This is a genomic window from Agromyces cerinus subsp. cerinus (genome assembly GCF_900142065.1).
In the GTDB taxonomy this organism is placed as follows: Bacteria; Actinomycetota; Actinomycetes; order Actinomycetales; family Microbacteriaceae; genus Agromyces; species Agromyces cerinus.
Window position 1 is genome coordinate 226223 of sequence record NZ_FSRJ01000003.1, and the last position, 227372, is coordinate 453594.

Genomic DNA, 227372 nt, shown 5'->3' on the forward strand with positions numbered 1-227372 from the left:
TTGCGTGCGGCCTTCGACTCGGTTTCCGCTTCGGCCATGATCCGCTTCGTCTCGTCGAGGTCGCCGAGCATGGGGCGGATCCAGAAGGAGTTCGGATTCGAGTCCACGAGCACCAGGCGCACGAGCAGGGTGAGCGGAATCGCGAGGATCGCGCCGATCGGGCCGATGACGACGGCCCAGAAGAGCACCGAGAAGAAGGTGATCGTCTGGCTGAGCGCCACGGCATTGCCGACGACCCGCGGCTGGATGACCGACTGGATCACGGCGTTGACGAGCCCGTAGACGACGATCACGGCGATGACCATCGGCCATCCGCCGACGAGGGCCGCGAAGACGATCGGCGGGATGATCGCGATGAAGTAGCCGATGTTGGGGATGAAGCTGCAGAGGAACGCCAGCAGACCCCAGATGAATGCGCCCGGCACCCCGATGATCGTGAGCGCGACCCAGTTCACGAGGCCCTGGGCCACGCCGAGCACCGTCGTCACGATCATGTAGCGGCGCACGTTGTGCGCGTAGTTCACGAGCGAGACCACGACGAGCGGGCGGTGCGGCTTCAGCTGGCGGAGGAGGGTCGGCAGGTAGCCGGCGTCCATGGCCATGAGCAGCAGCATCGTGAAGAGCACGACGAGGGTCGTGGTCCATCCGGCGAGGCCGCCGACGACGCCGCCGACGAAGCCGATCACGGTGCCCGGGTCGAAGTCGGCGAACAGGGAGGACACCTCGTCGGCGCCGATGCCGATCGAGACCAGCCACTGCGCGACACCGGCGCCCCAGGCCTTGATCTCGTCGGCGTACTCCGTCAGCAGGGTCGCGAACTGGCCGAACGCGACCAGCACGGCGTAGCCGAAGGTGACGAGCAGCAGCACGACGGCCGTGATGACCGACCCCGTGGCGATGCCGCGGGGCACGCCGCGCTCCTCGAGCCACATGCGCAGCGGGTGCGCGCAGATCGTCAGTACGAGTGCGAAGAAGACCGGGGCGAGGATGCCCGCGATGGCGGCGAGACCGAATGCCGCGATGGCCGCGCCGCCGAGCCCCATCAGGATGAAGGCGTTGCGGTGCTCACCGCCCGGCGCCTCGAGCTGCACGGCCTCGTGAGCGCCGGTCGTCGACTGGGATCGCTTCCTGTTCCACCACATGGGGACTCCGCTCAGCGAGCAGCACGCTCGCGCCTGTGCTCACGATAGCGAGCGGCGCACGCCGGGCAGCGGAGCCTCTCGGAATGCCGTGCGGGTCGGCGCGAAGTCGTCGGCGCGTCGGCGCGTCGTCGTCAGGGCGTCGTCAGGGCGTCGTCGTCGCGCGGCGGCCGAAGGTGAGGGACGGGCTGGCAGGGTCCGAGAGCGTGAGGAGCACCCGCCCGACCTGTTCGGGCTCCTCAATCGCGTCTTCGAGACGTCGGAGTTCGGCCGCGACATCCGCTTCGCTCCGGTCGCCGGCGAGGTCGACCGCGGCGATCACGAAGACGGTGTCCGGCCCCGTGTACTCGATGTGCAGGAAGGTGACCCGATCGACCTCGGGCCGCTCGAGGAGCTCGCCGAGCACGACGTCGCGCGACTCCTCGTCGATCGCCTCGCCGAGGAGGAACGCGCGGTTCCGGCCGATGAGCACGACCGCGACGACGCCGAGCAGCACGCCGACGAGGATCGAGCCGAGCGCGTCGTAGACGGGGGAGCCCGTGACCTGGTGCAGCAGCACGCCGAGGAACGCGAGCACGAGGCCGATGAGCGCCGCGGCGTCCTCGGCGAACACCGCCCGCAGCGTCGGGTTCGAACTCTTCGCGACGTGCTCGATCGTGTGCAGTCGCTGCGACCTGGCCGCAGCTCGCGCCTGCCGGTACGCCCGAGCGAACGAGACGGCCTCGAGCACGAACGAGACCGCGAGCACGACGTAGGCGACGCCGAAGTCACTCGCCGGTTCGGGGTCGATGAGCTCGCTGATGCCGTGCTGGATCGAGACGACGGAGCCCGCTGTGAAGAGTCCGAAGGCCGCGAACATCGACCAGATGTAGGCGTCCTTGCCGAAGCCGAGCGGATGCCGCGCATCGGCGGGCTTCCGCGAGCGGCGCTCGGCGATGACGAGCAGGATCTCGTTCCCGGTGTCGGCCCACGAGTGCGCCGCCTCGGCGACCATCGAGGCCGAGCCGGTGATCGCCGCGGCCGCCGACTTCGCGATCGCGATGAGCGCGTTCGCGACGAGGGCGATGATCACCGTGAGGAGGCTCTCGCCCGCCGTGCCACGGTCCTCGCGGTCGTCGGTGTCGTTCTCGGTCACGTCGCCCCCCTCGTCGAGTCTGGCATCCGGGACGGCCCGGTGCGACAGTTGAGACATGGGCGAGGCCGCCGAGCAGCTCGACACCGACGTGCTCGTCGTCGGGGCGGGTCCGAGCGGGCTCATGGCCGCGGTGTGCCTCGCGAAGCTGGGGGTCGACGCGGTGATCGTCGACGGCAAGCAGGGGCCGACACGCGAGTCGCGCGCCCTCGCCGTGCAGGCGCGCTCGATGGAGCTCTACGACCAGCTCGGCCTCGTCGACCGGGTGCTCGCCGAGCGCTCGTCGGCGACGACCGTCGTGCCCGGCGCGGGCCGGGGCAGCCGCCCGTTCGGGCGCATCCGGTTGCGGGCGCTCGGCACCGGCGTCACGCCCTATCCCGAGATCACGGTGTTCGAGCAGAGCCGCAACGAACGACTGCTCGTCGATGCGCTCGGTGAGCTCGGACGCGAGGTGCGGTGGGGGCATCGGCTCGAACGACTCGAGATCGCGCCGAGCGGTGGGGGCGGCGCCCGGGCAGCCGCGGCATCCGTCACCGCGACGCTGGCCGGTCCCGAAGGTCCGGTGGCCGTGCGCGCCCGCTACTGCATCGGCGCCGACGGCGCGCACTCGCTCGTGCGGGAGACGCTCGGCGTGCCCTTCGAGGGCGTCACCAACGAGCACACCTTCTACGTCGCGGATGCCTCGGGTGTCACGGGGCTCGTCGGCGACGCGATCAACGTGCGCGTGACGGCCGAGCACTTCCTGCTCGCCTTCCCGATGGGACCGGGGCGGGCGCGCCTGCTCGGGGTCGTGCGCGACCGCGACCGCGACGAGCACGGCGAGCTGCCCGAGGCGCTCGTGCGCGGCATGCTCGACCGGGAGTTCGGCGTGCGGTACGCGGCATCCGCCTGGTTCACGACGTACCGGCTGCACCATCGCCTCGCCGCGCGTTTCCGCGACGGTCCGTGCTTCCTCGTCGGGGACGCCGCCCACATCCACTCGCCGGTCGGCGCGCAGGGCATGAACACCGGGCTGCAGGAGGCGCACGACCTGGCCTGCGCGCTCGCCGACGTCGTGGTCGGCGGCATGCCCGATGCCCGGCTCGACCGCTACGAGGCGGAGCGAAGGCCGGTCGGGAAGGTGCTCGTCGCGACGACGGATCGCGCCTTCGCCGCCGTGACCTCCGACTCGACGACGGCGCGCTTCCTGCGCGGCCGAGTCGTGCCGCTCATCGGGCCGATCGTCGTTCGCCTGGCGCCCCTGCTCTTCGGCGGCCGGCGGGTGTTCGGCTACCTCTCGCAGACCCGCATCCGATATCCGGTGCCGGATGCCGCGGGCACTCGCCGCGACGGGGCGGTCGGCGTCCGGCTGCGCTGGACGGGCGAGAACTTCGACGTCCTCCGCTCGATGCGGTGGCAGGTGCACGGGTACGGCGTACCCGAGCGGGCCGTGCGGCGGATCGCCGCCGAACTCGGGGTCGAGGCCCACGTCTTCGCCCGCGACCGGGGACGGCCGCGACGTGCCCGGCTGCGGGCCGACCGGGTCTATCTCGTGCGTCGCGACGGCTTCGTGGTCGCCGAGGTGCTCGCCCCCGGCACGGGCCCCGACCTCGATGCCGCGCGGGCCCGCCTCGCCGGATTCTGAGGCGCGCTCATCGACGCGTATCGTCGTATGGTGACCGACCAGACGACCCCCGCGCCGGCGACCACCCCGGCGCCCACGGACGGCGCGGCGAACCGTCGGAGCCTCGCCGGAGCCGCGGTGCAGCTCGGCACCGAGGTCTCCATCAACTTCGGCTCCTCGCTCGCGGGCCTCGTGATCCCGGTCGTCGGCTCGTTCGTCGTGGTCGCGGTGCGCCAGCTCGTGATGGTCGTCGCCGTGCTCCCGTTCTACCGGCCGAAGCGAGCCGAGCTGACGTGGCGCCGGCTCTGGCCGGCGGTCGCCCTCGGCGTCGTGCTCGCCATCATGAACGTGACGTTCTACGAGTCGGTGCACCTGCTCGGCCTCGGCGTCGCCGCCACGATCGAGTTCCTCGGACCGCTCGCCATCGCGCTCGCGAGCTCGCGACGCGTGCTCGACGTGATCTGCGCGCTCGCCGCGGGCGCCGGCGTCGTGCTGCTGATCGGCCCGGGGGCATCGGATGCCGAGGGTATCGACCCGTGGGGTGTGGCGTTCGCCCTCACCGCGGCGGCGGCCTGGGCCGGGTACATCCTGCTCACCCGCCGGGTCGCCGTGGGGCTGCCCGGCCTCGAGGGGCTCACCGTCGCGAGCATCGTCAGCCTCGCGCTGCTGGTGCCGTTCGCGGTGGCGACCTTCGACCCCGCGGTCATCGACTGGGCGGTCGTGGGCCTGCTGCTCGGCGTCGGCGTGCTGTCGTCGGCGCTGCCGTACAGCCTCGACACCTGGATCCTGCGGCGCATCTCGCCGCGCATCTACGCGATCGTCACGAGTTTCGGACCCGTGATCGCCGCGGTGTTCGGCTGGCTCGTGCTCTCGGAGACCTTCTCGCCCACCGAGGCGATCGCGATCCTCATCGTCTGCGGCGCAGCGGGCACGGCCCTCGCCACCCAGCGTTCGCGCCCCAAGTCGCAGCTCGAGCAGACCGCGGAGGGCATGGCCTGACGCGCATGGCCCGAGGTGCGGCGACCGGCGGCATCGTTGCCGGGCCGGGGCCGCGACCGTATCGTTGACGCGAGAGCGTGCTGCACGTCGACGAGGTCGGGAGGAACCGTGGCCACCATCGCGTGGATCGGTCTGGGACACATGGGCGGACCGATGGCGGGCAACCTCGTCGCCGCCGGACACATCGTGCGGGGCGTCGATCCCGTGCCCGCGGCGCGCACCGCGGCCGCCGAGCGCGGCGTGCGCGTCGTCGCCACCGTCGAGGAGGCGGCACGGGATGCCGACGCCGTGTTCACCTCGCTGCCGCGCAGCGAGCACGTGCGCGAGGTCTACGGCGGCGAAGACGGGGTCTGGGCTGCCGCCCCCGCTTCGGCGCTGCTGCTCGACACCTCGACCGTCGACGTCGCGACGTCGAGGTTCTGCCACGAGACATCCGTCGAACGGGGGTTCCGCTTCGTCGACTCGCCCGTCTCCGGCGGCATCGCGGGAGCCGAGGCGGCGACCCTCACCTTCATGCTGGGCGGTGACCCGGTGGATGTCGCCGAGGCGACGCACCTCGTCGGGCCGCTCGCCGCGCACGTCTTCGACCTCGGCGGCCCCACGATGGGCATCGCCGCGAAGCTCGCGAACAACCTCATGCTCTTCGTCTCGCTGCTCGGCGTCGCCGAGGGGTCGCAGCTCGCCGCCGAGCTCGGGCTCGACCCGGCGAAGTTCTTCGAAGTGGCATCCGTCTCGTCGGGGGAGTCGTGGCCGCTCCGCACCTGGTACCCCGCTCCGGGCGTCGTGCCGACGAGCCCTGCCAACCGCGGGTTCGACGCCACCTTCTCGGCGGTGCTCGCCCAGAAGGACCTCTCGTTCGCACTCGACGCGGGCGATGCCGCCGGGCTGCCGATGCCGGCGTCGCGCATCGCCCTCGAGCAGTTCGAGCGGCTGATCGACGAGGGCTTCGGCGGAAAAGACGCGAGCCTCATCGTGAAGTACGCCTCGGCCGACGGGAGCGTCGCCGGGTTCGACCCCGAGGCGTGAGTCTCGCCCCGAGGCCTGAGGGGCTCGGCCGTGCTGGAGCGGCGGGTCAGCCCTGCTGCACGGCCGCGATGACCTCGGTGAGGCGGTCGCGGAGTCGCCCGAGCTCATCGAGGCTCATGCCGAGACGGTCGACGACCTGCGGCGGAATGGCGAGCGCCTGTTCGCGGAGGGCCCGCCCGGCAGGCGTGAGCGCCACGTCGAGCGCGCGCTCGTCGCGGGTGCTGCGCTCGCGCGTGAGGTAGCCCTGCGCTTCGAGGCGCTTGAGCAGCGGTGACAGGGTCGCCGGCTCGAGCTGCAGCGCCTCGCCGAGGTCGCGCACCGTTCGCGGGCTCCGCTGCCAGAGCGCGAGCATCACGAGGTACTGCGGGTGCGTGAGGCCGAGCGGCTCGAGGATCGGGCGGTAGACGCCGATCACGCCGCGTGCGGCGACGGCGAGGGCGAAGCAGACCTGGTTCTCGAGGGCGAGCAGGTCGTCGGCGTCGATGCGAGCGGGCGCGGATGTCGCGGCATCCGTCTCATCGGCGGTGTCGGGGAGTGCGCTGCTGGCGTTCATGGGCTTCCAGTATGACGTGGCGACGAATCATTAGTACACTAATGATTGTGACACGAAGAAAGCGGGACACGTCAACCGGAGCCCAGCGCGGCTACGCCGGCTTCATCGACCGGCTGAACGCGAAGCTGCTGCCCTACATCGGGCCGCCTCCGCTCGGTCCCTACGACGAGGAGCCGGCGCCGGCCGCACCCCCGGTGTGCCCGCTCTGCGGCGCCGCGATGTCGAGCCACACGATCGACCGCTCGTTCGAGCGCACGCAGCTGCACTGCCCCTGACGCCTGCCCCACATCGCCTGGCCACGCCGCCACCTCGCCACGCCGCTGGTCGCTGCAACGCAGAGTTCACCACCTCACCCAAGGCCGAGCGGACGCAAGTTGTCGGAATGGCCCCCTGCATTCCGACAAGACGGGTCGTCTCGGCGAGCCGGAGCGGGAGCGTGCGTGGGAGGCGAGCAGGGGAGCAAGCGCGTGGGCGAGCCCGTAGCCAGCGTGTCGGCGCCGCCCGCTACAGTGACCACGTGAGCGACTACGAAGTGCTGGAGATGGGCGGCCTCGACGAGTGGCGGGAGCACTTCGGCGGCTTCCGCCCCGAGAGTTCCCGCGACGGCAGACGGGTCGTCGACCACGACCTCGCGATGCAGTACATCGGCATGACGGCGAACGCGCTCGAGCCGGGTGAAGAGGCCGGGTACTGGCACACCCACTCCCGGGTCGAGGAGCTCTACGTGTTCCTCGGCGGTCGCGGCCAGATGGGCCTCGACGACGAGGTCGTCGACGTCGGTGCCGGCAGCGTCGTGCGCGTGGGGCAGGGCGTCTGGCGCACGTGGCGCTGCGCTCCCGACGGAGCAGAGCAGCTGCGCTGGCTGTGCATCCGGGCCGGCGGCTCCGAGCTGCCGCACCTGCCCGACGACGGGCAGCGCGACAACGACCGCCCGTCGCCCTGGTAGCCGGGGGCAGCAGGATCGAAGCGGAGGGCGACATGTCGATCGCCGAGGTGCGGGAGGCCTACACCGGGCGTGCCGAGGAGTACATCTCGCTGCTCGGCTCGGTCGCCGACACGCACGAACTCGACCGCGACCTCATCTCCCGATGGGCCGAGCAACTCGACGGGCCCGTGCTCGACGCCGGCTGCGGGCCGGGTCACTGGACCGACCACCTCCGGCGCCTCGGTCGCGACGTCGAGGGCGTCGATCTCGTTCCCGCCTTCGTCGCTCGGGCGCGCGAGCGATTCCCCGAGGTGCCGTTCCGGGTGGCCACGTTCGACGATCTCGGCGTCGCCGATGCCGCGCTCGGCGGAATCCTCGCGTGGTACTCGCTGATCCACCTCGAGCCCGAGCGGGTACCGTCGGCCCTCAGCGAGTTCGCACGGTGCATCCGCCCCGGGGGCAGCCTGCTGCTCGGCTTCTTCGACGGAGCGAGCATCGAGCCGTTCCCGCACAAGGTCGTGACCGCCTACTTCTGGCCGCCGTCCGCGATGACGGAGCGGCTCGAGGCCGCGGGGTTCGCGGTGGAAGCGGTGCACACCCGCTCCGAGGAGGGCACTCGGCCCCACGCCGCGATCGTGGCGCGACGCATCGATGCCGGGGCATCGGCCCGCTAGCTCTGCGCCGCCAGCCGCCGGCTCACCCACCGGTCGTACTGCGCCCACGGGTCGGTGACCCCGAGTCGCAGCTCGGCGATGTGCGCGAGCAACTCGTCGTGCACGTCGAACCACTCGGTGCCGGGGGAGCGGTGCGCCGCGAACTGCGCGTGGCGGCGCTGCTCGACGGTGCGGTCGCCGAGCTCGAAGGCGAGCACCTCGTCGTGCGGCAGGCTCGCGAACCGCACGCGCGGATTGCCCGAGGTGCCGATCTTGATCTGGTCGCGATAGCCGAGGTAGTAGACGACGTCGACCCTGGGGTCGGCCACTGCGCCGTCGGGCACGTCGCCGACCCGCCACTCGCAGATCGCGCAGATGCGGCCCGAGGGGTAGGCGACCCCGACCCTGGAGCCGCAGACGAGACAGGGCCCGGGCAGCAGATCGGTCACCCCGACCTCGCCGGCCACCCAGTCGTGGGCCTCGAGCAGGTGCCCGGTGCAGAGGTCGAGGGGCGCACCCGCCTCGACCGGCGCCGAGCACGGGCCAGCGTCGAGGCGGATGCTGCACGCGCGCCCCGGGGCATCCGCTCGGTTCATGTCGGCAAGGCTAATCGCGACCACCGACGCGTCATGCAGCACGCCTGCGCCGCGCATCCGCTCGGTCCATGGTCGAGGACTCAGCGCGGCCGCCGACGCGACTGCAGCACGCCTGCGCCGCGCATCCGCTCGGTCCATGGTCGAAGACTCAGCGCGACCACCGACGCGTCAGGGGGCCGCGATAGGCTCGTTTTCCGACCGCCGAACGGCGGGCGGACACCGTGTTCGGAGGTCGATCGGCATGCCCTTGTGGCGCAAGCGGGAGCGACGGCGGTTCAGGCCGTTCGACCGCACCGCGCTGCCCGAGGCCCCGGTGCCCACCTTCGACGAGATGCTCGCGGAAGGCGTGCTCGTCGCCGAGTCGGCCGGTCGCATGGCGCTGAAGAACCGCATGATCGTCGAGGCGCTGCGCGGCGAGGAGCCCTTCGCGCCCGAGCGTGCGGCCGCGGCCGCGCGCGAGGTGCTCTACGAGCTCGTGCAGGAGGCCGACGAGGTCGCCGAGATCACCGGAGAGGCGCGCTCCGCCGCCGCGAAGCGCGAGGGCCGTTCATCGCACGAGCACGACTATCGTCGAGCGGATGCCGCGAACCTCCGCCGGCGCGAGCAGGTCTACGCGGCCGTGGCGAAAGAGCTGTGGGAGCGCCGCAACGATCCTGAGTACCTCAGGGCATTCGCGGAGCGGGCGCGTGAAGAGGCCTGGGACGAGGTCTCGGGTGCGATCGAGACGCGACTCGACCGGGAGTGGGGCGAGTGGCCCGAGATCGAGGTCGACGAGGCCTACGAGGCCGAGCGCGATGATCGCATCCACGACCTGCTGGCCGACCTCGATCGCGGCGTCACCGCCGCCGAAGCAGAGCGGGCCAGACGCGCCGCGGCGAACGACCCGTTCCGCGGGTACGTGGGCTGAACCTCGTCCGGCCGACCGTTCAGCAGGGGTTCACGGAGCGCGCCGACGGTCGTCCGCGGCCCGCGATAGCGTGGGAGAGGTGAGCCGTGCCGACCGTATCGACCGAGTCGAGGCGTCGCCCGTGCCTGCCGGCCGACTGGGCCTGCGCCTCGCTGCGCTGTCGATCGGGCAGGTGGTCAGCTGGGGCATCCTCTACTACGCGATGATCGTCGCGGCGCCCGAGGTGGCGCGCGAGACGGGCTGGTCGCTCGTCGCGATCACCGCCGCGTTCTCGGCCGGCCTCGTGGTGTCGGCGTTCGCCGGAGTGCTCGTCGGGCGGCTGCTCGACGAGCGCGGACCGCGCACCGTCATGAGCCTCGGATCACTGGTCGGTGCCGCCGGGCTCGTGGGCGTCGCATCCGCGCCCGACCTCGTGCTCTTCGCCGCGGCATGGATCGTGTGCGGCGTCGCGCAATCGGCCGTGCTCTACCAGGCGGCCTTCACCGTGATCACTCGCCGCTACGGTGAACGACGCCAGCTGCCGATGACGATCCTGACGCTGGCGGGCGGGCTCGCCTCGACGATCTTCGCTCCGATCGTCGCCGCCCTGCTCTCGGTGCTCGACTGGCGGGCGACCTTCCTCCTGCTCGCCGCGGTGCTCGCCGTCGTCACGGTGCCGCTGCACCTGCTGTCGCTCGAGCGTCGATGGCCGCACCGGCATGCGGCGCACGAGGAGGCCGTGCACACGGTCTCCTCGGTACTGCGCACGCGTCGCTTCTGGATGCTCGAGATCACGATGATCGCCGTCAGCGTGGCGCTGATGAGCACGACGCTCGCCGCGGTGCCGCTCTATATGGAGAAGGGCCTGACCTTCGAGTTCGCGGCGCTCGCGCTCGGCCTGGTCGGTGCGGGCCAGGTGATCGGCCGGCTGCTGTTCCTCGTGCTGCCGCGCGGCGCACGGCCGTGGGTGCCCGTCGCAGTCGTCTGCGCGCTCACCGCGATCTCGCTCACCGCGCTCGCGCTCGTGCCCGGCCCGGTCTGGCTGCTCATCGCGATCGGCGTCGTCGCCGGCGCCGTGCGCGGTGCGTACACGCTCGTGCAGGCGTCGGCGGTCGCCGATCGATGGGGCACGCGCAACTACGGCGCCATCAACGGCGCCTTCGCCGCGCCGATCACGATCGCGATGGCCCTCTCGCCGGCGATCGGAGCGGCCGTGGCCACGGGCGTCGGCTCGTACGCCGCGATGACGGCCGTCATGGCGGGGCTCGCGTTCGTCGCGATGTTCACGGCCCGCGCGACGTAGACCGGGCCGTCCGTTCCGGCTCGGGCTAGGCGCCCGTCGCCACCGGCGCGATCTCGGCGATGAGCGCCTCGACGCGCGAGCGGATGTCGTCGCGCACGCGGCGCACCGTCTCGAGATCTTTGCCGGCGGGATCTTCGAGCTCCCAGTCCTCGTACCGCTTGCCGGGGAAGATCGGGCAGGCGTCGCCGCAGCCCATGGTGATCACGACGTCGGACTCGCGCACGGCATCGACCGTGAGCACCTTCGGCGCATTGCCGGCGATGTCGATGCCCGCTTCGGCCATTGCCGCGACGGCGACCGGGTTGATCTCGTCCTTCGGCTCGGATCCGGCCGACAGCACCTCGACGCGGTCGCCCGCAAGCGCGCGCAGATAGCCGGCGGCCATCTGGGAGCGGCCGGCGTTGTGCACGCAGACGAACAGGACGGTGGGGGTGTCGGTCACGGGTTCTCGCTCTCGATGGTCGGCAGCAGCATAGACGGGTCAGGTGACGTCGAGGTGAACGGGCGGTTCAACCGCAGCATCCGCCCGCGTCCGGCGTCGCAGAGCCATTCGTCGAGACGGCGCCGCCGGTCGAGCACACGCCCGTCGCCGGCAGCACGAGTTCGACGTTGCGGGCGGCCGCGGCGTCACCGGCGAGCCACGCGGACACCGAGCGGACCTGCTCGTACCCGGTCGCGAGCAGGAAGGTCGGCGCGCGTCCGTAGCTCTTCATGCCCACGATGAAGAAGTCGCGTTCGGGCTGGGTGAGCTCGGCGAAGCCGTGCGGCTCCACCGTGCCGCACGAGTGCACGTTCGGGTCGATGAGCGGCGCGAGCCGGCGGGGCGCCTCGACGATGTCGTCGAGCTCGAGGCGGATCTCGCGGAGCATCTCGAGGTTCGGACGGAACCCGGTGGCGTTCACGATGCGGTCGGCCGAGATCGTCTCGAGCCCGTCGCCGCGGCGGCCGGTGATGCGGGCGACGGATGCCTCGTCGACCACGTCTCGTGCGAGCCGCACGATCTCGAACCGATCGACGAGCTCGATGCGGCCGGCATCGACGAGTGCGTCGACGCGGGCCCCGATCGATGCCCGCGCTGCGAGCTCGTCATCGGGCGAGGTCGAGACCCGTGCGGCCGTGGCGTTGCGGATGACCCAGGTGATGCGCGTGGCGGGCTCCTGCTCGGCGAGCGTCGCGAGCTTCAGCAGGGTGTTGGCCGCGGAGTGCCCGGCGCCGACGACGACGGTGTGCAGGCCCGCGAAAGCGGCGCGTTCGCGGCCGAGCACGTCGGGCAGCGCGTGGCTCACCAGGTCGGCCACGTCGGGCAGGCCGAGCGGGTCGAGCCCCGAGGAGCCGAGGCTGTTGGGGGTGAGGTAGGTGCCCGAGGCGTCGATCACCGCACGGGCGGTGAGCTCTTCGACGCGGTCGGCGCTGCGCACACGCAGCAGGAACGGCGTCTGCGCCCGACCGGTGGTGCGGGTGCGGTCCATGCCCTCGCGGGTGATGTCGGTGACGTCGACGCCGAGACGGGTGCGGTCGGCGATCGCCGGGAGTGCGGCCAACGGGGCGAGGAACCTCTCGACGAGCTCGGTTCCCGTCGGCAGGGAATCGGCGGGCTGCGGGCTCCAGCCCGTCGCGGAGAGCAGGCGCGCGGCCGCGGGGTCGACGAGGTGCTTCCAAGGGGAGAACAGTCGGGTGTGCCCCCATTGCATGACGCTCGCACCGATGCGGTCGCCGGCTTCGAGCAGCACGAAGTCGATGCCGCGCTCGGTCAGGTTCGCCGCGGCGGCGAGGCCGATGGGGCCGGCGCCGACGATGGCGACGGGCAGGCCCTGCAGTCGCGAGGGGGCGGTGGTGCTCGGAGCGGTGAGGTCGATGAGGGTCATCCGTGTCTCTCATTCATTGAAGGCTGTCGATATGGCGATTCTGGCGACTATATCGACAGTTGTCAATATATGGGTAGAGTGGTGATCGTGACCATCATCGAGCTGCCCCTCGTCTCGCGCGACGCCGCCGAGGCCGCCGCCGGGGTCGCGCCCGCCGCATGCTGCGGTCCGCTCACCCGCGAGACCATCACCGCATCCGATGCCGAGGTCTTCGCGCGCACGCTCAAGGCCATCGCCGACCCCGTGCGGCTGCGACTCGTCTCGATCGTCGCGGCATCCGAAGGGCAGGAGGCGTGCGTGTGCGACCTCACCGAGCCCGTCGGCCTCAGCCAGCCGACCGTGTCGCATCACCTCAAGATCCTCACCGAGGCCGGCATCCTCTCGCGCTCGAAGCGGGGAACGTGGGCGTACTACCGCCTGGTGCCGGGCGCGCTCGAGGCGATCGCGGCACCGCTCGTCAGTGTCTGATCGACCCGTCGAGGCGACCTGTCACGTGCTGTTGTAAGTATGTCCGAACTTAGTTACCCTTGACCGCGGAGACGCACTGCAGCGTCCCAACGGTTGAGAGGACTCTCGGTGATCCGAACTGCGAACGCGCCGGTCAGTTATGGCGTCTTCGAACTTTCCCGCCCCGATGTCGTGCCGCTGCCCGATGGCGAGCAGCTGGCGACGTGGGTGGCCGAGGCAGGGTACGAGGGCATCGATCTCGGCCCGGTCGGCCTGTTCGGTGATCGGCTGGAGCTGCCCCGGCTCCTCGAACGTCACGGTCTCGCGCTCGCCGGCGGCTGGGTCGACCTGCCCTTCGCCGGCACCGACGAGGAATTCGAGCACGCGTTCGCCGCGCTCGCTCCGACGCTCGAGCTGTTCGCGGCGGCCGCCGCCGTCGCCCCCGATCGTGCGCCCAAGCCGACGCTCGCCGACTCGGGCTCGCCCGAGCGCAAGGCGCGTCCCGGCGGCGCCCCCGAGCTCGAGCTCGACGACGCACGTTGGGCGGTCTTCGCCGCGCGCGTGCAGCGTGCCGCCGACCTCACGCGCGCGGCGGGTCTCGAGCCGACCTTCCACCATCACGCGAGCACCTACATCGAGACGCCGCGCGAGATCGATCGATTCCTCGCCGACACCGACGTCGACCTGACGTTCGACACCGGGCACCTGCTCGTGGGCGGCGGCGACCCGGTCACCGACTTCCCGCGCTGGGCCGAGCGCATCAACCACGTGCACCTGAAGGACGCCGACCGCTCGGTGCTCGCCGCGGCGGCCGGCTCGGCCGACCCGATGCGCGACATCTGGGAGCGGCGCGTGTTCGTCGCGCTCGGCGAGGGCGACCTCGAGGTCGACCGCATCGTCGACACGATCGTCGACTCAAGCTACGACGGCTGGATCGTCGTCGAGCAGGACGTCATCCTGCAGGACGCCGACGACGTCGCCCGCGCGCGCGCCGATCAAGTCGCGAACCGCGAGCGCCTGCGGCGGTGGTTCGCATGACCGGGTTCGACGAGCAGCCCGTCCCTGCCGGCGATGCCGCGCCGCGCGGCGAACGCGTGCGCATCGCCGTGATCGGCCTCGGCGCGATCAGCCAGAGCGTGCACCTGCCGCTCATCCGGCGCAACGCCGATCTCATCGAACTCGTCGCCGTCGTCGACCTCTCCGACGCTCGCGCACGCGAGATCGCCGAGGCATCCGGCGCCGGAGTCGCAGCCTTCGCCTCGATCGAGTCGCTCATCGATGCCGTCGCAGCCGGCGCCATCCGCGTCGACGGCGCCATCCTCGCGACCTCGGGCTCGCACGCGGCGGATGTCGCGCGACTCGTCGCCGCCGGAATCCGCGTGCTCGCCGAGAAGCCGCTCGCGTTCTCGCTCGCCGAGGCCGAGGCGCTCCGCGAGGTCGCAGGCGACCGCGGCATCGACCTGGCCGAGTGGGTTCGGGTCGGCTACATGAAGGAGCACGACCCGGCATCCGCGGCGGCGAAGGCCCTGCTCGCCGAGGTCGAGATCCGGGCGGTGACCGTCGAGGTGCTGCACCCGGCCGACGGCGCGCAGCTCGCCTTCGCGAACCTCGCGGCTCCGCCGTCCGACGTGCCCGCCGAGACGCTCGCCGCACTCATCGCCGCGACCGACGCGACGGTCGCCACGGCCATCGGCGACGCCGCTGACCCGCTTCCGAAGCTCTACACGAACGTCGTGCTCGGCTCGATCGTGCACGACATCGGGCTCCTGCGGCACCTCGTCGGCGGCATCGGCACGGTCGACCGCGCCCGCCACACGGGCCCGGCCTTCCCCGGATCGCTCAGCCTCGGCGGCACCCTCGCCGAGCGCACCGACGTGCCGTGGTCGATCGACTGGCACTTCATCCCGCGCTACCCCGAGTACCGCGAGACCGTCACCTTCCACCACGAGGCGGGCACGATCGCCCTCACCTTCGCGGTGCCCTACGTGCTGAACGTCCCCACCGTGCTCACCGTCGTCGAGAACGCCGAACCCCTCGGGTCGCGGCGTTCCGAGACGCGATGGATGCAGGAGGAGGCGTTCGAGCATGAGCTCCGGTCGTTCGCGGCACTCGCCGCGGGGCATCCGGAGCCCGGCCCATCCGTCGCGGAGGGGGTCGCCGACATCATCGTCGGCCAGCGGATGCTCCGCACCCTCGCCGACTCGATCGGCGCACCGCTCGGCGAGGCGTCGGAGGCGGGCGCCGCCGGCGAGCGGCGGGCCTGAGCACCACGCAACACGAGCACCACCAGCACCACCAGCACCACCCTGCCGACGAGAGGCTCGGCGGGCGAATCCATGAGAGAGGTCGAAGATGATCAATCACAGCAAGCGCAGGGTTCTGGCGGCATTCGCCGTCGCGACCGCGGGCGCCCTCGTCTTCGCCGGTTGCTCCGGCGAAGCACCCGAGGCGTCGGAGGACGGACCGGTGACCCTCACGATCACGGCGAACGCCATCACCGGCGGCAAGAACGCCGCTGAGGCCGACTGGATCGCGGACTGGGTCGTCCCCGAGTTCGAAGCCGCCATGAAGAAGGACGGCAAGGACGTCACCGTCGAGTTCGAGCCGCAGGGCGTCGACGACGAGAACTACAAGACCAAGATCGCCCTCGACCTGCAGTCGGGCGAGGGCGCCGACATCATCGGCATGGACGGCATCTGGGTCGGCGAGTTCGCCGAGGCCGGCTACATCAAGCCGCTCGCCGAGGTCGGCGGCGACTCCGTCGACGCATGGGAGGGCTGGGAGCAGATCCCCGAGGCCGTGCAGCAGGCGCTCTCGTTCGACGACGAGCGCTACGGCGTGCCGCAGGGCGCCGACGGCCGCGTGCTCTACTACAACAAGGACCTCTTCGAGCAGGCCGGCCTTCCGGCCGACTGGCAGCCCGAGAGCTGGGACGACGTGCTCGACGCGGCACGCGACCTCAAGAAGATCGACGGCGTCACGCCGATCCAGCTCAACGCGGGCACCGCGATGGGCGAGGCGACGACGATGCAGGGCCTGCTGCCGCTGCTCGTCGGCACGGGCGAGCAGGTCTACGAAGACGGCAAGTGGGTCGGCGACACCGACGGCCTGAACGACGTGCTCGACCTCTACAAGACGATCTACGTCGACGAGGGCCTCGGTGACGCCGTGCTCCAGCAGGAGGCGGCCGGCCGCGACACCTCGTTCCAGATGTTCGCCGCGAACCAGATCGGCATCCTCCTCGAGGGCGACTACTTCTGGCGCAGCGTCATCAACCCCGAAGAGGGCGTCGGCACCGCGCCGATGGCGAACCGCGACGACGTCGTCGGCTACACCAAGATCCCCGCGATGAAGTCGGGCTCCGGCATCGACGACCAGGACTTCGTGTCGATGTCGGGTGGCACCGGCCGCGTGCTGAACCCGAACAGCGAGCACCCCGAGCTCGCATGGGAGCTGCTCGCGTTCATGAACTCGGCCGATGCCTACGAGGCCCGCAACGCCGGCACCCTCGCCATCACGCCGCGCACCGACGTGAACGACGAGATGCTCGCCGACGACCCGATGCTCACCTACGTGAGCGAAGAGGTACTGCCGATCACGGCGTACCGCCCGCCGCTCGCCGCCTACCCGCAGATCTCGACCGCGCTGCAGCAGGCGACCCTCGACGTGGTCTCGGGCACGAGCGTGGCCGATGCCGCGAGCACGTACGCCGACGCGGCGAAGGACATCGTCGGAGACGACGCGGTCTCGGGTGGCTAGGCGATGACCACCAGCACCACGACGCCGGCGGGGAGCGCGATCGCTCCCCGCCGGCGGCGGGCCGACGACGTCGCCGGCCTCGGAACCGTGCGGGCGGGCATCTTCGTCGCGCCCGCCCTGATCCTCATCGGCATCTTCCTGCTGTTCCCCGCCGTCTGGACGATCTGGCTCGGCATGACCGACTACCGGCTCACCGGACTGCAGGCCGCGTCGCCGGAATTCGTCGGCCTCGACAACTACGTCGAGGCGCTGACCGACCCGTCGTTCTGGAACTCCCTCTGGCTGACGCTCATCTTCGTGCTCTTCTCGGGCATCATCGGCCAGACGCTCATCGGCTTCGGGCTCGCCTGGTCGGTGCGCAACATCGACGGCTGGACCAAGGGGCTCATCGAGGGACTCGTGCTGGCCGCCTGGGTGATCCCGGCATCCGTCGCCTCGTTCCTCTGGCTCGTCCTGCTCGACCGGCGGTCGGGCACGATCAACGGTCTCCTCGGCACCGAAGGCACCGCCTGGCTGATCGACCACCCGATGCAGTCGATCATCATCTTCAACATCTGGGTCGGCACGGCCTTCTCGATGCAGCTCTTCTCCTCGGCGCTCAATGCCGTGCCGCCGTCGCAGATCGAGAGCGCCAAGATGGTCGGCGCCACCGGGTGGCAGCAGCTCCGCGACGTGATCGTGCCGAACATCAAGGGGCACATCCTCACGAACACGCTGCTCATCACGCTGTGGACGTTCAACACCTTCACGCCGTACCTCGTGACGGCGGGCGGGCCGAACGGCAAGACCGAGATCCTCTCGGTGTACATCTACGAGACGGCGATCCCCGGCGGCCAGCTCGGCCTCGGCGCCGCGATCTCGCTCATCATGCTGCTCATCAACCTCGTCATCGCGCTCGCCTACGTGCGCGTGTCGAAGGGAAGGAAGAAGCGATGACCGCCACCCCCGTCCGGAAGGTCGCCGCGAACACGACCGTTCGGCACTTCCTCGCCCGCGTCGCCTTCGCGCTCATCATGACGATCGTCGGCCTGCTCTTCGCGCTGCCGTTGGTCTGGCTCGTGCTCGCGCCGTTCGACGCGACGCCGTCGCTGTCGCTGTCATGGCCCGACTGGACGCTCGACAACTTCGCCCGCCTCGCCGAGAACCCGTACGCGCTGCGCTCGATCGGCAACTCGCTGCTGCTCGGAGTCGGCACGATGGTGATCGTCGTCGTGCTCGGCGCGCTCGCCGCCTACGCGATGAGCCGCATCCGGATCCCGGGGCGCGACGGCATCCTGTACGCGCTGCTGCTGCTCTCCTCGATCGTGACGGGCACGGCGGCGATGGTGCCGACGTTCCAGATCATCACGCAGCTCGGACTCATCAACTCCTACGTCGGCGTGCTCCTCGTGCTCGCGGGCGGCATCCTGCCGACCGTGATCTTCATCCTGAAGGACTTCATGGACTCGATCCCGAAGTCGTACGAGGAATCGGCGAGGCTCTACGGCGCCGGCCCGTTCCGGATCCTCCGCGACGTGGTCGCGCCGATCGCGCGGCCCGGCCTCGCCTTCATCTCGATCTGGACGATCGTGCAGGTCTGGGGCAACTTCCTCGTGCCCTTCATCCTGCTGCGCAGCCCCGACATGCAGCCCGCGGCGGTGCTCATGTACACCTTCTACACCGAGAGCGGGCAGGCCGACCTCCGGCTCATCTCGACCTTCGCGCTGCTGTTCTCGGCGCCCGTGCTCATCATCTATTTCGTCGTCAACCGTCGCTACGGTTTCCGCTTCCATGGAGGTATCAAGTCCTGATGGCCGGCATCAACGCCACTCAACTCGTCAAGGAGTACCCCGGAGGCGTCCGCGGCGTCGACGAGGTCGACGTGCAGATCCACGACGGCGAGTTCTTCGCCCTGCTCGGCCCCTCGGGCTGCGGCAAGACCACCCTGCTCCGTTCCATCGCGGGCCTCGAGGCGATCACCGCCGGTTCGCTCGTCATCGGCGACCGCGACGTCACGAACGCCGAGCCCGGGGCGCGCGGGGTCGCGATGGTCTTCCAGGACTACGCGCTCTTCCCGCACATGGACGTGGGCGACAACATCGCCTACCCGCTGCGCATCAAACACGTGGGGCGCGACGAGCGCCGGGCCACGGCCGAGAAGGTTGCCGACGGCCTGTCGCTGCAGGGCCTCATCGAGCGCCGTCCGGGCCAGCTCTCGGGCGGGCAGCAGCAGCGCGTCGCGCTCGCCCGCGCGGTTGCGACCCGCCCCGACGTGCTGCTACTCGACGAGCCGCTGTCGAACCTCGACGCGAGGCTCCGCCTCGAGGCGCGCACCTTCCTCAAGGAGCTGCAGCGCGACCTCGGCGTCACGACGGTGTTCGTCACGCACGACCAGGCCGAGGCGCTCGCGCTCGCCGACCGCATCGCGGTCATGAAGGCGGGAAAGCTCCAGCAGATCGGCACGCCCCGCGAGGTGTTCCAGCGGCCGAACAACACCTTCGTCGCCGGCTTCATCGGGTCGAACCCGATGAACCTCGTCGAGACGACGGTCACGGGCGGCGGCATCTCGATCGGCGAGACGTCGGTGCCGGTGCCGGCGGGCACCGAGGGGCTCGTGCGCGACGGTCAGACGGTGATTTGGGGCATCCGCCCCGAGTACCTGCGCTGGGTCTCGAGCGAGGAGCCCGGGGCGATCCCGGCGGAGGTGAGCGTCGTCGAGAACCTCGGCGCGAGCGTGCTCATCGCCGTGAACGCGAGCGGGCACAAGTTCCAGGTCGTCGTGCCCGAGGACCACGAGCCGGCTCCCGGCGATCGCGGCTGGCTCGTGCCGCAGGCCGCGAAGACCCTGCTCTTCGACGCCGAGTCGACGCAGCGCATCGGGTGACGCGATGACGACGACGCGCCGCATCATCCCCATCACCGTCGACACGCAGAACGAGCACCGTTTCCTCGACGTGCCGTTCGACGTGCCGCCCGGCACCGATTCGCTCGAGGTCGTGATCCGCTACGACGGTTCGAACGCCGGCATCGACCTCGGCTGCGAGGGGGCGGGCGGATGGCGCGGCTGGTCGGGCGGCGCCCGCACCGAGTTCCTCATCCACCCGGCCGACGCGACGCCCGGCTACCTGCCGGGTGCGCCAGAGGCGGGGGAGTGGAACGTCGTGCTCGGCCTGCACCGCGTTCCGTCCGAGGGGGTGGAGGTCGAGGTCGAGATCACCATCCCGGCATCGCGCGCGGTGCCGCCGGTTCCGGACGCCGCTCCCGTCACGCGCGCCGTGCGCGGCAGCGACCGCGGTCTTCCGGCCGAGCCGGGCCTCACCTGGTTCGCCGGCGACTTCCACGGCCACACGATCCACTCCGACGGGCGCCTGCCGATCGGCGGCCTCGCCGCACTGGGCGTGGCGAGCGGCCTCGACTTCATGGCGGTCACCGACCACAACACGGTGAGCCACCACGCGCACCTGCCCGCCGAGGGTGCGAAGCACGGCATCACCCTCCTGCCCGGCCAGGAGGTGACGACCCACCGCGGTCACGCGAACGCGTTCGGCGACATCGGCTGGATCGACTTCCGGGAGCCTGCGCAGCGATGGGTCGACGAGGTCGACCGGCGCGGCGGCATCCTGAGCATCAACCATCCGATCTCGGGCGACTGCTCGTGGCTGCACCGACTCGAGCGGCGGCCCGCCGCCGTCGAGCTCTGGCATTCGACCTGGTACCTCGAGCTCATCTCGACCGCGCCCTTCGCGTGGTTCCGCACCTGGCCCGAGGGGGCGACGCTGCTCGGCGGCAGCGACACGCACATGCTCGAAGAACCGCAGCGCCCGGGCACGCCGACCACCTGGGTCGCGGCGACGGATGCCTCGGCCGAGGCGATCCTCGAGGGCGTCCGCGCCGGCCGCACGGCGATCACCGGCAGCGGCGTCTTCGACGGCACGGTGCTCATGCCCGAGCTCATGCGGGCCCCGGCGCTCGTGCGGCTCGGCGACGAGGTCGTCGCGGTCGACGCCGAGGGGCTCGTGCTCGTCGACGGCTTCGGGCGGCGTCGCTCGGTGCGCTCGGCGCGCGAGGCGTTCGCGGCCGACCCCGCCGACGGGCCCTTCCACCTGGTGCTCGCCGACCGCCGCATCATGGCGCTCTGCGCCTAGCGGGCACGGGCCCGCACGACCCGCCACCACACGACGAACCATCGCGCCACCGCGCCACCGCGCCCCCGAACACCGCTTGGAGTGACCATGGATGCCCCCGACGAACTCGTGATCGTGCCGCACACGCACTGGGATCGCGAGTGGTACGAGCCGCACGACGTGTTCCGGCTGCGCCTCGTGCACATGATCGACCGGCTGCTCGGCACGCTCGAGCAGAACCCCGGCTACCGCTTCACCCTCGATGGCCAGGCCGCGGCGATCGACGACTACCTCGAGATGCGCCCCGAGCAGCGCGAACGGGTGGTGGCGGCGATCGGGCGCGGGCAGCTCGCGATCGGGCCGTTCCTCATCCTGCTCGACGAGTTCCTCTGCGACGGTGAGACGATCGTGCGCAACCTCGAGCTCGGCCTCCGGTCGAGCCGGCGGCTCGGCCCCGAGATGCGGGTCGGCTACCTCCCCGACATGTTCGGCCACGCCGCGCAGATGCCGCAGCTGCTGCGCGGGTTCGGCCTCCGCGACGCCGCGCTGTGGCGCGGCGTTCCCGCGCGGATCGATCGCCACGCCTTCGCATGGACCGCGCCCGACGGTTCGACGGTGCGCACCGAGTATCTGCTCGACGGCTACGGCAACGCCCTCGACCTCTTCGCCCTCCCCGGCCAGCTGGGTGCCCTGGTCGACGAGTACGCGCGTTCGGTCGCGAGCTGGTACGGATCCGACCCGATCCTCGGCATGCTCGGCACCGACCACAGCGCACCGCCCGCCGACCTCATGCCGCTCGTCGCGGCGGGGAACGCCTCGGGCGGCGCCGTCGGGCTGGCCGTCGACACCATCGAGGGCTACGTGCGAACGGTCGCGCCCGAGTGGGCGGCGGGCGACGACGGCGCGCTCGCGGACCTGCCGGTGGTGGCCGGCGAACTCCGTGCGCACACCCGCGGCAACCTCCTGCCGGGCGTCTTCTCGATCCGCACCAACCTCAAGCAGGCGATGGCCGACGCCGAGCGGCGGCTCTCCACGGCCGAGCGGCTCGACGCCGCGTTCGGGGCCGACGACCACCGGGCGTTCTTCGACACCGCCTGGTACCGGCTCGTCGAGAGCACCGCGCACGACTCGGTCACCGGCTGCGGGGTCGACGCGACGGCCGTCGAGGTCGAGGGGCGTCTGGCGACGGCGGGCCATGTCGCGCGCGGCGTGATCCTGCGCACGATGGAGCGGCTCGCGGCATCCGTCGCCCCAGACCGTCACGTCGTCGCGAACCCGACGGGCTTCGCTCGGCGGGCGCACGTCGAGATCCGCCTGCACGACCCCGAGCGGCTCGAGCTCGGCGACGGCGTGCAGTTGCTCGACGCCCTGCCCGAGGTGCTCGGCGACGAGCAGCTCGCCACGGCCGAGTTGCCGAAGCTGCTGAACCGCATCCACGGGCGCGAACTGTTCGGCCAGCTCATCAACGCGTGGCGCTTCAGCGACGACGGGCTGCGGTTCGAGGTCGCCGAGGCGCCGGTCGGCGACTTCGACCTGGCCGCGTTCACCGAGGAGCTCGAGCAGCGCATCGCCTCGGATGCCTCGGGCGAGCGTCTCTGGCGTGTGGAGATCATCGCCGACCCGCGTCGCACGGCGGTCGTCGGCATCGACGTCGGCGGCATCGGCGTCGCGAGCCTCGACCCCGCGACGGCACGGGCGACGGATGACCCGGTGGCGGTGTCGGCCCGCTCGCTCTCGAACCGCGGGCTGACCGCGATGATCGACGAGCGCGGCGCGGTGCGCATCGAGGCCGCCGACGGCACCGTGCTCACCGACGTGCTGCGACTCGTCGACGAGGGCGACCGGGGCGACTCGTACAACTACGGGCCGGTCGACCCGGCGTCGGCGGTGACCGACCCGACGTCGGTCGAGGTGACCGTGCTCGAGTCGGGCCCGATCCGCGGCCGCATCCTCGTGCGGCGCCGCTACGCCGTGCCGGCCGCCCTCGACCCGGTCGATCGCGACCGGCGCGCAGCGGCATCCGTCGACCTGATCGTCGACACCGTGCTGGAGCTCCGCGAGGGCGAACCGATGCTGCGGGTGCGGATGGACTTCGTGAACCCGGCCGCCGACCACCGGTTGCGGGTGCTCGTGCCCACTGGCGTCGCCGAACTGCCGGGCTCCTCGGCAGCAGGGCAGTACGCCGTCACCGAGCGGGGCCGTATCGGCGAGGGAGGCCCGGTCGGCGAGTTCCCGCTGCCCACCTACCCGGTCGCGCGGTTCGTGCACGCCGGGCGCGCGAGCCTCATCGTCACGAAGCACTCCGAGTACGAGATCGTCGACGACGGGCGGTCGGGCGTCGACGCGATCGCGCTCACGCTCGTGCGCGCCGTCGGCATGATGAGCGTCAACGTGCACCCGCTGCGCGACGAGCCGGCCGGCGCCGAGTTCGCCGTACCCGGCGCCCAGTACCTCGGCACCCCGGTCGCGACCGAGTTCGCGATCCTGCCGTCGGCGTCCGGATGGGCCGAGTCGGGCGCCGCGCGCTGGGCGGAACTCGAGCGGGTCGAGCCCGAGGTGGCCCGCGGCACGCGCGGCGGCCCGACCGTCGTCGGCGGCGTCGCAGGCGCGGGCGGGGCGGCCGAGGCATCCGAGCTGCCCACGGCGCCGGTCGTCGAGGTCGCGGGCGATGTCGTGCTCGAGTCGCTGCGCACGACGACGGATGCCGCCGGCAGCCCGGTGGTCGAAGCCCGGTTCGTGAACTACCGGGCCGAGGCGCAGGTGCTCGCCGCCGCGGCATCCGGCCTCTGGGATCGCACCGACCTGGCCGGCGAGGTCGTCGAGCGCGACGTCGATCTCGCCACGATCGTCATCGGAGCGAGCCGCATCGAGACCTTCCGGCAGCGCGTCGCCGACACGCCCCCCGATCGCGGGTGACGCCGAGGGCCGTTCGACCCTCTACTGTCAGAACAACCGGACAACTGGAGATTCCATGGCGCAGTCGGAGCATCGCCTCCCCGTCGAGCTGTTCCTCGACCTCGATCGATCGGGCCCCGTGCCCCTGTACTACCAGATCGCGAGTCGACTCGAGCAGGCGATCCTCGACCAGACGCTGCCCGCCGGCGCGCGGCTCGAGAACGAGGTCGCGCTCGCGGCACGGCTCGGGCTTTCGCGCCCCACGATCCGCCGCGCCATCCAGGACCTCGTCGACAAGGGACTGCTCGTGCGACGCCGCGGCATCGGCACGCAGGTCGTGCACGGCAAGGTGACGCGCAACGTCGAACTCACGAGCCTCTACGAAGACCTCGAGCGCTCGGGCCAGAAGCCCGAGACGCGCGTGCTCTCGGTCGAGGTCGTGCCCGCCGACGAAGCGGCGGTCGAGGCGCTCGGGGTCGACCCCGGCAGCCCGGTGCTGCACGTGCAGCGGCTGCGCAGCGCCGACGGCGTGCCGCTCGCGATCCTCGACAACGTGCTGCCCGAGCAGTTCACCGATCTCGACCGCGAAGCACTCGAGAAGCACGGGCTCTACCAACTGCTCCGGGCGCGGGGTGTGACCATGCGGGTCGCGAAGCAGCGCATCGGGGCGCGGGCGGCATCCGCACGCGAGGCCGAACTGCTCGACCTGTCGCGGGGCGCCCCGGTGCTCACGATGGCGCGCACCGCGTTCGACAACTCGGGTGTCGCGGTCGAGTTCGGGCAGCACTGCTACCGGCCCGACCGCTACTCGTTCGAGGTCACGCTCGTCGATCGCTGAGCGCCGAGCGCGCCGCGCTCGCTCCTCGACCTGTGGCGGCGGAGGCGCGGCGCCTGCGCGCTCAGCCGAGCAGCGGTCGCTGGGCCTGCCGGGCCTCCTCGTACTCCGCACGCGCCTGCTGCACGCTCGGCGTCGTGGAGGTCTCGGCCACCGGCACGTCCCACCAGCCGCCGCCGTCGGGGCCGGCCAGCAGCGGGTCGCTCTCGACGTGGATGAGCGTCGAGGTCGGCGACGCCTTCGCGGTCGCCATGGCATGGCCGAGGTCGGCGACGGCATCGGGCCCGGGGGCGATCTCGATCACGTCGAGCCCGTAGCTGCGCGCGTTGGCGGCGAGGTCGATGGGCAACGGCTCGGTGCCCTGGAAGTTGCGGCTCGCCGGGTCGTACCGGCGGTACCTCGTGCCGAAGCGCTGGCTGCCGACCGACTCCGAGAGGTTGCCGATCGAGGCGTAGCCCTGGTTCTGCACAAGCACGACGATGAGCTTGTGACCCTCGGCGACCGCGGTCACGAGCTCGGTGTGCAGCATCAGGTAGGAGCCGTCGCCGACCATGACGATGACGTCCCGGTCGGGTGCGGCACGGCGCACGCCGAGACCGCCCGCGATCTCGTAGCCCATGCACGAGAACGCGTACTCGACGTGGTAGCCGAGCGCATCGCGCACCCGCCAGAGCCGGTGCAGATCGCCCGGCAGCGACCCTGCCGCCTGCACGACCACGTCGCGGGGCTCGCTCGCCGCCTGCACGGCGCCGATGATCTCGGCCTGCGCGGGCCGGTCGCGACCCGAGGGCACGAACGACGCGTCGACGACGGCGTTCCACGAGCGCTGCTCCGCGGCGACGAGCTCCGACATCGCCGCGGGCACCCGGTAGCCCTCGAGCTCGACCTCGAGCGCCTCCAGCGCGGTGCGCGCGTCGGCGATCACGGGCAGCTGCGTGCCGTGCTTGTACGCGTCGAAGGGCGCGACGTTGATGTTCACGAACGCGACATCCGGGTGCTGGAAGGCGCTGCGGCTCGCCGTCGTGAAGTCGCTGTACCGGGTGCCGATGCCGATGACGACATCGGCCTCCGCGGCGAACCGGTTCGCCGCGGTCGTGCCCGTGGCGCCCACGCCGCCGAGCGAGGCCGGGTGGTCCCAGGCGATGGCGCCGCCGCCGGCCTGAGTGGTGCCCACGGGGATGCCGGTTGCCTCGACGAGTCGGCGCAGCACCTCCTCGGCACCCGAGTAGATCACCCCGCCGCCCGCGACGATGATGGGCGAGCGCGCGCCGCGGATGGCGGCGACCGCACGGGCGAGCGGGCCGGGCTCGGGAAGCGGGCGCCGCACGTGCCACTCCCGGTCGGCGAGGAAGGCGAGCGGCACGTCGAGCGCCTCGGCCTGCACGTCTTCGGGCAGGGCGATCGTGACGGCGCCGGTCTCCGCGGGGTCGGTCAGCACGCGCATGGCGCCGAGCGCGATCGAGAAGAGCTGCTCGGGCCGCTCGACGCGGTCGAAGAAGCGCGACAGCGGTCGGAACGCGTCGGTGACCTGCAGGCTCGGATCGTGCGGCAGCTCGAGCTGTTGCAGCACGGGGTCGGCGACCCGCGTCGCGAAGGTGTCGCTCGGCAGCAGCAGGGCGGGCAGTCGGTTGCTGGTCGCGAGTGCGGCACCCGTCAGCATGTTCGCCGCGCCGGGGCCGACCGACGCGGTGCTCGCGAAGGTCGCGCGACGGCGGCGCATGCGGGCGAAGCCCACCGACTGGTGCACCATCGCCTGCTCGTTGCGCGCCTGGTAGTACGGCATGAGGTCGGGGTCGGCGGCATTGGACTCCATGAGGGCCTGCCCGAGGCCGGCGACATTGCCGTGGCCGAAGATGCCGAACATGCCGGGGATCGTGCGCTCGCGGACCTCGCCGTCGACGGTCCACTGATGGGCGAGGAACTCGACGAGCGCCTGTCCGACGGTCATGCGTCTCGTCATCGGGGTGTTCTGGCTCACGGACGAGCTCCCTTCGTGGTGCGGATGTAGGGCAGGCGGTCGTCGGCCGGCTCGTGCTGCCACGACTCGCGCACCCACTCGTGCGCCGGCTCGTCGGTGATGCGCCAGACCCGGTCGCCGGGCCCCGCCATGACGTTGAGGTAGTAGAGGTCGTGGCTCGGCGGTGCGACGGCCGGGCCGTGGAACCCGCCGGGCACGAGGGCGACGTCGCCGCTGCGCACCCGCTCGTCGAGCTCGATCTCGGTCGCCTCGGAGGACGCGGCGCTGAAGAGCGCGTACGGGTCGGCCCCGGCGCCGGCGGCGTCGGGCGCACCGGGTGCCGGCGCGAGCTCGAAGTAGTAGATCTCCTCGAGCTGCGACTCGCGGCCGGGCAGCTCCTCATCGTGCTTGTGCGGCGGGTAGCTCGACCAGTTGCCCGCCGGGGTGATGACCTCGCACACGATGAGCCGCTCGGCGTCGAGCACGGCGGGGGTGCCGAGGTCGTGCACCTGCCGGCTCGCGCGACCCCGGCCGCGGAGCTCGACGGGCACCTCGTCGCGGCCAATGCGTCGAAGCGGATGCCGCGTGGTCGCCGGAGCCTCGGCCACCGCGACCCGCCCGGTGCCGGTGAGCGTCGCGCTGGCGCCCGCGGGCAGGTAGAGGCAGTCGGTCGGGCCGTCGAACACCGAGGCGCGGCCCTCGAGCTCGATCTCGTGCGAGGTGCCGTCTTCGGTGATCGCGTGCACGAGACACCCGCCCTCGAGGGGCACGACGAGTCGCTCGACCTCGCCCACCGCGAGCCCGAGCCCCGTGCCGTCGACCGCGTCGAGCGCCGCGACCCGGAGCCCGGTGTGCTGCCATCCGTCGAGGGATGCGTCGACCACGACGTCCCAGCCGCCCCGGGCGAGGCTCTCCCTGGGGTGGAACCAGTCCTCGTGGCTGGTCGCCGTCGTCCGCTCCGTCACGGATGCTCCTTCGGTCTCGTCGGTCAGCCGGCGTGCACGAGCGCCGCTGCGGTGTCGACGGCACGTGCAACGTCGCCGTCGGGAGGATAGACGAGCGTGCGCCCGACCACGAGCCCGCGCACGCCGGGCAGGGCGAGTGCCCGCTGCCAGCTGGCGTAGGTCGCCTCGGGATCGCTGCCACGCTCGCCGCCGAGGAGGAGGGTCGGCAGGGTCGTCGCCGCCATCACCCGCTCCATGTCGTCGACGACGGGGAGCTTCAGCCACGTGTAGGCCGAGCTCGTGCCGAGCCCCGACGCGATGGCGACGGAGGTGATCACGGCATCGGCGGTGAGGTCGTTGACGACGCCGGCAGGGCCTTGCGTGCTCATGAACGGCTCGAGCATGATCGGCACGCCGGCCGCTGCGGCCGCGGTGACGGCTGCGGCGCAGGCTTCGATCGTCGCGATCGAGCCCGCGTCCTGCAGGTTGATGCGCAGCAGGGCCTTGGCGAAGTCGAGTCGGTCGCGCACGATGCCGTCGATGTCGTAGCCGGTGAACCGGTCGTCCATCTCGAAGCTCGAGCCGCGCAGCCCCCCGCGGTTCATCGAGCCGACGACGACCTTGCCGTCGAGGGCGCCGAGCAGGGCGAGGTCGTCGATGATGTCGGGGGTCGCGAGCACGCCGTCGACACCCGGTCGACTGAGGGCGAGCGCGAGGCGGTCGAGCAGCTCGTACCGATCGGCCATCGCCATCGGTTCGTCGCCAACGCCCAGTGCGCCACGGGCCGGGTGGTCGGCGGCGACGATGAAGAGCCGGCCGTTGTCGCCGAGCACGGGGCGGCGCGTTCGGGCAGCGTGCAGCTCGGCGATGGCCGTCGGGTCGACGGCACGTCGGTCGCGAAGCCGGGCGAACCGCTCGTCGTCGAGGAAACGCCGAGAAGACTCAGGAAGCATCGGCGTCTCCTTCGACCTGCGCCCGGCGAGCGTCGGAGGGGCCGGTGGCGCCAGGGGTGCCGACGGTCGCGGCTTCGAGCCCGTGCGGGTCGATCCCGTCGAACTCGCCGAGTCCGCGCTCCCGGGCCAGTTGCGCGACCTCGGCGCTCCTCGGCATCGCGGTGGAGCACTCCCTGCGGGTCGCCACGATCGCGCCCGCGATGTTCGCGAAGGTGATGATGCGTTCGAGCGGCCAGCCCGAGAGGAGGCCGTGGCAGAACGCACCGCCGAACCCGTCGCCCGCGCCGAGGCCGTTGACGACCTGCACGGGCAGGGCGGGAAGCTCGACGGTCTCGTCGCGGGTCTTCGCGAGCACGCCGAGCGGGCCGCGCTTGACGACGGCGAGCTCGATCCCGCGGTCGAGCAGTGCGTCGGCGGCACGGTACGGATCGCGTTCGCCGACGGCGACCTCGCACTCCTCGAGGTTGCCGATGGCGACGGTGACCGAGTCGAGCGCGGCGGAGACCTCGCGTCGCGCCTCGTCGACGGAGCGCCAGAACATGGGCCGGTAGTCGAGGTCGAGGATGGTGCCGGGCCGTCGGCCTCGGGCGGCCCACGCGGCATGGTGCGCGCCGCGGCTCGGCTCTTCGCTCAGGCCGGTGACGGTCGACCAGTAGATCGCGGCGGAGCGGATGTCGTCGAACGGCAGGCTCTCGGCCGTGATCTCGAGGTCGGGTGCCTTCGGCTTGCGGTAGAAGGTGAGCGGGAAGTCGTCGGGCGGGAATATCTCGCAGAAGGTGATGGGGGTCAGCAGCTCGGGCTCGGCGCCCACGAATCGCGGATCGACCCCGAAGCCGGCGAGCTCGCGCCGGATGTACCGGCCGAAGGCGTCGTCGCCCGTGCGGGTGATGATCGCGCTGCTGCGGCCGTGGCGCGCCGCGGCGATCGCCACGTTGGTCGCGCTGCCGCCCACGGACTTGGTGAAGGTGTCGACGTCTTCGAGATGCACGCCGTCACGCGTCGGATAGAGGTCGATGCCGACGCGCCCGATGGTGATGACGTCGAAGGTCGATGCTGTCGTGATGGTCATACTGCGTCGTACAACTTTCTGCCGGTGCCGCGGACGGTTGTCCACAGTCTACACAGAATGTCCTGACAAAGTATGGCCAGTTTCAGCAGGCGAGCGGATGCCGCGTGGCGTGCGCCCGCGGCATCCGCTCGCCGGTGCTCAGCTCGTCGGCGCGATGTTGTGGTTGCGACGGAACACGTTGCCCGGGTCGACCTGCGCCTTGATGCGGCGCAGGCGCTCGAGCGTCGCGGGCGGGTACATCGCCGCCGTGACCCCGTCGCCGTACTCGGCCGAGAAGTTGCCGTAGACCCCGCTCGTGAAGGCGAGGGCCGCGTCGCTGCCGGCCTCGACCGCCGTGATCAGCTCGGGTGGGGCGTCGGCCGCCACCACGGCGTTGACGATCAGCAGCGCCTCGGCGTCACGGAAGGCGATCGCCGTGGCGTCGGGTGCGACGCGCGAGAACGCGCCTCCGAGGGCGCGGAGCAGCACCATCGTCGGAACCTCGCGGTCGTAGGCGGCGGCGACGGCATCGAGCGCCGCATCGGAGAGCTCGGGCACGAAGCCGTTGCCCCCGACGAACCGGAACGGAGGTCGCCCGGGAGGGGCGTCCTCGAGCAGTTCGCCGTAGGTGCTCGGCCCGATCTTCGCCTCGGTGACCGACGGCAGCTCGAGCAGCGGTGCGAGCAGCTCGCGGAGCCGCGCCTCACTGCCCTGCAGCGCTGCTCCGAGCTGCGGGCCGCCCGGCATCTCGGGCCCGAAGGGGGGCACGAGCATGAGGGACGAGTTCAGCTCGTCGGGGCTGGCGCGCATCACGTCGCGCCACGCGCGCAGCAGGGCGGGCACGTCGGATCGGTCGAAGCCCACGTGCGCGGCGACGAGGCCGTCGGCCGGCACCGCCTGGAAGACGAAGCGGGTGACCACGCCGAAGTTGCCGCCGCCGCCCCGCAGCGCCCAGAAGAACTCGGGGTGCGACGTCTCGTTCACGGTCAGCACCTCGCCCGCCGCCGTGACGAGTTCGACCTCGCGCAATGCGTCGATGGCGAGCCCCTGCATACGCACGAGCCAGCCGATGCCGCCGCCGAGGGCGAGGCCGCCCACGCCGACGTCGCGGGTGTCGCCCGAGCTGATGCCCAGGCCGTGCGGGGCCAGGGCCGCCGCGACGTCGCCCCAGCGGGCGCCGCCGCCGACGCTGACGCGGGCGGCGGCGTCGACCTCGATCGCGGTGAACTCGGCGAGGTCGACGACGAGTCCGCCGTCGACGGGGAGGAGGCCGTGCCCGCCGCTTCGCACGGCGATGGGCAGGCCTGCCGCCGCGGCGAGGCCGACTGCGGCCGCGACCTCTTCGGCGGTGTGCGGTCGCACGACCGCTTCGGGTTCGCCGACGCCGGCGAAGACGGTGCGGCCCGAGTCGTATTCGGATGCGCCGGGACCATGCGCCCGGCCTGGGATTCGCTCACTCAGTTCGGAGAGAAGAGACATTTCGTCAGTTTGCCAGCGACCCGCGACATCCGGAACGGTGCTCGCTCTGCGCTGAATCGGTGCGTTCGCATGCACCGATGCGGGTGTCGGCGGAGCGGCGTACGGTGGCGCGCATGACGTTCAACGACGGCCTCGTCACGGCCAACCTCTCGATCTCGCTCGACGGCTACGTCGCCGGGCCGAACCAGACGCTCGCCGATCCGCTCGGCGCCGGTGGCGAAGACCTGCACCGTTGGATGTTCGAGCAGCCCGACGAGAACGCCGCGATCGTCGAGCAGATCCTCGCGCCGCGCGCCTACATCATGGGCCGCAACATGTTCGGGCCGATCCGCGGCGAGTGGACCGACGACGAATGGAAGGGCTGGTGGGGCGAGAACCCGCCGTACCACGGCCCGGTCTACGTGCTCACGCATCACCCGCACGACCCGATCCCGATGGAGGGCGGCACCACCTTCCACTTCGTCACGACGGGCATCGACGACGCGCTCGCCCAGGCGCGGGCGGCGGTCGGCGACGACGCGCGCATCTCGATCGCGGGCGGCGCGAGCACCGTGCGGCAGTACCTCGCCGCGGGGCTCATCGACCGCATCATCGTCACGATCTCGCCGATGATGCTCGGCGGAGGTGAGCGGCTCTTCGAGGGCTTCGACGACCCCGGCCTCACGCCGGTCGAGGTGCTGCATACTCCGCTCGCGACGCACATCACCTACGAGCGGCGGCGCTGACGAAGCGGCGGCGCTGACGGCCGGGTGGGCGGATGCCGCGGCATCCGCCCACCCGCCGGTCACTCGCCGCTCGGGTGCGCCCCTGCCGCGTCGACGACCCAGGCGTAGGCGAAGGCGCGCTCGCGCCAGGCGGCGTACCGACCCGAGACGCCGCCGTGCCCGGCCGCCATCTCGATCTTCAGCAGCGGCTCGGCGCCGACGTCGCGGAGCTTCGCGACCCACTTCGCCGGCTCGACGTAGAGCACGCGGGTGTCGTTCAGCGAGGTCACCGCGAGGATCGGCGGGTAGTGGTTGACGTGCACGTTCTCGATGGGGGAGTACGACTTCATGTACGAGTAGACCTCGTCGTCGTCGAGCGGGTTGCCCCACTCGTCCCACTCGATGACCGTGAGCGGCAGCGACGGGTCGAGGATCGAGGTCAGCGGGTCGACGAACGGCACCTCGGCGAGGAAGCCGGAGAAGTACTTCGGCGCGAGGTTCGCGACGGCGCCGATGAGCAGGCCGCCGGCACTGCCGCCCTGGGCGACGAGCCGGTCGGGGGCCGTGATGTCCTCATCGATGAGATGCCGGGCGACGGCGGCGAAGTCGGTGAAGGTGTTGCGCTTCTCGAGCTTCTTGCCGTGCTCGTACCAGAGCCGACCCATCTCGCCGCCGCCGCGCACGTGGGCCACGGCGAAGATCATGCCGCGGTCGAGCAGTGACAGGCGGGGGATGCCGAAGCCCGGGTCGATCGAGTGCTCGTACGAGCCGTAGCCGTAGAGCAGGGTCGGTGCGGGCGTGCCGAGGTCGATGAGGTCGTGCCGGTACACGAGGGACACCGGGATGCGCGTGCCGTCGTCGGCCGTCGCCCATTCGCGGCGCTGGGAGTAGCGGGTCGCGTCGTAGTCGCCGAGCACGGCCTGCCGCTTGCGGAGTCGCCGCTCGCCGGTCGCGACGACGACGTCGTAGACGGTGGAGGGGGTGACGAAGCTCGTGTACCCGATGCGCAGCGTCGGCTGCGCCCAGTCGGGGTTGCCCGAGAGGCCCACCGAGAACAGCGCCTCGTCGAACGCGAGCTCGTGCAGGGTGTCGTCGGGCGTGGCGCCGGCGGGGAGGCCGGCGGGCGGCACCTTCGCGACCGCGACGCGCGGCAGCCCCTCGCGGCGGTACTCGACGGCGACGAAGTCGCGGAACGCGTCGACGCCCTCGAGGCGCACGGCCGGGTCGTGCGGCAGCAGCACGCGCCGGTCGCCCTGCGGGTCGGATGCCGCGACGCTCACGAGCTCGAAGTTCACGGCGTCGTCGTTGTGCACGAGGAGCAGGCGGTCCTTGCCGCCGGCGATGACGTGCTCGACGTCGTACTCCACCCCGTCCTTCCGGGGCCAGACGACCGAGAACTCGCCCGTCGGCTCTGCGGCGTCGAGCAGCCACGTCTCGCTCGTGACGTTGGAGCCCGCCTCGATCACGAGGAACCTGCGGCTGCGGGTCACGCCGACGCCGAGCCAGAACCGCTCGTCGGGCTCGGTGAACACCGAGACGTCGTCGGATGCCGCGGTGCCGATCTCGTGCCGCCAGATGGTGTCGGGCCGCCACGACTCGTCGACCGTCGCGTAGAACACGTACCGCCCGCTCGGGTCGAAGGTCGCGCCGCTCGAGGTGCCCTCGATGACGTCGGAGTACTCGCGTCCCGAGCCGTCGAGCGAACGAAGCCGGATCGTGTACCGCTCGTCGCCCTCGAGGTCGATCGCGTAGAGGAGCGTCGCGCCGTCGGCGGTGACGTCGAAGCTTCCGAGCGAGTAGAAGTCGTGGCCCTGAGCCTCGACGTTGTCGTCGAGCAGCACCTGCTCACCGGGCAGGGGGGAGCCGGAGTCATCCGTCACCGGGGGTTCCCAGTCGTCGGGGCCGGCGGCGGGCACCCGGCAGTGGATGCCGTACTCGCGGCCCTCGACCGTGCGGGTGTAGTACCACCAGTCGCCCTCGCGGGTGGGCACGCTGAGGTCGGTCTCCTTGGTGCGGGTCGTGATCTCCTCGAAGATCTGCTCCTGCAGGATCGCGAGGTGCTCGGTCTTCGCCTTCGTGTAGGCGTTCTCCTCGTGCAGGTGCGCGAGCACCTCGGGATCGTCCTTGTCGCGCAGCCACTCGTAGTCGTCGACCACGACGTCGCCGTGGTGCACGCGTTCGATGGGTCGCTTGTCGGTCTTCGGCGGAGTCAGCACGCTCCCACGCTACGCCTCCACGCCCGGCCGGTGTCGACCGGCCCCGAAAACCGTGTTCAGCGTGGGAATCGGGCGCCTCGTCCAGGGTTCGCGGTATCGAAGTACTTAGGTTAGCCTTAGCTCAACCCACTCCGTACGACCCGGGAGACGCGCGTGCTCGCCAACTACCTGATCGGCCTTCGCGAGGGCCTCGAGGCAGGGCTCATCGTCGGCATCCTCATCGCCTACCTCGGCAAGATCGGCCGCCGCGACCTCTTCGGCCGTCTCTGGTTCGGCATCGGCATCGCGGTCGCCGTCTCGCTCGGTGTCGGCGCCCTGCTCACCTGGGGTCCGTACGCGATGACCTTCCAGGCGCAGGAGGTGCTCGGCGGCGTGCTCTCCCTCGTCGCGGTCGCCATGGTCACCTGGATGATCTTCTGGATGGGCACGCACGGGCGCACGCTCTCGGCGGAGCTGCGCGGCCAGATGGATGCCGCGATCGACCACTCATGGATCGCGATCGTGGTGCTCGGCGCCCTCTCGGTCGGCCGCGAGGGCATCGAGACGGCCCTCTTCGTGTGGGCGAGCGTCTCGGGCGGCAGCGACCCCGTGCTCGGCACCTTCGGCGCGGTGCTCGGCATCGTCACCGCGATCGTCATCTCGTGGGGCATCTCGCGCGGCCTCGTGCGCATCAACCTCTCGAAGTTCTTCACGTGGACGGGGCTCTTCCTCATCCTCGTCGCCGCCGGCGTGCTCTCGTACGGCATCGGCGACCTGCAGGAGGCGGGCGTCATCCCCGGCCAGGGCCAGCCCGCCTACAGCCTCACGGCGATCATCCCGCCGGGCGGCTGGTTCAGCGCCCTGCTCAGCGGCATCTTCAACTTCACGCCCGAGCCGACCTGGGCCCAGGTCATCGGCTGGGTCGTCTACGTCGCCGTCACGATGTCGCTCTACCTCGGCATGCTGCATCGGCGCAGCCGGCCGACGCCCGTCACGGCCGCCGCCCCGACCGCATCGGCCCCGACGCCCGCCGCGGCGAGTTGAACCCGACCACCCTCACGTCTCACTCCACCCCGACTCCAGGAGCATCCATGACCCGACGCGCCCTCGCGGCATCCGCTGCCGTGACCGCACTCGCGCTCGCCCTCACCGGCTGCGTCGCGAAATCCGACCTCGCCTCGGCGATCGCCGTCGACATCACCGATGACGGATGCGCCGTGGCCACCGCCGCCGCGCCCGCCGGCGCCGTGACGTTCACGCTCGCCAACGCCGGGTCCGACGTGAACGAGTTCGAGATCCTCGCCGACGACCAGCTGCGCATCGTGGGCGAGAAGGAGAACGTCACTCCGGGTCAGACGGTCGACTTCACCGCGCAGCTGGAACCGGGCACCTACTACACGGCGTGCAAGTTCCAGCAGGTCGGCGCTCCGGTCGGGCTCGCCGAGTTCACCGTCACCGGCGAGGCCTCCGCCGTCTCGGCCGACGACCAGGCGCTCTCCGACCAGGCCGTCACCGAGTACCTCGCCTACGTCCGCTCGCAGTCGGCCGAGCTGCTGCCGATCGTCGAGACGTTCGCCGCGGCCTACGCCGCCGGCGATGACGAGACCGCCCGCTCGCTCTTCGCCGCGACCCGCGTGCCCTACGAGCGCATCGAGCCCACGGCCGAGGCGTTCGGCGACCTCGACCCGAAGATCGACTTCCGCGAGGTCGACGCCGTCGCCGACGGCCTCGAGTGGACCGGCTTCCACCGCATCGAGAAGGACCTCTGGCCGCCGGCCGCCGGCGACCTCAACTCCGACGGGCAGGACGCCCTGAAGGACTGGGCGCCGTCGACGCCCGACGAGCGCCAGGCGTACGCCGACGGCCTCGTCGCGGATGTCACCGAGCTCCACGAGCTCGTGACCGCGACGGACTTCACGGTCTCGCTGGCCGACATCTCCAACGGTGCGATCGCCCTGCTCGACGAGGTCGCGGCGGGCAAGATCACCGGTGAGGAGGACTGGTGGTCGGGCACCGACCTCTCCGACTTCGCCGCCAACGTGCAGGGCGCCGGCGTCGCCTTCGGTGCGGTGCGGGCGCTCGCCGAGTCGAAGGGCGACGAGGGCACGGCCCTCGCGACCGAGATCGACGAGCAGTTCAGCTCCCTCGAAGCGGCGCTCGCCGAGTACGGCTCCCTCGAGTCGGGCTTCGTCGACTACGCGACGCTGACCGACGCCGACAAGAAGACGCTCAGCGACGAGGTCAACGCGCTCGCCGAGCCGCTCTCGCAGCTGACCGCCACGGTGCTCGGGGTCTGATGAGCGACTCACGTTCCTCGGCCGGTGACGCGCACAGCACGTCGCCGGCCGAGGCGCACCCCGGCACCGCGCCCGAGGCCGGCGCCGACTCGGCATCCGGGGTCAGCCGGCGCCAGCTGTTCGGCTTCCTCGGTGCGGGCGCGGCCGGCGCCGTGGTCGGCGCTGCGGCAGGGGCCGGCGTCGCGGTCGCAGCGACGAGCGGCGGGGCGGGAGCCGCGAGCCCCGCGGCATCCGTCTACCCGTTCTTCGGGGCGCACCAGGCCGGCATCGTCACCCCCGCGCAGGACCGACTGCACTTCGCCGCCTTCGACGTCGACGACACCCTCGACCGCGACGGGCTGATGGCACTGCTCACGGAGTGGACGGATGCCGCGGCTCGCCTGAGCCAGGGCCTCGAGGTCGCCGAAGGAGGGGCCGTCGGCGGCTCCGACTACGCGCCACCGGTCGACACCGGCGAGGCGCTCGGCCTGCCCGCGAGCGGCCTCACGATCACCTTCGGGTTCGGCCCGGGCCTCTTCGCCGATGCCTCGGGGGCCGACCGCTTCGGCCTCGCCGCCCGGCGCCCGGCGATGCTCGAACCGCTGCCGCGATTCCAGGGCGACGCGCTCGTGCCCGAGATCTCGGGCGGCGACCTCTGCATCCAGGCCTGCGCCGACGACCCGCAGGTCGCGGTGCACGCGATCCGCAACCTGAGCCGCATCGCCTTCGGGCGGGCGAGCCTGCGCTGGTCGCAGCTCGGCTTCGGCCGCACCTCGTCGACCTCGACGACGCAGGCGACCCCGCGCAACCTCTTCGGATTCAAGGACGGCACCGCGAACGTCAAGGCCGAGGAGACGGCGACCGTCGACGACCAGATCTGGGTGCACGCCTCCGACGAGCCGGCCTGGCTCGCGGGCGGCTCGTACCTCGTCGCCCGGCGCATCCGCATGATCATCGAGAACTGGGACCGCGTGCAGCTCGGCGAGCAGGAGATGCTCGTCGGGCGATCCAAGGGCGAGGGCGCCCCGCTCTCGGGCGGCACCGAGTTCACCGAGCCCGACTTCGAGAAGACCGGCGCGACCGATGCACCGCTCATCGACACGAACGCGCATGTGCGGCTCGCGCACCCGACGACGAACGGCGGGGCTCGTATGCTCCGCCGGGGATACAACTTCGTCGACGGCAACGACTCGCTCGGCCGGCTCGATGCAGGGCTCTTCTTCCTGTCGTTCCAGCGTTCGCCGCAGCAGTTCATCGACGTGCAGACGAGCCTCGCCCGCGACGGGTTGAACGAGTACCTGAAGCACGTCGGGTCGGCGATCTTCGCCGTGCCGGGCGGGGTCGCCGAGGGGGAGTTCGTGGGGCAGGCGCTCTTCGCCTGACGCGTCGCGTCGGATGCGTCGGCATCCGGGCGGCCTCAGTCGCCGACCTTCACGAGCCAGCGCCCGCCGCCCTGGTCGATGAGCACCCCGCTGACCCGGAGGCCGTCGTCGCGCTCGGCCGTGAAGGCGATCGGCGGCAGGCCGCCCCCCGTCACGCTCATCCCGGCCTCGAACGTGGGCGAGACGTAACCGAGCTCCTCGAGCGCCTGCTCGCGGGCCTGCGTGTCCCAGATGCCCGAGAGCACCCAGGCCATGGCGCCGGCGGTGAGCGCCGAGACGAGGAAGATCACGAACCCGAGCTCGCGCAGCGGCTTCGAGCGGCGCCGGGTGCCGATGATCGAGAGGACGACGCCCGCGAGGAGGGCGACGACCGGGATCGCGACCGGCCAGGGGTTCCACGGGGCGATCGTGATGATGACGTCGGCGACCTCGGCGGTCACCGTCATCCGGTCTTCGTCCAGTCGAGGTTGACGACGTCGCCGATGTAGACGTTCTCGCCGTAGTCGTGCACCTGCGGGTTCATGCGCAGCAGTTGCTGCTGTGGCAGGTCGAAGCGCTGCGCGATGTCGAAGAAGCTGTCGCCCGAGACGACGACGTAGCTGATCGGCATGCCCGCGCCGTCGAGCGTCGGGGTGCCGTTGGCGCCGTCGCGCACGCCGAGGTCGACCGCCGGGCCGGGTTCGTAGACGGGTGCCGGCGCGTTCGGCACCGGTTCGGGAGCGGGCGCCGGGGCGGGTTCGACGGGCGCCGCGGTCGGCGTCGGCGTCGGCGTCGGGGTGGGGGTGGGCGTCGCCGTGACGGTCGCGACGATCGTGACCGGAGGAGGAGCCGGGGCGGCGACGCATCCGCTCAGCAGCAGTGCGCCCGACATCGCGACCATGCTCACGGCGACTGGCACCGCACCTCTGCCGACTGCTCGACGCACCGGGCCTCCAACCGTAGGGTGGCGTGCCACCCTCGGCGCGCCGGTCGGTTCACCCTATCTGCTGGGGGAGGGCTCGCGACAGTGAGCCGAAGGTCGTATTCGCGCAGGGATTCCGGCCCGGTTCACGCCGTCGGTCCGGGCGGGTGGAGCGAGGAGGACCGGCGACCGGCGAGGTCGTCGAGGATGGCGGTGCGGATGCGGGCCAGCCCCTCGACGAGCCGGGTGTCGCTCGGCGCCGCGTAGCCGAAGACGATGCCGGGGGGCTCGTCGCCGGGCACCGCCGAATAGTCCGAGAGCGGCGCGACGGCCACGCCCTCGCTCGCGAGCCGGGTCACGAGGGCAGCGGATGCCGCGGCATCCGGCAGCTCGACCACCGCGTGCAGCCCGCCCGCGAGCCCGGAGAGGGGCGCACCCGGCAGGCCGTCGAGCGCGGCGAGCACGAGCTCGCGCCGATGGGCGTACTCGCGCCGCGAGACCGCGATGTGCCGGCGCACGGCGCCGCTCGCGAGCAGCTCGGCGATCGCGTGCTGCGCGACGCCGGGCACCGGGCAGGCCTCGTCGTCGCGGGCCCCGGCGATCGCTTCGCGGAGCGCGTGGTTCGTCGGCGGCAGCACGAGGTAGCCGAGCCGGATCCACGGCGTCAGCACCTTCGAGAAGCTGCCGACGAGCACGACCCGGCCGCTGTCGTCGAGGGAGGCGAGCGCCGGCAGCGGAGGTCCGAGGTGGCGGAACTCGCTGTCGTAGTCGTCCTCGATCACGAGGCCGCCCGTCTCCCTCGCCCAGGCGATGAGCTCGAGGCGCGTCGAGACTGGCAGCCGGCCCCCGAGCGGGTACTGGTGGCTCGGGGTGACCAGGACGGCGTCGGGCGGGCCGGGCAGTCGGCGCAAGGCGGCGACGTCGAAGCCGTCGCGGTCGACGGCGACGGGCGCAGTTCGCGCGCCCCGCCGCGCGAACAGGCGCCGTGCCGACGGGTAGCCGGGATGCTCGATCGCGATCACGGGCGCCCGCCCGGCGAGGTGGGCCGCGACGGATGCCACGAGCCCGAGCGCCTCGCTCGTGCCCGCGGTGACGACGATGTCGTCGGGCGAGCAGGCGAGTCCGCGCGCATGCCGGAGGTGGTCGGCGATCTCGGCGCGCAGCCGTGGCACGCCGAAGAGCGGCGGGGGATCGGGCGAGACGTCGAGCGCGGCGGCGTGCCGCCAGGCCGCCCGCCAGGCGCGGGTGTCGATGCGGGAGGTCGAGGGCCGGCCGGGCAGCAGGTTGATGCGCGGCTCCTCGTGCGCTGCGGTCGTGGGAGCTGCCGGTGCCGGTGTCGTGGCCGCCGGTGCGGATGCCGCGGCATCCGTCGTCCGATCGGGGCGCGGCTGGATCTCGGCGACGCGCGTCGCCGCCCCCTGCCTGGTCTCGAGGTAGCCCTCGCCCACGAGCTGGTCGTAGGCCGAGACGACGGCGCTCCGCGAGACGCCGAGTGCGCTCGCGAGGGCGCGGGTCGACGGTACGGGGTCGCCGGGGCGGAGGTCGCCGGTCAGCACGCCCTGCCGCAGCGCGGCAACGAGCTGGGCGCCGATGGGCGTGCCGGAGGTGCGGTCGAGGTCGATGATCGGTCCGTCCACGGGGCTCCTCACTGGACTGGTCGGATTTGCGAGAACTGGACTGCGAGTGCGACCAGTGTACGGCGGAGACTCGTGCTGTGACCACGATCGACCACGCATCCCCAGCACCCGCGCCCCGACGCATCCGCCGCATGTCGGAGCGCCAGACGACCGACCGCGCCGCGCTCTTCGAGCTCCTCGACACCGAACTCGTCGGCCATCTGGCCGTCGCCGCCGACGGCGTGCCCGTCGTCGTGCCGATGGGTTACGCCCGCGACGGCGAGTACCTGCTCGTGCACGGCTCGACCGGCGGTGGGTTCGCGTTGCGCGCGGCATCCGAAGGACGGACCGTGGCCTTCGCCGTGACCGCGCTCGACGGGCTCGTGTTCGCCCGCTCGCTCTTCGACAGCTCGATGAACTACCGCAGCGCCGTCGTCTACGGCGTGCTCGAGCCCGTCGAGGGCGATGCGGCGGATGCTGCGCTGCTCGCGCTCTCCGAGCGGCTCATGCCCGGCCGCTCCGCCGAGGTGCGCGCCATGACCCGCAAGGAGATCGCCGCCACCCGGGTGCTCCGGCTCCGGCTCGACGACGTCGTCATGAAGACGAGGGCCGCCGGCGCGTCGGAGGCGGCCGACGACGGCGAGGACCACTCGGTCTGGGCGGGCGTCGTGCCGCTCGCCCGCGCGTGGGGCGCGCCCGAGCCCTCGGTGCTGACCCCGGCAGGTACCCCGACACCGGAGTCGGTGGTCGCCCTGACGACGACGGCCGCACACCACGGCAGGCTTCACTGAGGTTTCGTCAGATTCTTGAGATGTGCAGGAGGGAGGTGCGCCATGTTCTCGATACTGTTCCTCGCCGTGCTCGCGATGGTCGCCGTCGTGGCGATCTCCGCTGCATTCGTGCAGTTCGGTCGCGACGGCTACCGCCGCACGCCGACGATCCTCGGCTGAGCGCCGCGCTCGACTGAGCGGCCTCCTCAGGCGGATCTGAGGTGCCGACGCACGAATATAGGGCGATCGCCCGATGAGCCCCAGGCGCCTCAGAGCGCACGCTGGAGGCATCCGGTCGAACGATCGGAACGACCCAGGAGGGGATCATGCAGTTCTCTGCGGATTTCATGGCACTGCACGCGCACCAGACCGACGTGCACCGCGCCGAGCGTGAGCTCGGCATGCAGCGGGCGGTCGACGAGGCGGGTTCCGGCGACGCGGGGGCGTCGCCGGAACCGGCTCGACGCCGCGGTCACCTGCACCGCGCACCGCGCCTCGCCCTGCGGTGATCGCGACGGCCATCGCGCAGGCGACGGCATCGACGGACGTGCCGGCGACCGCTTCGGAGATTCCGCCGAGCGCGATCACGGATGCCTCGGCGGCTGCCGCTGTCGGAGGGACGTGGCACGATGAGATCGTGACCACGTCAGCGGCGGCCATGGTCGGCCGTGACGCCGACCTCGCGAGGCTCAACGAGCGCCTCGACGAGGTGCGCGCCGGCGCGCCCTTCACGGTCGTCATCGGCGGCGAGGCGGGCATCGGCAAGACCCGGCTGGTGCGTGAGTTCGAGCGCGGGCTGCCGTCAGACGTGCGACTCCTCGCCGGGCAGTGCGTCGACCTCGGCAGCGTCGCGGCACCGTACGCGCCCGTGAAGGCGGCGCTGCGCACTCTCGTGGCCGACCTCGGTCCCGAACGGGTGCTCGAGGCGGCCGGCCCCGGTCGGCCCGCGCTCGCGGCGCTGCTGCCCGAGCTCGCGGCATCCGACCCCGAGGCCGCTGCGGTCGCAGCTCCGGCCGGCGTCGGCGCGGCGACCGGCCAGCTGCACGAGGGCATCGCGGTGCTGCTCGAGACGGTCTCGCGCGAGCGACCGGTGGTGCTCCTCATCGAAGACCTGCACTGGGTCGACACGGCGACGCTCGCGCTGCTGCGGTTCCTCATGCGCGCGCTCGGCTCGAGTCGGGTGCTCACGGTGCTGACCTATCGCAGCGAAGACGTCACGAGGGGGCATCCGCTGCGCGCCTTCCTCTCCGAAGCGGAACGCGATCGCTGGGTCGAGCGACGCGACCTCTCACGGCTCTCCCGCGCGCAGGTGCGCAAGCTCACGAAGTCGCTCGTCGGCGAGCCGCCCACCGACTCGGTCATCGACACCGTCTTCCGGCGCAGCGACGGCGTGCCGTTCTTCGTCGAAGAACTCGTCGGCCTCGACGGCTGCCGAGACGAGGGCGAGTTGCCCGACACGCTGCGCGAGCTGCTGCTCGCGCGATACGAGCGGCTCAGCGATCCGGCGCAGGCGCTGCTGCGAGTCATCAGCGCGGGCGGCGTGCGCATCTCGCACGCCCTGCTCGAGACGGTCTTCGACGGCACGGCCGACGATCTCGACCTCGCCGCCCGCGAGAGCGTGCTCGCCGGCGTGCTCACGATCGACGGCGACGACTACGCGTTCCGGCACGCCCTCGTGCGCGAGGCGATCCTCGCCGACCTGCTGCCCGGCGAGCGGGCGAGATTCCACTCGCGCTACGCCGAGGCCTACGAGACGGCGGCGGCCGCCGGCACCCGGCGCCTCGCGGCCGAGATCTCGTTCCACTGGCTCGGCGCGCACGATGCCGCGCGTGCCTTCCCGGCGACGATCCATGCGATGCGCGAGGCACGTGCCGCCGCTGCCTACAGCACCGCCGCGCAGCTCGGCGAACGGGCGATCGGCCTGTGGGACGTGGTGCCCGAGCCCGAGCAGGCGTCGGGCATGACGAAGCTCGAGCTCATGGGGCGCACCGCATCGCACCTCCGCAATGCGGGCGAGGGTGAGCGGAGCCTCGCACTCGTGAAGGCCGCACTCGCCGAGTGCCCGCGCGACGAGCCGCAGTACCCCCGATTCCTGCGCGACAAGGCCATGGACCTCGCCAGCGTGGGGCGGCCAGGGTCGATCCCGGTGCTCGAAGAGGCGCTCGAAGTGCTCGGCGAGCGTCCGAGCGAACTCCGTATGACGGTGCTCATCGTGCTCGCCGGTCGGTTCATGATCGAAGGGCGTCTCGACGAGGCCGTCGACACCGCCGAGCGCGCGCTCGAGGTCGCGCTCGAGGTCGAATCGCCGCGCTATGCGTCGCTCGCCGCCAACGTCGCCGCCGTCAGCCGGGCGAGCCGCGGCGAGGTCGAGGCGGGGTTCGCCGGCCTCGAGCGCGCGAAGGAGCTCTCGCACGGCGACGGCGCGGCGATGCTGCGCTACTGGGTGAACGCCTCCGACCTGCACTTCCTCGTCGGCAACTACGCCGAGGCGGTGCGCCTCGCCGAAGAGGGGCTCGAGCAGGCGCGGGCGCAGGGCGTCGAGCGCAGCTCCGGCCTGATCCTGGCCTCGAACGCCGTCGACCCGCTCTTCGCACTCGGCGAATGGGATCGCGCGGCAGCGCTGATCGAACGCGCGCTCGCCCTCGACCCGCCCGGGCCGTTCGGGGTGTACCTGCAGCGGGCGCGCATCTGGTCGATCCTCTGGCTCGGCGAGCCGGTGCGGGCCGCCGAGCAGTTGCGCAGGGTCCGCCCGACGATGACCGAGATCATGGAGGTCGAGGAGCAGACCCGGCTCAGCGTCAGCCGCGTCGCCGCCGAGGTCGCGCTCGCCGCCGGCGACATCGCCGGCGCCTGGCGCGACGCCAAGCGGGTGCTCGATGAGCCCGAGGCGCCGCTGCCCGGCTACGGCCTTCCACTCGTCTGGGTCGCGGCTCGCGTCGTCGGTGCCGCCCGAGCGGGTGCCGCCGAGCGGGCGGGCGGCATCCCCGATGTCCTCGCCGCCGAGATCGGTGCGGCCGAACCGGCGCTCCGCCAGGTGCTCGCCGGCATGCGCAGCTGGCCCACGCAGTCGATCTGGGCAGCGTTCTTCGAGGCCGAACTCGCCGAGGCGCCCGACGGTTCGCCCGGATCCGACGCCGAGGCATGGCGGGCCGCTGCGCAGGCCGCGGCCGCGCCCACGGCACCCGGCTACCTCGCGCCCTACGCCCTCACCCGCCAGGGCGAGGCCGAACTCGCGGCGGGCGACCGTGCTGCCGCGAAGGTCACCCTGCAGAGCGCCTTCGACCTCGCCCTCAGCGGCGGGGTCGGCGCGGTGCGCGATCGCGTCGAGCAGGTCGCCGCGGCCGCAGGGCTCTCGCTCGACGGCGGCATGGGCTCGGGTCGGGCCAAGGCCGGGGCGGGTGCCGGGCCGGGCATCGCGGGCACGGTGGCACCCGACGACGACGTCATCGCCGAGCTCACCGCCCGCGAGCGTCAGGTGCTCGAACTCATCGCCGAGGGGCTCAGCAACCGCCAGATCGGCGAGCGGCTCTTCATCAGCGGCAAGACCGCGAGCGTGCATGTGTCGGCGATCCTCCGCAAGCTCGGGGCGTCGACCCGCACCGAGGCGGCGTACCGCGCCGGCGTGCTCCACTGACGCGTCGTCGTCGTCGCTGCGGCCGACCCGACGGGCCGCTCCGTGTCAGCGCGCCGGCTGGAAGCTCCGCGCCACGTCGATGAGGATGCGCGTGCCGAACCCGGTCGCGCCCTTCGAACGCCACGAGTCGTCGGCATCCGACTGCATGGTGCCCGCGATGTCGAGGTGCGCCCACGGCGTCGTGCCCACGAAGTGGTCGAGGAAGAGCGCCGCCGTCGTCGCCCCGGCGAAGGTGCCGCCGAGGTTCGAGAGGTCCGCGACATCCGAATCGAGCTGCTTGCGGTACCGGCGTTCGAGCGGCATCCGCCAGACCTGCTCGTCGGTCGAAGCCGAGGCGCGCTCGACCGAGGCCAGCGTCGACTCGTCGTTGCCGAAGAGCGCGGCGGTCGAGGTGCCGAGCGCCATGAGGGCGGCGCCCGTGAGCGTGGCGATGTCGATGATCGTGTCGACGCCCTCCTCGTTCGCGAGGGCGATGGCGTCCATCATCACGAGCCGGCCCTCGGCGTCGGTGTTCTTCACCTCGACGGTCGTGCCGTTCCGGGCGGTGAGCACGTCGCCGAGCTGGTATGCCGAGCCCGACGGCATGTTGTCGGTGCACATGAGCCAGCCGGTCACGGTCGCGGTGGCCCGCAGCGCCCGCAGCGCGGTGAAGGCGCCGAGCACGGATGCCGCGCCGCCCATGTCCATCTTCATGAGCAGGTGCATCGGGTCGGAGGGCTTCAGGCTGATGCCGCCCGAGTCGTACATGATGCCCTTGCCGACGAGCCCGAGATGCCCCGTCGAGGTGCCGGCGGGCGTGTAGCGCAGCTTCACCATGCGTGGTTCCTCGGTCGAGCCGCGGTTGACGCCGAGGAGGCCCCCGCAGCCGAGCTCGATGAGCTGCTGCTTGTCGAACACCTCGACCTCGAATCCGAAGCGTGCGCCGAGCGACACGGCGACGTCGGCCAGGTCGGTGGCGGTGAGGTGGCCGGGGGGAGTGTTGGCGAGGTCGCGCGCCACGTTCGCCGCGCGCGCGGTGACGATTCCGACGGCGACGCCGGCGGCCAGCTCGACGGCGCCGGTCGTCGCCGGAAGCACGTCGCCGATCCGCAGCGCGAGCCGCTCGAGCGCTGCCCCCGGCGGCGTCGTCGAGCGCCCCGTGTAGCGGTAGCGGCCGAGGGCGGCGCCCTCGGCGATCGCCTGGCCGGCCGCGGCTCGCTCGAGCGTGCCGAGTGCGGGGATCTCGAATCCGATGCGCGAGAACTTGGCGGCAGCGCGAACGAGGGTCGCCGTCGCGTCGCGCAGCCCGTTGATCGTGAGTTCGGCCGCCGGCCCGCCGCCGACGAGCACGACCGGCTCGGCGCCGGGAACGTACAGCGTCTGCCCGACCTTCGCCTCGAAGCCGGCGCGCTCCCGGGCGGCCTGGTCGAGTCCGGCGATCGACTCGGCTTCGGGCACCGGGGTGGTGACGAGCACGCCCGTCACCTCGACGTCGGTCAGTGCCTCGTCGAGCACGACGGCGGGGGAGTGGGCGAGCGACGACACCGCGTCGAAGTCGCCGGGGATGAGCTTGTTCGCGCTGCGGGTCATGCCAGCGCCTCCTTCTGGTCGAGGTCGTCGAGGCTGAGTCCATCGAGGTCGTTGACGTCGTCGAGGTCGACGGGGTCGATCGGGTCGTCGTCGTCGGGTTCGAGCTTCTCGGGCAGTTCGTCGCGGCGGCGCCCGGGCATGCGGGTCGCCGGCACGATCGCGAGGAGCGAGAGCGCCGCGAGGCCGAGCAGCGACACCTTGAGCGCCTGCAGGCGGGCTTCGGCGTTGACCGCGATGGCGGCGTCGAGCTGCGGACCGGTCGCCCGGGACTCGAGCGCGGCCGCGAGCTGCTCGTTCGTGAGGAAGTCGGCCTCGTTGATGTTCACCTGCGCGATGAGCTCGTCGGAGATCTCGGGGTGCTCCTGCGCGCCGCTCAGCAGCAGCGTCGAGAGCATGCCCACGGCGAACGCCGTGGCGACCGCGATGCCGACGCTGCCCGAGAGGTTGTGCACGAGCCCGCGCCAGGCGCCGACGTCGCCGGCGAGCTGCTTCGGGGCGGAGGAGAGCAGGGTGTTGAAGACGAGGGCGACGATCGCGCCCTGGCCGAGGCCGAGCAGGATGAGTCCGGCGACGACGAAGCCCTGGCTCCACTCGCCGCGCACGGTGAAGGCGAGGAGCGTGAGAGCCGACGCCACCACGACGAAACCGGCGCTCGCGATCGCCTTCGGCGTGAACCGGCCGTAGAGGGAGGCGACGAACGTCGAGGCGAGGAAGATCGAGAGCGTGTAGGGGATGATCGAGAACGAGGTCTCGATGCTCGACCGGCCCTGCACGACCTGGATGTAGAGCGGGATCAGGAAGTTCGCCGCCGTGCCGACGAAGAGCATGATCGCCATACACGCCGTGATCGCCCGCTCGGAGCCGGTCGCGAGCACGCGCAGGTCGAAGATCCGCGGCTTGCCCTCGCGGCCGCGGCGCCGCAGCCACGAGAAGAACACCTGGCCGACGACGAGGCCGGCGATCACGAGCAGCGGCGCGGGCGAGATGCCGAGGACGTCGAAGGGAGCCTGGCTCGTCGCGAGCCAGACTCCCCAGGTGGAGAGCCCCGAGAAGCCGAAGCTCAGGAGGATGACGGCGACGGCCGCGAGGATCGCACCGGTCCAGTCGATCGAGAGGCCGGGTTGCGCCGGCACCCGCTTGAGCCCGAAGCTCAGCACGAGGTTGACGACGGCGAGGCCGACCATGAGCACGAACGACCAGCGCCAGCCGATCGTGTTCGCGAACCAGCCGGCGAGGAGGAGCGCCAGCACGCCTGCTGCGGGGATCGCCGCGGCGAGGAGGCCGATCGCCCTGCCCTGCTGCGGGCCGTGGTAGTTCGTGGCGATGAAGACGGTGAGCGCCGGGGCGATGAGGGCGATGACCGCACCCGACGAGGCCTGCGCGATGAAGAGCATCGCCGGCGAGACGCTGAGGGCGACGCAGAGCATGGCCACGCCGTGGATCGCGACGGCGATCTGGAAGACGCCGCGGCTGCCGAACCGCGAGCCGACCTTCGCCCCGAGCAGGATGAACGCCGCCATCGCGAAGGTGCCGGCCGTGATCGCCGTGCCGACCGAGCTCGCCGGGGTGTCGAGGTCGGTCGTGATGCCGGCCATCGAGACCGTCAGCGCGTTCACGGCGAACGAGGCCTGGATCTGCGTCATCACCACGACGATGAGCGCGAGCCACGAGGTCTTCGCGATCGGAGCGGCAACGGAAGCTTCGGCCTGCATGCTCATGAACGTCCCCTCGAGGTCCAGTTGCTCCTGCTGCTCACCGTAGCGCCACCGGGGCCGTCGGCGATACGGCGCGGGCGTTGAGCCTCGCGGGCGGCCGAGACTACAGTGAGCGACATGACAGCCGGGGGGTGGGTGCGGGTCGTCGGCGCGATCGGCGCGCTCGCCGTCGCCGGCTGGTTCGGGGTCGTATGCCTCGGGTTCGCGCCGCCCGCGGCCTGGGCGACCGCGCCGGTCGAGGAGCCGCTGCCGACGGATCAGCCCCTCGAATCGACGCCTCCCGCCACCGAGCCAGAGCCCGACCCGGAGCCCACTCCGACCACCGAGCCGGAGCCGACCGAGGAGCCGGTCCCGACCACGCCGCCCCCCACCACCGAGGCGCCAGCGACCGAGGCGCCGCCGACGCCGACCGAGACGCCGTCGCAGGCGCCCGTGCTCGAACCCGTCCCGCCGTCGGTGCTCGACGACGACGCCGTGTCGCCGTGGTCGTGGATCATCGCCTCGCTCGTGCTGCTCGCGAGCGCCGCCGTGCTCTTCGCGATCCGCAGGCCGGGGGCGGCCGAGCAGGAGTCGGAGACCGGCCCCGTCGCCACGGGGGTGCTCACGCCGGGCGGGCCCGCGCCGGGCACCACCCCGCCGCCCGCGGTCACCCTCGCCGCGATGGAATCGGTGGGCGAGGCGATGATCGACGCCGGGTACTCCGTGACGACCGTGCACACCGCCCTGCTCGACATCGCCACGGTGAACGCCGCCCCGGCGACCGAGATCATCGTCTTCCCGACCGCGCTGATCGTGTCGTCCCGCGGCGTCGGCGAACTCAGCACCGGTGCCGTCGCGAGCGGCAACAGCAAGCTCACGCTCGCGCAGATCGACGAGCTGAACCGCACGGTCGAGGGCGCCCGCACCGGTGCCATCGACCCGGCGACGACGCGGCGCCGCATCCGGAAGCTCCGCGGGCAGCCGCTGCCGTACTCGCCGGTGCAGCGGGTGGTGGCGTACGCCCTGCTGTCGGCAGGGCTCTCGGTGCTGCTGGGGGCTTCGTGGGCGGGGGCCGGGGTCGCCGCCGTGCTCGGCGTGTTCGCGGGCGCCGCACAGCTCATCTCCGCCCGGGCTCCGCGCGACTACCAGGCGCTCGTGACGGTGGCGATCGCGTTCGTCGTCTCGATCGCCGTGTTCCTGCTCATCAGGTTCGGGCTCGACCCCGGCGTGCTGCCGGCCCTCATCGCACCGCTCGTCACGCTGCTGCCGGGCTCGCTCCTCACGACCGGCGTCATCGAGCTCGCGACGGGCCAGATGATGTCGGGCGGCGGCCGCCTCGCCGCGGGCACCATGCAGCTCGTGCTGCTCGCGGTGGGCATCGTCGGGGCGGCCGCGCTCGTGGGGGTGCCGCGCATCGACTTCACGACGGCGTCCCAGCCGATCGGTCCGATCGCGCCCTGGATCGCCGTCGCGGTGTTCGGCGTCGGCATCGTCGTCTACAACTGCGGTCGCCGCGACTCGATCGTCTGGATCCTGCTGGTGCTCTACTCGGCCTACGGCGCGCAGGTCATCGGCGACGTCTTCCTCGGCGGCGTGCTGTCGGCCTTCGTCGGGGCGCTCGTGATGACGCCGGTCGCCGTGCTCGTGGCACGGCAGCGCACGGGCCCACCCGCCGTCGTGAGCTTCCTGCCCGCGTTCTGGCTGCTCGTGCCCGGGGCGATCGGGCTCGTCGGCGTCGCTACCATCCTCGGCGGCGACCAGGCCGGTGCGGACACCCTCGTGACGACGGCATCGACCATGGTCGCGATCGCCCTCGGCATCCTCGCCGGGTCGGCCATCACGAGCCGGTTGCGGTCGTCGCGCGGACCCCTCCTGTAGCGGATGCCCCGCGGCTAGTCTGTGCCCATGGACCCCGTCGCGACCACGCTCGTCATCCTGGCGCTCGCGATCATCGCGTTCATGTCGAACCGCGTGCCGCTCGGCATCGTCGCGATCGGCGTCTCGGTGGCCCTCTGGCTCACCGGCATCCTCGATCTCGGACAGGCGCTCGCCGGATTCGGCGACCCCACGGTGATCTTCATCGCCGCCCTCTTCGTCGTGAGCGAATCGCTCGACTCGACGGGGGTCACGGCGTGGGCGGGGCAGCAGGTCATCGGCCGGGCGGGCACGAAGCGCGGGCCGCTGCTGCTCGTCGTGTGCCTGTTGGTGGCCGGCGTCACCGCGCTCATCAGCGTGAACGGGGCGGTGGCGGCGCTCATCCCGGTGGTCGTCGTCGTCGCGACCCGCGCCGGCATCGCGCCCTCGCAGATGCTCATGCCGCTCGCATTCTCGGCGCACGCCGGGTCCTTGCTCGCCCTCACGGGCACGCCCGTGAACATCATCGTCAGCGAGGCGGCGGCCGACGCCGGCGCGCGCCCGTTCGGCTTCTTCGAGTTCGGACTCGTCGGGGTGCCGCTCGTGGTCGGCACGCTGCTGATCATCTCGCTCCTCGGGCGTCGCCTGCTCCCCGAGCGGGCCGCGACGAGCCTGCCGCAGGACGTCAGCGCGCACGCCCGCACGCTGCGCGAGCAGTACCACCTGCCCGAGGGCACCGAACTCATCGGCGTGCGCGAAGGGGCGACCGAGGTCGTCGTGGCACCGCGCTCCTCGCTCATCGGGCTGCACCTCTTCCCGGGCATGTGCACGCCGAGCGGTGATCTCGTCGTGCTCGCCGTGCAGCGGGGCGGTGAAGACCTCGTCGGCACCGACGCGCTGCTGCAGGCCGGGGACACGCTGCTCGTCACCGGCCCGTGGGGCGAGCTCGAGCGCAACACCGCCGGCCCCGACGTGCTCGTCGTCGACGACCCGGCGACGATGCGCCGCTCGGTGCCGCTCGGCGCCGGCGCGAAGCGCGCGATCGTGATCCTCGCGGCGATGGTGGTGCTGCTCGCCACGGGCCTCGTGCCTCCGGCGATCGCGGGGCTCGCCGCGGCATCCGCTCTCGTGCTGACCAGGGTCGTGAGCCCGACGCAGGCCTATCGCAGCATCTCGTGGACGACGGTCGTGCTCGTCGCCGGCATGATCCCGCTGTCGACGGCGTTCATCTCGACGGGCACGGCCGACCTCATCGCCGGCGGCCTGCTCGGTCTCGTGGGCGATGCCTCGCCGCACCTCGCGCTGTTCGCGATCTGCGCGCTGACGATGGTGCTCGGCCAGCTCATCTCGAACACGGCGACGGTGCTCATCGTGGCGCCTGTCGCGGTCGTCGTCGCCGCCGACCTCGGGGTCTCGGTGCTGCCGTTCATGATGGCGCTCACGGTCGCGGGGGCGGCGTCGTTCCTGACGCCCGTCGCGACGCCGGCGAACACCATGGTGCTCGAGCCCGGCGGCTACCGCTTCGGCGACTACTGGCGGCTCGGGCTGCCGCTGCTCCTGCTGTTCCTCGTCGTCGCGGTGTTCTTCGTGCCGTTCGTCTGGCCGTTCTGAGTGCATGATGGAGCCCATGCCGGTTCAGTTCGTCATCCGCCCCGCGGTCATCGCCGATGCCCCGGGCATCACTCGCGTTCACTGGGACAGCCACCAGTCGACGTACGTCGAGCCGGGTCGGGTGCCGCGCGACAAGGTCGAGGGGTGGACGTACGCCGATCGCATCAGGGCCTGGACGACGAACCTCGCGATCGCGAACGATGTCTACCCGGCGCCAGAGGGGTTCCATCGCATGGAGATCCAGGTGGCGGTCGTGGGCGGCGAGCACGACGGCGAGCACGGCGGCGAGATCGTCGGCTGGGCGAACACCAGCACCGGCCGCGATGCCGACCGGCCCCGCGAGCTCGAGCTCGAGGGACTCTACGTGCTCGACGAGTTCCACGGCCGGGGTGTCGGGCAGGCGCTGCTCGACGCGGCGATCGGCGATCGGCCGGCCTACCTGTGGGCGCTCGCCGACAACCCGAGGGCGCACGCGTTCTACCGACGGAACGGGTTCGAGCCCGACGGCACCTCGAAGGTCGACGACTTCTGGCAGGTGCTCGAGGTGCGGCTCGTGCGCTGAGCCGCCCTGCCGGCCGTCAGCTCCCGCCCGCGGACGGGCGGGTTGGAACCCGCAGCAGCGCGCCTTCGTGGCGCACGGTCGCGGCGGCGATCGCCATCGCCGACTCGAGCGCGGCGGCCCAGTCGCTCGCGTCGCTCGGCAGCCCGTGCACCGCGAGGTGGTGCACGACCGCCGAGAGCGTGGCATCCCCGGCGCCCATCGTGTCGACGACCGCTCCCGGCAGTTCGACGATGCCGGCGTGCACCGCCGCATCGTCGGCATGGAGGGCGGCGCCCTCGCGTCCTGCGGTCGCCAGCACGGCCGGGGTGCGCGGCGACGCGGCATCCGTCGCGGCCCCGCCCGTCGCAGGCGTGCGCAGCCGCTCGACGAACGCCGGAAGCGGAGCACCGAGCAGCAGCTCCGCGTCCTCGTCGCCGACCTTCACGAGCATCGCGTCGCGTGCGGCGACGGTGAAGTTCTCGAGGAACGCCTCGCGATCGTGCAGCATGCCCGCGCGCGGGTTGCCGTCGATCACGAGCCGTTCGCCCGGGCGGGCGATCGCGTCGCGCAGCTCGGCGACCTGCTCGGCGTCGTCGAACGGGAAGCAGCTGACGACGACGAGGTCGGCCTCGTCGATCGCGGCACGGGTCGCCTCGTCGAAGCGGATGCTGCGCCGCTGCGCGGCCTCGTTGAACTCGTAGCGCGGCTCGCCGTCGGTGCGGTCCGAGACGGCCCTCGAGGTGCCGAGTGCCGACGGGCTCTCGACGAGGCGCACGCCGTAGTCGCGCAGGTACGAGCGGATGCGGGTGGCGGGCTCGTCGTCGCCGAGCATCGCGACGAGCGTCACGTCCTCGCCGAGGAGGGCGAGTCCGACCGCGACGTTGAGGGCGGCCCCGCCGACGAACTCGCGGGCGCCGCGCTGGTCGCGCAGCTCGTCGATGAGCGCGTCGCCGATGACGGTGATGCGCGCGCTGGGATCCACGTCGTGCCGTGACATCGCTCAGCCCTCCGTTCGTGGCGTGATTTCGCCCGATCCGCGCACGATGAGCCGCGTCGGTACGATCGAGCGTGCCGCGGGGGCGGTGTCCCCGTCGAGACGGGCGAAGATCCGTTCGGCGGCCGTGCGGCCGATCTGCTGGGGGTTCTGCGCCACGACCGTGACGCCGGGATCGAGCAGGTCGCCGAGCGGCACATCGTCGAAGCCGACGAGGGCCGTGTCGTGCTGCCGGCCGAGTTCGCGCAGTGCACGGATGACTCCGATGGTCACGAGGTTCTGACTGGAGAAGATCGCGGTCGGCGGACTCGGCGCGTCGAAGAGTGCGAGGGTCGCGGCCTGCGACGTCGCCTCGTCGTGGAGGCCTTCGACGACATGCTGGTCACGAGTGGAAACACCCGCCCTGCCGAGTTCGTCGAGGTAGCCGCGATGCCGCTCGCGAGCGGTCTGGATGCCGTGGCGATCGCCGAGGTAGGCGATGCGGCGATGCCCGTGCTCGAGCAGGTGACGGGTTGCGAGGGCGGCCCCGTCGGCATTGTCGCTGACCACGGCATCCGAGGTGATGCCGGCCGGTTCGCGGTCGACGAAGACGACCGGGGTGCCGCGACGCAGCTCGGGAGCGAGATACGCCTGGCTCTCGGTGATGGTGGTGAGGATCAGGCCGTCGACACGGCGGCGGAGGAAGGCCGAGACCGCCTCCTGCTCGCGCGCCGGGTCGTCGTCGAGGCTCGAGGCGAACACCGAGACGCCTCGGGCGAGAGCCGCGTCCTCCACGGCGCGATGCACGGCGCCCGAGAACGGGTTGTCGACGCTGCCGACGAGCAGGCCGAGCGTTCGCGTGCGGCCATCGGCTCTGCGCAGGTTTCCGGCGTGCAGGTCGGGTTGGTAGTCGAGGGTGCGTGCCGCGGCCTCGACCTTGGCGATCGTCGCCGCCGACACGTTGGGTTCGCCGTTGATGACGCGCGAGACCGTCTTCACGCCGACGCCGGCCAAGGCGGCGACATGCCGCATCGTCGGCCGGGAACGCGCGCTCTCCGGCGCCGGACTCGTGTTTGACAACGGTGTCACGTTTCGCTCCCAAGTATGCAAGTTGGACTTGACTATACATCGGCTGGTGGGCTAGACCTATCGATGACATCGTTGTCAAGGCGACAACGGGCCTTCCAACACCAGAGGAGATTCATCGATGAATCACACAGCACCGGGTGCGCTCCGCCGCCGTCTCATCGCCGCAGGATCGCTGACCGCTGCCGCGGCGCTCGCCCTGACCGGCTGTGCTGCGGGCGCCGATGCCGGCGACAGCGGTGACGCTGACGCGATCGGCGTCTCGCTCATCGTCAAGACCACGACCAACCCGTTCTTCGTCGCCATGCAGGACGGCGCGGAGGCCGCCGCCGACGAACTCGGCGTCGAGCTCACGCTCGCCGCAGGCAAGGAGGACGGCGACGAGGACACCCAGATCCAGGCCATCGAGAACGCCATCTCCAAGGGCGATGCCGGCATCCTGATCACCCCGAACGGGCCGGGCGTCGAAGACGCCCTCGTGAAGGCCCGCGACGCCGGCCTCTTCGTGATCGCGCTCGACACTCCGCCCGCCGACCCCGACGCCGTCGACATCACCTTCGCGACCGACAACTTCGCGGCCGGCCAGGAGATCGGCGAGTGGACCGCGGCCAAGCTCGCAGGGGAGACGGCGACCATCGCGCTCATCGACCTCTTCGACGACAAGATCGTCTCGGTCGACGTCGACCGCGACCAGGGCTTCCTCGACGGCATGGGCATCGACACCGCCGACGCAGCGGTGAACGGCGACGAGGCGAAGAGCGGCACCTACAGCGGTGGCGACTACGAGATCGTCGGCAATGAGGCATCCGGCGGCGCCGAAGACGGCGGCCGCACCGCCGCCGAGACCCTGCTCTCGAAGAACCCCGACATCAATGTCGTCTACACGATCAACGAACCGGCCGCCTACGGCGCCTACGAGGCGTTCAAGGCAGCGGGCAAGGACGACGTGATCGTCGTCTCCGTCGACGGCGGTTGCGCCGGCGTCGAGCAGGTCGGCGAGGGCGTCATCGGTGCGACCAGCCAGCAGTACCCGGTCAAGATGGCCGAGCTCGGCGTGCAGGCGATCTTCGACCTCGTGAAGACCGGCAAGGCACCCGAGACGACGGAAGGGCTCGACTTCTTCGACACCGGCGTCGCGCTCGTCACCGACGACCCCCAGGACGGCGTCGAGTCCATCGACACCGCACAGGGCGGCGAGATCTGCTGGGGCTGACCCCGGCACCGCAACGTGAGCGGTGCCAGTCGGTGACGGATGCCGCGGAGCGGCGCCCGCATGATCACGACGCAGCCCCGCGGCATCCGGTCCCTCCCGGCCTGCACCGCCCACCCACTGAACAACGGAGGTTCAACGTGACCCAGCAGACCCTCGAGCCGCCGACCTCGGCGCTCGACCTGGCCGAGGAATTCCTCGACCGCACGACGCCCCTCAGCCGCGTCCGCAACACACTGCACCGCTACCCGGCCGTCAGCCCGGCGATCGTGCTCGTGCTCGCCGTCATCGTCTTCGGCCTGCTCAACGACCGATTCCTGAACCCGGCGAACCTCTCGCTCATCACGCAGCAGGTCGCCGTGGTCGGAACACTCGCCGTCGCCCAGACCCTCATCATCCTCACCGCGGGCATCGACCTCTCGGTCGGCGCGGTCATGGTGCTGAGCTCGATGGTGATGGCGCAGACGAGCGTGCAACTCGGCATCCCCGGGGTGCTCGCCCTCCTCCTGGGCCTCATCGTCGGACTCGCGGCCGGCGCGTTCAACGGATTCCTCGTCACGCGCCTGAAGCTGCCCCCGTTCATCGTGACCCTCGGCACGCTCAGCATCTTCGTCGCGCTCACCCTGCTGTACTCGGGCGGGGCCACCATCCGCGGCGCGGAGATGCCCGAACTGCTCACCTCGATGGGCGCCACCTTCAACATCGGCGGCGTGAACTTCACGGTCGGCGTGCTGACGATGCTCCTGCTCTACGTGGTGGTCGCCCTGATCCTCGCGAAGACGGCCTGGGGCCGCCACGTCTACGCGGTCGGCGACGACCCCGAGGCCGCGCGCCTCGCCGGCATCAGCGTCAACCGGGTGCTGATGAGCGTCTACCTCGCGGCGGGCGCGATCCTCGCGCTCGGCGCCTGGATCCAGATCGGTCGCACGAACGCAGCGTCGCCGAACGCGGGCGCAGAACTCAACCTCGACTCGATCACCGCCGTCGTCATCGGCGGCACGAGCCTCTTCGGCGGTCGCGGAACCGTGTGGGGCACCCTCCTCGGCGCGCTCATCGTCGGCGTGTTCCGCAACGGCCTGTCACTCGCCGGGCTCGACGTGCTCTGGCAGACCTTCGCCGTCGGCGTGCTCATCATCGTCGCCGTCTCGGTCGACCAGTGGATTCGAAAGGTACGCAAATGACCACCGCAACGGATGCCGCGGGCCAGGCGCCCGCCGCCGGCCCCGCAGAGACCCGCACTCCGATCCTGCGCGCACGCCGACTCGTCAAGACGTTCGGCCGGGTCGTCGGCCTCGACGGGGTGAGCCTCGAGCTGTACCCCGGCGAGGTGCTCGCGATCATCGGCGACAACGGCGCCGGCAAGTCGACGCTCATCAAGTGCCTCACGGGCGCCGAGATCCCCGACGAGGGCGAGATCTTCCTCGACGAGAAGCCGGTGCACTTCAAGCGGCCGCAGGACGCCCGGGCCGCGGGCATCGAGACGGTCTACCAGAATCTCGCCGTCTCGCCGGCGCTCGACGTGGCCGCGAACCTGTTCCTCGGGCGCGAGGAGCGCAAGCACGGCATCCTCGGCTCGGTGTTCCGCGTCGTCGACCAGAAGGGCATGCGCGAGAAGGCGCGCAACGAGTTGAAGGCGCTCGGCATCTCGACCCTGCAAGACGTCACGGTGCCGGTCGAGAACCTCTCGGGCGGGCAACGCCAGGCGGTCGCGGTGGCTCGAGCCGCCGCGTTCGGATCGAAGGTGGTCGTGCTCGACGAGCCGACCGCAGCACTCGGCGTGCGGGAGTCGAACCAGGTGCTCGAGCTCATCAGGAACCTGCGAGACCGCGGGATTCCGGTCATCCTCATCTCGCACAACATGCCGCACGTGTTCGACGTGGCCGACCGCATCCACATCCAGCGACTCGGCAAGCGTGCGGCCACGATCACGCCCGAGTCGCACACGATGACCGACGCGGTGGCGATCATGACCGGTGCAGCACGCGAATGACGGTGACGAATGGTTCGGCTCGGCACGGTGCAGCGTTCAACTCGGCCCTCGCTCCGCTCATCGAGGAGCCGTCATCGGTCCTGACCTTCCTCAGGCCGCTCGCCTGATCACGCTGCCCAGTCGAGCGCGGGAGGTACGGAAGGGGCGGCGCAACCCGGGAGAATGGTCGAAGCGCCGAATCCCGCGCCCGCACCACACAGGAGCACCATGAAACCCGGACCGAGGCGCAGCGTCAGCCAGGTCGACATCGTCGATGCGGCGTTCGAGATCCTCGAGCAGAAGGGCTTCGCCGCCGTCTCCGTGCGCGGCGTCGCCGCGGCGCTCGGCCTCACGCCCACGGCGATCTACACCTACTTCCCCTCGAAGAACGCCCTGCTGCGCGCGATGGTCGAGGAGCTGCTGTCGAGTCTCGACCTCGCCGCGGCCGCCGACACCGGCTCCGCCTGGCGCGAGCGCGTGCACGCGCTCGCCGCGGCCCTGCGCGCGCGCATCGCCGAGCACACGGGCGCCATGGTGCTCGTCACGAGCGGCCCCCTCGACGGCCGGCACGCACTGGGACTCAACGAGACCCTCATCGCCGGCTTCATGGCCGAGGGGATGTCGCAGGACGACGCCGCCCGTGCCGCCTACGCCGTGCGGGCCCACGTGCTCGGGGTCGCCGCCCTCGACGCCGCCGAGCGGGTCGACGACGCCGAGACCTCCGCCGACACGTCGACCGCCGGCGCATTGTGGTCGGATGCCGCGAGCCACCCGCTCACCGAGGCGACCGAGCACCTCGTGTCGGGCGACGCGGAGCCCTCGGCCTTCGTGTGGGGACTCGACCGCCTGCTCGACGGCATCCTCGCGGGCACCGCGGCCGGGACGGCCGAAGGACGCGCCGCCACCGCTTGAGGCCCGGCGGCGCACAGCGCGCCGCACCCGCCACGGCATCCCGTCGCGCCAGACTGGCACGGTGCTGCACCTGAGGATGATCGTCCCGCCGTCGCTCCGCGCAGATGTCGATGGAGTGCTGCGCGCCGCCGACTCGCCCGTCTCGAACCTCATCGCGCTGCCCGGTGCCGGCATCGACCCCGCAGGCGATGTGCTCCTCTGCGATGTCGATCGCGACGCCGCGAGTGCGCTGCTCGCCCAGCTGCGCGACGTCGGCCTCGACCAGCAGGGCTCGATCGCGATCGAGTCGGTCGACCTCGAACTCGGTCGCAAGCGCCGCCGCAGCGCCGCGGCGGTCTTCGGCAACGACGACGACGCGGTCGTGTGGGAGGAGGTCGAGGCGCGCACCGACGACGAGGTGCGACTGTCGGCGACGTTCCTCGTGTTCATGACCGTCGCGACGCTCATCGCCGCGGTGGGCGTCGTGACCGACCAGCCGATCCTCATCGTGGGCGCGATGGTGGTCGGGCCGGACTTCGGGCCGCTCGCCGCGATCGCGGTCGGCATCGTGCGGCGTCGCCCGCGCGTGGTCCTGCGATCGGGGGCGACGCTGCTGATCGGCTACACCGGCGCCATCGTCGTGACGATCGGGTTCGCGCTCCTGCAGCAGGCGATCGGCGTGTTCCCGCCGAATCCGCTCTCGGCGAGCCATCCGCTCACCGAGTTCATCTGGGAGCCCGGCCCGCTCAGCTACATCGTCGGCTTCCTCGCGGGCATCGCCGGGGTGCTCTCGCTGACGTCGGCGAAGTCCGGTGCGCTCATCGGCGTGCTCATCTCGGTCACGACGATCCCCGCTGCGGGCGCGATCGCGGTCGGCATCGCCGCGGGCGAGTGGGGGCCGGCCGGCAGCGCCGCGGTGCAGCTCATCGTGAACCTCGTCGCCATCGTCACAGGCGGCGTGCTCACGCTCTCGGTGCAGCTGATGGTGCAGCGCCGGGCGTATCGGCGGCGGCAGGAGCGGCTGCTCACCTCGCGAGGCTGAACCCGGCGCGCCGAGCGGATGCCGCTACCAGCGGTTCTTCACGAACTCCGCCCAGCCCGTCAGGGCCTCGACGGGCACTGCGGTGCCCGAGTCATCCGTCACCGTGCCGCGATAGGTGCCGAAGCACTGGTGCGTCTCGGTGTGGATGACCCCGAGCGCGGTCTTCGCATACCGGTCGTGGAACGGCGTGAAGGTGAGCTCGACGCGGTCGCCGGTGATCGTCCACGGTCGCAGCCAGTCGCTCGGGTCGAAGCGCCAGTCGAGCTCGGCGCCGAGCTTGTGCAGTCGCCCGTCGACCGAGAGCGCGTTCTCGGTCGAGCCGGTGCCATCGGTCCAGAGGCCGCCGAGCTGCAGGCCAAGGCGTCGCCCGTGCTCGATGCCGGAGGCGGCGCCCCAGTGCCAGCGCATCGAGTACGGCCAACGGCCGCGACCGTGGTCGAGCACCGCCCAGCTCTCACCGGCGGGCAGCTCGTGCGTCACCCCGTCGATCGTGACCGTGCCGCGGGCGGGGCGCGCGACATCCTTCACCGTGTACTGGAACCTCGTGTCGCTCCACGGCACGACGACACCGAGCGCCTCGTGACCGGCGGGTCGTTCGGCGACGATGTCGATCGCGACGCGCTTCGTCGTCGCGACGATGCGCGTGCCGGCGGTGTCGTCGGTGATCGTCGTCTCGATGCCGGGCACCCGTGCGGTCGCCGCGGGTGCCCCGGCGCCGACGCCGAGCGATCCGGGCAGGTCGACACCGCGTGAGAGCGGCGTGATCGCGCTCGCGTCGATGTCGGTCGAGGCCGCCCGATCGAACACCCACACCTGGTTCAGCGTCGCGTAGTCGAGCATCGCGACCGTCACGGCGACGATGTGGTCGGGCGTCGTGATGCCCCAGTACTCCCAGCGCTTGTTGCGGCCGGTGCCGGTGCCTCCGGGACGGATGCCCGAGGTGTCGTGCAGCGGATGCCGCGTCCACCCCACGGCCGCCCGGTTCAGCCTGCCGTTCGGCAGGGTGAGCGAGACGGGTTCGCTGATCTCGCGCTCGTGCGTGAGCCTCGTTGCGGCGTCGTCCACGGCACCTCCTCGTGCGTCGAGCGCCAGTGTACGGGTGCGCGGGCGGCGTCGAAGCGCGGTTTGACGCACGCCTCGGTGTCGGCTACGGTCGTGACCAATAGGGTAAGAATGGAGACCTCCTGTTGGAGGTTTTCGTCTGCCCTTTTTTGGTTGGTGCACGTCTCTGACAGGGTTTCCCGACAGAGAGGTCGGACACCGTGCCACAACATCTTCTGCGAGGCGTCAGCGACGTCGTCTCGTTCATCGACTCGCGCTCGCGCATCGGAGGCCGCGCCGGCCTGATCTGGTGGCTCGCGCTCAGCGGACTGTTCCTCGACGCGTTCTCGAACTCGGCGCTCTCCGCCGGTCTCGGGCCGATGACGCGGGACATGGAACTCAGTGCCACGCAGGTCGCGATCCTCACCTCGATGGCGTCGTGGGTCGCGATCGCCTTCAACCCGATCGGCGGATGGCTCGCCGACAAGTGGGGCCGCATTCCTCCGCTCCTCATCGCCAAGGTGCTCGCGCTCGCCGGCGCCATGCTCGCCGCGTTCGCCCCGAGCTTCGAGATGGTGCTCGCCGGCCGCTTCTTCGTCGGCGCCGCCTACGGCATCGACTTCGCGATCGCGATGGCGCTGCTCGCGGAGTTCACCCCTGCCCGCTTCAAGGCCCGCCTGAACACCTGGCAGGGCATCTGGTACGTCGCCGTCTGCTCGAACCTCGTGCTCGCGATCATGTTCTACAACATGAACGTCGGCGACTCGATCTGGCGCTACTCGGTCGGCACCGCCGGCCTCGTGGCGCTCGTGCTCTTCGTGCTGCAGGCGGTCTTCATGGTCGAGAGCCCCACCTGGCTCGCCCGCAAGGAGAAGCTCACCCGCGCCGCCGCCTCGATGACGAAGATCTACGGCGCCACGTTCACCGCAGCGCCGGTCGAGGACCGGATCCCCGTCACGAACCAGGCGACGAAGGGCTTCGCGAACGTCGCCCTGATCTTCCGCGGCATCTACCTGCCGCGAACGGTGCTCGCCGCGACGGTGCAGATGGCCCAGTCGATCCAGTACTTCGCGGTCGGCTGGTACCTGCCGATCATCAGCATCGCGCTGTTCGGCGAGGACTTCGTGGTCGCGACGCTCGGCGCGCTCGTGTTCAACGTGTTCGGCATCGTCGGCGGGTTCATGTCGCCCGTCATCGGCAAGCGCTTCGGCCTGCGCCGGGCCTCGGCGATCGGGTTCGCCGCGGTGTTCGCGATGCTCGTGGTGCTCGGCTTCTTCTACGAGTCGATGCCGCTCTGGCTCGCCTTCGTGGTGCCGTCGCTGTTCATCCTGTTCCACTCGGGCGGCCCGGGCGCCAACGGCAAGAGCCTCTCGACGCTGTCGTTCCGCAGCGAACTCCGTGCGGGTGCGAACGGCATCATCGGCGCCATCGGCAGCGCGGGCGCAGCGCTCGGACTGCTCGTCTTCCCGCTCCTCAAGGAGGGCATCGGCCTCGGCCCGACGTTCCTCATCCTCTCGATCGTGCCGCTCGTCGCGTTCATCATCTGCTCGATCATCAAGTGGGACCCGACGCGCACCGCCATCAGCCCCGACGAGGAGCTGAACGCGCCGCAGTTCAAGAGCGATGCCGCGGCGCAGGCAGCTGCCGCCGAGGCATCCGTCCTGGCCGCCAAGTAACGGGGCGGAATCCGACATGACGACTCCCGCGATCCTGGCGATCGATGAAGGAACGACGGGCACGCGTGCGGCGTGGGTCACGGCCGACGGCGTCGTGCGCGCGCTCGAATACCGCCCGCTCCGTGTCAGCACTCCTGTCGCGGGCGTGGTCGAACAGGATGCGAACGCGATCCTCGACAAGACCATCGACGCCTGCCGCGCGGTCATCGCCCGTGCGGCAGGCGACGGGGTCGCCCTCGTCGGCCTCGCCATCGCCACCCAGCGCGCGACGACCGTGCTGTGGGACACGTCGACCGGTCGAGCCCTCGTGCCCGCCATGGTCTGGCAGGACAGCCGGTACGCCGACGAGCTCGCGGCCCTCGGCCCCGAGTGGAACGAACGGCTGATCCGCTCCGTCGGTCGCCCCACGGGGGTGCGCTCGCCCTACCTCTGGGCGGCGCACCACCTGCGGGAGACCCCGGAGGTCGCCGCGGCGCACCGGGCGGGTCGTCTCGGCTTCGGCACGATCGAGACGTGGCTCCTCTGGAGCCTCTCCCGCGACCGCACCTACGCCGCGACCTCCACGAACGCGACCTCGGCGGGCGCCTACGTGCTCGCCCGCCACGAATACGAGCGGGAATGGATCGACGCGCTCGGGTTCCCGAGCGACCTCCTGCCCGAACTGCGGCAGGATGCCGACGACTTCGGCGTAACGGATGCCTCGGTGCTCGGCATCGAGGTGCCGATCCTCGCGGCGGCCGGCGACCAGCACGCCGGCACCGTCGGTCTCGGCTGCCTCAGGAAGGGGCAGGCGATGTGCGTGCACGGCACGGGCAGCTTCGTCGACCTCGTCATCGGCGAAGCGGCACCGGCGAACCCGGGCCTCTACGACGGGGCGCTCACCCTCACGGCGTGGCGGCGGCACGGGGCATCCGTCTTCGCCATCGAGACGTTCACGGCGACGACCGGCTCGGCCCTCGACTGGGTGTGCGACACCCTCGGCTGGTTCGAGTCGTCGAAGCGCATCAGCGAGCTCGCGGCCACGGTGCCGTCATCGAAGGGCGTGATGTTCGTGCCCGCGCTCACCGGCCTGCGGATGCCCGTCATGGAACCTCGGGCGAAGGCATCGCTCACGGGATTCTCGATGTCGACGACGCTGCCCGAGATCGCGTACGCCGTGCTCGAGGGCATCGCGCACTCGGTCGCCTCGAGCGCCGAGGCCGACGAGCAGGTCGCCGGCACGGCGATCACCGAGATCGTCGTCGGCGGCGGGATGTCGGCGAGCGATCCGCTCATCCAGATGCAGGCCGACCTCGTCGGCGTGCCGATGCGGCGCCTGCCCGCCTCGGAGGGCGCGAGCCTGCGCGGGGCGGCGTTCCTCGCCGGCGCCGACGGGCTGCTCTGGAACTCGCTCGAGGAGGCCGCCGCGTCGATGGGCGACGGCGACGTCTTCGAGCCGGTGATCAGCGACGACGAGCGCGCCGAGCGCCGAGCGGCGTGGAACGAACGCATCGACAACGAACTCCGGCTCACCACGAGCCGTGCAACACGGAAGTAGAGAGAACCACACGATGGTAGGACTGCCAGCCCGCAAGACCGACACCGCGCGCGAGCGCATGACCCGGGTGGAACCCCTGCAGCTCGGCCGAGCCGAGCAGGTGGCCGCCGTCGAGGGCGGTCGCTTCGACATGATCATCGTCGGCGGCGGCGTGACCGGGGCGTATGCCGCGATGGACGCCGCACTTCGCGGGTACCGCGTGGCGCTGCTCGAGAAGGACGACTTCGCGTCGGGCACCTCGTCGAAGTCGTCGAAGATGATCCACGGCGGGCTGCGGTACATCGAGCAGGGCAACCTGTCGCTCGTACGCCACTCGCTGCTCGAACGGCAGCGGCTGCGGAAGAACGCCAGGCACCTCGTGCAGCGGCTGCCGTTCCTCTTCCCGGTGCTCTCGCACGACGGCGTCTTCGACCGTCGCCTCGCCGCGGGCTTCGAGAGCCTGCTCTGGACCTACGACCTGGCCGGCGGCTGGCGCGAGGGCGTGCTGCACCAGAAGCTCTCGAAGAACGAGGTGCTCGCCCACTGCTCGACGTTCAAGGCCGAGAACCTCGACGGCGGCTTCATGTACTACGACGCCCGCGCCGACGACGCGCGCCTCACCCTCACCCTCGCCCGCACCGCGGCCCACCACGGCGCCGTGATCCTGAACGGTGCGAAGGTGACGGAGGTCACTCGCAGCCGGGGCAAGGTCAGCGGCATCGTCGCCGAGGTCGACGGGCGCGAGATCGCCGCGCTGGCCCGCGTCGTCGTGATCGCGACGGGTGCGTGGCTCCGCGACTGGAACGGCGCGGGCGCCGATGCGGATGCCCCGAACATCCGCCCCGCGAAGGGCGTGCACATCGCCGTTCCGTGGACCAAGATCCGCAACGACTGCACGGTCACGATCCCGATCCCCGGGCGCAACCGCCGCGCGACGATCACGCGCTGGGGCGACACCGCCTACCTCGGCACGACCGACGAGGACTACACGGGCGACCTCGACGACGTGAACTGCACGCGCGAGGAGATGGACTTCCTCATCTCGGGGGCGCGCACCGCGCTGAACACCGACCTCGAGGCCTCCGACGTCGTCGGCAGCATCGGCGGCTGCCGCCCGCTCGTGGCGCCGCCCGGCGGCAAGACCATCGACGTCAAGCGCAAGCACGAGATCCGCACCGACCGCGACGGCCTCGTCACGGTCGTCGGCGGCAAGCTCACGACCTCGCGCCACATGGCGCAGCAGACGATCGACGCCGCGCAGCAGGTGCTCGGCGAACGGCGTCGCTGCGTCACGAAGGACGCCTACCTGCTCGGGGCGGCCGGGTACGACCCGGAGGCCGTCACCGCATCCGGCGGGCTGGCCGCCCACCTCGGAGAGCGCTACGGCAACGAGGCGCCGTTCATCACCGACATCCTCGGCAACGACCCGTCGCTCGCCAGGCCCATCGTCGAGGGGCTGCCCTACCTCGAGGCCGAGGTCGTCTACTCGGCCCGCCACGAGATGGCCCGCAGCGTCGACGACGTGCTGAGCCGCCGCACCCGCGCGCGCCTCATGGCCCGCGACGCCTCCGCCGCCGCCGCGCCGCGCGTGGGGCAGTTGCTGCAGGCCGAGCTCGGCCTCAGCGACGCCGCGGTCACCGCTCAGGTGACCGCCTACCAGACCGCCACGGCGCACGAACGCGCCATCCTGATGGGAGAGTCCGAATGATCAGCAAGGAAGCCGTCAAGCGCGGTTACAACCGCGGCAACTACGTGGTGGGTGCGCCCACCCAGCCGCACTACGCCGCGAGCATCGAGACGATCGGTTCGGAGGCGTACTTCCAGGCGGACGTCGTCGTCGTTCCAGAGGCCGTCGTCGCCGAGCTCGAAGCGGCCGCCGACCAGGTCGTCACCGACGCGGCATCCGTCGTCGAGGGCACCCGCGACTGGTGGGCCGGAACGATGATCGGTGAGACCGCCGGCACGCCGGCGACGCCGGACGCGGTCATCGTCAAGGTCTCGACGACCGAGCAGGTGCAGGCCGTCATGCGCATCGCCGACGCCAACGACCTGCCCGTGACCGTCTCGGCCGGCCGCAGCAACGTGACGGGTGCCGCGCTGCCCGTGCGCGGCGGCATCGTGCTCGACGTGTGCGAGCTCAACCGCTTCGTGAGCTTCGACGAGGAGAGCCAGATCGTCGAGGTCGAAGCCGGCATGTTCGGCGACGTCTTCGAGGAGCTCATCCAGTCGGAGTACGGCATGACGATGGGTCACTGGCCCTCGTCGTACGGCATCTCGACGGTCGGCGGCTGGGTCGCCTGCCGCGGCGCAGGTCAGCTGTCGACGCGCTACGGCAAGATCGAGGACATGGTCTACGGCATGGATGTCGTGCTGGCCGACGGTTCGCTCATCACCGTGGGCGAGAGCGCCCGCGCCGCCGTCGGACCCGACCTGCTGCAGCTCGTCATCGGCTCGGAGGGCACCCTCGGCGTCATCACGACGATCCGGTTCAAGCTGCACCGCCTGCCGGCGTACGGCCGTGCGATCGCCTACGGCTTCCCGACCTTCGCCGCCGGTCTCGAGGCATGCCGCCAGATCATGCAGCAGGGCGCGAACCCCGCTGCGCTCCGCCTCTACGACAACCTCGAGAGCGGCGTGCAGTTCGACCTGCCCGAGCAGAACGTGCTGCTCGTCGCCGACGAGGGCACGCAGGAGCTCGTCGATGCCGGCCTCGCGATCAGCGAGCGCATCTGCGCCGAGACTGGCGTGAAGCTCGACGACGAGGCGATCTTCGAGCGCTGGCTCGATACCCGCTACCTCACGGGCAAGAGTGCGGAGGGCTTCACGCGCAGCCCCGGCTTCGTCGCCGACACGCTCGAGATGATCGGCCGCTGGCGCGACCTGCCCGCGATCTACGACGAGGTCGTGGCGGCGATCAACGCGGTGCCGGGCACGCTCGCCGGCTCCGCCCACCAGTCGCACGCCTACGTCGACGGCGCCTGCCTCTACTTCTCGCTTCGCGGCGATGTCGAGGTCGACCGGCGCGCCGAGTGGTACCGGGCGGCATGGGATGCCGCGAACGCCGTCATCCTGAAGCACGACGCGACCCTCAGCCACCACCACGGCGTGGGCCTGCTGCGCGCGCCGTACATGGCGGAGTCGCTCGGTGCGGGCTTCGAGGTGCTGCGCGCCGTGAAGGCGGCCCTCGACCCGAAGAACCGGCTGAACCCCGGTAAACTGGGGCTCGACGCCTGATGCTGCCGTGAACGAGTCCGCAGATGAAGGCAGGAATGCGGTGAACGTGCTGGAGTTCCCCCGATCGCTCGAGGAGCGGCTCCACCGCAACCCGGTCGTGGCATCGCTCTACGGCACCGACTCGGTCGAGGCGTTCCTCGCCGGGCCGTGCCAGGTCGCGATCGCCGCGAACGTGGCACTCCCCGACCTCGAGGGCCTCGTCTCGACGCTCTCATCTGCGGGCAAGTTCGTCTTCGTCAACATCGACAACAGCGACGGCCTCGCCCAGGACCGCGGCGGTGTCGAGTACCTCCGCAAGATCGGCACGCCGGGGCTGATCACCACCCGCACGATGCTCATCCAGAAGGCCAACCAGCTCGGCATGGTGACCATGCAGAAGGTCTTCATCACCGACCGGTCCACGCTGCCGCGCAGCACCAACGCGGTGCGGCAGAACCGGCCGCACCTGGTGCAGCTCATGCCATGGCCCGTCATCCCGTACATCTCGCAGCAGGATCTCGCCGAGCTCACGCCGTATGTCGCGGCCGGTTTCGTGCAGAGCCGCGACGACGTGATCGCCGCCCTCAAGGGCGGGGCCAAGGCCGTCTCGACGAGCGACGTCGAGCTCTGGTCGATCACCCGACGCTGAGCGGATGCCCCTGGCCGGTCTCCGGTCGGGGGCCCTGCTGCTCCCATCCGACAGGAGACCCACGTGTCCGCACCCAGATTCCAGGTCATCGCCCGCTACTTCCCGCTTCCCGGCGAGACCGAGACCGTGCTCGAGCTGCTCGGCGAGCTCGCCGAGGCGAGTCGCACCGAGCCGGCGAACCACGCCTACGACTTCTACCGAGGGGTCGCGAATCCCGACGAGATCGTCATCCTCGAGCGCTACGACGATGAGGCGGGCTTCGCCGCCCATCGGGAGTCCGAGCACTTCCAGCGCATCGGCGTCGGTCGCATCATTCCGTTGCTCGCCGACCGGGTGATCGAGCGCTACGTCGAGGTGACGGATGCGTAGCGCCGTCCTCCGCGAGCAGGGCGCTGCGCGCCCCTACGCCGAGAGCCGCCCGCTCGCGATCGAGGCCCTCGAGATCGCCGCGCCGCGTCCGGGTGAGGTGGGTGTGCGAATCGAGCGCGCGAGCCTCTGCCACTCCGACCTGTCGGTCGTGAACGGATCCCGGCCCCGCCCGCTGCCGATGGCGCTCGGCCACGAGGCGGCGGGCATCGTCGAGGCGGTCGGCGACGGGGTCGACGGCATCGCGGTCGGCGATCACGTCGTGCTCGTCTTCGTGCCGAGCTGCGGCGACTGCCGGGAGTGCCGAGCCGGCCGGCCGGCGCTGTGCTCGCGCGCCGCGGAGGTGAACGGTTCGGGTGAGCTGCTGCACGGGGCATCCGTGCTCACCGACGCGGTCGGCGGCCGGGTGAACCATCACCTCGGGGTCTCGGCCTTCGCCGAGTACGCCGTCGTCGCCGCGGAGTCGCTCGTCGTCATCGACCGCGACGTGCCGTTCGACATCGCCGCGATGTTCGGCTGCGCCGCACTCACCGGCATGGGCGCGGTGTTCAACACCGCCGAGGTGGTGCCCGGTCAGTCGGTGATCGTCTTCGGTCTCGGCGCGGTGGGTCTCGCGGCGGTCATGGCGGCGGCCCAGATCGACGACGTCGTCGTCATCGCCGTCGACCCCAACACCGACAAGCACGAGCTCGCGCTGCGGGCGGGCGCGAACGCGGTGGCCACTCCGGACGCCACCGCCGACCTCGTCGCCGAGCTCACCGGCGGCGTCGGGGTCGACATCGCGATCGAGGCCGTCGGCAGTGCACGGGTCATGGGCGCGTGCCTCGAGCTGCTCGCTCGGGGCGGAGCGCTCGTCTCGGTCGGACTGCCGCACCCCGAGCAGGAGCTCACGGTGCCCGCGCTGCAGTTCGCGGGTTCGGGCAAGCGCCTGCTGGGCTCGTACATGGGCGACGCGATCCCCGCGCGGGACATCGCACGCTACATCGCGCTCTGGCGTGCCGGGCGACTGCCGATGGAACTGCTGCACACCGACACCGTGCCGCTCGCGGAGATCAACGAGAGCCTCGACGCGCTCGTCGAGGGCCGGGTCATCCGCCGGCTCTTCGTGCCGAACGCGGCCTGACATGCGACGAGGCGCCGGCCCCCGAAGGGAGCCGACGCCTCGTCGTCGTGCGGTGTCGCTGGATCAGCCCGCGGTGGGCGGGGTGATCGTGATGAGCGCGGACTGGTTGCCCTTGAACGCCTTCTTCACGTCGATCACGGTGCCGTAGCCGACGCCGTCGTCACCGGGGTTGCCGGTGCCGAAGACGCCGCCGAGCGGGCTGGCCGCGCCGTACAGGTCGGTCAGCGGGTTGCCGTCGAAGTCGACGATCCGCGTGCTGTACGGGGCGTTTCCGAGCGACGGGACGACTGCCGAACCGTCGCGGAAGCGGCGGGCCAGTCGACCGTCGGGCAGCACCTCGAGACCCGAGGTCCAGCCGAGGTCGTCGGTGAAGGTGCTCACCGGCGCGCGCGACGGGATGTCGGTGCAGTACTCCGTCGTCAGCTCCGCACCCGGGATGCACTCCGTGAAGGCGTGCGTCGGGGTGAGGCCGAAGGCGACGTCGGACGACTGCGCACGGGACGGCAGGTTGTGCTGCAGCGTGCCGTCGGCCGCCGCGGCGTCACCGGTGCGACGCAGCGGGTCGAAGTGGCTGTCGACGAGCAGCAGCCCGCCCTTCGCCCCGTAGCTCGGCAGTGCCGTCTCGTTCGTGCGCACGTGGTTGGTGTTGCCGTAGGTCGTGTCGCGGTACCAGACCAACGCTCCGGGAGCGTTGTACGCGATCTTCTCGACCTTCCACGCACCGGCGCTGTACACCGAGTTGTAGCCGTACTTCAGGCCCTCGTCGAACCCGTCGAAGTTGCGCCACTCCACCATGTAGTACTGCGCCTTGCTCGACGTGCCGGTGTCGATACGCCAGCCGGGGCCGGTCGTGTCTGCGAAGGTCGTGACCTCGGCCGTCCAGCCGTTGTCGCCGCTCTCGACGTCGTCGGCCCAGACCTCGGTGGCTCCGCTCGTGACGGCGAAGTCGTCGGCGAACCATCCGCGCTCCTGGAACGCGGCATCCGTGGCGAGGCGCAGGCGCACCCCGACCGAGGTGCCGGCGTAGGCCGAGAGGTCGACGTACTGGCGAGCCCAGCCGTCGGTGCTGCCCGTGAGGCCGTACTTCTTGTCTCCGAAGGTGTGGAGGTTGCCGTTCGGGTCGGGGTAGCCGTCAGGCGTGGTGGCCTCGGTGCCGTCCTCGTTGAAGACCTTGACATCGGTCCAGGTGGAGCCGCCGTCGGTCGAGACCTCGACGAAGCCGAAGTCCCAGTCCTCTTCGATGACGTAGTTGTTGCTCATCCAGAACTTGGCGTCGGCCGGCACGTCGACCGTGCGGGCGATGCGGATGTCGCCCCAGTCCTGGTCGGCTCCGGTGTACCACATGTTCTCGCCGCTGGCCGGCTCGGCGAGCGTGATGACCTTGTCGGGAAGGTTGACCTTCACGCCGTCTTCGGTGCCCTTCGGCGAGCGTGACGCCTGGCCGACCTTGATGGTCTCGGTGTCGTCACCGGGGTTCATCACGACGGGGTCGACCCAGCCGAGCACCCACTTGTCCCAGATGCCCATGTGGGTCGGCATCGACTGGAAGATGGGGCCGGCGTGCGAGCCGGAGCTCATGAGGTCCCAGAAGTCGATGTCGGAGTTGCCCTGGTTCGACGTGTCGTAGAGGTCGGGCAGGCCGAGGTCGTGACCGTACTCGTGTGCGAACACGCCGACACCCGAGTCCTCGGGCTGCACGATGTAGTTCGACAGCTGCAGGTCGGTGCCGGGGATGTCCGCGCCGCCGGCCACAGCCGAGGAGTGCGCCCAGACGGCGTACGTGCCCTGTGCACCGCCGCCTCCGGACTTGTCTTCACCGGCGTGCACGAGCACGACGTGGTCGATCACGCCGTCGGGCTCGTTGAAGTCGCCGTCGCCGTCGCGGTCGCCCTGGTCTTCGATGTCGTAGTCGGCCCACGGGAAGTCGGGCTGCGCCTGCGCGAGCGCGGCGACTGCGTCGATCGGCAGCTGGCCCGGTCCCTTGGGGTTGTCGGGGTGGCCCTGCTGGTCCTGGATCTCGCCGGCCTCGTAGACGCCGTCAGCGTTCTGGAAGCAGGTGCTCGCGCCGTACCAGGCCTCGGAGTGCGGCACGGTGATCCACGGGGTGGCCTCACCGGTGACGGTGTAGGCGCCGCGGGACATCTCCTCGTACATCGACTTCATCGTGTAGCCCGAGATGTCGAAGCCGGGCTTGCCGTCGGGACCGGTGAGGTCGGTGCGCACTCGTTCGGTGATGCCTTCGTCGGTGAAGAGCATCGTGTTGTAGTGCTCCGACGAGAAGTCGGGCACCCACATCGAGTTGTTGTCCTCGAGCTCGTAGTCGGCCGGGTTCGGGATTCCGTTGTGCGTCGGGCCGTTCTGCACGTTGCCGGGCTGGCACTCCTTCGAGCCGAACTCGGTGGGCACGTAGGTGTCGGTGAAGTCGTCGTTCGCGTTCTCGTTGAACTCGACGAGGATCGTGAGCAGCTTCGCTTCCTGCGTGGACTCAGCCTGCTTGAAGTTCGTCTTCTTGGGCTTCTTGTCCTTCTTGGGCTTCTTCAGCTCCTTGGGGTTCTTGCCCGTGGCGATCGACTTCGCCTCGAGGGACGAGAGCCCCTTCGCGGCGATCGGATTGCCCTGCGAGTACTTCTGGTCGTACGCCTCGGCCTCGGCCTGCACCTGTGCAGACGCCTTGGCGGCGGCACCGCCGACGAGCACTTCGCCGTCGGTGTCGAACGCGAGGTCGGCACGCGGCGCGACGTAGTTCATGTAGTACTCGGAATCGCTGATCACCGGTGGCGACACCGGCGACTCAGCAGCGACCGCTCCCGTAGCGCCGAATGACACCAGACCGGTGGCAGCGAGCGCGAATACCGGGATGACCGCAACCGCGCGCCTCCGCGCGCGGCCCGTGAATCCAGACATGCTTCTCCCTTCGAGCGCCCCGTGGTGGTGACCGCGGGGCGCGTACGCCGTCCGTCGGTGGGCGGACGTACTCGGAATACTGCCGTGCGAGGCCGCGCCTATGGAAGAGCTGGGAGGGCATTTCCGAACCATGACGCATGTCTGTTGCGCCGCTCCGCGAATCGGCGTCGATCATGCGCGTTCGTCCTGCATACGGGGCAGATCTCGTGCACGGTTGTTCGTGAGCATGCGTCATGATATGCGTGAGCTGTGAGGCATCCGATCGACCGGGTGCGTCCCCCTGGCGGGGGGTCGCGGGCGAGGCGGCGGAGGCATACTCTTGCGCCATCCCCGCAGCAGTGCGCTGCCCGGCTGGGCGCCCTTCCGTTCGATCGCTTCGACCCGTCGAGTCCGGAAGGGATCTGAATGCTCCGACCCGTCGCGTCTGCGGTGGCCGCGGTCTGGCTGGCGCTCGGCACCGTGCTGCTGAGTGCCGTTCCGGCTTCCGCCACGGGTGAGGGCCCGAAGCCCCCGATCGTCTCCTACGCGTTCGCGCCGGCGGAGGTGGTCGTCGACGCCGTGCCGGGCAAGGGCTCGCACGTGGCGGCGGTGAGCCTCTTCCGGTTGTCGAACGGCGCGCGCGTCGACGGGTGCGGCGGCGACCGCAGCGACCGGCACTCGACCCCCGTGCACTGCACGTTCAGCGGACTCGAGGCCGGCGCCTGGCGGCTGCTCACCGAGCAGAGCCACGGCAACGGACATGGGTACACGCCCGGCACGCTGTCGGTCGACGAGTACATCGTCGTTCCGGCGCCGCCGTCGATCGATACGGCCGACCTCGCCGCCGACGGTTCGGTCGCGCTCGCCGGCACGGGTGCGCCCGGTGACCTGGTCTCGGTCTCCGACGCCGCCGGGAACGCGGTCTGCGACGTCGCGATCGACGAGTCGGGTCACTGGAGCTGCCGCGTCGCCGGCCCCAACGGCACGGATGCCGCGTTCAGCGCGATCGAGGAGAACACGCGCTCGCGCGGCGAGCAGACGGCATCCGCCTACCGGGCCGGTGCGCTCTCGGCGCCGAGCGCGGCGACGGGAGTCGTGGCGGCGCCGATCCGTCTGGACCCGAACTGGACCTTCACGCTCGACGGCATCGACCTGAGATCGATCCGCCCGGGAGCCAGGTTCTCCATCAGGGCCGCCGGCCTTCCGCCCGGCCTGAACGTGCTCGTCGAGCTGCACTCCGATCCGGTGACCCTCGCGACGGGCACGGTCGGCGGCGACGGCACCTTCTCGGCCGCCGCCACGATCCCGCTCGACGTGCAGCCCGGCCAGCACCGGATCGTCGTGACGCTGTCGGGCGCGGGCCTCTCCCCGGCGCAGAAGGAGGCGGCCGTCACGATCGTCAGCCCGCCGGGGAGTCCGCCGGTCGATCCGCCTGCGCGTCCGCCGGCCGTGCAACCCGTCGTGCAACCCGTCGCGCAGCCGGTCGTCCCGGTCCGCGGATTCGTCGACGGTCGTCCGGCTCCGGTGCCGCTGAGTGCCGTGGTCGCGGCCGAGGCGCGCCCGGTGCCTGCTGCGCCGCCGGCAGAAGCCGCCGAGGTCGAGCCGGAGCACGAGGCCGTCGCGGAGGAGGAGCACGCGGCCGAGCCCGCGGAGGGCGAGGTGGCGCCGAACATCCTCACGGGGGCGCTCCGGCGCATCCAGGACGTCGTGTCGAATCCCGCGACGGTCGCCTCCGCCTTCTCCATGGGCCTCGTGCTGATCGTGCTCGCCGCCGCACCGGCCCACCTGCTGAACGCGACGATCGCCGAGCAGTATCAGCGCTTCAGCAACCGCGCCGCCCGGTTCCGAACGCCGGGCTGGTACGCCGGGCTGATGGCCTGGATGGCCAAGGAGCCCATGGTCGCGGCCCTCGCGCTCATCGCGGTCACGGCCGGACTGTTCGGGCTCGCCGATCCCACGTTCGGGTTCAACGACCATTCGCTGCGCCTCGTGATCTCGTGCGCGATCGCGCTCTTCTTCGTCGCGTTCGTGTCGAGCTGGCTGACGGGCCGCATCCTCGAGGTGAGCTGGTCGGTCGTCACGAGGATCAGCTTCCGGCCGCTCGGGCTCATCCTGACCATCGTCGGCGTGCTCGTCTCGAGGGTGCTCGACTTCTCGCCGGGGTTCCTCATCGGCCTCGTGCTCGGTCTGTCGATGGCCGCGCCCGCGATGAAGGAGCATGCGTGGCAGGCGGTGGCGATCCGCTCGTCGATCATCATCGCGTTCGGGCTCGCCGCCTGGATGGGGTTCAGCGTGTTGACGGTGCACGGCGAGCCGCATGACTTCCTCGGCGCGCTCATCGTCGAGACGTGCGTCGCGATCACGACCGAGGGCATCGTCATGCTGCTCATCGACCTGCTGCCGTTCAAGCTGCTCTCGGGCGAGGTGCTCTTCGCGCATTCGCGGGCGCTGTGGGCGGCGCTCTACCTCATCGTCACGGTCGTCTTCATCGTCGGCGTCGTGGCGTGGGAGGGCCACTGGCGCGAACTCGGCGGTTCGCTGTGGCTCTGGATCGGGGTCGTCGGCGGCTTCGCGCTCCTCTGCGTGGCGATCTACCTGTACTTCAGGTTCTGGGCGCCGCCGCTGCCCGAGGAGACCGCCGATGAGGAGGAGCCGCTCGCCCGCATCGAGTGATGCCGGCGCGCGTCGCCGTTCGGGCCGGGGTGTCGCGCGACATGCCGCCGGTCTACGCTGAACCGACGGCGCTGAGCGCCGGCGGAGGGGGTGCCGCGGTGACCGAAGGAACGAGCGCGAGCAGGCGGATGCCCCGTGGCGGGCGTCGCGCAGTGATGCTGCCGCTGATCGTCGTCGCGGTCGGCGGGCTCGCGCTCGCCGGGTGCACGACCGGCACCGACACGCTGCCCGCGCCGGTCGTCGTCCAACTCGGCGACATCGACGGGGAGACGATCGAGGTCGTCGACGGCAACGTGATCGACCTCGCCGGTGACGACGAGACGTACGCCGACTGGGACGCCGAGATCGAGGACCCGACGATCGCCCGGTTCACGCCGGGCGGTGATGACGGGAGCGCGCAGTCCAACCCCGGTCTCACGGCGACGGCCGTCGGAACGACCGGGGTGACGCTCGAGAACGGCGAGACCGGCGAGACCGTCTCGTTCACGGTCGAGGTCGTGCCGACGACGTCGGGCGACTGACGACCAGGCGAGCGGCCGAGCGTCGGCGCAGCGCCCGTCAGCCCAGCAGCAGGCTGCGCAGCTGGTCGGCCGAGTGCACGACCGCCATGGCGTCGGCGGCCTCGGCGGGGGAGCCGTAGCCCCACTCGACGAGGATCGTCGGCACGCCGTTCGCGAGCGCGCCGAGCGTGTCGTAGCCGCGGTCGCCGACCATCACGGAGTGTTCGGTGCTGATGCCGAGCGCGTTCAGGCGGCGCAGCGCCTCGGCGACGACGTCGGCCTTCGTGCTGCGCTCCTCGTCATCGCTCGCGCCTGCGATGACGGTGAAGTACTGGCTGAGGCCGGTGTGGTCGAGCACCTTGCGCGCCATCGACTCGGGCTTCGAGGTCGCGAGGGCGACGGGGATGCCGGCGGCGTGCAGCCGCTCGAGCACGCCCGCGACGCCCGGGAAGACGGGGGAGCGGAGCACATGCTCGCCGTAGTGGTCGCGGTAGATGTTCAGCGCCTCCCACGCCTCGGCGTCGCTGAAGCCGGCCGTCATGCGCAGGCTGTCGAGCAGGGGCGGGCCGACGTAGCTGCGCAGCACCTCGTCGCTCGGCACGGGCAGGCCGAGCTCGGTGAACATGTGCGCGAGCGACCCGGTGATGTCGGAGGCCGAGTCGACGATCGTGCCGTCGAGATCGAACAGCACGGCCGACCAGGTGCGGGTCGGCTCGGTCATCGTCGGGATAATCGTCAGGGGCTCGGTAGTCACCGTGACATCCTAGGGTGCGAAAATCCGAGGGACACTCAGATTGATCGCACGCGAGGCGGCGGCGTCCCGCGATGCCCGGTCAGAAGAGCCGGGAGTGCCCGTCGTCCACGCCGCGCATCGCGTCGTAGTCGAGCACGACGCAGCGGATGCCGCGGTCCTCCGCGAGGGTGCGGGCCTGGGGCTTGATCTCCTGCGCCGCGAAGACGCCGGTCACCGGTGCCAGCAGCGGGTCGCGGTTCATGAGCTCGAGGTAGCGGGTGAGCTGCTCGACGCCGTCGATGTCACCGCGGCGCTTGAGTTCGACGGCGACCGAGGCGCCCGAGGCATCCGTCGCCAGGATGTCGACCGGGCCGATGGCCGTCATGTACTCGCGGCGCACGAGCCGGTGGCCGTCGCCGAGGAGTTCGATCTGCTCGGCGAGCAGTTTCTGCAGGTGCGCCTCCACGCCGTCCTTCTGCAGGCCGGGGTCGATGCCGAGCTCGTGGTTCGAGTCGTGCAGCACCTCGTGGATCGAGACGATCAGCTGGTCGGCGGTCTTCTGGTGCACGACCTTCCAGAGCTCGACGATGCCCGCTGCGCGCTGGTCGTCGTCGGGCTCGAGCGCCGTGAGCGTGCACGGCGGGCTCATCCAGTTGAGCGGCTTGTAGCTGCCGCCGTCGGAGTGCACCAGGAGGCTTCCGTCGCCCTTCACCATCAGCAGGCGGGTGGCGAGCGGGAGATGTGCCGCGAGGCGTCCGGCGTAGTCGACGGAGCAGCGGGCGATGACGAGACGCACCAGTCGAGTGTACGGCGAGCGACGGCGTTCGACGGTCTGTCGCGGGCGTCAGGCCTGTGCGGCCGGGGCGTCGGATTCGCCGCCCGTGGCGCCCGGCTTGCCCGAGCGCTCGCGCGCCGCGGGGGCCGCGAGGCCGGCCATGACCATGAGCGCCAGGATCACGAGCAGGGCGTTCAGCAGCCCGAAGTGCTCGCCCAGGAAGCCGATGAACGGCGGGCCGACGAGGAAGGCGCAGTAGCCGATGATCGCCACGGCGCTCACCCGGGCGGCGGCCTGGGCGCGGTCGGGCACGTCGGCGGCCGCCGACATGCCGACCGGGAAGCCCATCGACGCGCCGATGCCCCACAGCACGGTGCCGACGACGATGACCCAGACCTCGGTGCCGAAGATGAAGAGGCTGAGCCCGACGACACCGGTCGCGGCGAGCACGCGGAGCGTCGCGACCCGGCCGAAGCGGTCGACGAGCGGGCCGCCGAGCACGCGAGCCGTCGTCATCGACACCGCGAAGACCGTGAAGATCGCGGCACCCACCGCGGGGTCGAAGCCGTGGCCGTCGACCGCCGCGAGCGTGAGCCAGTCGTTCGCCGATCCCTCGGCGAACGACATGCCGAGCATGATGACGCCGATGAGGAGCAGGCGCACGTCGCCCCAGACCCTGAGGCCGTCGCGGAACCGTTCGGTCCACGGGCGTGCGGATGCGGCATCCGCTCGCTCATCGGCGGCCGCCGGGTCGCCGAGCTCGCTGCGCTTGGGTACGAACCGCACCGACACGAGCGCGCCGACCGCGATGACCGCGCCGATCACGGAGAGGTGCACGACGACCGGCACGGCCAGTGCCGCCGCCGCGGCCGCCATGCCGGCGCCGGCGACCGTGCCGAACGAGAAGAACGCGTGCATGAGCGGCATGAGCGTGCGGCCGATCTCGCGCTCGGCCTCGGCGCCCTCGACGTTCATCATGACGTCGACCGCGCCGTTGCCGAAGCCGGCGAACGCGAGCCCGATCACGATGAGCGGGATGGACGGCAGCGCTGAGCCGCCGATGCCGATGAGCACGAGGCCGAGGGAGACCACGATCAGCGCGCCCGCCATGCCCGTGCGCGCGCCGAAGCGGGCCATGAGCGGGGGAGCGGCGATGAGGCCGAGCACTGCGGCGATGGAGCCGGCGAGGATCACGAGTCCGACGCCCTGGGTGCTGAGCCCGGTCTGGTCGCGCACCTCGGGAAGTCGCGCGACCCAGCTCGCGAGGCTGAGCCCCGAGAGGAAGAAGATGGCGAAGATCGCGTTGCGCCACGCGAGCAGCTCGTGGCGGGCGCGGTTCGTGGTGGGGCTCGTGCTGAGGTGGTCGGTCATCGTTCGGCTTCTGTCTTCGTGTCTTCGTGTCTTCGTGTCTTCGTGTCGCGTGTCGCGTGTCGGTGTGTGTTCGTGCCGGTGCGTCGAGTCGGCGTTCGAGGGCCGCCCGAGCGGCTATCGAATCGATTCGATTCGCCGATCAGTGAACGATATCCGTCGAGCGGGCGAACCGCAACCGATCCCCGGCCGCGCGGATCCGTGCGTCGGGCGGGCCGTCGTCGACGGCGACGGCCGTGCAGCCCGGGAGCACCCGGACTGCACGGCCGCCGTGTCGTCGGATCAGTAACTGGCGGTGACGCTCACCCCCGCGAAGTCCTCGACGGCGGTCAGGCCGACGTAGTTCCATCCGGGCTGGGGCCAAGCGACCACGACGCTCTCCTCGTTGCTGCCGGAGGTCGTCGAGCGCGCGACGTGCGCGTTCGCATCGGCCCAGCCGTAGCAGTTGACGTAGAGGTCGGCGTCTCCCGTGCCCCCGGTCGTCGTGACCGTGACCTGGGCGGTGCCCGCCGGAATCCAGATGAACAGGCCGTCGGTGTCGCCGCGCTTGGCGGAACGCCCTGATCGGCTGCACTCGTCGTCGAGCTGGCGGAGGTCGGAGCCCGTGCACTCGGGGAGTGCCGGGGTGCCGCCGTCAGCGACCGTGACGGGGAGCGTGACCGTGCCGGTCGCCCCGTCGTCGTCGGTCACCGTCAGCGTGACCGAGTACGTGCCGGCCGCGGCGAAGGCGATCGTCGGGTTCGCCTCGGTCGACTCCTGCCCGTCGCCGAACTGCCAGCGGCGCGAGGCGATCGTGCCGTCCTCGTCGGTCGACGTGTCGGTGAACCCGACCTCCAGGCCGTCGGCCGAGATGGCGAACGATGCCGCAGGCACCCGGTTGACCGGGTCGGTGCCGCCGCCGCCGAGATCGGCGCTGCAGTCGCCGGCAGCGCATCGCGTGAGGTATGCCGCGAACTCGGCGTCGTACCGGGTGCCGATCGTGTCGGTGATGTAGGTGCGGGCCGCGTCCCAGTCGCCGGCGCGGTACGAGCCGAGGATGGTCTGCAACTCGCTCGGGCGCTCGTTGAGCATGAACGCCGCGGCGAGGAACCCCCAGCGGTAGACCCGCTCCTGACCGTGGTCGTAGTTCGTGTCGAAGAGCTGGCTGAGCGTGTAGGTGCCCTGCGCGGCCGCCGCCTGCGCGGCCGTGTAGTCCTCGCCCCGGTACTGGTACGAGATGAACTCCGCGAAGCCCTCGACCCACCAGATCGTGGGCGTCTGCATGCCCTCCTCGAAGTCGCCGTGCATGTTGAAGCGGCCGTCGAGGTAGTGCGTGTACTCGTGGTTGAGGTTCCACACTGCGAACTCCGGGCGAAGCCACTCGGCCTCGTAGGCGATGAACCGCGCGACGTTGTCGGCGGCGGAGGGGTCGCCCTCGAGGTACATGCCGCCGTTGTTGGTGTCGATGCCGAAGATGGCGCCCGCGTAGCTCTGGTAGTCGCTGCTCGAGTCGAACACGACCACCTCGATGCTGGAGTTCACGTCGTTCGGCACCGGACCCGGGTCCTTCGCGACCGCGTGGAAGTACTGGTCCTGGGCGAGCAGGCTCGAACAGCTCGCGGCGAGCTGCTCGGCGCTGATCTCCTGGGCGCGGATCGTGATGCTCGAGGAGCAGTCGTGCTCGGTGATGAGGACGGCGTCGGCGACGCGCTCGCCGAGGTCGCAGGTGCCGTAGTCGGCGCACGCCTCGGGGTCGTAGTAGTTCGCCATCTGGCCGAGGGCGACCCACAGCTGCGCGGTCGGCCCGTCGAGCGAGGTGCGCGTGAGCAGGTCGGCGACGAGCGGCTTGGCGGCCGCACGAATCGAGTCGTCGCCGAGGAAGCGGGCGAGCTCGCGACCCGCGTTCGTCGGCAGGAAGGCCGACTCGCCGCCGAGCCGGTCGAGGTGGGCGACCGCGAAGTCGTGCAGCGTCGTGAGGAGCGACGGGTCCGCGGCCACGGCGGCGACGAACTCGGGCACATGGTGGCCGCGGAACAGCACCGTGAACACGTTGTTCACGGCGTTCCGCATCCACCAGAGCGCCTCGTACTCCGCGTCGTACTCGGTGAGCAGCCGCTCGACGACATCGAGGTAGCGGTCGTTGAGCACCGCACTGTCGATGAGCGTGACGGCCTCGCCGAGCACCTCGCCGTTGGCGTCGGTGACGTCGCGCGAGCGCGGGTTGCCGAAGAAGGCGTCGAGTGCCCCGGCTGCCGCGTTCGACAGCGACGAGCCGTAGTCGCCCACGTTCTCGGCGTCGTAGAACTGCACGTAGTAGCCGGCCCGGAGGAAGAGCACGAGCTGGCCGGCCGACGTGGAGTTGTCGCCGGGGTAGGAGCCTGCGACGGTGCGGAGCGCGTTCGCGACCGTGATCATCTGCGCTTCGGCGAAGATCGCCTTGGCGTCGGCGCCCTTCACGAGGAACAGCGAGTTGATGCAGTCCATCGGGCTCGCGACGACCAGGTCGACGAGCGACTGGCCGCTCGCCGCGGCGAAGTCCGCCGTCGAGCAGGTGTCGGCGGCCGCCGCCTGTCGGCCGGCTGCGGCGCCGGGGTTGCCGAGGTCGCCGGCCGACGGCCGCTCGGGAACGGCGACCTCGTCACCGGCCTCGGTGCGGTGCACCTCGGCGTTCGCCGTCAATGGTGCCGCCGGCTCGAGGTCGGGGTCGAGCTCGGGCACGAGCGCAGCGCTCGAGCCCGTGGCCGCAGCGCCCCCGGTGTCGGCCGCCGGGCCGGAGCCCGACGGCACCGGATCGGGCGGTGCCGCCGCGTTGGCCCCGAGCGGGGCGCCGAGGCTGAATGCGAGTACGAGCGACAGCGCGATGGCTGTGCCGGTTCCACGTCGTCGGATGGGTTGGGTCATCGTCGACTCCTGAATCGTGTGCTGCGGATCGAAGAACCGGCACTGCAGGTTCCCGACCCTGTGCGATCTCCGGCCCCCGGCCGGAGTGGCGCGTCGTCATCGATGCGCCGCGGTCATCGTGTCATATATCACACGTCACGCGCTACTATTGCCTCTGGATCGCTGTCGAGAGCGCGTCGCGCCCACTCCCGGCTCGCCGAGGCATCCGCAGCATCGCCGGTACGATGGCTTGGTCATCCGGCGCATCCACCGGACCACTCGCATGAGCCGCCGCACCCAGCGGTTCATGTTCTGAACAATGGAGTTTCTTGCGATGAAGGCCCTCTACAAACCCGCCGCCGGCGCCGGCCTGGAGTACGTCGATCGGCCCGAGCCCGAGACGGGCCCCGCCGACGTGAAGATCCGGGTGCTGCGCACCGGCATCTGCGGCACCGACCTGCACATCGAGAAGTGGGACGACTGGGCCGCGTCGACGATCGCCGCACCGCTCATCCCGGGCCACGAGTTCTACGGCGAGGTCGTCGAGGTCGGGCCGCTCGTGCACGACGTCGCCGTCGGCGACCGCGTCTCGGGCGAGGGGCACATCGTCTGCGGCATGTGCCGCAACTGCCGCGCCGGGCGCCGCCAGATGTGCATCCGCACGAAGGGCCTCGGCCTCCACCGCGACGGCGCGTTCGCCGAGTACGTCGTGCTTCCCGGCGAGAACGTCTGGGTGCACCACGCCGACATCGAGCCCGAGGTGGGCGCGATCTTCGACCCCTTCGGCAACGCCGTGCACACCGCGCTCGCCTTCTCGGTCGTCGGCGAAGACGTGCTCGTCACGGGCTGCGGCCCGATCGGCCTGATGTCGATCGCCGTCGCCCGCCACGTCGGCGCACGCTTCATCGTCGCGACCGACGTCTCGCCGGCCCGCCTCGAGCTCGCGCTCTCGATGGGCGCCGACGCCGTCGTCGACGTCTCGAAGGAGCGGGTGCGCTCCGCACAGGAGCGCCTCGGCATGCGCGAGGGCTTCGACGTCGGCTTCGAGATGTCGGGCTCGGCGAAGGCGCTGCCCGAGATGATCGAGAACATGAACCACGGCGGGCGCATGGCGCTGCTCGGCCTGCCCGCCGAGCCGTACGCGATCGACTGGGGCAAGGTCGTCACCCACATGCTCACCATGAAGGGCATCTACGGGCGCGAGATGTTCGAGACGTGGAACTCGATGAGCGCGATGCTGCAGACGAGCTCCGAGCTGCGCTCGCGCGTCGCCTCGATCATCAGCGACCGCTACCCGGCACGCGAGTGGCGTGCGGCGTTCGATGCGGCCGCCTCGGGCGGCGTCGGCAAGGTCATCCTCGACTGGACGGAGCTGTAGACATGTACGGAACGGTGAAGGAGCAGCTGCGCGCCGAGCTCGACGAGATCGAGGCCGCCGGGCTCACGAAGCGCGAGCGCGGCATCCACGGCCCGCAATCGTCCGAGATCGAGGTCGCGGGGCGCGAGGTGCTGAACTTCTGCGCGAACAACTATCTCGGCCTCGCGAACGACCCGCGCATCGTCGCGGCGGCGCACGCCGGTCTCGACGAGTGGGGCTACGGACTCGCGAGCGTGCGGTTCATCTGCGGCACGCAGGAGCTGCACCTCGAGCTCGAGAAGCAGGTCTCCTCGTTCCTGGGGTACGACGACACGATCCTCTTCTCCTCGTGCTTCGACGCCAACGGCGGGGTGTTCGAGGTGCTCTTCGGGCCCGACGACGCGATCATCTCCGACGAGCTGAACCACGCCTCGATCATCGACGGCATCCGCCTCTCGAAGGCTCGGCGCTACCGCTACAAGAACCGGGATCTCGTCGACCTCGAGGCGCAGCTGGTCGCGGCATCCGACGCCCGCCGCCGGGTGATCGTGACCGACGGCGTCTTCTCGATGGACGGCTACATCGCGCCGCTCGCCGAGATCTGCGACCTCGCCGACAAGTACGGCGCGCTCGTCTTCGTCGACGACTCGCACGCCGTCGGCTTCGTCGGCGAACACGGCCGCGGCACGCCCGAGCACTGCGGCGTCGAGGGCCGGGTCGACATCACGACCGGCACCTTCGGCAAGGCGCTCGGCGGGGCATCCGGCGGCTACGTCTCGGCCCGCCAGGAGATCGTCGACCTGCTGCGTCAGCGCGCCCGGCCCTACCTCTTCTCGAACACGCTCGCGCCGGCGATCGTGGCGGGCACGATCCAGGCGCTCGAGCTGCTCGCCTCGTCGGGCGAACTGCGCGAGAAGCTGCGGGGCAACGCCGCGCTCTTCCGCTCACTGATGACGGATGCCTCGTTCGACCTGCTCCCCGGCGAGCACCCGATCGTGCCGGTGATGTTCGGCGACGCCGCACTCACCGCGCGCATGGCCGACGCGCTGCAGCAGCACGGGGTGTACGTCACGGCGTTCAGCTTCCCGGTCGTGCCCCGAGGGGCCGCGCGCATCCGCGTGCAGCTGTCGGCGGCGCACTCCGAAGACGAGATCCGTCGCTGCGTCGCCGCCTTCGTGGCGGCTCGCGACGAGGTGGCCGCGGCCGAGTAGCCGTCTCGATGGGCTCGACCGGCAGACGACCTCGTTCTGCGGGTTGCGCCTGGGCGACCTGGTTCTGCGGGTTGAGCCTGTCGAAACCCCGCCCGAGAACGACCGGGTCTCGACGGGCTCGACCGGCAGACGACCTGGTTCTGCGGGTTGAGCCTGTCGAAACCCTGCCCGAGAACGACCGGGTCTCAACGGGCTCGACCGGCAGACGACCTGGTTCTGCGGGTTGAGCCTGTCGAAACCCCGCTCAGGACTACCGGGTCTCGACGGGCTCGACCGGCAGATGCTCGCGCGTCAGCGCCCCCGCGCGCCGACCCGCGCGCCCAGCGAGCGGGGTGCGAACCGCACGAGGCCGATGATCAGCCGATAGCGCAGCGAGGGCACCGAGACGGCCTTGCCGCGCGCGGCGTCGCGCAGGCCGTCGGCGACGACGGTGCGGGCATCGAGCCACATCCAGTCCGGAACGCCCTCCTGCCCGGGCGGCAGCCCCAGTCGCTCGTGGAAGTTCGTGTGCGTGTAGCCCGGGCACACGGCCGTCGTCGTGACCCCTTGCGGCCCGTACTGGCCGTTCGCCCACTCGCTGAACACGACGAGCCACCGTTTGCACGCGCCATATGTCGATCGCGGAATGAACGCGCCGACCGATGCGATGTTGATGATGCGACCCCGACCGCGGGGGAGCATCGCCCGGAGCGCCGCGTGGCTGAGCCGCATCGGCACCTCGACGTGCATCTCGAGATGGCGCACCTCGTCGTCGATGTCGTTGCCGGCGAAGTCGAGGGGAAGCCCGAAGCCCGCGTTGTTGACGAGCAGGTCGACGGGTCGTTCGGGGTCGGAGAGGCGCTCGACGACCAGCTTCAGGTGACGTGGCTTCAGGAGGTCGGCGCGCAGCGCCTCGACCGCGACGCCGTGCTTGCGACGGATCCGCTCGGCGAGCTCGTCGAGGGCGGTGCGGTCGCGCGCCACGAGCACGAGGTCGGCGCCGGTGGCGGCGAGCTGGCGGGCGAACTCGGCGCCGAGCCCGGAGCTCGCACCGGTGATGAGGGCGGTTCTCGACATGCGGCGAGCATATGGGATGGCGACGCGTCGGGCGCTCGTCACGCCGCGAGTGCCACTCGAATCGATTCGGCCTAGACTCGGGCGCATGCAGTCCGATGCAGCTCCACGCCCGACGCTCGCCGACGTCGCGGCGCGCGCAGGGGTCTCGCAGTCGACCGCCTCGCTCGCCTTCAGCGGCTCGGGCCCGGTCTCGGATGCCACGAAGGAGCGCGTGCTCGCCGCGGCATCCGAACTCGGCTACGCCGGCCCCGACCCGCGTGCCCGGTCGCTGCGTCGCGGCCGCTCGGGCATCGTCGGCGTGGTGCTCGAAGAGCGTGTGCGCGCGGCGTTCCTCGATCCCGTGAAGATCCAGATGCTCGACGGCATCTCCGAGGGCATCGCGCCGCTCGGCGCCGGTCTGCTGCTCCTCACCGACACCGGCGAGCCGGGGGAGCACGCCGTCAGCATCGAGAGCGCGCCGGTCGATGCCGTCGTGCTCATCGGCTGCAGTCCGCGTCTCGCCGACACGATCGAGGCGCTGCGACGCCGCGGCATCCCGGCCGTGGCCATCGAAGGGGAGACCGGCGAGGACATCCCCGAGATCTCGATCGACAACCTCCAGGCGACCCGGCGCGGTGCCGAGTACCTGCGGCAGTTGGGGCACGCGGATGTCGCGATCGTGACGCTGCCCTTCGACGCCGCACGCACCCGTGGCCCGCTGACCGACGAGTTGCTGCGGGCGAGCACCGCCGCGACGGCGAGCCAGCGTCTCGCCGGAGCGCGCGGGATCTTCCCCGAGGCGACCGGGCGCGCCGCCGCCGCGAGCTCGATCGAGGAGGGGCTCGAAGCGGCGCGAGCGCTGCTCGCCGACCCGGCGAACCGCCCGACCGCGATCATCGCGCAGAGCGACCTGCTCGCGGCCGGCGTCATCCAGGCGGCTGAGGAGCTCGGCATGCACGTGCCGGGCGATCTCAGCGTGCTCGGCTTCGACGGCATCCGGGTCGACGGCCTGCAGCACGACCTCACGACGCTCGTGCAGCCCTCGGTCGCGAAGGGCCGCGCGGCCGGCGAGGCCGTCGTGCAGATGCTCTCCGGCGAGCCGCCCGAGTCGCGCTGCTTCACGAGCACGCTGCACGTCGGCGACACGACGGCTGCGCCGCGCGCCGCGGGCTGACGCGACCCGCAGACGCAGCGGCTGGCGCCGCGCGCCGCGCGCCACCCGCCTCCCGCTGACGCGACCCGCAGACGCCTCCCGCACCCGCTGGCGCGACCAGCCTCCCGCCACCCGCTGGCGCCACACACCCACCCATCGAGATGACGCATCTTGTCGGTAGGCCCGCCGGTATGCGACGACTCGTGACATCTCGACGTCACTCGAGCAGCTCGCCGTGGCCGCGGCATCCGCCTGGCCCGCCGAGGCCACCCGCGGCATCCGCTGCTCGCGCATCCGCCGTTAGGGATCCGTTAGGAAGATTCACAAATTTGTGAAACAAGCGTAGTGTCGGCCTCATGAACACCGTCATCGAAACACGCGGCCTCGAGAAGCACTTCGGTCGCGTGCGTGCACTCGACGGGCTCGACCTCAGCGTCGAGGCCGGCGAGGTGCACGGGTTCCTCGGCCCGAACGGCGCGGGGAAGTCCACCACCATTCGCGTGCTGCTCGGCCTGATCCGGGCCAGCGGCGGCAACGCGACGCTCTTCGGCCGCGACCCCTGGCGCGACGCCGTCGAGCTGCACCGTCGCATCGCCTACGTGCCGGGCGACGTGAACCTCTGGTCGAACCTCTCGGGCGGCGAGTCGATCGACCTGCTCACGCGCCTCCGCGGCGGCACGACCGACAAGCGCGCCTACGCGGCCCGGCGCGAGCACCTCGCCGAGGTCTTCCAGTTCGACCCGTCGAAGAAGGGCCGCACCTACTCGAAGGGCAACCGGCAGAAGGTCGCGCTCATCGCAGCCCTCGCCACGCCCGCCGACCTCTACATCCTCGACGAGCCCACCTCGGGCCTCGACCCGCTCATGGAGGCGGTCTTCCGACAGGAGATCGCGGCGCTCCTCGGCGACGGCGCGACCGTGCTGCTGTCGAGCCACATCCTCTCCGAGGTCGAGCACCTGTGCGACCGGGTGAGCATCATCCGCGCCGGGCGCACCGTCGAGACGGGCACGCTCGCCGAGCTCCGCCACCTCACCCGCACCGAGATCTCGTTCGCCGGCGAGGGCCTCGACCCGGCCGGCTTCGCGGCGATCCCGGGCGCGCACGACCTCGTGGTCGACGGCGCTCGCGTGCGCTTCACCGCCGACTCCGACGCCATGCCCGAGGTGCTCGCCACCCTCGGCCGCCTGCGAGCGACGGGCGTCACGGTGAACCCGCCCTCGCTCGAGGAGCTCTTCATGCGGCACTACCACGACGAGCTCGACGAGCCCGCCCGATCGAGCCTCGAGGGCGTGCGATGAACACCCTGCCGACCCTGCTGCTCGCGCGGTTCCGCCGCGACCGGGTGCAGATCATCGTGTGGCTCGCGCTCTTCGCGCTGCTCGAGGTCGTCGGCCACACGGCCGTCACCGAGACCTACGGCGACGAGGCCGAGCGCGCGAGCGTGATCAGGCTCGTCATCATGAGCCCGGCCATCCTGATGCTGCGCGGCACCCCGCAGGGCACCGACGCCGACGCGTTCCAGTTCTTCCTGCTGTTCGGATTCCTCGGCCTCATGATCGGCCTGATGATGACCTTCCTCGCCGTGCGTCACACGCGCGGCGACGAGGAGGCCGGCCGCGCCGAGCTCGTCGGCTCGACGCCGGCGGGCCGCATCGCGCCGCTCCTCGCGACGGCGCTCGAGGGAATCATCCTCAGCGTCCTGGTCGGCGCGATCATGGGCGGCGTGGCCTTCGCATTCGGTGCGGATGCCTCGGGCGCCCTGCTCTACGGAGCGGCCATGTCGGCGGTCGGCATCGCCTACCTCGGCGTCGGGCTCGCCTGCGCGCAGCTCATGCGCACGTCGCGGGGTGCCAACGGACTCGCGGCCGCGATCGTCACGCTCGGCTACGCCCTGCGCGCGATGGGCGACGCCACGGGCACCGTGCAGCCCGACGGCCTCAGCATGGAGGCGGGCTGGTGGAGCTGGCTGAGCCCCATCGGCTGGGGCCAGGCGGTCGCGCCGTACACGCACCAGCTGGTCTGGCCACTCGCCCTCTGCATCGGCCTCGGTGCGGTGCTCTTCGCCGCCTCGGCCTGGCTGCAGTCGCACCGGGATCTCGACTCGAGCATCGTGCCCGAGCGCGCCGGACGCCTGCACGCGCCGCTCAGCCTCTCGGGGCCGATCGGCCTCGTCTGGCGCACGCTCCGCAATCCCGTCATCGGGTGGGTCATCGGCGGGGCGCTCTTCGGCCTCGTGCTCGGCGCCGTCGGGCAAACAGTCGTCGACCTCGTGAACACCCCTGACGGCGAGGAGGCCGGGCAGGCGATCAGCGACACCCTCGCCTCGCTCGCCGGCCCGAACGCGGAGGGCGGTCTGATCGACCTCTTCACGACCGGACTCTTCGGTCTCGTCGGCGTGCTCGCCGCGGTCGGCGGGGTGCAGGCCGTCATGCGGGCCAGGCAGGACGAAGCCGGCGGCACCGCCGAGCTCGTGCTCGCCGCACCCGTGTCGCGCTTCCGCTGGTTCTCGGCCTACCTCCTGATCGGGGTCGTCTCGGTCGCGGCCGTGCTCGCCTTCGCGGTGCTCGGCGCCTTCGTCGGACTCATCGGGTCGCCGGATGCCGGTGAGCGCATGTCGACCGTCGCCGAGGCCGGGCTCGCCCAGCTGCCGGCCTGCCTCGTGATCGTCGCGGTCGCCGCCCTCGTGTTCGCACTGGTGCCGCGGGCCTCGATCGCCCTCGGCTGGGCGGTGCTGCTCGTCGCGATCGTGCTGGGGCAGTTCGGCGGGCTCTTCGGGTTCCCCGAGTGGCTCCGCGACGTCTCGCCGTTCAGCCACACGCCGATCGTCACGGCCGAGACGATCGATTGGACCGCGGCATGGGTGATGACCGGCATCGCCGTCGTCGTGGCGGCGGGGGCGACGGCCCTCGTGCGCCGACGGGACCTGGCACTCGGCGGGTGACGGCCGGCGCGGGGCATCCGCTCTTGCCCCGCTCGTTCTGTGAGGATGGGGAGCATGGCGCGAGACGAACAGGCGATGCACGAGTTCGTCGAGCAGTCCGCCGCGGCGATGGCCGAGGCGGGCTTCCCGCGCATGCCGGCGCGGGTGCTGATGGCGCTCATCGCCGCAGAGTCGACCGGCCTCACCGCGAGGGAGCTCGGCGACCAGCTGGTCGCGAGCGCCGCCGCGATCTCGGGGGCGGTGCGCTACCTGCAGACGCTGCGCATGGTGCGCCGGGTCTCGCAGCCCGGGTCGCGCCGGGTGCTCTACGAGCTGCCCGAGCACGCCTGGTACACGGTGACGATGGGCAAGAACCCGCTCTACGACCACCTCGAGGTGCTCGCGTCGAAGGCCGTCGCCGCGATCGACGACCCCGACTCGCTCGCGTCGCAGCGCATCGCGGAGATGAGCGACTTCTTCCTCTTCATCCAGCGCCGCATGCCCGAGCTGCTCGTCGAGTGGCGCGCCGAGCGCGGGGCGTGAGCGGGCCCGTCGAGGTCGTGCGCCTCAGCGCCCGGCGCCGACCACCATCCATGCCGCGCTGCGCGCCCGCAGCCCGAGCGTGACCCCGCGCGCGCCGAGGTAGCCGATCGCGAAGGACGCCATGAGCCACGCAGGTCCGGCGGCGCCGGCCGGGGCGACGGCGACCACCCAGAGGGCGAGCGGCACGAACACGACGAGGTTGACGATGCCCGTCCAGGCGAGGTAGCGGGCGTCGCCGGCGCCGATGAGCACGCCGTCGAGCACGAAGACGATGCCGCCGAGCGGGGCCGAGAGCGCGAGCACGACGAGCGTCGGGGGCAGGAGCGCCGCGACATCCGCCGAGCTCGTGAAGAGCCCGGGCAGCACCCACGCCGTCGTGAGCAGCAGCACGCCGATCACGGCGCCGCTGCCGACGCCCCACTGCAGGCAGCGCCGCAGCACCGCGCGCACACCGGCGACGTCGCCGGCGCCGAGGTCGCGGCCGACGAGCGCCTGCGCGGCGATCGCGAGCGCGTCGAGGGCGAAGCCCATCGTGAAGTAGAGGGTCATCGCGACCTGGAACGCCGCGAGCTCGTTCGAACCGAGCGACGTCGCCGCCCACGTGGCGAGCAGCAGGGCGAGCCGCAGGCTCAGCGTCCGCAGGAACAGCCAGCCACCGGAGGTCGCGCCGCGGAGCACTCCGGCATGGTGCGGCCACGGGCTCGCACCGGCGCGAGCGGCGTGCCGGGCGACGACGACGAGGTAGACCGCGACCATGCCCCACTGTGCGACGACCGTGCCGACGGCCGAGCCGGCGATGCCCCAGCCGGCGACGTAGATGAAGAGGTAGTTCAGGCCGATGTTCACGGCGAAGCCGATGCCGGCGACCCAGAGCGGGGTGCGCGTGTCCTGCAGGCCGCGCAGCAGGCCCGTGGCCGCGAACACGATGAGCATCGCGGGCAGCCCGGCCATCGAGATCGAGAGGTAGACGGATGCCTCGGCCGTCACCGCCTCGGAGGCCCCGAAGAGCCCGACGAGCGCAGGTGCTGCGAACCACCCGGCGACGGCGAGCACGACGCCGATGCCGAGCGCCAGCCACAGCCCGTCGATGCCCGAGGCGACCGCGCCGCGCACATCGCCGAGTCCGACCCGGCGAGCGACCGCCGGGGTCGTGGCGTAGGCGAGGAAGACCATGAGGCCGATGATCGTCTGCAGCACCGCGCTCGCGAGCCCGAGGCCGGCGAGGGGCGTGGCGCCGAGGTGGCCGATCATCGCGGTGTCGGCGAGGAGGAAGAGGGGCTCGGCGATGAGCGCGCCGAGCGCCGGCACGGCGAGGCGCAGGATCTCGCGGTCGACGCCGGCACGCGGCGCGGTCGTCGGGGCGGACGCGTCCTTCGGAGTCGACGCGTCCTTCGGAGTCGACGCGTCCTTCGGAGTCGACGCGTCCTTCGGAGTCGACGGGGACGCGCTCGGTGGCTCGTTGCGAGGATCGTTCATGGGCGTCTCGAGCCTACGGGCGTCCGCCGACGACGGGTGCGTCCACGACGACGCGACGAACGGGGGCCGGGCCGTACCCCCGACCCCCGCTCGCGCGGGCTCAGGCGAACGAACGTGTCGTCTGCTCGTCGCCGATCCCGTCGAGGTCGACGGCGGTGAGTCCGCCGTCGACGAAGGAGCTCACGGCGTCGAGGGTCTGGTCGGCGGCGAGCACGCGACCGTGGCCCAAGCCGCTCGTGAGCAGCAGCCGCGAGTTCTCGCCGTGCGCGGCGTGCAGGCGCATGCTCTCGCTCGCGGCGATCTGCGAGTCGTCGCGGTCGTGCACGAGCAGGAGTTCGACGTCGGACGACATGGGCGCACGCACGGCGTCGAAGTAGCGCCAGGGATCCTCGAAGTCCGAGAAGACGCGTTCGCGGTACCGATCGCGCTGGATCTCGGCGGCCCGGTCGCTGAGCCCGACGTGGCCGGCGAAGGTGTCGAAGAGGTAGCGGCCTGAGGAGACCGGCGCGATCGCCGCGACGCGCGGCGACGCGACGCCCTCCCGCACGGCGTTGATCGCGGTGAGAGCGCCGAGCGAGTGCCCGATGATGGCCTCGAAGCGCCCGTAGCGCTGGTGCATCGCGTCGATCGCGTCGATCCACGTGCGGATGACCGTGCGGCGCCCGTACCCGTCGCCGTGCGCGGGTGCGTCGAAGGCGACGAGATGGCAGCCGGCGGCGCGCAGCTCCCGCACGATCGGTGCGAACTGTGAGGCGCGACCGCGCCAGCCGTGCACCAGCAGCACGGTTCGGGGGCCGGCGCCCCACTCGTACACGACGCCGCTGCCATGGGGGAGCGGCAACGGACTCCGCCGGGCGGTCTCGTGGACGCCTCGCTCGGAGTCGCGGACCCGTCGTACCGGTCGGGAGCTGCCGAACATGGGTGCGGCGACCCTCGCCGCGAGGCCGGGGGAGATCACGTCGGCGGCGCGGGCGACGCCGATCGCGGCGTTCGTCATCGGGATGGCAGCTGACAGGGCCATGGGAGATCCTCTCGATCGCGGCGCAGCGAGTGCGCAGCCAATACTCTGGCGGCTCGCGAGAGGTGCCACCATGGGCCTAGGTCGCCCCTGGGCGCCGGCTTCGAGCGGGGCCCGCTCGGCGGCGAGCGGCGAGCGGCGAGCGGCAGCCGGGCTCAGCCGGCGACGCCGTCGAGATACCGGATGACGGCGAGCACGCGCCGATGGTCGTCGGCGGCGACCGGCAGCCCGAGCGCGTCGTAGATGTTCGAGGTGTGCTGCACGATGGCCTTCTCGGTGAGCACGAGCTTCTGCCCGATCCAGGCGTTCGACCGGCCCTCGGCCATGTAGGCGAGCACCTCGCGCTGGCGCGGGGTGAGTTCGCGCACGACCCCCGCACCGCGGCCGGCGCGTGACATCAGCACGGCGACGATCTCGGGATCGAGCGCCGTGCCGCCGTCGACCACGCGGTGCAGGTCGTCGCGGAAGGCGGTGATGTCGGCGATGCGCTGCTTCAGCAGGTAGCCGACGCGAGCGGCGCGGCCGTCGAGCAGCTCGATCGCGTATCTCCGCTGCACGTACTGCGAGAGCACGACGATCGCGGTGTCGGGGTACTGCTCGCGGATGCGGCGTGCCGCGCGCAGGCCTTCGTCGTTGTTCGACGGCGGCATCCGGATGTCGGTGATCACGAGATCGGGGCGGTGCGCGCCGACCGCGGTCATGAGCTCGTCCCCGTCGCCGACCGCCGCGACCACGTCGAACTCGCCCTCCTCGAGCAGCAGCCGCAGCCCCTGTCGGAGCAGCACCTCATCTTCCGCGATCACGACCCGCATGGCAGCTCCGCGGTGAGCAGCGTGCCGCCGCCGGGCGGGCTGGCCAGCGACATCCGCCCACCGATCGCGTCGACGCGGTCGCCGAGCCCGGCGAGGCCTCGATCGTGTCGATCGGTCGCACCGCCGATGCCGTCGTCGGCGACCTCGATCGTGAGCACGTCGGCCCGACGGATGAGGCGGACTGAGGCCGAGGCTGCCCTGGCGTGCTTGGCCGTGTTCGCGAGTCCCTCGGCGACGATGAAGTAGGCGACGTTCATGACCGTCGACCCGAGCGGGGCCTCGAGTCCGCTCGTCTCGAGCCGCGTGGGGATGGGCATGCGGTCGACGAGGTCCTCGGCCGCGAGCACGAGCCCACGCTCGACGAGGGCGGCGGGCATGACGTCGTGCACGAGACGCCGCAGCGCGTCGGCGGCGGCCTCGATGCCCTGCCGCAGTTGGGCCGCCTCGGAACGCGCCGCCGCATCTTCGGCGGCGCCCTCGATGCGGCCGGCCTCGAGGGCGAGCAGCACGAGCTGCACCTGCAGGCCGTCGTGGAGATCCTTCGCGATACGCAGGCGCTCACGGTCGGCGGCCTCGACGAGGCGCACCCTCGAGTGCCGCAGCGCGGTCTGGCTGGTGCGCAGTTCGGTGGTGAGGCGCTCGCGCGCGATGGCGATCGCCGCAACGCGGCCGACGGCTCTCACCCGGCTCGGCTCGGGCAGCAGTTGCGCGTCGTAGATGATCGCGCCGACCGGTTGCCCTGCCGACTCGATCACCACGGCCGCCCGGCCGTCGCGGTCGGGGAGGTCGACCGTGACGCCGCGATCGTCGACGAACCCGTCGCGCACCGGCAGCCAGTAGACGACGTCGACGGTCGGATCGCCGAGCGCGCGTGCGATCGCGGCGCGCAGCGGCGCCCGGCCGGGCTCCTCGGTTCCGAGCCACGCCGCGAGCTCCTCGGCTTCCGCGGTGCGCTCGAAGCTGCCGATCATCACGCCGACCGCGAAGGCGACGGCGATGCCGGCGACGAGCGTCAGCTGGATGGCGACCACGACGGTCAGGGGCAGCAGGCCGAGCGCGAGCGCGACGGTCGGGATGAGCAGCACCGAGCCGACGCCGTAGCCGTACAGCGGCGCGAGCACCCGGCGCCGGGCCGGCGAGGCCCGGCGCAGTCGGTCGACGAGCACGAACGCCGTGGCCACCGACAGGGCGAAGGCGGCGATGCGCTGCACGCTGTCGCCGATCGCCGCCGGCTCGGCGTCCATCGGAACACCGAACGGCACGAGGATGCCCCCGGTGAAGACGGCGGTCGGCATCTGCAGCACCGTCGCGGTGAGGTACGCGGCGACGACGATCACCCGAGACCTGGTGTCGGGCAGGCGCCCGCTCGGGAACGCGAGGAGCAGGTGCACGGTGACCGCGATCGTCACGGTCGCGAAGATCGCCCCCATGACGGCGGCAAGGGGCACATCCGTGTTCACCAGGCCGGCGACGAGGGTCGCGATGCCGCCGATCCAGATGATGAGGCCGATTCGGCTGCCGGGGCGACGGCGCCACGCCACGGTGCCCGCGACGAACCAGACGAGGGCGACGACCGGAAACAGCAGGATGACCCAGTACTCGCGGTCGACCGGCAACAGCATCACCGCCTCGAGCGCGGCGAAGAGCACGCCGACCGCCAGGAGGAGCGTCAGTGCCGATCCGAGCGACTGGGCGAGCGGCGGCCCGGGCGTACCGCGTTCCACGTGTCCTCGCCTCCGAGCGCCGACAGGGTGAGCGCTGTGCACATCATGGCCGATTCCGGCGCATCGTGGAACGGACCCAGGTCCTCTTCGGCAGCTCCTCCAGAGATCTGCTCCGAATGCCATATGCCAGGACGCCCTCCGTACCGTAAGCTGCTGGCCATCCAGTGAAGATACGTTTCGTATGTTGCGCCTGAGTGGTGTGGTGAGGGGATGACCGATGACGGCGGAGACGAGAGTGGAAGCGACGCGCACGACCGCGAGCGGAGCCGATCCGAGACTGGGCGCGGCGCGCATCCACGTGATCGACGTCGCCGACGGCCGTGTCGTGTTCGATCGCGACGGTGACCTGCCCGGTCCGACCGCGAGCGTCCTGAAGCTCCTCACGTCGGCGGCGGCCCTCGCCGCCCTCGGCCCCGACCACCGCATCGCGACGAGGGTGGTCGCCGGCGCCGAGCCCGGCGAGATCGTGCTCGTGGGCGGCGGCGACGTCACCCTCACCAGGCTCCCCGTCGGAACCGCGTCCTTCTATCGCGCCTCGGCGCACCTCGAGACGCTCGCCGATGCCGTGCTCGCCGCGATCGGCGACGGCGTGGTCGACCGCCTCGTGCTCGACGACTCGCTGTTCGCGGGTGAGCCGTGGCTGCCCGAATGGGACGCCGAGGGCCGGAGCCCCGAGGGGTACATCCCCTTCATCACGGCGCTCCAGGTCGACGGCGACCGCGACGACCCGACGATCGACGACACGCCGAGGAGCGAGGACCCGGTCGGCCGGGTCGGTGCCGCGTTCGCGGAGCTGGTCGGCGGGGGACGCGACATCCGCATCTCACGCGGGCGCGCGCTCCCGGCCGCGGCCGTGCTGGCGGAGGTCTGCTCCCCGCCGCTGTCCGAGCTCATCCGCTTCGGCCTCGAGACCTCCGACAACGCGCTCATGGAATCGCTCGCCCGGTTGTCGGCGATCGCGATCGGCGAGACGGCCGACTTCGCCGGGGTCTCGCGCGCGATCCCCGTGCTGCTCGAGCGATACGGCCTGCCCATCGAGGGGCTGACCGTCCGCGACGGATCGGGCCTCAGCGATCGCAACTCGGTGCCCGCGCGCTTCGTGGCCGAACTGCTGGTGCGGGCGCATCGTCGCGAGCACGGGCTCGGCGTGATCGACGACATGCTGCCGGCCACCGGGCCGGACGGCACCTTCAACCGGAATCGCTTCACGGGCGACGACGCGATCGTCGGCGACGCGGTTCGTGCGAAGACCGGCTACATCAACATCGTGTGCTCCCTCGGCGGGCTCGTGCGGGCCGCCGACGGAACCGAGCTCGCGTTCGCGGTCTACGCGGTCGGCGAGATGATGGGCGACCCGGCGCGCGCGGCGATCGACGCGTTCGTCGCGAGCCTGTACCTCGACGGCGCCGACGCGGCCTGAGGCCCCGGGAGATCGGGAAACCTGCGAGGTCGCCGGACGCCCGCGCGTCGCCCGCATCCCGAGTGCCCGTTCGTCGGCACCCGCGCTTAGGGTGGATGGCATGACCGATGTCGCGCTGCCCTCCGGAATCAAGCAGGACGAACTCGACGCGGGCATCCGCCCGCAAGACGACCTCTTCCGACACGTCAACGGCAAGTGGATCGAACGCACCGACATCCCGGCCGACAAGGCCAGGTACGGCTCGTTCCTCGTGCTGCACGAAGAGGCCGAGCAGGCCGTGCGCGAGATCATCGAGGAGTCGCAGGCGGCCGAGCCCGGCACCGAGGCCCGCAAGGTCGGCGACCTGTACGCGAGCTTCATGAACGAGGAGCGGGCGAACCTGCTCGGCGCCACCCCCATCGCGGGCCAGCTCGTCGAGGTCGACCTGATCGACTCGGTCGACGCCTTCCTCGAGACCCTCGGCCGGCTCGAGCGCCAGGGCGTGCCCGGCTTCCTGCAGCTCTACGTCGACAACGACCCGGGCGACCCCGAGCGCTACCTCGTCTTCGTCGAGCAGGGCGGCATCGGCCTGCCCGACGAGAGCTACTTCCGCGAAGAGCGCTTCGAGTCGGTGCGCGGCGCGTACCGCGCACACCTCGAGCGGATGCTGCGGCTCGCGCAGCTCGAAGCCCCCGAGGAGCGCGCGGCCCGGGTGTTCGAGCTCGAGACCGCGATTGCGGCGGCGCACTGGAGCAACGTCGAGACCCGCGACAGCGAGAAGACGTACAACCTGTTCGCGTGGGATGACGCGGCGGCCGAGGCCGCCGTCGACCTGAACATCTGGCGCGACGCCATGGGCGTGCCGGCCGGTGCGTTCGACGAGGTCGTGCTGCGCGAGCCCTCGTTCGTGCAGGGGCTCGGCGCGCTGCTCACCGACGACCGCCTGCAGGCGTGGAAGGACTGGCTCGCCTGGCAGGTCGTGCGCGGCAGCGCCGCCTACCTCTCGAACGACTTCGTCGAGGCGAACTTCGACTTCTACGGCCGCACGCTCACGGGCACCCCGCAGATGCGCGAGCGCTGGAAGCGCGGCGTCTCGCTCGTCGAGGGCGCCATGGGCGAGGCCGTGGGCCGCATCTACGTCGAGCGGCACTTCCCGCCCGCCGCGAAGGAGGCGATGGACGACCTCGTCGCGAACCTCGTCGAGGCCTACCGGCAGTCGATCGGCGCGCTGGAGTGGATGGGCGAGGAGACCCGGGCGAAGGCGCTCGACAAGCTCGCGAAGTTCACGCCGAAGATCGGCTTCCCGGTGAAGTGGCGCGACTACTCGGCGCTCGAGATCTCCGACGACCTCGTCGGCAACGTGCGCGCCACCGCCGAGTTCGAGTTCAACCGCGAGCTCGGCAAGATCGGCAAGCCGCTCGACCGCGACGAGTGGTTCATGACGCCGCAGACGATCAACGCGTACTACAACCCCGGGTTCAACGAGATCGTGTTCCCGGCGGCGATCCTGCAGTACCCGTTCTTCGACGCCGAGCGCGATGCCGCCGCCAACTACGGTGCGATCGGCGCCGTCATCGGGCACGAGATCGGGCACGGCTTCGACGACCAGGGCTCGAAGTACGACGGCGACGGCCGCCTCACCGACTGGTGGACCGAGGCCGACCGCGCCGCCTTCGAAGCGCGCACGACGGCGCTCATCGCCCAGTACGACGAGCTCGTGCCGGCCCAGCTCGAGAGCGCCGGGGTCGAGGCCGCCGGGGTCGAGGCCGCGCAGCCGGAGGCGGCGGGCGGCGGCGAAGAGAACGTGAGCGAAGCGGATGCCGCGGCGCCGCATGTCAACGGCGCCCTCACGATCGGCGAGAACATCGGCGACCTCGGCGGGCTCGCGATCGCGTGGAAGGCCTACGTGCTCTCGCTCGGCGGCGACGTCGCATCGGCGCCCGTGATCGACGGGCTCACCGCAGCGCAGCGCTTCTTCCTCTCCTGGGCGCAGGCCTGGCAGATGAAGGGACGCGATGAGGAGGTCGTGCGCCTGCTCGCGATCGATCCGCACTCGCCGAACGAGTTCCGCTGCAACCAGATCGTCAGGAACATCGACGAGTTCTACGCTAGCTTCGAAGTGACTCCCGACGACGCCCTCTGGCTCGAGCCAGCCGAGCGTGTGACGATCTGGTAGTCGCAGAGCTGCAAGTACAACCGAGAAATCTCGAGCGCGCCGCTGACGCGGTGGGGGAGCGCCGACCGTCAGGGAGTGGAATCACCGTGGTGACGTCGTCGCAGGGTTCGGAGCGGCGCGCACGGCATAGCGACCTCCGTCGCGGCAAGCACCGCACCGAGGAGCCGGGCGAGAACTTCGCTCGCGGGTTCGACGCCCTCGGCGAACTGGCGCTCGCCGGGGTGCAGGTCTCGGCGCGCGCGACCGACCTCGCGACCGGCAAGGTGCTCTTCTCCGTCGACGACCACGTGGTCATGCCGACGGCGTCGATCGGCAAGGTGCTGCTGCTCGTCGAGGTCGCCTCGAGGCTCGCCGGCGACAGCAGCGAGTCGTTCACCGTGCTCGACCGTGCACCGCGCGACTCCGTCGGCGACTCGGGCATCTGGCAGCACATGCAGTCGCCGTCGTTGCCCCTCGCCGATCTCGCGGCGCTCATCGGGGCGACGAGCGACAACCTCGCGACGAACGTGCTCATCCGCTACGTCGGCCTCGAGGCGGTACGCGCCCGCACCGAGACGCTCGGCCTGACCCGCACGGCGCTGCTCGACCTCGTGCGCGACCACCGCGGTCCCGACGACGCCCCGCAGCTCTCGATCGGTTCGGCGAAGGAACTGACCTGGCTGTTCGCCTCGCTCGCCCGCGGCGAGATCGTCTCGCCCGAGGTGTCGCAGCGCGTCGTCGGGTGGCTCTCGCTGAACGCCGACCTCTCGATGGTCGCGAGCGCGTTCGGGCTCGACCCGCTCGCGCACCGCACGCCCGACCACAACGTCCTGCTCATGAACAAGACCGGCACCGATGGCGGCGTCCGCAGCGAGGTGGGTGTGCTCCGGGGGCCGCGCGCGAGCGTCTCGTACGCGGTGTCGATGTACTACGCCGACACGATGATCTCCTCGCGTCTCGCGGTGCTCGACGGCATGCGCCAGGTCGGCCTCGACCTGCTCGAGTACGTGCACTGATGTCGATCCGGGCGTTCAGGTCGGCCGATCGCGACGCGGTCGAACGGCTGTTGACGATCGCATTCGCCACGCCGACCACGACCGCCGACGCACCGCCGATCGAGGTCGGGCTGAACACAGCGCTGCTCGACTCCGACGCCCTGATCCCGCAGCTCGCGCTCATCGCCGAGATCGACGGCGAGGTCGTCGGCTACTGCATCAGCACCCGCGCGAGCATCGGCGATGCCGAAGCCCTCGGCCTCGGTCCGATCGGCGTGCTGCCGGGCCATCAGGGCCGCGGCATCGGTGCTGCGCTCATCGCGGAGACGGTTCGCGTCGCCGAATCGCACGACGAGGGTGTCATCGTGCTGCTCGGGGACCCCGCCTACTACGGGCGGTTCGGATTCGTCGCCGGCGCCGAGCTCGGGATCCTCGCACCCGATCCCGCGTGGGGCGAGTACTTCCAGGCGCTCCGCCTCGCGGCGGCGACCGACGAGCATCGCGGCGGGTTCCGCTACGCTCGCCCCTTCGACGACGTCTGAGCGATCGTCGCTTCGGCTTCGGCTTCGGCTTCGGCTTCGGCTTCGGCCTCGGCCTCGGATTCCGCTGCCGCGGCGACGACCTCTGCGGCTGCCTCGGCGACCGCCTCCGGCGGCGCGGAGAGCGACTCCACCCCGGCGATCACCGCGGACGCCGTCTCGGGCGCCGAGAGGATGCGGAAGTGGCCCGCGACCGGCAGCAGCCGGTTCGTGGCGCCGGCGAGCGAGCTGCCCTCGGGCAGGTGCGGGTCGAAGACCCCGAAGATCGAGACGATGCGCGAGTTGACGGATGCCACGCTCGAGAGCTCGACGATCGTGGCGCTGTCAGGGTCGAACTCGCGCATGCTCGGGTCGAGCAGGTAGCGGGCGAGCCTCGCGCCGCGGAAGGGAGTGGCGATCGCCACGAGCCCGCGCAGGTCGAGTCGATGGTCGACGTCGCGGACCAGCAGACGCTTGCCGATGAGCCCGCCCTTGGAGTGCGCGACGACGACGCGGCCCTCGGGCGGGGTCGGAATCCGCGCGAGCGCGCGCCAGACGCGCTCGGCGGTCTCGGGGATCGCGAGCAGGTTCGCGCCGAGCCCGTGGGCGACCTGCACCCGGTAGCCGTGGGTGTTCAGCGCGTCGCCGAGCGGCGCCATGAACGACCAGTGCTCGTAGACGCCGGGCAGCAGCAGGATCGTCGGCTTGCCGGCATCGCCGATCGCCCAGCGCTTCGGCGTCTTCGGCACGGTGAGCACGCGCAGCTGCTGCTTCGCGGCATCGAGGTAGTCGAGCGCCCACCAGCCGGCGGCCGCGAAGGGTGAGAGCCGTGCGGGTGTCACCATGCTCCGCAGTCTACGAGGGCGGGGTCGCAGCGGTGCGTCCGGATCGGTCGCGGCCCGGGTTCCGGCTCGGGCTCAGTCGATGAGCCCGGCCGCCGCGAGCCGCTCGAGCACTTCGGCGCCGGCGGGCGGGCAGCGATCGACGTCGGCGGTCGTCACCCAGTGCAGGCTGCCGACCTCGGCCGAGGCGAAGGGCGCGGCATCCGTCTCTGCGCGGAAGACCCGCATGCGTACGAGGCGTCCGTCGGGTTCGCCGTGCGCCTGCACGACGACCTCGAAGAGCTCCACGAGCCCGGCGGGGTCGAGCACGAGGGCGACCTCTTCGAGGGCTTCCCGGGCCGCGGCCTCGGCAGCCGTCTCGCCCTGGTCGATCTTGCCGCCCGGCATGTAGTACACGTCGCGGTCGCGTGCCGTGACCATGAGCACGCGGCGATCGCGGACGAGGGCGATGGCGGCGACGCGGAGATCGGGGAGTTGAGGCATCCGTTCCACCCTACGTCGTCGTGCCGGGCCGCCCCTGTCGCGAGGCGACCTGCCACGGCTACGCTGGCTCGCACCAGCGCGAAGGAGCGAGCCGATGGCCGACGACCCGAAGACCAGCCCACGAGGGTTCGCGAGGGACGTGCAGTCCGAGGTCTACCGGGCCGGGCTCTCGGGCATCCGCCCCGCGGTGCCGGTCGACTCCGGCTCCCTCGAGCGGGCCGCGCGCAAGGCCGTCTCGGCCGAGGCGTTCGCCTATCTGGCCGGCGGCGCGGGCGCGGAGGCGACCATGACCGCGAACCGTGCCGCGTTCGCGCGGTGGCAGATCTGGCCCCGAGTGCTCCGCGACGTCTCGGAGCGCGACCTCTCGATCGAGTTGCTCGGCCGGAAGCGGTCGACGCCGTTCGTGCTGTCGCCGATCGGCGTCGCCGAGATGGCGCACGCCGAAGCGGATGTCGCGGTCGGCCGTGCCGCCGCGGCGCTCGACGTGCCCTACCTCCTGTCGAACCAGGCCTCGCGCCCGATGGAGGAGGTCGCCGCGGCGATGGGCGCCCGTTCGCGGTGGTTCCAGCTCTACTGGAGCGCCTCCGACGAGCTCAACGCCTCGTTCGTGCGTCGTGCCGAGGCCTCCGGCTGCGAGGCGATCGTCGTGACCCTCGACACGCACCTGCTCGGCTGGCGCACGCGCGATCTCGACGCCGCCTACCTGCCGTTCACGCGCGGGCAGGGCATCGCCCAGTACACGAGCGATCCCGTGTTCGCCGAGCTCGTGCGCCAGCGGGTCGCCGCAGGAGCGGGCGGCGGAGCGCGCCCGAAGGTCACGCCGACGCTCCTCGCCTCGGCGTTCTCGATCGCCCGCGCCGGCGCCCGCACCCCGCTCGTCGACGGCGGCGTGCGGGCGGCCCTGCGCTCGCCGCTGCCGCGCGCGGCGATCGAGACCTTCCTCGACGTGTTCTCGAATCCGGCCCTCACCTGGGCCGACCTCGCGAAGCTGCGCGAGTGGACGAAGCTGCCGGTGCTCCTGAAGGGCGTGCTGCATCCGGATGACGCGGCGCAGGCGCTCGACCACGGCGTCGACGGCATCGTGGTCTCGAACCACGGCGGTCGCCAGGTCGACGACTCGGTGGCGAGCCTCGACGCGCTGCCCGGCGTCGTCGAGCGGGTCGGCGGGCGGGTGCCCGTCATCCTCGACAGCGGTGTCCGCGGCGGTGCCGACGCGTTCATCGCCCTCGCGCTCGGCGCCACGGCCGTCGGCATCGGGCGTCCCTACGTCTACGGGCTCGCGGTCGCCGGGGCGCCAGGGGTGCGCGAGGTGGTGCGCAACCACATCGCCGAGTTCGACCTCACGCTCGGGCTCGCGGGGCACCGCTCGGTCGTCGAGGTCGGGCCGGGTTCGCTGCGCGCGGCGTGAGCCGCTACTTCGTGAGCGTCTTCACGAGCGCGACGGCCTCGGCCGGCGACACGTCGGGCAGGTAGGCCTTGCCGATCGCGAGGCCGATCACCGGCAGGGCGAGCGGGTCGGGGTAGGCCATCGAGATGGTCTCGTACTCGGGGTTGAACTTCGCCTTGAACCTGAACAACGACGAGAAGCCGTAGGCCGGTTCGAGGGTCGTGGCGAGGAAGTCGAGGAGCCGCGTCATGACCGTCGGCTCGGGCGGCGTCTCACCCGGGGCGAGCGGCTTGGTCGCGAGCGGGGCGCCCGAGAGGCTCAGCACCTCGGCACCCTCCTCCTTCATGTGCAGCGCCGCCGAGGCGATGAGGAACTCCATGACGCCGTTCATGCTGCCGTCGGCGCGGCGCATGAAGTCGATGGTCCAGCCGATCACGGCGCCGTCGCGGTACACGGGCAGCCAGCTCGTGACGGCCTGCAGTCGCCCCTCGGGCCCGACCGCGAGCATGAGCCGCACCTCGGGATCCTTCAGCTCCTCCATGCCGCCGAGCGTGAAGCCCATCTCGGGCAGCTCCTTCTCGGCGATCCACTCCTCGGAGATCGCGTTGATCTGTGCGACCGTCGCGAGCGGCAGTTCGTCCCAGCTGGTCCAGACGGTGGTCATGCCCTCCTTGATGCCGCGGTTCAGCGCCTGTCGCACCTTCTGCCAGGGTTTGCCGGCGAGGTCCAGCCCCTTCGTGCGCACGAGCGTCTCCTCGCCGACCGACAGGTGCTCCCACTCGAGTTCGTCGAACACCGGCAGGTACTGCGAGTGCACGCTGTAGAAGACGGGCACCCAGCTGTTCGCGTCGCAGAACGCGGCGAACTCGCGGATGACGCGGCCACCGTCGCCCGCCGCGCAGATCGGGTCGGACATCGTGATGGCGACGCCGTTGATCACCCGGTAGGCGACAGCGGAGTCGCCGTCGTCGCTGAACCACGCCGTGTTGCCCGGCCAAGTCGCCATGAACCCGAGCGTGCCGCCGCCGTTGCGGTGCAGCAGTTCGCGGAGCCGGGCGTCGTCGGCGGTCTTCGCGGCGGTGCCGGTGCGCGACATCAATCGGATCGCCGCGGCGATGAACACCGCCCAGAACACCGGGCCGACGGCCTGGGCGAGGAAGCTCGCGAGGTCGTGGCCGGGCAGCACGATCGGGTCGACGACGGCGAGGAAGTGGGGCGGTACGAATCGCTTGAGCGTGTCGAGCAGCACGTCCCACCCAGTCGCAGCCGGCCAGTACTCGCGGAGCGTTGCGAGGCCCGCCACCAGGTGGATCCCGGCGAGGATGGCGAACGCGCCGCCCACGATCCCCGCGAACCGAGCGAACGCGCCGCGCGGCGCCCGGATCTGGAAGTGCCGTCTCGTGACGATGAGCATGACGATGATCCCGATCGGCAGCGCGACCACGGCGAGGACCCAGACGAGCAGCTCGCCGAGGTCGAACACCGTCCACGTGCCGTCGTCGACGTCCGCGGTCGTCACGGTGACATCGAGCGCCGTGCGGGCGAAGAGCAGGATGGCGGCGTTCACGCCGATCGCGAGCCAGCGGGCGAAGCGGCGCCCGTGCCGGAGTCCCCATGCAGCGAGGAGCAGGAGCAGGACCGGCACGAACGAGAGCAGGAACATGCCGAGACCCTGGGCGCTGAGCAGGGCGAGCTGCGTCGTGCACGCCTCGGTGGCGATGGCCGCTGCCGTGGCGGCTTCGCCGCCGCACTTCGCCATCACGTCCGCGAGTTCGAGGGGCTCGTCGGCGTAGAGGTACGAGCCGAAGGCGAACGGCGTCAGCTCGGAGCGGTTCACGAGGGCGACGATCGGGCCGACGGCGGTCACCGCGACGACGGCGGCGACGAGCGTGCGGGTCTCACCGTGCGAGCTGCGCTTGACCGAGAGGGTCGACGCGTCACGAGTGAGCACGGCGCCGAGCAGGTAGCCGGCGATCGCCGCGACCAGACGGTACGCATTCGACGAGTCGCCGTCGTAGAGCACGAACACGAGGATGAAGGCGACCGTGACGACACGGATGCGTCGTCGCCAGAGCCTGCCCATGAACGCCGTCGACGTGATGAGCGCGCCCACGATGCCGGCGAGCGGGTCGAGCGTCAGGTCGGCGGCGGTGCCGGTCGCCCACCACTCGCCGGCGAGCGAGCCGACCCATTGCAGCCAGGTGCCGATCGCGACGCCGAGCACGCCCGTGACGAGGAACGCGACGATCGTGCGCCAGGTGCCCATGCGCCGCTCGGCGATGCCGAGCAGCACCAGGGCGGCGAGCACGCCGAAGACGAGCTGGAAGGGGTCGTATGGAATCACGAGTGCAGTCGCGACGGTCCACCACTGCCCGCCGTCGACCGTCGTGATCACCCCGGCCGCCCACGTCGTCGCCGTCGACTCCGACGCGACGCCGAAGAACGTGCCCGTCGTGAGCGCCGTCACGATCAGCAGTACCGCGAGGGCGATGCTGAAGGGCACGCGGCGGATGAATCCGCCGAGCGCTTCCGTCGTGGAGCGGAGCCGGCCGCTCGGCTCGGTGTCGCCCGTGCCCTCGGCGGCTCCCGGTGCCTCGGTCATGGCGCCGAGAGCCCGAGCCTGGGGGAGAGCACGTCGAAGCCCTTCTCGAGTCCTCCTGTCAGCGCCACGACGTCGTGGTCCGCGCCGGGAACGAGGAAGAGCGTCGTCTGCATTCCGGCGGCGGTCGCGGCATCCGCCAGACGTTCAGTGCCGCGCACGAACGAGAGGTCGTTCTCGCCGACCGTGAAGATCGAGACCGAGTCGGGGTACGGCGCCTTCGCCGCCATGATGTTCGCCGGCTTCACGAGGTCGTAGGCGAACTGGTCGCCGTTGAAGATCTCGGCGAGCACGTCGTCGTGGTTCTCGACGCCCGCGTACTCGACCGGGGAGACGGCGAGCAGGTTGCCGAACACCTCGGGGTACTTCGCGCCGAAGTACGCCGCGCACCCGCCGCCGTTCGAGTACCCGGCGACGGTCGTGAACTGCGGGCCCTGCAGCACGCCGAGGCGCTGCCTCGCCCACGGCACCACGTCCTGCATGACGTAGGTCTCGACCTTGCCGAGCTCGCTGTCGAGGCAGAGGGGGTCGGCGGCCGGGTCGCCCAACTGGTCGATCACGAGGGCGATCGGCGCGAGCCCGTCGTGCGCTGCCGCGAACTCGTCGAGCACCCCGCCGATGAAGCTCGCCTCGGGGTCGCCGGGCTGGCCCATCATCATGACGACGAGGGGGAGGCGCGGGGCATCCGTCACGAGCGCAGCCGGCGGCAGGTAGATCTGCGCGGGGCGTGCCTCGAACCCCGACACCGTGTTCGGCACGCCGCCCTGCACGATGCCGATCTCTCCGGTCGCGGGCATGTCGGGGGGCGGCGTCCACGTCGCGTACAGGGGTTCGGCCGGGTCGGCGATCGTGGCAGGGTCGGGAACGGGCGGGTCGATCGTGTCGGCCGTCGAGATGTGGAACATCGAGCCGAGCGTGGGGTTCAGTCCGTACGCGGCGTTCACGCCGAACGCGGCGGTCGCGGAGAACAGGGGGATCGCGAGGAGGGCGATGAGCTTGCGCCACCATCGCGAGTGCCAGAGGTTCCAGATCGCGACCGTGATGCCGGCGAACGCCGCGGGCACCCAGAGCCACGCCGAATCATCGATCGGGCCGCCGAACGCGTCGAGCACGTTGACGCCGATCCAGAGCACGGCGACGCCGACGAGCGAGCCGACGATGAGCAGCACGATGACCGTCAGCACCCACGCCCACCCCGGGCCGCGGAAGAGCAGGTAGAGCAAGACCAGCGCCGCGAGCGCGTACACCGCGATCACGAACGGCCCGTCGATCACGTTCAGTTCCCAGATGAGATCCCACACCGTCGCCCCCTCGGCCATGGTCGTGATGGGCACAGCGTACCGACCGCGCGCTCGTTCGCAGTCGCACCCGCCCGTAGGATGGTGACACCGTGTCGTTTTCCGGCATTCGCCCGTCTTCGGCATTCGCCTTCGCCCGATCCCCAGGACCATTGGAGCCACCGTGGCCGCACCCAGCCGTCTCGAATCCGTCATCGCCCTCGCCCAGCACCGGGGGTTCGTCTTCCAGGCCGGCGAGATCTACGGCGGATCCCGTTCCGCATGGGACTACGGGCCCCTCGGCGTCGAGCTGAAGGAGAACATCAAGCGGCAGTGGTGGCGGTACATGGTCACCGGTCGCGACGACGTGGTCGGCCTCGACTCGAGCGTCATCCTGCCGAAGCAGGTCTGGATCGCCTCCGGGCACGTCGGCGTCTTCACCGACCCGCTCGTCGAGTGCCTGCACTGCCACAAGCGCTTCCGCGAAGATCACCTGCTCGAGGCCTTCGAGGAGAAGAAGGGCCGCGCCCCCGAGAACGGCATGGCCGACATCGCCTGCCCGAACTGCGGCACCCGCGGTCAGTGGACCCCGCCGCGCGACTTCAACATGATGCTGCAGACCTACCTGGGTCCGGTTCAGGATGAGTCGGGGCTGCACTACCTCCGCCCCGAGACCGCGCAGGGCATCTTCACGAACTTCGCGAACGTGCTGCAGGCCGCTCGCATGAAGCCGCCGTTCGGCATCGGCCAGATCGGCAAGTCGTTCCGCAACGAGATCACGCCCGGAAACTTCATCTTCCGCACACGCGAGTTCGAGCAGATGGAGCTCGAGTTCTTCGTCGAGCCCGGCACCGACGACCAGTGGTTCGAGTACTGGCTCGACTACCGCTGGGACTGGTACGTCGACCTCGGTGTCGACCCCGAGAACCTGCGTCGCTTCGAGCACCCCGCAGAGAAGCTGTCGCACTACTCCAAGCGCACCGTCGACATCGAGTACCGCTTCGGCTTCACCGGTGGCGAGTGGGGCGAGCTCGAGGGCGTCGCGAACCGCACCGACTTCGACCTCACGACCCACTCGGAGCACTCGGGCAAGGAGCTCTCGTACTTCGACCAGTCGAAGAACGAGCGTTGGATCCCGTACGTGATCGAGCCCGCGGCCGGTCTCACCCGCTCGCTTATGGCCTTCCTCGTCGACGCGTACCACGTCGAGGAGGTGCCGAACGCGAAGGGCGGGGTGGACACCCGCACCGTGCTGCGCCTCGACCCGCGTCTCGCGCCGGTCAAGGCGGCCGTGCTTCCGCTCAGCCGCAACGAGAAGCTGTCGCCCCTCGCCCGCGAGGTCGCCGCATCGCTCCGCAAGCACTGGAACGTCGACTTCGACGACGCCGGCGCCATCGGCCGTCGCTACCGTCGACAGGACGAGATCGGCACCCCGTTCTGCATCACGGTCGACTTCGACTCGCTCGATGACAACGCCGTGACGGTGCGTGAGCGCGACACCATGGAGCAGGTGCGCGTGCCGCTCGCCGAGCTCGAGGGGTTCCTGGCCTCGCGCCTCATCGGCGCGTAGCGCGAGCCGGTCGGGTCGGGCGGTTCCAGCTCGCCTCGACCGGTTCTCCGTGAACGTACGTCGGCGATCGACCGGGAACGTACCTCGGCGATCGACCGGGAACGTACCCGGTCGACCGGGAACGCACCTCGGCGGTCGACCGGGGACGCAGCTCAGTTGTCGACCCGAAACGCAACCTAGCGGTCCCGAAGCGCAGCCTAACGGTCGACCTGACACGTCGCCAGCGGTCGACCTGACACGCACCTCAGTGCGATCGAAGCGCCCAGTGCTGTCGAGCGAGACCTGCCATCGCGCCCAGCATGTCCCGCGTCCCCAGCGTCCCAAGCGTCCCGGGCGTCCGGGGCGTCCAGGACGTCGGACGCGCCGCGAGCCTCCGAGGGCAGGGCAGAGCTCTACCCCGTGACGGAGAACACGCGTTCAGGCTCGGCCGATTTCCATGACGCAGACGCAGACGCAGACGCAGGTGCAGACGCAGACGCAGACGCAGGTGCAGACGCAGGTGCAGGTGCAGACGCAGGTGCAGGTGCAGATGCAGATGCAGATGCAGGTGCAGACGCAGACGCAGACGCAGGTGCAGACGCAGATGCAGATCCAGATCCAGATCCAGACGCAGACGCAGACGCAACTGCAGATCCAGACTCCGATCCAGGGGCAGATGCAGTCGCCGATGCAGGCGCGAGCCGTGCAGGATCGACCGGGTTGATGAGGTCGGCCGGCGTCTTCGGCCGCATCAGCCTCGGCGTCTGCTCGGGATCGACGCCGGCTGGTGGGATGAGCCAGTAGTTCGTGCCCGAGCGCCGCACCTCCCACCCCTGGTTGTGGTACCTGAGATGGTCTCTGCGGCAGAGCAGGATGCCGTCGGCGAGATCGGTGCGCCCGCCATCGCGCTGCCAATGGTCGATGTGGTGCGCCTCGGTCCAGGACGGCGGACGCGTGCACTCGGGATCGAGACAGCCGCCGTCGCGAACCGCGAGCGCCGCCTTCTGCCTGTCGGTGAAGAGCCGCTCGTCGCGACCGAGGTCGAGGCAGGCGCCGCCGTCATCGAAGAGGATCGGCAGGTAGCCCTCGCAGAGACCGGTGCGGATGTCGACGAGTGGGATGCGATCGGGGTGCCCTTCGATCGCTCCTGAGCCCTCGCCCGTGCTGAGCGAGCCCGCATTCACCACGAGCCGGACCGACGGCTTCTTGTCGTTGAGCAGGCGAGTGGGATCGACGCTCGCTCCGGCACGGAGCAACTGCACGAACCCTTCGGCCGCGTCGCGTTCTCGCGTGGCACGTGCATCGGCGAAGGCCGCATCGCCGCGAACCGGATCACCGAAGCCGCGGCGCACCGGTGCGGCCGTGCGTCGAGGGTGGGTGAGCTGATCGAACACCGCTTTGACGAGCATGCCGCTCTCGGCGTCGAGCTCGAATTCGCCGCGCACCATGCCGTCGGGCTTCACCCAGACCCGCCAGTACTGCGCTGCGCGTTGCCGCTCTGCACGCGCGGCGACGCCGGTTGCATCGATGCGATCACGAGCCTGGCGGGCGAGGCGACGTGCGGCATCGGCGTGCAGGTCGCGGCACTCGACGATGACCGCGTCGAGCACGACGGAGAGCGTCGCCGCATCGGCGTCGCCGCCCGGTTCGCCGATGCCCGACCGGATCGCGTCAGCGACCGCCACGCTCAGCACGCCCGTGGTGACGGCTCCGCTCAATGCGGAGAACCACGGCTCGACCGGTTCGGGCACGAGCGCCGCGAGTTCTGGGTCATCGCGCCTGGCGAGCCCGAGCTCGGCCGCTGCCTCGGTTTCTGCGACCATTCGCCCCACGCCGACCAGCGCGGTCGTCTCGCGCTTCGACGCGTGGGTGATCGATTGCAGCAGCTCGCCCGCGTTCGCATGGCCGGTGCGCTGAGCGAGCCCTTGGAGTCCGAAGGCGACCTTCGACCGCCGTACGACCTCGGCGGCCGCGAGCGCCTGCGCCCGCTCGACCTCGTGCCTGAGCGCCGTGATGGCTTCGACGGCATCGACGAGCGCACGGTCGTCGAGCGAGCTGAAGGTGCTCGACGAGGGTGCGCACGAGGACATCAGGGCGGTCAGTCCGCTGAAGTCGGGGAGCGCTTCGGCCATGTTCCATTGTCTCGCCGCCAGCCGACATTCGAACGTATGTTCCACAGATTGTGGATAAGCCTGTGGAAAACATGGTGAGGGAACGAGGGAGCGAAACCGAGAGACCTCGAACCCGAGCGTCTCTATCCCCGCGCCGCCGCCCACTCGCGTCGCAGCACGCCGTACAGCGCCGTGTCCTGCCACTCGCCGTCGTTGTACTGCTCTTCGAGGATCGTCGCCTCGCGCCGCATGCCGAGCCGTTCGCAGAGACCGGCGGATGCCTCGTTGCGTGCGTCGAGGAACGCCTGGATGCGGTGCGGATGGAGCGTCTCGAACGCGAAGTCCCTGATCGCGACGGCCGCCTCGCGGGCGTATCCCTTGCCCTGGAAATCGGGGTGCACGACCCATCCGAGCTCGAGCTGCGCGTGCTTGGCGCTCGAGACGCGCACCATCATGTCGCCGATCACCCGGTCGCGCGCGACCCCGGCCGACGGGTCGGCCCCCGAGTCGTCGACCGACGGCGTGCCAGGCAGTGTCATCGCGAGCACGAAGAAGTCGCCGTCATCGGCGAGCACGCGGGCTGCGGCGCGCTTGGCCGTGTGCTCGTACGCCTCGGCGCGGTCCCGCAACGGCCAGGGCAGGTACTTGAGCACGTCGGGGATGCGCTGGTACTCGAACACGTCGGGGGCGTCGGATGCCTCGAGCGGCCGCAGCACGAGACGCTCCGTCGTCAGCGGCGTCTCGGTCAGCGCGGTCGCATCGAATGGGAACCGGAGGGCCGGCGGGCCGTCGGCGGCTGCCGCGGCGGCGCGGTCGATCGTGGTGGTCGCGGGGTCAGGCGTGGCGTTCTCGTGCATCGTCACGAAGCGTATCGCGGGCCCCTGACGCGCGGGCCGCGGAATCTGCTTCGGGCGCGACACCGAAGATGGCGGCGATGCCGTCGATCCAGGCCTGCTGCTCGCCGGCCCGCGCGAGTTCGCGCGACCGCACCATGGGGGTGTGCAGCAGCACGCCGGCCATGTGACGCAGGGCCTCCTCGGTGCGCCCGTCGGCGTCGCCGCGTGCGCGGGCGCGCTCGATCTCGCCGTCGAGCAGGTCGAAGACGTGGCGCCGCAGTGCGACGACGGCGGGCGCGATGTCATGTTCTTCACGGGCCTCGCCGAAGGCCCGGGCGGCTCCGCCGACGATCGCGCGCGCGGCATCCGTGGCACCGAACTCCTCGAGCGGGGCGTGGATGCGGATCGTCTCGAGGTCGAGCAGTTCGACGCCGGGCACCTCGACGACGTCGGGCGCCACGTTGCGGGGGAGCCCGAGGTCGATCACGAGCTGGCGCTCGACGGGCGTCTCGGCGGGGTCGGCGACGAGGCCGAGCGGCCGGGCGGCAGTACCGGCAGTACCAGCACCGTCGGAGCGTGCAGCCGCCCAAGCACCCGCAGCGGATGCCTCGAAGCCCGCCCTGCCCGATTCGAGGAGCGAGCGGTCGACGACGTGGTGCTCGGCCGTGGTGCAGGTGACGATGACGTCGGAGGCCGCAGCGGCCGCGGCGACCTCGTGACTCCCGACCGCGTCGATGCCGTGGTTCGCCGCGAACTTCGCCGCGCGGCCCGAGGGGGAGTACACGCGCACATCGGTGACGCCGCGGTCGCGGAGCGCGGCGAGCGAGGCACCGGCGAAGCGGCCGGTGCCGACGAGCAGCACGCGGGTGGCGGCCCAGTCGGTGATGCGGCTCTCGGCGAGCTCGAGGGCGAGGCGCACGACCGAGCGACCCTCGTTGCCGATGCCGGTCTCGTTCTTCACCCGGCGCGAGATCTGCGAGGCGCGCTGGAAGAGCCGTTCGAGGTCGGGCGTCGTGGTGCCCTCGGTGCGGGCGCGCTCGAGCGAGCGGCGCACCTGGCCGGCGATCTCGCCCTCGCCGACGACGACCGACTCGAGGCCCGACGCGACGGCGAAGAGGTGGCCGGCGACGGCGTTGCCGTGCACGAAGCCGAACGTCGAGCGGAGTTCTTCGGGTTCGAGGCCGGCGACCGCGCCGACCGATCGGATCGCCTCGTGCACCGCGGCCACGGGGGAGTCGCCATCTGCGGCGTCGAGGTCGAGGTACGCCTCGAAGCGGTTGCAGGTGGCGACGACGACGGCACCCTGCACGGAGGGGTGGCCTTCGCGGAGGCGGGGTCCGGCGGCGTCTGCGGTCACAGAGAGACGTTCGAGCATGTCGAACCCGGCGTTCTTGTGACTCGCGGTGAGGCAGATGAGCACGATGGGATTCTACTCGCCGTCGAATCAGGGTTCGCCCAGAGCGACTTCGAGGGAAACTCAGTGTCGGGCGAGCGCCGCGTTCTGCGGGATGATCTGGATCGGCGCGGTGAGCGGCGGCAGTTCGAGCCCCTCGGCCGCGAGCGCCTCGCGGTGCTTGGCCTTCCAGCTGCGCACGACGGCGAAGAACGGGGCATCCGAGAGCGCGTAGCGGCCCGGGCGCTCCGCTGCGAGCACGATCGGCAGTTCGACGCTCACGCCACCACGACGCACGCGCAGCACGAGCACCGAGAGCACGGTCTCGCCCGCGATGATCGAATCGCTGCGGATGCCGCGGACCTCGCGCCAGGCGAAGTGCACGGCCCGTCGGGGGCGGCGCCCGCCGTTCCAGAACGCGACGCCGAGTTCGTCGGCCACGATCGAGTAGCGCGCGGCGAGCCTGATCTGCTTGGCGTCCTCCGCCGTCAGCTCGCCCAGTCGCGCGACGAGGTCGCGGCGACGGATGCCGCAGCTCACCTCGCCGCGAACGCTGGCCTCGAGCGCTCGGCGCCGCGACCGGGCCCGGCCCAGCTCGCCGAGGCGCACGAGGAGCCAGATCAGCGCGGCGAGTGCCGCGATCACCGCGACGCCGAAGGTGATGCGCTCGTCGCCCGGGATCGGGGGCAGTCGGAACATGAAGCGATCGAGGAAGCCGGAGCCCGCGATGAGGGCGCCGATGACGATCGCGGCGGCTGCGCCGACCAGGAAGGTGACGCCGGTGCGATGCTTCGCGGCCGGGTTCATCGCGCGGCTCGCACAGGCGGGGTGCAGCGCGACGAGCGCGACGAGCGCGACGAGCGCGACGAGTGGGGCGGGTGCGACTGGCGCGACGGGTATGACGAACGCAGTGGGGGCATGGCTTCTCCGTGGGTGCGGAGGCGCACGGGCTGGGGGACTCGCGCGTCGTCGTGCTCGGGGGCGCACAACGTCTCGACCTTAGCGCCGATCGGAGCGCGAATGTAAGGCTTCCGAACGAATCGGAGACCCGCCCGCCGGTGATCGGCGCCTACCCCTCCGCGGCCGCCTTGATCGTGCGCAGCCGGCGCTCCCAACCCTGGGCGAGCAGGTCGAGGTCGCGGGCGAGGGCGCTCAGGCGCGATCCGATCGCGCGGTACCGCACCTCTCTACCGTGGATCTCGGTCTCGACGAGCCCGGCCTCGCGGAGCACCTCGAGATGTCGGGCGACGGCCTGCCTGCTGATGGGCCGGTCGGCCGCGAGTGTCGTGGCCGAGGCGGGTGCGGTGCCGAGTCGCTGCAGGAGCTCCCACCGCGTGTCGTCGCCCAGGGCGGCGAACGCGGCGGGGAGGCTCTCGACGCCGAGGGTCTCGGTGCTCGTCGTCATCGGTCCGCCGCGAGCTCGTTCGCGAGGTGGTCGCGTGCGAACCCGAGCTCGATGGCCCAGCCCTCGGTGTTGCCGTCGAACATGCGGCGACGCTCTTCGGCGCTGCGGTCGAGGCCTTCGAAGCCGCTCTCGGCGACGCGCAGCACGACGCCGCCGTCGGCGCGATCCTCGACCCAGAACTCGACGAGCGTCGAGACGAGCGGGTCGCGCTCGGGGTCGGGCTCTGCGGCGGCCGGCTCCGCGTTGAACCAGCGGAAGGCGGCGTACCGAGGGGCATCCAGCGCCTCGACCGCGAGCGTGAACGCACCGTGCTTCTCGTCGTGCACGACGACGCGCGAGCCCTGCTCCTCGATGCGGTGCTCGACGATGCGGTCGTCGTTGATCCACCAGCCCGCGGCCGACACGAGTTCCCACACGCGCTCCGCCGAGGCGTCGATGTCGATCTGCTGTTCGATCCGGTCGAGTGATCCGGTGGTCGTGCCGTTCATGCATCCTCCTCGATTGCCGTGCCGTTGACGTGCAATGCAATGGTTGCACCAGTGCTGACAAAGCGCAATCGCTGTGTTGCACTACGGTCGATGCGGCGTGCCGGACGTGCTCAGCGGCGCGACGCGCGATAGCCGGGGTGCACCTCGGGATCGAGGTCGTGGGCGGCCGCGATGCGCGCGAGCAGGCGGCCGAGCGTCTGCCGCTCCTCCTCGTCGAGCTCGGCGACGAGGTCGTTCTCGTGCTCGCGGCCGATACGGCGCATCTGCGTCATCACGTCGCGACCGCGGTCGGCGAGATGCAGTTCGTGCGTGCGGCGATCCGTGGTGCTGCGGGTGCGGGTGACGAGCTCCTTGCGCTCCAGTGCGTCGACGAGGGCGACGACGCGACTCGGCACCACGCCGAGCTTGCCGGCGAGCGCCTGCTGGCTGAGGCCCGGCTCGACCGCGATCATGCGCAGGAGCCCGACGTCGCTCGGCTGCACGTCGAGTTCGGCGAGGCGCTCCGCGAACCGCGCCGAGGCGTAGGCGCCGACTTGCGAGAGCAGGAATCCGACGCGGTCGACGGGCGGCCGGAACGGGGCCTGGTGCGCGTTCGTCTCCATGTCGACGACTCTACCAGTTGCGGATGAATCATTCTGTGCTATGAATGATTACATGAACAGAACGAATGATGCGGCGGTCGGAACCGCCGCGGCCGAGTCCCAGCACTCCGCCTCGTCCGCCGGCTCGCGGCGCGCGCCCGCCGGCCCGCCGTTGCCGCCCCTCGCGATCGTCGTCGTGGCCCTCTCGATGGCCTCGATCGTGCTGCCGACCGTGATCGCGGGCGGCGCGACCTACCCGTCGCCGTTCGGTGACGGCGACGCGATCGTCGCCTACTTCCGCGAACACGAGCTCTCGGTGCTGATCACCGCACTGCTGCAGTTCGCGGCATCCATTCCGCTCGTGATCTTCGCGGCAGCCGCGACGACACGACTCACCCAGCTCGGCGTCCGCGCGCCGGGGGTGTCGATCGGCTTCGCCGGAGGCATCCTCGCCTCGGTGTCGATGGCCATGTCGGCGGGCTTCAGTTGGGCGCTCACGCGACCCGAACTGCTCGAGGAGCCCGGCATCGTGCGACTGCTGCACGACCTGGCGTTCTTCACCGGGGGCCCCGGGTTCGTCGTGCCGCTCGGTCTGCTCATCGCCGGGCTCGCGGTGCCGGGCCTGCTGGCCGGCCTGCTGCCGCGCTGGCACGCGTGGGCGGGCCTCGTGCTCGCCGGCCTCGCCATGGTCGCGACGCTCGTGGTCGCGATCCCCGAGCTCGCCGTGCTGCTGCCGATCGTGCGCTTCCCGTCGTTCGCCTGGATCGTGCTCTGCGCGTTCCTGCTGCCGCTGCGGCGAACGGATGTCGCGCGGCCCGTGCGCACCCGCTCCGGCGCGAGCGCGGAGTCGCGCTCGTGAGCGACGCGATGCTCGACAAGCTCGTGCGCTTCGAGCGGCCCGAGCGCTCCCTTCCGTACGCATGGGCGATGGACGACGCCGCGAGGGCGGCCGTGTTCGGCGCCGACCCGGCGGACTACGCCGCTGCCGTGCACGCCCTCGACGCCCAGCGCGCCGACGCCGTGCGCCGCCTTGCGGCACTGCCGTCGGTTCGGGCGGCCCTCGACCGGGCGCCGTTCTCGAGCGGCCGTCGCATCATGGCGATCGGCGAGAGCACGACCGCCGATCGACTCTCGTGGTTCGAACTGCTCACCGAGCTGTTCGCCACCGAGCGACCGGGCCCGGGCGTGCAGTTCGAGAACGTCGCGATCTCGGGGTCGACGACGACGCAGGCCCTCGCGAACCTGCCCGCGCTCCGGCGCCGGCAGCCCGACGTCGTCTTCTGCATGCTCGGGGCGAACGACGCCCGCCGCTTCCCCGGGTCCGGCGGCGACCGGCTGGTGAGCGCCGAGGAGACCGCCCGCAACCTGCGGCTCCTCCGTCGTGACGCCGTCGGCGCGCCCGGCGCACGGTGGATCTGGGTCGCGCCGACGCCGATCGACGAGCGGCGGGTCGCCGCCCACCCGTACCTCGGCGGTGCCGGCCTCGCCTGGACCGACGCCGACATGCGTGGCACCGCCGCGATCCTGCGCGAGGCGGCCGAGCCGGGCGACCTCGTCATCGACCCGGCGGACGCATCCGGCCCGATGCCGCTCCTCGACGACGGCCTCCACCCGCACCTCGACGCGCAGGCGACGCTCGCGGCGCACGTGCTCGAAGTGCTGGCCGGCCCCGCCCGCTGAGCGGCACCCCGCTCGACACCGGGCTTCCAGCCCGATCGCCGATCTTCACTCAGCCTGATACGCGACGATGTCGGTTGTCGTTGGTGCTGCATTCGATCGCCGATCTTCACTCAGCCTGATACGCGACAATGTCAGGCGTGATTCTCTCCCCGCAGCATCCGCTCTCCGCCGGCCTGACCTCCGACTCGCGCCTCGTCCGTGCGTACCGGGGAGAGCGCTCCGACGCCACGCCCGTGTGGTTCATGCGTCAGGCGGGCCGCTCGCTGCCCGAGTACCGCGACCTCCGCGTCGGCACGCGCATGCTCGACGCGTGCCTCGACCCGGCGATGGCGAGCGAGATCACCCTGCAGCCCGTGCGCCGCCACAAGGTCGATGCCGGCATCTTCTTCAGCGACATCGTGGTGCCGTTGAAGCTCGTGGGCGTCGACGTCGAGATCCAGCCGGGTCGCGGCCCGGTCTTCGGCCGGGCGTACGCGGATGCCGCGGGTGTCGCCGAGCTCACGGCGATCGACCCGGCCCGGCTCGACGAGACATCCGCCCCCATCACCGAAGCGGTCGCGCGCACCGTCGCCGAGCTGAACACGACGGTGCCCGCCGGGTCGGTCTCGACCGGCTCGACCAGCAGCGGGAGCACCCCCCTCATCGGCTTCGCCGGCGCGCCGTTCACCCTCGCGGCCTATCTCACCGAGGGCGGGCCCTCGAAGGACCACCTCGCGGCCCGCACCCTCATGCACGCCGACCCCGGTGCCTGGCGCGCGCTCATGGACTGGACCGCCGAGCTCACCGGCCGCTTCCTGCGCACGCAGGTGCTCGCCGGGGCATCCGCCGCCCAGCTGTTCGACTCGTGGGCCGGCGCCATCTCGCTCGCCGACTACGAGACGCACGTCGCCCCCGCCTCGGCGGCGGCCCTCGCGCACGTGCACGACCTCGCCTACGAGACGACGGATGCCTCGGGCGCCCCGTCCACCCGCAGCGTTCCCGTCGTGCACTTCGGCGTCGGCACCGGCGAGCTGCTCGGCGCGATGCACGGCATCGGCGTCGACACGGTCGGCGTCGACTACCGCATCCCGCTCGACGTCGCCGTGCAGCGGGTCGGCGAGGGCGTGCCGCTGCAGGGCAACCTCGACCCGGCACTGCTGGCCGCCCCGTGGCCCGTGCTCGAGGCCGCCGTGCGCGACGTGCTCCGCCGCGGCGAGGCGGCGCCCGCCCATGTCTTCAACCTCGGACACGGCGTGCCGCCCGAGACCGACCCGACGGTGCTGACGCGCGTCGCCGCGCTCGTGCACGAGGCCTCGGCATGAGCGCGGCTGCGACACCCGCACCGGACCCGGCCGCGGAGCCCGTCGTCGAGCGCGCGACCGCCGATGTCGTCGTGGTCGGCGGCGGCGTGGCCGGCCTCGTCGCGGCACTCGAGTGCGCGAAGGTCGGCCTGCGGGTCACCGTGCTCGAGCGCAGCGATGCACTGGGCGGATGCGTCGGCCGCATCGAACTCGACGGCCTGACGCTCGACAGCGGCGCCGAGTCGTTCGCGACCCGCGGCGGCGGCGTCGCGGCGCTCCTCGGCACCCTCGGCCTCGAGGTCGACATCGAGAACCCGAACCCCGCGGGCGCCTGGCTCGTGATGGGCGGCAAGCAGGGCCTCGACGCGGCCCCGCTGCCGAAGACGGGCATGCTCGGCATCCCGTCGAACCCGCTCGGCGAGGACGTGCGCCGCATCATCGGCTGGAACGGCGCGATCCGCGCCTACGTCGACCGGGTGAAGCCGATCCTCACCATCGGTCGCGCGCGCAGCCTCGGCGAGCTCGTGCGCTCGCGCATGGGCCAGGCCGTGCTCGACCGACTCGTCACGCCGATCTCGGCCGGGGTCTACTCGACGAACCCCGACGACCTCGACCTCGACATCGTCGCCCCCGGACTCAACGAGGCGATGACCCGTACCGGCTCGCTCTCGGGCGGCGTCGGGCAGCTCCTCGAGGAGCGCAAGGCCGGCACCGCCGTGCGCGGCGTCCGCGGCGGCATGCACCGCCTCGTCGACGCCCTCGAGCGCGAGCTCGCCCGGTTCGACGTCACGATCGTGCGCGGCGCCGAGGTCACGGGGCTCGAGCGCGACGCCGCGAATCGCGGCCGCGATGCGGCATCGTCGGACGAGGCATCCGGATGGCTCGTCACCGCGACCACCGAGGCCGGCGTGCTCGTCGTGGCCGCTCCCGACGTCGTGCTCGCGGCCTCCGGCCACGCGGCCCTCGCCCTCGTCGACGACGCCCTCGACGGCTGGACGCAGACGAGCGACGCCGACGGCGGGGAGTGGCCCGCCGCGGCATCCGTCGAGATCGTCACCCTCGTGCTCGACGCGCCCGACCTCGATGCCGTCCCGCGCGGCACCGGCGTGCTCGTCGCCGCCGACGCGCCCGGGGTGACGGCGAAGGCCCTCACCCACTCGACCGCGAAGTGGTCGTGGCTCGCCGAGCAGTCGGGCGGCCGCCACGTCGTGCGCCTCTCGTACGGGCGTGCCGGTGCGGGCAATCCGCTCGAGGGGCGCTCCGACGCCGAGGTCGCCGAGCTCGCGCTCGCCGACGCCGCGCTGCTGCTCGGCGTGCCCCTCGACGAGCGGATGCTCCGCGCCTCCGGCCGCACCGTGTGGCGCGACGCCATCTCGCAGGCGACGATCGGCCAGCACGAGCGCGTGGCCGCGCTCGAGGACGCGCTCGCCGCGGAGCCCGGCATCGAAGCGACGGGATCGTGGGTGGCCGGCACCGGTCTCGCCTCGGTCGTGCCGCACGCGCTCGAGGCCGCGCGTCGCGTCCGGCACCGCCGGGTGCAGCCCGAGGGCAACGCATAGCCGAAACGGAATATTTCGACGCAACCCCCTTGCGCGGCCTGCCTCGGGGTCTACGCTGGAACCGTCGCTGTGGTGGACCACAGGGGGAGATGGGGTGCACATGAAAGGCAAGATCCTCTTCGTCGTGGGGCTCGGAGTCGGCTACGTGCTCGGTACGCGCGCCGGCCGTGAGCGCTACGAGCAGATCCGCAAGGCTGCAGAGGGCGTGTGGAACACGCCGGTCGTGCAGCAGGGCGTCGACACCGTGAAGGGGTTCGCGGCCGAGAAGGTCGGCGACCTCTCCGACACCGTGCTCGACGGCGTCAAGTCGTTCATCGGCAACGCGACCCGTGGCGCGGGCGCCACCAAGAGCGACGTCGGCGACGCCGCGAAGAGCGCGAAGCAGAACGTCTCGAAGACCGCGTCGGCAGCCAAGTCTGCCGTCGACAGTGCGGCCTCCGCGCTCGACGACGTGATCGACGACGCCGCCGAGGCCGCTTCATCCGCTGCCGCCGATGCGAAGAGCGCCGCGAAGCGCGCCCCGACGAAGCGCAGCACGACGGGCAAGGCCAAGCCCGCCGCGTCCGACTCCTGAACTCCGGTGGTGATTTGCGATGACCGCGCCCTCGAATGACGACGACCGCTCACTCTTCACGCTGATCGGCGACCTGCCCGACACGATCTCGTCGCTCGTGCGCGCCGAGATCGACCAGATCAAGGCGGAGGTCTCGTACAAGGTCAAGCACTTCGGCATCGGCTCGGGGCTCGTCGCGGGCGCCGCGGTGGTCGGCGTGTTCCTGCTCTTCACCCTCATCACCACCGCGATCTTCGCGCTCGCGCTCGTGATGCCCGCGTGGGCCGCCGCGCTCACCGTCTCGGGCGTGCTGCTCCTGATCATCGCGGTCCTGCTGTGGATCGCCTACGTCAACTTCAAGCGGGGTTCGGAGCCCCTCGAGTCGGTCGAGAGCCTGAAGGCCGATCTCGACGCCCTGAAGGGAACGGGAGACTATGACCGCCGCTACTGACGCCCCCGGCCCCCGCCCCTCGAAGCGCGACGCCGCCGCACGTGAGCGCAACCTCACGCGCGTGCAGGCGAAGGTCGCCTCGCAGCAGGCCCGTGCCGAGTTCGCCGAGACGCTGAACGCGCTCGAAGACAAGCTCAACGTGCCCAAGCAGGTCGGCATCCGAACCGAGCGCGCCAAGCGGAAGCTCCGCCGGTTCGCCGACGAGCAGCCGGTGGCGGCGGTCGTCGCCGCCGTCGGCGTCGTGGCCGTCGTCGGCATCGGCGTGTGGCTCATCGTGCGGTCGAAGCTCGACTGATCGCACCGACGAGCCGGTACAGAGCCAGAGCGAGCGGATGCCGCGATGCCGACGTCAGCACCTGACCCGGGTCGCCCGGGGGTGAGCGAGGCCGCCGCGGGCGTGCCCATGGCAGCCGGCACCGGCACCACCGTGGACCGGGTCGCGGGTCTCATCCGGGCCGAGATCCTGAGCGGGGTGCTCGCCCCCGACACGCCCCTCCGTGAAGAGGCGGCCGCCGAGCAGTTCGGGGTCTCCCGACACACCGTGCGCGCCGCGTTCCAGCGTCTCGTCGCCGAGCGGCTCGCCGTCGCGGAGGCCTATCGCGGTGTGCGGGTCGCGAGCTTCGATCGCGCCCACGTGATCGCGCTGCAGCAGTTGCGCGCCGCGCTCGAGGTCGAGGCCGTGCGCATCGCGGGCGAGCGTCACGGCGAGGCCTGGCCCGACGAAGTGCTCGCGCCGGCGCGAGCGACGCTCGACGCGCTCGATCGGCTCGCCCACGGCGACGGCGATGGCAACCCCGACGACGCCGGCGAGGGCGTCGACTGGCTCGAGGTCGAGCGCCTGCACGCCGAGTTCCATCATGCGATCGTCGCGGCCTCGGCGAGCCCTCGCATCATCGAGGCCCACGCCGCGCTCGGCAGCGAACTGCTGCTCTTCCTGCTGCACGTGCGCCCGCACTACACGCTCGACACGCTCATCGAGGAGCACCGCGCTCTGCTCGACGAGCTCCCGACCCGCGGCGGCGACGCCGTGCGGGAGCATCTCGAGCACTCCACGAAACTCCTCATCGGCGCCTGACGCGACCGCGCCGGGCCGGAGGGAAGGAGCCGTCGATATGACGGAACCGCAGCACGACGCCACCGCTGGACCCACGTCGGAGACCGGCGCCGACGCGGTGACCGAGTTCGCCGATCGCGTGTTCGCGTCGACGCTCGGCGGTGTCGAGATGTTCAGCATCTACCTCGGCGACCGCCTCGGCTGGTACCGTGCGCTCGCGGTGGGCGAACCGCTCGACCCTGCGGCCCTCGCCGCACGCACCGGTACTCACGAGCGATATGCGCGCGAATGGCTGGAACAGCAGGCGGTGAGCGGCATCCTCACCGTCGACGACGCGGATGCCGCGGCATCCGCCCGCCGGTTCACTCTGCCGCCGGCGCACGCCGAGGTGCTCGCGAATCCCGATTCGCTCGCGTACCTCGCGCCACTCGGACGGTTCTTCGCCGCCACGGGTGCGCAGCTCGCCCCGCTGCTCGATGCGTACCGCACCGGCGGTGGGGTCTCATGGGCGCAACTCGGCGAGGACGCCCGGGACGCCCAAGGCGATATCAACCGGCCGTGGTTCCTGCAGCAGCTCGGGCCCGCGCTCGCGAGCGTCCCGTCGCTGCACGACGTGCTCTCGCGGCCCGGCGCCCGCATCGCCGACATCGGCATGGGGCACGGCTGGTCGTCGATCGCCCTCGCGCAGGCGTACCCGTCTGCGCGGGTCGAGGGCTTCGACGTCGACGCCGAGTCGGTCGTCGCGGCACGCAGGCACGCCGACGAGGCGCACGTGGGCGACCGCGTGCGGTTCCACCACGTCGCGGGCGAGGGGATGCCGCAGGAGGCCGTCTTCGACGCGGCGTTCGTGTTCGAGGCGCTGCACGACATGCCGTTCCCGGTCGAGGTGCTGACCTCGATCAGGCGGGCCGTGAAGCGCGACGGCGAGATCGTGATCATGGACGAGGCGGTGGCCGAGGCGTTCGCACCCGACGGCGACGACGTCGAGCGCGTCATGTACGGGTACAGCATCTTCATGTGCCTGCCCGATGGGCTGTCCACGCCCGGGTCCGTCGGTACGGGAACCGTGATGCGCCAGTCGACCCTCGAGCGATACGCCCTCGAGGCCGGGTTCTCCGGCATCGAGCTGCTCCCGATCGAGGGATTCGCGTTCTTCCGCTTCACGCGGCTGCTCCAATGACCGGGTTGCTGCGGCGTCGCGGGGTCACGCCGTGATGGCGGCGTACCAGATGAGCAGCATCGTCACCAGGAATCCGACGACGTAGTTGATGGCGAGGAATCGCCGCCACCCGGCGTTCGATCGACCTGACGAGGCGTCGGTGACGCCGGCGAACGGCGCGGCCGTGGCGATGTACGGCACCACCAGCAGGGCCGCGAGGGGACCGGGCCACGACGTGGCGAGCATGAACACGCCCGCCACGACCCACATGGCGATCGCGAACCGAACGGTGCGGCGCGCCCCGAGCGCGGTCGCGATCGAGGCGATGCCGGCGGCGCGGTCGGGCACCACGTCCTGCACGGCGCCGAAGGCGTGGCTCGCGACGCCCCAGGCGAGGAAGGCGAGGAGCAGGGCGAGCAGGGGCGGGGTGAACGCGGCGCCCGCGAGCACCAGCGCGTAGACCGCGGGGCTGACGAAGTGCACGCTCGAGGTCAGCGAATCGAGGAACGGCACCTCCTTGAAGCGCAGCCCCGGCACCGAGTAGGCCGCGACCGCGAACAGGCTCACCGCGAGCACCGCCCACGACGCGGGGTCGCCGAGGGCGAGCAGCACGACGACGAACGGCGCGCAGCTCGCGATCGCGGCGACGATGGTCAGCCGGTGCCGATCCGGCACGAGAAGCGCTCCCTCGACGCCGCCCTTGCGCGGGTTCGCGGCGTCGGAGGCGTAGTCGAAGACATCGTTCACGCCGTACATCGCGAGGTTGTACGGCACCAGGAAGAAGAGCGTGCCGACGATGAACGCGACGTCGACCTCTCGGGTCGTCAGCAGGTACGCGGCTGCGAACGGGAACGCGGTGTTCACCCAGCTCAGCGGCCGGGAGGCGGTGAGGAGGTCGATGATCGCGCTGCGGCGGGTCTCAGTCGGCATCGGCGCGTTCCCCCATGAGGTTCCAGAGCCCGCTGAGGAGCAGGACCCCGGCGATCGGATAGGCGAGGTCCTCGATCGGAGCGAGGCCGAGGCGGACACCCCAGATGTGCGCATCGGCGTAGTCGAACAGGCCGGTCGCGATCATGATCGAGTCGAACACGATCGTGAGCACGACGAGCGCGAGCGCGGAGACGAACACGGCGAGCCCGTGGCCGCGCGGAGCCCGCCGCCACCCGATGGCGGCGACGACGGCCGCCACCGCGACGAAGGCGGCCGACAGCAGTGCGTAGGTCACTGGCGCACCCGCCTCGCCGCGAGCAGGCGCAGTGCACCGGTGTAGAGCACGAGTGTCAGGTAGCAGAGGAACCCGAGGAACACGAGCTCCTCGAGCGGCAGCTCGGGTGCGAGCAGGATGCCGGTGCTCACCGCGTTCTCGCCACGGTGGAAGATCCCGAGGGCGATGCCGGCGGCATCCCATGCCAGGAAGAACACGAGGCCGGCGACGAGCACGACGACGGCCCGCACGCGGCGACCCGGGGCGCCGAACACCAGGCGGTACCGGGCGTCGAGCAGCGCCATGCAGGCGATGCCGGCGAGCAGCGCGCCGAGGTAGACGAGGCTCATGCCGGCACGCTCCGCACCTCGGGTTCGGTGAGCGGAGCCGAGCCCTGCTCGCCGCGCGCCGCCTTCGCGACGAGCTCGGCGCTGATCAGGCACATCGGCAACCCGATGCCGGGCACCGTGGTCGCCCCTGCGAAGTACAGCTCCCGCACCGTGCTCGATGCGGTGCGCCCCCGCAGGAATGCGCTCTGCCGCAGCACGTGCGCCGGGCCGAGCGCCGAGCCGCGCCACGAGTTGAACTCGGACTCGAAGTCGCCGGGGCCGATGGTGCGGCGCACGACGATGCGGTCCGCGAGGTCGGGCACGCCCGCCCACGACGAGATCTGGGCGATTGCCGCATCGGCGATGCGCTCGACCGAGGCGTCACCGCCGCCATCGATGCCGCCGCGGCCGATCGCGGGATCGGCCGGCACCGGGACGAGCACGAAGAGGTTCTCGTGACCCGGTGGCGCGGCCGAGGGGTCGGTCGCACTCGACCGGCACACGTAGAGCGAGGCCGGGTCGGGCACCGAGGGCGAGCTGCCGAAGATGCGATCGAAGTTCGTCGCCCAGTCCTCGGTGAAGAGCAGCGTGTGGTGCAGCAGCTGGGGGAGTTCGCCGCGCACCCCGAGCAGCACGAGGACCGCGCCCGGCCCCGGGTCGGCTCGGCGCCACGAGGCATCCGATCGGCTTCGCGACTCGGACGGCAGCAGGGCCGTCTCGGTGTGGTGCACGTCGGCCGCCGAGACGACGAGGTCCGCCTCGACCTCGTGCGCCGTGCCGCGCCGATCGGAGTAGACGATGCCGCGCGCTGCGCCCGACTCGACGGTGATGCTCGTGACCCTGGCGTTCGTCACGATGCGCGCCCCGGCTCGTTGCGCCAGTCGCGCGACGCTGTCGATCACCTCGCGGAAGCCGCCCTGCGGGTAGCGGACCCCGTCGTCGAGGTCGAAATGGCTCATCAGGTGGTACAGGCTCGGGGCGGCCGACGGCGAGGTGCCGAGGAACACGGCGGGGTAGCCGAGCACCTGGCGCAGGCGTTCGTCGCGGAAGCTGCCGGCGATGAAGCGGTCGAGGGGCTGCAGCAGCAGGCGGCCGAGGCGGCCGAGGCGCCGCAGCACCGGTGGCACGAGCAGCGTGCCCGGTGAGGAGAAGTCGTTGTAGAGGAAATGGTCGAGTGCGAGACGCGTCGTCTCCTCGGCGGAATCGAGGTACCGCTCGAGGCGCCGCCCGGCGCCGGGCTCGATCGCCTCGAACGCCGCAGCGGCCCGGGCCCGGTCGGACGAGAGGTCGAGCGGCTCCGCCCGGTGCTCGAAGAACACCCGGTAGCCGGGTTCGAGCCGCACGAGGTCGAGCTCCGCCTCGGTGCTCGTGCCCATCAGGCGGTAGAAGTGCTCGAACACCTCGGGCATGAGGTACCACGACGGGCCGGTGTCGAAGCGGAATCCGCCGGCGTCCCATCGTCCGGCGCGACCGCCGACGCTGTCATTCGCCTCGTAGACCGTGACCTCGTGCCCGTCGCGAGCCAGCAGCGCCGCCGTCGCGAGGCCGGCGATGCCGGCCCCGACGACGACGACCCGGCTCATGCCGGCGCCCCGGGCAGCGGAGTCCGCGCGGACGCGGGCTCCGGCGCGGTGGACGGGTGCCGCGAACGCGATCCGGCGGCACGGGCGAGCAGCATGAGCTTCTGCGGCGTCGGCACCCGGACCCTCGTGGTGAGCAGTTCGCTCGCGGGCGTGCGGCGGAGCCGCGACGACAGTGCGGAGAACAGCGCGTGCGCGGCGGCGACGGCCCTGCGGCATCCGCTCGGAAGTTCGGCGATCACCTCACCGGCGATCGCGAGGTCGCGATCGAGGTCGTCGAGCAGTCGCAGCTTGTCGGCCTCGGTCAGGAGTGCCGGGTCGATGCCGGGGAAGTACCGGCGGCCGAGGGAGCCGTAGTCGTCGGCGAGGTCGCGCAGGAAGTTCACCTTCTGGAAGGCGGCGCCGAGATGGCGGGCACCGCGCTGCCAGCGGGCATCGCGCCGGGCGTCGACGGGGAGCCCCTCGCTGAACGCGCGCAGGCACATCAGCCCGACGACCTCGGCAGAGCCGTGGATGTACTCCCGGAGCTCGGCCTCGTCGAAGTCCACCGGATCGAGGTCGCGCCGCATCGACGCGAAGAACGGCCGGGTCAACTCGGGACCGAAGCCCGTGTCGCGCGCGGTGCGGGCGAAGGCGTGCACGACGAGGTTCGAGCTGTACCCGCTGGCGATCGCCCGCTCGGTCTCGACCTCGAGGGCTTCGAGCATCGCGCGCCGTTCATCGGGCGCGAGCCCCGCTTCCTCGGCCGGGCCGTCGACGATCTCGTCGGCGATGCGCACGAGGGCGTACAGGTCGGCCAGATGATCGCGAACGGGGCGCGAGCACAGGCGGCTCGCGAGTCCGAACGACGTCGAGTAGTGCGAGATCACCTGGGCGGAGCCGAGGTGCGCCGTGCGGTCGTAGAGCGCCAGCCCCGTCGGTGCCCGGGTCATCGCGCACGCTCCACGCACGTGCGGGCCGTGACGGTCAGCGACTCGCCCAGCCCGCGCGGCAGTTCCGCCGCTGCGATCGCATCGACGGCGGCCGTGCAGCGCGCATCGATGAGGTGCTCGACGCGGTCGCGGGCCCCGCTCGACTCGATCGCCAGCCGGAGTCGCGCCGCCCCGGCTTCATCGAGCTCGGGGCTCCCGAAGACCGAGGCGGCGCGAGTCCAGTCGGGGTGCGCACGGGCATAGGCGATGAGCAGGGTCTCCTTGCCCTCGCGCAGGTCGGAGAGCGCCGACTTGCCGGTGACCTCCGCCGCGCCGTAGACGCCGAGCACGTCGTCGCGCAGTTGGAACGCGACGCCGAGATGGCGCCCGATCTCGCCGAGTCGTGCGACCGTGGCGGCCGACGCCCCGCCGAGCACCGCCCCCGCCTGGAGCGGCGCGCTGAACGAGTACGACGCGGTCTTCTCCTCGATCATGGTGAGGATGTCGCGCTCGCCGGGGGCCGCGCCGGCATGGCGCACGTCGGCGTGCTCGCCCGCCGCCGCGACGAAGACGCATTCGTCGACGATCTCGAGCAGTGCGGCGCGCACCGACGGCGGCGCCTCGAGTTCGGCGACCACCCGGAGTGCGCCCGCGATGAGCAGGTCGCCGGCGAGGATCGCCGACGCCTCGCCGTAGTCGTTGGCCCGTTCGGCCGGCAGCCCGCGGTCGATGCCGTCGAGCGCGAAGCGCCCGGCGACGTTCGGTGCGCCTCGGCGCACGAGGTCGTGGTCGATCACGTCGTCGTGCACGAGGAACGCGGTGTGCAGGAGCTCGAAGGCCGAGGCGAGCCGCACCGACTCCGTCGTGCTCGAGCCCGCGAACGCGGCGTGAGCGGCGAGCACGAGTCCGGGCCGGATGCGCTTGCCTCCGGCAGCACCGTCGCGTGCGGCGCCCCAGAGGCGCACGTAGTCGGCACCGTGCCCGGCCGCCCGCTCGAGCCGTCGGGCGAAGAAGTCGTCGAGGAACTCCGAGACGGCGACACCGTCGCGGTCGATCCGTCGCTCGAGCGTCGCGCCGATCATGAGGCGATCGCCTCGCGTCGATCGAGGGAGCCGCCGAGGGAGTCGTGGAGGGAGCCGCCGAGGAACGGCAGGAGTCGCGCCTGCAGCACGAACCACGGGCTGAACGCCCACGGCGCATGCTCGATCGCCGAGGCGAGTCGCTGCGGCGACACCCACGCGAAGTCCATGACCTCGCCCGGGTGCGGCTCGAGTTCGGAGGCCGCGTACGCCGTGTACACGGGGCAGAGCTCGTTCTCGACGAGCCCCGAGGCATCCGTCGCCCGGTAGTGGAAGAACGGGAGCACCGGCTCGATGCCGTCGAGCAGGAGGCCGAGTTCGAACTCACCGCGGCGTCGGATCGCGTGGACCAGGGTCTCCGCGGGCGCCGGATGGCCGCAGAACGAATTGGTCCAGACGCCCGGCCAGGTCTGCTTGGAGAGCGCGCGGCGGGTCACGAGGAGTTCCTCGCGCTCGTTGAAGACGTGGCATGAGAAGGCGAGGTGACGCGCCGTGTCGGCGCCGTGAACGCTCGATTTCGGCGCCCGGCCGATGGCCCGGTCGTCGGCGTCGAGCAGCACGACCTCTTCGATGTCGCTGAGGCTCATGATGGCTCCCACTCGGTTGCTGCTTTGGCTAGTAGTTAGCTTAGCGAGAAATATACATGAATGGCTAGAATCAACCCATGGCAACTGAGCGGGACGGGCGGCACGACATCGCAGCCGCGATGCACGACCCCCGTATCTCCGACCACGACGAAGAACTCGTGAACCGTTCGGGGCTCGACGACCGGCAGGTCGACCAGATCGTGCGCGTCATGCAGAGCCTGCGCGGCTGGCATGATGCCGAGCGCCGCATGAGCGAGGCGTCGAGCCGGTACATGAAGCTCAATGTCACCGACATGCGCGCCCTTCGCTTCCTCATCGCCGCCCGAAACCAGGGCGAGATCGCCACCCCGGGCGCCATCAGCGAGTACCTCGGCATCTCCAGCGCCTCGACGACCAAGCTGCTCGACCGGCTCGAACGCGGCGGCCACATCGTGCGTGCACCGCACCCGAGCGATCGCCGTGCGCTCGCCATCTCGGTGACCGACGCCACCCGCATCGTCGCGCGAGAGTCGGTCGGTCGCCTGCACGCGCGGCGATTCGACGCCGCGGCGGCGCTCACCTCCGACGAGCGCGAGGTCGTGATCCGGTTCCTCGACGCCCTCACTGCGACCGAGCTCGATCAGGACTGAGACGGGTCGCTTTCGCCGGCCGGCGGGCCTGCACGCTCCCATGATGCGACGGGCCCGTCGACGACGGCGAAGAGCGGATGCGCGTCGGGCAGGTCGATGCCGGCCCACTGCGCGGCCGACTCGGGGCTCCTGATCGAGAGCTTCCGCAGCAGGTGCTCCCACTCGAACGCGAGCTGCCCGCTCGCGACCTCGAGGTGCAGCGCGGGGTCGCTCCGGTGGTGCACCTTGCTCCGGTCGAAGCGGTAGCCGCGAGCCGTCGCCTCGTCGGCGATCCCCGCGAGGTGGTCGCCGATCGCGCCGAGCGGATCGGGCACCGCGCGGAACCGTTCGAGCTGCGGATGCCGCGTGTACCCGCGGGTCGCGCCCTCGAGCACGGCCTGGGCGAGCAGCGTCTCGCGCCAGCAGGCGGTGAGCCCCTGACGATCGAGGTAGCGCGGATGCAGCGACCAGATCCTCATCCGACGAGCGTACGTCGTCGCCACCGTCGTCGTGCCGGGTGCCGGGAGCCCGTCGCGGAGGGGTCTCTTTTGGCCGATCACGCCGAAAGGGGGAGACTGGTGACATGTCTTCCCCCGCTGCCGAAGCGGCAGCCGACGCGCTCCGTTCCGAATCCGAAGCCGGCGATTCTCCCGAGGGGTTCACGGTTTTCGCCGTGTTCCGCCGGGATCCGGCGAGGCCCGATGACTACGACGGCCACGACGTGCGCCGCGTCGTCGAAGAGCTCGACGGCGTCATCGCGCTCGTCGAGAACGAAGGGGTCACGCTCCGCGGCATCTACGACGTCTCCGGCCTCCGCGCCGACGCCGACGTCATGCTGTGGCTGCACGGCCCCACCGCCGAGGGGCTGCAGTGGGCGCTCCGCGAGCTCCGCCGCGCGCGCATCCTGAAGCACCTGCTGCCGACCTGGAACGCCATGGGCGTGCACCGCGACGCCGAGTTCAACAAGTCGCACGTGCCCGGATTCCTCCGCGGCATCGAGCCCAAGTCGTGGCTCACGATCTACCCCTTCGTGCGCAGCTACGAGTGGTACCTGCTGCCCGCCGAGGAGCGCAGCCGCATGCTCGCCGACCACGGCCGCAAGGGCGCCGCGTTCCGCGGGGCCATCGCCAACACCGTCAGCGCCTTCGCGCTCGGCGACTACGAGTGGCTGCTGCCCATCGAGTCCGACGAGCTGACCGAGCTCGTCGACCTCATGCGCGAGCTCCGCGACACCGACGCCCGCCGTCACGTGCGTGAAGAGGTGCCCTTCTACACGGGCCGCCGCATCACGACCGCCGAGCTCGTGGAGGTGCTGCAGTAATGGCGCACTACGACGCGATCCTCCTGTCGTCGTTCGGCGGCCCCGAGGGTCAAGACGACGTCATCCCCTTCCTCCGCAACGTCACCGCCGGCCGGGGCATCCCCGACGAGCGGCTCGAGGAGGTCGCCCACCACTACCGCCACTTCGGCGGCGTGAGCCCGATCAACGAGCAGAACCGTCAGCTGAAGGCGGCCATCGAGGCCGAGCTCGCCGCGCGCGGCATCGAGCTGCCGGTCTACTGGGGCAACCGCAACTGGGCGCCGTACTTCGGTGACGTCGTGCGCGAGGCCGAGGCGAACGGCCACACCGAGCTGCTGGGCCTCGTCACGAGCGCCTACACGAGCTACTCGGGGGTCGGCCAGTATCGCGAGGACTTCGAGAAGTCGACCGCCGGCACCGGCGTCGCGATCGACCGCGTGCGCGAGTACTTCGACCACCCCGGGTTCGTGCAGCCCTTCATCGAGGGCGTCACCGATGCCGCGGCCGAGCTCGTCGCCGAGGGCGTCGCACCCGAGCGCATCCACGTGCTCTTCGTCACCCACTCGATTCCCAACAGTGCAGCGGATGCCTCGGGGCCGTCGTTCGGACCGGGCGGCGCGTACGTCGCGCAGCACCTGGCCGTGGCATCCGTCATCGGCGAGGCCGCAGCCCCGGCGTCGCCGTGGTCGCTCGTCTACCAGTCGCGTTCCGGCGACCCCCGCACGCCGTGGCTCGAGCCCGATATCAACGACGCGATCGGCGAACTCGCCGCGGGCGGCCTGACCGAGGCGATCGTCATCGTGCCGTTCGGCTTCGTCAGCGACCACATGGAGGTCATGTGGGACCTCGACAACGAGGCCGTCGAGACCGCCGGCGAGCACGGGCTGAAGGTGCGTCGCGCGCCGACTCCCGGGGTGCACCCGGCGTACGTCTCGGGTCTCGTCGACCTCGTGCTGGAGCGGGTGAACGACGTGCCCGCCGCCGAGCGTCCGCACCTCACCGCGCTCGGCCCGTGGCCCGATCACGCCCGCATCGCCGGAGGAGCGGTCGTCGACGAACCGGCCGCCGCCGCCGCACCGGAGGCGACTCCGCGATGACCGGCGTGATCCGTGTCGGCACCCGGGGCAGCGCGCTCGCGATGGCCCAGACCCGTCAGATCTCCGAACGGCTCGCGAAGGCCGCGAAGGCCGAGATCGAGCTGGTGCCGATCACCACGCAGGGCGACACCTCGCGAGCCTCGCTCGCGTCGATCGGCGGCACGGGCGTGTTCGCCGCCGCGCTCCGAGAGGCGCTCCTCGCCGGAGAGTGCGATGTCGTCGTGCACTCCCTGAAAGACCTGCCGACCGCCGAGCACGAGGGGCTGCGCCTCGGCGCAGTGCCGAAGCGCGCCGACGCCCGCGACGCGCTCTGCGCCCGCGACGGGTTCACGATCGCGACGCTGCCCGAGGGTGCCCGTGTCGGCACCGGCTCGCCGCGGCGCATCGCCCAGCTCGGCGCCGCGCGCCCCGATGTGATCGCCGTCGACCTGCGCGGCAACATCGACACCCGCCTCGGCAAGGTCGAGTCGGGTGAGCTCGACGCGGTGCTGCTCGCCGCTGCGGGCCTCGGCCGGCTCGGCCGCTCCGACGCGGTGACCGACCTGCTGTCGCTCGGCGACTGGCCGACGGCCCCCGGGCAGGGCGCACTGGCGATCGAGGTGCGCCGCGAGACGGGCGACCGTTCGCTCGAACGCGCGCTCGAGGCGGTCGACCACACGATGACCCGTGCCACGGTGCTCGCCGAGCGACTCGTGCTCGCCGGTCTCGAGGCCGGCTGCTCGGCCCCCATCGGCGCCACGGCGTTCATGGAGGACGAACTTCTGTTCCTGTCGGCGAGCGTGTACAGTGCCGACGGGGCCCGGCGACTCGTGAGTTCGCACGCGGCCACCCCCGACAGCCGCTCGGCCGCCGACCTGGCGGATGCGGCACGCGACCTCGCTGAACGCGTCGTCGCGGAACTCCTCGGCAACGGCGCCGCTGATCTTGCACCACCAGAGGAGTCGCTGTGAGCGAATTCGAATCGATGACGGGTGCCATCAACCTGCCTGCCTCCGCCGGCAAGCCGCTCGCCGGTTGGCGGGTGCTCGTGCCACGCGGCGGTCCATGGGGTGACGGCGTCGCCGCCGCCCTGCGCGCCCGCGGCGCCTCGCCCGTGGTCGCCCCGCTGATCAACTTCGCACCGAGCGACGACCAGGCCGCCCTCGAGGCGGCGCTCGCGAAGCTCGCCGCCGGCGGCTTCGACTGGCTCACCGTCACGAGTGCGACGACGGTCGACGTGCTGTCGACGTACAGCGCCGTCATCCCCGAGACGACGAAGGTCGCTGCGGTCGGCGAGACCACCGCAGCCGCCCTCGTCGCGGCGGGGTACCAGGCCGACATCGTGCCGTCCGAAGACAATTCCGCCCGCGGCATGCTCGAGGAGTGGGAGGCCGCGACCGACGGCGCAACCGGGCTGAAGGTGCTCGCTCTGCGATCGGCGATCGCGAAGCAGGTGCTCTCGATCGGCCTCGAGCGCATGGGCCATCACGTCGAGGCCGTCGTGGCGTACCGCACGATCGGCGTGCCGGTCTCCGCGAAGGTCGCCGAAGACGTGCGCTCCGGCCGCGTCAACGCCGTGCTCGTGACCTCGGGCAGCGTTGCCGAGCAGGTGCAGCAGCAGCTCGGCCCGATTCCCGAGTCGATCCTCGTGGCCGCGATCGGCCCGCAGACGAAGAAGGATGCCGCACAGGTCGGGCTCCGGGTCGACGTCGTCGCGCGCGAGCGCACCGCCGAGTCGCTCATCGACGCGGTGGTCGACGCCGCCACCGCGAAGGCCTGACCCGCAGCCGGGTCATCGGCGCCCGATCGGCAGCCAGGTCACCGCGTCAGCCGTGTCACCGCGCATGTGCCGCGGAGGCCCCGGATGCCGTTTCCGTGTCGCCCGCCTTCGCGACGACGCCACGCATCACCGACCAGTACCAGACGGGGGCGAGCCGCGTCGCGATGTCGGCGAGTCGTGCGTCGCGCCCGATGAACACTCGCGGCCGGCGTCGTTCGATGCCGTCGACGATGCGCGCGGCGGCCTCCTGCGCCGTGGTGCGATACAGCGATGCCTGTGCATCGGCGGCTCGCGCTGCGATGTCGGCAGGCACTCCCTCCGCGACCCGTGCGTTGTGGATGATGGCCGTCCGCACTCCTCCCGGGTAGACGGCGGACATCGTGATGCCAGTGCGCTCGAGCTCGTGGCGCAGCGCGTCGGTGAAGCCGCGCACGGCGAACTTCGAGGTGACGTACGGCACCCGACCGGCCGGAGCGCCGAGCGCGTAGAGGCTCGCGACATTGGCGATGTGCGCCGCGGGCCGCCGCGCGAGCGCTGGCAGGAACGCCTTGTTCATCGCGACCGTGCCCCAGAGGTTGATGTCGACGACCCAGCGGAACTCGTCGAGGCTCAACTGCTCGAAGCGCCCGAGCATCGAGACTCCAGCGCAGTTGAGGAGGACATCGACGCGACCGTGGGTGGCGAGCACCGCGGCCGGCAGCGCCTCGATCGCGTCGGTTTCGCGCAGGTCGATGACGTGCATGCTGACCGTGGTGCCGCCCGCGCGCAGTTCGACGGCGAGGTCGTGCAGCGCCGCGCCATCGCGGTCGACGATCACGAGTTCGGCGCCGCGCTGGGCGAGGAGGCGGGCGGACTCGAGCCCCATTCCGCTCGCCGCACCAGTCACGACGCAGACGGCGTCACGGAGCTCGAGGCGCGCGCGGCGGGAACGGTAGGCAGGGTTGGTGCGTGGCATGGTCGGGTTCCTTCGTGGCGACGACCTCGGCGCCGGTTCGATCCGGGAATCTATCACGTCAGCGACCGTCCAGCGGGGCCGACGTAGGCTTGACGCGTGAGTTCCACGCCCGTTCCCCGTGTCCGACCGCGCCGACTCCGTGAGACCCCGGCGCTTCGCCGCCTCGTCTCCGAGACCCGGTTGCACCCCGCCGAGCTCGTGCTCCCGATCTTCGTGCGCGAGGGCGTCTCCGCCCCGGTGCCGATCGGCTCGATGCCGGGCGTCGTGCAGCACTCGCTGGCCAGCCTGCCCGAGGCGATCGACCAGGCCGCGGCAGCCGGCGTCGGCGGCGTGATGCTGTTCGGCGTGCCCGAGGTGCGCGACGCGCGCGGCTCGGGTGCCACCGACCCCGACGGCATCCTCAACGTCGCGACCACGGTCGCCGCCGAGGCGTCCGCCGGCCGGCTCGTCGTGCAGACCGACCTGTGCCTCGACGAGTTCACCGACCACGGGCACTGCGGCGTGCTCGACGAGCGCGGCCGCGTCGACAACGACGCCACGCTCGAGCGGTACACGTCGATGGCGCTCGCGCAGGCGCGGGCGGGCTCCGAGCTGCTCGGCCTCTCGGGAATGATGGACGGCCAGGTCGCCGCGGTGCGCGACGCCCTCGACGACGCCGGCCGCCAGGACACGGCGATCCTCGCCTACTCGGCCAAGTACGCGAGCGCCTACTACGGCCCGTTCCGCGAGGCCGTCGAATCGACCCTCGAGGGCGACCGCCGCTCGTACCAGCTCGATCCCGGCAACCGGCGCGAGGGCTTGCGCGAGGCGATGATCGACATCGACGAGGGCGCCGACGTCGTCATGGTGAAGCCCGCCGGCAGCTACCTCGACGTGCTCGCCGACGTCGCCGCGGCATCCGAGGTGCCCGTCTGGGCCTACCAGGTGTCGGGGGAGTACTCGATGATCGAGGCCGCCGCCGCCCACGGCTGGATCGACCGCAAGCGCGCCGTCATCGAGTCGGTGCGCGGCATCCGCCGGGCGGGCGCCGACGCCGTGCTCACCTACTGGGCCGTCGAACTGGCCGAGTGGATTCGGAACGGAGACGTCGCATGAACGCCCCCACGAACGACGAGCTCTTCGCCCGTGCGCAGGCCGCGATCCCGGGCGGCGTGAACTCGCCCGTGCGCGCGTTCCGCTCTGTCGGCGGCACCCCGCGCTTCCTCGTGAGCGCCCGCGGCCCGTACGTCACCGACGCCGAGGGCCGCGAGTACGTCGACCTCGTCGCCGGCTGGGGCCCCGCGATCCTCGGTCACGCCGACCCGCGGGTCATCGAGGCGGTGACGGATGCCGCGGCGCGCGGCCTCTCGTTCGGTGCCTCGACCCCGGCAGAGACCGAGCTCGCCGAGCTCGTCGAGGCCCGCGTCGGCCCCGTCGAGAAGCTGCGCCTCGTCTCGACGGGCACCGAGGCGACGATGAGCGCCATCCGCCTCGCTCGCGGGTTCACCGGCCGCGACCTGCTCGTGAAGTTCGCCGGGCACTACCACGGCCACTCCGACGGCCTCCTCGCCGAGGCGGGTTCGGGGCTCGCGACCTTCGCGCTGCCGGGCTCCGCGGGCGTGCCGGCCGACATCGCGGCGCTCACCCTCGTGGTGCCCTACAACGACCTCGACGCGCTCGCCGCGGTGTTCGCCGAGCTCGGCGACCGCATCGCCGCGGTCATCACCGAGGCGGCCGCGGCCAACATGGGCGTCGTGCCCCCGGTCGCCGGGTTCAACCGCGCCGTCGTCGAACTCGCCCACGCGCACGGCGCGCTCGTCATCTCCGACGAGGTGCTCACGGGCTTCCGCGTCTCCGCCGCCGGATGGTGGGGCCTCGAAGACGGCACCGATGCGGCGTACACGCCCGACCTCATGACCTTCGGCAAGGTCATCGGCGGCGGCATGCCCGTCGCCGCCCTCGGCGGTCGCGCCGAGATCATGGAGCAGCTCGCGCCGCTCGGCCCCGTCTACCAGGCGGGCACGCTCTCGGGGAACCCCGTGGCGGTCGCCGCCGGCGTGGCCACGCTCAGGGCGGCGGATGCCTCGGTGTACCGCTCGCTCGACGCCACGGCCGAGACGATCAGCGATGCGGTCTCGGCCGCACTCGACGCCGCGGGGGTCGCGCACCGCGTGCAGCACGCCGGCAGCCTCTTCAGCTTCGTCTTCGGCGACGAGGCCGCGGCCGCACCCGTCCGCGACTACGCGACCGTGCAGCGTCAGGAGTCGTGGCGCTATGCCCCGTTCTTCCACGCGATGCTCGACGCCGGAATCTCGCTGCCGCCGAGCGTGTTCGAGGCGTGGTTCGTCACCGCGGCGCACGACGACACGGCGATCGCCCGGGTGCTGGAGGCCCTTCCGGCAGCGGCGCGCGCCGCGGCATCCGCTCGACCCGCGTAACCGCCCTTGCCGGTTGAGCCGGTCGAAACCGCCCTGGAGCGGTTCGACAGGCTCAGCCCGCGGGGTGACCACAGCAAACCGTTATCGCTTTGTGGGGCGTCGACTGGGCACCCGGCGTGCGACTCGGGCAGGATGGAGACATGGCGAAGCTGCGCGTGCACACCGACCGGATCGAGGTACACCTCACCCCGGCCGAGAAGTCACTCGCGCTCCGCGGCGCCGATCTCGTCGTGCAGCGCGACGACATCCGCTCGGCGACCATCACCGACGACCCGTGGATCTGGATCCGCGGCATCCGTCGTCGCGGCACCGAGGTGCCGCTCGTCGTCGCGGTCGGCGTGTGGAAGTACCACGGCGGCAGCGATTTCGTGATCGTCAAGGGCAAGCGCCAGGCGGTGGTGCTCGAGCTCGCCGCGGGCGAGTTCACCCGCATCATCCTGAGCACGAACCACGCCGCAGAACTCATCGACCGGCTGAAGCTCACGGCGACGCCTGACGTCGTCGAGGGCGACTGACCGCGTATCCGCCCGTTCGGGCTCAGGCGAAGGCGAAGAGCACGAAGCCGATGAGCGGCAGCGTGCCCTGCACGAGTGCGGGCCGCAGGTACCCGCGCCCGGTCGTCGTGAGCACCGCGGCGGCGAGGAACATGCACGCCGTCGCGAAGAGCACGAGGGTCTTGCCGACCGGTATCGCGCCGGCCCAGTAGAGCACGAGGCCGATCGCGGCGCCGAGGCCGAGGAAGAGGTTGTAGAAGCCCTGGTTGTAGGCCATGGGCCTGGTCACGTCGGCCGCGGCCTGGTCGGCGACGCCGAAGCGCTTCCAGGTCGACGGCCTGGTCCACCAGACGCTCTCCATGAGGAAGATGTAGCCGTGCAGCAGCGCGGCGAGGGCGACGAACACGGTTCCGACGACGGCCATGCCGCGATCGTAGCGGTCGTCGCCCTCGGGCATCGTCAGCTCACGCCGCGAACCGCTCAGTCGTCGCGAACCGGTGCGCAGCCGCGAGCGTGGCGTCGAGCGCCGCACGGCGAGTGCCCTCGACATCGGCATTGACGACCGTCGGTGCGAAATGCACCTCCTCGACGTCGGTGATGCCGATGAAGCCCAGCCAGTCGCGGAAGAACGTGGTCGTGAAGTCGGCGCCGAACGACGGCGGCAGGCCCTCCGCGTAGACCCCGCTCGTGTACACGACGAAGGCCCGCTTGCCCTGCAGCAGGCCGCGGTAGCCGGACTCGGGCGAGAACGCGAACGCCCAGCCCGGCTGGGTGATGACGTCGACGAGCTGCTTCAGGGGATACGGCACCCCGGCGTTCCAGAAGGGCACGTTGAAGACGTAGGCGTCGGCGGCGTCGAACCGGTCGAACACGGCGCGCGCCTCCGACCACGCCCGCTCCTCCGCGGCGGTGTGGCCCTGCCCGGCGAAGGTCGCCATCTTCGCGCCGGCCGCGACCGTGCCGAACTCGGGCAGCGAGCCGTCGAAGACGTCGAGGCGGTCGACGGCCAGTTCGTCGTCGATCGACTCGAGCTCGCCGATGAAGCGGGTCGCCAGCTCGAGCGAGCGGCTTGCGTCGCCCCTGGCGGATGCGTTGACGTGCAGCAGGTGAGTCATCAGGTTCCTTCACTGGTGTTCGGCGAGGATCCGGGAATGGATCGCGTCGTGTTCCGGTTTCGATCGTCACATCGCCCTGAGCGCCGGCACCAGCAGGCACTTCAGAGTGCCGTGGGATGCCGCAGGTGCCCATCCGTTCGTCGTCGACCGAGAGCTTGGAGACCCAGTGACCCTGACCGCCGACCAGCAGCGCGCCGCCGCGAAGGACGCGTACGCGTCGTACCTCGCCGAATGCCCGTCGCGCCAGGTGCTCGACATCCTCGGCTCGAAATGGACGACGCTCGTGCTCCTGCCGCTCGAGGAAGGACCGCAGCGGCACTCGCAGCTGCGGGCCCGAGTCGCGGGCGCCAGCCAGAAGATGCTCACCGAGACCCTGCGCCTGCTCGAGCGCGACGGACTCGTCTCCCGGGAGGTCAAGCAGGTCTACCCGGCGCACGTCGAGTACTCGCTCACCGCCCTGGGCGCGAGCCTGATGCCGATCGTGCACCAAATGAAGGACTGGGCCGACGCGAACATGGCGGAGGTCGAGTGGCACCGTCGCGCCGCCGGGTCGTGACCGCGAGCGGCATGCCGCGGGTCAGTCGGCCACGGGCTCGCGCTCGACGGTGACCGGCGCGCCGAGGAACCGCTCGACCTCGGCGACGGATGCCGCGAGCCCGCGCTCTTCACGAGCGGTGAACGCGCGCCACGGCACGAGCCTGACCACCGCCTTCCGCCCCGAGATGACGGGCGCCCAGCGGCCGACCATCACGCCGTCGATCATGAGCGCATGCAGCGGGAACTCGGGGTGCACGGGGTTGCCGCGGCCGGGCGGCTGCAGGAACGATCGGGGCGCGGCGTAGCCCATGATGTACTCGTCGTAAGCCTGCAGCAGGTCGACCGTGCCGGACGGCGGAACGGGCGCATCCAGCGCGGCCGACGTCCGCTCGACATCGTGCCAGTGGGCGGCACCGTCGACCTCGACGGTCTCGACGCGCCCACCGCCCTCGTCGACGACGGCCGAGAACGCCAGGCGGGTGTCGCCGAGCGTGAAGCCCGACCAGGCGGCGAAGTCGCGGTCGGACACCGGCCCGCGCGAGCGGATGAATCGAGCCGCGAGTTCGACGAGCGACGCCGCGCGCAGCTTCGGCGCCGACGGCGGCACCCGCTCGTCGAACGCCGCGTAGGTGCGCTGCCTGCCGACGTTCGCCCCGCTGATGGCGACCCGTTCGAGCTCGGCGAGCATGAGCACGTAGGTGAAGCCGAGCCCGGTCGACGGATGGCCCGCCGCGTCGAGCGCCGCGGCGAGCTCCGCCCGGGTGCGGTGGCCGCCCTCGAGCGCCGCGGTGACGACGTCGAGTGCGCGCGCCCCGGCCTCGCCGTCGACGCCCGTGCGGCGGTAGTAGGTGGCGTTCGCCCGATGCACGCGCTCGGCCGAGAGTTCCATCAGCCACCGGGCATCCGCCGGGTCGACGAAGTGCCACGTCGGCCGCAGCACGTGGGTGCGCAGGATCTCGCCGCGGTCGAGCGCGGCGGTGACGGCGGCGAGATCTGGGCGGCGCTCGGCCGGCACGCGCATGGCGAGCCCCCATTGCGCCGGCACGAACTCCTGCGACTGCACGGCCGCGAAGTCGCGCACGACGCCGGCGGCCGACGCGGCACGCACCCCGCGCAGCCCCTGCACGTGCAGGCGGATGCGGCGGAGCTCGGCGAGCTGCACCCCTACGACACGTCCCGTCGCCAGGTCGTCGCCCCGCCGATCACGGTCGCCACGACCGCGATGCCGAACAGCACGAGCCCGCCCTGCCACCACTCGAGCGTCTCGGTCGAACCGAGCGAGGCGAGGTTGTAGAAGGACGCGCCGACGAGCGCGTCGCTCGCGGCGCCCGGCAGGAACTTGCCGATCGATGCCGTGACGTCGCTGAGCGAGGCCACGACCCGCAGGATCGGCTCGACGAACTGGGTGAAGGCGATCACGATGACGATCGCGGCGACCTGGTTGACCACGAGCACGCCGAGCCCGACGCCGATCGCGCCCCACAGGGCCATGGCCAGCACGCCGCGGCCGATGAGCGCCCACGTGTCGCTCGAGTCGAGGCCCGTGTCGAGGCCGAAGCCGGCGAGGGCCGCCGCACCGGCGCCGACCGAGACGGCGAAGGCGATGACGCCGAGCCCGGCGCCGACCACGAGCTGCGACACGAACTTCGCCGCGAGCACGACGGTGCGGTGCGGCTCGGCGAGGAACGTCGGGGTGAGCGTCTTGTGCCGGAACTCGCCGGTCACGGCGAGGGCGCCGAGCAGCACCGGGAAGACGTAGCCGACCGACGAGGCGAAGCTGTAGAGCAGCGGCGCGAGCTCGGTGCCCGGCGGCACGGTGGTGTTGCCGCCGGCGGCTGCCGCGGCATCCGGATTCTCGGTCGCCCAGCCGAGGAAGGCGCCGAATCCGCCCGACATGAACGCCACGTAGGCGGCGAGGAGGATCGCGAGGAGCCACCACATGCGCGTCGTGAAGACCTTCTGGAACTCGGAGCCGATGGCGCGCACGAGGTTCACGACTCGTCACCTCCGCCGACGAGCGACAGGAAGGACTCCTCGAGCCCCGATCTCAGCCGGTGGAGGGCGGCCAGCTCCACACCGCCGACGAAGGCGGCGTGACCGACCCTGGCGGGGTCGGGTTCGTCGACGATGAACCCGCTGCGCCCCTCGGTGTACTCGAGGCCCGCGGCGTCGAGCGCGGCGGCCAGCGCCTGCCGATCGGGGGAGTCGGCGATGGTGCGCGGCGCCGAGTCGAGTTCGAGGCTCGCGAGGGTGCCGGTCTTCATGAGCCGGCCTTTCGCGATGATGACGACCTCGTCGACGCTCTGCTGCACCTCGCTGAGCAGGTGCGAGGAGACGAGCACGGTGCGTCCCTCGCGGGCGAGGTTCTGCAGGAACCCGCGGATCCACTTGATGCCCTCGGGGTCGAGGCCGTTGATCGGTTCGTCGAGCACGAAGACGCCGGGGTCGCCGAGCAGGGTGTACGCCAGCGCGAGTCGCTGCCGCATGCCGAGCGAGTAGCCGCCGACGCGGCGATCGGCGTACTCCGACATGCCCACCTGCTCGAGCACGGCGGGAACGCGGGCCGACGACAGGCCCGCGGCGGTCGCGTAGACCTTGAGGTGGTTGCGCGCCGTGCGCCCCGGGTGGAAGTTCGCGTCGAGCGCGGCGCCCACGGTCTCGAGCGGCCGCGGCAGCCCCGAATAGGGCGTGCCGCCGAAGGTCGCGGTGCCGGCGCTCGCACGCTCCAGCCCGAGCAGCACCCGCAGCGTCGTGGTCTTGCCGGCACCGTTCGGGCCGAGGAATCCGGTGACCTTGCCCGGTTGCACCGTGAAGCTCAGGTCGTCGACCGCGGTCACCGGGCCGAAGTGCTTGCTGAGCCCCGAGATCTCGATGGGGATGCCACTCGCCATGCGCGCTCCTCACAGGTGGGGGCGAGCATGGTCGCGCAGGCCGCACCCCCGCACGACCCGGGCAGCCAGGCCGCCTCACGCTCACCCTAGCGAGCAAGCGGGGCCGGATGCATCCGTCGCGCGGGGGATTCGCGGAATCGCCGGTCGGGCCGATCGCGGCCGCCCGACGCGCGAGCACTCAGTTCAGCGGGCGGATGCCGTGCGGCGGCACGCCGCCGGCGTACAGCACGATGGCGGCATCCTGCAGGGCGCCCAGCGCGATGCGCTGGGTGAGCGGCCCGTACGAGACGCGCGCGACGCCGAGCTCTTCGAGCCGTGCGGGAGCCGGCACCGAGGGCAGCCCGATGACGCTCACCCGGTGGTGGCCGATGCCAGTCACGAGTTCGTCGACGACCTCGTCGCCGAAGTCGCCCGGCACGAACACGCTCGTCGCACCGGCGTCGAGGTAGGCGCGGCCGCGCTCGATCGCGTCGGCGATGTTCACGTCGAGCGGGCGCTCGCGCCCGCGGAGGAACGCGTCGGTGCGCGCGTTCAGGGCGAACGGCACGCCCTCGGCATCGGCGGCGGCCACCGCGGCCGCGACTGCGGCGACCGAGTCGGGGAGCGGCTTCAGCTGGTCTTCGAGGTTCGCTCCGGCGATGCCCTCGCCGATCGCGCGGCGGATGGTGTCGCCGGCGTCGCCGTAGCCCGCCTCGAGGTCGGCGCTCACCGGCACGTCGACGGCGCGCGCGATGCGCCCGCACATGTCGAGCATGAGCTCGACCGGGATGTGCTCGCCGTCGGGGTAGCCGAACGTCGCGGCGATCGAGTGGCTCGCGGTGGCGATCGCGCGGGTCTGCGGCAGGGCGGCGATCGCGGTGGCGCTCACGACATCCCAGACGTTCACCACCTGGAGCAGCTCGGGGTCGGTGTGCAGGCGGCGGAGTTCGGCGGCGGTGTCGGCGAGGGTCATGGTTCCAGCGTATGGCGGGGGATCGGCGGCGGGGCGCCGATCGGCCGGGTGACGTCCGAATCCCGCCGATTCAGCCGAGCGCCGAGGCGAGGCCGTCGAGCAGGCGCTCGACGTCGTTCGCGTCGTTGTACGGCGCGAGCCCGACACGAAGCCCTCCGGCGTCGCCGAGCCCGAGGCCCCTCGATGCCTCGAGGGCGTAGAAGTTGCTGCTCGGCGCGAGCACCCGCCCCTCGGCGAGGCGCTTCGTGATCTCGGATGCCTCGTGGCCGTCGAACGTCATGAGCAACGTGGGCGTGCGGCGCGGCGCTCGCGACCACACGGTGACCCCGGGCAGCTCGGCGAGCCCGGCCTCGATGCGGGCCCGGAGCTCTTCCTCGTGCGCGTGCAGCGCCGCGTACGAGGCGACGAGCCGCGCCCGGCGCGAGCTCGCGGCATCCGCTTCGGAGTGGTCGGCGAGACCGGCCAACGCGTCGACCGCCGCGGTGCCGCCCGCGAGCAGCTCGTACGGCAGGGTGCCGAACTCGAACCGCTCGGGCACGACGTTCGTCGACGGCGCCAGCTTGTCGGGCGCGATGGACTCGAGCAGCTCGGGGTCGGCGGCGAGCACGCCGAAGTGCGGGCCGAGGAACTTGTAGGGCGAGCACGTGAAGAAGTCGGCTCCGAGCGCCCCGACGTCGGGCAGTTCGTGCGCCGTGTAGTGCACGCCGTCGACGTAGACGAGGGCGCCGACCGCATGCGCGGCCGCGGCGATCGCGGGGATGTCGGGCATCGTGCCGATGAGGTTCGACGCCGCGGTGACGGCGACGAGCCGCGTGCGATCCGAGAGCACGGCGGCGACGGCCTCGACCGGCAGCTCGCCGGTGGCCGGGTCGAAGTCCGCCCAGCGCACGACGGCGCCGACGCGCTCGGCGGCCTGCACCCACGGGCGCACGTTCGAATCGTGGTCGAGTCGGGTGACGACGACCTCGTCGCCCGTGCCCCATTGCTTCGAGAGATGCCGCGAGAAGTCGTAGGTGAGCTGGGTGGCGCTGCGCCCCTGCACGATGCCGCGCGGGTGCCCGTCGACGAGATCGGCCATCGCCAGTCGGAATCCATGCACGGCGGCCTCGGCGCGTTCCTCCGAGACGCCGGTCGTGCCGCGATTCGAGAGCGGGCCGGTGAGCACGGATGCCACGGCCTCGCCCACCGATCGCGGCGTCTGCGTGCCGCCGGGGCCGTCGAACTGCGCCCACCCGCTCTCGAGCGAGGGGAACTCGGAACGGATTCGGGCGACGTCGTAGGCCATGCAGCGAGGATAGCCAGTCGGGGCGCCCGCCACGGATACCATGCAGGCATGGGTGAGGTGGGGGCCGAGGCATCCGGCGACCCGATCGGCGGAGCGCCGGTCGACGAGGCGCCGACCCCGGTCGAGCGCCGCCGCAGGATCTCGTTCAACGCGCTGCTCGACGGCTTCTTCTTCGTCTACGCGGGCATCGCGGCCGTCTGGCTCGCGTGGCTCGTGTTCACCGAGTCCTTTGCGTTCGGATGGTTCGGCATCCTGTTCTTCGTCGCCTTCTGGCTCGTGCTCGCCTACCTCGTGCTGCCGCGACTGCACCGGATCCTGACGACCATCTACGTGCCCGACTACTTCATCGGGCGGGCCCGCACGAGCGACGGACTGCTCGGCGACCCCGTGAACCTCGCCTTCGACGGCGACGAGGCGTCGCTGCACGCGGCGATGGCGAGGGCCGGCTGGACGCGCGCCGACGACGTGACCGGGGCCTCGAGCTGGCGCATCATCTCTTCGACGATCACCCGTCGCAGCTACGACGAGGCGCCGGTCAGTCCGCTCTTCCTCTTCGGCAGGCAGCAGGACTTCGCCTACCAGCAGGAGGTGGCGGGCAACCCCGCCAAGCGCCATCACGTGCGGTTCTGGCACACGCCCGACGGCTGGCTTCTGCCCGGCGGCCGCCGCGTCGACTGGCTCGCGGCGGGCACCTTCGACCGTGCGGTCGGCTTCTCGCTCTTCACACTGCAGATCACGCACAAGATCGACGCCGACATCGACATCGAGCGCGACCACATCGTCGACACCGTGATCGCCGCGAACCCCGAGGCGCGGGTCGATCTGCTCGCGGACTTCTCGACTGGGTACCACTCCAGGAACGGCGGCGGCGACACCATCAGCACCGACGGCGACCTGCCCGTCGTCGACGTCGGCGCGGTGCAGGCAGCGCCGGCGGCCGGCGAGACGGAGGTCGCCCGATGAGCGTCGAGAAGCGGGCCGCGTTCGAGTCGCCCGCCGTGCTCGTCGCCCCCCAGCCGGAGCCTTCGATGATGCGGCGGCCGGTCGCGACGACGTTCGGCGCCGTGCTCGTCGTGCTCCGCGTGCTGGCCGGAGTCGTCTGGCTCATCTCGCTCGCCGTCCTGTGGCGGAAGACCCTCATCGAGGACCTCGGCGTTCCGCTCGACTCCGATCTCGAGGCCGACGCCGGGTCGAACGCCGTGCTCGCCGTCGTGCTCGTCGTCGGCGGCATCGTGCTCGCGGTCGAGCTGGTGTTCGCCCTGCTCATCTTCCGCGGCAGCAACTGGGCCCGCATCACCGTGATGATCTTCGCGACGCTCAGCATCACGGGGTCGGCGTTCGACTACTTCGGCACCGACACCGAGATCACGCTGCGCACGACGCTCATCACGCTCGCACTCGACATCCTGGTGCTGCTCGCACTCTCGAGCCGCAACGCCCGCACCTATGCGCGTCGTCGCAAGCAATGAGAAATCCTCGTAATCGACTGTGCGCGCGTCCCGGCGCGGAGTAGCCTGAGCGCCGACGGACCGCGAGCGCGAGCCGGCGAGGGGGCGAGCGGATGCCGCGTGCGGTGGCGGTCTCGATGTGGTCGGTCGTCTTCCTGCTCATCGCGATCGTGCTCGTCTTCGCGGGCATCCGATTCGGCACCGACGGCCCGCTGATCGTGACCGGCACTCCCGCTGAAGGCGACAGCTTCGAACTGCGCTACGTCGAGAACCCGTGGCTCGCCTACCTGCACATCGTGCCGGGCGTGCTCTACCTCGTGGGCGCGCCCCTGCAGCTCTGGCGGCGATTCCGGGAGCGGCACTTCACGTTCCATCGCCGGTTCGGGCGGGTGCTGCTCTCGCTCGGACTCGTGAGCGGCGTGTTCGCCCTCGCGTTCGGAGTGCCCTTCTCCTACGGCGGCGCCTGGCAGTCGCTCGCCGCGGCCGTCTTCGGCAGCTGGTTCCTCGTCGCGCTCCTGCTCGCGTTCCGGGCGATCCGCGGGGGAGACGTGCGGATGCACCGGCGCTGGATGATCCGCGCGTTCGCCGTCGGACTCGGCGTCGGCATGATCCGCGTGTGGGTCGGCATCTTCGCGGGCTTCCAGATCCTCTCACTGGAGGAGAGCTTCGCACCGGCGTTCTGGCTCGGCCTCACGATGCATGTCGTGGCCGGCGAGCTCTGGCTCTGGTGGCGCCCGAACGAGGACGGGCTGCCGCGCAGCGCGCGTGCCTCCGTCGCTGCGTGACCCGACGGGGGCAGCCCGATGAGTTCCGGTGGCGGCCGGCTCAGGCCCGCAGCCACCGATCCGCGACCAGCTCGCCCACGAGCACCTCGGTGAGGGCGGCGACCTCGTCGCGCTCATCTCCCGGGAAGCGGATCGTGAGCTCGGCGCCGGGCAGGTCGCGCCCGATCGAGGCGAAGCGGGAGCCGCGCTGCGCCATCCAGTCGAGCGCCTGGGCGTCCCACACGGACCCCGCGAACACGAGCGCCCGGTAGTCCTGGGTCTTCGTGAGGTACACGTCGACGTGCGACCAGTCGCCCGTCTCCGAGGCGTAGGCGGCGCGGCGCGGCACCTCGCGCAGCATGAGCGCCGACTGCTGCGCGCTCGAGGCGCGTTCGGCGGGGGCGAGCGCCCACGTGCCCATCGGCGCGGCGAGCAGCTCGGCGACCGGCGGCAGCCACTCGGCCGAGGTCGCGAAGAGCGCGCGGGTCGCGGCGGCGGCGGCGCGCACGGATGTCCCGTCGAATCGAGCGGCCGGCGCCGTGCCGAGCAGGGCTTCGAGCACCGCGTCGAGCACCGGGAACGTCGCGCGGAACGTGCGGCAGGCCACGCCCGACGCCTCGACCCCCGCGAGGAGCGGCACGACGACGTCGGCGAGCCGGCCGAGCTCGGACTCCGGCCGGTTCGTGACCGCCACGAGGCGGCCGGTACCGCGGTAGCGCTCCACGGCCCGCAGCACCTCGGCGCTGCCGCCGGTCGCCGAGACGGCGACGACCGCGAGGTCGGGCGCCGTGGGCGGGAGCAGCTCGGCGCTCGCGAGTTCGACGACGACGGTCGCGCCGATCGCACGGTAGCGGCGCGCCACGACGTCGGCGGCATAGCGGCTCGAGCCCATGCCGAGCACGAGCACGCGCGAGGCGCCGAGCACGGGAAGGCGTTCGAGGCCGGGCAGGCCCGCATCGAGGGCGTCGGCGAGGGCGTCGAGCGTCTCGGGGATCAGCTCGAGATCTGCTCGGAAAGCGGCGGTGTCCACGGTTCCTCCGGGTGTTCGTTCGACGACGGGTGGCGGTGCGTGATCGCGGCATCGGGCGCGTAGATCCAGGCGGGCAGGAAGCGGTCGGCGTAGCGCAGCTCGGCGACCAGCTGTTCGGCCTCGAAGCCCGGCAGCAGCGACTCGTCGAGCAGCTCGCCGTTCGGCACGTGTGCGCGGTAGGCGTCGAGGAAGTCGCGCCGCGCGCGGTCGGCCCACGCGAAGGTGCGGGCGTCGGCGCGCTGCAGTCGCTTCTGGGCGACGGCCGCGACGAGGTCGAACGAGACGAGCATGTGCGCGATGTCGCGCGCCGCGGCATCCGGCGCCTCGCGTTCTTCGGCGGCCAACTGCGGGTCGCCGTCGAAGTCGATCACCGTGTAGCGGGGGGCGTCGGCGCCGGGGGAGCGCAGCACCTGCCCGACGTGCAGGTCGCCGTGGATCGGGAACTCGACACCGGGGGCGGTCGTGCCGAGCGAGCGGATGTCGCGGGCGAGCGACTCGTGACGATTGCGCAGGCGTGCCCCGGCGTCGCCGCCGGCGAGGCGCAGCGCCGATCGCAGGGCGGTGGACGCACGATCGGCCCTGGCCGCGGGGGTCTCGGCCTCGGCGCGCACGGGGTCGGCGCCGAGCACGCCGTGGATGCGGGCGACGCGCTCGCCGAGGAGCGCGGGCCACTCGGGCTCGGGCCCGTCGTCGAGTGCGGCGACGACATCGTCGACGGCCCAGGTCCATCCGTCGACCGCGCCGGGCAGGTACTCGGTCACGACCGCGAGCGTCGAGGTGCCGAGTGAGGGATGGCGCCACTCGACGCGCCCGACGAAGCGGTCGACGTCGTCGGACCCGGCTGCGGCGAGCTGCTCGAGCAGCGCGGCGGCGCGGTCGGCGGCGCTCCAGCGGCCGACGAGCTTGACGATGAGCCGCTCGTCGACGATCACCGAGGTGTTGGTCTGGTCGACGGTGATGGCGCGCTCGGGGGCATCCGTCGCGACGCGGTCGTCGACGAGGCGCGCGATCGCCCGTGCGATGCCGTCGCCGGCGGCCGGTCGGCCGGTTCCGGCGAGCACCCGGCCGTCGGCGTCGACGAGGAGCGCATGGTCGCCGACGACGATGCGTTCGCCCTGAAGTATCGAGTTCATTGAATTCGGATTGTAACTATTCGGCAACCGTCATTCCAGCCTGTTCACTGAACCATTGCGGTTTCTTGATCCGTGGTGCAACAATCGCTCAACCTTTCCCGACTGTCCCATGGAGGTACCACATGACCACGACGCGACGTATCGTGGCGGCCGCGGCCGGCACGATCGCCCTCGCCTTCGCCGTCTCATCCTGCTCCTCCGGAGGCGGTGACGCCGTGGAGACGCTCGATCCCAACGCCGACCTCAGCGAGCAGACGCTCACCGTCTCGATCTGGGCCGACTACTCGCCCGAAGACCTCGCCGAGAAGTTCGAGGCCGAGACGGGCGTGAAGACCACGATCGTCAATCACACCACGAACGAGGACATCGTGGCCAAGCTCACCGCGAGCGCCGACTCCGGCATCGACGTCGCCTTCGTCTCGGGGCAGTACGCCCAGGCGCTCGGCGAGCAGGGCCTGCTCGCCAAGCTCGACAAGTCGCTCATCCCGAACGAGGAGAACCTCTACCCCGAGGCGCTCGAGCTGGCCTACGACCCGGGCAACGTCTACTCCGAGCCGTACGCCTGGGGCACGACAGGCCTCTGCTACCGCCCCGACCTCACCGGCTACGACCCCACGTCGTGGAACGACCTGCTGAACCCGAAGCCCGAGCTCGTCGGCAAGACCACGATGCTCTCGACCGACCGCTGGCTCGCCGAGCCCGCGCTCAAGGCCGCAGGCAACTCCATCAACACGACCGACGACGACGAGCTCGCCGCGGCCAAGGAGCAGCTGCTGAAGACCAAGTCGACCCTCCTCGCCTACGACGACACGACCTTCTACTCGAAGCTCGTCTCGGGCGAGGCCGCGATGGTGCAGGCATGGGACGGCTGGTGCAACTACGGAATCGCCGAAGACCCGACGATCAAGTTCGTCGTGCCCGAAGAGGGTTCCGACCTCTGGACCGACACCATGACGGTGCTCGACTCGTCGAAGAACAAGGAGGCCGCGATGGCCTTCATCAACTACATCCTCGACCCCGAGGTGCAGACCTGGGTGGCCGAGAACATCCTCTACAAGGTGCCCAACAAGGCGGCCATGGAGGCACTCGACCCCACGCTCATCGAGCAGTACCCCACCCTCGGCATCACCGTCGACGAGCTCATGGAGCAGGAGGGCATCATCGACCTCGGCGAGGACTCGCTGAAGTACGTGGACCTGAACGCCGAAGTGCTCGCCACGAACTAGCACCGTGACTTCGACGAACCACCCGGCAGCCCCTGCCGCACGCACCGTGCGGCGGGGGCTCGCCCCCGTTCCCTTCCTCGCGCCGGGCATGATCTACCTGATCCTGTTCATGGCGCTGCCCGTCGGCCTCCTCGCGTTCTACACCTTCTTCAAGCGCGGGCGCTTCGGCGGCATCGTGTTCGAGTTCACCCTCGACAACTGGGTGAAGCTCTTCGAGCCCCTCTACGTCAGCGTCATCCTGCAGTCGATCGTGCTCGCCGGCATCGTGACGCTGCTCGCGCTCCTCATCGGCTACCCGATGGCGTACGCGATCGCCGGGCTCTCGCCGAAGTGGCGCACCGTCGCGCTCATCGCCGTGGTGCTCCCGTTCTGGACGAACTTCCTGATCCGCACCTACGCGTGGATCCTGCTGCTGAACAACGCCGGCTGGGTCAACCAGTGGCTGCAGGGACTCGGCATCACGGATGCCCCGATCAGCATGCTGTACACCCCGCAGGCGATCGTCGTCGGGCTCCTGTACATGTACCTGCCGCTCATGGTGCTGCCGCTCTACGCCTCACTGCAGCAGCTCGACCCCTCGCTCCGCGAGGCGGCCACGAACCTCGGCGCGACGCCCTGGCGCGCGTTCCGCACGGTCACCCTGCCGCTCTCGATCCCGGGCGCGCTCACCGGCTGCATCTTCGTGTTCGTGCCCGCGATGTCGAACTTCGTCATCCCCGAGCTCATCGGCGGCGGCAAGACGATCATGGTCGGCAACCTCGTGCGCGACCAGTTCTTCGAGGCGCGCGACTGGCCGTTCGGCGCGACGCTCGCCCTCCTCCTCACGATCCTGCTCGTCATCGTCATCGTCGTGCAGACCGCGGTGTCCCGCCGCCTCACGGAAGGACCGCGCCGTGGTTGACACGACTGCGCCGACGACGACGGCGATGCGGGAGGTCGAGCCCTCGGCCCGGCCCCGGGCCGTGCGCAAGCCACGGGGCATCCTGGTGCCGCTCTGGCTCGGCTACGTGTTCCTGTACCTGCCGATCCTCATCGTCGTGATCATGAGCTTCAACGCCTCGGAGAACCTCTTCGTCTGGAAGGGCTTCTCGCTGCGCTGGTACCCCGAGCTCTTCGCCGACGAGAAGATCATGCAGGGCCTTGGCAACACGCTCATCGTCGCGACGGGCGCCACCGCGATCGCGACCGTGCTCGGCACGCTGCTCGCCTACGGCATCCAGCACTACACGCGCGGCGGGCTCATCCGGGCGTTCGCGATCGCCCCCGCGATCCTGCCCGACCTGCTGCTCGGCATCGGCCTGCTCACGCTGTTCTCGCTCGCGAGCGTCACGCTCGGGCTGCACTCGGTGATCCTCGCGCACGGCGTCTTCGCGACGGCGTTCGTGACGGCCATCGTGCTCGCCCGCATGGCGAACCTCGACCCGAGCCTCGAAGAGGCGTCGCGCGACCTCGGCGCCGGGGCGGTGCGCACCTTCATGCGGGTGACCCTGCCGCAGCTCGCACCGGGCATCGTCGCGGGTGCGCTGCTCGCCTTCACCCTCTCGATCGACGAGTTCGTGATCGCGTTCTTCACGACCGCGCCCACGCAGCCCACCCTGCCGATCGTCATCTACTCGATGGTGCGGTTCGGCGTGACCCCCGAGGTCAACGCCCTCGCCACCATCCTCCTCCTCGTGAGCGTCGTGACGGTGATCGCGGCGCAACGACTGACCCGACTGACAGGAACCACACGATGAGCTCCGCCCCCCTGCTCCGCGTCGACGGCGTCCGCGCCGTGTACGGCGACACCGTCGCACTGCACGGCGTCTCGCTCGACATCGCCCACAACGAGTTCTTCGCACTGCTCGGCCCGTCGGGCTGCGGCAAGACGACCCTGCTGCGCTCGATCGCCGGCTTCGAGACGCCGGCCGAGGGCCGCATCGAGGTCGACGGCGAAGACCTGCTGCGACTGCCTGCCCACAAGCGGCCGGTCAACATGATGTTCCAGAGCTACGCGCTCTTCCCGCACATGAGCGTGGAGAAGAACGTCGCCTACGGACTCGAGGCCGACGGCGTCGGCGCGGCCGAGGTGCGCTCGCGGGTCGCCGACGTGATGGACGTCGTCGGGCTCGGCCCGCTCGCCAAGCGCCGCCCCACCCAGCTCTCGGGTGGCCAGCGCCAGCGCGTCGCGCTCGCCCGCGCGATCGTGAAGCGGCCGAAGCTGCTGCTGCTCGACGAGCCGCTCTCGGCGCTCGACCGCCAGGTGCGCGCCTCGATGCAGCTCGAGCTGAAGCGCCTGCAGCACGAGGTCGGCCTCACCTTCGTGGTCGTCACGCACGACCAGGAGGAGGCCATGTCGATGGCCGACCGCATCGCGGTGCTCCGCGACGGGCGCCTCGAGCAGCTCGCCTCGCCGCAGGAGCTCTACGCGCACCCCGCCTCCCGCTTCGTCGCCTCGTTCATCGGCACGGCGAACCTGCTCGACGGCACGGCCACCGCCGATGGCGTCGAGGTGCCCGGCTTCGGCCCCGTCGTCGCCTCGCACGCACTCGCGGCCGGTGCACCGGCGACCGCGGTCGTGCGCCCCGAAGACGTCGAGCTGACGACGGATGCCGCGACCGGCCTGTCCGGAACGGTCGTCGACACGTACTTCCTCGGCGGGGCCACGACCATCTCGGTCGAGGTGCCCGGGCACGCCGACCCGCTCCTCGCGACGGTGCACGGGGCGACCCGGCTCGAGCGCGGCGCACGCGTCGGGGTGCGGTTCGGGCGCGCGACGGCCGTCGCCCGCGAGGCCGGCACGGGTGCCGAGGCATCCGACGCCGCGCAGGTGCCACCCGCCGCGCCCGAGGCGCCGGCCCCTCAGGACGTGAGCGCGTGACCCGTCGCGAGTCGTGCGTACGCGAGCAGCAGCTCGCGCGCCGCGGCGTGGTCGAGCGTCGGATGCTTCGCGATGATGCGGTAGCCGTAGGCGTCTTCGAGTGCGACCAGGTTGCGGGCGATCACGAGCGAGGGCTGCGCCAGCGCGAAGTGGCCGCGCGCAGCACCCTGCTCGAGCACGACCTGGTACATGCCGACCTGGCGGTCGTAGAGCGTGGTGAGCAGCGACGCCATGAGCGGGTTGCGGCCGGCAGAGCCGCCGAGCTCGCAGAGCAGTCGCACCTCGGTGTCGTCGGACCCGCTCGGCAGGCCCGAGTCGACGAGCGCCGAGAGGCGCAGCACGGGGTCGTCGTCGAGGGCCTCGAGCATGCGCACGCGCTCCTCGTAGAACCGCTCCATGCCGGCGCGGTTCGCCTCGAACATGAGCTCGTCGATGTCGGGGTAGTAGTAGAGCACGGCGCCCGAGGTGAGGCCCGCCTCCTCGGCGACGCGGTTGAGCCGCGCCCCGTCGGGGCCGTGCGCTGCGATGGCGCGCTGCGCCGCAGCCACCAATTGGCTGCGCCGTTCCTCCTGGCGTTTCGGCCTGGCCATCGTGCTCCCTCCAGATCAGACAGATTGTCTGCATCGATGGCCAATATTAGGCCGAACTGACTTGAAAACATATGGGTTCAGCCCGGAAGAATTCTCTCTATCCACCTGCAAGGAATTGTCGAATGGAGTCACCGATGACTGAAGAGCGCCGCACGTTCCTGTTCATGCCCGAAAGCGCCTACGGGCCCACGAACAACTGCATCGGCATCGGCGACGAACTGCTCCGCCGCGGTCACCGGGTCGTGTTCGCCGCCGAGCGCTCGTGGGAGGGCAAGCTCACCGCCCTCGGCTTCGAGGAGGATCTCGTCGACCTCGCTCCCGCCCCCGAGGAGACGGTCGAGCAGGATGCCGGGCAGTTCTGGAAGGACTACATCAAGGAGATCTCGCCCGAGTTCCAGAAGACCACCGCCGAGCAGCTCGAGACCGTCGTGCTGCCGATCTGGGAGGCGCTCGTCGACGGCGCGAAGTACTGCGAGCCGCAGCTGAAGGCGATCATCGAGCGGGTGCAGCCCGACGTCATCATCGAAGACAACGTGCTGAGCTTCCCGGCCCTCGAGACGGCCGGTCGCCCGTTCGTGCGCATCGTCTCGTGCAACCCGCTCGAGGTGCCGGGCGACGGCATCGCGCCCGCCTTCTCCGGTCTCGCCGACGACGACCGCGCCGGCTGGGCCGAGTTCCGGGCCGAGTACGACCGCACGCACCGCGCGCTCTGGCAGGCCTACGACGCCTGGGTGCAGGAGCAGGGCGCCGCGCCGCTGCCCGAACTCGAGTTCATCGGCCATGGCGACGCCAACGTGTACGTCTACCCCGAAGCCCTCGACTACGACGCCGAGCGTCCGCTCCCGGCGGGCTGGCACCGCGTCGACTCCTCGGTGCGCGAGACCGAGACCGAGGTGCCCGAGCTGCCCGCCTCGTTCACCGACGGCTCCCGCCCGCTCGTGTACTTCAGCCTCGGCTCGCTCGGCTCCGCCGATGTCGACCTCATGCGCCGCGTCATCGCGGCGCTCGCCGACCAGCCCGTCAATGTCATCGTCTCGAAGGGGCCGCTGCACGACGAGTTCGAGCTCGCCGACAACATGTGGGGCGCCGAGTTCCTGCCGCAGACCAAACTGCTGCCGCTCGCCGACCTCGTGATCACGCACGGCGGCAACAACACGACCACCGAGGCGCTGCACTTCGGCAAGCCGATGATCGTGCTGCCCCTCTTCTGGGACCAGTACGACAACGCCCAGCGCGTGCACGAGAAGGGCTTCGGCCTGCGCGTCGACCCGTACCGCTTCACGCCCGAGGAGCTCGCGACCGCCGTGCAGAGCCTGCTCGGCGACGCGGAACTCCGCGAACGCGCCGCCGCCGTCGGCGCCGACATCCGCTCGCGCAGCGGACTGGCCAGCGCCGCCGACGTGATCGAGCGCGTCGCAGTCTCCGAGCGCGTGTGAACGCGTCGCACCACGTGACGGATGCCGCGGCGACCGCCCTCGCCGACGCCGCCCCCACGCCGTACTGGATGGACCGGGCCGACGCGCCCGCCCTCGGCGCGCCCCTCGGCGAGCGGGCCGAGGCCGACCTCGTCGTCATCGGCGGAGGCTTCACCGGGCTGTGGACGGCGTGGCGGGCGCTCGAGCGCGACCCCGGGGCATCCGTCGTCATCCTCGAGGCCGACCGTGTCGCCCACGGTGCGACCGGGCGCAACGGCGGCTTCGTCGCGAGCTCGCTCACCCACGGCCTCACGCACGGCACCGCGATCTGGCCCGACCAGGTCGCCGCGCTCGCCGAGGAGGGCGACCGCAACCTCGCCGAGCTCATCGCGACGATCGAGGCCGCCGGCATCGACTGCGACCTGCGCCGCTCGGGCAAGACGACGCTCGCCATCGAGGAGTGGCAGCTCGCCGGCCTCCGCGAGGCGCAGGAGCTCGGTGCGAGGCACGGGGTCGAGCTGGAGCTGCAGTCGCGCGACGAGGTGCAGGCCGACGTGCACTCGCCGACCTACCTCGGCGGCCTCCGCGATCGCACCGGCACGGTGCTCGTCGACCCGGCGCGACTCGCCTGGGGGATGGCCGCCGAACTCCGGCGGCGGGGCGCGCGCATCTTCGAGGCATCCGCTGCCACCGGAATCGAGAACCACGGTGCCGGCGTGCGCGTGCGCACCGCGCTCGGCCACGTCGACGCCCGCCACGCGGTCATCGCGACCGCCGCCTACCCGGCGCCGCTCAAGCGGCTCGGGAACTACATCATGCCGCTCTACGACCACGTGCTCATGACCGAGCCGCTCACGAGCGCCCAGCAGGCCTCGATCGGCTGGGGCGAGGGGCAGGGGCTCACCGACGCGGGCAACCAGTTCCACTACTACCGGCCCACCGCCGACGGTCGCATCCTCTTCGGCGGCTGGGACGCCGTGTACTACTTCGGCGGCAAGGTCGACGCGAGCCTCGAGCAGCGCGACAGCTCGCACGAACTGCTCGCCCGGCACTTCTTCGAGACGTTCCCGCAGCTCGGCGGGCTCAGGTTCACGAATCGCTGGGCCGGCCCGATCGACTCGACGACGCGATTCACCGCCGCCTACGGCACCGCCCGCGGCGGCCGGATCGCCTACGCCGTCGGGCACACCGGCCTCGGCGTCGGCGCGTCGCGGTTCTCTGCGGATGTCGCGCTCGACCTGCTCTCGGGCGAACCGACGTCGCGGCTGCGCTACGACATCGTGCGGCGCCGGCCGTTCCCGATCCCGCCCGAGCCGTTCCGCAATCCGATCATCCAGTTCACCCGGCACTCGATCCTCGCCGCCGACGCGCACGAGGGGCGGCGCAACCTCTGGCTGCGCACCCTCGACCGCTTCGGCCTCGGCTTCAACTCCTGACCCGAATGCTCGCTGAGCTTGTCGAAGCGAGCAGCACCGGCACGCGGCATCCGTCGCGGCCCGAAAGGAACACCATGACCACCGGCACCTTCATCGGCGAGTACCGCAGCGGATCGGGCGGCGACACCGTCATCACGAACCCCGCGACCGAGCAGGAGGTCGCGGCGTTCACCGCCTCGGGCGTCGCCGACGTCGACGAGGCCGCCGCGGCCGCTCGCGCCGCGCAGCCCGAGTGGGCCGCGAAGACGCCGGGGGAGCGCTCGCTCGCCCTGCTCCGCCTCGCCGACGCGCTCGAGGCCGACGCCGAGCACCTCGCCAAGCTCGAGGTCGAGGACTCCGGCAAGCCGTGGACGACCGCGTTCGACGGCGAGCTGCCGTTCGGCATCGACAACCTGCGCTTCTTCGCGGGCGCCGCCCGATCGCTCGACGGCACCGGTGCCGGAACGCTCTCGAACGGGTACACCTCGATCATGACGCGCCGCCCGGTGGGCGTGGTCGCGGGCATCACGCCCTGGAACTTCCCGCTCATCATGGCGATCTGGAAGGCGGGTCCCGCGCTCGCCGCGGGCAACGCCGTGATCGTCAAGCCCGCGCCGGCCACGCCGCGCACGACCCTGCGGTTCGCCGAGCTTGCCGTGCAGGCCGGGCTGCCCGCCGGAATCTTCAGCGTCGTCACCGGCGATGCCGAGGTCGGCCAGGCCCTCGTCACCCACCGCGAGGTCGACATGGTGAGCGTCACCGGCTCGACCCAGACCGGCAAGGCCGTCATGCGCGGCGCCGTCGAGGGCGTCAAGCGCGTGCACCTCGAGCTCGGCGGCAAGGCGCCCGTGATCGTCTTCACGGACGCAGACCTCGGCGCCATGGCGCACGCCGTGGCACTCGGCGCGACCTACAACACCGGCCAGGACTGCACCGCGGCCACCCGTGTCTACCTCGAGCGCTCGGTCTACGACGACGGCGTCGCCGCACTCCGCGCCGCCATCTCGGGCATCGTCGCCGGCGACCCGATGGACGCCGACACCCACATCGGCCCGCTCATCTCGAAGACCCACCTCGAGCGCGTCTCGGGCTTCGTCTCCCGCGCCGTCGCCGAGGGCGCCGAGGCGCTCGCCGGCGGCCACGCCATCGACCGCATCGGCTCGTACTTCGCGCCGACCCTGCTCGTGGGCGCCGCGCAATCCTCCGAGATCGTGCAGGGCGAGGTGTTCGGCCCCGTGCTCGTCGTGCTGCCGTTCGACGGCGAGGCCGAGGGCATCGCGCTCGCCAACGACAGCGCCTACGGGCTCGCCTCGTCGGTGTGGACCTCGGATGTCTCCCGCGCCCTGCGCGTCAGCCAGTCGCTCGACGTCGGCGTCACGTGGGTCAACGACCACCTGCCGATCGCGTCGGAGGCGCCGCACGGCGGGGTGAAGGGCTCGGGCTTCGGCAAGGACATGTCGATCGAGCCGATGCTCGACTACTCGGTCACGCGCCACCTGATGATCCGGCACGCGCCGCCGCCCGAGACCACGGGCTTCCGCCCGGCCTGACCCCGCCGTCTCGTCACCCCGCACCCCGCGTCCTGCGCCCGAAGTGACGCGAATCGCTCTTCCCGCGCCCTGCCGAGGTCGATCCGCGTCATCTCGGCGGGGCGGATTCCGCGTCAGCGGGCGCCGTCGGCCGCGTGGGTCGCTTCCGCGACCGGCAGGGGCAGCTCGTCCTGGTTCGCGGCGAACATCTTCTTCACGATGGGGCGGGCCAGCTTGGAGAGCATCACCTTCGTCATCGCGCGCGACATCAGCGCCTCGAAGCGGTTCGCGGGCACCATGCGCTCGATGCCGCCGCCCATGAGCTTCTTGCCGGCCTCAGCGAAAGGTGCGATGTCGCTCGCGTACCGCCGAGCAGCGGCGGCCGGGTCGCCGGGTGTCTCGGCGATGCGGGCGGCGAGCAGGTACGCGCCGATGAGCGCGGTCGCGGTACCCATGCCCGACATCGGCGAGCCGCACGCCGCGGCGTCGCCGATGAGCACGACCCGGCCGTTCGCAGGCTCGGGAACGTCGATTCGCGCGAGCTCGTCGAAGTAGAAGTCGGATGCCGCGGGCATGGCGTCGAGCACCGTGGGGGCGTGCCATCCGGCGCTCTCGAGCGACCGCCGGATGAGCGCCTCCTGCGCGGCCCGGTCGCCGCGGAGCGCAGGGTCGCGGTCGACGCGGAGCGTGATGATCGCCTTGGACGTCGACGGGTCGAAGTCGGGGCGGATGCCGAAGGTGGCGCCCGGCACGAACCGCATCGAGAACCAGCCCGGCTCCACATCGGCCGGCGTCGGCAGCGTGAAGAACGCCATGTACCCGCCGAGGTACGTCGAGTACTCCTCCTCGGGCCCGAAGGCGAGGCGGCGGGTCGCCGAGTGCACGCCGTCGGCGCCGACGAGGAGGTCGAACCGTTCGGCGGGGGCGTGCTCGAAGACGACGTCGACGCCGTCCGCGTCCTGCGCGATGGCGGTGATGCGGTCGCCGTAGCGGAGGTCGAGCAGGCCCGGGGCGGCCTCGTCCGCCGCTGCGAGTCGGTCGCGCAGCACCTCGTCGAGGTCGCCGCGGGCGATCTCGATCTCGGCGACCGCGCCCTTGCCGTCGAAGTCCTCCATCGACATGCGGCCGAACACGCGGCCCGCGCCGTCGACGTAGGAGAGGCCGAGCTCGTGCAGCAGCCGCGCGCGGATGCCGGGCATGAGGCCCATGCGCTCGGCGACCTCGCGGCTCGCACCGCGGAGGTCGACGGCCTGACCGCCGGGTCGCGGAGCGTCGGAGCGCTCGACGACGGTGGTACGGATGCCGCTGCGCACGAGCTGCAGCGCGAGTGCGTGCCCGGCGATGCCGCCGCCGGAGATCAGGACGTGCCGGGTGGTGTCGGTGGTGGTCATCGCCGTGCCTTTCGTCGATTCAGACATTTGTCTCATACGTATGTCTAACAACGATTGAGACGAATGTCTAGTACAAATGTCTGAATCGTTCGATACGATCGCTGCATGGGCAATCGTGAAGACCTGCTGGCCGGCGCGCGCCGGGTGATCGTCGAGCGCGGGGTCGCGAAGGCGACCGCACGCGACATCGCGACGGAGGCGGGCGTGAGCCTCGCTGCGATCGGCTACCACTTCGGCTCGAAGGAGCAGTTGATCACCGAGGCGCTCATGGCCTCCCTCGGCGACGGCATCGGAGACGGCATGGAGGCGGTGGTCGGCGAGACCGCCGCGCTGCCGCTGCTCGACGGCTTCGCCGAGCTCTGGAACCGCATGCCCGAGGTGTTCGCGGCGAACCGCGAGCCGCTGCTCGCGAGCCTCGACAACACCGTGCGCGTGCTGCGCGACCCCGAGGCCAGCCGCCACCTCGCCGAGGCTGCGGGGGAGGGCTACCTGGGCATCGCCGAGCAGTTGCGTGCCGCCCGACCCGAACTCTCCGACGAGCAGGTCGATGCGGTCGCGAAACTCGACTTCGCCCTCGTGCAGAGCCTCGGCATCCTGTGGCTGCTCGCCCCCGACCGCCTGCCGAGCGGCGACGAGCTCGCCCGGGCGGTGGCCGTCATCGCCGGCGCCGAGGCGCCCGCCGGCGGCGCGGAGGCCGGGCGGTAGTTACTCGACCGCGGCCGCTTGCGTGTGCAGCTCGCACGTCGCGGCGTCGCACGACTCGCACAGCACGAACTCGGTGCGGCACGAGGCATCCGTGCAGTTGGCGGTGCGCTTCGTCGGCGTGCCGCACGTGACGCAGGTGCCGATGACAGCGGCATGGTCGCTGAAGTCGATCGAGCCGCGCTGGTCGAAGACGTAGAGCGAGCCCTGCCAGAGGCCGTCGTCGCCGAACCGGTCGCCGTAGCGCACGATGCCGCCCTCGAGCTGGTAGACCTCGCCGAAGCCGCGGCTCGTCATGAGGCTCGACAGCACCTCGCAGCGGATGCCGCCGGTGCAGTAGGTGACGACGGGGCGGCCCTTCAGCTCGTCGTACTTTCCGGAGTCGAGCTCCTCGACGAAGTCGCGGGTCGTCTCGACGTCGGGCACGACGGCGCCGGCGAATCGGCCGATCGCCGCCTCGAGGGCGTTGCGGCCGTCGAAGAAGACGAGGTCGTCGCCGCGCTCGGCCACGAGTTCGTGCAGCGCGTCGGGGCTCAGCTTCGTGCCGCCGCCGACGACGCCCTGGTCGTCGACGGAGAGCTCGCCGGGAGCCCCGAACGAGACGATCTCATCGCGCACCTTCACGCTGAGCTTCGGGAAGTCGGCGCTCGCGCCGTGCTCGTCGAGGCCGGTGCCCTCGCTCCACTTGAAGTCGATGTGCGTGAAGGCCGGGTACTCGCGGGTCTTGCGCACGTAGCGCTTGAGCGCGCCCATCTCGCCGCCGAGCGTGCCGTTCAGGCCGTGCTCAGAGATCAGGATGCGCCCGCGCAGTCCGAGCGACTCGGCGAGGTCGCGCTGCCACAGCCGCACGGCGTCGGGGTCGGCGAGCGGGGTGAAGACGTAGTAGAGGAGGATCTTGGCGAGGGCCACCCCGAGATCATACGGGCGCTTGCTCGGTGGCGCGTGTGAGGGGCTTGCTTAACTCGTACTTTCATATACTGTTTATGTCAGTACTAGTAACGCAGACCTCATACGAAGGAGCACTCGATGACCGAAACCGTTGCACGCCGCTTCGACGGCCGCACCGCCATCATCACGGGCGCCGGCTCGGGCATCGGGCGAGCCGCCACCCGCATCCTCGCCGCCGAGGGAGCGACGGTGATCGCCTCCGACATCGCAGCCGACCGGCTGCAGGAGCTCGCGGAGGAGCTGGGCGAGTTCGATGTGCGCATCGTCGCCGGCGACGTGACCCGGGAGCAGACGGTGCGCGAGCTCGTCGACGCCGCGGCGGGCAGGGTCGACATCCTCGCCAACATCGCCGGCATCATGGACGGCGTCCTCCCCGCCGACGAGGTCGACGACGCCACGTGGCAGCGGGTGTTCGACCTCAACGTCACCGCCGTGCTCCGCACGACGCGCGCCGTGGTTCCGCTCATGCGCGAGCGGGGAGCCGGCGCGATCGTCAACATCGCCTCGGAGGCCTCGTTCCGCGGGTCGGTGGGCGGAGCCGCCTACACGGCGTCGAAGCACGCTGTCGCCGGCCTGACGAAGAGCAGCGCGTTCATGTACGGCCCGCAGGGCATCCGCACGAACGCGGTGGCGCCGGGAGCGGTCGTGACGGGCCTCGACGTGTCGTGGCGATCCGAGTACGGCGCCGCCCGCACCGGGCCGGTGCTGCAGGCCACGATGTCGGCGCCCGCCTCCGCCGAGCAGATCGCCGGCACGGTGGCATGGCTCGCGAGCGACGAGGCCGCCAACATCAACGGCGTGATCCTCGCCTCGGACGGCGGCTGGTCCGCGGTCTGATCGTGGCCGGCTGGCCGCTGGCCGCTGGCCGCTGGCCGCTGGCCGCTGGCCGCTGGTCGGGTCGGCGCGTGGCGCGCCCCGGCCGCCCGCATAGGCTGGCTGGATCGAACGGAAGGGGCCGCAGTGGCCGACGACACGGTGGTTCCGGAGCTGCCGAGGGGGATCGCGCTGGCCTGGGGCGCGGTGCCGTCGCCGCAGCGGGGGCCGAAGCGGGAGTTCAGTCTCGCCCAGGTGCTCGATGCCGCCGTCGTACTCGCCGATGCCGACGGCATCGATGCCGTGACGATGCCCGCAGTGGCCAAGGCCCTCGGTCTCACGGCGATGTCGCTCTATCGGTACGTGTCCGCCAAGGACACGCTCCTGCTGCTCCTCCAGGAGCGGGGCATGGGGCTTCCGCCCGGGTCGATCGCCGGGGCCGAGGGCTGGCGTGCCGGGCTCGAGGCGTACGCCGCGGCATCCGGTGCGGTCTATCGACGCCACCCGTGGATGCTGGACATCGCGATCACGGGCATCGCGAGCACGCCGAACAACCTGGCATGGTTCGAGGCCGGACTCGCGGCGCTCGCGGGCACCCCGCTGTCGCGGGAGGAGCGGGTCGCCGTCGTGCTCCAGATCAGCGGCCACGCCAGATTCCGTGCACTCGTCGAGCGCGGCTACGCCGACCGCGCCGACGAGGCGGGGGAGCAGCCCTCGGGCATCATGCTCTCCGAGGCCCGACTGCTCGGCCGGCTGGTCGACGAGGACCGATTCCCCGAACTGCACGCCACGCTCGGCAGCGGCGCGCTCGTCGACGACTCGTTCGACAACTTCGACTTCGGCCTCGCGCGCCTGCTCGACGGCGTCGCCGACTACATCGAATCGGCCGCCTGAGGTCGATCGATCCGGAGGCTCGATTCCGATCGGGTAGCGTGTGAGCATCATGCGCCCGATGCCGCTCGAGCCCAACAGTCGCCGTGTCGCGATCGGCTCCCGCCTGCGTGCGGCCAGGCAGGCGCAGCAGCTCACGATCGACGAGGTCGCCCGCGTCACCGGCCTCACGAAGGGGTTCCTCTCGCGCGTCGAGCGCGACATGACCTCGCCGAGCGTCTCCTCGCTCATCACGCTCTGCGACGTGCTCTCGATCTCGGTCGGCTCGCTGTTCGAGGCGCCCGACGTGCAGTTCGTGCCGGCGGGCACGGGCCCCCGCATCAACCTCGGCGGCGTCGACACCGAAGAGCGGCTGCTCTCGGCGCGCGGCGAGTCCAAGGTGCAGGTGATCCGTTCGGTGATCCAGCCCGGCGGGCACGGCGGCGACGAGCTCTACGCGGTCGCGGCGGAGGTCGACGTGCTGCACGTGCTCTCGGGCACGATGCAGGTGCGGTTCTCCGACCAGGACTGGGAGCTCGGCCCCGGCGACAGCCTGACGTTCAACGGCCATGAACCGCACAGCTGGCGGACTCTCGGCGACGCCGGTGCCGAGGTCATCTGGGTGCTCGCGCCCGCGCTCTGGAGCGCCTGAGGCCGGTTCCCGCGGCTCGCGCGTGACGTGACGCCCGGCTCGTCCATGCGGTGAGCGGATGCCGCGCGCCCGTGACATCCGCTCACGATCCGCTTGACGCGCCCACGCGTCGGCGCTATCTTGTCATCCAGTCCTAGATGCCTAGGAAGAAACAAAAGATTCCCACCAAGCAACAAGGAGGTTGCGAGATGACGCAGCCGATCGGTCCCGTCGACAGCTCCAAGACGCCGCGCTACGCCGGCCCCGCGGGGTTCGCGCGCCTGCCCCGGCTCGACCAGGTCGAGCACGCGGACATCGTCGTGGCGGGTGTGCCGTTCGACAGCGGCGTCTCCTATCGCTCGGGGGCGCGGTTCGGGCCGACGCACATCCGCGAGGCCTCGCGCCTGCTGCGCCCGTACAACCCGGCGCTCGACGTCTCGCCCTTCGAGGTCGCCCAGGTCGCCGACGCCGGCGACATCGCGGTGAACCCCTTCAACATCGGCGAGGCGATCGACTCGATCCAGGCGGCAGCGCTCGAGCTCACCGAGGGCGGCACCCGCCTCGTGACGCTCGGCGGCGACCACACGATCGCGCTCCCGCTGCTCCGTGCAGCGGCCGAGCGGCACGGCCCCGTCGCGCTCCTCCACTTCGATGCCCACCTCGACACGTGGGACACCTACTTCGGCGCCGAGTACACGCACGGCACGCCGTTCCGCCGGGCATTCGAAGAGGGCATCATCGACACCGAGGCGCTCAGCCACGTCGGCACCCGCGGCCCGCTGTACGGCAAGAAGGACCTCGAAGACGACCGGCGCTTCGGCTTCGGCATCGTCACGAGCGCCGACGTCTACCGCCAGGGCGTCGACGAGGTCGTCGCGAAGCTCCGCGACCGCATCGGCGACCGCCCGCTGTACATCTCCATCGACGTCGACGTGATGGACCCGGCGCACGCGCCCGGCACCGGCACCCCCGAGGCCGGCGGCATCACGAGCCGCGAGCTGCTCGAGATCCTGCGCGGCTTCGTCGGCCTGAACCTCATCGGCGCCGACGTCGTCGAGGTCTCGCCGCCCTACGACCACGCCGAGATCACGGGCGTCGCCGCATCGCACCTCGGCTACGACCTCGTGTCGCTCCTCGCACTCCGCCACGAGGCATCCGCTCATGTCTGAGCACGTGCGCAACGGCGGGGACGTCGTCGTCGAGACCCTCGAGGCGCTCGGCGTCTCGCACGTCTTCGGCATCCCGGGCCAGCACGCCCTCGGACTCTTCGATGCGATCCGGCGCAGCGACCTCGAGTTCGTGAGCTCGCGCGTCGAGAACAACTCGGCGTTCGGCGCCGACGGGTACTCGCGAGCCACCGGCGAGGTCGGCGTGCTGTTCCTCTCCACCGGACCCGGCGCGCTTACCGCGCTCGGCGCCCTGCAGGAGGCGTACGCCACGGGCGTGCCGCTGCTCGTCATCACGAGCCAGGTGCCGCGCCGCGGCCTCGGCGGCACCCGCAAGGGCCTGCTGCACCAGCTCGACGACCAGCAGCGCAGCGCGCAGAACGTGACGAAGAGCACGGCCGTCGTCCGCGAGGCCGCGCACATCCCCTCGGCGCTCGCCGATGCATGGGCCCTCGCCCAGGCGGCTCCGGCCGGTCCCACCTGGGTCGAGATCCCCGAGGACGTGCTGCTCGAACCGACGCACGTCCCGCCCGTCCGCTCGGCGGTCACCTCGATCGCCGAGCGGATGCCGCGGGCCGAACTCATCGACGAGGCGGCCGCGCTCCTCGCGGCAGCGCGCATGCCCGTGATCCTCGCGGGCGGCGGGGTGCGCCGCTCCGAGGGCGGCCGTGCTGCGCTGCGCCGTCTCGCCGAGGCGCTCGACGCCCCGGTCGTCTCGACCGTCGGCGGCAAGGGCGCCATCGCCTTCGATCACCCGCTCTCCGCGGCATCCTGGATCGAGGACCGCCACACGACCGCGCTCCTCGAGGAGGCCGACGTGCTGCTCGCCGTCGGCACCTCGATCGGCGAGGTCACGAGCAACTACTTCACGTTCGCGCCGCGCGGCCGGCTCATCCAGGTCGACGCCGAGCCGCGCGTGCTCGAGTCCAACTACCCGGGCCTCGGCGTCCACGCCGACGCCGCGCTCGCACTCTCGGCCATCGCCGATCGGTTGCCGGCCAGGCCTGCGGATGCCCCGGCGCGCGGCGCCGACGTCGCCGCCCGTCTCCGGGTCGACGTCGAGGCGCGTCTCGCCGCACAGGACCTCGGCCCCGAGCTCTCGCTCATGGCCGACCTGCGGGCAGCGGTGCCCACCGACGCCCACACCTTCTGGGACATGACGATCGCCGGCTACTGGGCGTGGTCGGCATGGGACCCGAAGCAGGGCGAGTTCCACTCCGCGCAGGGATCGGGCGGCCTCGGCTTCGCGTTCCCGGCGGCGCTCGCGGCGTCGATCGGCTCCGGTCGTCGCACGCTCGCGGTCTCGGGCGACGGCGGGGCGATGTACTCCATCGCCGAACTCGCCACCGCCCGCCAGCACGACGCTGACGTGACCTGGCTCATCGTCGACGACGGAGGCTACGGCATCCTCCGCGAGTACATGACGGAGGAGTTCGGACAGGCCACCGCCACCGAGCTCGCCCGCCCCGACTTCGCGGCCCTCGCACGCTCATTCGGCGTGACGGCCCACGAGTCGACCCTCGAAGACGTGGGCGCGACCGTCGCCCGCACCTTCGACGAGCCCGGCCCCGCCGTCGTGGTCGTGCCCGCCCTGTTGCGCATGTTCGCGGCGACGCACCTGCACTGACGGTTCCCGGATGGCCCGGCGCCCGCCCGCGGCATCCGACTGATCCACCCGACCCAATACCCGATCGAACCCCGACGCAAAGGATCCAACGATGGATATCGCGATCATCATCATCTACCTGGGAGCGATGCTGCTCTTCGGCTGGTGGGGCAAGAGCCGCACCAAGAACTCGGCCGACTTCCTCGTCGCCGGCCGCCGCCTCGGCCCCGGCCTCTACACCGGCACCATGGCCGCGGTCGTGCTCGGCGGTGCGTCCACCGTCGGCGGCGTGGGCCTCGGCTACAAGTACGGCATCTCGGGCATGTGGCTCGTCGTCTCGATCGCCGTGGGCCTCTTCCTCCTCAGCATCCTGTTCGCCTCGCGAATCCAGAAGCTGAAGGTCTACACCGTCGCCCAGATGCTGAAGCTCCGCTACGGCATGAACGCCACGAGCTCCTCGGGCATCGTGATGATGGCGTACACGCTCATGCTCTCGGTGACCTCGACCATCGCCTACGCGACGATCTTCAACGTGCTCTTCGGCACCGACCGCACGATCTCGGTCATCATCGGCGGCGGCATCGTCATGCTGTACTCCTCGATCGGCGGCATGTGGTCGATCACGCTCACCGACATGGTGCAGTTCGTGCTGAAGACGATCGGCGTGTTCTTCCTGCTCCTGCCGTTCGCGTGGGCGAACGCGGGCGGATACGAGGGCATCGTCGACCGGCTCGGCGCCGCCGCATTCGACCTCGGCGCGATCGGCGTCGACACGATCATCACCTTCTTCGTGATCTACACCTTCGGCATGCTGATCGGCCAGGACATCTGGCAGCGCGTGTTCACCGCGCGCTCGCCGAAGGTCGCCAAGTGGGGCGGCACGGCTGCGGCGGTGTACTGCCTGCTCTACGGCGTCGCCGGTGCCGTCATCGGCATGTCGGCCGCGGCGTTCCTGCCGGGCATCGAGGCGAGCGACGACGTGTACGCCGCGATCACGCAGCAGATCCTGCCGGTGGGCCTCAGCGGCATCGTGCTCGCGGCGGCTGTCGCGGCGATGATGTCGACCGCCTCGGGCGCGCTCATCGCGACCGCGACCGTGGCGCGCGCCGATGTCATGCCGCTCGTCAAGCGGCTCTTCGGTCGCAGCGCAGCGGATGCCGCGGCCAACGCGAACCCCGAGCACGACGTGCGCTCGAACCGCCTGTACGTGATGGTGCTCGGCATCGCCGTGATCATCGTGGCGGCCCTGCTGAACGACGTGGTCGCGGCGCTCACCGTCGCCTACGACATCCTCGTCGGCGGCCTGCTCGTGGCGATCCTCGGCGGATTCGTGTGGAAGCGCGCCACCGGCGCCGGCGCCCTCTGGTCGATGGGCGTGGGAACGGTCGTCACCCTCGGCACGATGGCGATCATGGGCAACGTGCTCGCGAACGAGCCGATCTACTTCGGCCTCGGTGCGAGCCTGCTGGTCTACATCGTGGTCAGTCTGCTCACGCCGAAGACCCCGGCCTCGGTGCTGAAGATCTGGAACGACCGCCTCGCCGGCCGTTACGAGGACGAAGCGGCCGACGCCCACACCCACACCGACGCCGACACCGCGACCGCGACGGATGCCGCCGCGACGGATGCCGCAGCGACGGATGCTGCGGCGCCCGTCGCCGGGTCGGTCGCGACCCGACCCGCGGCCGAGTAGGCGCGCACGGCGGCGGGGCTTCGGCCCCGCCGCTCGAGTGGGCCGCGAGGAGGCCGTATCGAGATCTCGTGGGGGCGGACTCGGTACGGCATCCCCGCGGCCCACTTGATTCCCATCTCCGTCTTTCTCGTCTCTCGGGTATGCCAGTTCCCCCTCAGCGCCTGCATGGATGTCGCCATGCTCGACGAGCGCGGCCATGTACTGACGACCCCTGATCTGATCTGGAACGCTCGCGCTTTCGGATCGCTCACTCTCGTATGCCAGTTCCCCCTCAGCGCCTGCATGGATGTCGCCATGATCGACGAGCGCGGCCATGTACTGACGACCCTTGATCTGATCTGGAACGCTCGCGCTTTCGGATCGCTCACTCTCGTATGCCAGTTCCCCCTCAGCGCCTGCATGGATGTCGCCATGATCGACGAGCGCGGCCATGTACTGACGACCCTTGATCTGATCTGGAACGCTCGCGCTTTCGGATCGCTCACTCTCGTATGCCAGTTCCTCCTCAGCGCCTGCATGGATGTCGCCATGATCGACGAGCGCGGCCATGTACTGACGACCCTTGATCTGATCTGGAACGGTCGCGCTTTCGGATCGCTCACTCTCGTATGCCAGTTCCCCCTCAGCGATGAGGGGGAACTGGCATATCTGATTGGAGCGTGACAGGGGTCGCAGGGGACGTGGCGGAGGGGCGGCGCGGCCAGCGGCGGCGGTGCGAGGGGCGGCGTGGCCAGCGGCGGCGTGGTCAGCGTGAGTGGCCGTGCTCTCGGTCGAGATCAGTCGACATCCTCAGCCGAAGGCGGGTCGTCGTGCCAGCCGTGCCGGCGGCCGCGCTGCCCGCGACGGCCGGCGCGGTGGGCGTGCGGTTCACGCGCCCGAGGCGTCGGCCGCGCGGGAAACTGCGGGGCGCGACGAACGCCGGTGCCGTAGCGCTGCTCCCAGAGGGTGAAGAGCTCGCCCACGGCGTCATCGAGGCGTTCGAGGTACTCGCCGTTCACGACGTAGAGCCGTGACTGCGGCAGGCCCCGGTCGGGTGCGACGCTGACGACGTCCTCGTCTCGCAGGATCCGCAGATGATGGGACACGGCCGAGCGGGAGATCGAGAACTCCAGCGCGATGACGTCGTTCAGGATGCCAACCGGGTGCTCGCCGACGGCGAGCACTTCGATGATCCTCCGGCGTACCGGCTCGGCGACGATCTCGAACGGATGCATCATCGCGGCAGCGTACCGAGCGGAAGGCGCGCGGCGACGTCCCTGTCCACAGGTGCGTCACGTCAGGCGCCGGTGGCGGACGCGACGAGCAGGCTCAGTGCTTGTTGCCGCTGAGCGCGAGCACCCCGCCGAGGCCGATCATCATCACGCCGCCGGTGGCGGAGAGGTGCTCGAGCCGCTTGGGGGAGCGGGCGAACCATCCGCGCGCGGCGCTCGCAGCGAGTGCCCACACCGAGTCGCAGAGCAGGGCGAGCACGATGAACACGACGCCGAGCTCGAAGAGCTGCAACGGGATCGACCCCGCCGAGAACGACACGAACTGCGGCAGCACGGCGACGAAGAACGCGATCGTCTTGGGGTTCGTGACGCCGACGACGAACCCCTCGCCGAGCTGACGCCAGTGCGAACGCGGCGCGGCCTTGCGATCGACGGATGCCGCGGCATCCGCTCGGTGCCTGATGGCCTGCACCCCGAGGTAGACGAGGTAGGCCGCGCCCGCGAACTTGATGATCGTGAAGAGCACGACCGACTGGGCGACGATCGCGCCGACGCCGAGCGCGACGGCGGCGACGAGCGGCACCATGCCGAGTGCGTTGCCGACCACGCTGAGGAGCCCGCCCAGCCGCCCGAGCGCGAGCGAACGCCCGATCACGAACAGCACGCTCGGGCCGGGGATCACGATGAGCACGACCGATGCGACGACGAACGCCCAGAGGTTCTCCATGGGGACCATCTCCGCATGCTACCTGCACGCGCAGGTACGCGTTCCCCGAGCCCGGAACCCACGCGATGCCGATACGGTGGCACTCGTGAGCGACCACATCTCCGCGAGCGTCGCCGACGGTGTCGGCCACGTCACGCTCGACCGTCCGCAGGCGTTGAACGCCCTGAGCTACGAGATGATCGTCGAGCTCACCGCGATCTTCGAGCTCTGGCGGAACGACTCCGAGGTCGGCGTCGTCGTGCTCGACGGTGCGGGGGAGCGCGGCTTCTGCGCGGGCGGCGACATCCGCGAGCTCTACACGTACGCCTCGAACGACGACCATGCCGAGGCCCGGCAGTTCTTCCGCGAGGAGTACCGGCTCGACGCGATGATCGCGCGGTACCCGAAGCCCGTCGTCGCGATCATGGACGGCATCACCATGGGCGGCGGTATCGGCCTCGCCGGCCACGCCTCGATCCGCATCGTCACCGAGCGCTCGCGCATCGCGATGCCCGAGACCCGCATCGGCTTCACTCCGGATGTCGGCGGCAGCTGGCTGCTCGCGAAGGCGCCGGGCGAGCTCGGCGTGCACCTCGCGCTGAACTCCCGCACGATGGACGCGGCCGACGCGATGCACGTCGGCTTCGCCGACTCGTTCGTGCCCTCCGAGCGGCTGCCGCACGTCATCCAGGCGCTCGCCGAGCGGGCCGACCCCGGCAGTCCCGCCGAGATCGTCATGCTCTTCGACGAGACACCGGGGCCGTCGGCGCTCGCCCTCGCCCGCGACTGGGTCGACGCCTGCTACTCGGCGCCGACCGTCGCCGAGATCATCGAGCGTCTGCGCGCCTTCAGCGAAGGCCGAGCGACCGCGTCCGCAGCGAGCGGCACGTCGAGCGCGTTCCCGCAGCATCCGCTCGACCCCGGCGCGACCGCCTACGCGGCGGCGGCCGCCGACGAGCTCGAGACCCTCTCGCCGACCGCGCTCACGGTGACGCTCGAAGCGGTGCGCCGTGCTCGCACGCTGCCGAGCCTCGAAGCCGCCCTCGAGCAGGAGTTCCGTCTCGTCTCGTGGTTCATCGAGCAGCACGACCTGCGCGAGGGCATCCGGGCGCAGGTCATCGACAAGGACCGCAACCCGCGCTGGAACCCGTCGACCCTCGCCGAGGTCGATCCCGGCCTCCCGGCCCGGGTGATCGACGACGCACGCTTCGAACCGGTCTGGCCCGCGTAGCGTTTGTATACACCAAGCGCAAACTGAGCGAGAGTTTGCATCGCACCCTGCCGCAGCGTATACATAAGTGGGGAGGGTTGCACATGAGAGCCAGCGAACGCGCGTATCGGGAGCTCCGCGAGGAGATCCTCGACGGCGTGCTCGCACCGGGCACCGCGCTCGCCGAGGTCGAACAGGCGAACCGGCTCGGCGTCTCCCGCACCCCGGTGCGCGAGGCCCTCGCCCGCCTCGAGGCCGACGGTCTCGCGACCGCAGCCTCCGCCCGGGTGCTGCAGGTGAGCGAGCTCTCGCCCGCGAGCATCATCGCGCTCTACGAACTGCGCGAGGCGCTCGAGGAGCAGGCGGCCCGGCTCGCGGCGACCCGGCGCGACCCGGCGCGGTTCACCGGGCTCCATGACCGGCTCGCCGCAGCGCCCGAGCTGCTCGACGGCGGCGACGACGGCCTGCGCGCCTACTACGACACCGTCGACGCGCTCGACGAGGAGATCGACGCGGCGACCGCCAACCCGATGCTCGTCGCGGCGCTCCGCAGCGCGCGCCTGCACTCCGCCCGGGTGCGGCGGCTCGCCCGTCACAATCCCGTGCGGCTCCGCGCCGCGGCATCCGAGCACCTCCTGATCGTCGAGGCGATCATCGCCGGCGACGCCTCGCTCGCCGCCCACGCCAGCCACGTGCACCTGCACATGAGTCTTCGTCACGCACTCGCATCCATCGAGTCTCGTCAGCCCGACGGGCACCGCGTAGCCTGACCGATGGAACCGTTCTGAAAGGGCCGCCAACATGCACCTCCACCACCTCCGCACGCACCGCAGCGACGAGAACCTCGCCCGCGAGGGCCAGCTCGCCTGGAAGCTCGCGAGCGTCGCGACCGACCCGGTCGAGCTCGACGACGACGTCGTCGACATGGTGGTGAACCGCGTGATCGACAACGCGGCCGTCGCGGCCGCCTCGATCGCCCGCGGTCCCGTCGTCTCGGCGCGCAGCCAGGCGCTCGCGCACCCGGTCTCGATCGGCGGAGACGGCGCCACGGTCTTCGGCGCGGATGCCGCGCGCCGCACCTCGCCCGAGTGGGCCGCGTGGGCCAACGGAGTCGCCGTGCGCGAACTCGACTTCCACGACACCTTCCTCGCGGCCGAGTACTCGCACCCCGGCGACAACATCCCGCCGATCGTCGCCGTCGCCCAGCACCTCGCCGCGAACCGCGGCCTCACCGGTCGCGACGTCGTGCGCGGCATCGCGACGGGCTACGAGATCCAGATCGACCTCGTGAAGGCGATCTCGCTCCACAAGCACAAGATCGACCACGTCGCCCACCTCGGCCCCTCGGCCGCAGCCGGCATCGGCACTCTGCTCGGCCTCGATCAGGAGACGATCTTCCAGGCCATCGGCCAGGCCCTGCACACGACCACGGCCACCCGGCAGTCCCGCAAGGGCGAGATCTCGACGTGGAAGGCGCACGCCCCCGCGTTCGCCGGCAAGATGGCCGTCGAGGCGGTCGACCGGGCGATGCGCGGCCAGACGAGCCCCGTGCCGATCTACGAGGGCGAAGACGGCGTCATCGCGTGGCTCCTCGACGGGCCGGATGCCTCGTACGAGGTGCCGCTGCCCGAGGTGGGGGAGGCCAAGCGCGCCATCCTCGACTCGTACACGAAGGAGCACTCGGCCGAGTACCAGGCGCAGGCCTGGATCGACCTCGCCCGCAAGCTGCACGACGAGTACCCGCTGATCCTCGACGCGTCGCACATCGAGTCGATCACCCTGCACACCTCGCACCACACGCACTACGTGATCGGTTCGGGTGCGAACGACCCGCAGAAGTACGACCCGGATGCCTCGCGCGAGACGCTCGACCACTCGATTCCGTACATCTTCACCGTCGCCCTGCAGGACGGCTCGTGGGATCACGCCGAGTCGTACTCGCCCGAGCGCGCCCACCGCCCCGACACCGTCGAGCTGTGGAAGAAGGTCACGACCGTCGAAGACGAGGAGTGGACCCGCCGCTACCACTCGAACGACATCGCAGAGAAGGCCTTCGGAGGCCGCGTCGTCATCAAGCTCGCCGACGGCGGCGAGATCGTCGACGAGATCGCCGTGGCCGACGCCCACCCGCTCGGCGCCCGGCCGTTCGCCCGCGAGCAGTACGTGCAGAAGTTCCGCACGCTCGCCGAGTGGGCGCTCACGCCCGACGAGATCGAGCGCTTCCTCGACGTCGCGCAGCGCCTGCCCGAGCTCGGCCCCGACGAGCTCGGCGGCCTCACCTTCAACGTGGCACCCGGCGCCCTCGTCGGTGTCGAGATCCCCGAGGGGCTGTTCTGATGCTGTACTCGACGACCACGCCCGCCGAGAAGCGCCGCCTCTTCCGCGAGCGGCTCGCGACCGGCGAGATCATGCGCTTTCCCGGGGCGTTCAACCCGCTCTCGGCGCGGCTCATCGAGCAGAAGGGCTTCGAGGGCGTCTACATCTCGGGTGCCGTGCTCTCGGCCGACCTCGGCCTGCCCGACATCGGCCTCACGACGCTCACCGAGGTCGCGGGTCGCGGCAAGCAGATCGCCCGCATGACGGAGCTGCCGGCGATCATCGACGCCGACACCGGGTTCGGTGAGCCGATGAACGTCGCCCGCACCGTGCAGGAGATGGAGGACGCCGGTCTCGCCGGTCTCCACATCGAGGACCAGGTCAACCCGAAGCGGTGCGGACACCTCGACGGCAAGCAGGTGGTCGACGAGTCGACCGCGCTGCAGCGTATCCGCGCGGCGGTCGACGCCCGCCGCGACCCGAACTTCCTCGTCATGGCCCGCACCGACATCGCCGCGGTCGACGGACTCGCGGCGGCGGTCGATCGCGCGAAGGCGCTCGTCGACGCCGGCGCCGACGCGATCTTCCCCGAGGCGATGCGCTCGCTCGCCGAGTTCGAGGCGGTTCGCGCCGCGGTCGACGTGCCCCTGCTCGCGAACATGACCGAGTTCGGCAAGAGCGAGCTCTTCACCGTGCAGCAGCTCGCCGATGTCGGCATGAACCTCGTCATCTGGCCGGTGTCGCTGCTGCGCCTCGCGATGGGCTCCGCGGTGCGCGGTCTCGACGAGATCGAGGCGACGGGCTCGCTCGTCGGCAAGCTCGACGAGATGCAGCACCGTGCCGATCTCTACGAACTCATCGACTACGAGGGCTACAACCGGTTCGATACGGGTATCTTCAACTTCACGGTCACCAAGACGCCGATCGCGTAGGCGCGCCAGCGCCGCATCGAGATCACGCCAACGCAAGGGAGCACACATTGGCTGAGCAGGAGATCTACAAGGGCCTGGCCGGCGTGCCGGTCGACTACACCGCGATCTCGAAGGTGAACCCCGAGTCGAACTCGCTGCTCTACCGCGGATACCCGGTGCAGGAGCTCGCGGCCTCCGCGACGTTCGAGGAGGTCGCGTACCTGCTCTGGTACGGCGAGCTGCCGGATGACGCGCAGCTGGCCGACTTCGAGGAGCGCGAGCGCTCGCTCCGCGGCCTCGACCACGAGGTCAAGCGCATCATCGATGAGCTGCCGCTCACCGCGCACCCGATGGACGTCGTGCGCACCGCCGTCTCGGTGATCGGCGCGAGCGACCCGGCGACCCCCGACGACAGCCTCGAGGCGAACCTCGACAAGTCGATCCGCCTGCTCGCGAAGCTGCCGTCGATCGTCTCCTACGACCAGCGGCGCCGTCACGAGCTCGAGTTCGTCGAGCCGCGGGGCGACCTCGGCTTCTCGGCGAACTTCCTCTGGCAGACGTTCGGCGACCTGCCCGAGCTGCCCGTCGTGAGCGCGTTCGACGTGTCGATGATCCTCTACGCCGAGCACTCGTTCAACGCCTCGACGTTCACCGCGCGGGTCATCACCTCGACGCTGGCCGACCTCTACTCGGCGGTGACGGGGGCGATCGGCGCGCTGAAGGGCCCGCTGCACGGCGGCGCGAACGAGGCCGTCATGCACGCCTTCGACGAGATCGGGGCGGGCCCCGGCGGCGCCGAGCGGGCCGCGGCCTGGCTCGACGCCGCGCTCGCCGAGAAGCGCAAGATCATGGGCTTCGGCCACCGCGTCTACAAGAACGGCGACTCTCGGGTGCCGACGATGCGCGACGCGATGGAGCGCATGGTCGAGTACTACGACCGGCCCGACCTGCTCGAGCTGTACGTCGGCCTCGAGCAGGCGATGGCCGAGCGCAAGGGCATCAAGCCGAACCTCGACTACCCGGCCGGCCCGGCCTACCACCTGATGGGCTTCGACACCCTGACCTTCACGCCGTTGTTCGTCGCGAGCCGCATCACCGGCTGGACGGCCCACATCATGGAGCAGGCGGCGTCGAACGCGCTCATCCGGCCGCTGTCGGTCTACAACGGCGTCGACGAGCGGCACGTGCCCGTGAAGGGGTGACCCGATGACCCACGTCTTCCTCGAGATGACGATGACCGTCGACGGATTCACCGCGGCGGTGGGCGTGAGTCTCGAGCATCCGTTCGGGCTCGACGGGGAGCGCGTGCACTCGTGGATGCGCGACTCGGTGTTCACCGGGTCGCCGCCCGGCGACGACGACCGCGACGGTGTCATCGACGACACCGGCGAAGAGGTCGATCGCGACGCCGTCTCGCAGCTCTACGAGTCGACCGGCGCATTCGTGCTCGGCCGGCGCACGCTCGATGTCCGGGAGGCCGTCTGGGGCGACGAGCCGGTGTTCCAGGGGCGTCCGTGCTTCGTCGTCACGAGTCGACCTCACGAGCCGTACGTGCGCGGCGGCTCGCGCTACGAGTTCGTCACCGGCGGGGTCGCCGAAGCGATCGCCCGTGCCAGCGCGGCCGCGAGCGCGGCATCCGTCTGCGTCATCGGCGGTGCGGATGTCGCGAGGCAGGCGCTCGCCCTCGGACTCGTCGACGAGGCGCTGCTCCACATCGTGCCGGTGCTCCTCGGCGGCGGCGACCGGCTCTTTCCCGACTCGGCTCCGAACCGGGTGGAGCTCGAGCCGGTCTCCGCGGTCCAGGGTGCACGGGCGACGCACCTGCGCTACCGGTTGCCGACCGTCCGCGGGTAGTCGTCGCGGGCTCGCACAACCGGAGCCGCGGCATCCGTCGTTCGGCTGTGGCTTCCGCCAATGTCGGATGATCCACCACGAAACCGTCATACAGTCGTGGATCATGCACATGTTCTTCCGCACCCTGCTCCACGTGCTGTTCCTCTCGCGCCGCAAGCCCGACCTCGGCCACTGGGACGTCGCACGCACGAACTTCATCACCCTGCCGACCGACCTCGACATCAACCGGCACATGAACAACGGCGTCTACTTCTCGATCATGGATGTCGCCCGCTTCGACATGCTCGTGCGCAACGGCGTCTGGGCGATGATGCGCGAGAAGAACTGGTACCCCGTCGTAGCGAGCGAGACGGTCACCTTCCGCAAGTCGTTGCAGCTGTGGGACCGCTTCACGATCGAGTCCCGCCTCGTCGGCCACGACGACAAGGCGGTCTACGTGGAGCACCGCTACGTGCGGCCCGGCGCCGACGGCGAGCCCGAGATCTACGCGCAGGGCTTCATCCGCGCGCGCTTCCTCAAGAAGCGCGGCGGCACGGTGCCGATGGCCGAGATCGTCGAGGCGCTCGGCGTCTCGAGCACCGACGAGATCCCCGGCTGGATGGAGCGGTGGGGCACGGATGTCGCACTGCCCGCAACGCGCGCGGCGGCTCCGTCGGTCTGGAACTGACGAGACGCCGGGGCTAGCTCAGCGCCTTCCTCGGCACGACGACCTCCTTGATGATGAGCAGGATGCCGGCGGCGACGGGAATCGCGACGAGCGCGCCCGGCAGCCCGCCGAGCGTGCCGCCCGCGAGGGCGGCGATCAGCACGATCGAACCGGGCACCTGCACGGCCTTGCTCATGACCTTCGGCGTGAGGACGTACGCCTCGACCTGCATGTAGACGAGCATCGCGATGAGCACGATGAGCGCCGCCACCGGCGAGACGAACAGGGCGATCACGGTCATGACCGCGGTGGTCAGCACGGTGCCGATGAGCGGGATGAGCGTGATGAAGAACGCGGCCACCGCGATCACGAGTGCGAACGGCACCCCCACGAGCAGCAGCAGGATGAAGCTGTAGACCGCGTTGAAGAACGCGAGCACCACCATGCCGCTGAGGTAGCGGCCGACGTTCTGCATGATGCGCTCGGCGTAGCCGACGACGCGCTCGCGGTGCGACGCCGAGATCAGCGTGTAGATCGCCCGCTTCGAGGAGTCGAGGGTCGCGGTGAAGTAGATCGTCAGGATGAAGATGAAGAACGCGCTCGAGAGGCCGCCGAGGATCGCGAAGCCGACGTTCAGGGCGCCGCCGCCGATGGTCGCCCAGAAGTTCGGGTCGCTGATGGTGTCGACGACCCACTTGTAGACCGAGCCGAGCACCCCGCCCGAACCCGCCTGCACGTCCTGGAACCAGTCCTGCGTCTGCAGGTTCTTGTACATGGCGGGAAGGCTGTTGATGAACGCGGTCGCCTGGCTGATGACGATGGGGAGCACGAGCCAGAGCATCCCGGCGATCACGAGGACGAACAGGATGATGACCGTGACGATGGCCGCACCGCGCTTCAGGCCCCGGCGCTCGAACCAGCGCACGAGCGGGTCGAGCCCGAGCGTGATGAACGCGGCGGCGAGCACCGAGAAGACGACACTCGAGATGCTCGCGAACGCGGCGGCGATGCCGAGCGCGACCACGACGCCGAGGGTCGCGACGAACGCCCACTGGAACGGCTTGTCGGCCATCAGGTTCGCGTGGCGTGCACGCCAGCCGGACGGTTCCGTGTTCTCGCGGGCTTGACGCTCGATGCTCTTCACGGCGTCAGTCTAGAGGCGGCCGGTCGCGGCACAGGGGAGCGCGCCGCGTCGCCCGTCAGCACGACGTCAGTCTCGGGCTGGAGCGCGTCGGGTGCAGCGTCAGCGGCGCGCCGCGTCGGGGACCTCGAGCTCCCGGTAGTGCCGCGAGAAGGCTGGGAAGTAGGTCTCCCACGCGGGTTGCGGCGTGCCGGCCCGGGCTGCCGCGAGGCGATCGAGATAGTAGTCCCAGCCGGGCCCCATGTCGGCCGATTCGGTGGGGTCGTGGAGCCGCTGGCCGAGCGTGAGCGTCGTCATGCCGCCGCCCTCCACCAGATGGCAGAAGAGACGGATGCCGGTCGGGCCCGAGCCCGAGTCCGCGGTGAACCGGTGCGGCGCAGCGCACTCGAGGATCGTGACGTTCTGCCACTCGCCCTCACCCTCGGACTCCATGCGGAATCGCACGCCGCCCGTCGCCGGGCTGCCGGTGTAGGTGCCGATCCAGGCGCGCATGGCGTTCGGGTTCGTGAGGCTGAACCAGACGTCTTCGATGGGAGCGTAGAAGAGACGGTCGAACTGCAGGTACAGACCGTCGTCTTTCAGCACGTAGTGCCCGGTCGGTCTCGCGGTCATCTTCGCCCCCGTTCGCTCGTGCACTCAGGCTAATCCCGCTGCGCGTCAACCGCCAGAGCGGCCCGCCGCCTACTAGAGTGAGGCCCATGGGATCGAGCGGGGGACGCAAGCGTGCGTCGAGTGGGCAGGCATCTACTGGCGTGAAGGCGCAGTCGACGAGTAGCGAAGAAGCGCTCAGCATCGACCCCGAGCACAACAAGGCCGGGCTCTGGGGCGCACTCGCGGGCCTGATCGTGTTCGCGCTCATCGCGATCCCGCTCTCGGCCGCGTTCACGTTCGCCACGACCCCCCACTCGCAGCAGCTCTTCGCGGGTCGGCTCTCCGACGCGACGCAGGGCGGCTACCAGTTCTTCTGGTGGATCGTCACGATCTTCCTGCTCTCGCTGCCGTTCCTCGTCGGCTACGGCGTCGCGAAGCTCTCGGTGAAGTCGCTGGCGATCGTCGGCGCGGTCATCGTGCTCTTCGTGATCGCGATCATGGTGCTCGGCCAGATCTTCGTCTTCTGATCTCGTCGAACGCTGCTGGTTGAGCCTGTCGAAACCCGGTTTCGGCAGGCTCGAGCCATCCCCGCGCGTCAGCGTTACGCACCTCGTGGTGCGTAACGCACGGTGAAGTGCGCGGCCTCCATGAGTTAGAGTCACCGTTCGTGCGTTACGCACTGACGGTAACTAAGACTCTGGAGAACAATTGCTCATCGCACTGTGGATCGTCACCGGGCTGCTCGCCCTCATGTTCGGCATGGCCGGCACCATGAAGGCCACCAGGTCGCGTGAGGCCGTGCTCGCGAACATGCCGTGGGTCGAAGACGTGAGCGCCGGCCAGCTGAAGACCATCGGCCTCCTCGAGGTGCTCGGCGCCATCGGCCTCGTGCTGCCGGCCGCGACGGGCATCCTGCCGTGGCTCACGCCGGTCGCGGCGTTCGCGCTCGCGATCACCATGGTCTTCGCCGTGGCGCTGCACGTGAAGCGCAAGGAGTCGTTCGTTCCGAGCCTCGTGCTCGGCATCGTCTCCCTGGTCGTGGGTGTCGGCTGGGTGCTGATCGGCTGATCCGGTCAGGGCATGGCGGCAGCCGAGACCTCAGGCGACGGATGCCTCGAGCACCGCCATCGCCGCGTTGTGGCCGCCGATGCCGCTGACCGCTCCGCCGCGCACCGCACCCGAACCGCAGAGCAGGATGCCCGGGTGCGCGGTGGCGACGCCCCAGCGCTCGGCCGGCGTCGAGAGGGAGGCACCCGGCTCGGCCCACGGCCACGACAGCGGGCCGTGGAAGATGTTGCCGCCCGGCATCGCGAGCGCCTCCTCGAGGTCGAGGGTCGTCTTCGTCTCGATGCAGGGGCGGCCCGAGGCATCCGTCGCGATGACGCCCTCGATCGGCTCGGCGAGCACCGAGTCGAGCGAGGCGAGCACCGCCGACTGCAGGTGGCTCCGCAGCTCGTCGTTGCCGAAGCGCTCGAGCAGGCGGTGCGGCACGTGCAGGCCGAAGACGGTCAGCGTGTGGGTGCCGGAGGCCGCGAGCTCGGGGGAGAGGATCGACGGGTCGCTCAGGGTGTGGCAGTAGATCTCGCAGGGGAGCGGCGACGGGATGCCGCCGCGCGCGGCCGTACGGTAGGCCGACTCGAGCTGTGACTCGAGTTCGTTGATGTGGAACGTGCCCGCGAACGCGGCCTCGGGAGCGACCGACGTGTCGCGGAGTCTCGGCAGCCGGGTGAGCAGCAGGTTCACCTTCACCTGTGCGCCCTCGGGAGCATGCAGGTGGCGCAGGCGTTCGCGCACGACCGAGGGCACGCCGCCGGTGGCCGACGGCGACGCCGGTGACGCCTGCGCACCAGCCTCGAGCAGCCGGTCGAGCACGGCCGGTGCGACGTTCGCGAGCACGACGTCGGCGTCCGCCGTCCGGTCGTTCGGCTCGTCGCCCTGCCGCCAGCGCACCGCGCCCGACGGATCGACCGCGACGACCTCGGCGCCCGTGACGAGCTCGGCGCCGGCCTCGCGGGCGGCCCGCGCGAGCTCGCCGGTGACGGCGCCCATGCCGCCGACCGGCACGTCCCAATCGCCGGTGCCGCCGCCGATCACGTGGTACAGGAAGCAGCGGTTCGCATCGAGCGCGGGGTCGTCGAGCTCGGTGAACGTGCCGATGAGTCCGTCGGTCGCGACGACCCCGCGCACGAGATCGCTCGTGAACCGGGTGTCGATCGCCTCGCCGAGCGGCCGCTCGACGAACTCCTGCCACACTCGCTCGTCGCCGACCAGCTCGCGCGCCTCGTCACGGGTCGGCAGCGGCTCGGTGAGCGTCGGGAAGAGGCGCTCGGCCACTCGAGCCGTGTCGGCGTAGAACGCCTGCCACGCTGCGGCGTCGGGTTCGGCGTCGACCCGGGCGAAGGCGGCCGCCGTGCTCCCTGAGCCTGTCGAAGGGGCCTCGTTGTCGACGAGCAGCCCGCGAGTGGGGTCGGCGGGGTCGGGCGTGTACGACGAGAAGCGGCGCCGCACGAGGCGTACGTCGAGGCCGAGGTCGTCGATGATGCGCTGCGGCAGGAGGCTCACGAGGTACGAGTAGCGCGAGAGGCGCGCGTCGACGCCCTCGAACGCGTCGGCCGAGACGGCGGCGCCGCCGAGGTGGTCGCTGCGCTCGAGCAGCAGCACCCGCTTGCCGGCGCGGGCGAGGTAGGCGGCTGCGGTGAGGCCGTTGTGGCCACCGCCGAGGATCACGACGTCGTGGGGCATCCCACGAGCGTAGACGAGCGAGGGCGAGCGGATGGGGCATCCGCTCGCCCTCGTCAGGCCCGGTTTCAGGCCGCGCGCTTCATCGACCGCACGCCGACCACGATGCCGATCGCGCAGGTCGCGGCTGCGGCGATGATGCCGCCGACGACCGCCGGTGCGCCGAAGTCGCCCGAGAGCAGCGCCCGCTCGGCGCCGACGAGGTAGCTCAGCGGGTTGATCGCGGCGGCGACCTGCATCCACGCGGGGCCGTCCTCGAGCGGCAGCAGCATGCCCGAGAGGATCATGAGCGGGAACAGCAGCGTCTGGTGCACCATCCAGAACATCCAGTCGCGGTTGCGGCAGGCGAGCGCGAGCGAGTAGCTCAGGGCGCCGAAACCGACGCCGAAGACGGCGAGCACCGCGAGGCCGGCGATGAGCCCGGGCACGTCGAGCGAGAACCCGAACGGCACCGCGACGAGCACGACGATCGTGCCCTGGACGACGAGTGGCACGACCTCCTTGAGGGCGCGGCCGACGAGCAGTGCGCTCCGCGAGAGCGGCGCCACGAGCGTGCGCTCGTGCGAGCCCGTCTGCATCTCGAAGAGCAGGTTCGCGCCCGTCGAGGCCGTGCCGAACAGCGCGACCATCACGAGGATGCCGGGCACGAACCACTGCAGCGTGCCGGCGGCGTCACCGCCCGAGGCGCCGATGAGCAGCGGGCCGAACAGGCCGAGGAACACGAGCGGCTGCACGAGCGAGAACATCACGCTGAACGGATCGCGTACGAGGGGTCGGGATTCGCGGACGAAGACCGAGGCGGTGTCGCGGATGAAGCCCGTGGGGCGGGCGGTGGTGTCGATGGTGGTCATGGGAGTTGCTCCTTCGTGTCGTCGGTCGTGATCAGGCGGGAACGGGCTCGGATGCCTCGGCGTGCGCCGCCTCCTCGCGGAGGGTGCGCCCGGTGAGGGCGAGGAACACGTCGTCGAGGGTCGGCTGCCGATGCGTCGCCGCGACGACCTCCAGCCCGGCATCGGCGAGCGAGCGGATGTATCGGGGCAGCGCCCGGTCGCCGCCGGGGGCGGTCACCGTGACGAACTGCCCCGATGCCTCCCCGCCGATGCGGGCCGCGGCTGCCGCGGCATCCGACGCCGTCTCGAAGGTGAGGCTCACCCGGTCGCCGGCGAGCGACTCCTTGAGCGCCCAGGCCGTGTCGTCCGCGATGACCTGGCCGTGGTCCATGACCATGACGCGCTCGGCGAGCTGGTCGGCCTCGTCGAGGTAGTGCGTGGTGAGGAAGATCGTCGTGCCCGTCTCGCGGCGGAGGTCGACGATGTGCTCCCAGAGGTTCGCACGGCTGTGCGGGTCGAGGCCCGTCGACGGCTCGTCGAGGAACAGCAGTTCGGGCCGGTGGATGAGGCCGAGCGCGATGTCGAGGCGGCGCTTCTGGCCGCCCGAGAGCGACTGCACCTGCCGGCCCGCGATCTGGCCGAGCTCGAGCGAGTCGATGAGCTCGGCGGCGCGCGCCCGGGTCTCGCGGCGGCCCATGCCGTAGAAGGCGCCCTGGGCGTGCAGTTCGTCGCGCACGCGCTGGGTGTGCCCTCCAGAGCTGCCCTGCCCGACGTAGCCGATGCGGCGGCGCACGCCGGCGGGATCGCGCCGGATGTCGGAGCCGGCGACGATCGCCTCGCCGCTCGTCGGCGGCAGCAGCGTGGTGAGCATGCGGAGCGTCGTCGACTTGCCGGCGCCGTTCGGGCCGAGGAAGGCGACGAGCTCGCCTGCGCCGACCTCGAGGTCGACGGAACGGACGGCCTCGACGACCTTCCCCTTGGCGGGGAACGTCTTCGTGAGGCCCTGAGCGGAGATCATCTGGTTCGTCATATCTGCAGTCTTCCGAGGCATCCGGTCAGTTTCCGTCCGCATGGATGGGAAACTTGGAGCATGGCCGCAACGACCTCGCGAACCCTCGAACTGCTCTCCCTGCTGCAGAGCCACCGGCACTGGTCGGCGCGCGAACTCGTCGACCGGCTCGGCGTCTCCGACCGCACGCTGCGGCGCGATGTCGATCGCCTGCGCGAGCTCGGCTACGGCATCGAGTCGGCGCGCGGCTCGGCCGGCGGCTACCGCCTCGAGGCCGGCACCGGGCTGCCGCCGCTGCTGCTCAGCGACGACGAGGGGGTCGCGATCGCGGTCGGCCTCCGCTCCCAGGCGACCGCCGGGCTGCGCGGCGCCGAGCACACGACGCTCAGCGCCCTCGCGAAGATCGAGCAGGTGCTGCCGCCCGCACTGCGCCGGCGCATCGAGGCGCTGCAGTCGCACGCCGCGGTGGGCGCGGGCGGGCCCGGCTCCGGTCGCTCGGGCCGGCCGACACCCGAGGTCGATTCCGAACTGCTCGGCCTTCTCGCCCTCGGCTGCCGGGACTCCGAGCGGCTGCGCTTCACCTACACGGATGCCGCGGGGGAGGCCTCGGCTCGAGTGGTCGAGCCGTACCGGCTCGTGCCCGTCGCCCGGCGCTGGTACCTGCTCGCGTGGGATCGTCAACGCGAGGACTGGCGTACCTTCCGGCTCGACCGCATGAGCGACGTCTTCCCGACCCGGGTGCGGTTCGAGCCCCGGCCGATGGGCGACGACGACGCCCGGGCGCGGGTCGAGGCCGCGGTGCGCTGGCGCGACCGGAGCGTGAAGGCCACGGTCGTCGCCGAGATGCCGCAGGCGGACCTCGTCGAGCACCTCGGCTGGTACGGCCGCGACGTCGTGGCGGTCGACGCCGACCACTGCGCCTGGCCGCTCGAGGCCGACTCGGTCGAGAACCTCTCGATGGCGCTCATGTGGATGCCGCGGGGCGTGCGCTACCGGGTCGAGGGGCCCCCCGAGCTGCTCGACTTCCTCGCGATGCAGGCCGAGCGCTTCGCGGAGGCATCCGCTCGGGGGTGACCGGTCGCCGCGCTCAACCCTTGCGCTGCGCGCGGTACGCGGTCGGCGTCATGCCGTGCGTCGCGCGGAACTGACGCGCGAAGTAGAACGAGTCGGTGTAGCCGACCCGCTCCGAGATCTGCGCGATCGACAGCGACGTGCGGTCGAGGAGCTCGCGCGCCCTCGCCATGCGCAACTGCGTCTGGTAGCGCAGCACCGGCATGCCGAGACGCTGCCGGAACAGGGCCGCGAAATGCGACGGGCTGAGGTTGGCCGCCAGCGCGAGCTCGGCGACCTCGACGCGCTCGCCGACGTGCGCTCGCAGGTACTCGGCGGCCCCGTCGATCGAGTCGCTCCGCTCGTCGCCCGACGAGGGCCGGGCGACGAGGAGCGACAGGAGGTGCCAGGCCGCACCGGACGCGGCGGTGATGCTCGCCGTGGTCGAGTCGCGTTCCATCCACGTGAGCACCTCACTCGCGAGCCCGGACACCCGAGCCCGCTCCGAGATCGTGCGCACCGGCTGCTCGGCGTTCACGTTCGCCGCGGCGAGGAACTCGGCGAGGTCGCGGCCCCTGAGGTGCAGCCACCAGATGGTCCAGGGGTCGCGTTCGTCGGCACCGTAGGCGTGCGGATGCCCGGGCGGCAGGATCACGACCTCGCCGGCCGTCACGTCGAACCTGCCCCCGCTCGTCTCGCACCAGCCGCGCCCGGCCTCGCACAGCATCACGACCGCCTCGTCGATCGGCGACGCCCGCACTCGACCGTGGCCCCGGGCGTCGGGGAAGTACCCCGAGTCGGTCACGACGAGATGCGCGACCCCGGGCAGGCGCAACGCCTCGAGCACGCGCGGTCGCGGCAGCACCTGCATGCGCTGCCCGGGGAAGCCCTCGGTGATCGTCATGCCGCGAGTCTGGCGCAGGATCATCGTTTCGTCCAGATCCTCCGAGAGAACGTGCTGACAGTCTGCTGTCCGCAGTGCCTATCGTCGTCGTATGCTCAACAACGCGGCGCCCCTGACGCGCGATCGACCGCCCGAACGCGAGTCGAGGATCGTGCTCCCCGACGTGCCGGCGCACCTCGCCGAGGCATCCGTCGCCGCTTGGGCCGAGCCGATCGTCATCGACACCTACCTGCCGGAGGAGCCCGCCGACTACCCGGCGTTCCTCGACCGCCGCGTGTACCAGGGATCGTCGGGTCGGGTCTACCCGCTGCCGTTCCACGAGAAGATCTCGCAGCAGAAGGTGCCGCACGAATGGCAGGCGATCCATCTCGAGAACGAGTGGGTGCGACTGGTGATCCTCCCCGAGCTCGGCGGCCGCATCCACATCGGGTACGACAAGTCGGCCGACTACGACTTCTTCTACCGCAACAACGTCATCAAGCCGGCACTCGTCGGACTGGCGGGGCCCTGGATCTCGGGCGGAGTGGAGTTCAACTGGCCGCAGCATCACCGGCCCGCGACGTTCCTGCCGACGGACTGGGAGATCGAGCACGAGGCCGACGGCGCCGTCACGGTCTGGTGCAGCGACCACGACCCGTTCGCTCGCATGAAGGGCATGCACGGCATCAGGCTGCGCCCCGGCTCGGCGCTCATCGAAGCGCAGGTGCGTCTGACGAACCGGACCGACGACACCCAGACCTTCCTCTGGTGGGCGAACGTGGCCGCGGCCTCGAACGACGACTACCAGTCCTTCTTCCCGGCCGACGTGCACTTCGTCGCCGACCACGCCAAGCGCGCCATCGCCAGCTATCCCGAGGTCGACGGGCGGTACTACGGCGTCGACTACCCGGGCCAGGTGACCGTCGATCGCCCCGACGGCGACCGCCTCGACTGGTACCGCAACATCCCGGTGCCGACGTCGTACATGATCCTCGGCACCGACGACGACTTCTTCGGCGGTTACGACCACGGCAGGGAGGCCGGGTTCGTCTACGTCGCCGACCACCGGTTCGCGCCGGGCAAGAAGCAGTGGACGTGGGGCGACGCGCCGTTCGGCTGGGCCTGGGACGACAACCTCACCGACGGCGACGGCCCCTACGTCGAACTCATGGCGGGTGCCTACACCGACAACCAGCCCGACTTCTCGTGGCTCACGCCCGGAGAGACGAAGACGTTCAGCCAGTACTGGTACCCGATCCGGGCCATCGGACCGGCGCACCAGGCGAACACCGAGGCCGCCGTACGCCTCGACGTCGCCGAGGCGGACGGGCGGACCCGCGTGCGGATCGGCGTCGGCACCACCCGCCGGCACGCGCGGCTCGTGATCGAACTCCGCGATCGCGCCGGCACCGTCGTGCACGCCACGAGCGCGGCGGTCGACCCCGGCTCCGCGTTCGTCGCCGCCGTCGATCTCGACGGAGCACGCGCCGCAGACGAACTCGTGGTGGTCGTCGCCGAGGCAGGCGGCCGCGAGTTGATCCGGTTCGGGCATCGACCCGCGGATGCCTCGGCCGAGCTCCCTCGCGCGGCGGTCGAACCCCCGGCTCCCGCCGAGGTCGGGTCCGTCGAGGAGCTGTTCCTCATCGGCCAGTACCTCGGGCAGTACCGACATGCGACGCGCCGTCCCGAGCCCTACTGGGAGGAGGCGCTGCGGCGCGACCCCGGGCACACCCGCTCGCACGTCGCCCTCGCCGCCGAACTCGAACGGATCGGCGATGACGAGCAGGCCGAACGCCACCTCCGCAGCGCGATCGACCGCCTGACGCAGTGGGTGCCGAACCCGGCCGACGGCGAGGCCCACTACCGCCTCGGCGTGAACCTCGCCCGCCGCGGGCGGAACACCGAAGCGGCGCTCGCCCTCACCAAGGCGATGTGGAACTCCGCCTGGCTGCCCGCCGCCGGGTACGCGCTCGGTCGTCTGCAGGTGCGCCTCGGCGACGTCGCCGCCGCTGAATCGACGCTCCGCGAGGTGCTCGCCGTCGACGGCCGCCACTCGCAGGCCGCAGCGCTGCTCGCGCTCGTGCTGCGCCGCACCGGCCGGGAGACCGAGGCGGCAGCACTCCTCCGGCGGCTGCTCGCCGACGACCCGCTCGACCAGTGGGCGCGTGATCTCGCGGGCGGACCGCTCACCCGTGACGCAGGGATCCTCCTCGACGTGGCACTGGAGTACGCCGGCGTGGGGGCCGACCGCGAGGCGCTCCGGCTCCTCGACCTGGCGCGCGAAGCCGCGCCGTCGGCGCCGAGCGGCCAGGTGCAGGTGGGCACGCTCGTCGACTACCACCGCGCTGCGGTGCTCGATCGCCTCGGCGAGCCCGAGGCGGCCGCAGCGGCGCGTCGCGCAGCCGCCGGCAACCCCGAACGGAACGGGTATGCCGCGCGTCTCGACGACGTCGGTGTGCTGCGGCTCGCCCTCGACGCCGACGCGGCCGATCACCGCGCCTCCCTCATGCTCGGCAACTGGTACTACGACCGTCGTCGTCATCACGATGCGATCGTGGCGTGGTCCCGGTGCGTCGGATCCGAGGCCTCGGGGCGCGTTCGCGTCGTCGCCCACCGCAACCTCGGCATCGCCGTGTTCAACGTGCTCGGCGACCCCGATCTCGCGGTGTCGCACTTCGAGGCCGCCCGTGCGCTCGCGCCCGACGACGCGAAGCTGTTCTTCGAGCTCGACCAGCTGCTGGCCCGGGTCGGCCGCAGCCCGCTCGAACGTCTCGCCCGGCAGGAGGCCGATGCGCACCTCATCGCCGAGCGCGACGACCTCGGCATCGTGCACGCCCGCCTGCTCACGGCGCTCGGCCGCCCGGCCGTCGCCCGCGAGCGGTTGCTCGACCGCCGGTTCCAGCCGTGGGAGGGCGGCGAGGGCCAGGCGCTCGCGGCGTGGGACGAGGCGAACGTGGCGCTCGCCACGGCAGCGCTCGACGAGCTCGACGGCCCGGCCGCCGCCGACTTCATTCGGAGCGCACTCGAGCCCCCCGCGTCGCTCGGCGAGGCGCGGCATCCGCTCGCCAACTGCGCCGAGCTCCTCTGGCTGCTCGGCTGCGCCGCCGAACTGAGCGGTGATCTGCCCGCCGCCGAGGCCGCGTGGCAGCGTGCCGCCGCCTCGGCCGGCGACTTCCTCAACATGACCACCCAGGCGTTCAGCGCGCAGTCGGAGTTCTCGATCCGAGCCCTGCGCGCGCTCGGGCGCGACGAGGAGGCCGACGAGCAGCTCACGGCGTTCGGCGCGTTCATCGACGAGCTCGCGGCCACCCCCGCGACGATCGACTACTTCGCGACGTCGTTGCCGACGATGCTGCTCTTCCACGACGACGTGCAGCAGGCGCGGGATCGCGAGGTCGAGGACCTCCGCAGACGTCTCGCCGGCCTCAGCGCGAGTCCGACCTGATGGTCGGGATCGCCGCGGGGCGCGGCCGTGATCTGGTCGCCGTCGAGTTCGATCCGCTCGACGGCGCCCGCATCACGAGTCTCGTGGCCGCGGGCCGTGAATGGCTCGCCCCGTCGCCGCCCCGCGACCCGGCGGGCGACTTCACCGGATCCGGCACCGGCGGGTGGGACGAGGTCGTCCCGACGGTGGCCGCGTGCACCATGGCCGACGGCACGCGACTGCCCGACCACGGCGATGCCTGGCGACTCGAGTGGACGGCGGTCTCGTCGGGGCCGTCGATGTCGACCGCGGTGGTCTCGCTCCGCAGCGTTCCCGTGCAGATCGCGCGCACGCTCACGGTTGCGGCGGGCCGCCTTCGCGCCGAGTACGTCGCCACCGCGACCGGCGACGTCGGGGTGCCGCTCCTGTGGGCGGCGCATCCGCTGTTCGCGGCGCCTCCGGGCACGCGCCTCGTCGCGGGCGACCCGGAGACGCCGCTGGTGGGGGAGCACCCGGAGTCGGGGTCGCCGGTGGCCTGGCCCGGCGGCGGCGGGATCGACGGCGTCAGCGGGGCGCTGAAGGCGTTCGCCAGCGGGCAGGACCGTGCGCGGATCGAGCACGCCGACGGGCAGGGGCTGACCCTGCGCTGGGACGCCGACGTCCTGCCGCACCTCGGCCTGTTCTGGGACACGGGCATGTTCGCCGATCAGCCGGTCGTCGCGATCGAGCCGACGACGGGGCGTCGCGACGCAGCCTCGGCCGTCGAGGACGAGCTTCCCGTCGTGCGCCCGGGGCATCCGCTGCGGTGGTGGCTGGAGTTCTCGGTCGACGAACCTGCCGCCTGACCGCTGTCGATGGGCGGCGGACTACGCCGTGCGCGGCAGCGTGCCGATCTCCTCGCCCGACTCGTCGAAGACGGTCAGCGTGTCGCCGGAGATCGTGGCGGTCGCGAGCGCTGAGAGCCACGGGTCGACGCCCTCGCACAGCATGCGCGTCGACGCGACCTCGACGAACGTCACGGTGTCGCCCTCGGCGGTCCAGCTGCCGACCAGGCGGTTGCAGCCGTCGGTGCCGCTCAGCGAGCCGCCGTTGCCGAACGCGAGCGAGGGCTCACTCGTCGTCGAGACGTCTCCCCAGGTGCCGACGGGGTCGACGGCCTCGGCGGTTTCGGTTCCGGCGGCGCCGGGGTTGCCGGCACAGGCGCTCAGCATCGTCGCCGCGAGCAGGATCGTGCCGGACAGTGCGAGGCGCTGCAGGGTGCGTGACATGGGCACAGCGTATCGATCGGCGGCGTCAGCGAGCCGAAGGCGTCGCGGTCGCGCGTGCCGCCCGGGCGAGGGCGTCGCGGCAGGCGACGACGGCCGGTCGTGCCGCAGCGGCGTGCCGCGTCGAGGTGAACACCTCGCGCTCGGGATGCCCCGGCAGGTCGACGAGCGTGACGCTCGGCGCCTCGCCCGCCCACACGAGATCGGGGAGGAGCCCGACGGCGTTGCCCGAGCGGATGAGGCGGATGTGGGCCATCAGGTCGGCGGTCTCGAAGCGCACATCGGGTTCGAACCCCGCCTCGCGGCAGAGCTGCTCGGCCCAGTCGCGCGAAGCGGTGCCCTCGGGCTCGAGCACCCAGGGCATCGTCGCGGCGGCGAGCAGCGAGCGATCGGATGCCGCGACACGACGTGATGACGGATGCGGCGGCAGCGCGAGCCGGATCGCATCGGCGACGAGGTGCACGCGGTCGAGCTCCTCGCGGTGCGCACGCGTGTGCCCCGGGTACTGCTCGGCGATCACGAGGTCGAAGTCGCGCGCCGAGACCTCGAAGAGCCCGACGTCGGGCTCGCGCTCGGTGACCTCGACCCGCAGGGCGGGGTGCTCGGCGCGCAGCAGGGTGAGCGCCTGCGGCACCACGGCGTGCGCCGCCGACTGGAACACGGCGATGCGCACGGTGCCGCCGACCGCGGTGAGCGAGCGGGCGACCTCGGATTCGGCCTCCTCGAGCCGGTCGAGCACGGCGCGGGCGTGCCCGACGAGCACCTCGGCCTGCGGGGTCAGCTGCACGCGGCGCCCGACCTGCACGAGCAGCGGCACGCCGGCCTCGCGCTCGAGCTGGCTGAGCTGCTGCGACACCGAGGAGGGGCTGTACGAGAGCGCTTCGGCGACCGCCGAGAGCGTGCCGCGGTCGCTGAGCTCCACGAGCAGTCGCAGGCGTCGCACGTCGAGCATGGGCACCTCCGGGGCATCCGCTGATCATTCGGTTCTTCCGAACAGTATCGTTCAGATTCATTCGCTTTACCGAACGGATGTCGCAGCGCATACTGAACCCGACAGGCGCGCGATCCCCGGCGCGCCCGAAGCAAAGGACAGTACCCTCGTGACCATGTCGAACGCCGCCACAGACGCCCGGCCGAACACCGATCACGTCGTCGCCCTCGTGCGCCGCTGGCTCGCCGAGAGCTCGGAGCACCCCGCAGACCCGGCCGCCGAGCGCCTCGCCGGCGTGCTGAAGGATCCGCGCGGCCTCGACTTCACCGTCGGCTTCGTCGACGGCGTCATGCGGCCCGAAGACCTCGGCGTCGCGGGCCGCAACCTCGAGCAGGTCGCCAAGCTCACGCCGAAGTTCCTGCCCTGGTACCTGAAGGCCGCCATCCGCGTCGGCGGTGTCGTCGCGCCCGTGCTGCCGTGGATCGTCATCCCGATCGCCCGCCGGGTGCTGCGCGCCATGGTCGGCCACCTCGTGCTCGACGCGACCCCCGAGAAGCTCGGTCCGGCCATCGCGACCCTGCGCGAGTCGGGCAACCGCCTGAACCTCAACCTCCTCGGCGAGGCCGTGCTCGGCGAGGAGGAGGCCGACCGCCGCCTCTCGGGCACCTACGAGTTCCTCGCCCGCGACGACGTCGACTACGTGTCGATCAAGGTCTCGAGCGTCGTCAGCCAGCTCTCGATGTGGTCGTTCGACGAGGCCGTCGCCAAGGTCGTCACGAAGCTCACCCCGCTCTACGAGCTCGCAGCCAAGGCTTCGACAGGCTCAGCCGGCAGGGGCAAGTTCATCAACCTCGACATGGAGGAGTACCGCGACCTCGACCTGACGATCGCGGTCTTCACGACCCTGCTCGACCAGCCGCAGCTGCGCGGCCTCGAGGCCGGCATCGTGCTGCAGACCTACCTGCCCGACGCGCTCGGCGCGATGCAGGAGCTCACCGCGTGGGCGAAGAACCGTCGCGCGCAGGGCGGCGCACCCATCAAGGTGCGCGTCGTCAAGGGCGCGAACCTCGCGATGGAGCACGTCGACGCCGCCGTGCACGGCTGGCCGCTCGCGACCTACGACTCCAAGCAGGACTCCGACACGAACTACAAGCGCGTGCTCGACTGGTCGATGACCCCCGAGCGCACCGACGCCGTGAAGCTCGGCGTCGCCGGCCACAACCTGTTCGACGTCGCGCACGCGTGGCTCACCGCGATCGAGCGCAACGTCGCCGACCGCGTCGAGTTCGAGATGCTGCTCGGCATGGCGACCGGTCAGGCCGAGGCCGTGCGCCGCGATGTCGGCAACCTGCTGCTCTACACGCCCGTCGTGAACCCGAGCGAGTTCGACGTCGCCATCGCCTACCTGATCCGTCGCCTCGAAGAGAACGCGAGCCAGGAGAACTTCATGTCGGCCGTGTTCGAGCTGACCACGAGCGAGCCGCTGTTCCAGCGCGAGCAGGCCCGCTACCTCGCCTCGCTCGCCGCACTCGAGCCGTCGGTCGTCGATGCGCCCGCGCCGAACCGCACCCAGAACCGTCACACCGAGTGGACCGACGAGACGCTCGCCGCCGCGATGACCGTGCCGGATGCCCCGGCGCCCGGCACCGAGCACGAGCTCGACCCGTCGCTCACGAGCGTCGTGCTCGGCATCACCCGCGGGTCCGTCGGCACAGACGGCTCCGAGCTGACGGATCCCGCGGCATCGGTTTCGACGGGCTCGGCTTCGACAGGCTCAACCAGCCTGATGGGCTCCGGCGTCACGCCGGGCTTCCGCAACGAGCCCGACACCGACCCCGCCCTCGCGCCGAACCGCGAGTGGGGGCGCCGCATCCTCGAGCGCGTGCCCGGCTCGACCCTCGGCATGAACACGATCGCCGCGGCCCGCGTCGACGACGCGGCGACCCTCGAGCGGGTCATCCAGACCGTCGCCGGCCGCGGCCGCGCGTGGGGTCAGCTGCCCGGCGCCGAGCGGGCGGCCGTGCTGCACCGCGCCGGCTACGCGCTCGCCGCGAACCGCGACCGCCTGATCGAGGTCATGGCCGCCGAGACCGGCAAGACCATCGCCGAGGCCGACCCCGAGATCAGCGAGGCGATCGACTTCGCGCACTACTACGCCGAGCGCGCCCGCGAGCTCGACCACGTGCAGGGCGCCGTCTTCGTGCCGTCGAAGCTCACCGTCATCACGCCGCCGTGGAACTTCCCCGTCGCGATCCCCGCAGGCGGCGTGCTCTCCGCACTCGCCGCGGGCTCGGGCGTCATCATCAAGCCCGCGAAGCTCGCGCAGCGCTCGGGCGCGGTCATGGTCGAGGCGCTGTGGGAGGCCGGCATCCCGCGCGAGCTCCTCACCCTCGTCGACATCGGCGAGCGCGAACTCGGCAAGGAGCTCGTCTCCCACCCCGCGGTCGACCGGGTCATCCTCACGGGTGCGTACGAGACGGCGCAGCTCTTCCGCTCGTTCCGCAAGGACCTGCCGCTGCTCGCCGAGACGAGCGGCAAGAACGCGATCATCGTGACGCCGTCGGCCGACCTCGACCTCGCGGCATCCGATGTCGTCAAGAGCGCCTTCGGGCACGCCGGCCAGAAGTGCTCGGCGGCCTCGCTCGTGATCCTCGTCGGCTCGGTCGCGAAGTCCGAGCGCTTCCGCCGCCAGCTCGTCGACGCGACGCGTTCGCTGCGGGTCGGCTGGCCCGAGCAGGCGACGAGCCAGATGGGCCCGATCGTCGAGCCCGCGGGCGGCAAGCTGCTGCACGCCCTCACCCAGCTCGGCATCGGCGAGGAGTGGCTCGTCGAGCCGCAGCAGCTCGACGACACCGGCCGGCTCTGGTCGCCCGGCATCCGCTCGGGCGTCGCCGGCGGTTCGTACTTCCACCTCACCGAGTTCTTCGGCCCCGTGCTCGGCATCATGCACGCGAAGGACCTCGACGAGGCGATCCGACTGCAGAACGCCGTCGACTACGGCCTGACGGCCGGGCTGCACTCGCTCGATGCGGGCGAGCTCGCCACGTGGCTCGATCGCGTCGAAGCCGGCAACCTGTACGTCAACCGCGGCATCACCGGAGCGATCGTCGAGCGTCAGCCGTTCGGCGGCTGGAAGCGCTCGGCCGTCGGCGCGGGCGCGAAGGCGGGCGGCCCGAACTACCTGTTCGGCCTCGGCGAGTGGCTGCCGCAGCACGGCACCTCCTCGAGCACGCTGCACCTGCGCGGGCTCGAGAAGCGCGTCGCCGAGCTCATCGAGGCGTCGCAGCCGGCGCTCGACTACGACTCGTTCGACGTGCTGCGTCGTTCGGCGCTCTCCGACGAGCTCGCCTGGGCCGAGGAGTACGGCGTCGTCAAGGATGTCTCGGGCGTCGGCGCCGAACGCAACCTCTTCCGCTACCGGCCGCTGGCGGTCACGGTGCGCATCGGCGAGCAGGCGAGCCTCGCCGAAGGGCTCCGCGTCATCGCGGCGGGCCTCCTCGCGAAGTCGCCCCTCATGGTCTCGACCGCGGTCGAACTGCCGAAGGGCGTGCGCACGCTGCTCTCGGCGCGCGACTTCCGGGTGGTGCGCGAGGGCGACGCCGCCTGGCTCGGTCGCGCAGCGAAGCAGGGCATCGCGACGTCGCGCGTGCGTCTGGTCGGCGGCGGGGCATCCGCCCTGGCCGAGGCGCTCGGCGGCACTCCGGATGTCGCGGTGTGGTCGCACCCCGTCACGCCCTCGGGTCGCGTCGAGCTGCTGCCGTTCCTGCACGAGCAGGCGATCTCGATCACGAACCACCGCTTCGGCAACCCGACGACGCTCTCCGACGGCGTGATCTGACGGCGTGACCCGGCGCGTCGGCTCAGCCGGCGCGTCGGAACGTCAGGACCTCGCCGCGTCGCGAACGCGCGAGCGCGAACCCTTCGTCCTGCAATCGGCCGAGCACGCGCCGCGGCAGTGCGGGGAGCTCGGCGGTGGCGCCCGGCGCCGGCTTGGCCAGGCCGGTGACGAGTGACACGTCGACGCCGGCGCCGCGCACCTCGACTCGCGCGGCGTCGCTGCTGCGCCGCCAGACGAGCTGCTCGAGATCGCGGAACGCCACGATCGTCGTCGTCGGCCCGGTGCGGAGCCACAGCCGATCGTTCCCGAACCCGACCGTGCACGAGACGGTGCGTCGTCGCACGACGGTCAGGAACGCGAAGTACGCGGGCAGTGCGAAGACGACCCCGATGACGATGATCGTGAGCCGGGCTCCGAGGGCGTACACGAGGTCGCCGGCGGCGACGAGCGCCAGCCCGGCGAGGCCGCCCATCACCACGACGATCACGACGATGGCCGTGGTGAGCGTGCGCATCGCGATCGGCACGGCCGAGAACCGCACCTCGGAGCCGTGCCCGTGCTCGGCACGCACCCACTCGGGCGCGGCCGGCGCGGGCGTCGCCTTCGACGTGCCCACGGCGGCGGAGACCCGCCCGATCAGGCCGAGCCAGATCCAGCCCGCCGCGGGGATCGCCGCGAACTGCACGATCACGAGCGAGATGCGCGCCCACTCCGGCGCGTTGGCGAGGAGCGGGCCGCCGTATTCGACGGCGCTCACGACCAGCGCCGCCGACACGACCGCACCGATCACGTGCACGGCCACCCCGCGCCGTACCGGCGTCATGCGGAACGTCGCGTTGACGAACGAGAAGCCGCACAGCCAGCCCCCGACGAGCATGAGCAGGTACGGGATCAGCTCCATCGCCTGGCCGGCGAGCGCCCACGGCACGGCCAGTGCGAGGCAGAGGGCCGCCCACGCGAGCGGACTGCCCACGAGCCGCCGCCGGCGCGGGGCGCGGGCGGTGGCGGTCTCGACCACGGCGGGAGCGGTCGTCGTGCCGGCGCCCCGGCGGGTTCGGCTCAAGCCCGCGCTGCGGTGCGGCCGCGATTGCGGCGTCGGATGCCTCGTGGCGCACGCCCGCCGACGAACGAGCGCGCCGAGTCGACGATGAAGCCCTGCCGCAGCGCCTCGCGCCCGATGAGCATGCGGAAGCCCATCTCGTCGCGGTTCGTGAGCGTCACCTCGGCCGTCATCGTGCGGCCCATGAGCACGACGTCCATGAGCACGACGATGCGCTCCTCGGTGTGCCCCGAGGAACTCCGCACCGAGCGGCGATCGTGCACGGGGCATTCGACGATCACCGCGTCCTCATCGGAGTTCTGCCACGGGTGCACGCCGAACCGCACGATCGACTCGTCGCCGTGCCGCACCTCTTCGAGGTCGAAGGCGTGCAGCGAGGAGGTGCGCGCACCCGTGTCGAGCTTGGCCTTGATCCAGGGAACTCCGGCTCCGGGCAGGCTCACCCATTCGCGCCATCCCGCGATGGTGTTTGAATAGGTGGGCTCTGTCACTCCACCATCTTCGCAGGGGCACACGATGAAACTGGCGATCCTCTCGCGCGCCCCGCAGGCGTATTCCACCCAACGGCTCCGCACGGCCGCTCAACAGCGCGGTCACGAGGTCAAGGTGCTCGACACCCTGCGCTTCGCGATCGACCTCTCGGGGCCCGAGCCCGACCTGCAGTACCGGGGTCGTCGGCTCTCCGACTACGACGCCGTGCTGCCCCGCATCGGCAATTCGGTGACGTACTTCGGCACGGCCGTGGTGCGCCAGTTCGAGCAGATGGACGTGTACACGCCGAACACCGCGAACGGCATCACGAACTCGCGCGACAAGCTGCGCGCGAACCAGATCCTCTCGCGCCACAACATCGGCATGCCCGCGACGGCGTTCGTGCGCAACCGCGCCGACGTGCGGCCCGCGATCGAGCGCGTCGGGGGAGCGCCGGTCGTCATCAAGCTGCTCGAGGGCACGCAGGGCATCGGCGTGATCCTCGCGCCCGAGGTCAAGGTCGCCGAGGCGATCATCGAGACGCTGCACTCGACGAAGCAGAACGTGCTGATCCAGCGCTTCATCAAGGAGAGCCGGGGTCGCGACATCCGGGCCCTCGTCGTCGGCGACCGCGTGGTCGCGGCGATGCGGCGCAGTGCGAGCGGCGACGAGTTCCGCTCCAACGTGCACCGCGGCGGCACGGTCGAGGCGGTCGAACTGACGCCCGAGTACGAGCAGGCGGCCGTGCGCTCGGCGCAGATCATGGGCCTGCGCGTCGCGGGCGTCGACATGCTCGAGGGCGACGACGGCCCGCTCGTGATGGAGGTCAACTCCTCGCCGGGCCTCGAGGGCATCGAGACCGCGACGAAGCTCGATGTCGCGGGCGCCATCATCGATCACATCGCCAACCAGGTCGCCTTCCCCGAGATCGACGTGCGCCAGCGCCTCACGGTCTCGACCGGCTACGGCGTGGCCGAGCTCATGGTGCACGGCGGCGCCGACCTCGTCGGCACGACGCTCGGCGAATCCGGCCTCTGGGAGCGCGACATCACGGTGCTCACGCTGCACCGCGGCACGACCGTGATCCCGAACCCGCGCAAGGGCGTCGTGCTCGAGGGCGAAGACCGACTGCTGTGCTTCGGCAAGCTCGAGGAGATGCGCTCGATGATCCCCGAGCGCCGCCGCCGCCGCTCGAAGGTGCGCAAGCTCCCGAAGCAGCCGATCCCCGAGGAGTGAGCCGGGCGTTCAGGCCCGGCCCTGCAGCGCGGTGCGCACGATCCTGAGCGCCTGCTCCGGGTCGAGGCCGAGCTGGGCGACGCGATCGGCATAGGCGGATGCCGCGAGCTGCGCCTGCTGCTCTGGCGCGTCTCCTGTGGCCGAGACGAACGAACCGTTGCGACCGCGCGTCTCGATGACTGCGTCGCGCTCGAGCTCGCGGTAGGCGCGGGCGACGGTGTTCGCCGCGAGCCCGAGCTCGGCGGCGAGGGTGCGCACGGGTGGCAGCCGCGTGCCTGCGACGAGGGTGCCGTCGCGCACGCCGTCGATGACCGCCCGCCGGAGCTGTTCGTACGGCGGAACGGAGGACTCGGGGTCCAGTTCGAGCAGCATCACGCGCCCTCGGGAGCGGGCGGAGCCGGCGTCGTCGAGCCGTACGCGGGCGGCTGCGTGTCGGCGTACTGCGCGGGCCACAGTCGCTTGAGGTAGTACCGGGCGGGCTTGAGCGCGATCGAGAACGCGAGCACGACGAGCGACGCGGCGATCAGCAGGTTGCCCACCACGTTCACGGTGACCAGGCCGGCGTCGCCGAGCGAGCCCGCCCAGGTGAGGCCCGTCACAGCCGCGGCGAACACCGCGAGCGTGCCGAACATGAGCGGCACCGATACCAGGTCGCGGAGCGTCTGGGCCCGGAGCGCATCGTCCCACCGGAGCAGCTGCTCGCTGACGGCCGGCTGGGGGCGGGCCACGAGCGCGGCGGAGACCAGCTCGACGGCGACGAGCACCGCGATGGCGCCGAGCGTCGCTGCGCCGACGAGCAGCTTCGGTCCGATCTCGATCGGCATGAAGCCGACGCCCACCGCGAGCAGGGCGCCGATGGCGACGAGGACCCTCGCCCCGGCCCGCTCGATCGGGGCGACGTAGTCGGCGACGGTCGGACGGGGGAGCCGCGCGATGCGGGGACCGTGGCGTCGGACCTCTGGCGGAGCGGGCAGGATCGAGATCGCGACGCCGATGCCGCGTCCGGCGAAGAGCACGCCGAGGAGCACGATCCATGCGAACGGTGCGATGCTGACTCCCCACTCGCTGTGCGTCGTGAGGGCGCCGCTCAGCACGATCGGCACGCAGGCGGCGATGCCGACGAGCGTGCCGAGCGTGCCCCATCCCGCGCGCAAGCGGAGCCGCTCGCCGACGGCTCGCTCGAGTTCCTCGTCGCCGTCGAGCGGCAGGCCGACCGTTCGGGCGAACCTGCCGATCGTGCGCGGTCGAGGCATCCAGGTCGGCGTCAGCACCGCGATCACCGCGACGAGTGCCAGCCAGCCGAGCATGAACCATTCGGGCCATTCGAGAGACATGGGGTTAATGTATTACTACAAACTTCGCCCCGTCAACCGGGCCCCGGCCGGCGTCGTCCGATCAGCGCTCGGCGTCGAGCGCCGACCCGATCAGCGCGAGCGCCGTGTCACGGTCGATGCCGAGGCGATGCACCCGGTCGGCGAACGCGATGGCCGCCGCCTGCGCCTCGCGCGTCACCGCATCGCCCGTTTCGGAGACGAAGGTACCGGCACGCCCGCGCCCCTCGATCACACGATCGTCTTCGAGCGCGCGGTACGCCTTGGCGACGGTGTTCACGGCGAGTCCGAGCTCGGCCGCGAGCGCACGCACGGTCGGCATCCGCGTGCCGGGCGCGAGCGTCCCGTCGCTCACGGCGTCGATCACCTGACGGCGCAGCTGCTCGAACGGCGGAGCGGATGCGGCGGGGTCGATCGACAGCTTCATGCGCGCCGCTCCGCGCCCGCGGCATCCGTCATGTTCAGTCCCGGTTGCGGTTGACGAGCCGCGAGAGCACGATCGCGCTGCGGGTGTGGTCGACGTTCGGGGCGATGCGCACCCGCTCGAGCGCGTCCTCGAGCGAGGCGATGTCGCGGGCGCGCATGTGCACGATCGCGTCGGCGCTGCCGGTGACGGTGCCCGCGTAGACCACCTCGGGCACGCCCTGCAGGATGCGCTGGAGCTCGTCGGGTGCCACGGTGCCGCGGCAGAAGAGCTCGACGTAGGCCTCGGTCGACATGCCGTCGACGGTCGGGTCGACCTGGATGGTGAACGAGCGGATGACCCCGTCGGCGACGAGCCGGTCGACGCGTCGCTTGACGGCCGAGGCCGAGAGGCCGACCGACGATCCGATGTCGCCGTACCCCGCCCGAGAGTTCTGCCGGAGCAGATCGAGAATGGCGCGATCGAGGTTGTCCATTCTCGGATTGTATGTCGATCCGTTGCGTTCCCGCACGACATGGCGCACATTTCCTGCGCCTCGCGCGGAATCCCGCCCTAGGGTGGAGGGATGCCCTTTTTCGATTCCCCCGTGCGTCTGGCCGTGCAGGTGCAGCCGCAGCACGCCGAGTATCCCGCCATCCGCGACACCGTCCTGCGCCTCGAGGAACTCGGCGTCGACGTGGTCTTCAACTGGGACCACTTCTTCCCGCTCACGGGCGACCCCGACGGCCTGCACTTCGAGGCCTGGACCATGCTCGGCGCCTGGGCCGAGCAGACCGAGCGCATCGAGTTCGGCACGCTCGTGAACTGCAACTCGTACCGCGGTGCCGACCTCCAGGCCGACATGGCGCGCACCCTCGACCACATCAGCGCGAAGGGCGGCGGCACGGGCCGGTTCATCTTCGGCACCGGGTCGGGCTGGTTCGAGCGCGACTACGACGAGTACGGCTACGAGTTCGGAACGCGCGGCTCGCGCCTGAACGCGCTCGCCGACGCGCTGCCGCGCATCGAGGCCCGCTGGGCGAAGCTGAACCCCGCGCCGACCCGGCGCATCCCGGTCATGATCGGCGGCAAGGGCGAGCAGAAGACGCTGCGCATCGTCGCCCGGCACGCCGACATCTGGCACTCCTTCGTCGCGCCCGACGAGCTTCGGCACAAGCTCGACGTGCTCGCCCGATGGGGCGACGAGGTCGGACGCGATGTCTCGGAGATCACCGTCTCGAACGAACTCGACCGGGCGGGCCACGACGTCGAGCACGCCGAGGCGCTCTTCGCCGCCGGCGTGCGACTGTTCACGATCGGCATCGGCGGCCCGGCCTACGACCTCGCCCCGGTGCGGCGCTGGCTCGCCTGGCGCGACGCGAAGAACGGCTGAGCGCCAGGGGCGCGAGCTACCGGGCCGAGATCGCCCCCTCGACGGGCGGCACCAGCACCGTGAGCGACCCGTCGGGTCGCCATGCCACGTCGATGGTCGCGCCCGGTTCGCCGTCCACGCCCACGCCGATGCGCAGCCCTTCGGGTGGGAAGCGGCCGTCCTCGGTGCAGGTCGAGCCCGCACCACCCTCGTTCATCACGACGAGCAGGCAGTAGTCGGAGCCGTCACGGGCCGCGTAGACGGGTACCCCGTCGGCTCGCGTCGCCAGAAGGCGGTACTCGGCGGGCTTCTCGCCGATGGCGTCCGTCCACGGGTTCGCGGGCGCGTCGGCCGTCGTGGCCGGCCGGTCGAACACCGTCGCCGCGGGGGACTCGGCCGCGACCGGGAAGGATGCGAGGTACTCGGCCTGCGTTCGCGGGCCCGGGAAGACCGAGCCGACAGCGGCGGCGAGCTCCGCCTGCTGCTCGGCCCCGCGGGCCCCGAGCTGCCACCCGGCGAGCACGCCCACGACGAGGGCAGCGGTCGCAGCGATGATCACCCGTCGCACTCGGCGGCGGGGGTCGGCGGTGGCGGACTCGTCGGTCTTCGGACCGGCGGCCGGGTCGGCGCCGTCTGCATCAGGGCCGGCCGTCTCGGCCGCTTCGGCCGCTGCGCCTGCCGAGTCATCGCCTCCGGCCGTCGCCGGCACCTCACGCAACTCGAGCAACTCGCGGGCGGCATCCTCGCGCTCCTGGTCGCTCGTGCCGGATCCGTACACGATCCGCTCGAGCTCGGCGATGCGATCGGCGGTCATTTCGCGCTCCCCGCGTCGTCGTCTGCGGCGGCCGGCGACAGTTCCACGGTGCCGTCGGTTCGCCATCGCACGGTCATCGCCGTCGTCTCGCTCGTGACCGCCGTGCGGAGGCCCTCGCTGTTGACGATGCCGTACGTGGAACAGGCCGGCGCACCGTCGCCGGGGGCGTAGCTCGCGATCAGGCAGACGTCGCCGTCTCGGAGCGCTCCGACGACCGTGAGCCCGTCAGGCAGGCTGAGGAGTCGGCGCGCGCTCGACAGGTCGATTCCGTACGTCCGCTCCCAGGCGGGGTCGAGCGCGTCGGATTCGACGGCCGGGCGGGCGAGCGCGCCCGGCATCGAGGTCTCGGCGAGTTGCACGGTCGTGGCGGGCACCGCCGTCGCGGCCGGGGCCTCCGGCACCGCCGTCGACGCGGTCTCCCTCGGCGCGATCTCGGAACGGGCGCCGAGCTGCCACCCGATGCCCAGGCCGAGCACGAGCGCGACGGCACCGGCCGCGATCGCCCAGCGGATGCCGCGGGCATCCGTCGACGGCGCGGGCGGCGCGACGGCCGTCGACGGGTCCGACCCGTCCTCGGGGCGCTCATCGTGCGCCGGCCCGGCCGCGAGGCCGGTGGCGACGGCCGCGAGCTCGTCGCGCGTCGCCGCGGCATCCGCCGCGGCATCCGCCGCGGCTCGTCGCAGCCGCTCGAGCTCGGCGGCGGCGGCGTACCGCTCCGCCTCCGGGGCGTCGGCGCCGAACGCGAGGCGCTGCAGTCGGCTGATGCGCGCGGCGGCGTCGGCGGTGGCATCCGCCGCTGCGGCATCGAGAACGGGGAAGTCGGCGCCGGATCGGTCGTCCACGTCAGTCATGCCGGTCTCCGTCGCTCCGCCCCGGGGGCGTCTGGTCGCGCGAGTCCGGGTCGATTTCAGCATGCCTCAGGGGCGCGCCGTCGGCAACCGAACGCGGACACGCGTCAGACGCGCCGTCCTCTCGCTCGTTCACGCACAGATACCGCGCGGCAGTGTCGAACCCGCACGATAATTGCGCAGCACGCCGCCAACCGCGCCGCGATTGCCCGCACACTTGAAGCAGGCGACCCGACGGCGGCGAACCCGAACGCCGCCGTCGGACTCGCGAACAGCGGGTCGGTGCGCCGGCGATGCACTGAGAGCGGATGCCGCAGGCCCCCAAGCGGCATCCGCTCTCCTCTTCGAAGGAGCGAGATGTCGACGATGATCGCAACCGGCGGCCAGCCCTCCGAGCGCCCCGCCGAACAGGCCGTCGTGCGCCCGGAGCGCCGGCCCACCGCTCGCACCGTGCTCATGTGTCGCCCCGAGCACTTCACGGTCGTCTACCGCATCAACCCCTGGATGAATCCGGCCGATCCGACCGACACGGGCCTCGCGCTCGCGCAGTGGCAGGTGCTGCACGACACGTTCATCGGCCTCGGCTACGACGTGCACCTCATCGACCCCATCTCGGGCCTGCCCGACATGGTCTACGCCGCGAACGGCGGCTTCGTGATCGACGGCATCGCGTACGGCGCGAAGTTCACCTACCCCGAACGCCAGCCCGAGGGCCCGGCCTACATGGAGTGGTTCCGCGAAGCGGGGTTCGACGTGCGCGAGCCGGTGGAGATCAACGAGGGCGAGGGCGACTTCCTGCTCGTCGGCGACGCGATCCTCGCGGGCACCGGGTTCCGCAGCGACTCGCGCTCGCACGAGGAGCTTGCCGCCGTCTTCGGCCGCGAGGTCGTGACGCTGCGCCTCGTGAACCCGAGCTTCTACCACCTCGACACCGCGGTCGCCGTGCTCGACCCGACCCCCGGCCAGGAGCACATCGCCTACCTGCCGAGCGCGTTCGACGAGGCATCCGTCGCCCTGCTGCAGGTGCGCTTCCCCGACGCGATCATCGTGAACGAGACGGATGCCGCGGTGCTCGGCCTCAACTCGTTCAGTGACGGCTTCAACGTGGTCATCGCTTCGCGGGCGACCGACTTCGAACGACAACTCCGTGAACACGGATACCACCCGATCGGCGTCGACCTCTCCGAGCTGCTGCTCGGCGGGGGCGGCGTCAAGTGCTGCACCCTGGAGCTGCGCCGATGAACACCTCGACCCTTCGACAAGCTCAGGGCACAGGTCAAGCTCAGGGCACAGGCGAGGCGACCGTTGCGGCGATCGCCCTCGAAGACGAGCACGCCGCCCACAACTACCACCCGCTGCCGGTCGTCGTCGCCTCGGGCGAGGGCGCCTGGGTGACGGATGTCGAGGGGCGGCGCTACCTCGACTGCCTCGCCGCCTACTCGGCCGTGAACTTCGGCCACGGCAACCCGCGTCTCGTCGAGGCCGCCCGCGAGCAGCTCGGCCGCATCACGCTCACGAGCCGCGCGTTCCACAACGACCGGCTCGGCTCGTTCGTCACCGAACTCGCCGCGCTCTGCGGCAAAGACGTGGTGCTGCCCATGAACACGGGCGCCGAGGCCGTCGAGTCGGCAATCAAGGTGGCGCGCGCCTGGGGGTACCGGGTGAAGGGCGTCGCGGCCGATTCCGCGAACATCGTCGTGATGGCCGGAAACTTCCATGGCCGCACGACCACGATCATCTCGTTCAGCGACGACCCCGATGCCCGTGACGACTTCGGGCCGTACACGCCGGGCTTCCGCACCGTGCCGTACGGCGACGCCGATGCGGTCGCCGCCGCGATCGACGAGAACACCGTCGCGGTGCTCGTCGAGCCGATCCAGGGGGAGGCCGGCATCGTCGTGCCGCCGGCCGACTTCCTGCCGGCCCTGCGGGCGCTCTGCACCGAGCGCCGCGTGCTGCTCGTCGCCGACGAGATCCAGTCGGGGCTCGGCCGGGTGGGGGCCACGTTCGCGTGCGACCTCGTCGGCGTCGTACCCGACCTCTACCTGCTCGGCAAGGCGCTCGGCGGCGGCATCGTGCCGGTCTCGGCGGTCGTCGGCGACCGCGAGGTGCTCGGGGTGCTCCGCCCCGGCGAGCATGGATCGACCTTCGGGGGCAATCCGCTCGCGGCATCCGTGGGTCTCGAAGTCGTGCGCATGCTCGCGAGCGGTCAGCCGCAGGAGCGTGCGCGCGAGCTCGGCGAGCACCTGCAGTCGCGTCTGCGCTCGCTCGTCGGCCGCGGCGTCGTGGAGGTGCGGGGAGCCGGCCTCTGGGCCGGCATCGACATCGACCCCGCGCTCGCGACCGGTCGCGAGGCCTGCGAGGCGCTCATGCGCCGCGGGGTGCTCGCGAAGGACACGCACGGCTCGACGATCCGCCTGGCACCGCCGATCGTCGTCGAGCGGGACGACCTCGACTGGGCGGTCGACCAGCTCGCCGAGGTGCTCGAGGAGTTCGCAGCACGGTCGTGAACGATTTCACCGTCCGGCCCGTGCGGTGGGAGTGTGGTCTCGACATCGATCGACCGGCTCCGGAGGTGCGCTCATCACCCGCTTGCGACTCGTTCGCCATGGCCAGACGGACTGGAATGCGCAGGGCCTCATCCAGGGCCGACAGGACATCCCGCTCAACGACGTCGGGCGGGAGCAGGCGTCGGAGGCGGCGGGGCGGCTCGTCGGCCTCCGGTACTCGGCCGTCGTGAGCAGCCCGTTGTCCCGAGCCGCCGAGACGGCGCGCATCATCGCCGCCGAGCTCGGCCTCGCGAGCGTCGAGTTCGAGGCGGACCTCGTCGAACAGGAGCTCGGCGCGGCGGAGGGCACGCCCTGGGCGGAGCTGGCGGAGGCCTTTCCCGGCGGGGCGATTCCCGGCATCGAGCCGCACGCGCGCCTGATCGAGCGTGCCGCTGCTGCGCTGGAGCGCATCGGGCGCCTCCACGATCCCGGGAACGTGGTCGTCGTGAGCCACGGCGCCCTGATCAACGCGATCACCGCCCACGCCGCTCGAACTCGGGATCAGCGCCCGGGCCCTGTGGCCAACGGATCCATCAGCGAGATCGAGGTGCTCGACGGCCGCATCGAGCTCGTGCCCGAGTTGATCGCCGGATCGAGCTGACGCGTGCGGTTCGCTCGTGCCGGACTCCGTTCGCGATGGCTCAACGACCGGTGACGCGGATCGCCCCGTTCGAGGTGGCGAGGTCGAGCGTGAACTCGCCGTCGGAGTCCTCGTCGATGTCGACGTCGACCGAGCCGTTCGACGTGTCGGTCGTGACGCGGTAGCCCGCGCCGCCGGTCGGCACGGCCAGGTCGATCGCGCCGTTGGAGGTGCGCGCGTCGACGTCCTGAGGAGCGTCGAGCCGCAGCTCGATCGCGCCGTTCGAGGTCGACGCCCGCACGCCGGTGCCGGCGAGGCCCAGACCCTCGATGCGCCCGTTGCTCGTCTCGACCTCGACCGCGCCGGCCACGTCGTCGAGTTCGATGCCGCCGTTGTTCGTCGAGACGTCGACCTCGCCCACCTTCGTGAGCTCGATCGCGCCGTTCGAGGTGGCCCCGCGCACGTCGACGCCGGTCGGCAGTGCGATCGAGTAGTCGACCGTGCAATTGTGGCCGCAGCCGCTGAGCACGAGCACGCCGCCGTCGACCTCGAACGTCGACCCGACCTCGCGGTCCCCGTGGTACGAGACCGTGCGCGAGACCTCGACCTCCGTGGCGTCGTCGTCGCCGCGCACGGTGACGCTGCCCGCGGGCTGGTCGATCTCGATCGTGTGCACCTGGTCGTCGAGGGTGGCATCGTCGCTGAACCGCTCGGGCGGCGTGAGCAGGCCGCATCCGCTCAGGAGCAATGCCGCCGCCGCAGTGACGGCGCCGATCGCGATCGTGCGTGCTGTGCGAGTCATGATTCCCCCTCGGGCGTTTCTCGCGCCCCGTCTGCGACCCTAACGAGGTCGGTGCCGCGCCCGCACGGGGGCATGCCCCCGGTTCGGCACCGGGCCCGCGGCCCTACTTCGCGAGGAAGGCGAGCAGCGCCGCGTTGACCTCTGCGCCGTGGGTCCAGAGCAGGCCGTGCGGCGCGCCCTCGATCTCGACGTAGTCGGCGCCCGGGAGGCGCTTGGTGAACTCGCGTGCCGTCGCATCGATCGGCAGGATCCGATCGGCGGTGCCGTGGACGATGAGCGCCGGCACGTCGATCTTCTCGATGTCGGCACGGAAATCGGTGAGCCACGTCTCGACCACGGCCGATGAGGCGAACCACGAGGCGCCCGCCGCGACGTTCCAGCTGCCGCGGACCGCGGCCTCGCTGATACGCGAGCCGAGCGTCTCGTCGAGGTTGTAGAAGTTCTGGAAGAAGTCGTCGAACCACTGGTAGCGGTCGCCCGTGGCCGCCTGCTCGATGCCGTCGAACACCTCGCGCGGCACGCCGGTCGGGTTGTCGTCGGTCTGCAGCAGGAAGGGCTCGAGCGAGGCGAGGAACGCGGCCTTCGCGATGCGCCCGCTGCCGTACGTGCCGAGGTAGCGGCCCAGCTCGCCGGTGCCCATCGAGAACCCGACGAGCACGACATCGCGCAGGTCGAGGGTCTCGAGCACGGCGTTCAGGTCGGCGGCGAAGGTGTCGTAGTCGTACCCCGTCGTCGGCCTGCTCGAGCGGCCGAAGCCGCGGCGGTCGTAGGTGATGACGCGGTGGCCCGCGTCGAGGATCACGCGCGACTGCTTCTCCCACGAGTCGCCGTCGAGCGGATAGCCGTGGATCAGCACGACCGGCTGGCCCGCGCCATGATCCTCGTAGTGGAGCTCGACGGGTGCCGAGTTCTCGGTTCCGACGGTGATGAACGGCATGTTGCCTCCGATTCGGCTGGCGGATGTCGCGGTGCGCCCGCTTGCTCAGTCCACCACCGCCGATCGGGCGCTGCAAGCGGTTCCGCTAGGGTTAACCTCCATGGGCAGTGTCACCGAGCCGGTCTCGGAGCCGAGCGAAATCAAGCGCGACCGAGGGTTCTTCGGTCAGCCGCGGTCGCTCGCCAACATCTTCGGCGTCGAGATGTGGGAGCGGTTCAGCTTCTACGGCATGCAGGGGATCCTGCTGATCTACCTGTACTACTCGGTGGCCGAGGGCGGCCTCGGCATGGAGGAGACCGCAGCCGCCGGCATCGTCGGCGCCTACGGCGGCGGGGTCTACCTCTCGACGATCCTCGGAGCCTGGCTCGCCGACCGCGTGCTCGGCAGCGAGAAGGTGCTCTTCTTCAGCGCCATCGTCATCATGGCCGGCCACATCGCGCTCGCGCTGCTTCCCGGGTTCTTCGGCGTCGGGGTCGGCCTGGTCCTCGTGGCCTTCGGCTCGGGCGGGCTCAAGGCGAACGCGACGAGCGTCGTCGGCACGCTCTACTCCGAGCACGACCCGCGCCGTGACGCGGGCTTCTCGATCTTCTACCTCGGCATCAACCTCGGCGCCTTCTTCGGCCCGATCCTCACCGGCCTGCTGGCGTCGACGCTCGGCTTCCACTGGGGCTTCGCGCTCGCCGCGGTGGGCATGGCGATCGGTCTCACCCAGTACTCGTTCGGGCGCAAGCGCCTTCCGGCCGAGGCATCCGTCGTGCCGAACCCGCTGCCCCGCGACCGCCTCGGCCTCGTGATCGGCATCGCCGTGGCGGCCGTGGCGGCCGTCGTCGTGCTCGTCATGACCGGCCTCATCACCGCGACGAACCTCGTCACGTGGGTCATCGCCTCCGTGATCGTGGCCGCCGTGTCGTACTTCGCGGTGATCCTCTCGAGCAAGCGCATCACGACCGTCGAGCGCAGCCGCGTGTTCGGCTTCATCCCGCTGTTCGTGGCGAGCGTCGCCTTCTGGTCGCTGTACCAGCAGCAGTTCACGGTGCTCACGATCTACTCCGACAAGCAGCTGAACCGCGATCTCTTCGGCTGGGAGATGCCCGTCTCGTGGGTGCAGTCGATCAACCCGATCTTCATCATCATCCTGTCGGGCGTCTTCGCGGCGATCTGGACCAAACTCGGCGACCGCCAGCCCTCGACGCCGATCAAGTTCGCGCTCGGCACGGCGATCATGGGTGTCGCGTTCCTGCTCTTCATCCCGTTCGCCGGCGGTGCGCCGAACTCGACGCCGCTGCTCGCGATCATCGGCATCCTGTTCATCTTCACCGTGGCCGAGCTGCTGCTCTCGCCGGTCGGGCTCTCGGTGACGACGAAGCTCGCACCGAAGGTGTTCCACACGCAGATGGTGGCCCTGTTCTTCCTGTCGGTCTCGCTCGGCACGGCCATCTCGGGCCAGCTCGCGACGTTCTACTCGGCCGACAACGAGGTGGTCTACTTCGGCGTGCTCGGCGGCATCGCGATCGTGCTCGGCATCGCGCTCGCGGTGGGCAGCCGCGGCGTGCTGAAGCTCATGGCCGGCGTGCGCTGAGCACCCGCGCCACTGTCGGCCGCTGACACGAGCGCGAGCCGCGGGCGACTACGATTCGAATGATGACCCGAGCCCTGGTGGTGATACCCACCTACAACGAGCGCGAGAACATCGCTGCGATCGTCTCCCGTGTGCGCACCGCCGTGCCCGCGGCAAGCGTGCTCGTCGTCGACGACTCCTCGCCCGACGGCACCGGCGTGCTCGCCGACGAGATGGCGGCGACGGATGCCTCGGTGCGGGTGCTGCACCGCACCGAGAAGAACGGCCTCGGGGCCGCGTACCTCGACGCGTTCGCCTGGGCGCTCGCCGAGGGGTTCGACCCGATCGTGCAGATGGACGCCGACGGATCGCACCAGCCGGAGCAGCTCGGGCGGTTGCTCGACGCGTTGGCGGGTGACGCTGCCGACGCCGATGCGGGCGACGCCGGCCGCCCGGTCGACCTCGTCATCGGCTCGCGCTGGATCGACGGCGGCTCGATCGAGAACTGGCCGCGCCGCCGCCAGTGGCTCTCGCGCGGCGGCAGCGCCTACGCGCGCTGGGTGCTGCGCCTGCCGACGCGGGACGCGACCGCCGGCTACCGGGCGTTCCGGGCGGATGCCCTGCGACGCATCCGCCTCGACGACGTGCACACCCGCGGCTACGGGTTCCAGGTGGACATGCTCTGGCACGCGCGTGAGGCCGGACTCGTCGTGGTGGAGGTGCCCGTCACCTTCGTGGAGCGCGAGCGCGGGCGCTCGAAGATGAGTGCCGGCATCGTGATCGAGGCGATGATCCGGGTGACCGGCTGGGGCCTGCGCAGCAGGTTCGGCCGTGGGCTGCCTCAGCCGGCGAGCAGCAACGGCTCGGAGACCAGGCGCTCGCGCGCCTGACGCCGGGCGCCGGCGACGGCCGCTTCACCGCCGCGTTGGGACGCCTCAACCGGACGATCCGTCGGGTACCGACGACGAACGGTCGGGCGTCGGCGCGGTCGTTCCGAGAGGGTGGAGATCCACCTGAAGGAGCGACATGTCCACGAACACCGCGAGCACCAGCGCCATCTCGCACTCGCCCGTCGACGCGGCACCGGCCGCGGATGCCCCGGGCCCCCGCAAGGCCGCATGGGCCGGCGTCGTCTCCCTCGGCCTCGGCATCTTCACGCTCGTGGCGAGCGAGTTCCTGCCGGCGAGCCTGCTCTCGCCGATCGCAGCCGACCTCGGCGTCACCGAGGGGGTCGCCGGACAGCTCGTGACCGCCACGAGCATCATCGGCATCGTCGGCGGCCCCCTCGTGGTGTCGGCGCTGCCGCGGGTCGACCGCCGCACGGTCATGGTGGGCCTCACCACGCTCGCCGTCATCTCGAACGTGCTCGTCGCCATCGCTCCGGTGTTCGGGCTCATGTTGGCCTCACGACTCCTGCTGGGCCTCGCGATCTCGGGATTCTGGGCCATGTCACTCGCCGTGACCTCGCAGCTCGTGCCGGCCGATCGGCTGGGCCGCGCGATGACGATCGTGAACACGGGGTTGTCGCTCGCGACCATCGCCGCGGTGCCGGCGGGCGCCGTCCTCGGTGACCTCCTCGGCTGGCGCACGGTGTTCCTCGGCGCTGCCGCGGTGGGCGTCATCGCCCTCACGGTGCAGATGGCGACGCTGCCGTCGGTGCCGCCGACCGGGGCGCCCGGCTTCGGTACCCTCGTGCGGACGGCCGCGCGGCCGGTCGTCGCGCTCGGGATCCTCTCGGTCGTGCTCATCGCGGGCGGCCATTTCGCCGGCTTCACCTACCTGCGCCCCGCCTTCGAGTCGATCGGCGAGGTCACCCCGTCGACGCTCGCGCTGCTGCTGGCGGTCTTCGGGCTCGCCTCGTTCGCAGGAAACCTGGCGGCAGGCCCGCTGGCCGATCGGCGCCTGGGCGTGCTGCTCGTCGCGGCACCGACCGCCATCGGCGCCTCGATGGTGCTGTACGCGCTGTGGGGCGCGAACCCGGTCGTCGCGGTCGCCGTGGTGAGCGTGTGGGGTGCCGGGTTCGGTGCCGTTCCGACGATGATCCAGACGTGGATGGCGCGCGTCGCCCCCGATCGGCTCGAGAGCGCGGGCGGACTCATCGTGGCCGCCTTCCAGACCGCGATCACGATCGGTGCGGCCGTCGGCGGCCTGCTCGTGGATTCGGTCGGCGTGCAGGTCGCCTTCCTCGGCGGCGGGATCTCCGCGATGCTCGGTGGCATGGTGCTCGCCACGGCGCGGCGCCGGTGACGGGAGCCCGCGCGGACGCCGCAGCTGTCACGGAGCATCCACGAGTCGAGCGGATGCTGCTAGCTTCGCAAGACGGGCCGCGGCGGTCGGCCGTGAACCCGAGGAGAATGCCCGTGCAATCCGACGCAGTGACACGTTCAGCATCCGATGCGGTCTCCGCGCCCGCGAAGGTGCTCGTGTACGGGGCCTACGGCCACACGGGCCGCTTCGTGGTCACCGAGCTGCTCCGGCGCGGACTCCTCCCGGTGCTCTCCGGCCGGAACGGGTCGGCCTTGGAGGTGATGGCCGCAGAACTCGGGTTGGATGCTCGCCGCGCGGACGTCACCGACGCCGAGGCGATCGACGAGGCGATGCGGGACGTCGCGGCCGTCGTCAACTGCGCGGGCCCGTTCGCCCACACGACGGGGCCGTTGCTGGATGCGGCGCACCGCCGGCGGATTCCCTACGTCGACGTCGCCGCCGAGATCGAGGCGAACGAGGACACCTTCACTCGCATCCGCGAGCGCGCCGGTGACGAAGGGGAGATCGTCGTCCCGGCGATGGCGTTCTTCGGCGGCCTGGGAGACCTGCTCGCGACCGCCGCGATGGGCGACTGGGCGGACGCGGACGCGGTGCACGTCGCGTACGGGCTCAGCAGCTGGCATCCCACTCCCGGGACTCGCGCCGCCGGCACTGTCTCGCGCGAACGACGCGACGGCCGACACGTCACCTTCCGCGACGGCAGGCTGCAGTACGGCGAGGACGAGTCCCAGGATACGACGTGGCCCTTTCCCGAGCCCCTCGGCGTCAGGCCGGTTCGAAGCAAGTTCTCGATGGCCGACATCGTCACGATCCCCAAGCACCTGCGGGTCCGCGACGTCGACTGCTACATGACCGTCGAAGCCGTCGCAGAACTCTCATCGGCGGCCACTCCCGCACCGGTTCCCGTCGATGACGACGGCCGATCCGAGCAGACCTTCGTCGTCGATGTCGTGGTTCGGAGGGGTGCCGAGCAGCGACGCGCATCTGCTTCCGGGCAGGACATCTACGCGATCACGGGTCCGCTCGCAGCCGAAGCGGTCGACCGCATCCTCTCGGGGCGAACGCGGACGACCGGGGTCGCGTCCGCCGGTGCGATGTTCGATCCGGCGAGCTTCCTCGACGCGCTGCACGGGGAGCTGAGCTGGACGATCGAGTCCCGCCGGCTCGCCGAACCGCCTCGATCGGACCGTTCGTAGTGCGGGTCAGGCGACGGGCTGCAGGACACTCCGTCGCCACAGGCTCGGTGCGACGCCGTTGTGGCGGCGGAACGCACGGCTGAACCCGTCCTCGCTGTCATAGCCGAGTCGATATGCGATGCCCGCCACCGCGTCGCCGTTGCGGAGCATCCGCTCGGCCTGCGCCATCCGGACCCGGGTGACGTACTTCGCAGGGGTGTCGCCGACCGTCTCGCGGAATTGCTCGGAGAACTGCGAGCGGGACGCGCGCGCGATGCGGGCGAGGGCCGTGACCGTCCACGGCGACCCGGGGCTCTCGTGGATCGCCGCGAGGGCATCGCCGACGTTCGGATCCTGCGCCGCGGCAAGCCACGCACGCGCCGTGCCGCAGCCGTGTTCGAGCCAGAAGCGCACCGCCGCCGAGATGACCACGTCGGTGAGCCCGGCCAGCACGGTGCCCGAGCCCGGCCGGGCGTCGGATGCCTCGCGGTGCATCGTGTCGAGCAGGCTCGAGAACCCGGGCTCGCTTCGACCGAACCCACGGGCGGCCAGCACTGGCGGCATCGCTCGAGTCATCGTCGGATGCGGCTCCACCAGCGCGATCGTCGCGCTGAGCAGGCGTGCGCCGGCGGAGGCGGTCAGTCGTGTCGCTCCGCCCTGCGGCAGGAGCGCGACGTCCCCGCGGTCGAGGTCGACCAGGTCGTCTCCCAGCTCGAGTTCGATGGTCCCGGAGAGCACGACGTGGAGCCGGGTCGCGTCCTGCCGGTCGTACCGGGTCGCGCCCACGGCGAGATCGTGTCGAGAGGTCTCGACCACCGACCACCTGAGGTGTTCGAGGAACCGCCCGATCGTGGCGTCGTCGTCGACCCGGACCATGGCCGGTGGCGACGACGTGATCATGCGCATGTGAGGTGCAATCGCCTCGAGGCGCCGATCATTCCCGGATGTCGGCGCGCTTGTCAGCCGGCGAGCAGCAACGGCTCGGAGACCAGGCGCTCGCGTGCCTGACGCCGGGCGCCGGCGACGGCCGCTTCACCGCCCTGCTGCGACGCCACGATCGTCGGGATCGACTCGAGGGCCCCGCCGCCGACGGTCGGCCGGTTGTCGCGGAACGCGGTCTCGATGTCGCCGATCAGCGCCGCCCAGTAGCCGCCGACGACGATGGTCGCCGGGTCGAGTGTGGGCGCCACCACCTGCAGCGAACGCCCGATCCACAGTGCCGCATCGAGCCACGACCAGCGGGCGCGATCGTCGGCCGCGTCGACCCGCACGACGAGTTCGTCGAGGGCCGCGAGACGGCCGTGCACGGCCGCGAACTCGGCGAGACCGGCCCGCTCGAGCACGATCTCGGGGGAGGCGACGGTGGCGAGGCATCCGCGCTGCCCGCAGTTGCAACGGACGCCGCCCGACACGATCGGCAGGTGCGCGAAGGTCGCCGCGAGGCCGTGGGCGCCGCGCATCGGCCGCCCTTCGATGACTGCGGCGGCGGCGATGCCCGTGTCGCCGGAGATGTAGAGGAGGTCGCGGGCGGCGGTTCCGCCCAGTTCGACGGATGCCGCGGCCGTCGCCGCGGGCACGAGCGCCATCGGCATCGGGAGTTCGGCTTCGACGTCGGTCAGGCCGGGCGTGCGCGCACGGAGTTCGCCGAGCAGGTCGATCGGCTCGACACCGAGCCGATCGTCGGTGAGCACGACCGAAGGGGTTCCGGCGACGGCCCCGTCGACGAGCACGGTGACGTCGGCGATCGCCCGCTCGGCGCGCTCGGCCCGTGCGATGGCCCGTCCCAGCACGACCGCGAGCAGCTCGAGCGGGCTGAGGTCGGCGCTCGGCTCGGCGGCCGGGGAGGCATCGGGGCGGAGCGGCGCGGTGAACCTGGCAAGTTCATCGCCACTGAGTGAGGCGATGGTGGCGACCGCGTCGTCGGGCCCGAGGTGGGCGGTGACGAGCACGTGGTCGGCCGCGGCGAGCGTCAACGGCGCGGTGCGGTGGTCGCCCGAGGCATCCGCAGCCTCTGGACGCAGCACGCCGGCGTCGAGCAGCCGGGCGGTGAGGCCCGCGATCGCGCCGCGGCCGAGGCCGGTCGCGGCGGCGAGCTCGCTCCGGGTCGCCGGCCCGTGGTCGACCAGGTGGTCGACGAGGCGCGCGGACTGCTCGCGATGCACCTCGTCGAGCGGGCCGGTGGTGGTGGGAACTGAGGTCTCGCCGGCCGTAGTCATGTGAGAAGCATGCGTGCAACGGGGCCTCCGGGTCACGTACCCCAATCGGGGGACACGACCCGAAGGCCCCGCTGCAGTGGTCGAACTAGATGTCGAGGATCGGTCGCACGCTCGCGTAGCCGTCGGCCACGACGGTCGAGGGCGTGTCGTAGACCTTCGTCTCACGGGCGGCCGCGGTGTACCGCGGCCAGCCGGGCTCGCCCGTCGTGATGAACGAGACGGCGCCGCCGTGCACCTCGTCGGCGAGCTGCTGCGGCGGGTTCGGCCCGGCGAGCTCGGTGATCTTGATCGAGTCGAGGCAGTCGAAGAAGAACGGCACGTCGATGCAGTGCTCGGCGAAGCCGAACGTGCCCGACGGCCACGAGAACCGGTACACCCAGGTGGGCGCATCGCCGCGCAGGGCGACGATCTTGATCAGGGCGGTGCGGAACATGCGGTCGGTGAGGAACCGGCCCGCGATGAACGCGGTGCCCTTGCGGGCGACCTCGGCGTTGGCCGCGAGGTAGGGCTTCAGCTCGGGCTTCGGCATGCCGAGCTTCTTCAGCATCATCCCCTTCGGGATCCAGCGGAGCTTCTTCTCGGCCTCGGCGAAGGCCATGGTGAACTCGTCGTCGGTCGCGCCGATGACGAGCGGCTTGTCGGCGCCGACTCCGGCCGCGAGCGACTCCTTCGTCGAGCGGGTCAGCAGCTCGCCGTCGATGGAGGGACCGAGGGCCAGGCCCTCCTTGATCATGCTCTCGAGCGAGTCGGGGCCGAGCTCGGTCGCCTTCTTCTGCAGCTCGAGGATGCGGTCCTCGCTGAGGCTCGAGAACCCGGCGACCGTGGGCTCGACGCCCGCCGCCGCCGCGAGCTCGCGGCCGAACTTCTCGCCGCGCGCGGGCGTGACGTCGGCGAGGGCGCCCGAGATCGCGTAGACGCCCTGGAAGAGGTGCTGCGCCGACTCCATGCCGAGCAGCGTGAGCACGGCGCCGCCGCCGGCCGACTGGCCGGCGATGGTCACGCGCGACGGGTCGCCGCCGAACGACGCGATGTTCTCCTGCACCCACTCGAGGGCGAGGAGCCAGTCGCGCACGCCGCGGTTCGACGGGGCGTCGGAGATCCATCCGAAGCCGTCGAAGCCGAGGCGGTACGAGATCGTCACGGTCACGACGCCGTCGCGGTTGAAGCGCCCGCCGTCGTACCAGAGGCTCGCGGGCGAGCCGGCGAAGAAGCCGCCGCCGTGGATCCAGACCAGCACCGGCAGCGCCGCGTCGGTCGCCGGCGCCGGAGTGAAGACGTTGACGTTCAGCGTCGACTCGCCGGGCACGCTCGGTTCGGGGATGAGCGTCACGCCGGGGTCGCCGCGCTGCGCCGTCGCGCCGAACTCCAGCGCGTCGCGCACGCCCTCCCACGGCGCCTTCGGCACCGGAGCGGCGAAGCGCAGTTCACCGACGGGGGCCTCGGCGAAGGGAATGCCGAGGAAGGCGGCCGAAGCGGATGCCTCGCCGGGCTCGCCGCGCCAGGAACCGCGAACGCGGCCCGCGGTGGTGTCGACCTCGACGAAGGTGCCGATGCTGGTCTGGGTCATGGGGTGGTGCTCCTAACGAACGCTCTTGATGGGGATGAGGGCAACGCCGGCCAGGATGACGCAGATCATCCCGAAGACGAACAGTGCGGGATAGCCGCCGAGCGATCCGATGAGGATACCGGCGATGGCGGGGCTCATGGCCTGCGGGATGTTGGTCGCGACGTTGAGGATGCCAAGGTCCTTGCCCGCGGCGCTTCCTCCTCCGGGCAGCACCTCGGTCATGAGCGCCGTGTCGCAGGCCATGTAGAGACCGAAGCCGAACCCGTTGATGAGCCCCATGATGAGCATGCCCGTGACGGTCGGCATGATGAGGGGGAAGGCGAGGCCGACGACCATGATCGCGGATGCCGCGTAGATGAAGACCTTGCGACGGCCGAGCTTGTCGCTGAGCCAGCCGCTGAACGCGATCGCGATGAGGGTCGTGACGGCGCCGGCGATGCTCAGCAGCACCGTCGTGTCGACGGCCTCCTTCTCGGAGAGGCCGATGTAGTCGGTCAGCAGGTACAGCTGGAAGGCGAAGATGACGAAGTACCCGAGGATGAACAGGAATCGTGCCGTGAACGCCCAGGCGAAGTCGGGGTGCTTGCGCGGGTTGATCCAGAAGCCGGCGAAGAACGCCTTCCAGCTCCACGGCGGCACGACGGCGTCCTTCGACGAGAAGTCGCGGTTGAGGAGCACGAACAGCAGCGACACGACGAGCACGGTGACGCCGAAGACCGTGTAGCCGACGCCGACACTGTCGGCGAACACGCCGGCGAGGATGACGCCGACGACGCCGCCGAGCATCGTGCCGATGCCCATCATCGAGGAGGCGATGCCGCGACGGTCGCGCGGGAAACGGTCGGGGACGATCGCCGTGAGCGGCCCCTGCAGTGCGTTGAGCGAGAACTGGATGACGACCCAGAAGATGCAGATCCAGGCGATCGAGGTGAGGCTGCCGAGGCCGGCGAGGAAGATCGCTCCGATCGCGGCTCCGATGATCATCCAGGGGGCGCGACGGCCGAGCTTCGAACGCGTGCGGTCGCTGAACGCCCCGACGAGGGGCTGGGCGAAGAGCACGAACACGAAGGACACGGTCGAGACGATCGCGAGGTTGGCGACCTTGGCTTCGGGGTCGATGCGGCCGACCTGCAGCGGGAGCAGGATCGAGATGAGGCCCGAGTAGGTCGCGAACAGCACGAGCGACGTGATCGCGATCGAGGGCAGCAGTCGGCGGTTCGCCGGCGGGCTCTGCGGCGGCTCGCCCGGGACGGGGCCGGTGGCGGAGATCGCGCCGGTGGGTGCGACGAGGATGGCGGGGTCGCCTGCGGCGGGGGGCTGTGTGGACAAAGATGGCTCCTCTTCGTTGAGAACTGCCGGGTGTTGGGCGCGCTCACTCGCGCGAAAACCGAATGGCGCTCGGCAATGAGTATGCGCCGATTCGTCTGAGAATTCAACCGTTGAACTCAACGTCGGACGAACGTCGGGGATCCGGGGCCGCGCGCAGGGTCAGACGCCGAGGCGGTCTGGGGCGGCGAGGAGCCGGTCGCGAGCGGCCCACGCCGCTCCGAGCAGGGCCGCGTCGGCCCCGAGTTGCCCGGCCACCACGGCGGGGATCGCGGGCGCGCCCCCACGCGACATGGCGAGCGTCGGACGATTCGAGCGGAACGCGTGCTCGATCGATGCGGTGTGCTCCGCCCAGAACCCGCCGATCACGATGGCCTCGGGATCGGTCGCCATCGAGAGCACCTGGAGCGAGCGCGCGATCCACGGGAGGGCGTCGGCCCAGGCCGCAGCTGCAGGGGTCCCTCCGGCGGTGATCTGCGACGAGAGCTCGTCGACCGCCGCGGCGAGGCCGCGCTCGGCGACGAGATCGGCGAGGCCGGCCCGCTCGAGCAGCACGTCGGGGCCGGCGACGGTCACGAGGCATCCGCGTTGACCGCAGTCGCAGAGCTCGCCGTCGGGCACGATGACGATGTGGCCGAGCGCTCCGCCCACCCCGTGGGCGCCGCCGACGAGTCGCCCGTTCGAGAGGATCGCACCGCCGATGCCCGAGTTGCTCTTGATGTAGAGCAGGTGCTCGGTGCTCGCCAGGATCGCGCGCTCCGCCACCGCGGCGAGCCAGGCGTCGGATTCGAGGTTCATCGACCCGGGAAGGGACGGGAGGCGTGAGCGCAGTCCGCCGAGCACGTCGACCTCGCCCCACCCGAGATCGGTGTCGGCCAGCACGACGGGCGGTTCGCCGCCGACCGGGGCGAAGACGACGACCGGCATCTCGACCACTCGGCGACCGAGGTCGGAGGCGGCGTCGAGCGCCTCGGCCACCACCTCGGCGAGCACGTCGAGCACGGCGTCGGGGTCGCCCATCGGGCGGCCGTGCCGTGCGGAGGCCCGGAACAGCTCGTCACCGGCGAGCGTCGTCAGCAGTGCACTGGCGGTGTCGGCGTCGACCTGCGCGACGAGCACGGCGATGTCGGATGCCGCGAGCTCGAGCCTCGCCATCGGGCGGCCCGTGCCGGTCGCCACCGGATCGGTCTCGCGCAGCACACCTGCCTCGGAGAGCGCCGCGACGAGCGCGGTCACCGCGCCGCGCGTGAGCCCGGTCGCCTCGGCGATCTCGCTGCGCGCGCTCGGGCCGGCGCGCACGAGGTGCTCGAGCACCAATGCGAGATTGTGCCGGCGCACATCGCCGGAGACGAGCGAGCGGGGCAGCCGGAGCATCCGCTCAGGCCTTGCGCGTGATGAGGTGCCAGAGGTAGGCGATGTGCTCGGACATGTCGATCGAGGGGTCGAGCATCCACTGCGTCTGCATGCCGTCGGCGGCCGCGAGGAAGAGGTTGCCGATGCGGTCGAGGTCGAGGTCGGGGTCGAGGCGGCCGGCCGCCTGCTCCTCGCGGAGCATGCCGTTGAAGAGGGCTCGGAACTGCACGTAGCGCTCGACGAAGAACTCGTGGGCCGGGTGGTCGGCGTCGCCGGCCTCGGTCGAGAGCTGGGCGTACAGCTGCACGAGGCCCGGCACCTCGCTGTTGTGCCGGATCACCTCGAAGAACACCTCGATCGGCTGCGCGACCTCGATGTCGAACGCGGCGGCGTCGACCTGGTCGCGCTTGCGGAGGATCTCCTGGAAGAGCTCCTCCTTCGACGAGAAGTAGTGGAGGAGGCCGGCCTGGCTGAGGCCCACGGCTTCGGCGAGTTCGCGCACGCTCGTGCGCCGGTAGCCGTTGCGCGCGATGACGTCGAGCGCCGTGGTGAGGATCTCCTCGCGCTTCGCGACGCCCTTCGCATATGAACCTCTGCGTGCCATACGTGAATGCTAGTCGCTTGCGATTGAAAACCGAGCGATGTATGGTTTTGCCACCCGCCTCGGTGCCGAGGCTCTGAAAGGACCGCACATGACAACGGCGTCGACCCCCCAGCCTGCAGCCGACCCACGCCTCGACGAACCCGAGGAGGCCCTCGCCTTCATCGAGGACGCCGCGGGCAACGAGGATCCGCCCACCCCGATCAAGGGCGTGCGCCGCCTGATGGGCTGGATCATCCCCGCGAACCTCGGCATCTTCCTCATCTGGGGAGCGGTGCCGGGAATCCTGCTCCCTCGGCAGGTCGAGACGATGTTCGGCGAGGCCGACAAGGTCGCGAACCTCGCGATCGTGATGACGATCGGCGCGTTCTTCTCGATGCTCGCGCAGCCGATCGCCGGTCAGATCTCCGACCGCACGCGTTCGCGGTTCGGCCGCCGCGCGCCGTGGATCTTCATCGGTTCGCTCGCGGGCGGGCTCTCGCTCGTCGGGCTGATGTTCGCCGACAGTCTCGTCGGCGTGGTCATCGCGTGGACTCTCGTGCAGGTCACCTACAACTTCGCGCAGGGCCCGCTCAGCGCCGTCATGCCCGATCGCGTGCCGGTCAAGCGTCGCGGCACGTTCGCCACGCTCTCGGGCATCGGACTCATGGTCGGCGCGCTCGGCGGCCAGATCGTCGGCTCGATGTTCTACGACAGCCTCGCCGCCGGCTACATCACGTTCGCAGTGATCTCGCTCGTCACGCTCTCGCTGTTCATCGTCTTCAACCCCGACTACTCGTCGAAGGACCTCGAACTCGAGCGCTTCAAGCTCGGCGACTTCCTCCGCACCTTCTGGGTCAGCCCGATCAAGCACCCCGACTTCTTCTGGGCGTTCACCGGCCGCCTCCTGCTCTACACGGGTTACTTCGCCGTCACCGGCTACCAGCTCTACCTCCTCACCGACTACTTCGGTGTCGAGCGCCCGCAAGACGTCATCCCCGTGCTCGGACTCATCAACCTCGCCGGCATCCTGATCGCGACCATCGTCTCCGGGCCGCTCTCCGACAAGCTCGGCCGTCGCAAGATCTTCGTCTTCCTGTCGTCGGCCGTCACCGGCCTGGCCTTCCTCCTGCCGTGGGTCTGGCCCGACCTCACCGCCTGGATGATCATGACCTTCATCGCCGGCCTCGGCTTCGGCATGTTCCAGGCCGTCGACACCGCCCTCATGAGCGAGGTGCTGCCGTCGGCGAAGTCCTTCGCGAAGGACCTCGGCGTCGTGAACATCGCGGCGACCCTGCCGCAGACCCTCGCGCCCGGCGTCGCCGGCGCGATCGTGATCGCGTTCGGCTTCGAAGGGCTCTTCCCCGTCGCGATCGTGCTCTCGGTCCTCGGCGCGTTCGCCGTCTGGCCGATCAAGGCGGTGAAGTGATGTCGGATGCCACGTCAGCCTCGACCTCGACCGGCGCGACCGCGCCCGCAGCAGGCGAGCCGGCGGCATCCGCTGCCCGTCGCCCCCGCTGGCTGCTCGTCACCGGCCTCATCGGCATGGTGCTGTTCGTGCTCTTCGGCTTCTCGGTCGCCGCGAACCCGTCGAGCCCGTTCACGCAGGGCATCGACGACGCCTGGCGCGCACTCGTCGGTCTCGCCCCCGGCACCGGCGGCGAGACCTGGGCGCTGCCCATGCTCTTCCAGCACCTCGGCCAGATCCCCGGCGCGGTGCTCACGCTCCTGCTCATCCCGATCTGGCTGTTCGTGATCCGCCGCTGGCGTTCGGCGCTGTTCTTCCTCACGGCCGAGATCGTGGGCAGCTTCGGCGTCTCGCAGCTCACGAAGAACCTCGTCGACCGCCCGCGACCGGCCGATGACGTCGCCGCAGGGCTCTTCGGCCCGCTCGTCGAGGTCGACCACGGCTCGTTCCCCTCGGGGCACGCCGTGAGCGTCGGCATCCTGCTCATCGCGGTCGCCGCGCTGTTCCCGCCCGCGAAACGACTCGTCTGGTGGATCGTCGGCGCACTGCTCGTGGTCGGCATGATCTGGCAGCGCACGCTCATCAACGCGCACTGGCTCTCGGATGCACTGTTCGGCATCATCGGCGGGGCCTCCGCGACCCTCATCCTCTGGTGGGCGTTCGCGACACTGTTGCAGAAGGACTACGGAAAACCACTCTTCCGGCGGAGTATCGCAGCACCGGCAATCGAAGGAGCATCATGACGGACACCCTGAACACCACCGGCACCGGCCTCGACGCCCCCGCCGCCGACATCGTGGCGGGCCTCACCGTCGAGGAGAAGGCATCGCTCACGAGCGGCGCGAGCTTCTGGACGACGCAGGGCGTCGAGCGCGCCGGCATCCCCGCGATCGTGCTCACCGACGGCCCGCACGGCGTGCGCCTGCAGAAGGGCAGCGCCGACCACCTCGGCATCGGCGACAGCGTGCCGGCCACCTGCTTCCCGCCCGCCGTGGCCCTCGGCTCGACCTTCGACCCCGAGCTGCTCGAGCGCGTCGGCACGGCCCTCGGTGAAGAGGCCCGCGCCGAAGGCGTCGGCGTGCTGCTCGGCCCGGGCGTCAACATCAAGCGCTCGCCGCTCTGCGGCCGCAACTTCGAGTACCTCTCCGAGGACCCGATCATCTCGGGCGTGCTCGGCGCTGCGCTCGTCAACGGCCTGCAGTCGCAGGGCGTCGGCGGTTCGCTCAAGCACTTCGCGGCGAACAACCAGGAGCACGACCGCATGTCGTCGTCGAGCGACGTCGACCCGCGGCCGCTGCGCGAGATCTACCTGCGCGGCTTCCAGCGCGTCGTCGAAGACGCGCAGCCGTGGACCGTCATGTGCTCGTACAACCGCCTGAACGGCGTCTACACGAGCGAGGACCCGTGGCTGCTGAACACGGTGCTCCGCGACGACTGGGGCTTCGAAGGCCTCGTCGTCAGCGACTGGGGAGCCGTCAACGACCGCGTCGTGGGCCTGCCCGCCGGTCTCGACCTCGAGATGCCGTCGTCCGACGGCCGTTCGGCGGCGAAGCTCCTCGCTGCAGTGGCCGACGGCTCGCTCGACGAGTCGGCGCTCGACGTCGGTGCCCGCCGCGTCGTCGAGCTCGTGCAGAAGGCCGTCGACGGGGCGCGCCCTTCGACAGGCTCAGGGAGCGAAGGGTACGACGTCGACGCGCACCACGCACTCGCCCGCGAGGCCGCAGGTCGCGGCGCCGTGCTGCTGAAGAACGACGACGCGATCCTGCCGCTCGACGCGTCGGCCTCGGTCGCCGTCATCGGTGCGTTCGCCGAGAAGCCGCGCTACCAGGGCGCCGGCTCGTCGCTCATCAACCCGACGAAGCTCGACAACGCGCTCGACGCGATCACCGAGTACGCCGGTCAGGACAACGTGGCCTTCGCCGCCGGATTCACGACCGACGGTTCCGACGGCGCCGCCCTCGTGGCCCCCGCCGTCGAGCTCGCCGCGTCGAAGGACGTCGTCGTGCTGTTCCTCGGCCTGCCGGGATCGTACGAGTCCGAGGGCTTCGACCGCGAGGACCTGCACCTGCCGGCCGAGCAGCTCGCGCTGCTCGAGTCGGTCGTCGCGGCCAACCCGCGCACCGTCGTCGTGCTCGCCAACGGCGGCGTCGTCGAACTGCCGTTCGCCGATGACGTGCCCGCGATCCTCGAGGGCTGGCTCGGCGGCCAGGCCGGCGGCTCGGCCATCGCCGACGTGCTCTACGGCGCCGTCAACCCGTCGGGCCGTCTCGCGGAGACCATCCCGGTGAAGCTGGCCGACACCCCCGCGTACCTGAACTTCCCGGGCGACTTCGGTCACGTGCGCTACGGCGAGGGCCTCTTCGTGGGCTACCGCTGGTACGACGCGCGCGACGCAGAGGTGCGCTACCCGTTCGGCCACGGTCTGTCGTACACGTCGTTCGGCTACTCCGACCTGTCGGTGGCAGCGGATGCTTCGGGCCTCACGGTGCGCGTCACGGTGACGAACACCGGCGACCGCGCCGGCCGCGAGGTCGTGCAGGTCTACACGGGCCTCGCCGCCTCGGGCGTGCAGCGTGCACCGCGTGAGATCAAGGCCTTCGCGAACGTCGCCCTCGAGGCCGGCGAGTCGCGTGAGGTCGAGATCGCCGTCCGCGATGAAGACCTCGCGTACTGGGACGTCCGCGTCGACCGCTGGGTCGTCGAGCCCGGCGCCTACAGCGTCGAGGTCGGCGCGTCGAGCCGCGACATCCGTCTCAGCGCCGTCGTCGAGGTCGAGGGCGAGCAGGTGCGGATCCCGCTCTCGCTCGAGTCGTCGATCGCCGAGCTCGCGGCCGACCCGATCGCCGGTCCGATCGTCATGCAGGCGATGGGTTCGTTCGCCTCGGGCATGGCCGACACCGACATCTTCGACGAGGGCGGCCTCGACAAGATGATGGCGTCGTTCCCGATCGGCAAGCTCGCCGGCTTCCCGGGCGTTCCCGTGACGCCCGAGCAGATCCAGCAGCTGATCGACCTGTCGAACTCGCAGCGCGGCTAGCCCGACTGCAGCACCTCACGAACGGCCGTCCCTTCCGAGGGGCGGCCGTTCGCCGTCGCTGCGGTCGCGCGATGGAGCAGTCGCACAGGCACCGCGGCGAGAATGGGCCGATGTCCGTGATCGTGCCAGTCGAACGCGCCGCGCCCAACGCCTCGTCGACGCCGCCGGTTCGGCGCCGACGCGTCGGGCTCGCCCGGATCACCGCCCTGCTCGGCGCTGCGCTCGTGTTCCTGCTGGTGTTCCACACGACGGTGCCGGATGTCGCGGGCCTCGGCCTCGTGGTCGACACGGCGCTGCCATGGCTCGGGCTCGCGGTGCCGCTGCTGCTCGTCGGTGCGTTCGTCGCGAGGAGCCGGGCGGCGATCGCCACCGCCGTGCTGTCGGCGCTCGTCTGGGGCATCGTGTTCGTGCCGTCGATGGTGCCGCTGTCGTGGACGGCGGCCGCCCCCTCGGACTCGAGCCTCACCGTGGCGAGCCAGAACGTCGAGGCCGGCTCCGGCACGGCAGCCGACTCCGCCGCGGCACTGGCCGCCACGGGCGCCGAGGTGGTCGCGCTGCAGGAGATGGACGCCGAGTCCCGCGACGCGGCCGGTTCGGTGCTCGACGCGATCTACCCCTACCGCTACGGGGTCGGCACGGTCGGCGTCTGGAGCGTCTTCCCGATCGAGAACGCCCAGATGCTCGACCTCGGGCTCGGCTGGAAGCGGGGGCTGGCCGCCGACCTCGAGACGCCGAGCGGGCCGGTGAGCATCTACGTCGTGCACGCGGCATCCGCTCGACCTGCCGCCCATGACGAACGCGACGCCATGCTCGCGAACCTCGCCGATCACCTGGCCCGCGACGAGAACGACCGGGTGATCGCGATCGGCGACTTCAATGCTGGCTCGTCGGACCGAGCGCTCGGCGCCGTCACCGCCCAGCTCTCGGAGGCGAACCAGAGCGAGGGCGGGTTCGGGTTCACGTGGCCGGCCGTGGCGCCGGTGGTGCGACTCGACCACGTGTTCCAGCGCGGCATGGAGGTCGTGTCGAACACGACGGTGGCGGCAGGGGGCGGCGACCATCTCGCCGTGGTCGCGACGCTGGATCTCCAGTGACGGCACACGCCGGCCGCGCGGGTGCTGCCTAACCGGTCGGCAGGAGCCCGTCGACGAGCGCGTCGACGATGTCGTCGGTCGAGGTCTCGGGGTCGAGCGGCGTCGTGAGCCGGTCGAGCAGCAGGCCGTCGATCGCGTAGTGGAACAGCGCGATCTCGTGTCGGCCGCCGGGCAGGCCCGCCGCCGTGTTGAACGCGACGTCGCCGTCGAATCCTGCGCGCTGCCAGGCGCCGAGCACGGCGGCGAGTTCGGGGCGCCGGGTGCTCTCGAGGCGGAGCTCGAAGAGTGCGAGCGTCACCTCGCGTTCGGTCGTGAGCCGGCGCACGATGTCGCGCAGGTAGTCGGCGAAGAGGGCGCGGTTCGGCGTCTCGACGGCACGCCGCGCGAGGTCCTCCTCGGTCGGGGCGAGGCGCTCGCCGATGCGTTCGACCAGCCCGGCGATGAGCGCCTCTCTGCTGCGGAAGTAGTTGGACGTCGTGCCCGTCGGCGCACCTGCCGCCTCGTCGATCGCGCGGTGGGTGAGGCCGCGTGAGCCCTCCCGGGCGAGCACGCCCAGGCCCGCATCGGCGAGCATCCGTCGTCGCTCATCGTTCTTCGCCATGCCTCATGCTAGCGCAACCACTACAGGTGATGTAGTCTCCCAATCACTACAGAAGTTGTGATTGGAGCGCCCATGCGAGAACTCGTCTATTACGTCGCCGTCAGCCTCGACGGCTACATCGCCGGCCCCGCCGGTGAGTTCGACGCCTTCCCCGTGGAGGGCGATCACATGCACCACCTCAACACGCGGTTCGCCGATGCCGTGCCGACGCATATCGCGGACGTGCTCGGCATCGAGCCGACCGGCTCGATGTTCGACACCGTCGTCATGGGGTGGAACACCCTGGCGGTCGGCCTCCCGACCGTGCCGAGTCCGTACCGCCATCTTCGGCAGTTCGTGTTCTCGCGAACACGCGGCGAGGCCGACATCCCGGGGGAGCATCCGAATCTGACGCTCACCGGCGAGGATCCGGTCGAGGTCGTGCGGCGGCTGAAGGCCGAGCCGGGCGCGTCGATCTGGCTCTGCGGCGGGGGATCGCTCGCCACCGTGCTGGCCGATGAGATCGACCGTCTCGTGCTGAAGCGCAGCCCGCTGCTCTTCGGCGACGGGATTCCGCTGTTCGCACCGGGGGCGTACCGTCCGCGCGCCTTCGAGGAGGTCGGCACGACGGCGTTCGAGTCCGGTGTCGTCGTCTCCGAGTACGTGCGCCGGCCTTCGGCGTAGTCGACACGGCGGGCGGCATCGCCGGATTCGATGGAGCGCGGTCCGCAACCCCCTTGCCGCGGATTCCGCGATCGCGTAGACCCGGAGGTGTCCGCGATGCGGCTGCGGACCGCGTGATCGGGAGGAGAGGCCATGACCGTGGGATTCCGTGGGAAGCGAGACCGCCGAGAGCGAGCAGCGCTGGCAGTCATCGAGGCGAAGCGCGCCGAGCGCGAGACGCAGAAGCTCGCGCGACGGCTCTCGTCGGCGGCACGCGCCGAGCTCCAGGAGATCGCCGCCTCGGTGCACGAGGAGATCCTCCGGGCGGGGCGCGAGGTCCAGCGACGCCCCGGTCGGGCGCAGCGACGGGCCGGGCGCGCGGAGGCTCGCCTCGCACGGGCATCGCTCGGGACGCCGGCCGGCGGACGTGGCGATGCCGGTCGGCGGGTGGGTGCGAGCGGAGCGGATGCCGCGAAAGCGCGCTCCAGGATGATCAAGCGCCGCCGCGCCGAAGCCAAGCAGGCCCAGCAGATGGCGAAGATCGTCGCGGCGCAGATGGCGGTCGCCGCAGCCGTCACGTCCACCGACGCGTCGAAGAGCTGATGCCGAGAGGACGCGTGTCGTCGTATTCGCGCGTTTGGAAGCGACGACATGAGTCCTCTCGGCAGGCGAGGGAACGGGGAGAGCGGAGCGGGGAGCAGCGGGAGACGCGAACGCCGCGCCCTTGCGGGGGTGGCTGCGCGGGGTTACCGTGACTCGTAACGACGGGTGCCGGCGCGCCGTCGGGCGTGAGCCGTGCCGCCGTCAGGCTGGACGGGGCCATGACGATCTCCGCTTCGCTCGATCTCGGTCGAGCAGCGTTCGCCGAGCACCAGTGGCAAGCGGCGTCCGAGGCGCTGACGCGTGCCGACCACGAGGCTGCGCTCGCCCCGGCCGATCTCGAGCGGCTGTCGACGGCGATGCTGCTCCTCGGACGCGACGCCGAGGGCATCGACATCGCCACGCGGGCGCACGAGGCCTCGCTCGAGGTCGCGGATGTCGCGGGCGCGGCCCGGATCGCGACCTGGATCGGCATCTACCTCATGGGCAAGGGCGACGACGCCCGGGGCAACGGCTGGCTCGCCCGCGCACGGCGGATCGCCGAGACGACGGAGGCCGGCGCCGAGTCCTCGGATGCGCTCCTGCTCGTCGCCGCTGCACTCGACGACCTCTACTCGGGAGAACCCGCGCGAGCGGCGAGCACCTTCGCTGAGGCGTTCGCGATCGCCGAACGCGTGCACGACCGGGATGCGACCGCGCTGGCGCAGCTCGGTCAGGGCCAGGCGCGGCTGATGCTCGGTGATCCGGTCGGCGGGCTCGCGCTGCTCGACGAGGCGATGGTCGCCGTCACCGCGGGGGAGATCTCGCCCGTGGCATCCGGTGTCGTCTACTGCTCGGTCATCAACACCTGCCACCTGGCCTTCGACGTGCGCCGGGCGCAGCAGTGGACGATCGCGCTCGATCGCTGGTGCGGCGACCGGCCCGAGATGGTGATGTTCAGCGGGCAGTGCCAGGCGCACCGGGCCGAGCTCTACCAATTGCACGGGGCGTGGGGCGATGCGGTCGCGGCGGCGCGGGTCGCCCAGGATCGGGTGGCGCGCGGCGACTGGACCGGGTCGTTCGGGGCGTGGTACCAGGAGGGCGAGGTGCTTCGCCTGCGCGGCGACTTCGACGCGGCCGAGCGCGCCTTCCATCGCGCGGCCGAGACCGGGTACCCGGCGCAACCCGGAATCGCGCTCCTGCGACTCGCGCAGGGGAGGATCCGCCTCGCGCGGTCGAGCATCGACGAGGCGGCCGAGCAGGCCGACCCAGCGACCAGGCGGGGGCTGCTCGCCGCCCTCGTCGAGATCGACCTCGCGGCCGGCGACCTCGTGGCGGCCAGGCGGGTCGCCGATGAACTGACCGCCGCCGCCTCCGTCGCGGAGATTCCGATGATGCAGGCGATCGCCGCGAGATCGGAGGCGGCCGTGCGACTCGAGGAGGGCGATGCACGCGGAGCGCTCCCGGCGCTGCGCAGCGCGTGGGCGTTGTGGCAGGAGCTCGACGCACCCTACGAGGCCGCCCGATGCCGGGTGCTCGCGGCGAAGGCCGCGCAGGCGCTCGGCGATGACGCGTCGGCCGCGATGGACCTGGAGGCGGCACGCGAGGTGTTCGACGCGCTCGGCGCGGTTCCCGACGTGCTGCGCGTCGACGAGCTGGCACGTCGATCGCCCGGGAGCCGGTCGACGCCCTTGACCGCTCGAGAGGTCGAGGTCGTTCGCCTCGTCGCCGAGGGCAAGACGAACCGTGTCATCGCCGGCCAGCTCTACCTCAGCGAGAAGACCGTCGACCGGCACCTCAGCAACGTGTTCGCGAAGCTCGGCATCTCGTCGCGCGCGGCGGCCACGGCCTACGCCTACGAGCACGCCCTGATGTGAGGTCGGGGGACGGATGCCCCGAGGGCGTGCGGCAGTGCTCCAGACGGATGTCCGGACGACTCCGAACCGACCTGCCGAATGGGGGATTCTCCCGATGCTGCAGGTCGGCGACCCTCGTACCGTCGGTTCCATGGATCTCGCCGTGTTCGCCGGCGTCGTATCGACCGGCCTCTTCGCCATGAGCTACCTGCCCATGCTGGTGAAGGCGGCGCGCACGAAGGACCTCACGTCGTACAGCCTCGGCAACCTCGCGATCACGAACGTCGGCAACGCCGTGCACTCGATCTACGTGTTCAGCCTGCCGCTCGGGCCGATCTGGTTCCTGCACGGCTTCTACCTGGTCGCCTCGCTGCTCATGCTGGTGTGGTTCCTGCGCTATCGCGCAGGACGGCACGGCGCACCGCGACGACAGGAGGGATCACCCGAGCACCCGCTCGAGCACGCGCCCGAGCGGGTGGACGAGGTCGTCGCGACTACTGCTTGACCGCGGCGGGCTTCGCAGCCTTGGTCGAGGCGGGCTTCGCAGCCCTGGTCGAGCTGCTCGCCGCGGACTTCGCTGCCGACCCGGCGGCACGCGGGGCGCGCACCGTCTTGGGCTTGGCCGAGACCGCCTGCTCCGCGGCATCCGTCATCGGCTTCGGCAGCGCCGTGAAGCGCGACAGCTGCGTGACGTGCTGCGGGCCGAGCTCGTCGAGCGTCGACACCTCGAGCAGCTTCATCGTGCGGGCGATCTGGGTCGAGAGGATCGAGATGGTCTTGTCGACGCCCTCGCGGCCGCCGGCCATGAGGCCGTAGAGGTACGCGCGGCCGATGAGCGTGAAGCGCGCGCCGAGGGCGACGGATGCCACGATGTCGGCGCCCGACATGATGCCGGTGTCGAGGTGCACCTCCATGTCGGAGCCGACCTCGCGCACGACGTGCGGCAGCAGGTGGAAGGGGATCGGCGCGCGGTCGAGCTGGCGCCCGCCGTGGTTGGAGAGCACGATGCCGTCGACGCCCTTGCCGGCGAGGATCTGCGCGTCCTGCACCGTCTGCACGCCCTTGACGACGATCTTGCCCGGCCACATGGCGCGGATCGTCTCGAGGTCGTCGAACGAGATGGTCGGGTCGAACATGCCGTCGATGAGCTCGCCGACGGTGCCGCCGGTCGAGGAGAGCGAGGCGAACTCGAGCTTCGGGGTCGTCAGGAAGTTGATCCACCACTCGGGGCGGGGGATCGCGTTGACGACGGTCGCAGGCGTGAGCTGCGGCGGGATCGAGAAGCCGTTGCGGGTGTCGCGCAGGCGCGCGCCGGCGACGGGGGTGTCGACGGTGAAGAAGAGGGTGTCGAAGCCCGCGGCGGCCGCG

General features: G+C 71.3%; 210 protein-coding genes (2 of these 210 running past the window's edge). 120 read left to right on the top strand and 90 right to left on the bottom strand.

What is annotated here, in order from left to right:
• Both BUR99_RS11530 and BUR99_RS11535 read right to left on the bottom strand, forming a co-directional pair.
• A protein-coding gene (locus tag BUR99_RS11530; protein WP_074260528.1) for an AI-2E family transporter crosses the window boundary here: on the bottom strand, window positions 1–1142 show its 5' portion. The gene continues 70 nt to the left of window position 1, outside the view; only the first 1142 of its 1212 coding nucleotides appear in the window; it begins with the start codon at window positions 1140–1142; its stop codon lies beyond the left edge, outside the window.
• 142 nt (window positions 1143–1284) lie between these two features.
• A complete protein-coding gene (locus tag BUR99_RS11535; RefSeq protein ID WP_074260994.1) occupies window positions 1285–2274 on the bottom strand; it encodes a cation diffusion facilitator family transporter in 990 nt (329 codons plus the stop codon).
• A 55-nt stretch (window positions 2275–2329) separates the two neighbouring features.
• Between BUR99_RS11535 and BUR99_RS11540 the strand changes: the two genes are divergently transcribed.
• The 3 genes from BUR99_RS11540 to BUR99_RS11550 all read left to right on the top strand — a co-directional run bounded on the left by BUR99_RS11540 (window position 2330) and on the right by BUR99_RS11550 (window position 5899).
• Window positions 2330–3895: an FAD-dependent monooxygenase gene (locus tag BUR99_RS11540; protein ID WP_074260529.1), complete on the top strand. Its 1566-nt coding sequence runs from the start codon at window positions 2330–2332 to the stop codon at window positions 3893–3895.
• Window positions 3896–3925: 30 nt separating this feature from the next.
• Window positions 3926–4873: an EamA family transporter gene (locus BUR99_RS11545; protein ID WP_234980831.1), complete on the top strand. Its 948-nt coding sequence runs from the start codon at window positions 3926–3928 to the stop codon at window positions 4871–4873.
• Window positions 4874–4981: 108 nt separating this feature from the next.
• Window positions 4982–5899 (top strand): NAD(P)-dependent oxidoreductase, encoded by a 918-nt coding sequence (locus BUR99_RS11550; RefSeq protein ID WP_074260530.1) that lies wholly within the window; start codon window positions 4982–4984, stop codon window positions 5897–5899.
• A 46-nt stretch (window positions 5900–5945) separates the two neighbouring features.
• Here BUR99_RS11550 and BUR99_RS11555 read toward each other — a convergent pair whose 3' ends face one another.
• Entirely contained in the window at window positions 5946–6452 is a 507-nt protein-coding gene (locus BUR99_RS11555) for a MarR family winged helix-turn-helix transcriptional regulator (RefSeq protein ID WP_084183940.1), read from the bottom strand.
• Between the two features lie 47 nt (window positions 6453–6499).
• Between BUR99_RS11555 and BUR99_RS11560 the strand changes: the two genes are divergently transcribed.
• From BUR99_RS11560 to BUR99_RS11570, 3 genes are all read left to right on the top strand, one after another.
• A complete protein-coding gene (locus BUR99_RS11560; protein WP_234980832.1) occupies window positions 6500–6727 on the top strand; it encodes a hypothetical protein in 228 nt (75 codons plus the stop codon).
• A 242-nt stretch (window positions 6728–6969) separates the two neighbouring features.
• Window positions 6970–7398: a cupin domain-containing protein gene (locus BUR99_RS11565; RefSeq protein WP_074260532.1), complete on the top strand. Its 429-nt coding sequence runs from the start codon at window positions 6970–6972 to the stop codon at window positions 7396–7398.
• 32 nt (window positions 7399–7430) lie between these two features.
• Entirely contained in the window at window positions 7431–8051 is a 621-nt protein-coding gene (locus BUR99_RS11570; RefSeq protein WP_074260533.1) for a class I SAM-dependent DNA methyltransferase, read from the top strand.
• Here BUR99_RS11570 and BUR99_RS11575 read toward each other — a convergent pair.
• The gene (locus BUR99_RS11575; protein ID WP_074260997.1) at window positions 8048–8626 is read right to left on the bottom strand and encodes a GIY-YIG nuclease family protein; all 579 of its coding nucleotides are present in this window, start codon (window positions 8624–8626) and stop codon (window positions 8048–8050) included. The two genes, BUR99_RS11570 and BUR99_RS11575, sit on opposite strands and share 4 nt — an antisense overlap.
• A gap of 241 nt (window positions 8627–8867) precedes the next feature.
• Between BUR99_RS11575 and BUR99_RS11580 the strand changes: the two genes are divergently transcribed.
• Complete coding sequence (locus BUR99_RS11580; RefSeq protein WP_143231612.1) at window positions 8868–9533, top strand: hypothetical protein; 666 nt, start codon at window positions 8868–8870, stop codon at window positions 9531–9533.
• 79 nt (window positions 9534–9612) lie between these two features.
• On the top strand, window positions 9613–10815 hold the full coding sequence (locus BUR99_RS11585) for an MFS transporter (protein ID WP_234980833.1): 1203 nt from the start codon (window positions 9613–9615) through the stop codon (window positions 10813–10815).
• Between the two features lie 25 nt (window positions 10816–10840).
• On the opposite strand, the gene BUR99_RS11590 is transcribed toward BUR99_RS11585, so the two are convergent.
• Together BUR99_RS11590 and BUR99_RS11595 are read right to left on the bottom strand one after the other, a co-directional pair.
• Window positions 10841–11257 (bottom strand): arsenate reductase ArsC, encoded by a 417-nt coding sequence (locus tag BUR99_RS11590; RefSeq protein ID WP_074260535.1) that lies wholly within the window; start codon window positions 11255–11257, stop codon window positions 10841–10843.
• 67 nt (window positions 11258–11324) lie between these two features.
• Entirely contained in the window at window positions 11325–12680 is a 1356-nt protein-coding gene (locus tag BUR99_RS11595; RefSeq protein ID WP_074260536.1) for an NAD(P)-binding domain-containing protein, read from the bottom strand.
• Between the two features lie 87 nt (window positions 12681–12767).
• Here BUR99_RS11595 and BUR99_RS11600 point away from each other — a divergent pair, with 87 nt between their 5' ends.
• The 10 genes from BUR99_RS11600 to BUR99_RS11645 all read left to right on the top strand — a co-directional run bounded on the left by BUR99_RS11600 (window position 12768) and on the right by BUR99_RS11645 (window position 24722).
• Window positions 12768–13148 (top strand): ArsR/SmtB family transcription factor, encoded by a 381-nt coding sequence (locus BUR99_RS11600; RefSeq protein WP_394327837.1) that lies wholly within the window; start codon window positions 12768–12770, stop codon window positions 13146–13148.
• Between the two features lie 108 nt (window positions 13149–13256).
• A complete protein-coding gene (locus tag BUR99_RS11605) occupies window positions 13257–14165 on the top strand; it encodes a TIM barrel protein (RefSeq protein ID WP_159440988.1) in 909 nt (302 codons plus the stop codon).
• Window positions 14162–15391: a Gfo/Idh/MocA family protein gene (locus BUR99_RS11610; RefSeq protein ID WP_143231613.1), complete on the top strand. Its 1230-nt coding sequence runs from the start codon at window positions 14162–14164 to the stop codon at window positions 15389–15391. Before BUR99_RS11605 ends, BUR99_RS11610 begins: the two co-directional genes overlap by 4 nt.
• Before the next feature lie 88 nt (window positions 15392–15479).
• Window positions 15480–16886: an extracellular solute-binding protein gene (locus BUR99_RS11615; RefSeq protein WP_074260537.1), complete on the top strand. Its 1407-nt coding sequence runs from the start codon at window positions 15480–15482 to the stop codon at window positions 16884–16886.
• A 3-nt stretch (window positions 16887–16889) separates the two neighbouring features.
• Window positions 16890–17822, top strand: a complete 933-nt coding sequence (locus BUR99_RS11620) for a carbohydrate ABC transporter permease (RefSeq protein WP_074260538.1) — start codon at window positions 16890–16892, stop codon at window positions 17820–17822.
• On the top strand, window positions 17819–18676 hold the full coding sequence (locus tag BUR99_RS11625) for a carbohydrate ABC transporter permease (protein ID WP_074260539.1): 858 nt from the start codon (window positions 17819–17821) through the stop codon (window positions 18674–18676). The genes BUR99_RS11620 and BUR99_RS11625 overlap by 4 nt, the downstream gene beginning before the upstream one ends.
• Window positions 18676–19749, top strand: coding sequence for an ABC transporter ATP-binding protein (locus tag BUR99_RS11630; RefSeq protein WP_074260540.1), 1074 nt, complete (start codon window positions 18676–18678; stop codon window positions 19747–19749). Before BUR99_RS11625 ends, BUR99_RS11630 begins: the two co-directional genes overlap by 1 nt.
• A gap of 4 nt (window positions 19750–19753) precedes the next feature.
• Window positions 19754–21010, top strand: coding sequence for a CehA/McbA family metallohydrolase (locus BUR99_RS11635; protein WP_074260541.1), 1257 nt, complete (start codon window positions 19754–19756; stop codon window positions 21008–21010).
• Window positions 21011–21097: 87 nt separating this feature from the next.
• Window positions 21098–23905 (top strand): glycoside hydrolase family 38 N-terminal domain-containing protein, encoded by a 2808-nt coding sequence (locus BUR99_RS11640; RefSeq protein WP_074260542.1) that lies wholly within the window; start codon window positions 21098–21100, stop codon window positions 23903–23905.
• A 55-nt stretch (window positions 23906–23960) separates the two neighbouring features.
• Window positions 23961–24722 (top strand): GntR family transcriptional regulator, encoded by a 762-nt coding sequence (locus BUR99_RS11645; protein ID WP_074260543.1) that lies wholly within the window; start codon window positions 23961–23963, stop codon window positions 24720–24722.
• Between the two features lie 61 nt (window positions 24723–24783).
• On the opposite strand, the gene iolD is transcribed toward BUR99_RS11645, so the two are convergent.
• The 5 genes from iolD to BUR99_RS11670 form a co-directional block, all read right to left on the bottom strand.
• Window positions 24784–26667, bottom strand: coding sequence for a 3D-(3,5/4)-trihydroxycyclohexane-1,2-dione acylhydrolase (decyclizing) (iolD, locus tag BUR99_RS11650; RefSeq protein ID WP_084184017.1), 1884 nt, complete (start codon window positions 26665–26667; stop codon window positions 24784–24786).
• Window positions 26668–26693: 26 nt separating this feature from the next.
• Complete coding sequence (gene iolB, locus BUR99_RS11655) at window positions 26694–27641, bottom strand: 5-deoxy-glucuronate isomerase (protein WP_074260544.1); 948 nt, start codon at window positions 27639–27641, stop codon at window positions 26694–26696.
• Between the two features lie 23 nt (window positions 27642–27664).
• The gene (locus BUR99_RS11660) at window positions 27665–28573 is read right to left on the bottom strand and encodes a class I fructose-bisphosphate aldolase (protein ID WP_074260545.1); all 909 of its coding nucleotides are present in this window, start codon (window positions 28571–28573) and stop codon (window positions 27665–27667) included.
• The gene (gene iolC, locus BUR99_RS11665) at window positions 28563–29642 is read right to left on the bottom strand and encodes a 5-dehydro-2-deoxygluconokinase (protein WP_084183944.1); all 1080 of its coding nucleotides are present in this window, start codon (window positions 29640–29642) and stop codon (window positions 28563–28565) included. Before iolC ends, BUR99_RS11660 begins: the two co-directional genes overlap by 11 nt.
• 138 nt (window positions 29643–29780) lie before the next feature.
• Complete coding sequence (locus tag BUR99_RS11670) at window positions 29781–31100, bottom strand: FAD-binding oxidoreductase (protein WP_074260546.1); 1320 nt, start codon at window positions 31098–31100, stop codon at window positions 29781–29783.
• Between the two features lie 113 nt (window positions 31101–31213).
• On the opposite strand from BUR99_RS11670, the gene BUR99_RS11675 reads away from it, so the two are divergent.
• Window positions 31214–31825 (top strand): dihydrofolate reductase family protein, encoded by a 612-nt coding sequence (locus tag BUR99_RS11675; protein WP_074260547.1) that lies wholly within the window; start codon window positions 31214–31216, stop codon window positions 31823–31825.
• Between the two features lie 59 nt (window positions 31826–31884).
• Here BUR99_RS11675 and BUR99_RS11680 read toward each other — a convergent pair whose 3' ends face one another.
• Window positions 31885–34020, bottom strand: a complete 2136-nt coding sequence (locus BUR99_RS11680; protein WP_074260548.1) for a S9 family peptidase — start codon at window positions 34018–34020, stop codon at window positions 31885–31887.
• Window positions 34021–34173: 153 nt separating this feature from the next.
• On the opposite strand from BUR99_RS11680, the gene efeU reads away from it, so the two are divergent.
• From efeU to efeB, 3 genes are read left to right on the top strand one after another with little or no spacing between them, the layout of a single operon-like run.
• Entirely contained in the window at window positions 34174–35043 is an 870-nt protein-coding gene (efeU, locus tag BUR99_RS11685) for an iron uptake transporter permease EfeU (protein ID WP_074260549.1), read from the top strand.
• 47 nt (window positions 35044–35090) lie between these two features.
• Window positions 35091–36296, top strand: coding sequence for an iron uptake system protein EfeO (efeO, locus tag BUR99_RS11690; protein ID WP_074260550.1), 1206 nt, complete (start codon window positions 35091–35093; stop codon window positions 36294–36296).
• Window positions 36296–37657 carry an iron uptake transporter deferrochelatase/peroxidase subunit gene (gene efeB, locus BUR99_RS11695; protein ID WP_074260551.1) on the top strand — a complete coding sequence of 454 codons (1362 nt, stop codon included), beginning with the start codon at window positions 36296–36298 and terminating at the stop codon, window positions 37655–37657. The genes efeO and efeB overlap by 1 nt, the downstream gene beginning before the upstream one ends.
• Window positions 37658–37692: 35 nt before the next feature.
• On the opposite strand, the gene BUR99_RS11700 is transcribed toward efeB, so the two are convergent.
• The 3 genes from BUR99_RS11700 to pdxR form a co-directional block, all read right to left on the bottom strand.
• Entirely contained in the window at window positions 37693–38103 is a 411-nt protein-coding gene (locus BUR99_RS11700; protein ID WP_074260552.1) for a hypothetical protein, read from the bottom strand.
• Window positions 38100–38528: a LysM peptidoglycan-binding domain-containing protein gene (locus BUR99_RS11705; RefSeq protein WP_143231614.1), complete on the bottom strand. Its 429-nt coding sequence runs from the start codon at window positions 38526–38528 to the stop codon at window positions 38100–38102. The genes BUR99_RS11700 and BUR99_RS11705 overlap by 4 nt, the downstream gene beginning before the upstream one ends.
• Before the next feature lie 176 nt (window positions 38529–38704).
• Window positions 38705–40195, bottom strand: coding sequence for a MocR-like pyridoxine biosynthesis transcription factor PdxR (pdxR, locus tag BUR99_RS11710; protein ID WP_159440989.1), 1491 nt, complete (start codon window positions 40193–40195; stop codon window positions 38705–38707).
• Between the two features lie 77 nt (window positions 40196–40272).
• Between pdxR and BUR99_RS11715 the strand changes: the two genes are divergently transcribed.
• The 3 genes from BUR99_RS11715 (at window position 40273) to BUR99_RS11725 (ending at window position 44578) form a co-directional block, all read left to right on the top strand.
• Window positions 40273–40965 (top strand): pyridoxamine 5'-phosphate oxidase family protein, encoded by a 693-nt coding sequence (locus tag BUR99_RS11715; protein WP_074260555.1) that lies wholly within the window; start codon window positions 40273–40275, stop codon window positions 40963–40965.
• Window positions 40966–41270: 305 nt separating this feature from the next.
• Window positions 41271–41453: a hypothetical protein gene (locus BUR99_RS11720; protein ID WP_074260556.1), complete on the top strand. Its 183-nt coding sequence runs from the start codon at window positions 41271–41273 to the stop codon at window positions 41451–41453.
• Window positions 41454–41581: 128 nt separating this feature from the next.
• Window positions 41582–44578, top strand: a complete 2997-nt coding sequence (locus BUR99_RS11725) for a helix-turn-helix transcriptional regulator (RefSeq protein WP_234980834.1) — start codon at window positions 41582–41584, stop codon at window positions 44576–44578.
• A 45-nt stretch (window positions 44579–44623) separates the two neighbouring features.
• Here the strand turns inward: BUR99_RS11725 and BUR99_RS11730 are convergent, their stop codons facing one another.
• A complete protein-coding gene (locus tag BUR99_RS11730) occupies window positions 44624–46147 on the bottom strand; it encodes a leucyl aminopeptidase (protein ID WP_074260557.1) in 1524 nt (507 codons plus the stop codon).
• Window positions 46144–47865, bottom strand: coding sequence for an MFS transporter (locus tag BUR99_RS11735; protein ID WP_074260558.1), 1722 nt, complete (start codon window positions 47863–47865; stop codon window positions 46144–46146). The genes BUR99_RS11730 and BUR99_RS11735 overlap by 4 nt, the downstream gene beginning before the upstream one ends.
• Before the next feature lie 114 nt (window positions 47866–47979).
• On the opposite strand from BUR99_RS11735, the gene BUR99_RS11740 reads away from it, so the two are divergent.
• From BUR99_RS11740 to BUR99_RS20570, 3 genes are read left to right on the top strand one after another with little or no spacing between them, the layout of a single operon-like run.
• Window positions 47980–49719: a threonine/serine exporter family protein gene (locus BUR99_RS11740; protein WP_074260559.1), complete on the top strand. Its 1740-nt coding sequence runs from the start codon at window positions 47980–47982 to the stop codon at window positions 49717–49719.
• Between the two features lie 27 nt (window positions 49720–49746).
• Window positions 49747–51306, top strand: coding sequence for an SLC13 family permease (locus BUR99_RS11745; protein WP_074260560.1), 1560 nt, complete (start codon window positions 49747–49749; stop codon window positions 51304–51306).
• 16 nt (window positions 51307–51322) lie between these two features.
• A complete protein-coding gene (locus BUR99_RS20570; protein ID WP_074260561.1) occupies window positions 51323–51868 on the top strand; it encodes a GNAT family N-acetyltransferase in 546 nt (181 codons plus the stop codon).
• 16 nt (window positions 51869–51884) lie between these two features.
• Here the strand turns inward: BUR99_RS20570 and BUR99_RS11755 are convergent, their stop codons facing one another.
• Both BUR99_RS11755 and BUR99_RS11760 read right to left on the bottom strand, forming a co-directional pair.
• Window positions 51885–52844, bottom strand: a complete 960-nt coding sequence (locus tag BUR99_RS11755; RefSeq protein WP_074260562.1) for a carbohydrate kinase family protein — start codon at window positions 52842–52844, stop codon at window positions 51885–51887.
• 3 nt (window positions 52845–52847) lie between these two features.
• Window positions 52848–53909, bottom strand: a complete 1062-nt coding sequence (locus BUR99_RS11760; RefSeq protein ID WP_394327838.1) for a LacI family DNA-binding transcriptional regulator — start codon at window positions 53907–53909, stop codon at window positions 52848–52850.
• Window positions 53910–54027: 118 nt separating this feature from the next.
• Here BUR99_RS11760 and BUR99_RS11765 point away from each other — a divergent pair, with 118 nt between their 5' ends.
• The 5 genes from BUR99_RS11765 (at window position 54028) to BUR99_RS11785 (ending at window position 59018) form a co-directional block, all read left to right on the top strand.
• Window positions 54028–55119 (top strand): substrate-binding domain-containing protein, encoded by a 1092-nt coding sequence (locus BUR99_RS11765; RefSeq protein WP_074260564.1) that lies wholly within the window; start codon window positions 54028–54030, stop codon window positions 55117–55119.
• A gap of 137 nt (window positions 55120–55256) precedes the next feature.
• The gene (locus tag BUR99_RS11770; RefSeq protein ID WP_074260565.1) at window positions 55257–56297 is read left to right on the top strand and encodes an ABC transporter permease; all 1041 of its coding nucleotides are present in this window, start codon (window positions 55257–55259) and stop codon (window positions 56295–56297) included.
• Window positions 56294–57106: an ATP-binding cassette domain-containing protein gene (locus BUR99_RS11775; protein WP_074260566.1), complete on the top strand. Its 813-nt coding sequence runs from the start codon at window positions 56294–56296 to the stop codon at window positions 57104–57106. The genes BUR99_RS11770 and BUR99_RS11775 overlap by 4 nt, the downstream gene beginning before the upstream one ends.
• Window positions 57107–57313: 207 nt before the next feature.
• Window positions 57314–57997 carry a TetR/AcrR family transcriptional regulator gene (locus BUR99_RS11780; protein WP_074260567.1) on the top strand — a complete coding sequence of 228 codons (684 nt, stop codon included), beginning with the start codon at window positions 57314–57316 and terminating at the stop codon, window positions 57995–57997.
• Window positions 57998–58058: 61 nt separating this feature from the next.
• Window positions 58059–59018, top strand: a complete 960-nt coding sequence (locus BUR99_RS11785) for a DUF389 domain-containing protein (RefSeq protein ID WP_074260568.1) — start codon at window positions 58059–58061, stop codon at window positions 59016–59018.
• 24 nt (window positions 59019–59042) lie between these two features.
• Here the strand turns inward: BUR99_RS11785 and BUR99_RS11790 are convergent, their stop codons facing one another.
• A complete protein-coding gene (locus BUR99_RS11790; protein WP_074260569.1) occupies window positions 59043–60083 on the bottom strand; it encodes a DUF2804 domain-containing protein in 1041 nt (346 codons plus the stop codon).
• 197 nt (window positions 60084–60280) lie between these two features.
• Between BUR99_RS11790 and BUR99_RS11795 the strand changes: the two genes are divergently transcribed.
• From BUR99_RS11795 to BUR99_RS11825, 7 genes are all read left to right on the top strand, one after another.
• Complete coding sequence (locus BUR99_RS11795; RefSeq protein ID WP_074260570.1) at window positions 60281–61735, top strand: MFS transporter; 1455 nt, start codon at window positions 60281–60283, stop codon at window positions 61733–61735.
• Window positions 61736–61751: 16 nt separating this feature from the next.
• Complete coding sequence (locus BUR99_RS11800) at window positions 61752–63272, top strand: FGGY family carbohydrate kinase (protein WP_074260571.1); 1521 nt, start codon at window positions 61752–61754, stop codon at window positions 63270–63272.
• A 13-nt stretch (window positions 63273–63285) separates the two neighbouring features.
• A complete protein-coding gene (locus BUR99_RS11805) occupies window positions 63286–64959 on the top strand; it encodes a glycerol-3-phosphate dehydrogenase/oxidase (protein ID WP_074260572.1) in 1674 nt (557 codons plus the stop codon).
• Window positions 64956–66485, top strand: a complete 1530-nt coding sequence (locus tag BUR99_RS11810; RefSeq protein ID WP_074260573.1) for an FAD-binding oxidoreductase — start codon at window positions 64956–64958, stop codon at window positions 66483–66485. Before BUR99_RS11805 ends, BUR99_RS11810 begins: the two co-directional genes overlap by 4 nt.
• A 7-nt stretch (window positions 66486–66492) precedes the next feature.
• A complete protein-coding gene (locus BUR99_RS11815; protein ID WP_234980835.1) occupies window positions 66493–67113 on the top strand; it encodes a glycerol-3-phosphate responsive antiterminator in 621 nt (206 codons plus the stop codon).
• Between the two features lie 63 nt (window positions 67114–67176).
• Complete coding sequence (locus tag BUR99_RS11820) at window positions 67177–67482, top strand: putative quinol monooxygenase (protein WP_074260574.1); 306 nt, start codon at window positions 67177–67179, stop codon at window positions 67480–67482.
• A complete protein-coding gene (locus BUR99_RS11825; RefSeq protein ID WP_074260575.1) occupies window positions 67475–68602 on the top strand; it encodes an alcohol dehydrogenase catalytic domain-containing protein in 1128 nt (375 codons plus the stop codon). The genes BUR99_RS11820 and BUR99_RS11825 overlap by 8 nt, the downstream gene beginning before the upstream one ends.
• Window positions 68603–68665: 63 nt before the next feature.
• Here the strand turns inward: BUR99_RS11825 and BUR99_RS11830 are convergent, their stop codons facing one another.
• Complete coding sequence (locus tag BUR99_RS11830; RefSeq protein ID WP_234980836.1) at window positions 68666–71374, bottom strand: immune inhibitor A domain-containing protein; 2709 nt, start codon at window positions 71372–71374, stop codon at window positions 68666–68668.
• A 537-nt stretch (window positions 71375–71911) separates the two neighbouring features.
• Here BUR99_RS11830 and BUR99_RS11835 point away from each other — a divergent pair.
• Together BUR99_RS11835 and BUR99_RS11840 are read left to right on the top strand one after the other, a co-directional pair.
• On the top strand, window positions 71912–74158 hold the full coding sequence (locus BUR99_RS11835; RefSeq protein WP_074260577.1) for a hypothetical protein: 2247 nt from the start codon (window positions 71912–71914) through the stop codon (window positions 74156–74158).
• Between the two features lie 98 nt (window positions 74159–74256).
• Window positions 74257–74679: a hypothetical protein gene (locus BUR99_RS11840; RefSeq protein WP_143231615.1), complete on the top strand. Its 423-nt coding sequence runs from the start codon at window positions 74257–74259 to the stop codon at window positions 74677–74679.
• A 37-nt stretch (window positions 74680–74716) separates the two neighbouring features.
• Here the strand turns inward: BUR99_RS11840 and BUR99_RS11845 are convergent, their stop codons facing one another.
• From BUR99_RS11845 to BUR99_RS11860, 4 genes are all read right to left on the bottom strand, one after another.
• Window positions 74717–75412 (bottom strand): HAD hydrolase-like protein, encoded by a 696-nt coding sequence (locus BUR99_RS11845; RefSeq protein WP_327077893.1) that lies wholly within the window; start codon window positions 75410–75412, stop codon window positions 74717–74719.
• A 79-nt stretch (window positions 75413–75491) separates the two neighbouring features.
• Window positions 75492–76187 (bottom strand): endonuclease NucS, encoded by a 696-nt coding sequence (nucS, locus tag BUR99_RS11850; protein ID WP_074260580.1) that lies wholly within the window; start codon window positions 76185–76187, stop codon window positions 75492–75494.
• A gap of 48 nt (window positions 76188–76235) precedes the next feature.
• Window positions 76236–77537 carry an MFS transporter gene (locus BUR99_RS11855; RefSeq protein ID WP_074260581.1) on the bottom strand — a complete coding sequence of 434 codons (1302 nt, stop codon included), beginning with the start codon at window positions 77535–77537 and terminating at the stop codon, window positions 76236–76238.
• Between the two features lie 279 nt (window positions 77538–77816).
• Entirely contained in the window at window positions 77817–80414 is a 2598-nt protein-coding gene (locus tag BUR99_RS11860; RefSeq protein ID WP_074260582.1) for a collagenase, read from the bottom strand.
• A gap of 313 nt (window positions 80415–80727) precedes the next feature.
• On the opposite strand from BUR99_RS11860, the gene tdh reads away from it, so the two are divergent.
• Window positions 80728–81771, top strand: a complete 1044-nt coding sequence (gene tdh, locus BUR99_RS11865) for an L-threonine 3-dehydrogenase (RefSeq protein ID WP_074260583.1) — start codon at window positions 80728–80730, stop codon at window positions 81769–81771.
• Window positions 81772–81773: 2 nt separating this feature from the next.
• On the top strand, window positions 81774–82961 hold the full coding sequence (locus tag BUR99_RS11870) for a glycine C-acetyltransferase (protein WP_074260584.1): 1188 nt from the start codon (window positions 81774–81776) through the stop codon (window positions 82959–82961).
• 291 nt (window positions 82962–83252) lie between these two features.
• On the opposite strand, the gene BUR99_RS11875 is transcribed toward BUR99_RS11870, so the two are convergent.
• On the bottom strand, window positions 83253–84017 hold the full coding sequence (locus tag BUR99_RS11875; protein WP_074260585.1) for an SDR family NAD(P)-dependent oxidoreductase: 765 nt from the start codon (window positions 84015–84017) through the stop codon (window positions 83253–83255).
• An 85-nt stretch (window positions 84018–84102) separates the two neighbouring features.
• Here BUR99_RS11875 and BUR99_RS11880 point away from each other — a divergent pair, with 85 nt between their 5' ends.
• The 4 genes from BUR99_RS11880 to BUR99_RS11895 all read left to right on the top strand — a co-directional run bounded on the left by BUR99_RS11880 (window position 84103) and on the right by BUR99_RS11895 (window position 88612).
• Window positions 84103–85170 carry a LacI family DNA-binding transcriptional regulator gene (locus BUR99_RS11880; protein ID WP_074260586.1) on the top strand — a complete coding sequence of 356 codons (1068 nt, stop codon included), beginning with the start codon at window positions 84103–84105 and terminating at the stop codon, window positions 85168–85170.
• 335 nt (window positions 85171–85505) lie between these two features.
• Window positions 85506–86447 carry an ABC transporter ATP-binding protein gene (locus BUR99_RS11885; protein WP_074260587.1) on the top strand — a complete coding sequence of 314 codons (942 nt, stop codon included), beginning with the start codon at window positions 85506–85508 and terminating at the stop codon, window positions 86445–86447.
• Window positions 86444–88090 carry an ABC transporter permease gene (locus BUR99_RS11890; protein WP_074260588.1) on the top strand — a complete coding sequence of 549 codons (1647 nt, stop codon included), beginning with the start codon at window positions 86444–86446 and terminating at the stop codon, window positions 88088–88090. The genes BUR99_RS11885 and BUR99_RS11890 overlap by 4 nt, the downstream gene beginning before the upstream one ends.
• A 54-nt stretch (window positions 88091–88144) precedes the next feature.
• Complete coding sequence (locus BUR99_RS11895; protein WP_074260589.1) at window positions 88145–88612, top strand: GbsR/MarR family transcriptional regulator; 468 nt, start codon at window positions 88145–88147, stop codon at window positions 88610–88612.
• Between the two features lie 24 nt (window positions 88613–88636).
• Here BUR99_RS11895 and BUR99_RS11900 read toward each other — a convergent pair whose 3' ends face one another.
• The 4 genes from BUR99_RS11900 to BUR99_RS11915 form a co-directional block, all read right to left on the bottom strand.
• Window positions 88637–90088 carry an MATE family efflux transporter gene (locus BUR99_RS11900; protein ID WP_084183949.1) on the bottom strand — a complete coding sequence of 484 codons (1452 nt, stop codon included), beginning with the start codon at window positions 90086–90088 and terminating at the stop codon, window positions 88637–88639.
• Window positions 90089–90188: 100 nt separating this feature from the next.
• Complete coding sequence (locus tag BUR99_RS11905; protein WP_159440990.1) at window positions 90189–91109, bottom strand: alpha/beta hydrolase; 921 nt, start codon at window positions 91107–91109, stop codon at window positions 90189–90191.
• A 152-nt stretch (window positions 91110–91261) separates the two neighbouring features.
• Window positions 91262–91918: a response regulator transcription factor gene (locus BUR99_RS11910; protein WP_074260591.1), complete on the bottom strand. Its 657-nt coding sequence runs from the start codon at window positions 91916–91918 to the stop codon at window positions 91262–91264.
• Complete coding sequence (locus tag BUR99_RS11915; RefSeq protein WP_200802719.1) at window positions 91906–93642, bottom strand: ATP-binding protein; 1737 nt, start codon at window positions 93640–93642, stop codon at window positions 91906–91908. Before BUR99_RS11915 ends, BUR99_RS11910 begins: the two co-directional genes overlap by 13 nt.
• Before the next feature lie 217 nt (window positions 93643–93859).
• Between BUR99_RS11915 and BUR99_RS11920 the strand changes: the two genes are divergently transcribed.
• From BUR99_RS11920 to BUR99_RS11935, 4 genes are all read left to right on the top strand, one after another.
• Window positions 93860–95062, top strand: coding sequence for a D-alanyl-D-alanine carboxypeptidase/D-alanyl-D-alanine-endopeptidase (locus BUR99_RS11920; protein ID WP_084183951.1), 1203 nt, complete (start codon window positions 93860–93862; stop codon window positions 95060–95062).
• Window positions 95063–95162: 100 nt separating this feature from the next.
• A complete protein-coding gene (locus BUR99_RS11925) occupies window positions 95163–97217 on the top strand; it encodes a M13 family metallopeptidase (protein WP_074260593.1) in 2055 nt (684 codons plus the stop codon).
• 86 nt (window positions 97218–97303) lie between these two features.
• On the top strand, window positions 97304–98212 hold the full coding sequence (locus BUR99_RS11930) for a serine hydrolase (RefSeq protein WP_074260594.1): 909 nt from the start codon (window positions 97304–97306) through the stop codon (window positions 98210–98212).
• The gene (locus BUR99_RS11935; protein ID WP_074260595.1) at window positions 98212–98733 is read left to right on the top strand and encodes a GNAT family N-acetyltransferase; all 522 of its coding nucleotides are present in this window, start codon (window positions 98212–98214) and stop codon (window positions 98731–98733) included. The genes BUR99_RS11930 and BUR99_RS11935 overlap by 1 nt, the downstream gene beginning before the upstream one ends.
• Here the strand turns inward: BUR99_RS11935 and BUR99_RS11940 are convergent.
• Both BUR99_RS11940 and BUR99_RS11945 read right to left on the bottom strand, forming a co-directional pair.
• The gene (locus BUR99_RS11940) at window positions 98706–99554 is read right to left on the bottom strand and encodes an esterase/lipase family protein (RefSeq protein ID WP_074260596.1); all 849 of its coding nucleotides are present in this window, start codon (window positions 99552–99554) and stop codon (window positions 98706–98708) included. The two genes, BUR99_RS11935 and BUR99_RS11940, sit on opposite strands and share 28 nt — an antisense overlap.
• A gap of 72 nt (window positions 99555–99626) precedes the next feature.
• Window positions 99627–100034: an NUDIX domain-containing protein gene (locus BUR99_RS11945; RefSeq protein ID WP_074260597.1), complete on the bottom strand. Its 408-nt coding sequence runs from the start codon at window positions 100032–100034 to the stop codon at window positions 99627–99629.
• 94 nt (window positions 100035–100128) lie between these two features.
• Between BUR99_RS11945 and BUR99_RS11950 the strand changes: the two genes are divergently transcribed.
• Window positions 100129–101442, top strand: coding sequence for an alpha-hydroxy-acid oxidizing protein (locus BUR99_RS11950; RefSeq protein WP_074260598.1), 1314 nt, complete (start codon window positions 100129–100131; stop codon window positions 101440–101442).
• Between the two features lie 4 nt (window positions 101443–101446).
• On the opposite strand, the gene BUR99_RS11955 is transcribed toward BUR99_RS11950, so the two are convergent.
• Window positions 101447–104023 (bottom strand): rhomboid family intramembrane serine protease, encoded by a 2577-nt coding sequence (locus BUR99_RS11955; RefSeq protein ID WP_084183952.1) that lies wholly within the window; start codon window positions 104021–104023, stop codon window positions 101447–101449.
• Complete coding sequence (locus BUR99_RS11960; RefSeq protein WP_159440991.1) at window positions 104020–105354, bottom strand: alpha/beta hydrolase; 1335 nt, start codon at window positions 105352–105354, stop codon at window positions 104020–104022. The genes BUR99_RS11955 and BUR99_RS11960 overlap by 4 nt, the downstream gene beginning before the upstream one ends.
• A 127-nt stretch (window positions 105355–105481) precedes the next feature.
• On the opposite strand from BUR99_RS11960, the gene BUR99_RS11965 reads away from it, so the two are divergent.
• Window positions 105482–106867: a glycine--tRNA ligase gene (locus BUR99_RS11965; RefSeq protein ID WP_074260600.1), complete on the top strand. Its 1386-nt coding sequence runs from the start codon at window positions 105482–105484 to the stop codon at window positions 106865–106867.
• 392 nt (window positions 106868–107259) lie between these two features.
• Here BUR99_RS11965 and BUR99_RS19655 read toward each other — a convergent pair whose 3' ends face one another.
• From BUR99_RS19655 to BUR99_RS12010, 7 genes are all read right to left on the bottom strand, one after another.
• Window positions 107260–108978, bottom strand: coding sequence for an HNH endonuclease signature motif containing protein (locus BUR99_RS19655; RefSeq protein ID WP_084183953.1), 1719 nt, complete (start codon window positions 108976–108978; stop codon window positions 107260–107262).
• Window positions 108979–109100: 122 nt separating this feature from the next.
• Window positions 109101–109814: a GNAT family N-acetyltransferase gene (locus tag BUR99_RS11985; RefSeq protein ID WP_143231617.1), complete on the bottom strand. Its 714-nt coding sequence runs from the start codon at window positions 109812–109814 to the stop codon at window positions 109101–109103.
• Window positions 109792–111213 carry a glutamyl-tRNA reductase gene (locus BUR99_RS11990; RefSeq protein WP_074260601.1) on the bottom strand — a complete coding sequence of 474 codons (1422 nt, stop codon included), beginning with the start codon at window positions 111211–111213 and terminating at the stop codon, window positions 109792–109794. Before BUR99_RS11990 ends, BUR99_RS11985 begins: the two co-directional genes overlap by 23 nt.
• A gap of 57 nt (window positions 111214–111270) precedes the next feature.
• On the bottom strand, window positions 111271–111993 hold the full coding sequence (locus tag BUR99_RS11995; protein WP_074260602.1) for a hypothetical protein: 723 nt from the start codon (window positions 111991–111993) through the stop codon (window positions 111271–111273).
• A gap of 262 nt (window positions 111994–112255) precedes the next feature.
• Window positions 112256–112591, bottom strand: a complete 336-nt coding sequence (locus tag BUR99_RS12000; RefSeq protein ID WP_074260603.1) for an ArsR/SmtB family transcription factor — start codon at window positions 112589–112591, stop codon at window positions 112256–112258.
• On the bottom strand, window positions 112588–113079 hold the full coding sequence (locus BUR99_RS12005) for an SRPBCC family protein (RefSeq protein ID WP_074260604.1): 492 nt from the start codon (window positions 113077–113079) through the stop codon (window positions 112588–112590). The genes BUR99_RS12000 and BUR99_RS12005 overlap by 4 nt, the downstream gene beginning before the upstream one ends.
• Window positions 113080–113189: 110 nt before the next feature.
• Complete coding sequence (locus tag BUR99_RS12010; RefSeq protein ID WP_074260605.1) at window positions 113190–113681, bottom strand: MarR family winged helix-turn-helix transcriptional regulator; 492 nt, start codon at window positions 113679–113681, stop codon at window positions 113190–113192.
• Between the two features lie 52 nt (window positions 113682–113733).
• On the opposite strand from BUR99_RS12010, the gene BUR99_RS12015 reads away from it, so the two are divergent.
• From BUR99_RS12015 to BUR99_RS12055, 9 genes are all read left to right on the top strand, one after another.
• Window positions 113734–114519 carry a hypothetical protein gene (locus BUR99_RS12015; RefSeq protein ID WP_200802720.1) on the top strand — a complete coding sequence of 262 codons (786 nt, stop codon included), beginning with the start codon at window positions 113734–113736 and terminating at the stop codon, window positions 114517–114519.
• Window positions 114516–115340 carry an SGNH/GDSL hydrolase family protein gene (locus tag BUR99_RS12020; RefSeq protein WP_074260607.1) on the top strand — a complete coding sequence of 275 codons (825 nt, stop codon included), beginning with the start codon at window positions 114516–114518 and terminating at the stop codon, window positions 115338–115340. Before BUR99_RS12015 ends, BUR99_RS12020 begins: the two co-directional genes overlap by 4 nt.
• A gap of 128 nt (window positions 115341–115468) precedes the next feature.
• Window positions 115469–116641 (top strand): uroporphyrinogen decarboxylase, encoded by a 1173-nt coding sequence (hemE, locus tag BUR99_RS12025; RefSeq protein WP_074260608.1) that lies wholly within the window; start codon window positions 115469–115471, stop codon window positions 116639–116641.
• Complete coding sequence (hemG, locus tag BUR99_RS12030; RefSeq protein ID WP_074260609.1) at window positions 116638–118179, top strand: protoporphyrinogen oxidase; 1542 nt, start codon at window positions 116638–116640, stop codon at window positions 118177–118179. The genes hemE and hemG overlap by 4 nt, the downstream gene beginning before the upstream one ends.
• A 100-nt stretch (window positions 118180–118279) precedes the next feature.
• Window positions 118280–118753 carry a hypothetical protein gene (locus tag BUR99_RS12035; protein ID WP_074261009.1) on the top strand — a complete coding sequence of 158 codons (474 nt, stop codon included), beginning with the start codon at window positions 118280–118282 and terminating at the stop codon, window positions 118751–118753.
• A 19-nt stretch (window positions 118754–118772) separates the two neighbouring features.
• On the top strand, window positions 118773–119183 hold the full coding sequence (locus BUR99_RS12040; protein ID WP_074260610.1) for a phage holin family protein: 411 nt from the start codon (window positions 118773–118775) through the stop codon (window positions 119181–119183).
• Complete coding sequence (locus BUR99_RS12045; RefSeq protein ID WP_143231618.1) at window positions 119167–119478, top strand: DUF3618 domain-containing protein; 312 nt, start codon at window positions 119167–119169, stop codon at window positions 119476–119478. Before BUR99_RS12040 ends, BUR99_RS12045 begins: the two co-directional genes overlap by 17 nt.
• 45 nt (window positions 119479–119523) lie before the next feature.
• Window positions 119524–120258: a GntR family transcriptional regulator gene (locus BUR99_RS12050; RefSeq protein ID WP_234980838.1), complete on the top strand. Its 735-nt coding sequence runs from the start codon at window positions 119524–119526 to the stop codon at window positions 120256–120258.
• Window positions 120259–120295: 37 nt separating this feature from the next.
• A complete protein-coding gene (locus BUR99_RS12055; RefSeq protein ID WP_084183955.1) occupies window positions 120296–121417 on the top strand; it encodes a class I SAM-dependent methyltransferase in 1122 nt (373 codons plus the stop codon).
• A 24-nt stretch (window positions 121418–121441) separates the two neighbouring features.
• Here the strand turns inward: BUR99_RS12055 and BUR99_RS12060 are convergent, their stop codons facing one another.
• The 7 genes from BUR99_RS12060 to idi are packed head-to-tail and all read right to left on the bottom strand — an operon-like array spanning window position 121442 to window position 127086.
• Window positions 121442–122326 carry a prenyltransferase gene (locus BUR99_RS12060; RefSeq protein ID WP_074260611.1) on the bottom strand — a complete coding sequence of 295 codons (885 nt, stop codon included), beginning with the start codon at window positions 122324–122326 and terminating at the stop codon, window positions 121442–121444.
• Window positions 122316–122621, bottom strand: a complete 306-nt coding sequence (locus tag BUR99_RS12065) for a lycopene cyclase domain-containing protein (protein WP_074260612.1) — start codon at window positions 122619–122621, stop codon at window positions 122316–122318. Before BUR99_RS12065 ends, BUR99_RS12060 begins: the two co-directional genes overlap by 11 nt.
• On the bottom strand, window positions 122618–122950 hold the full coding sequence (locus BUR99_RS12070) for a lycopene cyclase domain-containing protein (protein WP_074260613.1): 333 nt from the start codon (window positions 122948–122950) through the stop codon (window positions 122618–122620). The genes BUR99_RS12065 and BUR99_RS12070 overlap by 4 nt, the downstream gene beginning before the upstream one ends.
• Window positions 122947–124512: a phytoene desaturase family protein gene (crtI, locus tag BUR99_RS12075; RefSeq protein WP_074260614.1), complete on the bottom strand. Its 1566-nt coding sequence runs from the start codon at window positions 124510–124512 to the stop codon at window positions 122947–122949. Before crtI ends, BUR99_RS12070 begins: the two co-directional genes overlap by 4 nt.
• Complete coding sequence (locus BUR99_RS12080; protein WP_074260615.1) at window positions 124509–125441, bottom strand: phytoene/squalene synthase family protein; 933 nt, start codon at window positions 125439–125441, stop codon at window positions 124509–124511. Before BUR99_RS12080 ends, crtI begins: the two co-directional genes overlap by 4 nt.
• Window positions 125438–126502, bottom strand: coding sequence for a polyprenyl synthetase family protein (locus tag BUR99_RS12085; RefSeq protein ID WP_074260616.1), 1065 nt, complete (start codon window positions 126500–126502; stop codon window positions 125438–125440). The genes BUR99_RS12080 and BUR99_RS12085 overlap by 4 nt, the downstream gene beginning before the upstream one ends.
• Window positions 126499–127086 (bottom strand): isopentenyl-diphosphate Delta-isomerase, encoded by a 588-nt coding sequence (gene idi / locus BUR99_RS12090; protein ID WP_084183956.1) that lies wholly within the window; start codon window positions 127084–127086, stop codon window positions 126499–126501. Before idi ends, BUR99_RS12085 begins: the two co-directional genes overlap by 4 nt.
• Window positions 127087–127163: 77 nt before the next feature.
• Here idi and BUR99_RS12095 point away from each other — a divergent pair, with 77 nt between their 5' ends.
• Complete coding sequence (locus BUR99_RS12095) at window positions 127164–127715, top strand: MarR family winged helix-turn-helix transcriptional regulator (protein WP_074260618.1); 552 nt, start codon at window positions 127164–127166, stop codon at window positions 127713–127715.
• On the opposite strand, the gene BUR99_RS12100 is transcribed toward BUR99_RS12095, so the two are convergent.
• Window positions 127706–128173: a pyrimidine dimer DNA glycosylase/endonuclease V gene (locus BUR99_RS12100; RefSeq protein WP_074260619.1), complete on the bottom strand. Its 468-nt coding sequence runs from the start codon at window positions 128171–128173 to the stop codon at window positions 127706–127708. The two genes, BUR99_RS12095 and BUR99_RS12100, sit on opposite strands and share 10 nt — an antisense overlap.
• A 104-nt stretch (window positions 128174–128277) precedes the next feature.
• Between BUR99_RS12100 and hemQ the strand changes: the two genes are divergently transcribed.
• Genes hemQ through BUR99_RS12120 form a run of 4 tightly spaced genes read left to right on the top strand, consistent with a single transcriptional unit; the run spans window position 128278 to window position 131850 of the window.
• Window positions 128278–129015, top strand: a complete 738-nt coding sequence (gene hemQ, locus BUR99_RS12105; protein WP_056655082.1) for a hydrogen peroxide-dependent heme synthase — start codon at window positions 128278–128280, stop codon at window positions 129013–129015.
• On the top strand, window positions 129015–130091 hold the full coding sequence (locus BUR99_RS12110) for a ferrochelatase (protein WP_074260620.1): 1077 nt from the start codon (window positions 129015–129017) through the stop codon (window positions 130089–130091). The genes hemQ and BUR99_RS12110 overlap by 1 nt, the downstream gene beginning before the upstream one ends.
• The gene (gene hemC, locus BUR99_RS12115; protein ID WP_074260621.1) at window positions 130088–131041 is read left to right on the top strand and encodes a hydroxymethylbilane synthase; all 954 of its coding nucleotides are present in this window, start codon (window positions 130088–130090) and stop codon (window positions 131039–131041) included. Before BUR99_RS12110 ends, hemC begins: the two co-directional genes overlap by 4 nt.
• Before the next feature lie 14 nt (window positions 131042–131055).
• Window positions 131056–131850 (top strand): uroporphyrinogen-III synthase, encoded by a 795-nt coding sequence (locus tag BUR99_RS12120; RefSeq protein WP_074261013.1) that lies wholly within the window; start codon window positions 131056–131058, stop codon window positions 131848–131850.
• A 55-nt stretch (window positions 131851–131905) separates the two neighbouring features.
• Here the strand turns inward: BUR99_RS12120 and BUR99_RS12125 are convergent, their stop codons facing one another.
• Window positions 131906–132805: an SDR family NAD(P)-dependent oxidoreductase gene (locus BUR99_RS12125; protein WP_074260622.1), complete on the bottom strand. Its 900-nt coding sequence runs from the start codon at window positions 132803–132805 to the stop codon at window positions 131906–131908.
• A 96-nt stretch (window positions 132806–132901) separates the two neighbouring features.
• On the opposite strand from BUR99_RS12125, the gene hemB reads away from it, so the two are divergent.
• The 3 genes from hemB to BUR99_RS12140 all read left to right on the top strand — a co-directional run bounded on the left by hemB (window position 132902) and on the right by BUR99_RS12140 (window position 135737).
• On the top strand, window positions 132902–133900 hold the full coding sequence (gene hemB / locus BUR99_RS12130) for a porphobilinogen synthase (protein WP_074260623.1): 999 nt from the start codon (window positions 132902–132904) through the stop codon (window positions 133898–133900).
• Window positions 133897–135222, top strand: a complete 1326-nt coding sequence (hemL, locus tag BUR99_RS12135; protein WP_074260624.1) for a glutamate-1-semialdehyde 2,1-aminomutase — start codon at window positions 133897–133899, stop codon at window positions 135220–135222. The genes hemB and hemL overlap by 4 nt, the downstream gene beginning before the upstream one ends.
• Before the next feature lie 140 nt (window positions 135223–135362).
• Window positions 135363–135737 carry a hypothetical protein gene (locus BUR99_RS12140; protein WP_074260625.1) on the top strand — a complete coding sequence of 125 codons (375 nt, stop codon included), beginning with the start codon at window positions 135363–135365 and terminating at the stop codon, window positions 135735–135737.
• 22 nt (window positions 135738–135759) lie between these two features.
• Here the strand turns inward: BUR99_RS12140 and BUR99_RS12145 are convergent, their stop codons facing one another.
• Window positions 135760–136140, bottom strand: coding sequence for a DUF1304 domain-containing protein (locus BUR99_RS12145; RefSeq protein ID WP_074261014.1), 381 nt, complete (start codon window positions 136138–136140; stop codon window positions 135760–135762).
• A gap of 40 nt (window positions 136141–136180) precedes the next feature.
• The gene (locus BUR99_RS12150) at window positions 136181–136831 is read right to left on the bottom strand and encodes an FMN-dependent NADH-azoreductase (protein WP_074260626.1); all 651 of its coding nucleotides are present in this window, start codon (window positions 136829–136831) and stop codon (window positions 136181–136183) included.
• 166 nt (window positions 136832–136997) lie between these two features.
• Here BUR99_RS12150 and BUR99_RS12155 point away from each other — a divergent pair, with 166 nt between their 5' ends.
• The gene (locus BUR99_RS12155; RefSeq protein WP_074260627.1) at window positions 136998–137387 is read left to right on the top strand and encodes a winged helix-turn-helix transcriptional regulator; all 390 of its coding nucleotides are present in this window, start codon (window positions 136998–137000) and stop codon (window positions 137385–137387) included.
• A gap of 21 nt (window positions 137388–137408) precedes the next feature.
• Here BUR99_RS12155 and BUR99_RS20280 read toward each other — a convergent pair whose 3' ends face one another.
• The 5 genes from BUR99_RS20280 to BUR99_RS12180 all read right to left on the bottom strand — a co-directional run bounded on the left by BUR99_RS20280 (window position 137409) and on the right by BUR99_RS12180 (window position 142496).
• The gene (locus BUR99_RS20280; protein WP_074260628.1) at window positions 137409–138530 is read right to left on the bottom strand and encodes a winged helix DNA-binding domain-containing protein; all 1122 of its coding nucleotides are present in this window, start codon (window positions 138528–138530) and stop codon (window positions 137409–137411) included.
• Between the two features lie 2 nt (window positions 138531–138532).
• Window positions 138533–139363 carry an ABC transporter permease gene (locus BUR99_RS20285; RefSeq protein ID WP_074260629.1) on the bottom strand — a complete coding sequence of 277 codons (831 nt, stop codon included), beginning with the start codon at window positions 139361–139363 and terminating at the stop codon, window positions 138533–138535.
• The gene (locus BUR99_RS12170) at window positions 139360–140259 is read right to left on the bottom strand and encodes an ATP-binding cassette domain-containing protein (RefSeq protein WP_074260630.1); all 900 of its coding nucleotides are present in this window, start codon (window positions 140257–140259) and stop codon (window positions 139360–139362) included. Before BUR99_RS12170 ends, BUR99_RS20285 begins: the two co-directional genes overlap by 4 nt.
• A gap of 178 nt (window positions 140260–140437) precedes the next feature.
• Entirely contained in the window at window positions 140438–141211 is a 774-nt protein-coding gene (locus BUR99_RS12175; protein WP_074260631.1) for an isocitrate lyase/PEP mutase family protein, read from the bottom strand.
• Window positions 141212–141281: 70 nt separating this feature from the next.
• Window positions 141282–142496, bottom strand: coding sequence for a cysteine desulfurase-like protein (locus BUR99_RS12180; protein WP_074260632.1), 1215 nt, complete (start codon window positions 142494–142496; stop codon window positions 141282–141284).
• Between the two features lie 48 nt (window positions 142497–142544).
• Between BUR99_RS12180 and BUR99_RS12185 the strand changes: the two genes are divergently transcribed.
• The 3 genes from BUR99_RS12185 (at window position 142545) to BUR99_RS12195 (ending at window position 144729) form a co-directional block, all read left to right on the top strand.
• Window positions 142545–143459, top strand: a complete 915-nt coding sequence (locus tag BUR99_RS12185) for an LssY C-terminal domain-containing protein (protein WP_084183958.1) — start codon at window positions 142545–142547, stop codon at window positions 143457–143459.
• The gene (locus BUR99_RS12190; protein ID WP_074260633.1) at window positions 143456–143965 is read left to right on the top strand and encodes a hypothetical protein; all 510 of its coding nucleotides are present in this window, start codon (window positions 143456–143458) and stop codon (window positions 143963–143965) included. The genes BUR99_RS12185 and BUR99_RS12190 overlap by 4 nt, the downstream gene beginning before the upstream one ends.
• A 92-nt stretch (window positions 143966–144057) precedes the next feature.
• Window positions 144058–144729 carry a DUF2306 domain-containing protein gene (locus BUR99_RS12195; RefSeq protein WP_074260634.1) on the top strand — a complete coding sequence of 224 codons (672 nt, stop codon included), beginning with the start codon at window positions 144058–144060 and terminating at the stop codon, window positions 144727–144729.
• Window positions 144730–144769: 40 nt separating this feature from the next.
• Here the strand turns inward: BUR99_RS12195 and BUR99_RS12200 are convergent, their stop codons facing one another.
• Both BUR99_RS12200 and BUR99_RS12205 read right to left on the bottom strand, forming a co-directional pair.
• Complete coding sequence (locus tag BUR99_RS12200; RefSeq protein WP_074260635.1) at window positions 144770–145738, bottom strand: SIS domain-containing protein; 969 nt, start codon at window positions 145736–145738, stop codon at window positions 144770–144772.
• Window positions 145702–146871 (bottom strand): hypothetical protein, encoded by a 1170-nt coding sequence (locus tag BUR99_RS12205; protein WP_074260636.1) that lies wholly within the window; start codon window positions 146869–146871, stop codon window positions 145702–145704. Before BUR99_RS12205 ends, BUR99_RS12200 begins: the two co-directional genes overlap by 37 nt.
• 122 nt (window positions 146872–146993) lie before the next feature.
• Between BUR99_RS12205 and BUR99_RS12210 the strand changes: the two genes are divergently transcribed.
• The 4 genes from BUR99_RS12210 to BUR99_RS12225 are packed head-to-tail and all read left to right on the top strand — an operon-like array spanning window position 146994 to window position 150957.
• Window positions 146994–148097, top strand: coding sequence for a polyamine ABC transporter substrate-binding protein (locus tag BUR99_RS12210; RefSeq protein WP_074260637.1), 1104 nt, complete (start codon window positions 146994–146996; stop codon window positions 148095–148097).
• 4 nt (window positions 148098–148101) lie between these two features.
• Window positions 148102–148998: an ABC transporter permease gene (locus BUR99_RS12215; RefSeq protein WP_200802721.1), complete on the top strand. Its 897-nt coding sequence runs from the start codon at window positions 148102–148104 to the stop codon at window positions 148996–148998.
• Window positions 148991–149833, top strand: a complete 843-nt coding sequence (locus BUR99_RS12220; protein ID WP_200802722.1) for an ABC transporter permease — start codon at window positions 148991–148993, stop codon at window positions 149831–149833. The genes BUR99_RS12215 and BUR99_RS12220 overlap by 8 nt, the downstream gene beginning before the upstream one ends.
• The gene (locus BUR99_RS12225; RefSeq protein WP_074260638.1) at window positions 149830–150957 is read left to right on the top strand and encodes an ABC transporter ATP-binding protein; all 1128 of its coding nucleotides are present in this window, start codon (window positions 149830–149832) and stop codon (window positions 150955–150957) included. Before BUR99_RS12220 ends, BUR99_RS12225 begins: the two co-directional genes overlap by 4 nt.
• On the opposite strand, the gene BUR99_RS12230 is transcribed toward BUR99_RS12225, so the two are convergent.
• Window positions 150939–151547, bottom strand: coding sequence for a TetR/AcrR family transcriptional regulator (locus tag BUR99_RS12230; RefSeq protein WP_074260639.1), 609 nt, complete (start codon window positions 151545–151547; stop codon window positions 150939–150941). The genes BUR99_RS12225 and BUR99_RS12230 overlap by 19 nt on opposite strands.
• 134 nt (window positions 151548–151681) lie before the next feature.
• Between BUR99_RS12230 and BUR99_RS12235 the strand changes: the two genes are divergently transcribed.
• The 3 genes from BUR99_RS12235 to BUR99_RS12245 all read left to right on the top strand — a co-directional run bounded on the left by BUR99_RS12235 (window position 151682) and on the right by BUR99_RS12245 (window position 155927).
• On the top strand, window positions 151682–152983 hold the full coding sequence (locus BUR99_RS12235; RefSeq protein ID WP_143231619.1) for a glycosyltransferase: 1302 nt from the start codon (window positions 151682–151684) through the stop codon (window positions 152981–152983).
• Window positions 152980–154398 (top strand): NAD(P)/FAD-dependent oxidoreductase, encoded by a 1419-nt coding sequence (locus BUR99_RS12240; RefSeq protein ID WP_234980839.1) that lies wholly within the window; start codon window positions 152980–152982, stop codon window positions 154396–154398. The genes BUR99_RS12235 and BUR99_RS12240 overlap by 4 nt, the downstream gene beginning before the upstream one ends.
• 74 nt (window positions 154399–154472) lie before the next feature.
• Entirely contained in the window at window positions 154473–155927 is a 1455-nt protein-coding gene (locus BUR99_RS12245; protein WP_074260641.1) for an aminobutyraldehyde dehydrogenase, read from the top strand.
• A 113-nt stretch (window positions 155928–156040) separates the two neighbouring features.
• Here the strand turns inward: BUR99_RS12245 and BUR99_RS12250 are convergent, their stop codons facing one another.
• Window positions 156041–157297, bottom strand: a complete 1257-nt coding sequence (locus BUR99_RS12250) for an FAD-dependent monooxygenase (RefSeq protein ID WP_074260642.1) — start codon at window positions 157295–157297, stop codon at window positions 156041–156043.
• Between the two features lie 105 nt (window positions 157298–157402).
• Here BUR99_RS12250 and BUR99_RS12255 point away from each other — a divergent pair, with 105 nt between their 5' ends.
• Window positions 157403–158002, top strand: coding sequence for a TetR/AcrR family transcriptional regulator (locus BUR99_RS12255; protein WP_074260643.1), 600 nt, complete (start codon window positions 157403–157405; stop codon window positions 158000–158002).
• Here the strand turns inward: BUR99_RS12255 and trhO are convergent, their stop codons facing one another.
• Complete coding sequence (gene trhO / locus BUR99_RS12260; RefSeq protein WP_074260644.1) at window positions 158003–158908, bottom strand: oxygen-dependent tRNA uridine(34) hydroxylase TrhO; 906 nt, start codon at window positions 158906–158908, stop codon at window positions 158003–158005. It abuts the gene before it with no gap.
• 117 nt (window positions 158909–159025) lie between these two features.
• Between trhO and BUR99_RS12265 the strand changes: the two genes are divergently transcribed.
• The 7 genes from BUR99_RS12265 to BUR99_RS12295 all read left to right on the top strand — a co-directional run bounded on the left by BUR99_RS12265 (window position 159026) and on the right by BUR99_RS12295 (window position 166389).
• On the top strand, window positions 159026–159784 hold the full coding sequence (locus BUR99_RS12265; protein WP_074260645.1) for an SDR family NAD(P)-dependent oxidoreductase: 759 nt from the start codon (window positions 159026–159028) through the stop codon (window positions 159782–159784).
• A gap of 123 nt (window positions 159785–159907) precedes the next feature.
• A complete protein-coding gene (locus tag BUR99_RS12270; RefSeq protein ID WP_074260646.1) occupies window positions 159908–160654 on the top strand; it encodes a TetR/AcrR family transcriptional regulator in 747 nt (248 codons plus the stop codon).
• Between the two features lie 49 nt (window positions 160655–160703).
• Window positions 160704–161282, top strand: a complete 579-nt coding sequence (locus BUR99_RS12275; RefSeq protein ID WP_074261019.1) for a helix-turn-helix domain-containing protein — start codon at window positions 160704–160706, stop codon at window positions 161280–161282.
• A 188-nt stretch (window positions 161283–161470) separates the two neighbouring features.
• Window positions 161471–162430, top strand: coding sequence for an agmatinase (gene speB / locus BUR99_RS12280; protein WP_074260647.1), 960 nt, complete (start codon window positions 161471–161473; stop codon window positions 162428–162430).
• A complete protein-coding gene (locus BUR99_RS12285; protein WP_074260648.1) occupies window positions 162423–164054 on the top strand; it encodes a thiamine pyrophosphate-binding protein in 1632 nt (543 codons plus the stop codon). The genes speB and BUR99_RS12285 overlap by 8 nt, the downstream gene beginning before the upstream one ends.
• Before the next feature lie 91 nt (window positions 164055–164145).
• Window positions 164146–165726: a sodium:solute symporter family protein gene (locus BUR99_RS12290; RefSeq protein ID WP_084183959.1), complete on the top strand. Its 1581-nt coding sequence runs from the start codon at window positions 164146–164148 to the stop codon at window positions 165724–165726.
• A gap of 177 nt (window positions 165727–165903) precedes the next feature.
• Entirely contained in the window at window positions 165904–166389 is a 486-nt protein-coding gene (locus BUR99_RS12295; protein ID WP_143231620.1) for a hypothetical protein, read from the top strand.
• 113 nt (window positions 166390–166502) lie between these two features.
• Here the strand turns inward: BUR99_RS12295 and BUR99_RS12300 are convergent, their stop codons facing one another.
• Together BUR99_RS12300 and BUR99_RS12305 are read right to left on the bottom strand one after the other, a co-directional pair.
• Window positions 166503–166943: an ArsR/SmtB family transcription factor gene (locus BUR99_RS12300; RefSeq protein WP_074260650.1), complete on the bottom strand. Its 441-nt coding sequence runs from the start codon at window positions 166941–166943 to the stop codon at window positions 166503–166505.
• Between the two features lie 91 nt (window positions 166944–167034).
• Window positions 167035–167673 (bottom strand): LysE family translocator, encoded by a 639-nt coding sequence (locus tag BUR99_RS12305; RefSeq protein ID WP_074260651.1) that lies wholly within the window; start codon window positions 167671–167673, stop codon window positions 167035–167037.
• 76 nt (window positions 167674–167749) lie between these two features.
• Between BUR99_RS12305 and BUR99_RS12310 the strand changes: the two genes are divergently transcribed.
• The 7 genes from BUR99_RS12310 to BUR99_RS12340 all read left to right on the top strand — a co-directional run bounded on the left by BUR99_RS12310 (window position 167750) and on the right by BUR99_RS12340 (window position 174601).
• Entirely contained in the window at window positions 167750–168874 is a 1125-nt protein-coding gene (locus BUR99_RS12310) for an enoyl-CoA hydratase/isomerase family protein (RefSeq protein WP_074261020.1), read from the top strand.
• 83 nt (window positions 168875–168957) lie between these two features.
• Window positions 168958–169623, top strand: coding sequence for a GntR family transcriptional regulator (locus tag BUR99_RS12315; RefSeq protein ID WP_074260652.1), 666 nt, complete (start codon window positions 168958–168960; stop codon window positions 169621–169623).
• A gap of 31 nt (window positions 169624–169654) precedes the next feature.
• A complete protein-coding gene (locus BUR99_RS12320; protein ID WP_074260653.1) occupies window positions 169655–171190 on the top strand; it encodes an MmgE/PrpD family protein in 1536 nt (511 codons plus the stop codon).
• A complete protein-coding gene (gene prpB / locus BUR99_RS12325) occupies window positions 171190–172101 on the top strand; it encodes a methylisocitrate lyase (protein ID WP_074260654.1) in 912 nt (303 codons plus the stop codon). Before BUR99_RS12320 ends, prpB begins: the two co-directional genes overlap by 1 nt.
• Window positions 172102–172148: 47 nt before the next feature.
• Window positions 172149–173282: a bifunctional 2-methylcitrate synthase/citrate synthase gene (locus BUR99_RS12330; RefSeq protein WP_074260655.1), complete on the top strand. Its 1134-nt coding sequence runs from the start codon at window positions 172149–172151 to the stop codon at window positions 173280–173282.
• A 4-nt stretch (window positions 173283–173286) separates the two neighbouring features.
• A complete protein-coding gene (locus tag BUR99_RS12335) occupies window positions 173287–173934 on the top strand; it encodes a dihydrofolate reductase family protein (protein ID WP_074260656.1) in 648 nt (215 codons plus the stop codon).
• A gap of 103 nt (window positions 173935–174037) precedes the next feature.
• Window positions 174038–174601: an acyl-CoA thioesterase gene (locus BUR99_RS12340; RefSeq protein WP_074260657.1), complete on the top strand. Its 564-nt coding sequence runs from the start codon at window positions 174038–174040 to the stop codon at window positions 174599–174601.
• Between the two features lie 13 nt (window positions 174602–174614).
• On the opposite strand, the gene BUR99_RS12345 is transcribed toward BUR99_RS12340, so the two are convergent.
• Together BUR99_RS12345 and BUR99_RS12350 are read right to left on the bottom strand one after the other, a co-directional pair.
• Complete coding sequence (locus tag BUR99_RS12345) at window positions 174615–175724, bottom strand: AI-2E family transporter (RefSeq protein WP_084183960.1); 1110 nt, start codon at window positions 175722–175724, stop codon at window positions 174615–174617.
• Between the two features lie 99 nt (window positions 175725–175823).
• Window positions 175824–176333, bottom strand: a complete 510-nt coding sequence (locus tag BUR99_RS12350; protein WP_074260658.1) for an SRPBCC domain-containing protein — start codon at window positions 176331–176333, stop codon at window positions 175824–175826.
• A gap of 86 nt (window positions 176334–176419) precedes the next feature.
• Here BUR99_RS12350 and BUR99_RS12355 point away from each other — a divergent pair, with 86 nt between their 5' ends.
• Both BUR99_RS12355 and BUR99_RS12360 read left to right on the top strand, forming a co-directional pair.
• Window positions 176420–176839 (top strand): hypothetical protein, encoded by a 420-nt coding sequence (locus tag BUR99_RS12355; protein ID WP_234980841.1) that lies wholly within the window; start codon window positions 176420–176422, stop codon window positions 176837–176839.
• Window positions 176840–177020: 181 nt separating this feature from the next.
• Window positions 177021–177380 carry a DoxX family protein gene (locus BUR99_RS12360; protein WP_074260660.1) on the top strand — a complete coding sequence of 120 codons (360 nt, stop codon included), beginning with the start codon at window positions 177021–177023 and terminating at the stop codon, window positions 177378–177380.
• Between the two features lie 30 nt (window positions 177381–177410).
• Here the strand turns inward: BUR99_RS12360 and BUR99_RS12365 are convergent, their stop codons facing one another.
• The 3 genes from BUR99_RS12365 to BUR99_RS12375 all read right to left on the bottom strand — a co-directional run bounded on the left by BUR99_RS12365 (window position 177411) and on the right by BUR99_RS12375 (window position 180911).
• Window positions 177411–179054 carry a phytoene desaturase family protein gene (locus BUR99_RS12365; RefSeq protein WP_074260661.1) on the bottom strand — a complete coding sequence of 548 codons (1644 nt, stop codon included), beginning with the start codon at window positions 179052–179054 and terminating at the stop codon, window positions 177411–177413.
• 65 nt (window positions 179055–179119) lie between these two features.
• Window positions 179120–179902 carry an ABC transporter permease gene (locus BUR99_RS12370; protein ID WP_074260662.1) on the bottom strand — a complete coding sequence of 261 codons (783 nt, stop codon included), beginning with the start codon at window positions 179900–179902 and terminating at the stop codon, window positions 179120–179122.
• 31 nt (window positions 179903–179933) lie between these two features.
• On the bottom strand, window positions 179934–180911 hold the full coding sequence (locus tag BUR99_RS12375; RefSeq protein WP_200802724.1) for an ATP-binding cassette domain-containing protein: 978 nt from the start codon (window positions 180909–180911) through the stop codon (window positions 179934–179936).
• A 60-nt stretch (window positions 180912–180971) separates the two neighbouring features.
• On the opposite strand from BUR99_RS12375, the gene BUR99_RS12380 reads away from it, so the two are divergent.
• Entirely contained in the window at window positions 180972–181964 is a 993-nt protein-coding gene (locus BUR99_RS12380) for a helix-turn-helix transcriptional regulator (protein WP_074260663.1), read from the top strand.
• A gap of 13 nt (window positions 181965–181977) precedes the next feature.
• Here BUR99_RS12380 and BUR99_RS12385 read toward each other — a convergent pair whose 3' ends face one another.
• Window positions 181978–182844 (bottom strand): AraC family transcriptional regulator, encoded by an 867-nt coding sequence (locus tag BUR99_RS12385; protein ID WP_074261023.1) that lies wholly within the window; start codon window positions 182842–182844, stop codon window positions 181978–181980.
• Between the two features lie 91 nt (window positions 182845–182935).
• Here BUR99_RS12385 and BUR99_RS12390 point away from each other — a divergent pair, with 91 nt between their 5' ends.
• Together BUR99_RS12390 and BUR99_RS12395 are read left to right on the top strand one after the other, a co-directional pair.
• Window positions 182936–186268: a DUF5107 domain-containing protein gene (locus tag BUR99_RS12390; protein ID WP_074260664.1), complete on the top strand. Its 3333-nt coding sequence runs from the start codon at window positions 182936–182938 to the stop codon at window positions 186266–186268.
• On the top strand, window positions 186268–187092 hold the full coding sequence (locus BUR99_RS12395; protein ID WP_074260665.1) for an aldose epimerase family protein: 825 nt from the start codon (window positions 186268–186270) through the stop codon (window positions 187090–187092). Before BUR99_RS12390 ends, BUR99_RS12395 begins: the two co-directional genes overlap by 1 nt.
• A gap of 21 nt (window positions 187093–187113) precedes the next feature.
• On the opposite strand, the gene BUR99_RS12400 is transcribed toward BUR99_RS12395, so the two are convergent.
• A complete protein-coding gene (locus tag BUR99_RS12400) occupies window positions 187114–187515 on the bottom strand; it encodes an META domain-containing protein (RefSeq protein ID WP_074260666.1) in 402 nt (133 codons plus the stop codon).
• A 25-nt stretch (window positions 187516–187540) separates the two neighbouring features.
• Complete coding sequence (locus BUR99_RS12405) at window positions 187541–188464, bottom strand: LysR family transcriptional regulator (RefSeq protein WP_074260667.1); 924 nt, start codon at window positions 188462–188464, stop codon at window positions 187541–187543.
• Window positions 188465–188618: 154 nt separating this feature from the next.
• On the opposite strand from BUR99_RS12405, the gene BUR99_RS12410 reads away from it, so the two are divergent.
• Window positions 188619–192281, top strand: coding sequence for a proline dehydrogenase family protein (locus tag BUR99_RS12410; RefSeq protein WP_074260668.1), 3663 nt, complete (start codon window positions 188619–188621; stop codon window positions 192279–192281).
• Window positions 192282–192303: 22 nt separating this feature from the next.
• Here the strand turns inward: BUR99_RS12410 and BUR99_RS12415 are convergent, their stop codons facing one another.
• Window positions 192304–193344, bottom strand: coding sequence for a hypothetical protein (locus BUR99_RS12415; protein ID WP_143231622.1), 1041 nt, complete (start codon window positions 193342–193344; stop codon window positions 192304–192306).
• Window positions 193341–193832 (bottom strand): ATP-dependent zinc protease family protein, encoded by a 492-nt coding sequence (locus BUR99_RS12420; protein WP_074260670.1) that lies wholly within the window; start codon window positions 193830–193832, stop codon window positions 193341–193343. Before BUR99_RS12420 ends, BUR99_RS12415 begins: the two co-directional genes overlap by 4 nt.
• A 25-nt stretch (window positions 193833–193857) precedes the next feature.
• Here BUR99_RS12420 and rimK point away from each other — a divergent pair, with 25 nt between their 5' ends.
• Window positions 193858–195048: a 30S ribosomal protein S6--L-glutamate ligase gene (rimK, locus tag BUR99_RS12425; protein ID WP_056006453.1), complete on the top strand. Its 1191-nt coding sequence runs from the start codon at window positions 193858–193860 to the stop codon at window positions 195046–195048.
• A 9-nt stretch (window positions 195049–195057) separates the two neighbouring features.
• Here the strand turns inward: rimK and BUR99_RS12430 are convergent, their stop codons facing one another.
• The 4 genes from BUR99_RS12430 to BUR99_RS12445 all read right to left on the bottom strand — a co-directional run bounded on the left by BUR99_RS12430 (window position 195058) and on the right by BUR99_RS12445 (window position 197278).
• On the bottom strand, window positions 195058–195420 hold the full coding sequence (locus BUR99_RS12430; protein ID WP_074260671.1) for a GntR family transcriptional regulator: 363 nt from the start codon (window positions 195418–195420) through the stop codon (window positions 195058–195060).
• The gene (locus BUR99_RS12435) at window positions 195420–196382 is read right to left on the bottom strand and encodes a hypothetical protein (RefSeq protein ID WP_074260672.1); all 963 of its coding nucleotides are present in this window, start codon (window positions 196380–196382) and stop codon (window positions 195420–195422) included. The genes BUR99_RS12430 and BUR99_RS12435 overlap by 1 nt, the downstream gene beginning before the upstream one ends.
• Window positions 196383–196443: 61 nt before the next feature.
• Complete coding sequence (locus tag BUR99_RS12440; protein WP_074260673.1) at window positions 196444–196806, bottom strand: GntR family transcriptional regulator; 363 nt, start codon at window positions 196804–196806, stop codon at window positions 196444–196446.
• A 34-nt stretch (window positions 196807–196840) separates the two neighbouring features.
• On the bottom strand, window positions 196841–197278 hold the full coding sequence (locus BUR99_RS12445) for an Lrp/AsnC family transcriptional regulator (RefSeq protein ID WP_056655238.1): 438 nt from the start codon (window positions 197276–197278) through the stop codon (window positions 196841–196843).
• Between the two features lie 90 nt (window positions 197279–197368).
• Here BUR99_RS12445 and BUR99_RS12450 point away from each other — a divergent pair, with 90 nt between their 5' ends.
• Window positions 197369–198175, top strand: a complete 807-nt coding sequence (locus BUR99_RS12450; RefSeq protein ID WP_074260674.1) for an LLM class F420-dependent oxidoreductase — start codon at window positions 197369–197371, stop codon at window positions 198173–198175.
• Between the two features lie 16 nt (window positions 198176–198191).
• Here the strand turns inward: BUR99_RS12450 and BUR99_RS12455 are convergent, their stop codons facing one another.
• Both BUR99_RS12455 and BUR99_RS12460 read right to left on the bottom strand, forming a co-directional pair.
• Window positions 198192–198968: a hypothetical protein gene (locus BUR99_RS12455; protein ID WP_074260675.1), complete on the bottom strand. Its 777-nt coding sequence runs from the start codon at window positions 198966–198968 to the stop codon at window positions 198192–198194.
• Window positions 198965–199819: a hypothetical protein gene (locus tag BUR99_RS12460; protein ID WP_143231623.1), complete on the bottom strand. Its 855-nt coding sequence runs from the start codon at window positions 199817–199819 to the stop codon at window positions 198965–198967. The genes BUR99_RS12455 and BUR99_RS12460 overlap by 4 nt, the downstream gene beginning before the upstream one ends.
• A 453-nt stretch (window positions 199820–200272) precedes the next feature.
• Between BUR99_RS12460 and ddaH the strand changes: the two genes are divergently transcribed.
• From ddaH to BUR99_RS12475, 3 genes are all read left to right on the top strand, one after another.
• On the top strand, window positions 200273–201058 hold the full coding sequence (gene ddaH, locus BUR99_RS12465) for a dimethylargininase (protein WP_234980864.1): 786 nt from the start codon (window positions 200273–200275) through the stop codon (window positions 201056–201058).
• On the top strand, window positions 201055–202326 hold the full coding sequence (rocD, locus tag BUR99_RS12470) for an ornithine--oxo-acid transaminase (RefSeq protein ID WP_074260677.1): 1272 nt from the start codon (window positions 201055–201057) through the stop codon (window positions 202324–202326). The genes ddaH and rocD overlap by 4 nt, the downstream gene beginning before the upstream one ends.
• 82 nt (window positions 202327–202408) lie before the next feature.
• Window positions 202409–202966, top strand: a complete 558-nt coding sequence (locus BUR99_RS12475) for a histidine phosphatase family protein (RefSeq protein WP_159440992.1) — start codon at window positions 202409–202411, stop codon at window positions 202964–202966.
• Window positions 202967–203006: 40 nt separating this feature from the next.
• Here BUR99_RS12475 and BUR99_RS12480 read toward each other — a convergent pair whose 3' ends face one another.
• Both BUR99_RS12480 and BUR99_RS12485 read right to left on the bottom strand, forming a co-directional pair.
• Window positions 203007–203747 carry a DUF4097 family beta strand repeat-containing protein gene (locus BUR99_RS12480; RefSeq protein WP_074260679.1) on the bottom strand — a complete coding sequence of 247 codons (741 nt, stop codon included), beginning with the start codon at window positions 203745–203747 and terminating at the stop codon, window positions 203007–203009.
• 103 nt (window positions 203748–203850) lie between these two features.
• Window positions 203851–204684, bottom strand: coding sequence for an alpha/beta fold hydrolase (locus tag BUR99_RS12485; RefSeq protein ID WP_074260680.1), 834 nt, complete (start codon window positions 204682–204684; stop codon window positions 203851–203853).
• A gap of 100 nt (window positions 204685–204784) precedes the next feature.
• On the opposite strand from BUR99_RS12485, the gene BUR99_RS12490 reads away from it, so the two are divergent.
• From BUR99_RS12490 to BUR99_RS12505, 4 genes are all read left to right on the top strand, one after another.
• Window positions 204785–206263, top strand: coding sequence for a peptide MFS transporter (locus BUR99_RS12490; RefSeq protein WP_074260681.1), 1479 nt, complete (start codon window positions 204785–204787; stop codon window positions 206261–206263).
• Between the two features lie 62 nt (window positions 206264–206325).
• Window positions 206326–207132: a polyprenol monophosphomannose synthase gene (locus tag BUR99_RS12495; protein ID WP_084184021.1), complete on the top strand. Its 807-nt coding sequence runs from the start codon at window positions 206326–206328 to the stop codon at window positions 207130–207132.
• A gap of 136 nt (window positions 207133–207268) precedes the next feature.
• Window positions 207269–208489 carry an MFS transporter gene (locus BUR99_RS12500; RefSeq protein ID WP_074260683.1) on the top strand — a complete coding sequence of 407 codons (1221 nt, stop codon included), beginning with the start codon at window positions 207269–207271 and terminating at the stop codon, window positions 208487–208489.
• A gap of 113 nt (window positions 208490–208602) precedes the next feature.
• Complete coding sequence (locus BUR99_RS12505) at window positions 208603–209706, top strand: saccharopine dehydrogenase NADP-binding domain-containing protein (protein WP_234980842.1); 1104 nt, start codon at window positions 208603–208605, stop codon at window positions 209704–209706.
• A gap of 6 nt (window positions 209707–209712) precedes the next feature.
• Here BUR99_RS12505 and BUR99_RS12510 read toward each other — a convergent pair whose 3' ends face one another.
• The 6 genes from BUR99_RS12510 to BUR99_RS12535 form a co-directional block, all read right to left on the bottom strand.
• Window positions 209713–210561 (bottom strand): AraC family transcriptional regulator, encoded by an 849-nt coding sequence (locus BUR99_RS12510; RefSeq protein WP_159440993.1) that lies wholly within the window; start codon window positions 210559–210561, stop codon window positions 209713–209715.
• 83 nt (window positions 210562–210644) lie between these two features.
• Complete coding sequence (locus BUR99_RS12515) at window positions 210645–211901, bottom strand: ROK family protein (protein WP_074260685.1); 1257 nt, start codon at window positions 211899–211901, stop codon at window positions 210645–210647.
• Between the two features lie 85 nt (window positions 211902–211986).
• Entirely contained in the window at window positions 211987–213468 is a 1482-nt protein-coding gene (locus BUR99_RS12520; RefSeq protein WP_074260686.1) for a carboxylesterase/lipase family protein, read from the bottom strand.
• Between the two features lie 12 nt (window positions 213469–213480).
• Window positions 213481–214797: an MFS transporter gene (locus BUR99_RS12525; protein WP_074260687.1), complete on the bottom strand. Its 1317-nt coding sequence runs from the start codon at window positions 214795–214797 to the stop codon at window positions 213481–213483.
• A gap of 159 nt (window positions 214798–214956) precedes the next feature.
• A complete protein-coding gene (locus BUR99_RS12530) occupies window positions 214957–216168 on the bottom strand; it encodes an ROK family transcriptional regulator (protein WP_074260688.1) in 1212 nt (403 codons plus the stop codon).
• A 4-nt stretch (window positions 216169–216172) separates the two neighbouring features.
• A complete protein-coding gene (locus BUR99_RS12535) occupies window positions 216173–216751 on the bottom strand; it encodes a TetR/AcrR family transcriptional regulator (protein WP_074260689.1) in 579 nt (192 codons plus the stop codon).
• A gap of 88 nt (window positions 216752–216839) precedes the next feature.
• On the opposite strand from BUR99_RS12535, the gene BUR99_RS12540 reads away from it, so the two are divergent.
• The 4 genes from BUR99_RS12540 to BUR99_RS12555 all read left to right on the top strand — a co-directional run bounded on the left by BUR99_RS12540 (window position 216840) and on the right by BUR99_RS12555 (window position 222326).
• On the top strand, window positions 216840–218156 hold the full coding sequence (locus BUR99_RS12540) for an MFS transporter (protein WP_074260690.1): 1317 nt from the start codon (window positions 216840–216842) through the stop codon (window positions 218154–218156).
• Entirely contained in the window at window positions 218156–218938 is a 783-nt protein-coding gene (locus BUR99_RS12545; RefSeq protein WP_074260691.1) for a phosphatase PAP2 family protein, read from the top strand. Before BUR99_RS12540 ends, BUR99_RS12545 begins: the two co-directional genes overlap by 1 nt.
• Window positions 218935–221232 carry a glycoside hydrolase family 3 C-terminal domain-containing protein gene (locus BUR99_RS12550; RefSeq protein WP_074260692.1) on the top strand — a complete coding sequence of 766 codons (2298 nt, stop codon included), beginning with the start codon at window positions 218935–218937 and terminating at the stop codon, window positions 221230–221232. The genes BUR99_RS12545 and BUR99_RS12550 overlap by 4 nt, the downstream gene beginning before the upstream one ends.
• 110 nt (window positions 221233–221342) lie before the next feature.
• Window positions 221343–222326 (top strand): endonuclease/exonuclease/phosphatase family protein, encoded by a 984-nt coding sequence (locus BUR99_RS12555; protein ID WP_074260693.1) that lies wholly within the window; start codon window positions 221343–221345, stop codon window positions 222324–222326.
• Between the two features lie 28 nt (window positions 222327–222354).
• Here the strand turns inward: BUR99_RS12555 and BUR99_RS12560 are convergent, their stop codons facing one another.
• Complete coding sequence (locus BUR99_RS12560) at window positions 222355–222927, bottom strand: TetR/AcrR family transcriptional regulator (RefSeq protein ID WP_074260694.1); 573 nt, start codon at window positions 222925–222927, stop codon at window positions 222355–222357.
• A 72-nt stretch (window positions 222928–222999) separates the two neighbouring features.
• On the opposite strand from BUR99_RS12560, the gene BUR99_RS12565 reads away from it, so the two are divergent.
• The 4 genes from BUR99_RS12565 to BUR99_RS12580 all read left to right on the top strand — a co-directional run bounded on the left by BUR99_RS12565 (window position 223000) and on the right by BUR99_RS12580 (window position 226509).
• Window positions 223000–223590 carry a dihydrofolate reductase family protein gene (locus tag BUR99_RS12565; RefSeq protein WP_074260695.1) on the top strand — a complete coding sequence of 197 codons (591 nt, stop codon included), beginning with the start codon at window positions 223000–223002 and terminating at the stop codon, window positions 223588–223590.
• A 132-nt stretch (window positions 223591–223722) separates the two neighbouring features.
• Complete coding sequence (locus BUR99_RS12570; protein WP_074260696.1) at window positions 223723–224172, top strand: hypothetical protein; 450 nt, start codon at window positions 223723–223725, stop codon at window positions 224170–224172.
• A 218-nt stretch (window positions 224173–224390) separates the two neighbouring features.
• The gene (locus BUR99_RS12575; protein WP_074260697.1) at window positions 224391–226025 is read left to right on the top strand and encodes a response regulator transcription factor; all 1635 of its coding nucleotides are present in this window, start codon (window positions 224391–224393) and stop codon (window positions 226023–226025) included.
• A gap of 130 nt (window positions 226026–226155) precedes the next feature.
• On the top strand, window positions 226156–226509 hold the full coding sequence (locus tag BUR99_RS12580; RefSeq protein ID WP_234980843.1) for a PQ-loop repeat-containing protein: 354 nt from the start codon (window positions 226156–226158) through the stop codon (window positions 226507–226509).
• Here the strand turns inward: BUR99_RS12580 and BUR99_RS12585 are convergent.
• Window positions 226499–227372: the 3' portion of an alpha-hydroxy acid oxidase gene (locus BUR99_RS12585; RefSeq protein WP_074260698.1), read on the bottom strand. Its footprint extends 521 nt past the window's final position; 874 of the gene's 1395 nt are visible here — the last part of the coding sequence; the start codon falls outside the window, past its right edge — the gene reads right to left on this strand; it ends in the stop codon at window positions 226499–226501. The two genes, BUR99_RS12580 and BUR99_RS12585, sit on opposite strands and share 11 nt — an antisense overlap.

Bases quoted from the DNA above. Each gene is read 5' to 3' on its own strand.
- efeB (WP_074260551.1), top strand. From the start codon at position 36,296: ATGAGCGACTCACGTTCCTCGGCCGGTGACGCGCACAGCACGTCGCCG.
- BUR99_RS11595 (WP_074260536.1), bottom strand. From the start codon at position 12,680: ATGACCCTCATCGACCTCACCGCTCCGAGCACCACCGCCCCCTCGCGA.
- BUR99_RS12460 (WP_143231623.1), bottom strand. From the start codon at position 199,819: ATGACTGACGTGGACGACCGATCCGGCGCCGACTTCCCCGTTCTCGAT.
- BUR99_RS12080 (WP_074260615.1), bottom strand. From the start codon at position 125,441: ATGACCCGGGCACCGACGGGGCTGGCGCTCTACGACCGCACGGCGCAC.
- BUR99_RS12405 (WP_074260667.1), bottom strand. From the start codon at position 188,464: ATGCTCGACGTGCGACGCCTGCGACTGCTCGTGGAGCTCAGCGACCGC.
- BUR99_RS11555 (WP_084183940.1), bottom strand. From the start codon at position 6,452: ATGAACGCCAGCAGCGCACTCCCCGACACCGCCGATGAGACGGATGCC.
- BUR99_RS11720 (WP_074260556.1), top strand. From the start codon at position 41,271: ATGCAGTTCTCTGCGGATTTCATGGCACTGCACGCGCACCAGACCGAC.
- BUR99_RS19655 (WP_084183953.1), bottom strand. From the start codon at position 108,978: ATGGCCGAAGCGCTCCCCGACTTCAGCGGACTGACCGCCCTGATGTCC.
- BUR99_RS12010 (WP_074260605.1), bottom strand. From the start codon at position 113,681: ATGGAGACGAACGCGCACCAGGCCCCGTTCCGGCCGCCCGTCGACCGC.
- BUR99_RS12430 (WP_074260671.1), bottom strand. From the start codon at position 195,420: ATGCTGCTCGAACTGGACCCCGAGTCCTCCGTTCCGCCGTACGAACAG.
- hemQ (WP_056655082.1), top strand. From the start codon at position 128,278: ATGTCTTCCCCCGCTGCCGAAGCGGCAGCCGACGCGCTCCGTTCCGAA.
- BUR99_RS12265 (WP_074260645.1), top strand. From the start codon at position 159,026: ATGACCGAAACCGTTGCACGCCGCTTCGACGGCCGCACCGCCATCATC.
- BUR99_RS12120 (WP_074261013.1), top strand. From the start codon at position 131,056: ATGACGGGTGCCATCAACCTGCCTGCCTCCGCCGGCAAGCCGCTCGCC.
- BUR99_RS12320 (WP_074260653.1), top strand. From the start codon at position 169,655: ATGCACCTCCACCACCTCCGCACGCACCGCAGCGACGAGAACCTCGCC.
- BUR99_RS11995 (WP_074260602.1), bottom strand. From the start codon at position 111,993: ATGAACCCGGCCGCGAAGCATCGCACCGGCGTCACCTTCCTGGTCGGC.
- hemE (WP_074260608.1), top strand. From the start codon at position 115,469: ATGTCAGGCGTGATTCTCTCCCCGCAGCATCCGCTCTCCGCCGGCCTG.
- BUR99_RS12565 (WP_074260695.1), top strand. From the start codon at position 223,000: ATGCGAGAACTCGTCTATTACGTCGCCGTCAGCCTCGACGGCTACATC.
- BUR99_RS12510 (WP_159440993.1), bottom strand. From the start codon at position 210,561: ATGGTCCGGGTCGACGACGACGCCACGATCGGGCGGTTCCTCGAACAC.
- BUR99_RS12540 (WP_074260690.1), top strand. From the start codon at position 216,840: ATGACAACGGCGTCGACCCCCCAGCCTGCAGCCGACCCACGCCTCGAC.
- BUR99_RS12250 (WP_074260642.1), bottom strand. From the start codon at position 157,297: ATGACCACCACCGACACCACCCGGCACGTCCTGATCTCCGGCGGCGGC.
- hemC (WP_074260621.1), top strand. From the start codon at position 130,088: ATGACCGGCGTGATCCGTGTCGGCACCCGGGGCAGCGCGCTCGCGATG.
- BUR99_RS12125 (WP_074260622.1), bottom strand. From the start codon at position 132,805: ATGCCACGCACCAACCCTGCCTACCGTTCCCGCCGCGCGCGCCTCGAG.
- BUR99_RS11940 (WP_074260596.1), bottom strand. From the start codon at position 99,554: ATGGTGACACCCGCACGGCTCTCACCCTTCGCGGCCGCCGGCTGGTGG.
- BUR99_RS12570 (WP_074260696.1), top strand. From the start codon at position 223,723: ATGACCGTGGGATTCCGTGGGAAGCGAGACCGCCGAGAGCGAGCAGCG.
- BUR99_RS12210 (WP_074260637.1), top strand. From the start codon at position 146,994: ATGACCACGACGCGACGTATCGTGGCGGCCGCGGCCGGCACGATCGCC.
- BUR99_RS12355 (WP_234980841.1), top strand. From the start codon at position 176,420: ATGGGATCGAGCGGGGGACGCAAGCGTGCGTCGAGTGGGCAGGCATCT.
- BUR99_RS11645 (WP_074260543.1), top strand. From the start codon at position 23,961: ATGGCGCAGTCGGAGCATCGCCTCCCCGTCGAGCTGTTCCTCGACCTC.
- BUR99_RS12275 (WP_074261019.1), top strand. From the start codon at position 160,704: ATGCGCCCGATGCCGCTCGAGCCCAACAGTCGCCGTGTCGCGATCGGC.
- iolD (WP_084184017.1), bottom strand. From the start codon at position 26,667: ATGACCGTCGGACAGGCGCTCGTCGAGTTCCTCGCCCATCAGTGGACC.
- ddaH (WP_234980864.1), top strand. From the start codon at position 200,273: ATGTGTCGCCCCGAGCACTTCACGGTCGTCTACCGCATCAACCCCTGG.
- BUR99_RS12055 (WP_084183955.1), top strand. From the start codon at position 120,296: ATGACGGAACCGCAGCACGACGCCACCGCTGGACCCACGTCGGAGACC.
- BUR99_RS12085 (WP_074260616.1), bottom strand. From the start codon at position 126,502: ATGATCGGCGCGACGCTCGAGCGACGGATCGACCGCGACGGTGTCGCC.
- BUR99_RS11615 (WP_074260537.1), top strand. From the start codon at position 15,480: ATGATCAATCACAGCAAGCGCAGGGTTCTGGCGGCATTCGCCGTCGCG.
- BUR99_RS11835 (WP_074260577.1), top strand. From the start codon at position 71,912: ATGCTCCGACCCGTCGCGTCTGCGGTGGCCGCGGTCTGGCTGGCGCTC.
- BUR99_RS11660 (WP_074260545.1), bottom strand. From the start codon at position 28,573: ATGCTTCCTGAGTCTTCTCGGCGTTTCCTCGACGACGAGCGGTTCGCC.
- BUR99_RS11905 (WP_159440990.1), bottom strand. From the start codon at position 91,109: ATGGCCCTGTCAGCTGCCATCCCGATGACGAACGCCGCGATCGGCGTC.
- BUR99_RS12195 (WP_074260634.1), top strand. From the start codon at position 144,058: ATGCCGCGTGCGGTGGCGGTCTCGATGTGGTCGGTCGTCTTCCTGCTC.
- tdh (WP_074260583.1), top strand. From the start codon at position 80,728: ATGAAGGCCCTCTACAAACCCGCCGCCGGCGCCGGCCTGGAGTACGTC.
- BUR99_RS12530 (WP_074260688.1), bottom strand. From the start codon at position 216,168: ATGCTCCGGCTGCCCCGCTCGCTCGTCTCCGGCGATGTGCGCCGGCAC.
- BUR99_RS11610 (WP_143231613.1), top strand. From the start codon at position 14,162: ATGACCGGGTTCGACGAGCAGCCCGTCCCTGCCGGCGATGCCGCGCCG.
- BUR99_RS12385 (WP_074261023.1), bottom strand. From the start codon at position 182,844: ATGACGATCACCGAGGGCTTCCCCGGGCAGCGCATGCAGGTGCTGCCG.
- BUR99_RS12490 (WP_074260681.1), top strand. From the start codon at position 204,785: ATGGGCAGTGTCACCGAGCCGGTCTCGGAGCCGAGCGAAATCAAGCGC.
- BUR99_RS12305 (WP_074260651.1), bottom strand. From the start codon at position 167,673: ATGGTCCCCATGGAGAACCTCTGGGCGTTCGTCGTCGCATCGGTCGTG.
- BUR99_RS11870 (WP_074260584.1), top strand. From the start codon at position 81,774: ATGTACGGAACGGTGAAGGAGCAGCTGCGCGCCGAGCTCGACGAGATC.
- rimK (WP_056006453.1), top strand. From the start codon at position 193,858: ATGAAACTGGCGATCCTCTCGCGCGCCCCGCAGGCGTATTCCACCCAA.
- rocD (WP_074260677.1), top strand. From the start codon at position 201,055: ATGAACACCTCGACCCTTCGACAAGCTCAGGGCACAGGTCAAGCTCAG.
- BUR99_RS11860 (WP_074260582.1), bottom strand. From the start codon at position 80,414: ATGACCCAACCCATCCGACGACGTGGAACCGGCACAGCCATCGCGCTG.
- BUR99_RS12545 (WP_074260691.1), top strand. From the start codon at position 218,156: ATGTCGGATGCCACGTCAGCCTCGACCTCGACCGGCGCGACCGCGCCC.
- BUR99_RS12335 (WP_074260656.1), top strand. From the start codon at position 173,287: ATGACCCACGTCTTCCTCGAGATGACGATGACCGTCGACGGATTCACC.
- BUR99_RS12450 (WP_074260674.1), top strand. From the start codon at position 197,369: ATGCCCTTTTTCGATTCCCCCGTGCGTCTGGCCGTGCAGGTGCAGCCG.
- BUR99_RS12005 (WP_074260604.1), bottom strand. From the start codon at position 113,079: ATGAACGGCACGACCACCGGATCACTCGACCGGATCGAACAGCAGATC.
- BUR99_RS11630 (WP_074260540.1), top strand. From the start codon at position 18,676: ATGGCCGGCATCAACGCCACTCAACTCGTCAAGGAGTACCCCGGAGGC.
- BUR99_RS12230 (WP_074260639.1), bottom strand. From the start codon at position 151,547: ATGGCCAGGCCGAAACGCCAGGAGGAACGGCGCAGCCAATTGGTGGCT.
- BUR99_RS12555 (WP_074260693.1), top strand. From the start codon at position 221,343: ATGTCCGTGATCGTGCCAGTCGAACGCGCCGCGCCCAACGCCTCGTCG.
- BUR99_RS12000 (WP_074260603.1), bottom strand. From the start codon at position 112,591: ATGACGACGAGCACCGAGACCCTCGGCGTCGAGAGCCTCCCCGCCGCG.
- BUR99_RS11945 (WP_074260597.1), bottom strand. From the start codon at position 100,034: ATGCCTCAACTCCCCGATCTCCGCGTCGCCGCCATCGCCCTCGTCCGC.
- BUR99_RS12370 (WP_074260662.1), bottom strand. From the start codon at position 179,902: ATGACCACCATCGACACCACCGCCCGCCCCACGGGCTTCATCCGCGAC.
- BUR99_RS12045 (WP_143231618.1), top strand. From the start codon at position 119,167: ATGACCGCCGCTACTGACGCCCCCGGCCCCCGCCCCTCGAAGCGCGAC.
- BUR99_RS12095 (WP_074260618.1), top strand. From the start codon at position 127,164: ATGGCAACTGAGCGGGACGGGCGGCACGACATCGCAGCCGCGATGCAC.
- idi (WP_084183956.1), bottom strand. From the start codon at position 127,086: ATGAGCCTCAGCGACATCGAAGAGGTCGTGCTGCTCGACGCCGACGAC.
- BUR99_RS12485 (WP_074260680.1), bottom strand. From the start codon at position 204,684: ATGCCGTTCATCACCGTCGGAACCGAGAACTCGGCACCCGTCGAGCTC.
- BUR99_RS12445 (WP_056655238.1), bottom strand. From the start codon at position 197,278: ATGGACAACCTCGATCGCGCCATTCTCGATCTGCTCCGGCAGAACTCT.
- BUR99_RS12150 (WP_074260626.1), bottom strand. From the start codon at position 136,831: ATGACTCACCTGCTGCACGTCAACGCATCCGCCAGGGGCGACGCAAGC.
- crtI (WP_074260614.1), bottom strand. From the start codon at position 124,512: ATGAGCCGGGTCGTCGTCGTCGGGGCCGGCATCGCCGGCCTCGCGACG.
- BUR99_RS11855 (WP_074260581.1), bottom strand. From the start codon at position 77,537: ATGACCGACCACCTCAGCACGAGCCCCACCACGAACCGCGCCCGCCAC.
- BUR99_RS11920 (WP_084183951.1), top strand. From the start codon at position 93,860: ATGACGGCGGAGACGAGAGTGGAAGCGACGCGCACGACCGCGAGCGGA.
- BUR99_RS12575 (WP_074260697.1), top strand. From the start codon at position 224,391: ATGACGATCTCCGCTTCGCTCGATCTCGGTCGAGCAGCGTTCGCCGAG.
- BUR99_RS12340 (WP_074260657.1), top strand. From the start codon at position 174,038: ATGCACATGTTCTTCCGCACCCTGCTCCACGTGCTGTTCCTCTCGCGC.
- BUR99_RS12185 (WP_084183958.1), top strand. From the start codon at position 142,545: ATGGGTGAGGTGGGGGCCGAGGCATCCGGCGACCCGATCGGCGGAGCG.
- BUR99_RS12395 (WP_074260665.1), top strand. From the start codon at position 186,268: ATGGTCGGGATCGCCGCGGGGCGCGGCCGTGATCTGGTCGCCGTCGAG.
- BUR99_RS12100 (WP_074260619.1), bottom strand. From the start codon at position 128,173: ATGAGGATCTGGTCGCTGCATCCGCGCTACCTCGATCGTCAGGGGCTC.
- BUR99_RS11950 (WP_074260598.1), top strand. From the start codon at position 100,129: ATGGCCGACGACCCGAAGACCAGCCCACGAGGGTTCGCGAGGGACGTG.
- BUR99_RS12515 (WP_074260685.1), bottom strand. From the start codon at position 211,901: ATGACTACGGCCGGCGAGACCTCAGTTCCCACCACCACCGGCCCGCTC.
- BUR99_RS12380 (WP_074260663.1), top strand. From the start codon at position 180,972: ATGGCCGCAACGACCTCGCGAACCCTCGAACTGCTCTCCCTGCTGCAG.
- BUR99_RS20570 (WP_074260561.1), top strand. From the start codon at position 51,323: ATGCCGGTTCAGTTCGTCATCCGCCCCGCGGTCATCGCCGATGCCCCG.
- BUR99_RS11700 (WP_074260552.1), bottom strand. From the start codon at position 38,103: ATGACGGTGACCGCCGAGGTCGCCGACGTCATCATCACGATCGCCCCG.
- BUR99_RS11800 (WP_074260571.1), top strand. From the start codon at position 61,752: ATGACGACTCCCGCGATCCTGGCGATCGATGAAGGAACGACGGGCACG.
- BUR99_RS11875 (WP_074260585.1), bottom strand. From the start codon at position 84,017: ATGTCGAGAACCGCCCTCATCACCGGTGCGAGCTCCGGGCTCGGCGCC.
- BUR99_RS12285 (WP_074260648.1), top strand. From the start codon at position 162,423: ATGTCTGAGCACGTGCGCAACGGCGGGGACGTCGTCGTCGAGACCCTC.
- hemL (WP_074260624.1), top strand. From the start codon at position 133,897: ATGAACGCCCCCACGAACGACGAGCTCTTCGCCCGTGCGCAGGCCGCG.
- BUR99_RS11955 (WP_084183952.1), bottom strand. From the start codon at position 104,023: ATGACCGAGGCACCGGGAGCCGCCGAGGGCACGGGCGACACCGAGCCG.
- efeO (WP_074260550.1), top strand. From the start codon at position 35,091: ATGACCCGACGCGCCCTCGCGGCATCCGCTGCCGTGACCGCACTCGCG.
- iolC (WP_084183944.1), bottom strand. From the start codon at position 29,642: ATGACCATCACGACAGCATCGACCTTCGACGTCATCACCATCGGGCGC.
- BUR99_RS12040 (WP_074260610.1), top strand. From the start codon at position 118,773: ATGACCGCGCCCTCGAATGACGACGACCGCTCACTCTTCACGCTGATC.
- BUR99_RS12205 (WP_074260636.1), bottom strand. From the start codon at position 146,871: ATGAACTCGATACTTCAGGGCGAACGCATCGTCGTCGGCGACCATGCG.
- BUR99_RS11705 (WP_143231614.1), bottom strand. From the start codon at position 38,528: ATGTCGGGCGCACTGCTGCTGAGCGGATGCGTCGCCGCCCCGGCTCCT.
- prpB (WP_074260654.1), top strand. From the start codon at position 171,190: ATGCTGTACTCGACGACCACGCCCGCCGAGAAGCGCCGCCTCTTCCGC.
- BUR99_RS12560 (WP_074260694.1), bottom strand. From the start codon at position 222,927: ATGGCGAAGAACGATGAGCGACGACGGATGCTCGCCGATGCGGGCCTG.
- BUR99_RS12225 (WP_074260638.1), top strand. From the start codon at position 149,830: ATGAGCTCCGCCCCCCTGCTCCGCGTCGACGGCGTCCGCGCCGTGTAC.
- speB (WP_074260647.1), top strand. From the start codon at position 161,471: ATGACGCAGCCGATCGGTCCCGTCGACAGCTCCAAGACGCCGCGCTAC.
- BUR99_RS12500 (WP_074260683.1), top strand. From the start codon at position 207,269: ATGTCCACGAACACCGCGAGCACCAGCGCCATCTCGCACTCGCCCGTC.
- BUR99_RS12170 (WP_074260630.1), bottom strand. From the start codon at position 140,259: ATGGCGAGTGGCATCCCCATCGAGATCTCGGGGCTCAGCAAGCACTTC.
- BUR99_RS12300 (WP_074260650.1), bottom strand. From the start codon at position 166,943: ATGATGCATCCGTTCGAGATCGTCGCCGAGCCGGTACGCCGGAGGATC.
- BUR99_RS12175 (WP_074260631.1), bottom strand. From the start codon at position 141,211: ATGACCCTCGCCGACACCGCCGCCGAACTCCGCCGCCTGCACACCGAC.
- BUR99_RS11805 (WP_074260572.1), top strand. From the start codon at position 63,286: ATGGTAGGACTGCCAGCCCGCAAGACCGACACCGCGCGCGAGCGCATG.
- BUR99_RS11640 (WP_074260542.1), top strand. From the start codon at position 21,098: ATGGATGCCCCCGACGAACTCGTGATCGTGCCGCACACGCACTGGGAT.
- BUR99_RS12495 (WP_084184021.1), top strand. From the start codon at position 206,326: ATGACCCGAGCCCTGGTGGTGATACCCACCTACAACGAGCGCGAGAAC.
- BUR99_RS11735 (WP_074260558.1), bottom strand. From the start codon at position 47,865: ATGAGCATGCAGGCCGAAGCTTCCGTTGCCGCTCCGATCGCGAAGACC.
- BUR99_RS11890 (WP_074260588.1), top strand. From the start codon at position 86,444: ATGAACACCCTGCCGACCCTGCTGCTCGCGCGGTTCCGCCGCGACCGG.
- BUR99_RS12440 (WP_074260673.1), bottom strand. From the start codon at position 196,806: ATGAAGCTGTCGATCGACCCCGCCGCATCCGCTCCGCCGTTCGAGCAG.
- BUR99_RS11925 (WP_074260593.1), top strand. From the start codon at position 95,163: ATGACCGATGTCGCGCTGCCCTCCGGAATCAAGCAGGACGAACTCGAC.
- BUR99_RS12295 (WP_143231620.1), top strand. From the start codon at position 165,904: ATGCTCGACGAGCGCGGCCATGTACTGACGACCCCTGATCTGATCTGG.
- BUR99_RS11575 (WP_074260997.1), bottom strand. From the start codon at position 8,626: ATGAACCGAGCGGATGCCCCGGGGCGCGCGTGCAGCATCCGCCTCGAC.
- BUR99_RS12400 (WP_074260666.1), bottom strand. From the start codon at position 187,515: ATGTCACGCACCCTGCAGCGCCTCGCACTGTCCGGCACGATCCTGCTC.
- BUR99_RS12535 (WP_074260689.1), bottom strand. From the start codon at position 216,751: ATGGCACGCAGAGGTTCATATGCGAAGGGCGTCGCGAAGCGCGAGGAG.
- BUR99_RS11910 (WP_074260591.1), bottom strand. From the start codon at position 91,918: ATGCGGGTCGTGATCGCGGAAGATGAGGTGCTGCTCCGACAGGGGCTG.
- BUR99_RS12060 (WP_074260611.1), bottom strand. From the start codon at position 122,326: ATGCCGACTGAGACCCGCCGCAGCGCGATCATCGACCTCCTCACCGCC.
- BUR99_RS12070 (WP_074260613.1), bottom strand. From the start codon at position 122,950: ATGAGCCTCGTCTACCTCGGCGCGCTGCTCGCCGGCATCGCCTGCATG.
- BUR99_RS12290 (WP_084183959.1), top strand. From the start codon at position 164,146: ATGGATATCGCGATCATCATCATCTACCTGGGAGCGATGCTGCTCTTC.
- BUR99_RS12390 (WP_074260664.1), top strand. From the start codon at position 182,936: ATGCTCAACAACGCGGCGCCCCTGACGCGCGATCGACCGCCCGAACGC.
- BUR99_RS12365 (WP_074260661.1), bottom strand. From the start codon at position 179,054: ATGCCCCACGACGTCGTGATCCTCGGCGGTGGCCACAACGGCCTCACC.
- BUR99_RS12245 (WP_074260641.1), top strand. From the start codon at position 154,473: ATGACCACCGGCACCTTCATCGGCGAGTACCGCAGCGGATCGGGCGGC.
- BUR99_RS11740 (WP_074260559.1), top strand. From the start codon at position 47,980: ATGACAGCCGGGGGGTGGGTGCGGGTCGTCGGCGCGATCGGCGCGCTC.
- BUR99_RS11880 (WP_074260586.1), top strand. From the start codon at position 84,103: ATGCAGTCCGATGCAGCTCCACGCCCGACGCTCGCCGACGTCGCGGCG.
- BUR99_RS11580 (WP_143231612.1), top strand. From the start codon at position 8,868: ATGCCCTTGTGGCGCAAGCGGGAGCGACGGCGGTTCAGGCCGTTCGAC.
- BUR99_RS12455 (WP_074260675.1), bottom strand. From the start codon at position 198,968: ATGACCGCCGATCGCATCGCCGAGCTCGAGCGGATCGTGTACGGATCC.
- BUR99_RS12375 (WP_200802724.1), bottom strand. From the start codon at position 180,911: ATGACGAACCAGATGATCTCCGCTCAGGGCCTCACGAAGACGTTCCCC.
- BUR99_RS11825 (WP_074260575.1), top strand. From the start codon at position 67,475: ATGCGTAGCGCCGTCCTCCGCGAGCAGGGCGCTGCGCGCCCCTACGCC.
- BUR99_RS11775 (WP_074260566.1), top strand. From the start codon at position 56,294: ATGACCACCGCAACGGATGCCGCGGGCCAGGCGCCCGCCGCCGGCCCC.
- BUR99_RS12315 (WP_074260652.1), top strand. From the start codon at position 168,958: ATGAGAGCCAGCGAACGCGCGTATCGGGAGCTCCGCGAGGAGATCCTC.
- BUR99_RS11900 (WP_084183949.1), bottom strand. From the start codon at position 90,088: ATGAACGATCCTCGCAACGAGCCACCGAGCGCGTCCCCGTCGACTCCG.
- BUR99_RS12480 (WP_074260679.1), bottom strand. From the start codon at position 203,747: ATGACTCGCACAGCACGCACGATCGCGATCGGCGCCGTCACTGCGGCG.
- BUR99_RS12255 (WP_074260643.1), top strand. From the start codon at position 157,403: ATGGGCAATCGTGAAGACCTGCTGGCCGGCGCGCGCCGGGTGATCGTC.
- BUR99_RS12110 (WP_074260620.1), top strand. From the start codon at position 129,015: ATGGCGCACTACGACGCGATCCTCCTGTCGTCGTTCGGCGGCCCCGAG.
- BUR99_RS12145 (WP_074261014.1), bottom strand. From the start codon at position 136,140: ATGGCCGTCGTCGGAACCGTGTTCGTCGCCCTCGCCGCGCTGCTGCAC.
- BUR99_RS12550 (WP_074260692.1), top strand. From the start codon at position 218,935: ATGACGGACACCCTGAACACCACCGGCACCGGCCTCGACGCCCCCGCC.
- hemG (WP_074260609.1), top strand. From the start codon at position 116,638: ATGAGCGCGGCTGCGACACCCGCACCGGACCCGGCCGCGGAGCCCGTC.
- BUR99_RS12580 (WP_234980843.1), top strand. From the start codon at position 226,156: ATGGATCTCGCCGTGTTCGCCGGCGTCGTATCGACCGGCCTCTTCGCC.
- BUR99_RS11570 (WP_074260533.1), top strand. From the start codon at position 7,431: ATGTCGATCGCCGAGGTGCGGGAGGCCTACACCGGGCGTGCCGAGGAG.
- BUR99_RS11780 (WP_074260567.1), top strand. From the start codon at position 57,314: ATGAAACCCGGACCGAGGCGCAGCGTCAGCCAGGTCGACATCGTCGAT.
- BUR99_RS11620 (WP_074260538.1), top strand. From the start codon at position 16,890: ATGACCACCAGCACCACGACGCCGGCGGGGAGCGCGATCGCTCCCCGC.
- BUR99_RS11985 (WP_143231617.1), bottom strand. From the start codon at position 109,814: ATGCACGAGAACGCCACGCCTGACCCCGCGACCACCACGATCGACCGC.
- BUR99_RS11765 (WP_074260564.1), top strand. From the start codon at position 54,028: ATGAATCACACAGCACCGGGTGCGCTCCGCCGCCGTCTCATCGCCGCA.
- BUR99_RS12015 (WP_200802720.1), top strand. From the start codon at position 113,734: ATGAACAGAACGAATGATGCGGCGGTCGGAACCGCCGCGGCCGAGTCC.
- BUR99_RS11540 (WP_074260529.1), top strand. From the start codon at position 2,330: ATGGGCGAGGCCGCCGAGCAGCTCGACACCGACGTGCTCGTCGTCGGG.
- BUR99_RS12520 (WP_074260686.1), bottom strand. From the start codon at position 213,468: ATGACCCAGACCAGCATCGGCACCTTCGTCGAGGTCGACACCACCGCG.
- BUR99_RS11935 (WP_074260595.1), top strand. From the start codon at position 98,212: ATGTCGATCCGGGCGTTCAGGTCGGCCGATCGCGACGCGGTCGAACGG.
- BUR99_RS12410 (WP_074260668.1), top strand. From the start codon at position 188,619: ATGTCGAACGCCGCCACAGACGCCCGGCCGAACACCGATCACGTCGTC.
- BUR99_RS11670 (WP_074260546.1), bottom strand. From the start codon at position 31,100: ATGTCTCTTCTCTCCGAACTGAGTGAGCGAATCCCAGGCCGGGCGCAT.
- BUR99_RS12350 (WP_074260658.1), bottom strand. From the start codon at position 176,333: ATGACCGCGAGACCGACCGGGCACTACGTGCTGAAAGACGACGGTCTG.
- BUR99_RS12140 (WP_074260625.1), top strand. From the start codon at position 135,363: ATGGCGAAGCTGCGCGTGCACACCGACCGGATCGAGGTACACCTCACC.
- BUR99_RS11635 (WP_074260541.1), top strand. From the start codon at position 19,754: ATGACGACGACGCGCCGCATCATCCCCATCACCGTCGACACGCAGAAC.
- BUR99_RS11895 (WP_074260589.1), top strand. From the start codon at position 88,145: ATGGCGCGAGACGAACAGGCGATGCACGAGTTCGTCGAGCAGTCCGCC.
- BUR99_RS12235 (WP_143231619.1), top strand. From the start codon at position 151,682: ATGACTGAAGAGCGCCGCACGTTCCTGTTCATGCCCGAAAGCGCCTAC.
- BUR99_RS11675 (WP_074260547.1), top strand. From the start codon at position 31,214: ATGACGTTCAACGACGGCCTCGTCACGGCCAACCTCTCGATCTCGCTC.
- BUR99_RS11625 (WP_074260539.1), top strand. From the start codon at position 17,819: ATGACCGCCACCCCCGTCCGGAAGGTCGCCGCGAACACGACCGTTCGG.
- BUR99_RS11745 (WP_074260560.1), top strand. From the start codon at position 49,747: ATGGACCCCGTCGCGACCACGCTCGTCATCCTGGCGCTCGCGATCATC.
- BUR99_RS11810 (WP_074260573.1), top strand. From the start codon at position 64,956: ATGATCAGCAAGGAAGCCGTCAAGCGCGGTTACAACCGCGGCAACTAC.
- BUR99_RS12180 (WP_074260632.1), bottom strand. From the start codon at position 142,496: ATGGCCTACGACGTCGCCCGAATCCGTTCCGAGTTCCCCTCGCTCGAG.
- BUR99_RS11885 (WP_074260587.1), top strand. From the start codon at position 85,506: ATGAACACCGTCATCGAAACACGCGGCCTCGAGAAGCACTTCGGTCGC.
- BUR99_RS12035 (WP_074261009.1), top strand. From the start codon at position 118,280: ATGAAAGGCAAGATCCTCTTCGTCGTGGGGCTCGGAGTCGGCTACGTG.
- BUR99_RS12435 (WP_074260672.1), bottom strand. From the start codon at position 196,382: ATGTCTCTCGAATGGCCCGAATGGTTCATGCTCGGCTGGCTGGCACTC.
- BUR99_RS12190 (WP_074260633.1), top strand. From the start codon at position 143,456: ATGAGCGTCGAGAAGCGGGCCGCGTTCGAGTCGCCCGCCGTGCTCGTC.
- BUR99_RS11730 (WP_074260557.1), bottom strand. From the start codon at position 46,147: ATGACCCGCAGCGCGAACAAGCTCATCCCCGGCGACTTCGACGCGGTG.
- BUR99_RS12050 (WP_234980838.1), top strand. From the start codon at position 119,524: ATGCCGACGTCAGCACCTGACCCGGGTCGCCCGGGGGTGAGCGAGGCC.
- BUR99_RS11755 (WP_074260562.1), bottom strand. From the start codon at position 52,844: ATGTCACGGCACGACGTGGATCCCAGCGCGCGCATCACCGTCATCGGC.